This is a genomic window from Pseudogulbenkiania ferrooxidans 2002 (assembly GCF_000174355.1).
Taxonomy (GTDB): Bacteria; Pseudomonadota; Gammaproteobacteria; order Burkholderiales; family Chromobacteriaceae; genus Pseudogulbenkiania; species Pseudogulbenkiania ferrooxidans.
Window position 1 is genome coordinate 53,950 of sequence record NZ_ACIS01000005.1, and the last position, 226,342, is coordinate 280,291.

The 226,342-nt window shown below is 64.5% G+C and carries 198 protein-coding genes, 2 tRNA genes, 2 pseudogenes and 1 riboswitch (2 of these 203 running past the window's edge); of the genes and pseudogenes, 94 read left to right on the top strand and 108 right to left on the bottom strand.

What is annotated here, in order from left to right:
- A protein-coding gene (locus FURADRAFT_RS09555; RefSeq protein WP_008953934.1) for a tetratricopeptide repeat protein crosses the window boundary here: on the top strand, window positions 1–83 show its 3' end. It extends 550 nt beyond the left edge of the window; only the last 83 of its 633 coding nucleotides appear in the window; its start codon lies off the left edge, out of view; its stop codon occupies window positions 81–83.
- Between the two features lie 84 nt (window positions 84–167).
- On the opposite strand, the gene FURADRAFT_RS09560 is transcribed toward FURADRAFT_RS09555, so the two are convergent.
- The 6 genes from FURADRAFT_RS09560 to glnE form a co-directional block, all read right to left on the bottom strand.
- Entirely contained in the window at window positions 168–635 is a 468-nt protein-coding gene (locus tag FURADRAFT_RS09560) for a hypothetical protein (protein ID WP_008953935.1), read from the bottom strand.
- Between the two features lie 114 nt (window positions 636–749).
- Window positions 750–1,349, bottom strand: coding sequence for a TetR/AcrR family transcriptional regulator (locus FURADRAFT_RS09565; protein ID WP_008953936.1), 600 nt, complete (start codon window positions 1,347–1,349; stop codon window positions 750–752).
- 18 nt (window positions 1,350–1,367) lie between these two features.
- Complete coding sequence (gene waaF, locus FURADRAFT_RS09570; protein ID WP_008953937.1) at window positions 1,368–2,408, bottom strand: lipopolysaccharide heptosyltransferase II; 1,041 nt, start codon at window positions 2,406–2,408, stop codon at window positions 1,368–1,370.
- Between the two features lie 60 nt (window positions 2,409–2,468).
- Window positions 2,469–2,672 (bottom strand): zinc-finger domain-containing protein, encoded by a 204-nt coding sequence (locus FURADRAFT_RS09575; RefSeq protein WP_008953938.1) that lies wholly within the window; start codon window positions 2,670–2,672, stop codon window positions 2,469–2,471.
- Between the two features lie 46 nt (window positions 2,673–2,718).
- The gene (locus FURADRAFT_RS09580; RefSeq protein WP_008953939.1) at window positions 2,719–3,645 is read right to left on the bottom strand and encodes a branched-chain amino acid transaminase; all 927 of its coding nucleotides are present in this window, start codon (window positions 3,643–3,645) and stop codon (window positions 2,719–2,721) included.
- A gap of 101 nt (window positions 3,646–3,746) precedes the next feature.
- Complete coding sequence (gene glnE, locus FURADRAFT_RS09585) at window positions 3,747–6,419, bottom strand: bifunctional [glutamate--ammonia ligase]-adenylyl-L-tyrosine phosphorylase/[glutamate--ammonia-ligase] adenylyltransferase (RefSeq protein WP_008953940.1); 2,673 nt, start codon at window positions 6,417–6,419, stop codon at window positions 3,747–3,749.
- 98 nt (window positions 6,420–6,517) lie between these two features.
- Between glnE and FURADRAFT_RS09590 the strand changes: the two genes are divergently transcribed.
- The 3 genes from FURADRAFT_RS09590 to tldD are packed head-to-tail and all read left to right on the top strand — an operon-like array spanning window position 6,518 to window position 12,587.
- A complete protein-coding gene (locus tag FURADRAFT_RS09590) occupies window positions 6,518–10,321 on the top strand; it encodes a YhdP family protein (protein ID WP_236261568.1) in 3,804 nt (1,267 codons plus the stop codon).
- A gap of 2 nt (window positions 10,322–10,323) precedes the next feature.
- On the top strand, window positions 10,324–11,133 hold the full coding sequence (locus tag FURADRAFT_RS09595; protein WP_008953942.1) for a carbon-nitrogen hydrolase family protein: 810 nt from the start codon (window positions 10,324–10,326) through the stop codon (window positions 11,131–11,133).
- 11 nt (window positions 11,134–11,144) lie between these two features.
- Window positions 11,145–12,587, top strand: coding sequence for a metalloprotease TldD (gene tldD / locus FURADRAFT_RS09600; protein ID WP_008953943.1), 1,443 nt, complete (start codon window positions 11,145–11,147; stop codon window positions 12,585–12,587).
- A gap of 142 nt (window positions 12,588–12,729) precedes the next feature.
- Here the strand turns inward: tldD and FURADRAFT_RS09605 are convergent, their stop codons facing one another.
- Window positions 12,730–13,641, bottom strand: a complete 912-nt coding sequence (locus tag FURADRAFT_RS09605) for a LysR family transcriptional regulator (RefSeq protein WP_086007382.1) — start codon at window positions 13,639–13,641, stop codon at window positions 12,730–12,732.
- 111 nt (window positions 13,642–13,752) lie between these two features.
- Between FURADRAFT_RS09605 and FURADRAFT_RS09610 the strand changes: the two genes are divergently transcribed.
- The 9 genes from FURADRAFT_RS09610 to FURADRAFT_RS09650 all read left to right on the top strand — a co-directional run bounded on the left by FURADRAFT_RS09610 (window position 13,753) and on the right by FURADRAFT_RS09650 (window position 22,571).
- A complete protein-coding gene (locus FURADRAFT_RS09610; RefSeq protein WP_008953945.1) occupies window positions 13,753–14,862 on the top strand; it encodes a muconate/chloromuconate family cycloisomerase in 1,110 nt (369 codons plus the stop codon).
- A 48-nt stretch (window positions 14,863–14,910) separates the two neighbouring features.
- Window positions 14,911–15,201, top strand: a complete 291-nt coding sequence (catC, locus tag FURADRAFT_RS09615; protein WP_008953946.1) for a muconolactone Delta-isomerase — start codon at window positions 14,911–14,913, stop codon at window positions 15,199–15,201.
- Window positions 15,202–15,311: 110 nt separating this feature from the next.
- Window positions 15,312–16,232 (top strand): catechol 1,2-dioxygenase, encoded by a 921-nt coding sequence (gene catA / locus FURADRAFT_RS09620; protein ID WP_008953947.1) that lies wholly within the window; start codon window positions 15,312–15,314, stop codon window positions 16,230–16,232.
- 75 nt (window positions 16,233–16,307) lie between these two features.
- Complete coding sequence (benA, locus tag FURADRAFT_RS09625; protein WP_008953948.1) at window positions 16,308–17,675, top strand: benzoate 1,2-dioxygenase large subunit; 1,368 nt, start codon at window positions 16,308–16,310, stop codon at window positions 17,673–17,675.
- A complete protein-coding gene (gene benB / locus FURADRAFT_RS09630) occupies window positions 17,672–18,163 on the top strand; it encodes a benzoate 1,2-dioxygenase small subunit (RefSeq protein WP_008953949.1) in 492 nt (163 codons plus the stop codon). The genes benA and benB overlap by 4 nt, the downstream gene beginning before the upstream one ends.
- A 119-nt stretch (window positions 18,164–18,282) precedes the next feature.
- Complete coding sequence (gene benC / locus FURADRAFT_RS09635; RefSeq protein ID WP_008953950.1) at window positions 18,283–19,302, top strand: benzoate 1,2-dioxygenase electron transfer component BenC; 1,020 nt, start codon at window positions 18,283–18,285, stop codon at window positions 19,300–19,302.
- A gap of 3 nt (window positions 19,303–19,305) precedes the next feature.
- Window positions 19,306–20,085: a 1,6-dihydroxycyclohexa-2,4-diene-1-carboxylate dehydrogenase gene (locus tag FURADRAFT_RS09640; RefSeq protein WP_008953951.1), complete on the top strand. Its 780-nt coding sequence runs from the start codon at window positions 19,306–19,308 to the stop codon at window positions 20,083–20,085.
- 87 nt (window positions 20,086–20,172) lie between these two features.
- Complete coding sequence (locus FURADRAFT_RS09645; protein WP_008953952.1) at window positions 20,173–21,411, top strand: benzoate/H(+) symporter BenE family transporter; 1,239 nt, start codon at window positions 20,173–20,175, stop codon at window positions 21,409–21,411.
- Between the two features lie 221 nt (window positions 21,412–21,632).
- Complete coding sequence (locus tag FURADRAFT_RS09650; RefSeq protein WP_008953953.1) at window positions 21,633–22,571, top strand: LysR family transcriptional regulator; 939 nt, start codon at window positions 21,633–21,635, stop codon at window positions 22,569–22,571.
- Here FURADRAFT_RS09650 and FURADRAFT_RS09655 read toward each other — a convergent pair.
- From FURADRAFT_RS09655 to FURADRAFT_RS09670, 4 genes are all read right to left on the bottom strand, one after another.
- Window positions 22,561–22,824 carry a helix-turn-helix domain-containing protein gene (locus tag FURADRAFT_RS09655; RefSeq protein WP_008953954.1) on the bottom strand — a complete coding sequence of 88 codons (264 nt, stop codon included), beginning with the start codon at window positions 22,822–22,824 and terminating at the stop codon, window positions 22,561–22,563. The two genes, FURADRAFT_RS09650 and FURADRAFT_RS09655, sit on opposite strands and share 11 nt — an antisense overlap.
- Before the next feature lie 231 nt (window positions 22,825–23,055).
- Window positions 23,056–24,438: an MFS transporter gene (locus tag FURADRAFT_RS09660; RefSeq protein WP_008953955.1), complete on the bottom strand. Its 1,383-nt coding sequence runs from the start codon at window positions 24,436–24,438 to the stop codon at window positions 23,056–23,058.
- 367 nt (window positions 24,439–24,805) lie between these two features.
- Window positions 24,806–25,552 carry an alpha/beta hydrolase gene (locus FURADRAFT_RS09665; protein ID WP_008953956.1) on the bottom strand — a complete coding sequence of 249 codons (747 nt, stop codon included), beginning with the start codon at window positions 25,550–25,552 and terminating at the stop codon, window positions 24,806–24,808.
- Between the two features lie 247 nt (window positions 25,553–25,799).
- Window positions 25,800–26,399 (bottom strand): MarC family protein, encoded by a 600-nt coding sequence (locus FURADRAFT_RS09670; protein WP_008953957.1) that lies wholly within the window; start codon window positions 26,397–26,399, stop codon window positions 25,800–25,802.
- Window positions 26,400–26,624: 225 nt separating this feature from the next.
- On the opposite strand from FURADRAFT_RS09670, the gene FURADRAFT_RS09675 reads away from it, so the two are divergent.
- The 7 genes from FURADRAFT_RS09675 (at window position 26,625) to FURADRAFT_RS09705 (ending at window position 35,663) form a co-directional block, all read left to right on the top strand.
- Window positions 26,625–27,377, top strand: coding sequence for a FadR/GntR family transcriptional regulator (locus tag FURADRAFT_RS09675; protein ID WP_008953958.1), 753 nt, complete (start codon window positions 26,625–26,627; stop codon window positions 27,375–27,377).
- A 141-nt stretch (window positions 27,378–27,518) separates the two neighbouring features.
- Window positions 27,519–28,430, top strand: coding sequence for a 5-dehydro-4-deoxyglucarate dehydratase (gene kdgD / locus FURADRAFT_RS09680; RefSeq protein WP_008953959.1), 912 nt, complete (start codon window positions 27,519–27,521; stop codon window positions 28,428–28,430).
- Window positions 28,431–28,559: 129 nt separating this feature from the next.
- Window positions 28,560–29,903: an MFS transporter gene (locus FURADRAFT_RS09685; RefSeq protein ID WP_008953960.1), complete on the top strand. Its 1,344-nt coding sequence runs from the start codon at window positions 28,560–28,562 to the stop codon at window positions 29,901–29,903.
- Between the two features lie 25 nt (window positions 29,904–29,928).
- Window positions 29,929–31,476 (top strand): galactarate dehydratase, encoded by a 1,548-nt coding sequence (gene garD, locus FURADRAFT_RS09690; protein ID WP_008953961.1) that lies wholly within the window; start codon window positions 29,929–29,931, stop codon window positions 31,474–31,476.
- Between the two features lie 72 nt (window positions 31,477–31,548).
- Window positions 31,549–32,883, top strand: a complete 1,335-nt coding sequence (locus FURADRAFT_RS09695; protein ID WP_008953962.1) for an enolase C-terminal domain-like protein — start codon at window positions 31,549–31,551, stop codon at window positions 32,881–32,883.
- 18 nt (window positions 32,884–32,901) lie between these two features.
- Window positions 32,902–34,239: a glucarate dehydratase gene (gene gudD / locus FURADRAFT_RS09700; RefSeq protein WP_008953963.1), complete on the top strand. Its 1,338-nt coding sequence runs from the start codon at window positions 32,902–32,904 to the stop codon at window positions 34,237–34,239.
- Window positions 34,224–35,663, top strand: a complete 1,440-nt coding sequence (locus tag FURADRAFT_RS09705) for an aldehyde dehydrogenase (NADP(+)) (protein ID WP_268869733.1) — start codon at window positions 34,224–34,226, stop codon at window positions 35,661–35,663. The genes gudD and FURADRAFT_RS09705 overlap by 16 nt, the downstream gene beginning before the upstream one ends.
- Window positions 35,664–35,772: 109 nt before the next feature.
- Here the strand turns inward: FURADRAFT_RS09705 and FURADRAFT_RS09710 are convergent, their stop codons facing one another.
- Both FURADRAFT_RS09710 and FURADRAFT_RS09715 read right to left on the bottom strand, forming a co-directional pair.
- On the bottom strand, window positions 35,773–36,333 hold the full coding sequence (locus FURADRAFT_RS09710; RefSeq protein ID WP_008953965.1) for a hypothetical protein: 561 nt from the start codon (window positions 36,331–36,333) through the stop codon (window positions 35,773–35,775).
- A gap of 91 nt (window positions 36,334–36,424) precedes the next feature.
- Window positions 36,425–37,387, bottom strand: coding sequence for a LysR family transcriptional regulator (locus FURADRAFT_RS09715; protein WP_008953966.1), 963 nt, complete (start codon window positions 37,385–37,387; stop codon window positions 36,425–36,427).
- Between the two features lie 167 nt (window positions 37,388–37,554).
- On the opposite strand from FURADRAFT_RS09715, the gene FURADRAFT_RS09720 reads away from it, so the two are divergent.
- The 24 genes from FURADRAFT_RS09720 (at window position 37,555) to FURADRAFT_RS09835 (ending at window position 71,412) form a co-directional block, all read left to right on the top strand.
- The gene (locus tag FURADRAFT_RS09720) at window positions 37,555–39,258 is read left to right on the top strand and encodes an AMP-binding protein (RefSeq protein WP_008953967.1); all 1,704 of its coding nucleotides are present in this window, start codon (window positions 37,555–37,557) and stop codon (window positions 39,256–39,258) included.
- Between the two features lie 97 nt (window positions 39,259–39,355).
- The gene (locus tag FURADRAFT_RS09725) at window positions 39,356–40,864 is read left to right on the top strand and encodes a CoA-acylating methylmalonate-semialdehyde dehydrogenase (RefSeq protein ID WP_008953968.1); all 1,509 of its coding nucleotides are present in this window, start codon (window positions 39,356–39,358) and stop codon (window positions 40,862–40,864) included.
- 219 nt (window positions 40,865–41,083) lie between these two features.
- On the top strand, window positions 41,084–42,244 hold the full coding sequence (locus tag FURADRAFT_RS09730) for an acyl-CoA dehydrogenase family protein (RefSeq protein ID WP_008953969.1): 1,161 nt from the start codon (window positions 41,084–41,086) through the stop codon (window positions 42,242–42,244).
- 35 nt (window positions 42,245–42,279) lie between these two features.
- On the top strand, window positions 42,280–43,401 hold the full coding sequence (locus FURADRAFT_RS09735) for an enoyl-CoA hydratase/isomerase family protein (RefSeq protein WP_008953970.1): 1,122 nt from the start codon (window positions 42,280–42,282) through the stop codon (window positions 43,399–43,401).
- Between the two features lie 23 nt (window positions 43,402–43,424).
- Window positions 43,425–44,321 carry a 3-hydroxyisobutyrate dehydrogenase gene (gene mmsB / locus FURADRAFT_RS09740; RefSeq protein WP_008953971.1) on the top strand — a complete coding sequence of 299 codons (897 nt, stop codon included), beginning with the start codon at window positions 43,425–43,427 and terminating at the stop codon, window positions 44,319–44,321.
- A 608-nt stretch (window positions 44,322–44,929) separates the two neighbouring features.
- Entirely contained in the window at window positions 44,930–47,218 is a 2,289-nt protein-coding gene (locus FURADRAFT_RS09745; protein ID WP_008953972.1) for a phage tail sheath family protein, read from the top strand.
- A 64-nt stretch (window positions 47,219–47,282) separates the two neighbouring features.
- The gene (locus FURADRAFT_RS09750; protein WP_008953973.1) at window positions 47,283–47,807 is read left to right on the top strand and encodes a phage tail protein; all 525 of its coding nucleotides are present in this window, start codon (window positions 47,283–47,285) and stop codon (window positions 47,805–47,807) included.
- A 68-nt stretch (window positions 47,808–47,875) separates the two neighbouring features.
- Complete coding sequence (locus tag FURADRAFT_RS09755; RefSeq protein WP_008953974.1) at window positions 47,876–48,586, top strand: hypothetical protein; 711 nt, start codon at window positions 47,876–47,878, stop codon at window positions 48,584–48,586.
- Window positions 48,587–48,969: 383 nt separating this feature from the next.
- Complete coding sequence (locus tag FURADRAFT_RS20545; protein ID WP_150105047.1) at window positions 48,970–49,362, top strand: hypothetical protein; 393 nt, start codon at window positions 48,970–48,972, stop codon at window positions 49,360–49,362.
- Window positions 49,359–50,693, top strand: coding sequence for a DUF4255 domain-containing protein (locus tag FURADRAFT_RS09765; protein WP_008953976.1), 1,335 nt, complete (start codon window positions 49,359–49,361; stop codon window positions 50,691–50,693). The genes FURADRAFT_RS20545 and FURADRAFT_RS09765 overlap by 4 nt, the downstream gene beginning before the upstream one ends.
- Window positions 50,690–52,582, top strand: a complete 1,893-nt coding sequence (locus FURADRAFT_RS09770) for an ATP-binding protein (RefSeq protein ID WP_008953977.1) — start codon at window positions 50,690–50,692, stop codon at window positions 52,580–52,582. Before FURADRAFT_RS09765 ends, FURADRAFT_RS09770 begins: the two co-directional genes overlap by 4 nt.
- Window positions 52,579–52,848: a hypothetical protein gene (locus FURADRAFT_RS09775; protein ID WP_008953978.1), complete on the top strand. Its 270-nt coding sequence runs from the start codon at window positions 52,579–52,581 to the stop codon at window positions 52,846–52,848. Before FURADRAFT_RS09770 ends, FURADRAFT_RS09775 begins: the two co-directional genes overlap by 4 nt.
- 5 nt (window positions 52,849–52,853) lie before the next feature.
- Window positions 52,854–56,252 (top strand): eCIS core domain-containing protein, encoded by a 3,399-nt coding sequence (locus FURADRAFT_RS09780; protein ID WP_008953979.1) that lies wholly within the window; start codon window positions 52,854–52,856, stop codon window positions 56,250–56,252.
- Window positions 56,253–56,273: 21 nt separating this feature from the next.
- Window positions 56,274–56,930: a hypothetical protein gene (locus FURADRAFT_RS09785; RefSeq protein WP_008953980.1), complete on the top strand. Its 657-nt coding sequence runs from the start codon at window positions 56,274–56,276 to the stop codon at window positions 56,928–56,930.
- Window positions 56,931–57,048: 118 nt separating this feature from the next.
- Window positions 57,049–57,366: a hypothetical protein gene (locus tag FURADRAFT_RS09790; RefSeq protein ID WP_008953981.1), complete on the top strand. Its 318-nt coding sequence runs from the start codon at window positions 57,049–57,051 to the stop codon at window positions 57,364–57,366.
- Window positions 57,359–58,483, top strand: a complete 1,125-nt coding sequence (locus FURADRAFT_RS09795) for a hypothetical protein (RefSeq protein WP_008953982.1) — start codon at window positions 57,359–57,361, stop codon at window positions 58,481–58,483. Before FURADRAFT_RS09790 ends, FURADRAFT_RS09795 begins: the two co-directional genes overlap by 8 nt.
- Window positions 58,480–58,992: a phage baseplate assembly protein V gene (locus FURADRAFT_RS09800; protein WP_008953983.1), complete on the top strand. Its 513-nt coding sequence runs from the start codon at window positions 58,480–58,482 to the stop codon at window positions 58,990–58,992. Before FURADRAFT_RS09795 ends, FURADRAFT_RS09800 begins: the two co-directional genes overlap by 4 nt.
- 144 nt (window positions 58,993–59,136) lie before the next feature.
- Complete coding sequence (locus FURADRAFT_RS09805; RefSeq protein ID WP_008953984.1) at window positions 59,137–59,460, top strand: hypothetical protein; 324 nt, start codon at window positions 59,137–59,139, stop codon at window positions 59,458–59,460.
- 1 nt (window position 59,461) lies between these two features.
- On the top strand, window positions 59,462–59,821 hold the full coding sequence (locus tag FURADRAFT_RS09810; RefSeq protein ID WP_008953985.1) for a GPW/gp25 family protein: 360 nt from the start codon (window positions 59,462–59,464) through the stop codon (window positions 59,819–59,821).
- The gene (locus tag FURADRAFT_RS09815) at window positions 59,818–62,247 is read left to right on the top strand and encodes a putative baseplate assembly protein (RefSeq protein ID WP_008953986.1); all 2,430 of its coding nucleotides are present in this window, start codon (window positions 59,818–59,820) and stop codon (window positions 62,245–62,247) included. The genes FURADRAFT_RS09810 and FURADRAFT_RS09815 overlap by 4 nt, the downstream gene beginning before the upstream one ends.
- Window positions 62,244–65,360 carry a putative baseplate assembly protein gene (locus FURADRAFT_RS09820; RefSeq protein WP_008953987.1) on the top strand — a complete coding sequence of 1,039 codons (3,117 nt, stop codon included), beginning with the start codon at window positions 62,244–62,246 and terminating at the stop codon, window positions 65,358–65,360. Before FURADRAFT_RS09815 ends, FURADRAFT_RS09820 begins: the two co-directional genes overlap by 4 nt.
- Window positions 65,357–67,495 (top strand): hypothetical protein, encoded by a 2,139-nt coding sequence (locus FURADRAFT_RS09825; protein WP_008953988.1) that lies wholly within the window; start codon window positions 65,357–65,359, stop codon window positions 67,493–67,495. Before FURADRAFT_RS09820 ends, FURADRAFT_RS09825 begins: the two co-directional genes overlap by 4 nt.
- A gap of 32 nt (window positions 67,496–67,527) precedes the next feature.
- Window positions 67,528–70,623, top strand: coding sequence for a DUF6519 domain-containing protein (locus FURADRAFT_RS09830; RefSeq protein WP_008953989.1), 3,096 nt, complete (start codon window positions 67,528–67,530; stop codon window positions 70,621–70,623).
- 372 nt (window positions 70,624–70,995) lie between these two features.
- Window positions 70,996–71,412, top strand: a complete 417-nt coding sequence (locus tag FURADRAFT_RS09835; protein WP_008953990.1) for a cupin domain-containing protein — start codon at window positions 70,996–70,998, stop codon at window positions 71,410–71,412.
- Between the two features lie 259 nt (window positions 71,413–71,671).
- Here the strand turns inward: FURADRAFT_RS09835 and FURADRAFT_RS09840 are convergent.
- From FURADRAFT_RS09840 to FURADRAFT_RS09885, 10 genes and pseudogenes are all read right to left on the bottom strand, one after another.
- A tRNA-Ser gene (locus FURADRAFT_RS09840) sits at window positions 71,672–71,761 on the bottom strand.
- A 53-nt stretch (window positions 71,762–71,814) separates the two neighbouring features.
- Window positions 71,815–73,457: pseudogene (recN, locus tag FURADRAFT_RS09845) on the bottom strand (DNA repair protein RecN).
- Window positions 73,458–73,479: 22 nt separating this feature from the next.
- Complete coding sequence (locus FURADRAFT_RS09850) at window positions 73,480–74,355, bottom strand: NAD kinase (RefSeq protein WP_008953993.1); 876 nt, start codon at window positions 74,353–74,355, stop codon at window positions 73,480–73,482.
- Between the two features lie 37 nt (window positions 74,356–74,392).
- A complete protein-coding gene (locus tag FURADRAFT_RS09855; protein WP_008953994.1) occupies window positions 74,393–75,046 on the bottom strand; it encodes a response regulator transcription factor in 654 nt (217 codons plus the stop codon).
- A 106-nt stretch (window positions 75,047–75,152) separates the two neighbouring features.
- Window positions 75,153–76,127: a potassium channel family protein gene (locus FURADRAFT_RS09860; protein ID WP_008953995.1), complete on the bottom strand. Its 975-nt coding sequence runs from the start codon at window positions 76,125–76,127 to the stop codon at window positions 75,153–75,155.
- Window positions 76,128–76,169: 42 nt separating this feature from the next.
- A complete protein-coding gene (gene msrA, locus FURADRAFT_RS09865) occupies window positions 76,170–76,715 on the bottom strand; it encodes a peptide-methionine (S)-S-oxide reductase MsrA (protein ID WP_008953996.1) in 546 nt (181 codons plus the stop codon).
- Window positions 76,712–77,650, bottom strand: a complete 939-nt coding sequence (locus FURADRAFT_RS09870) for a histone deacetylase family protein (protein ID WP_008953997.1) — start codon at window positions 77,648–77,650, stop codon at window positions 76,712–76,714. Before FURADRAFT_RS09870 ends, msrA begins: the two co-directional genes overlap by 4 nt.
- Window positions 77,651–77,657: 7 nt before the next feature.
- On the bottom strand, window positions 77,658–77,873 hold the full coding sequence (locus tag FURADRAFT_RS09875; protein ID WP_008953998.1) for a DUF1653 domain-containing protein: 216 nt from the start codon (window positions 77,871–77,873) through the stop codon (window positions 77,658–77,660).
- Entirely contained in the window at window positions 77,870–78,934 is a 1,065-nt protein-coding gene (locus tag FURADRAFT_RS09880; protein WP_008953999.1) for an HD-GYP domain-containing protein, read from the bottom strand. Before FURADRAFT_RS09880 ends, FURADRAFT_RS09875 begins: the two co-directional genes overlap by 4 nt.
- A gap of 116 nt (window positions 78,935–79,050) precedes the next feature.
- Entirely contained in the window at window positions 79,051–79,995 is a 945-nt protein-coding gene (locus FURADRAFT_RS09885; RefSeq protein ID WP_008954000.1) for a nucleoside hydrolase, read from the bottom strand.
- Between the two features lie 231 nt (window positions 79,996–80,226).
- On the opposite strand from FURADRAFT_RS09885, the gene FURADRAFT_RS09890 reads away from it, so the two are divergent.
- Window positions 80,227–81,159 (top strand): tRNA dihydrouridine synthase, encoded by a 933-nt coding sequence (locus FURADRAFT_RS09890; protein WP_008954001.1) that lies wholly within the window; start codon window positions 80,227–80,229, stop codon window positions 81,157–81,159.
- Between the two features lie 279 nt (window positions 81,160–81,438).
- Here FURADRAFT_RS09890 and FURADRAFT_RS20810 read toward each other — a convergent pair whose 3' ends face one another.
- Window positions 81,439–81,582: a hypothetical protein gene (locus FURADRAFT_RS20810; RefSeq protein ID WP_008954002.1), complete on the bottom strand. Its 144-nt coding sequence runs from the start codon at window positions 81,580–81,582 to the stop codon at window positions 81,439–81,441.
- A gap of 12 nt (window positions 81,583–81,594) precedes the next feature.
- A complete protein-coding gene (locus FURADRAFT_RS09895; protein ID WP_236261569.1) occupies window positions 81,595–82,104 on the bottom strand; it encodes a LexA family protein in 510 nt (169 codons plus the stop codon).
- 400 nt (window positions 82,105–82,504) lie between these two features.
- On the opposite strand from FURADRAFT_RS09895, the gene dbpA reads away from it, so the two are divergent.
- Window positions 82,505–83,887, top strand: coding sequence for an ATP-dependent RNA helicase DbpA (dbpA, locus tag FURADRAFT_RS09900; protein ID WP_008954004.1), 1,383 nt, complete (start codon window positions 82,505–82,507; stop codon window positions 83,885–83,887).
- Between the two features lie 75 nt (window positions 83,888–83,962).
- On the opposite strand, the gene FURADRAFT_RS09905 is transcribed toward dbpA, so the two are convergent.
- Entirely contained in the window at window positions 83,963–84,163 is a 201-nt protein-coding gene (locus tag FURADRAFT_RS09905) for a hypothetical protein (RefSeq protein WP_008954005.1), read from the bottom strand.
- Window positions 84,164–84,275: 112 nt separating this feature from the next.
- Window positions 84,276–85,070 carry a substrate-binding periplasmic protein gene (locus FURADRAFT_RS09910; protein ID WP_040652712.1) on the bottom strand — a complete coding sequence of 265 codons (795 nt, stop codon included), beginning with the start codon at window positions 85,068–85,070 and terminating at the stop codon, window positions 84,276–84,278.
- 238 nt (window positions 85,071–85,308) lie between these two features.
- Between FURADRAFT_RS09910 and FURADRAFT_RS09915 the strand changes: the two genes are divergently transcribed.
- Window positions 85,309–85,815 carry a hypothetical protein gene (locus FURADRAFT_RS09915; RefSeq protein ID WP_236261570.1) on the top strand — a complete coding sequence of 169 codons (507 nt, stop codon included), beginning with the start codon at window positions 85,309–85,311 and terminating at the stop codon, window positions 85,813–85,815.
- A 51-nt stretch (window positions 85,816–85,866) separates the two neighbouring features.
- Here FURADRAFT_RS09915 and FURADRAFT_RS09920 read toward each other — a convergent pair whose 3' ends face one another.
- On the bottom strand, window positions 85,867–87,780 hold the full coding sequence (locus FURADRAFT_RS09920; RefSeq protein ID WP_008954008.1) for a PHA/PHB synthase family protein: 1,914 nt from the start codon (window positions 87,778–87,780) through the stop codon (window positions 85,867–85,869).
- A gap of 241 nt (window positions 87,781–88,021) precedes the next feature.
- Between FURADRAFT_RS09920 and FURADRAFT_RS09925 the strand changes: the two genes are divergently transcribed.
- Window positions 88,022–88,276, top strand: a complete 255-nt coding sequence (locus FURADRAFT_RS09925) for a hypothetical protein (protein WP_008954009.1) — start codon at window positions 88,022–88,024, stop codon at window positions 88,274–88,276.
- Between the two features lie 12 nt (window positions 88,277–88,288).
- Here FURADRAFT_RS09925 and FURADRAFT_RS09930 read toward each other — a convergent pair whose 3' ends face one another.
- Window positions 88,289–88,876 (bottom strand): DUF1003 domain-containing protein, encoded by a 588-nt coding sequence (locus FURADRAFT_RS09930; protein ID WP_008954010.1) that lies wholly within the window; start codon window positions 88,874–88,876, stop codon window positions 88,289–88,291.
- A gap of 224 nt (window positions 88,877–89,100) precedes the next feature.
- Here FURADRAFT_RS09930 and ppnP point away from each other — a divergent pair, with 224 nt between their 5' ends.
- Complete coding sequence (gene ppnP, locus FURADRAFT_RS09935; protein WP_008954011.1) at window positions 89,101–89,412, top strand: pyrimidine/purine nucleoside phosphorylase; 312 nt, start codon at window positions 89,101–89,103, stop codon at window positions 89,410–89,412.
- A 409-nt stretch (window positions 89,413–89,821) separates the two neighbouring features.
- Window positions 89,822–91,129 carry an L-fucose:H+ symporter permease gene (gene fucP / locus FURADRAFT_RS09940; protein ID WP_008954012.1) on the top strand — a complete coding sequence of 436 codons (1,308 nt, stop codon included), beginning with the start codon at window positions 89,822–89,824 and terminating at the stop codon, window positions 91,127–91,129.
- Between the two features lie 260 nt (window positions 91,130–91,389).
- Here the strand turns inward: fucP and FURADRAFT_RS09945 are convergent, their stop codons facing one another.
- On the bottom strand, window positions 91,390–92,163 hold the full coding sequence (locus FURADRAFT_RS09945) for a sulfite exporter TauE/SafE family protein (RefSeq protein ID WP_008954013.1): 774 nt from the start codon (window positions 92,161–92,163) through the stop codon (window positions 91,390–91,392).
- 98 nt (window positions 92,164–92,261) lie between these two features.
- Between FURADRAFT_RS09945 and FURADRAFT_RS09950 the strand changes: the two genes are divergently transcribed.
- Complete coding sequence (locus tag FURADRAFT_RS09950) at window positions 92,262–93,167, top strand: LysR family transcriptional regulator (protein WP_008954014.1); 906 nt, start codon at window positions 92,262–92,264, stop codon at window positions 93,165–93,167.
- Between the two features lie 78 nt (window positions 93,168–93,245).
- Here FURADRAFT_RS09950 and FURADRAFT_RS09955 read toward each other — a convergent pair whose 3' ends face one another.
- Window positions 93,246–93,866 carry a hypothetical protein gene (locus FURADRAFT_RS09955; RefSeq protein WP_008954015.1) on the bottom strand — a complete coding sequence of 207 codons (621 nt, stop codon included), beginning with the start codon at window positions 93,864–93,866 and terminating at the stop codon, window positions 93,246–93,248.
- A gap of 153 nt (window positions 93,867–94,019) precedes the next feature.
- Between FURADRAFT_RS09955 and FURADRAFT_RS09960 the strand changes: the two genes are divergently transcribed.
- Together FURADRAFT_RS09960 and FURADRAFT_RS09965 are read left to right on the top strand one after the other, a co-directional pair.
- On the top strand, window positions 94,020–94,646 hold the full coding sequence (locus FURADRAFT_RS09960) for a helix-turn-helix transcriptional regulator (RefSeq protein ID WP_008954016.1): 627 nt from the start codon (window positions 94,020–94,022) through the stop codon (window positions 94,644–94,646).
- A 280-nt stretch (window positions 94,647–94,926) separates the two neighbouring features.
- Window positions 94,927–95,292: a PA2779 family protein gene (locus FURADRAFT_RS09965; RefSeq protein ID WP_008954017.1), complete on the top strand. Its 366-nt coding sequence runs from the start codon at window positions 94,927–94,929 to the stop codon at window positions 95,290–95,292.
- A gap of 42 nt (window positions 95,293–95,334) precedes the next feature.
- On the opposite strand, the gene FURADRAFT_RS09970 is transcribed toward FURADRAFT_RS09965, so the two are convergent.
- A complete protein-coding gene (locus FURADRAFT_RS09970) occupies window positions 95,335–96,240 on the bottom strand; it encodes a DMT family transporter (RefSeq protein ID WP_008954018.1) in 906 nt (301 codons plus the stop codon).
- A 144-nt stretch (window positions 96,241–96,384) separates the two neighbouring features.
- Here FURADRAFT_RS09970 and FURADRAFT_RS09975 point away from each other — a divergent pair, with 144 nt between their 5' ends.
- Complete coding sequence (locus FURADRAFT_RS09975) at window positions 96,385–97,257, top strand: AraC family transcriptional regulator (protein ID WP_008954019.1); 873 nt, start codon at window positions 96,385–96,387, stop codon at window positions 97,255–97,257.
- Between the two features lie 176 nt (window positions 97,258–97,433).
- On the top strand, window positions 97,434–98,072 hold the full coding sequence (locus FURADRAFT_RS09980; protein ID WP_008954020.1) for a cysteine hydrolase family protein: 639 nt from the start codon (window positions 97,434–97,436) through the stop codon (window positions 98,070–98,072).
- Between the two features lie 70 nt (window positions 98,073–98,142).
- Here the strand turns inward: FURADRAFT_RS09980 and FURADRAFT_RS09985 are convergent, their stop codons facing one another.
- Together FURADRAFT_RS09985 and FURADRAFT_RS09990 are read right to left on the bottom strand one after the other, a co-directional pair.
- Window positions 98,143–99,006 (bottom strand): patatin-like phospholipase family protein, encoded by an 864-nt coding sequence (locus tag FURADRAFT_RS09985; protein WP_008954021.1) that lies wholly within the window; start codon window positions 99,004–99,006, stop codon window positions 98,143–98,145.
- Between the two features lie 98 nt (window positions 99,007–99,104).
- Window positions 99,105–99,824 carry a ferredoxin--NADP reductase gene (locus FURADRAFT_RS09990; protein ID WP_008954022.1) on the bottom strand — a complete coding sequence of 240 codons (720 nt, stop codon included), beginning with the start codon at window positions 99,822–99,824 and terminating at the stop codon, window positions 99,105–99,107.
- A 422-nt stretch (window positions 99,825–100,246) separates the two neighbouring features.
- Between FURADRAFT_RS09990 and FURADRAFT_RS09995 the strand changes: the two genes are divergently transcribed.
- The gene (locus FURADRAFT_RS09995) at window positions 100,247–100,936 is read left to right on the top strand and encodes a ceramidase domain-containing protein (protein WP_008954023.1); all 690 of its coding nucleotides are present in this window, start codon (window positions 100,247–100,249) and stop codon (window positions 100,934–100,936) included.
- On the opposite strand, the gene FURADRAFT_RS10000 is transcribed toward FURADRAFT_RS09995, so the two are convergent.
- The 20 genes from FURADRAFT_RS10000 to cbiB all read right to left on the bottom strand — a co-directional run bounded on the left by FURADRAFT_RS10000 (window position 100,933) and on the right by cbiB (window position 124,578).
- A complete protein-coding gene (locus FURADRAFT_RS10000; protein WP_008954024.1) occupies window positions 100,933–101,346 on the bottom strand; it encodes a PaaI family thioesterase in 414 nt (137 codons plus the stop codon). The genes FURADRAFT_RS09995 and FURADRAFT_RS10000 overlap by 4 nt on opposite strands.
- A 194-nt stretch (window positions 101,347–101,540) precedes the next feature.
- Window positions 101,541–101,948, bottom strand: a complete 408-nt coding sequence (locus FURADRAFT_RS10005; protein WP_008954025.1) for a hypothetical protein — start codon at window positions 101,946–101,948, stop codon at window positions 101,541–101,543.
- A 209-nt stretch (window positions 101,949–102,157) separates the two neighbouring features.
- Window positions 102,158–102,841, bottom strand: a complete 684-nt coding sequence (gene bluB / locus FURADRAFT_RS10010) for a 5,6-dimethylbenzimidazole synthase (RefSeq protein WP_008954026.1) — start codon at window positions 102,839–102,841, stop codon at window positions 102,158–102,160.
- Window positions 102,838–104,142: a cobyrinate a,c-diamide synthase gene (locus FURADRAFT_RS10015; protein WP_008954027.1), complete on the bottom strand. Its 1,305-nt coding sequence runs from the start codon at window positions 104,140–104,142 to the stop codon at window positions 102,838–102,840. Before FURADRAFT_RS10015 ends, bluB begins: the two co-directional genes overlap by 4 nt.
- 3 nt (window positions 104,143–104,145) lie before the next feature.
- Window positions 104,146–104,748 carry a cob(I)yrinic acid a,c-diamide adenosyltransferase gene (cobO, locus tag FURADRAFT_RS10020; protein WP_008954028.1) on the bottom strand — a complete coding sequence of 201 codons (603 nt, stop codon included), beginning with the start codon at window positions 104,746–104,748 and terminating at the stop codon, window positions 104,146–104,148.
- Between the two features lie 339 nt (window positions 104,749–105,087).
- On the bottom strand, window positions 105,088–106,197 hold the full coding sequence (locus FURADRAFT_RS10025) for a CobW family GTP-binding protein (protein WP_008954029.1): 1,110 nt from the start codon (window positions 106,195–106,197) through the stop codon (window positions 105,088–105,090).
- A complete protein-coding gene (gene cobJ, locus FURADRAFT_RS10030) occupies window positions 106,194–107,738 on the bottom strand; it encodes a precorrin-3B C(17)-methyltransferase (RefSeq protein WP_008954030.1) in 1,545 nt (514 codons plus the stop codon). Before cobJ ends, FURADRAFT_RS10025 begins: the two co-directional genes overlap by 4 nt.
- Before the next feature lie 41 nt (window positions 107,739–107,779).
- Window positions 107,780–108,538 carry a cobalamin biosynthesis protein gene (locus tag FURADRAFT_RS10035; protein WP_008954031.1) on the bottom strand — a complete coding sequence of 253 codons (759 nt, stop codon included), beginning with the start codon at window positions 108,536–108,538 and terminating at the stop codon, window positions 107,780–107,782.
- A complete protein-coding gene (cobM, locus tag FURADRAFT_RS10040) occupies window positions 108,535–109,341 on the bottom strand; it encodes a precorrin-4 C(11)-methyltransferase (RefSeq protein WP_008954032.1) in 807 nt (268 codons plus the stop codon). Before cobM ends, FURADRAFT_RS10035 begins: the two co-directional genes overlap by 4 nt.
- The gene (cobI, locus tag FURADRAFT_RS10045) at window positions 109,338–110,069 is read right to left on the bottom strand and encodes a precorrin-2 C(20)-methyltransferase (protein WP_008954033.1); all 732 of its coding nucleotides are present in this window, start codon (window positions 110,067–110,069) and stop codon (window positions 109,338–109,340) included. The genes cobM and cobI overlap by 4 nt, the downstream gene beginning before the upstream one ends.
- Window positions 110,066–111,220 carry a cobalt-precorrin-5B (C(1))-methyltransferase CbiD gene (cbiD, locus tag FURADRAFT_RS10050; protein ID WP_008954034.1) on the bottom strand — a complete coding sequence of 385 codons (1,155 nt, stop codon included), beginning with the start codon at window positions 111,218–111,220 and terminating at the stop codon, window positions 110,066–110,068. The genes cobI and cbiD overlap by 4 nt, the downstream gene beginning before the upstream one ends.
- Entirely contained in the window at window positions 111,217–112,794 is a 1,578-nt protein-coding gene (locus FURADRAFT_RS10055) for a precorrin-8X methylmutase (RefSeq protein WP_008954035.1), read from the bottom strand. The genes cbiD and FURADRAFT_RS10055 overlap by 4 nt, the downstream gene beginning before the upstream one ends.
- Entirely contained in the window at window positions 112,791–113,516 is a 726-nt protein-coding gene (locus FURADRAFT_RS10060) for a cobalt-precorrin-7 (C(5))-methyltransferase (RefSeq protein ID WP_081455948.1), read from the bottom strand. Before FURADRAFT_RS10060 ends, FURADRAFT_RS10055 begins: the two co-directional genes overlap by 4 nt.
- A 51-nt stretch (window positions 113,517–113,567) precedes the next feature.
- Window positions 113,568–115,529: a putative cobaltochelatase gene (locus tag FURADRAFT_RS10065; RefSeq protein WP_008954037.1), complete on the bottom strand. Its 1,962-nt coding sequence runs from the start codon at window positions 115,527–115,529 to the stop codon at window positions 113,568–113,570.
- Window positions 115,526–119,659 (bottom strand): cobaltochelatase subunit CobN, encoded by a 4,134-nt coding sequence (locus FURADRAFT_RS10070; RefSeq protein WP_008954038.1) that lies wholly within the window; start codon window positions 119,657–119,659, stop codon window positions 115,526–115,528. The genes FURADRAFT_RS10065 and FURADRAFT_RS10070 overlap by 4 nt, the downstream gene beginning before the upstream one ends.
- Window positions 119,656–119,985, bottom strand: a complete 330-nt coding sequence (locus FURADRAFT_RS10075) for a (2Fe-2S) ferredoxin domain-containing protein (protein WP_008954039.1) — start codon at window positions 119,983–119,985, stop codon at window positions 119,656–119,658. The genes FURADRAFT_RS10070 and FURADRAFT_RS10075 overlap by 4 nt, the downstream gene beginning before the upstream one ends.
- Complete coding sequence (locus FURADRAFT_RS10080; RefSeq protein ID WP_008954040.1) at window positions 119,982–121,034, bottom strand: HoxN/HupN/NixA family nickel/cobalt transporter; 1,053 nt, start codon at window positions 121,032–121,034, stop codon at window positions 119,982–119,984. The genes FURADRAFT_RS10075 and FURADRAFT_RS10080 overlap by 4 nt, the downstream gene beginning before the upstream one ends.
- A 103-nt stretch (window positions 121,035–121,137) precedes the next feature.
- Window positions 121,138–121,301: riboswitch (cobalamin riboswitch) on the bottom strand.
- A 77-nt stretch (window positions 121,302–121,378) separates the two neighbouring features.
- Complete coding sequence (locus FURADRAFT_RS10085; protein ID WP_008954041.1) at window positions 121,379–122,641, bottom strand: MFS transporter; 1,263 nt, start codon at window positions 122,639–122,641, stop codon at window positions 121,379–121,381.
- On the bottom strand, window positions 122,619–123,647 hold the full coding sequence (gene cobD / locus FURADRAFT_RS10090; RefSeq protein WP_008954042.1) for a threonine-phosphate decarboxylase CobD: 1,029 nt from the start codon (window positions 123,645–123,647) through the stop codon (window positions 122,619–122,621). Before cobD ends, FURADRAFT_RS10085 begins: the two co-directional genes overlap by 23 nt.
- Window positions 123,640–124,578, bottom strand: coding sequence for an adenosylcobinamide-phosphate synthase CbiB (cbiB, locus tag FURADRAFT_RS10095; RefSeq protein WP_008954043.1), 939 nt, complete (start codon window positions 124,576–124,578; stop codon window positions 123,640–123,642). Before cbiB ends, cobD begins: the two co-directional genes overlap by 8 nt.
- Before the next feature lie 134 nt (window positions 124,579–124,712).
- Here cbiB and FURADRAFT_RS10100 point away from each other — a divergent pair, with 134 nt between their 5' ends.
- The gene (locus FURADRAFT_RS10100; RefSeq protein ID WP_008954044.1) at window positions 124,713–126,182 is read left to right on the top strand and encodes a cobyric acid synthase; all 1,470 of its coding nucleotides are present in this window, start codon (window positions 124,713–124,715) and stop codon (window positions 126,180–126,182) included.
- A 92-nt stretch (window positions 126,183–126,274) separates the two neighbouring features.
- On the opposite strand, the gene FURADRAFT_RS10105 is transcribed toward FURADRAFT_RS10100, so the two are convergent.
- Entirely contained in the window at window positions 126,275–126,799 is a 525-nt protein-coding gene (locus FURADRAFT_RS10105) for a hypothetical protein (protein ID WP_008954045.1), read from the bottom strand.
- Window positions 126,800–127,043: 244 nt separating this feature from the next.
- Between FURADRAFT_RS10105 and FURADRAFT_RS10110 the strand changes: the two genes are divergently transcribed.
- On the top strand, window positions 127,044–127,256 hold the full coding sequence (locus FURADRAFT_RS10110; RefSeq protein ID WP_008954046.1) for a DUF3460 family protein: 213 nt from the start codon (window positions 127,044–127,046) through the stop codon (window positions 127,254–127,256).
- 130 nt (window positions 127,257–127,386) lie between these two features.
- Here FURADRAFT_RS10110 and FURADRAFT_RS10115 read toward each other — a convergent pair whose 3' ends face one another.
- On the bottom strand, window positions 127,387–128,118 hold the full coding sequence (locus tag FURADRAFT_RS10115) for an SDR family NAD(P)-dependent oxidoreductase (RefSeq protein WP_008954047.1): 732 nt from the start codon (window positions 128,116–128,118) through the stop codon (window positions 127,387–127,389).
- Between the two features lie 400 nt (window positions 128,119–128,518).
- Here FURADRAFT_RS10115 and FURADRAFT_RS10120 point away from each other — a divergent pair, with 400 nt between their 5' ends.
- Window positions 128,519–130,177, top strand: a complete 1,659-nt coding sequence (locus tag FURADRAFT_RS10120; RefSeq protein WP_008954048.1) for a thiamine pyrophosphate-binding protein — start codon at window positions 128,519–128,521, stop codon at window positions 130,175–130,177.
- Between the two features lie 218 nt (window positions 130,178–130,395).
- Here the strand turns inward: FURADRAFT_RS10120 and FURADRAFT_RS10125 are convergent, their stop codons facing one another.
- The 3 genes from FURADRAFT_RS10125 to FURADRAFT_RS10135 all read right to left on the bottom strand — a co-directional run bounded on the left by FURADRAFT_RS10125 (window position 130,396) and on the right by FURADRAFT_RS10135 (window position 132,237).
- A complete protein-coding gene (locus FURADRAFT_RS10125; RefSeq protein ID WP_008954049.1) occupies window positions 130,396–131,079 on the bottom strand; it encodes an MOSC domain-containing protein in 684 nt (227 codons plus the stop codon).
- Window positions 131,070–131,777 (bottom strand): glutamine amidotransferase, encoded by a 708-nt coding sequence (locus tag FURADRAFT_RS10130; RefSeq protein WP_008954050.1) that lies wholly within the window; start codon window positions 131,775–131,777, stop codon window positions 131,070–131,072. Before FURADRAFT_RS10130 ends, FURADRAFT_RS10125 begins: the two co-directional genes overlap by 10 nt.
- A 375-nt stretch (window positions 131,778–132,152) precedes the next feature.
- Window positions 132,153–132,237: transfer RNA gene (locus FURADRAFT_RS10135), tRNA-Tyr, on the bottom strand.
- 473 nt (window positions 132,238–132,710) lie between these two features.
- On the opposite strand from FURADRAFT_RS10135, the gene FURADRAFT_RS10140 reads away from it, so the two are divergent.
- The 5 genes from FURADRAFT_RS10140 (at window position 132,711) to FURADRAFT_RS10160 (ending at window position 137,176) form a co-directional block, all read left to right on the top strand.
- Entirely contained in the window at window positions 132,711–133,304 is a 594-nt protein-coding gene (locus tag FURADRAFT_RS10140) for a BPSL1445 family SYLF domain-containing lipoprotein (protein ID WP_008954051.1), read from the top strand.
- Between the two features lie 275 nt (window positions 133,305–133,579).
- A complete protein-coding gene (locus FURADRAFT_RS10145) occupies window positions 133,580–134,212 on the top strand; it encodes a LemA family protein (protein WP_008954052.1) in 633 nt (210 codons plus the stop codon).
- Window positions 134,212–135,075 carry a TPM domain-containing protein gene (locus FURADRAFT_RS10150; protein ID WP_008954053.1) on the top strand — a complete coding sequence of 288 codons (864 nt, stop codon included), beginning with the start codon at window positions 134,212–134,214 and terminating at the stop codon, window positions 135,073–135,075. Before FURADRAFT_RS10145 ends, FURADRAFT_RS10150 begins: the two co-directional genes overlap by 1 nt.
- A gap of 2 nt (window positions 135,076–135,077) precedes the next feature.
- Complete coding sequence (locus FURADRAFT_RS10155; protein ID WP_008954054.1) at window positions 135,078–135,575, top strand: TPM domain-containing protein; 498 nt, start codon at window positions 135,078–135,080, stop codon at window positions 135,573–135,575.
- A 212-nt stretch (window positions 135,576–135,787) separates the two neighbouring features.
- Window positions 135,788–137,176, top strand: a complete 1,389-nt coding sequence (locus FURADRAFT_RS10160; RefSeq protein ID WP_008954055.1) for a sodium-dependent transporter — start codon at window positions 135,788–135,790, stop codon at window positions 137,174–137,176.
- Window positions 137,177–137,286: 110 nt separating this feature from the next.
- Here the strand turns inward: FURADRAFT_RS10160 and FURADRAFT_RS10165 are convergent, their stop codons facing one another.
- On the bottom strand, window positions 137,287–138,333 hold the full coding sequence (locus tag FURADRAFT_RS10165; protein ID WP_008954056.1) for a L,D-transpeptidase family protein: 1,047 nt from the start codon (window positions 138,331–138,333) through the stop codon (window positions 137,287–137,289).
- Between FURADRAFT_RS10165 and FURADRAFT_RS10170 the strand changes: the two genes are divergently transcribed.
- Window positions 138,334–138,885, top strand: a complete 552-nt coding sequence (locus FURADRAFT_RS10170) for a L,D-transpeptidase family protein (RefSeq protein ID WP_008954057.1) — start codon at window positions 138,334–138,336, stop codon at window positions 138,883–138,885.
- Window positions 138,886–138,913: 28 nt separating this feature from the next.
- On the opposite strand, the gene FURADRAFT_RS10175 is transcribed toward FURADRAFT_RS10170, so the two are convergent.
- Together FURADRAFT_RS10175 and FURADRAFT_RS10180 are read right to left on the bottom strand one after the other, a co-directional pair.
- Window positions 138,914–139,231: an Lpp/OprI family alanine-zipper lipoprotein gene (locus tag FURADRAFT_RS10175; protein WP_008954058.1), complete on the bottom strand. Its 318-nt coding sequence runs from the start codon at window positions 139,229–139,231 to the stop codon at window positions 138,914–138,916.
- Between the two features lie 419 nt (window positions 139,232–139,650).
- The gene (locus tag FURADRAFT_RS10180; RefSeq protein WP_008954059.1) at window positions 139,651–141,318 is read right to left on the bottom strand and encodes an alkaline phosphatase D family protein; all 1,668 of its coding nucleotides are present in this window, start codon (window positions 141,316–141,318) and stop codon (window positions 139,651–139,653) included.
- A 462-nt stretch (window positions 141,319–141,780) separates the two neighbouring features.
- Between FURADRAFT_RS10180 and FURADRAFT_RS10185 the strand changes: the two genes are divergently transcribed.
- Window positions 141,781–143,532: a methyl-accepting chemotaxis protein gene (locus tag FURADRAFT_RS10185; RefSeq protein WP_236261571.1), complete on the top strand. Its 1,752-nt coding sequence runs from the start codon at window positions 141,781–141,783 to the stop codon at window positions 143,530–143,532.
- Window positions 143,533–143,557: 25 nt separating this feature from the next.
- Here the strand turns inward: FURADRAFT_RS10185 and polX are convergent, their stop codons facing one another.
- The 6 genes from polX to FURADRAFT_RS10215 form a co-directional block, all read right to left on the bottom strand.
- Window positions 143,558–145,279: a DNA polymerase/3'-5' exonuclease PolX gene (gene polX, locus FURADRAFT_RS10190; RefSeq protein WP_008954061.1), complete on the bottom strand. Its 1,722-nt coding sequence runs from the start codon at window positions 145,277–145,279 to the stop codon at window positions 143,558–143,560.
- A 14-nt stretch (window positions 145,280–145,293) separates the two neighbouring features.
- Entirely contained in the window at window positions 145,294–145,839 is a 546-nt protein-coding gene (locus tag FURADRAFT_RS10195; protein ID WP_008954062.1) for an HPF/RaiA family ribosome-associated protein, read from the bottom strand.
- Between the two features lie 46 nt (window positions 145,840–145,885).
- Window positions 145,886–146,425 (bottom strand): hypothetical protein, encoded by a 540-nt coding sequence (locus FURADRAFT_RS10200; protein ID WP_008954063.1) that lies wholly within the window; start codon window positions 146,423–146,425, stop codon window positions 145,886–145,888.
- Window positions 146,426–146,637: 212 nt separating this feature from the next.
- Entirely contained in the window at window positions 146,638–147,777 is a 1,140-nt protein-coding gene (locus tag FURADRAFT_RS10205) for a sensor histidine kinase (protein ID WP_008954064.1), read from the bottom strand.
- Complete coding sequence (nosP, locus tag FURADRAFT_RS10210) at window positions 147,767–148,924, bottom strand: nitric oxide-sensing protein NosP (protein WP_008954065.1); 1,158 nt, start codon at window positions 148,922–148,924, stop codon at window positions 147,767–147,769. Before nosP ends, FURADRAFT_RS10205 begins: the two co-directional genes overlap by 11 nt.
- A gap of 233 nt (window positions 148,925–149,157) precedes the next feature.
- A complete protein-coding gene (locus FURADRAFT_RS10215; RefSeq protein WP_008954066.1) occupies window positions 149,158–149,937 on the bottom strand; it encodes a substrate-binding periplasmic protein in 780 nt (259 codons plus the stop codon).
- Window positions 149,938–150,117: 180 nt separating this feature from the next.
- Between FURADRAFT_RS10215 and FURADRAFT_RS10220 the strand changes: the two genes are divergently transcribed.
- Entirely contained in the window at window positions 150,118–150,900 is a 783-nt protein-coding gene (locus FURADRAFT_RS10220) for a DUF5602 domain-containing protein (RefSeq protein WP_008954067.1), read from the top strand.
- A 96-nt stretch (window positions 150,901–150,996) separates the two neighbouring features.
- Here FURADRAFT_RS10220 and FURADRAFT_RS10225 read toward each other — a convergent pair whose 3' ends face one another.
- Both FURADRAFT_RS10225 and FURADRAFT_RS10230 read right to left on the bottom strand, forming a co-directional pair.
- Window positions 150,997–151,548 carry a cytochrome b gene (locus FURADRAFT_RS10225; protein ID WP_008954068.1) on the bottom strand — a complete coding sequence of 184 codons (552 nt, stop codon included), beginning with the start codon at window positions 151,546–151,548 and terminating at the stop codon, window positions 150,997–150,999.
- A 48-nt stretch (window positions 151,549–151,596) separates the two neighbouring features.
- Window positions 151,597–151,983, bottom strand: coding sequence for a cytochrome b562 (locus FURADRAFT_RS10230; RefSeq protein ID WP_008954069.1), 387 nt, complete (start codon window positions 151,981–151,983; stop codon window positions 151,597–151,599).
- Between the two features lie 223 nt (window positions 151,984–152,206).
- Between FURADRAFT_RS10230 and sbcD the strand changes: the two genes are divergently transcribed.
- Window positions 152,207–153,427: an exonuclease subunit SbcD gene (gene sbcD / locus FURADRAFT_RS10235; protein ID WP_008954070.1), complete on the top strand. Its 1,221-nt coding sequence runs from the start codon at window positions 152,207–152,209 to the stop codon at window positions 153,425–153,427.
- Window positions 153,424–156,846: an AAA family ATPase gene (locus FURADRAFT_RS10240; RefSeq protein ID WP_008954071.1), complete on the top strand. Its 3,423-nt coding sequence runs from the start codon at window positions 153,424–153,426 to the stop codon at window positions 156,844–156,846. Before sbcD ends, FURADRAFT_RS10240 begins: the two co-directional genes overlap by 4 nt.
- Before the next feature lie 113 nt (window positions 156,847–156,959).
- Here the strand turns inward: FURADRAFT_RS10240 and FURADRAFT_RS10245 are convergent, their stop codons facing one another.
- Window positions 156,960–158,024: an RNA methyltransferase gene (locus FURADRAFT_RS10245; protein WP_008954072.1), complete on the bottom strand. Its 1,065-nt coding sequence runs from the start codon at window positions 158,022–158,024 to the stop codon at window positions 156,960–156,962.
- Window positions 158,025–158,047: 23 nt separating this feature from the next.
- Window positions 158,048–158,383 carry a hypothetical protein gene (locus FURADRAFT_RS10250; RefSeq protein ID WP_008954073.1) on the bottom strand — a complete coding sequence of 112 codons (336 nt, stop codon included), beginning with the start codon at window positions 158,381–158,383 and terminating at the stop codon, window positions 158,048–158,050.
- A gap of 323 nt (window positions 158,384–158,706) precedes the next feature.
- Between FURADRAFT_RS10250 and FURADRAFT_RS10255 the strand changes: the two genes are divergently transcribed.
- Window positions 158,707–159,147, top strand: a complete 441-nt coding sequence (locus tag FURADRAFT_RS10255; protein ID WP_008954074.1) for a DUF2846 domain-containing protein — start codon at window positions 158,707–158,709, stop codon at window positions 159,145–159,147.
- Window positions 159,148–159,342: 195 nt separating this feature from the next.
- Window positions 159,343–159,654 (top strand): hypothetical protein, encoded by a 312-nt coding sequence (locus FURADRAFT_RS10260; RefSeq protein ID WP_150105048.1) that lies wholly within the window; start codon window positions 159,343–159,345, stop codon window positions 159,652–159,654.
- A 166-nt stretch (window positions 159,655–159,820) separates the two neighbouring features.
- Here the strand turns inward: FURADRAFT_RS10260 and FURADRAFT_RS20160 are convergent, their stop codons facing one another.
- The 4 genes from FURADRAFT_RS20160 to FURADRAFT_RS10275 all read right to left on the bottom strand — a co-directional run bounded on the left by FURADRAFT_RS20160 (window position 159,821) and on the right by FURADRAFT_RS10275 (window position 165,902).
- The gene (locus tag FURADRAFT_RS20160) at window positions 159,821–160,774 is read right to left on the bottom strand and encodes a RelA/SpoT domain protein (RefSeq protein ID WP_008954076.1); all 954 of its coding nucleotides are present in this window, start codon (window positions 160,772–160,774) and stop codon (window positions 159,821–159,823) included.
- Between the two features lie 80 nt (window positions 160,775–160,854).
- Window positions 160,855–161,937, bottom strand: coding sequence for a ribonucleotide-diphosphate reductase subunit beta (locus FURADRAFT_RS10265; RefSeq protein ID WP_008954077.1), 1,083 nt, complete (start codon window positions 161,935–161,937; stop codon window positions 160,855–160,857).
- A 218-nt stretch (window positions 161,938–162,155) separates the two neighbouring features.
- Complete coding sequence (locus FURADRAFT_RS10270) at window positions 162,156–162,731, bottom strand: hypothetical protein (protein ID WP_008954078.1); 576 nt, start codon at window positions 162,729–162,731, stop codon at window positions 162,156–162,158.
- Between the two features lie 321 nt (window positions 162,732–163,052).
- On the bottom strand, window positions 163,053–165,902 hold the full coding sequence (locus tag FURADRAFT_RS10275; RefSeq protein ID WP_008954079.1) for a ribonucleoside-diphosphate reductase subunit alpha: 2,850 nt from the start codon (window positions 165,900–165,902) through the stop codon (window positions 163,053–163,055).
- Between the two features lie 159 nt (window positions 165,903–166,061).
- Between FURADRAFT_RS10275 and FURADRAFT_RS20550 the strand changes: the two genes are divergently transcribed.
- Window positions 166,062–166,256 carry a hypothetical protein gene (locus tag FURADRAFT_RS20550; RefSeq protein WP_150105049.1) on the top strand — a complete coding sequence of 65 codons (195 nt, stop codon included), beginning with the start codon at window positions 166,062–166,064 and terminating at the stop codon, window positions 166,254–166,256.
- A 46-nt stretch (window positions 166,257–166,302) separates the two neighbouring features.
- On the opposite strand, the gene pgeF is transcribed toward FURADRAFT_RS20550, so the two are convergent.
- Together pgeF and rluD are read right to left on the bottom strand one after the other, a co-directional pair.
- Entirely contained in the window at window positions 166,303–167,046 is a 744-nt protein-coding gene (gene pgeF / locus FURADRAFT_RS10280) for a peptidoglycan editing factor PgeF (protein ID WP_008954080.1), read from the bottom strand.
- A complete protein-coding gene (rluD, locus tag FURADRAFT_RS10285) occupies window positions 167,033–168,121 on the bottom strand; it encodes a 23S rRNA pseudouridine(1911/1915/1917) synthase RluD (RefSeq protein ID WP_008954081.1) in 1,089 nt (362 codons plus the stop codon). Before rluD ends, pgeF begins: the two co-directional genes overlap by 14 nt.
- Here rluD and FURADRAFT_RS10290 point away from each other — a divergent pair.
- Window positions 168,120–168,911, top strand: coding sequence for an outer membrane protein assembly factor BamD (locus tag FURADRAFT_RS10290; RefSeq protein ID WP_040652720.1), 792 nt, complete (start codon window positions 168,120–168,122; stop codon window positions 168,909–168,911). The two genes, rluD and FURADRAFT_RS10290, sit on opposite strands and share 2 nt — an antisense overlap.
- A gap of 243 nt (window positions 168,912–169,154) precedes the next feature.
- Here the strand turns inward: FURADRAFT_RS10290 and pgaD are convergent, their stop codons facing one another.
- From pgaD to FURADRAFT_RS10310, 4 genes are all read right to left on the bottom strand, one after another.
- Window positions 169,155–169,589, bottom strand: coding sequence for a poly-beta-1,6-N-acetyl-D-glucosamine biosynthesis protein PgaD (gene pgaD / locus FURADRAFT_RS10295; RefSeq protein WP_008954083.1), 435 nt, complete (start codon window positions 169,587–169,589; stop codon window positions 169,155–169,157).
- Window positions 169,590–169,612: 23 nt separating this feature from the next.
- Window positions 169,613–170,881, bottom strand: a complete 1,269-nt coding sequence (gene pgaC / locus FURADRAFT_RS10300; protein ID WP_008954084.1) for a poly-beta-1,6-N-acetyl-D-glucosamine synthase — start codon at window positions 170,879–170,881, stop codon at window positions 169,613–169,615.
- Window positions 170,882–170,889: 8 nt separating this feature from the next.
- A complete protein-coding gene (gene pgaB, locus FURADRAFT_RS10305) occupies window positions 170,890–172,857 on the bottom strand; it encodes a poly-beta-1,6-N-acetyl-D-glucosamine N-deacetylase PgaB (RefSeq protein WP_008954085.1) in 1,968 nt (655 codons plus the stop codon).
- Window positions 172,858–173,150: 293 nt separating this feature from the next.
- Window positions 173,151–173,489: a P-II family nitrogen regulator gene (locus FURADRAFT_RS10310; RefSeq protein ID WP_008954086.1), complete on the bottom strand. Its 339-nt coding sequence runs from the start codon at window positions 173,487–173,489 to the stop codon at window positions 173,151–173,153.
- 143 nt (window positions 173,490–173,632) lie between these two features.
- Between FURADRAFT_RS10310 and purL the strand changes: the two genes are divergently transcribed.
- Window positions 173,633–177,589, top strand: coding sequence for a phosphoribosylformylglycinamidine synthase (purL, locus tag FURADRAFT_RS10315; protein ID WP_008954087.1), 3,957 nt, complete (start codon window positions 173,633–173,635; stop codon window positions 177,587–177,589).
- Between the two features lie 110 nt (window positions 177,590–177,699).
- Here the strand turns inward: purL and FURADRAFT_RS10320 are convergent, their stop codons facing one another.
- Window positions 177,700–178,611 (bottom strand): LysR family transcriptional regulator ArgP, encoded by a 912-nt coding sequence (locus FURADRAFT_RS10320; protein ID WP_008954088.1) that lies wholly within the window; start codon window positions 178,609–178,611, stop codon window positions 177,700–177,702.
- 172 nt (window positions 178,612–178,783) lie between these two features.
- Between FURADRAFT_RS10320 and FURADRAFT_RS10325 the strand changes: the two genes are divergently transcribed.
- A complete protein-coding gene (locus FURADRAFT_RS10325) occupies window positions 178,784–181,162 on the top strand; it encodes an EAL domain-containing protein (protein WP_008954089.1) in 2,379 nt (792 codons plus the stop codon).
- A gap of 70 nt (window positions 181,163–181,232) precedes the next feature.
- Entirely contained in the window at window positions 181,233–181,859 is a 627-nt protein-coding gene (locus FURADRAFT_RS10330) for a LysE/ArgO family amino acid transporter (protein WP_008954090.1), read from the top strand.
- 158 nt (window positions 181,860–182,017) lie between these two features.
- On the opposite strand, the gene prmB is transcribed toward FURADRAFT_RS10330, so the two are convergent.
- From prmB to FURADRAFT_RS10425, 19 genes are all read right to left on the bottom strand, one after another.
- Window positions 182,018–182,920 carry a 50S ribosomal protein L3 N(5)-glutamine methyltransferase gene (gene prmB / locus FURADRAFT_RS10335; protein WP_008954091.1) on the bottom strand — a complete coding sequence of 301 codons (903 nt, stop codon included), beginning with the start codon at window positions 182,918–182,920 and terminating at the stop codon, window positions 182,018–182,020.
- A 77-nt stretch (window positions 182,921–182,997) separates the two neighbouring features.
- Window positions 182,998–184,374: a phosphomannomutase/phosphoglucomutase gene (locus FURADRAFT_RS10340; RefSeq protein ID WP_008954092.1), complete on the bottom strand. Its 1,377-nt coding sequence runs from the start codon at window positions 184,372–184,374 to the stop codon at window positions 182,998–183,000.
- A 65-nt stretch (window positions 184,375–184,439) separates the two neighbouring features.
- Window positions 184,440–185,468 carry an anthranilate phosphoribosyltransferase gene (trpD, locus tag FURADRAFT_RS10345; RefSeq protein WP_008954093.1) on the bottom strand — a complete coding sequence of 343 codons (1,029 nt, stop codon included), beginning with the start codon at window positions 185,466–185,468 and terminating at the stop codon, window positions 184,440–184,442.
- Entirely contained in the window at window positions 185,468–186,037 is a 570-nt protein-coding gene (locus FURADRAFT_RS10350; RefSeq protein WP_008954094.1) for an aminodeoxychorismate/anthranilate synthase component II, read from the bottom strand. The genes trpD and FURADRAFT_RS10350 overlap by 1 nt, the downstream gene beginning before the upstream one ends.
- A 38-nt stretch (window positions 186,038–186,075) precedes the next feature.
- Window positions 186,076–186,306 carry a hypothetical protein gene (locus FURADRAFT_RS20555; RefSeq protein WP_008954095.1) on the bottom strand — a complete coding sequence of 77 codons (231 nt, stop codon included), beginning with the start codon at window positions 186,304–186,306 and terminating at the stop codon, window positions 186,076–186,078.
- Window positions 186,307–187,019: 713 nt separating this feature from the next.
- Window positions 187,020–187,967, bottom strand: a complete 948-nt coding sequence (locus FURADRAFT_RS10360; protein WP_008954096.1) for a p-hydroxyphenylacetate 3-hydroxylase reductase component — start codon at window positions 187,965–187,967, stop codon at window positions 187,020–187,022.
- Window positions 187,968–188,111: 144 nt separating this feature from the next.
- Window positions 188,112–189,281 carry a p-hydroxyphenylacetate 3-hydroxylase oxygenase component gene (locus tag FURADRAFT_RS10365; RefSeq protein WP_008954097.1) on the bottom strand — a complete coding sequence of 390 codons (1,170 nt, stop codon included), beginning with the start codon at window positions 189,279–189,281 and terminating at the stop codon, window positions 188,112–188,114.
- Window positions 189,282–189,724: 443 nt separating this feature from the next.
- Entirely contained in the window at window positions 189,725–189,958 is a 234-nt protein-coding gene (locus FURADRAFT_RS10370; protein ID WP_008954098.1) for a hypothetical protein, read from the bottom strand.
- Window positions 189,959–190,085: 127 nt separating this feature from the next.
- Window positions 190,086–191,273, bottom strand: coding sequence for a porin (locus FURADRAFT_RS10375; protein WP_040652723.1), 1,188 nt, complete (start codon window positions 191,271–191,273; stop codon window positions 190,086–190,088).
- A 117-nt stretch (window positions 191,274–191,390) separates the two neighbouring features.
- On the bottom strand, window positions 191,391–192,728 hold the full coding sequence (hpaX, locus tag FURADRAFT_RS10380) for a 4-hydroxyphenylacetate permease (protein WP_008954100.1): 1,338 nt from the start codon (window positions 192,726–192,728) through the stop codon (window positions 191,391–191,393).
- 309 nt (window positions 192,729–193,037) lie between these two features.
- Entirely contained in the window at window positions 193,038–193,841 is an 804-nt protein-coding gene (hpaI, locus tag FURADRAFT_RS10385) for a 4-hydroxy-2-oxoheptanedioate aldolase (RefSeq protein WP_008954101.1), read from the bottom strand.
- An 11-nt stretch (window positions 193,842–193,852) separates the two neighbouring features.
- Window positions 193,853–194,656, bottom strand: coding sequence for a 2-oxo-hept-4-ene-1,7-dioate hydratase (gene hpaH / locus FURADRAFT_RS10390; protein WP_008954102.1), 804 nt, complete (start codon window positions 194,654–194,656; stop codon window positions 193,853–193,855).
- 14 nt (window positions 194,657–194,670) lie between these two features.
- Window positions 194,671–196,131, bottom strand: a complete 1,461-nt coding sequence (locus tag FURADRAFT_RS10395) for an NAD-dependent succinate-semialdehyde dehydrogenase (RefSeq protein ID WP_008954103.1) — start codon at window positions 196,129–196,131, stop codon at window positions 194,671–194,673.
- A 12-nt stretch (window positions 196,132–196,143) separates the two neighbouring features.
- Window positions 196,144–197,358, bottom strand: coding sequence for a Bcr/CflA family multidrug efflux MFS transporter (locus FURADRAFT_RS10400; RefSeq protein WP_008954104.1), 1,215 nt, complete (start codon window positions 197,356–197,358; stop codon window positions 196,144–196,146).
- A 28-nt stretch (window positions 197,359–197,386) separates the two neighbouring features.
- Entirely contained in the window at window positions 197,387–197,767 is a 381-nt protein-coding gene (locus FURADRAFT_RS10405; RefSeq protein ID WP_008954105.1) for a 5-carboxymethyl-2-hydroxymuconate Delta-isomerase, read from the bottom strand.
- A gap of 63 nt (window positions 197,768–197,830) precedes the next feature.
- The gene (gene hpaD / locus FURADRAFT_RS10410) at window positions 197,831–198,679 is read right to left on the bottom strand and encodes a 3,4-dihydroxyphenylacetate 2,3-dioxygenase (RefSeq protein ID WP_008954106.1); all 849 of its coding nucleotides are present in this window, start codon (window positions 198,677–198,679) and stop codon (window positions 197,831–197,833) included.
- 309 nt (window positions 198,680–198,988) lie between these two features.
- Window positions 198,989–200,449, bottom strand: coding sequence for a 5-carboxymethyl-2-hydroxymuconate semialdehyde dehydrogenase (hpaE, locus tag FURADRAFT_RS10415; protein ID WP_008954107.1), 1,461 nt, complete (start codon window positions 200,447–200,449; stop codon window positions 198,989–198,991).
- A gap of 61 nt (window positions 200,450–200,510) precedes the next feature.
- Window positions 200,511–201,275 carry a fumarylacetoacetate hydrolase family protein gene (locus FURADRAFT_RS10420; RefSeq protein WP_008954108.1) on the bottom strand — a complete coding sequence of 255 codons (765 nt, stop codon included), beginning with the start codon at window positions 201,273–201,275 and terminating at the stop codon, window positions 200,511–200,513.
- Window positions 201,275–202,051, bottom strand: a complete 777-nt coding sequence (locus tag FURADRAFT_RS10425) for a fumarylacetoacetate hydrolase family protein (protein ID WP_008954109.1) — start codon at window positions 202,049–202,051, stop codon at window positions 201,275–201,277. Before FURADRAFT_RS10425 ends, FURADRAFT_RS10420 begins: the two co-directional genes overlap by 1 nt.
- 344 nt (window positions 202,052–202,395) lie before the next feature.
- Here FURADRAFT_RS10425 and FURADRAFT_RS10430 point away from each other — a divergent pair, with 344 nt between their 5' ends.
- From FURADRAFT_RS10430 to FURADRAFT_RS10465, 8 genes are all read left to right on the top strand, one after another.
- Window positions 202,396–203,676 (top strand): MFS transporter, encoded by a 1,281-nt coding sequence (locus FURADRAFT_RS10430; protein WP_008954112.1) that lies wholly within the window; start codon window positions 202,396–202,398, stop codon window positions 203,674–203,676.
- A 23-nt stretch (window positions 203,677–203,699) separates the two neighbouring features.
- On the top strand, window positions 203,700–204,143 hold the full coding sequence (locus FURADRAFT_RS10435; RefSeq protein WP_008954113.1) for a GlcG/HbpS family heme-binding protein: 444 nt from the start codon (window positions 203,700–203,702) through the stop codon (window positions 204,141–204,143).
- 25 nt (window positions 204,144–204,168) lie between these two features.
- Window positions 204,169–205,071 (top strand): 4-hydroxyphenylacetate catabolism regulatory protein HpaA, encoded by a 903-nt coding sequence (hpaA, locus tag FURADRAFT_RS10440; RefSeq protein ID WP_008954114.1) that lies wholly within the window; start codon window positions 204,169–204,171, stop codon window positions 205,069–205,071.
- 357 nt (window positions 205,072–205,428) lie between these two features.
- A complete protein-coding gene (locus FURADRAFT_RS10445) occupies window positions 205,429–207,117 on the top strand; it encodes a methyl-accepting chemotaxis protein (protein WP_008954115.1) in 1,689 nt (562 codons plus the stop codon).
- A gap of 232 nt (window positions 207,118–207,349) precedes the next feature.
- The gene (locus FURADRAFT_RS10450; protein WP_008954116.1) at window positions 207,350–208,330 is read left to right on the top strand and encodes a helix-turn-helix transcriptional regulator; all 981 of its coding nucleotides are present in this window, start codon (window positions 207,350–207,352) and stop codon (window positions 208,328–208,330) included.
- 129 nt (window positions 208,331–208,459) lie between these two features.
- Entirely contained in the window at window positions 208,460–209,341 is an 882-nt protein-coding gene (locus FURADRAFT_RS10455) for a transporter (RefSeq protein WP_008954117.1), read from the top strand.
- Between the two features lie 55 nt (window positions 209,342–209,396).
- Window positions 209,397–210,587: an MFS transporter gene (locus FURADRAFT_RS10460; protein WP_008954118.1), complete on the top strand. Its 1,191-nt coding sequence runs from the start codon at window positions 209,397–209,399 to the stop codon at window positions 210,585–210,587.
- 50 nt (window positions 210,588–210,637) lie between these two features.
- Window positions 210,638–211,750 (top strand): class II histone deacetylase, encoded by a 1,113-nt coding sequence (locus FURADRAFT_RS10465; protein WP_008954119.1) that lies wholly within the window; start codon window positions 210,638–210,640, stop codon window positions 211,748–211,750.
- An 82-nt stretch (window positions 211,751–211,832) separates the two neighbouring features.
- Here the strand turns inward: FURADRAFT_RS10465 and FURADRAFT_RS10470 are convergent, their stop codons facing one another.
- The gene (locus FURADRAFT_RS10470; protein ID WP_008954120.1) at window positions 211,833–212,783 is read right to left on the bottom strand and encodes a helix-turn-helix domain-containing protein; all 951 of its coding nucleotides are present in this window, start codon (window positions 212,781–212,783) and stop codon (window positions 211,833–211,835) included.
- 586 nt (window positions 212,784–213,369) lie between these two features.
- Between FURADRAFT_RS10470 and FURADRAFT_RS10475 the strand changes: the two genes are divergently transcribed.
- The 6 genes from FURADRAFT_RS10475 to FURADRAFT_RS10500 all read left to right on the top strand — a co-directional run bounded on the left by FURADRAFT_RS10475 (window position 213,370) and on the right by FURADRAFT_RS10500 (window position 219,702).
- A complete protein-coding gene (locus FURADRAFT_RS10475; RefSeq protein ID WP_008954121.1) occupies window positions 213,370–214,869 on the top strand; it encodes an aldehyde dehydrogenase family protein in 1,500 nt (499 codons plus the stop codon).
- Between the two features lie 105 nt (window positions 214,870–214,974).
- Entirely contained in the window at window positions 214,975–215,670 is a 696-nt protein-coding gene (locus FURADRAFT_RS10480) for a helix-turn-helix transcriptional regulator (protein ID WP_008954122.1), read from the top strand.
- 94 nt (window positions 215,671–215,764) lie between these two features.
- Window positions 215,765–217,270 (top strand): APC family permease, encoded by a 1,506-nt coding sequence (locus tag FURADRAFT_RS10485; RefSeq protein WP_008954123.1) that lies wholly within the window; start codon window positions 215,765–215,767, stop codon window positions 217,268–217,270.
- Window positions 217,251–217,826 (top strand): DUF3156 family protein, encoded by a 576-nt coding sequence (locus FURADRAFT_RS10490; protein ID WP_008954124.1) that lies wholly within the window; start codon window positions 217,251–217,253, stop codon window positions 217,824–217,826. The genes FURADRAFT_RS10485 and FURADRAFT_RS10490 overlap by 20 nt, the downstream gene beginning before the upstream one ends.
- Before the next feature lie 196 nt (window positions 217,827–218,022).
- Window positions 218,023–219,321, top strand: coding sequence for an NAD(P)/FAD-dependent oxidoreductase (locus tag FURADRAFT_RS10495; protein WP_008954125.1), 1,299 nt, complete (start codon window positions 218,023–218,025; stop codon window positions 219,319–219,321).
- Between the two features lie 18 nt (window positions 219,322–219,339).
- A complete protein-coding gene (locus tag FURADRAFT_RS10500; RefSeq protein WP_008954126.1) occupies window positions 219,340–219,702 on the top strand; it encodes a cupin domain-containing protein in 363 nt (120 codons plus the stop codon).
- A 160-nt stretch (window positions 219,703–219,862) separates the two neighbouring features.
- Here the strand turns inward: FURADRAFT_RS10500 and hpaR are convergent, their stop codons facing one another.
- Window positions 219,863–220,345 carry a homoprotocatechuate degradation operon regulator HpaR gene (gene hpaR / locus FURADRAFT_RS10505; RefSeq protein WP_008954127.1) on the bottom strand — a complete coding sequence of 161 codons (483 nt, stop codon included), beginning with the start codon at window positions 220,343–220,345 and terminating at the stop codon, window positions 219,863–219,865.
- A 164-nt stretch (window positions 220,346–220,509) separates the two neighbouring features.
- Here hpaR and FURADRAFT_RS10510 point away from each other — a divergent pair, with 164 nt between their 5' ends.
- Window positions 220,510–221,298, top strand: coding sequence for an SDR family NAD(P)-dependent oxidoreductase (locus FURADRAFT_RS10510; protein WP_008954128.1), 789 nt, complete (start codon window positions 220,510–220,512; stop codon window positions 221,296–221,298).
- Window positions 221,299–221,447: 149 nt separating this feature from the next.
- Here the strand turns inward: FURADRAFT_RS10510 and FURADRAFT_RS10515 are convergent, their stop codons facing one another.
- The 3 genes from FURADRAFT_RS10515 to FURADRAFT_RS10525 all read right to left on the bottom strand — a co-directional run bounded on the left by FURADRAFT_RS10515 (window position 221,448) and on the right by FURADRAFT_RS10525 (window position 224,039).
- Window positions 221,448–222,128, bottom strand: coding sequence for a substrate-binding periplasmic protein (locus tag FURADRAFT_RS10515; RefSeq protein ID WP_040652727.1), 681 nt, complete (start codon window positions 222,126–222,128; stop codon window positions 221,448–221,450).
- 165 nt (window positions 222,129–222,293) lie between these two features.
- The gene (locus FURADRAFT_RS10520; protein WP_008954130.1) at window positions 222,294–223,097 is read right to left on the bottom strand and encodes an SDR family oxidoreductase; all 804 of its coding nucleotides are present in this window, start codon (window positions 223,095–223,097) and stop codon (window positions 222,294–222,296) included.
- Between the two features lie 111 nt (window positions 223,098–223,208).
- Window positions 223,209–224,039: a molybdenum cofactor biosynthesis F family protein gene (locus tag FURADRAFT_RS10525; protein WP_008954131.1), complete on the bottom strand. Its 831-nt coding sequence runs from the start codon at window positions 224,037–224,039 to the stop codon at window positions 223,209–223,211.
- A gap of 430 nt (window positions 224,040–224,469) precedes the next feature.
- Between FURADRAFT_RS10525 and FURADRAFT_RS10535 the strand changes: the two are divergent.
- From FURADRAFT_RS10535 to FURADRAFT_RS20565, 3 genes and pseudogenes are all read left to right on the top strand, one after another.
- Window positions 224,470–224,831 (top strand): annotated as a pseudogene (locus tag FURADRAFT_RS10535) (transposase); the annotation flags it as partial.
- Window positions 224,832–224,970: 139 nt separating this feature from the next.
- Window positions 224,971–225,345 carry a hypothetical protein gene (locus FURADRAFT_RS10540; RefSeq protein ID WP_201441945.1) on the top strand — a complete coding sequence of 125 codons (375 nt, stop codon included), beginning with the start codon at window positions 224,971–224,973 and terminating at the stop codon, window positions 225,343–225,345.
- Window positions 225,346–225,675: 330 nt separating this feature from the next.
- The gene (locus FURADRAFT_RS20565) at window positions 225,676–225,963 is read left to right on the top strand and encodes a hypothetical protein (protein ID WP_150105050.1); all 288 of its coding nucleotides are present in this window, start codon (window positions 225,676–225,678) and stop codon (window positions 225,961–225,963) included.
- A 153-nt stretch (window positions 225,964–226,116) separates the two neighbouring features.
- On the opposite strand, the gene FURADRAFT_RS10545 is transcribed toward FURADRAFT_RS20565, so the two are convergent.
- Window positions 226,117–226,342, bottom strand: a protein-coding gene (locus FURADRAFT_RS10545) for an IS3 family transposase (protein ID WP_236261572.1); it runs 991 nt beyond the window's last position. Within the gene, window positions 226,117–226,342 belong to an annotated coding region that runs on past the window's edge; the region does not span the whole gene.

A 226,342-nucleotide genomic window follows, 5' to 3' on the forward strand; every position in this document is an offset into this window, starting at 1 on the left:
GCTGGTATGTGGCGGCGGCGCGGCAGGGGGATGTGGCCGCCTCGCTCAAGGCGCGTGAACTGGCGCGGCGCTTGGCAGAGTGAATAGCGCGGTGTGGGAACGAATACGACGAAGGCCCGGCACGGAGGATGTGCCGGGCCTTCTCCTTTTGTGGAGTTGCCGCGCGGTCAGGCGGAAAGGGAAATCCGGCGCGGGCTGGAATCATTGCCCGTGTCAAGTAGCGCCTGGTGCGCCTGATATTGGGTGACGGCTAGTTGAGCCGTGGCGTTCAATTGTCCGGCAGTGTCCGTCTGGGTTGGCCGGGAAGGTGGTGCCGACTCGGGGTTGTCGGCGTAGGCTGTTGCTGCGGCCGATGCCTTTCTGGTACTCGTCGCCGTGGCGTCGGGCGCGGCGCTGTCGGCCTCGGTGCCGGTGGTCTGGCTCACCGTCAGCTGGCGGCTGAGCTCGCTCTCGACCTGGGCGATGCTCTCGCTGCGGCGCGGCACGGTGATGCCGGCCGCCGCCGACGCGAGGGGGCTGGAGTCGACCGAGGTGTCGGGTGTCGACTCGGGAAGCGGGTCGCGATCAGTGCGGTAAGCCGCGCTTGGCGCAACGGTGGTGTAGCCAATGCTGGCTGTGCTACCTGCGATGTTCATGTGCGGACCTGCTGCCGAAAGGCGTGATGCTGATATTCTAGCCCAGCTTGCGAATCATGCTGCAGTAATGATCGCCTGCCTGGGTGGAAAAACGACATGGCCCGTGTAATCCGGTTATTTCGATTGTTCGATCAAGACCAGATCCAGCATACGGTCAGCAAGCTTGTCCACGGACAGTTCGCCATCCTTGCGGTACCACTGGACGGACCAGTGCAGGCTGCCTAGCAGGGTGCGGCGCAGCAGGCGCGTATCCGGCTTGATCAGTCCTGCCGCCGCTGCCTCGTCCAGCACGGCTTGCCACAGCGCCTCGTAACGGTCGCGCAGCAGGATCAACCCCGGCTTGGCGGCCTCGGAGACGCTGCGCCACTCGTACAGCATGACTTCCAGCGCCGCCTGATTGTCGCCGAGCAGCGAGTTCAGGTGAACGTGGAACAGCGCGGACAATTTCTCGCGCGTCGATCCGGCCTTGGCGATGGCCCGCTCCAGTTGCTCGGTGGTGCTGCTGATGCCCAGTGCCATTACGGCAACCAGGATTTCTTCCTTGGTGCGAAAGTGGTAGAACAAGCTGCCCGATTGCAAGCCAACCGCGTTGCCGAGGTCGCGCACCGTGGTGCGCTCGTAACCCTGGTCGCGGAACAATTTGGCGGCGGCCCGTACCAGTTCCATCCGGCGGCTGTTTTCTTCCAGTGGCGTATTCTTTTCCAGCGTGGTCATGTTTTGGTCAGTGTCCGGTTACGTTTCATCGGCCTTGTCCGTCAGCGGCGGCACAAACTGGACGACGGCTTTCCAGGGAATGTCGGGGACGAGTTTCTCGAGGCAGTCGGTATGCCCGTAGGGGCATTGGCGCTCGAAACAGGGGCTGCATTCCAGATTCAGCGTGGCGATGGCCGAGCGTGATGTCAACGGCGGCGTGAAATCCGGGCTGGAGGAGCCATACAGGGCGACCAGCGGTACGTCCAGCGCGGCCGCAACGTGCATCAGGCCGGAGTCGTTGCAGACGGCGACACTGGCCAGGCTGAGCAGGTCGATCGCCTCGTCGAGGCCCGTCTTGCCGCAGAGGTTGATGGCCGTATGTCCCGACAGGGCGGCAATCTCGTCGCCGATCTCCTTGTCCTTGGGGGAGCCGAACAGCCACACCTGGTAGCCGGCCCGGGTGAAGCGCTGGGCTAGTTCGGCAAAGTGCCGGCTCGGCCAGCGCTTGGCCGGGCCATATTCCGCCCCGGGGCAGAAGGCGGCAACCGGTTTTTGGGTATCGAGTTGCAGGCGGGCGAGGGCGGTTTGTCTGCCGGTTGCGCTGCTGGCGAGTCGTGGGTGCGGGATCGGGCGCACCACCGGCTGGTCTTTGTCCTCGGCCAGGGCGCAAAAGCGCTCGACCATCATCGGCAGCGCCGTTTCGTCCAGCTCGCGCGCGTCGTTGAGTAGCCAGTAGCGCGACTCGCCGAGGAAGCCGGTGCGGCGCGGAATGCCGGCAAACATCGGCACCAGTGCCGATTTGATCGAATTGGGCAGGACGATGGCCTGGTCGAAACGCTCGCGGGCGAGCATGCGGCCCACTTGCCAGCGGTCGCGCAGGCGCAGCTGGCCATGGCCGAACGGATTGAGGTGGGCCTTGTGGACTTCGGGCATGCGCGCCAGCAAGGGGAGTGTCCAGCTGGGGGCGAAGACGTGCAGTTCCAGGTCCGGATGGCGTTCGTGCAGGCGCCGGTACAGTGGCTGGGCCATGACGCCGTCACCCACCCAGGACGGGGCGATCACCAGGATTTTTTTCATCATCGATACAAAGCAAAAAGGTGCGGCAGCGAGCCGCACCTTCTGTCGTGTCCTCGCGGCGGATTAGTGGTGGTGCCCGCTCACCGGGCCAACCAGCTTGTAGCGGGTGCCGCAATACGGGCACAGCGCTTCACCGGTCTTGTGCACCGGCAGGAAGACACGCGGGTGGGCATTCCACTTCACCATGTCCGGCATCGGGCAGTGCAGCGGCAGGTCCTTCTCGGTGACTTCGATCACGCGTTGGGTATTTTCTTTCAGTGCGGTCATGCTTGCTTCCTTGCAGGCCGGCCACGGCAAGGGCCGGCCGGGACGTTCATTGTTCGATGTAGGTCAGCCATTCTTCGTGCGCCGGGTCGAGGCCCTTGACGCAGTCGAAGTAGCGCTTCTGGATTTCCGTGGTGATCGGGCCGCGCGTGCCGCTGCCGATGGCGCGGTTGTCCAGCTCGCGGATCGGCGTCACTTCGGCGGCGGTGCCGGTAAAGAAGGCTTCGTCGGCGCTGTAGACTTCGTCGCGGGTGATGCGCTTCTCGACCAGTTCCAGGCCCATCTCGCCGGCGATCTGCACCACGGTATCGCGGGTGATGCCTTCCAGCGCCGAGGTCAGGTCCGGGGTGTACAGCTTGCCCTTGCGCACGATGAAGATGTTTTCACCGGAGCCCTCGGCTACGTAGCCTTCGACGTCGAGCAGCAGCGCCTCGTCGTAGCCGTCGCGGGTGGCTTCGGTGTTGGCGAGGATGGAGTTCATGTAGTTGCCGTTGGCCTTGGCCTTGCACATCGTGATGTTGACGTGGTGGCGAGTGAAGGACGAGGTCTTAACGCGAATGCCGCGCTCCAGACCTTCTTCGCCGAGGTAGGCGCCCCACGGCCAGGCGGCCACGATCACGTGCACGTCGCCTACCGGCGGCGCCACGCCCAGCTTGCCCGAGCCGTAGAAGGCCATCGGGCGGAAGTAGCAGGATTTGAGACGGTTGGCGCGCACCACTTCGACGTGGGCGGCGTTGATCTCTTCCTTGGTGAACGGCAGCTTGATGTCGAGGATGTGGGCCGAGCGGAACAGACGGTCGGTGTGGTCCTGCAGACGGAAGATGGCCGGGCCTTTCGGGGTTTCATAGGCACGCACGCCTTCGAACACGCCCATGCCGTAGTGCAGGGTGTGAGTCAGTACGTGGGTGGTGGCATCACGCCAGTCGACCAGTTTGCCGTCGTACCAGATGAAGCCGTCGCGGTCAGCCATGGACATCGTGTTTCTCCGTCTGAAAAGTATTGTGCGGCAGATTATACCGTCGTCGCCCCGCTTGTGAACCGGCCGGGACGAAAAACAGCCCCGGGCCGGTTTCCGGGCTAGCCGCCCAGCACGGCTTGCCACAAGGCTTGGGCCTGGTGGTAGAAATGCCGCAACTTGTCGTTTACCTCGATCCTGTTGCCGTCGTTGAGGCGGGCGGCGTGCTGCAGGCGACGATAGTGGCGGTAGGCTTCGCGCGCGGCGGCGGCCAGTCCGGCATCGATCAGGCCGGCATCGGCCGCCACGCCCAGGAGCGCGATGTTGCCGGCGTTGCGGGTCAGGGTCGGCAGTTCGTGGGCATGGGCCAGGATCAGGTATTGCACCAGGAATTCGATGTCGATGATGCCGCCGCGGGCGTGCTTGACGTCGTCTTCCCGTGCCGGGTGCGATTCGAGCATGCGCTGGCGCATGGCCAGCACTTCCTCGCGCAGCACGGCAGGATCGCGGTGCAGGGTGAGGACGTCGTGGCGGATGGCCTCGAAGCGTTCGCCGATGGCGGCATCGCCGGCGACGAAGCGGGCCCGGGTCATGGCCTGGTGCTCCCACACCCAGGCGTCGTGGTGCTGGTATTTCTCGAAGGCTTCCAGCGAACTGACCAAGAGGCCGCTGGAGCCGTTCGGGCGCAGGCGCAGGTCGATGTCGTACAGGAGGCCAGCCGAGGTGACGCTGGTGAGCCAGGTCGACATCTTGCGCGTCAGGCGCGAATAGAGGTCGGCGGCGTCGGGGTGGGGGTCGTCGTGCAGGAAGATGATGTCGAGGTCCGAGGCATAGCCCAGCTCTTTGCCGCCCAGTTTGCCGTAGCCGATGATGGCAAAGCGTGGGACGTCGCGGTGTCGTGTCGGCATTTCCAGCCAGGCATGGCGCAGGGTGGCCTCGAGCACGGTATCGGCCAGCCGGGAGAGCTCGTCGGACAGGGCCTCGACCGTCCACATGCCGGCCAGATCCTGTGCCACCAGGCGGAAGGTCTGGGTGTGCTTGAAGTGGCGCAGCGCGTCCATCTTGCCCTCGGTGTCGCCAGGGTTGGCCGAAAGCTGCTCTTCCAGTTGCGCGGCCAGTTGCGGCCAGTCCGGGGTGGCGTAGAGCACGCGGGCGTCCAGTAGTTCGTCGAGCAGGATGGGATGGCGGGTCAGGTAGTTCGACACCCAGGAGCTGCTGGCGTAGAGCGAGGCCAGGCGCTGCAGCGTCTGCGGGTATTCGGTCAGGAGCGCCAGATAGGAGGCACGGCGGCTGATTGTTTCCAGCAGGGTGATGATGCGGGCGAGCGTGACGTCGGGGTGCGGCAGTGCTGCCGCGACCTCGATCAGCGGCGGGATCAGCGCGTCGAATTTCTTGCGGTTGGCGAGCGGCATCTGCTGGTAGCGTTGGCTCGCTGCCAGGCTCTTCAGCTGCTGGGCGACGCTGTTGCCGTCCTGGTACCCCAGGCGGGCGAGTTGTTCCGGGATGCTGTCGTCGTCGCCGATGTCGCACCACAGCGGCGTCAACGGGTGGGCGACGGCGTTTTCGGTCGGCAGGAAGAAGACCTGTTCGAAGTGGCGGGTGATGTGGCGGCGATGGATGTTGAGGGCGTCCATGAACGCCTGCCAGTCGGCAAAGCCCATGCTGCCGGCGATCTTGGCGCGATTTTCCGCCGAGGAGGGCAGCGTCTGGGTCTGCTGGTCGTCCAGGTATTGCAGGCGGTGTTCGAGGTTGCGCAGGAACACGTAGCCTTCCATGATCTCGTGCACCGCGTCGGGTTCGAGCAGGCGCATCTCGGCCAGGCGGGCGAGGGTTTCACGGGTGCTCTTGAGCTGTAGGCTCTTCTCCCGGCCGCCCCGGATCAGTTGGAACACCTGGGCGATGAACTCGGCTTCGCGGATGCCGCCCGGCCCGAGCTTGATGTTGTCGGCCATGTCGCGCCGTGCCACTTCACGACGGATTTGCACGTGCAGTTCGCGCATCGCGCCGTAGGCGTTGTAGTCGAGGTACTTGCGGTAGACGAAGGGGCGCACCAGTTCGGCCAGGCCGTCGGTATCACCGGTGAGCGCCTTGGCCTTGATCCACGCGTAGCGTTCCCATTCGCGCCCTTGCGACAGCAGGTAGTTTTCCAGGGCGGCAAAGCTCATCGCCAGCGGGCCGGAGTCGCCGTAGGGGCGCAGGCGCATGTCGACGCGGAACACCTGGCCATCGGGGGTCTGGTCGTTGATGAAGCGGATGATCTGTTTGCCGAGCTGGGTGAAGTACTCGATGTTGCTGATGCGGCGCCCGCCGTTGGTCTCGCCGTTTTCCGGATAGATGAAGATCAGGTCGATGTCCGAGGAGACATTGAGCTCGCCGCCGCCCAGCTTGCCCATGCCAATGACGATCAGCTCCTGGACCTGGCCGCTTTCCTCGCCGATCGGTTGGCCATAATGGGAGAGCGCGGCGTGGGCGACGACCAGCGAGCGTTGCACGGCGAATTCGGCTAACTCGCTGATGGTGCCGACCACTTCGTCGAGCCCTGTCAGCCCACCCAGGTCGCGGCTGATCAGGCGCGCCATGACAGCCTGGCGCAGCTGCCGCAGCCGCGACATGAAGAGCTCGGGAGCCAGGGATGTGGCCCAGTCGGTAAACTCCTCCATTTCCTGCCGGTCAAACGGCCTATGCAGCCGGGCGGTGAGGCGCTCGCGCTGCTCGGGGTGCGCATCGAGCAGGCGACGCAGGTAAAGCGAAAAGTTGCAGCTGCTGTCGATGGTAGGGACGGGGTTTGCTGGCATAATGGCTCCGCTTCTGATCGTTCGGTCCGGTCATTTTTCTCATTGTGTAATGGTTCTCTTTCTTGGAAAAGCGTCGATTGTCTTTTCGCCGGCTTCCGGTGGTCGCGTCCCTCAAATTTGTGCTGCGCTGGGGCGGGGTGCTGCTGGCCGGCGGTAGCGTAGTGCTGGCGGCAGCCTTCGCTGCGTTCACTTTCTGGTTTTTGCCTAACCTCGAGCAATATCGCGCCGAACTGGCTTCGTTGCTGTCCCGCCAGACCGGGCGGGTAGTGACGATCCGGCAACTGCAAGGGCAGTGGGTCGGCGTGGCCCCGCAGCTCGATCTCTACGGCGTCACCATGGCCAATCCGCGCGATGGCGCGGCGCTCAGCTTCGAACGCGTCAGCCTGACGCCGGCATGGCGTAGCCTGCTGGTGTGGTCTCCCCGCTTTGCGCATATCGTGGTCGACGGACCCGTGGTCGACCTGTCGCGCGGGCATGACGGCGTGATCTACCTGAACGGTTTCGATATCTCTTCCGGTGGCGCGGGGCGGACCGGCGACGGCAGCGCCGCCAACTGGTGGCTCAACCAGCCTTCGCTGGTGATCAACAACGCGCGGCTGTCGTGGCAGGACGATTTGCTTGGCCTGCCGCGCTTCCGGCTCGACAAGGGGCAGGCCGAATTCAGCAGCGACTTGTTCGGCCACGGCTTGAAAATCACCGGCCAGCCTTCGGCCGCGCTCGGGCGAGCCATCGCGCTGTCGGCACAGTGGCGCGGTGACGACGTGCGCACATGGAAAGAATGGCAGGGCGAGCTGAGGGTCGACTGGCAGGGGGTCAAGGTGAGCCCCTGGTCGCGCTACCTGAAGCAGTGGGGCGGGGTGCGTTCCGGCGAGGGCGACGGCGTGTTCCAGGTGGCGTTCAGCCAGGGCCGCATCGATCGGCTCAAGGCCAATGTCGCCCTCAAGAACGCGGCCTACGCGCCGACCGATGCCGGCGAGCTCAACGTTCCCAAGCTGGGTGGCCAGCTGGAGGTGGTGCGGGATGGCGGCAAGTACCAGATCGAGGCACGTGATCTGACCCTGGCCAGCGCGACGGGGCTGGCCTTCGATCACTCGCGCGTCTCGGGGTTCTGGGCCGAGGATGGCGGCGACTTGAAACTGGACAACGCGTCGCTGACGCATCTGACGCCGCTGATCCACGCCGTGGGTGCGGACAAGTCGCCCTTGTTTGGCAAATTCACGCCCTCCGGCCAGTTGCACGATGTCAGCGTCAGCTGGCAGGGCCGGCTCGAGGCGCCGGTCAAGTACAGCGTGGCGAGCGGATTCCAGCAGCTGGCCTGGGCCGAGACCGGGACCGTTCCCGGCGTGGCCGGGGTGACCGGCCAGATTCGCTTCGATCAGGCCGGCGGCCGCCTGCAACTGGATGCCGGGGCGTCGTCACTGCAGCTGTCGCGGGTGTTTCCGCAGCCGATCGGTTTCGAGCATCTGAAAGCCGATGTGGAATGGGCACGGGTGGCCGGCGGTGTCGACGTCACCTTCCGGCAGCTGAATTTCGGCAATCGCGACCTGCAGGGTTGGCTGTCCGGGCTGTACCGCTATACCGGCCACGGGGCGGGGCAGGTCGATCTCAAGGCCGGTATCGACCGGGTGCGGGCCGTGCGTGTGCCCGACTACCTGCCGTATGCCGCCGGGGCCGACACCATCCGCTGGCTGCGTGCTGCGCTCAAGGACGGCGAGGCGCGCAAGGTGACGCTGCAACTCAAGGGCAATCTGGACGATTTCCCCTTCAAGGGCGGGCGCAACGGCGAGTTCCTGGTGGAAGCCCAGGTCGAGCATGGCCAGCTCGAGTACCAGCCAGGTTGGCCGAAGCTCGACGACATCGAGGCCTTGCTGCGCTTCCACAACGAAAAGATGGAGATCGTGTCGCCGCGCGCCACGACGCTGGGCGTGCCGCTGCGCGACGTGAGGGTCGGCATCGCCGATCTTGGCGCCGCCGCACCGGTGCTCGACATCAAGGGCCGGGCGCAGGGCGAGCTCGCCAAGCTGCTGGCGTTCACCACGCACAGCCCGGTCGACGGCTGGCTGGGTGGTTTTACCGGGCAGATCCAGGCGGCCGGGCCGGCACGGCTCGACCTCACCATTGCGGTGCCCCTGTCTGCCGCGCAGACGAGCCGGGTGACCGGGGACCTGTCGTTCGTCGACAACCGGCTGGCCTTCACGCACTGGCCGATTCCCGTCGCCGACGGCGTGCGCGGCGTGCTGCGCTTTACCGAGAAGGGCGTGTCGAGTAACGGCCTCAGGATGACCGCGCTGGGCGGCCCGTTCACCCTGCGGGCGATGACCGACCCCGGCGGCCGGATGACGTTCCGCATGGACGGGGAGGCCGATTCGGGGCAGGTGTTGCAGGGGTACGTGCCGTTCCTGGCACCGTACGCCGCCGGTCGTTCCCGCTACAGCGTCAATTTCCAGGTGGGCAAGGGGCTGGAAGGCCTGAACGTGCGCTCGGACCTGGCCGGCACCGCCATCACTGCGCCGGCCCCGGCCAGCAAGGCGGCGGGCGAGGCGTGGCCGCTGGCGGTGGAGGTGCTGCCTGCCAAGGCGCCGGCGAGCGGCTGGCAGGTTGGGTTCAGCGTTGACAGCAAACGTGCTGGCGGTCGGCTGCGGCTGACCGAGGATGGCGCCCTCAGCGCGGCGCTGGTGGCGGTGGGGCGCCCGGTGACCGACCCGCCGGCCCCGGGGCTGACGCTGCGCGTGGCGCAGCCGGTGATCGCGCTGAAACCATGGCAAACCCTGCTCAAGAGCCGGGGCGTCGGCTCGGGTGGCGGGGCGGTCGACTGGCCGTGGCGGATCGAGCTCGATACCGGGCGGCTCGAGGTGGGTGCACGCCAGTTCTCCGGGGTCTCGGCGCGGCTCGCGCGCCAGCCGGGGCAGGCCTTCTGGCACATGAATTTCGGCTCGGACCAGTTGGTTACCGAGGCCGATTACTACCCGCAGGGACAGGGCCGGCTCAAGGCCAAAATCGCCCGTCTGGCCTTGCCGCTGCCGGCCAGCGCCTCGCAGGTGCTGGCGCCGGCGGCTCAGGGCGAAGACGAGAGCTTGCCGGAGCTGGACGTCGAGGTGGGCAATCTGCTCTATAGTGGCAGAAGCGTCGGCAAGCTCGAGCTGCATGCGGTGCAGTCCGGCAAGGATTGGCTCCTCGACCGCTTCGTGCTGCGTTCCGACAGCGGTCTGCTGCAGGGGGCGGCGCGTGCCAGCGACGGTGCAACGCCACGGGTGGACGTCGACTTCAAGCTGGAATCCGCCAACCTGGGCGAATTGCTGGGGCGCTTCGGTTACGGCGACACCTTTCGCAAGGGCGAGGGGACGCTGGGCGGCAAGCTGCATTGGCCTGGCGGGCTGACCGATTACGAATTGCCGCGTGTGTCCGGCGAGATGACGGTCGACTTCCGCAACGGGCGCTTTGCCAAGGTGAATCCGGGGGCGGCGCGTCTGCTCGGTGTGATCAGCCTGCAATCGTTGCCGCGCCGCATCCGCCTCGATTTCACCGACATGTTCAGCGACGGCTTTGCCTTTGATTCGCTGACCGGGCGGGCCGCCATCAGCAACGGCGTGTTCACGTCCGACAACGTGGCGATGAGTGGCCCGTCCGCCGCCGTCGGCATCAAGGGACGTGTCGACCTGAACAGCGAAACCCAGGATATCCGGGTGCGGGTCGAGCCGCGCTTGTCGGAGAGCGTGGCGCTGGCGACCGGCGCGGCCTTGCTGAACCCGCTGGCCGGGGTGGCGGCGCTGGCGGCGCAAAAACTGCTGCAGGACCCCGTGGGCAAGATTTTCTCGGTAGACTACGAGGTAAAGGGGTCGCTCGCCGACCCGGTGGTCAACAAGGTCGGCACGGTAAGGTCCGATCAGGAAAAGACAAAATAGCCATGAAGCAAAAATTTACCGCCGCCGCCGTACAGATGGTGTCGGGGACCGATGTTTCGGCCAACCTCGACGCCGCGGCGCGTCTGGTTGCCGACGCTGCACAGCAGGGGGCGAGCCTGGTTGTGCTGCCCGAGTACTTCTGCCTGATGGGCGAGCAGGACAGCGACAAGGTGGCGCAGCGCGAAGCGTTCGGCGCCGGCCCGATCCAGGCTGCGCTCGCCGCTATGGCGCGCCGCCATGGCATCTGGCTGGTGGGCGGTACCGTGCCGCTGGAGTGCCCGGAGCCTGACCGGGTGTTCAACAGCACGCTGACCTACAACCCGCAGGGCGAGGTGGTGGCGCGTTATGACAAGATCCACCTGTTCGGATTTACCGGTACCGGTGAGAGCTACTGCGAATCCAACACCATTCGTCCCGGCACCGAGCCGGTCAAGGTGGCCACGCCGCTGGCCGACATCGCCTTCAGCATCTGCTACGATTTGCGCTTCCCCGAGCTTTACCGCGGCCTGTCGCCGGTCGATGTGATCGTGCTGCCGGCCGCCTTCACCGCCACCACCGGCGAGGCGCACTGGGAGCCCCTGATCCGCTCGCGCGCCATCGAGAACCAGTGCTACCTGATCGCCTCGGCGCAGGGCGGCACCCACCAGAACGGCCGCAAGACGCACGGCCAGTCGATGATCGTCGACCCCTGGGGCCGCATTCTGGCCCAGCAAGACAAGGGCGAGGGTGTGGTGCTCGCCGAGATCGACCCTTCCGTTATCCAGTCGGTACGCAGCCGCCTTCCGGCGCTGGCGCACCGCGTACTGCCGTGAAAGATTCCATCATGCAAGACGTCTCCTCTATCGCTCGAGAACTGCTGCTGGCCCCCTCCGGCCTCGACGAGCGTGATCTCGAGCGCACCCTGGCGCGCATGACCGAGCACCAGGTCGACTATGCCGATCTCTATTTCCAGTACACCCGCCACGAGGGTTGGAGTCTGGAGGAGGGCATCGTCAAGTCGGGCAGCTTCAATATCGACCAAGGTGTCGGGGTGCGCGCCGTGGCGGGAGAAAAGACCGCCTTCGCCTATTCCGACGAGATCAACACCGAAGCGCTGACGCGTGCCGCCGACGCGGTGCGCGAGATCGGTCGCAGCGGTGGCAGCGGTTCGGTGGGTTCGGTTTCTCCGCGCAGCAGTCGAGCGCTGTACCCGGCGCTCGATCCCTGCGCCAGCCTGGAGGCGGCGGCCAAGGTGGCGCTGCTGGAAAAGGTCGAGAAGCTGGCGCGCGCCATGGACCCGAGCATCATCCAGGTGATGGCGGGCCTGGCCTCCGAGTACGACGTGATCTACCTGGCGCGCCACGACGGCGTGCGCGCGGCCGATGTGCGCCCGCTGGTGCGCATGTCGGTGTACGTGATCGCCGAGCAGGACGGCCGGCGCGAGTCCGGCAGCAGCGGTGGCGGCGGCCGGGTCGATCTGTCGCATTTCACCGATGAAGTGGTCGAGCGCTACGTGCGCCAGGCGGTCGAGCAGGCCAAAGTGAACCTGCAGGCGCGTCCGGCGCCGGCCGGGCAGATGACCGTGGTGCTCGGCCCGGGCTGGCCGGGGGTGTTGCTGCACGAGGCGATCGGCCACGGACTGGAGGGGGACTTCAACCGCAAGGGCACCTCGGCGTTCAGCGGCCGCATCGGCCAGCGCGTGGCGTCGCCCGGGGTGACGGTGGTGGACGATGGCACCCTGGCGTCGCGGCGCGGCTCGCTTGCCATCGACGACGAGGGCAACCAGACCGAGTGCACCATGCTGATCGAGGACGGCATTCTCAAGGGCTATATGCAGGACGAGATGAATGCCCGACTGATGGGGGTGGCACCGACCGGCAACGGCCGGCGTGAGTCTTACGCCCACATTCCGATGCCGCGCATGACCAATACCTACATGTTGGCCGGCCAGCACGATCCGCAGGAGATTATCGCCTCGGTGAAGGACGGCCTGTACGCGGTGAATTTCGGCGGCGGTCAGGTGGACATCACCAGCGGCAAGTTCGTGTTCTCGGCGTCGGAGGCGTGGCGCATCGAGGACGGCAAGCTGAGCTACCCGGTCAAGGGTGCCACGCTGATCGGCAATGGTCCCGACGTGCTGCACTACGTGTCGATGATCGGCAACGATCTGCAACTCGACGCCGGGGTCGGCGTGTGCGGCAAGGAAGGGCAAAGCGTGCCGGTGGGCGTGGGTCAGCCGACGCTGCGCATCGACGGCGGACTCACGGTGGGCGGTACCGGCGGCTGAAGCGTTGAATCGCCGGAGTGAACGAGAAGGGGGCATCGTGCGATGTCCCCTTTTTTCATTAGGGCGGGGTGGCCGGTGGGGCGCTCAAGCCGGAGCACCGCGGTTGCTTCTTCACTGGTGCCGGCAAGGCCGGGTGCTCCGGCTAATTGCCCGGGTAGAACTCGATATTCTGTTCCCGGTACAGATCGTAAATCATCTCCAGCAATGCCTTGATGTCGTCCGATTCATCCAGCAGGCGAGTGCTCAGGATGATCGGCGACACCAATTGCGGGTCGTCCAGCTCCATGTAGCTGACATCTTCCCGCTTCAACCCCTTCACGCTGCTGGGCACGATGGATACGCCCTCGCCGGCCGCGACCAATCCCAGGGCGATCTGCAGTTCGCGCACCTCGTAAATCGATTTCGGTTCAATCGCCCTGTCGTGAAAGGCCGCCAGCACCTGGTCGGCGAAGCTCGGACGCGGGCTCTTGGGGAAAATGATCACCGTTTCCATCGCCACATCCTTCAGCGATAACACCGGTTTGGCCAACAGCAGGGGATGCCCTGACGGCAGCGCCACCATCAGGCGCTCATCGCGCAGCAGGATGCGGCGCACGTTGGGGTCCTCGTGGCGGATGCGGCCGAACCCGACGTCGATGCGTCCCTCCTTGAGCGCCTGGATCTGCTCCATGGTGGTCATGTCGTGCAGGCTCAGTTCGATCTCGGGAAACCGCGTTCTGAAGCGCCGGATCACCTTGGGCAGCATGCCGTACAGCGTCGATGCGACGAAGCCGATCGACATCTTCCGCTCGATTTTTCCCACGCGCTGGGTCATGGCCGCGAGCTCGGCGGTTTGCGCCAGCAACTGCTGGGCGTGCGCATAGAAGAAGCGCCCCGCCTCGGTGAGCTTCAGCGGCCGGGCATTCCGCTCGAATAACTGCACCCCCAGATCCTCCTCCAGCTGCTGGATTTGCCGGCTTAGCGGCGGCTGGGCGATGTGCAGGCGTTCGGCGGCTCGGGTGAAGTTCAGTTCCTCCGCCACGGCGATGAAATAGCGTAAATGGCGCAGTTCCAAGACCATACCTCCCAGGTATAAAAGTGATACTAAATCAGTGTTGGACGGTGTGAAATCAACTACTTATGCTTCTTACCAGGTCAAACAGATTTACTTCCATATCCTAAAGACATGATCAGATCAATCGAAACCATTCTAGTCGATGTGCCCACCATCCGCCCGCACAAGTTGTCGGTGGCCACCATGAACACCCAGACCCTGGTGCTGGTGCGCGTGCAGTGCGAAGACGGGATCGAGGGCTGGGGCGAGGCGACCACCATCGGCGGCCTGAACTACGGCGACGAGAGTCCCGAGAGCGTCAAGGTCAACATCGACACGCACATTGCCCCGCTGCTGATCGGTCAGGAGGCGCGCAACGTCGCCGCGACGATGGCGCGGGTGCGCAAGGTCATCCAGGGCAACCGCTTCGCCAAGTGCGCGCTGGAAACCGCGCTGCTGGACGCCCAGGCGCGCCGCCTCGGCATCCCGCTGTCCGAACTCTTGGGCGGCCGCCTGCGCGATGCCCTGCCGGTGGCCTGGACCCTGGCCAGCGGCGACACCGCCCGCGACATCGCCGAAGCCGAGAGCATGCTCGAGCAGCGCCGCCACCGCATCTTCAAGCTCAAGATCGGCCTGCGCCCGGTGGCCGACGACGTCAAGCACGTGCTCGCCATCAAGAAGGCGCTCGGCGACGCGGTGAGCGTACGCGTCGACGTCAACCAGGCCTGGAGCGAGCTCGACGCCGTCAACGGCATCGCCGCGCTGCAGGACGGCGGCGTCGACCTGATCGAACAGCCGGTGCGCGCCGAGAACCGCGCCGGGCTGGCCCGCCTGGCGCGCCAGTTCGCCGTGCCGGTGATGGCCGACGAAGCGCTGCACGGCCCGCTCAGCGCCTTCGAGTTCGCCAAGGACGCCGACGCCGACGTGTTCGCGGTCAAGATCGCCCAGTCCGGCGGCCTGATCCCGGCCAAGCAGGTGGCCGACATCGCCCAGCTGGCCGGCATCGGCCTGTACGGCGGCACCATGCTGGAAGGCGCGGTCGGCACCGCCGCCTCGGCCCACGTCTTCGCCACCTTCGGCGAGCTCGCCTTCGGCACCGAACTGTTCGGCCCGCTGCTCCTGACCGAGGAAATCCTCGTCGAGCCGCTGCAGTACCGGGACTTCATGCTGCAGGTGCCGACCAAGCCGGGCCTCGGTATCGACATCGACCGGGACAAGCTGGCCACCCTGCGCCGGAAATAAATGACCCGCCGGGTTTCACCAAAAGATCAACAGGAAAGGATGGACGAGATGCTGTTCCACGTACGCATGGAAGTGAATCTGCCGCCCGCGATGCCGGCCGCCGAGGCCTCCGCACTGAAGCAAGTCGAGAAGGAACAGGCGCAGGCGCTGCAGCGCGCCGGCAAGTGGCGCCACCTGTGGCGCGTCGCCGGGCAGTACGCCAACGTCAGCCTGTTCGACGTCGAGAGCGTGGACGAACTGCACCAGCTGGTATCGACCCTGCCGCTGTTCCCGTACATGACGATCGAGGTCACGCCCTTGTGCCGCCACCCCTCGTCGATCCGGGACGACGACCGCTAACCCCCGAACCCCCACCCATTCAGCCCGAGACAAGGCCGTGAAATGCGTTCGGCCGGTTGAACGGAATGCCACAACGCATTGGCACGACGATATAAATGAGGAGTAGAGACATGACACACGCAGAAATCGACGCCCTGGTAAAAAGCTTCCTGGTCGACACCGCCACCGGCGAAGTGAACCCGCGCGTGCAGCAGATCGCGGTGCGCCTGACCAGCGACCTGTTCAAGGCCATCGAAGACCTCGACCTCAGCCCGAGCGAAGTCTGGAAAGGGCTGGAGTACTTCGCCGAAGCCGGCGCCACCCACGAACTGGGGCTGCTGGCCGCCGGCCTGGGCCTGGAGCGCTTCGTCGACATCCGCATGGACGAGGCCGAAGCCAAAGCCGGCCTCACCGGCGGCACCCCGCGCACCATCGAAGGCCCGCTGTATGTGGCCGGCGCGCCGAAGTCGGAAGGCTTCGCCCGCATGGACGACGGTAGCGAGGTGGAGCAGGGCGAAGTGCTGTTCATGCAGGGCACCGTGTACGACGCCGACGGCAAGCCGCTGCCGGGCGCCCAGGTCGAAGCGTGGCACGCCAACCTGATGGGCAACTACTCGTTCTTCGACAAGAGCCAGTCGGACTTCAACCTGCGCCGCACCATCGTCACCGACGCCAACGGCCGCTACCAGTTCCGCAGCATCATGCCGATGGGTTACGGCTGTCCGCCGCAAGGCACCACCCAGCGCCTGTTGAACCTGCTCGGCCGCCACGGCCGCCGTCCGGCGCACATCCACTTCTTCGTGACCGCCGCCGGCCACCGCAAGCTGACCACGCAGATCAACATCGACGGTGACGACTACCTGTGGGACGACTTCGCCTTCGCCAGCCGCGAGGGTCTGGTGCCGGCGGTGAACCGCATCACCGACGCGGCCGAGATCGACAGGAAGGGCCTGCAGAAGCCGTTCGCCTCGATCGACTTCGACTTCCGCCTCAACGGCGAAACCGCGGCCGCGCCGACCACCGAAGTCGAACGCAAACGCGCCAGCGCCTGATCGACACCGAGCATAGAGCAACAGGGACGGGCCCTGCCCGGCAGGGTCCACTTGTCCCGATAGAGGAGAACGGCAATGATCCCCATCCATCCCGATGCCACCCCGAAGCTGAAGAAGCTGGACGATTACCTGATCGAGAACCCGCAGACCGGCGACTACCGTGTGCACCGCAGTGTCTTCACCGACGAAGCGCTGTTCGAACTCGAAATGAAGCACATCTTCGAGGGCAACTGGATCTACCTCGCGCACGAGAGCCAGATCCCGAACGTCAACGATTACTACACCACCACCATGGGCCGGCAGCCGGTGTTCATCGCGCGCAACCGCCAGGGTGAGCTGAACGCCTTCATCAACGCGTGTACCCACCGCGGCGCCACGCTGTGCCGTCACAAGCGCGGCAACAAGGCGACCTACACCTGCCCGTTCCACGGCTGGACCTTCAACAACAGCGGCAAACTGTTGAAGGTGAAGGACCCGGAAGACGCCGGTTACCCGGACTGCTTCAACAAGGAAGGCTCGCACGACCTGAAGAAGGTGGCGCGCTTCGAGAACTACCGCGGTTTCCTGTTCGGCAGCCTGAACGAAAACGTCAAGCCGCTGACCGAATTCCTCGGTGAAGCGGCCAAGATCATCGACATGATCGTCGACCAGTCGGCCGAAGGGCTGGAAGTGCTGCGCGGCTCGTCGACCTACACCTTCGACGGCAACTGGAAGCTGACCGCCGAAAACGGCGCCGACGGCTACCACGTCTCCGCCGTGCACTGGAACTACGCCGCTACCACCAGCCACCGCAAGGAGCAGAGCGAGCGCGTTGATACCACCCGCGCCATGGACGCCGGCAAGTGGGGCAAGCAGGGCGGGGGCTTCTACGCCTTCGAGCACGGCCACATGCTGCTGTGGACGCAATGGGCCAACCCGGAAGACCGCCCCAACTTCGCACGCCGCGACGAGTACGCCGAAAAGCTCGGCCCCGAGATGGCGGACTGGATGGTGCGCAACTCCCGCAACCTGTGCCTGTACCCGAACGTGTACCTGATGGACCAATTCGGCTCGCAGATTCGCGTGGTGCGCCCGCTGTCGGTGAACAAGTCCGAAGTCACCATCTACTGCATCGCGCCCAAGGGCGAATCGGACGAGGCGCGTGCACGGCGCATCCGCCAGTACGAGGACTTCTTCAACGCCAGTGGCATGGCCACGCCGGACGATCTGGAAGAATTCCGCGCCTGCCAGCAGGGTTACTCCGGCATCGCGCTGGAATGGAACGACATGTGCCGCGGTTCCACACACTGGATCGAAGGCGCCGACGAGGCGGCGAAGAAGATCGGCCTCAAGCCGGTACTGAGCGGGGTCAAGACCGAGGACGAGGGCCTGTACACGGTGCAGCACCGCTACTGGCTGGACGTGATGAAGCACGCCGTGCGCGAGGAAGGAGAAGAGGCATGAGCAACGTCAACATGGAGCAGATCCGCAGCTTTCTCTACCGCGAAAGCCGCCTGCTGGACGACGAGCAGTGGGACGAGTGGCTCGAGTGCTACCACCCGGACGCCGAGTTCTGGATGCCGTCGTGGGACGATGACGACAAGCTCGTCACCGACCCGCAGCGTGAAATCTCGCTGATCTACTACGCCAACCGCCAGGGCCTGGAAGATCGCGTGTTCCGCATCAAGACCGAGCGCTCCAGCGCCACCATGCCGGACACCCGCACCAGCCACAACATCAGCAACGTGGAGCTGGAAAAGCAGGATGGCGACTTGGTTACGGTGCGCTTCAACTGGCACACGTTGAGCCACCGTTACAAGACCAACTACAGCCATTTCGGCATGGCGCGTTACGTGATCGACTTTTCCGGCGCGAGCCCGAAGATCCGCAACAAGTATGTGGTGCTGAAGAACGATTACATCCACCAGGTAATCGACGTCTACCACATTTAAGCAAGCATCGAGAGCCGCCGGCCCACCCGGCACAGCGCGCCCGCCGTCTTGTATTGGACAGGACGGCGCGGCGACGCGGGGCGGGGGAGGCGCGGCTCGGTACGGCAGGAGTAGGAATCATGAGCTACAACATCGCACTTCAATTCGAGGACGGCGTCACCCGTTTCATCAGCTGCAACGAAAACGAAAAGCTGTCCGACGCGGCGTATCGCCAGAAGGTCAATCTTCCGCTGGATTGCCGCGACGGCGCCTGCGGTACCTGCCGCTGCTTGTGCGAGTCGGGCGAGTACGACCTGCCGGAATCGAGCTACATCGAAGACGCACTGGCCCCGGAGGATGCCGAGCAGGGCTACATCCTGACCTGCCAGACCCGGCCCAAGTCGGACTGCGTGATCAAGATCCCGGCTTCGTCGGTGGCGTGCAAGACCGGCGTGTCGAGCTTCGCCGGCATCATCGCGGCGGTGCTGCCGCTGTCCGATTCCACCATCGGCTTCTCGATCAAGCTCGACGATCCGGCGAGTCTTTCCTTCCTGCCGGGCCAGTACGTCAACGTCGGCATTCCCGGTACCGAACTGACCCGCGCGTACTCGTTCAGCTCGGCGCCCGGCGCCAGTGAGGCCGCGTTCGTGGTGCGCAACGTGCCGAACGGCCGCATGAGCCACTTCCTGAGCCATGACGCCAAAGTGGGCGAGCGCATGACCTTTGCCGGCCCGTACGGCAGCTTCTACCTGCGCGAAGTGGCGCGGCCGGTGTTGTTCCTGGCCGGCGGTACCGGCATCGCGCCGTTCCTGTCGATGCTCGACGTGTTGGCCGAAAGCGGCAGCACGCAGCCGATCCGCATGGTGTTCGGCGTGACCAACGACGTCGACCTGGTGGCGCTGGAGCAATTGGATGCCATCAAGGCCCGGCTGCCGCAGTTCGACTACCGCACCTGTGTGGTGGCGGCCGAGAGCGCCCATCCGCGCAAGGGTTATGTCACCCAGCACATCGAGCCGGAATGGCTCAACGCCGGCGACGTGGACGTCTATCTGTGCGGCCCGGTGGCGATGGTGGAGGCGGTGCGCGGTTGGCTGCAGCAGTCGGGCGTGACCCCGGCGAGCTTCCTGTATGAAAAATTCTCCGCCAGCAGCGAGGCCTGAATCATGAGCACACGTTTCAAGGACAAGGTGGTCATCGTCACTGGCGCGGCCCAGGGTATCGGGCGCGGCGTCGCCCTGAGTGTGGCGGAAGAGGGCGGGCTAGTCGTGCTGGCCGACCGTTCCGAGCTGGTGCACGAGGTGGCCGGCGAGATCAAGGCCAGGGGTGGCCAGGCCACGGTGGTGACGGCCGACCTGGAAAGCTACAACGGCGCCCAGCTCGTGGTGGAAGCCGCCGAGGAGGCCTACGGCCGCGTCGACGTGCTGATCAACAACGTCGGCGGCACCATCTGGGCCAAGCCCTACCAGGAATACGAGGAGGCGCAGATCGAGGCCGAAATCCGCCGCTCGCTGTTCCCCACCCTGTGGTGCTGCCGCGCCGTGCTGCCTGGCATGGTCGAGCGCCAGCAGGGGGTGATCGTCAACGTGTCGTCGATTGCCACGCGCGGCATCTACCGCATTCCGTATTCCGCCGCCAAGGGCGGGGTGAACGCGCTCACCGCGAGCCTCGCCTTCGAGCACGCCGAGGACGGCATCCGTGTCAACGCCGTGGCCACCGGCGGCACCGAGGCGCCGCCGCGCAAGGTGCCGCGCAATAGCGCGCCGATGAGCGAACAGGAAAAAGTCTGGTACCAGGGCATCGTCGACCAGACCCTTTCCAGCAGTCTGATGCACCGTTACGGCACCATCGACGAGCAGGTGCGCACGATCCTGTTCCTGGCGTCGGACGAGGCGTCCTATATTACCGGCACGGTGTTGCCGGTCGGTGGCGGCGATCTGGGCTAGGCGCCACCCACGAGTCCCTCTTGCATCATCGCGTTCGGACCTCTCATCCTGATGGGTGAGAGGTCATTTTTTGATGAGGCATACTCAATGAACCATTCATCCCAAGACCGTTCTTTGGCGTCCCCGGCACCCGATGCGAGCGGTTCGCTGCGCCAGGACTGGTCGCTCTCCGCCATCACCGCCGGCTTCCTCGCGGTGCTGATTTCCTATTCTGGTCCGCTGGTGATCTTTTTCCAGGCCGCCAAGGTGGCCAACATGCCCAACGAGATGATCTCGTCCTGGGTCTGGGCCATCTCGATGGGCGCGGCGGTGTCCGGCATCGTGCTGAGCTGGCGCCTCAAGGTGCCGGTGGTGACCGCCTGGTCCGCGCCCGGCACCGCCTTGCTGGTGACGCTGTTTCCCGGCGTCACGCTGAACCAGGCGGTGGGGGCCTATCTCACCGCCGCCGTGGTGCTGTTGCTGATCGGCGCGTCAGGCTCGTTCGACCGCCTCATGCGCCACATTCCCAAGGGCATCGCCGCCGGGATGATGGCGGGCATTTTGTTCCAGTTTGGTGCCAGCGCCTTCAAGTCGGTCGGCTCGATGCCGGTGCTGGCGTTCGGCATGGTTGGCGCCTACCTGCTGTTCAAGCGGCTGTTGCCGCGTTACTGCATCGTGCTGGTGCTGCTCTGCGGCGCCGCGCTGGCCGTGCTCCTGGGGCAGACCCACCTGGGCGATGTGCGGCTCAGCCTGGCCACGCCGCAGTTCATCCGCCCGGAGTGGACGCTCGGCACCACGCTGAGCCTGGCGCTGCCGTTGGTGATGGTGAGCCTGACCGGCCAGCATCTGCCCGGCATGGCGGTGCTGCGCGTGTCGGGCTACGACACCCCGGCCAAGCCGATCATCACCGTCACCAGCCTGGCCTCGCTCGTGGTGGCGTTCTTCGGCGGCATCACCATCGTCATCGCCGCCATCACCGCCGCGCTGTGCACCGGCAAGGACGCGCACGACGACCCGTCGCGGCGTTACGTCGCGGGCATCGCCAACGGGGCGTTCTACCTGATCGGCGGGATGTTCGGCAGCACCATCGTGCTGCTGTTCACCGCCTTGCCCAAGGAATTCGTCGCCGTGCTGGCGGGGCTGGCGCTGATCGGGGCGATTTCGGCCAACGTGCAGGGCGCGGTCGAGGATGCCGAGCATCGCGAGGCGTCGATGATCACCTTTCTGGCGACGGCCTCCGGTATGAGCTTCCTTGGCCTGGGCTCGGCCTTCTGGGGCGTGGTGATCGGCTGCATCGCCTACCTGGTGCTGAACAAGCCGCACCAGCGGCAGGCCAAGGGGACTTAGCGGGGCCACGTCCCCTCGGCGTCCGTCCCTCATCCGGAGCCGGGTATGCAGGCCGGCTGGGCGTGCGGCCCCGCTCCACGTTGCCTGTCTTTCGCAGCCAGGCGGCCGGCGCCGACCCGGCCGCCGGCTGCGGACGGCTATCTACATTCTTTCTGATACGACACCCCAGCCGCGTGGCTTTCGGCCAACGGTGAGGTGTCGTGATGTCCTGGAGGTCTGCTATGGAACTGCGCCACCTGCGTTACTTCGTTGCCGTCGCTGAAGAGGGCAACATCACGCGCGCGGCCGAGCGGCTGCATATCGCCCAGCCGCCATTGAGTCGCCAGATTCAACAATTGGAAGACGATCTCGGGGTGGTGCTGATCGAGCGCGGCTCGCGCCCGCTCAAGCTGACCGAGGCCGGGCAGTTCTTCTATGGCCATGCCCTGCAGTTGCTGTCGCAGACGCGCGAGCTCAGGGCGATGACCCAGCGCATCGGGATCATCGACAGCAAGATGTCGATCGGTTTTGTCGGCTCGACGCTGTACGGCATGTTGCCCAAGATCATTCGGCGCTTCCGCGACGCGCACAAGACCATCGAACTGAGCCTGCACGAAATGACCACGATGGAGCAGATCGGCGCGCTCAAGGAGGGCCGCATCGACGTCGGGTTCGGCCGCATCCGTCACGAAGATCCCAATGTGCGCCGCATCGTGTTGCGCGAGGAGCGCCTGATGGCGGCCTTGCCCAGCGAGCACCCGCTGGCGACCAAGCCCGCCTTGTCGCTGCAGGATATTGCCATGGAGACGCTGATCGTGTTCCCGAAATCCCCGCGCCCGAGTTTTGCCGATCAGGTGCTGGCGGCGTTTCATGACCGGGCGCTGGAGCCAAGAAGCATCTACGAGGCGCGCGAGCTGCAGATCGCGATAGGGTTGGTGGCGGCCGGGGTCGGCATCGCGATCGTTCCCTCCAGCGTGCAGGGCCTGAAGCGCGAGGATGTCTGCTATCGGGAGCTGGATGTGCCCAATATGGTGTCGCCGATCATTCTCAGCACCCGTCTGCTCGACGAATCCAACGATGTCAAACTGCTCATCAAGATGATCATCGACATTTACGAGGCGGAATCGATGGCGCATGCCGTTTCCGCACACGACTTGAACGGCGTGCTGCTCAAAACCTGATCGGTGCTGGCCGATCCAGGGCCTTGCGGTATGCCTGGCTCAGGGCCAGCACTTTTGCCGTCACGCTGAAATAGCCTTTTGCCTCGCGCTGGACGAAGCCCATTTTGTTCAGCGTGTACAGGCAGCGATAAACCGCCGCATAGGGAATGCCGGTTTGCGCACTCACCTCGGTCACGGAAAGGGTCGGGTTGTCGGCGGAGAAAGCCTGCAGTACGGCGAGGCCGCGTTCAAACGGGGTGTGGGAGGCATTCATCGTCAATCCCTCGGGAAAATAAGCGGCTGACTCAGGGTGAATCAGCAGGGGTAAAGACGGGGAAATAAACAGTTTGGCGACGGCTGGAAAATAACCGGCACGGCATCTGAGGTAACGGGGCAGGGAAGTAATCGGGCGTATCGCGCCATCCGCTCCGGATCGAGCCGGGCTGATATCCAGCCCGGCTCTGCTACGCGGTTTTTGCTTTCCCGGCCCGTCAATGAGCCGGGTTTATTCCGCCGGTTTCAGCGAGGGCAGGGCGCCTGCCGCTGCCGTATCACGCCCGGTCTTCACCGACAGGGTCCAGAGGGCCAGCATGGCGATGCCGGCGGGGAGGGTGAGCAGGGTCAGGGTCTGGCTGAACGGCAGTTGCATCCCCTGCAAGACCCCGCCCAGCAGGGCACCGGCGATGCCACCGAAGCGACCGATGCCGAGCATCCAGGCGATGCCCGTGGCACGCCCCTGGGTCGGGTAGATCGGCGCGGCCAGCGCCGGCAGGGAGGCCTGGGCGCCCGTCACCATGACCCCGGCGAGGAAGATCAGCACGGCGAACAGCGAAACGTTGTCCATACTCTGGCCCACCGCGACCAGGAACAGCGCCGCCAGCACGTAGACCAGGCTCAGCACGCGGCCGGGGTTGTACTTGTCCATCAACAGCCCGCTCACCAGGGTGCCGATGCCGCCGCCCAGCGGGAACAGTGCGGTCAGCAGGGCCGCCTTTTGCGTGCTGAAGCCCGCGTCTTTCATCATCAGCGGCATCCAGTTGGTCAGCAGATAGAAAATCAGCAGGCCCATGAAGTAAGTAACCCACAGCATCAGTGTCGGCACCAGGAACGGCTTGGACAGAATCAGGCTCAGGGCCGATTTCTCCGCCTTGCCCTTGCCGGCCGCTTCACCGATGACGCATTGCTTGACGTGGCTCAGGTCCTGACGGCAAATCCGCTCCAGCACCGCTTTGATTTTCTCGATTGGGTACTGTTTGGCGGCCATGTAGGACACCGATTCGGGCAGGTGGCGGATCATGAACGGCAACAGGGCCAGCGGCAGGATGCCGCCCAGGATGAAGACGCCTTGCCAGCCATAGTGCGGAATCAGCCCGGCCGAGACGAACCCGCCCGCGGCGGCGCCCAGCGGAAAGCCCACGTAGACGGCGTTGACCACGAAGGAGCGACGTTTGGCCGGGGCGAGTTCGGCGATCAGGGTGACCGCGTTGGGCATCGCCGCCCCCAGGCCGAGGCCGGTCAGGAAGCGCAGCGCCGACAGGCTCGGGACGCTGCTGGCGTAGGCCGTCAAACCGCTGAAGACGGCAAACACGATGGTCGAGGCGATCAGCACGTTCTTCCGGCCAAAGCGGTCGGCACTGGGGCCCGCCGCCATGGCGCCAAAGGCCAGACCGAACAAGGCGGCGCTCAAGACCGGCGCCAGCGATGGGCGGCTGATGCCCCATTCGGTGACAAGGGCGGGCGCGACGTAGCCGATGGCCGCGGTGTCGAACCCGTCCAGCGCCAGAATGGAAAAGCAGAAGAACAAGACCAGCCAGTGATATTTCGTAAAATCCTGCTCGTTGATTAATGCCGTCACATCGACGACTTCCTTGCTATATTCTCGACTCATTTTTCCTCCGTAAACTGATCGACTTGCCTGCTGGCGCCGGGTTTTTAGGGCGGCGCTACATGGTTTTATTTTGTTTGAATGGGAGTGCCGAAATGAAAGCGCCGTTTTAATGAACGGCCCATTCAAGGCAGTCGTATCCTGGGGATAAAGAAATCGACCGTCTAATACTGTTTCAGTATCCGACGATACTCGGCCAGTATTGAGCAAGGCGGAGGCCCATTCCCGCTGGAAAGCGGGCTGGTAAAAAGTGCGGGGCGCCGGGAAAAAAAGCCCGCCTCTCGATGAAAGGCGGGCTTGGGGGTCGGTATGGTCTGATGTGCCTGAGCGACGCCTGGAGGGGCGCGGCGGCGGCCGGAGGCTTTACTCGTTATGCCAGGCAGCGTGCCGTCAGCCAGGCGACAAAGTCGTGGGCCATCTCGGAGGTCAACTGATGGCCCACCGGGTAGAGGTGCAACTGGTGGGGTACGCCCAATTCACGGAGCCAGTTGCCGGCTTTTTCCGCCCAGCTCAATGGCAGCTTGTCGTCGAATTCACCGTGCGAGACGAAGCCCTCCAGCCGTGCCAGCGCGTCGGGCGCACCGAGATGCGGGGCGATTTCCGGCAGGATGCGCCCCGACAGCAGGCCGAAACCGCCCACCTGTTGCGGTTCGGTCAGAGCCAGGCCGGCGCTCATGATGCCGCCCTGGCTGAAGCCCGCCACGACGGTGTGCGCGGGATCGATGCCGCTGGCCGATTGCAGACTGGCGACCAGCTGCTGCAACTGCTGCCGGCTGCGTTCGGCTTGGTCCGGATTGATTGACGGGCCTTGCGGACCGAAGCTCACCTGGAACCAGCCGAACTGTCCCGGTCCGAACTCCAGCGGACCGCGCACCAGCGCCACCTTGATGCGGGCGTCGAGCAGCGGTGCGAGTCCGGCCAACTGCATCTCGTTGCCGCCCACGCCGTGCAGCAGCAACAGCAGGGCCTGCGGGCGGGGCGCCGACGCCGCGGCTGGCAGGACCAGCGTGCGGTAGGTCAGCCCCGAAGCGGCGTCGTACTGCGGGGGCGAAAGCTGTGCGCTGGACAGGGTGAGCGGCTGCGGCGAGGTCGGGTCACGGTCTTGCGGCGGGGTCATCGGGTATCCTTGCAGGAAATGCGGCAACAGGGGTGAGCATGGCGTCCATTCTGAGGCGTCCCCAGGAGCCGATAAACCCGGGTTCAGGAAAATGACTGTCTCCCGACAGGAAACAATCATCCGGTGCTCCCGTGCTCATGCTCCGCCGCCCTGCACGCCCGGGTCCAGGGTATGCGGGCAGCCGATCCGCAATGTGCAATCGCGGTGGTCGCGCAGGAGGTATTCCAAACGCGCGGGGAGACACGTCCTAGCCCAGCTTCTTGAGGTAGGCCGCCACCCCGCCCATCAGCATCTCAATCGAAATCGCGGTCAGCACCAGCCCCATCAGCCGTTCCAGCGCCGAGATCACCGGCTCCCCGAGCAGCTTCTGCAGCCGCCCGGAGGCCAGGAACACAGTGGTGCTGACCAGCATGGTGATTGTCAGCGCGCCGGTCCACTCCAGCATGCGTGCCGGTTCGCGCGTCGACAGCAGCAGCACGGTGGCCATGGCCGAGGGCCCGGCGATGAGCGGAATCGCAATCGGCACGATGAAGGGTTCGCCCTGGGATTTGCCGGAAAAGGCGCTTTCCTCGCCGGGAAAGATCATCTTGAGTGCGATCAGGAACAGGATGACGCCGCCCGCGACGCGCAGCGACTCGTCCGAGAGCTGCATCAGTTCCAGGAAATGGCGCCCGAAGAACAGGAAGATGAGCAGCACCGCGAACGCGATCAGGCACTCGCGCAGCACCACGCGCCGTCGTCGTTCCGGCCGGACCTGCTTGAGCGCGGTGATGAAGAGCGGGATGTTGCCCAGCGGATCGGTGATCAGGATCAAGAGCACGGTGGCCGACCAGAACGATGTTTCCATGTTTCTCCCGGAGTCAGCGCGGCATCAGGCCGCTGGCGGCGACAAAAAGGCGTCCGCCCGTTTTACCCAGTATGCCGCAGCGGCCATCCGTGTGCTGTCGTTGACGTCATGCCCCGGATTGTTGGCCCTGCCGCTGCCCGGGAGGTTGTACGATATCGTGATCACGTTTGCTGAATCAGTCCGTTGGAATCATAATAGATTCCATGAATATGAATGCAGGAAGTCATGAGTACTATTGATGTGCAAGTCCCTGGCGGGCGCTCGCGCCGACGTTCGCGCAGCCTAAGTCAGGAGGTGGTCGACGAACTGTCGCGTCGTATCGGCGATGGCCTGCTCAAGCCAGGCGACAAGTTGCCGACCGAGGCCGCGATCATGCGCGAGCTGGATGTGAGCCGCACCGTGGTGCGCGAGGCGATTTCGCGTCTGCAGGCTGCCGGCCTGGTGGAAACGCGCCATGGCATCGGCACGTTCGTGCTCGAGCCGTCGGGCGAGGGCGCATTCCGCATCGATCCCGCCACGGTGACCACGATTCAGGACGTGCTGGCCTTGCTCGAACTGCGCATCAGCCTGGAAACCGAAGCGGCCGGCCTGGCGGCGGCGCGCCGCAGCGACGAGCAGTTGCAGCTGATGCGCCAGGCGCTCGACGCCTTCCTTGCCGCGCTGGAGCAGGGGCGCGAGACGATCGAGGCCGACTTCCAGTTCCACTTGAACATCGCCGGCGCCACCGGCAACCGCTATTTCGTCGATTTCATGAGCTACCTCGGCATGACGGTGATCCCGCGCGCGCGTCTCAACACCGCGCAGTTGTCGCGCGATCGCCAGGCCGACTACCTGCAGCGCGTGCACCGCGAGCATGAGGACATTCTCAGCGCCATCGCGCTGCGGGACGCGGATGCCGCGCGTGCTGCGATGCGCACCCATCTGACCAACAGCCGTGAGCGCTTGCGCCGCGCCCACGAAGCGATCGAAGCCCGATAAGCCCTGATTCCGGCAAGCTCTGAAAAAGGCTTGTCGCTTTTTTATTTTATGTTGTACGATGACTGACATCGTAACAGACTGATGTTGTCACCAGTCTGTTGCCGCACGACGAAACCGTCCGTTTACATTGGAGACGCACCCATGCACGCACAAGAACTCAAGCACGCCATCTCGTCCGGTCTGTTGTCCTTCCCGGTTACCGACTTCGACGCCGAAGGCAACTTCCGCCCCGATACCTACGCCGAGCGCCTGGAATGGCTGGCGCCGTACGGTGCCAGCGCGCTGTTCGCCGCCGGCGGCACGGGCGAGTTCTTTTCGCTGACCCCGCAGGAATACGGCCCGATCATCCATACCGCGGTGGAGACCTGCCGCGGCAAGGTGCCGATCATCGCCGGCGCCGGCGGCGCCACCCGCAGCGCCATTGCCTACGCGCAGGAAGCCGAACGGCTGGGGGCGCAGGGTGTGCTGCTGCTGCCGCACTACCTGACCGAAGCCAGCCAGGAAGGGCTGGCCGCCCACATCGAGGCGGTGTGCCGCTCGGTATCGTTCGGGGTGATCGTCTACAACCGCGGGGTGTGCCGCCTCAACGCCGAAACGCTGCTGAAACTGGCCGACCGTTGCCCGAACCTGATCGGCTTCAAGGATGGCATCGGCGACATCGACCTGATGACCACCATCCGCCGCAAGCTGGGCGACCGCTTCAGCTACCTGGGCGGGCTGCCCACCGCCGAGTTGTTCGCCGCGCCGTACAAGGCGATGGGGGTGCCGGTGTACTCGTCGGCGGTGTTCAACTTCATTCCGAAAACCGCGATGGAGTTCTATCGCGCCGTGGCGGCTGACGACCAGGCCACCATCGGCCGTCTGCTCGACGACTTCTTCCTGCCGTATCTGGAAATCCGCAATCGCAAGCAGGGCTACGCGGTCAGCATCATCAAGGCCGGGGCGCGCCTGGTGGGGCATGATGCCGGCCCGGTGCGCGCTCCGCTGAGCGAACTCTCGGAAGAGGAGTGCGCAATGCTGGATCAGCTGATCAAGAAGATGGGGGCTCAATAATCGATCCGGCCGCCTCTTGACCGGGCTCAGGGCGTTGCGGAAACCACGACGTCACGGCCTGAGAGGAGGGCGGTCACCACCGAGTTGGCAGCAGCAGGCATCATTATTATTAAAGAGGAGAACTTCACGATGCAGAGCTACAGCACCGCCGTGGTACAGGCGCAAAGCAGCCGTGCCCGCTATTTCATTGTCGCCATGCTGTTTCTGGTGACGGCACTCAATTACGGCGACCGCGCCACCTTGTCGATGGTCGGTTCCCCCATGTCCAAGCAACTGGGGCTCGACATGGTGGACATGGGCTACGTGTTTTCGGCCTTTTCCTGGGCCTACGTGATCGGTCAGATTCCGGGCGGCTGGCTGCTCGACCGCTTCGGTTCCAAGCGGGTCTATTTCTGGAGCATCCTCACCTGGTCGAGCTTTACCCTGTTGCAAGGGTTTGTCGGCCTGCTCAGCGATACGGCCACCATCATCACCATGCTGTTCGTATTGCGATTCCTGGTGGGCCTGGCCGAATCGCCGTCCTTTCCCGGCAACAGCCGCATCGTGGCGGCGTGGTTCCCGGCCCAGGAGCGCGGCACCGCTTCCGCCATCTTCAACTCGGCACAGTATTTCGCCACCGTGATCTTCGCACCGCTGATGGGCTGGCTGATTCATGTTTTCAGCTGGCAGTCGGTGTTCTTCTTCATGGGCGGGCTCGGCATCCTGATGGCACTGGTCTGGCAGAAGACCATCTATAGCCCGAAAGACCACCCTTCGATCAACCCGGCCGAACTCGAGTACATCGAACAGGGCGGGGCGCTGGTGAACATGGACCAGCCGCAATCGGCCAAATCCGAGGAAAAGAACCCACGGCTCGGCTGGCCCGCCGTGAAGCAGCTGCTGGCCTCGCGCATGATGATGGGGGTGTACCTCGGCCAGTACTGCATCAACGCGCTGACCTACTTCTTCATTACCTGGTTCCCGGTCTATCTGGTGCAGGAACGTCATATGTCGATTCTCAAGGCGGGTGTCGTCGCCTCGATCCCGGCGGTCTGCGGTTTCCTCGGCGGCGTGCTGGGCGGGGTGCTGTCCGACCGTCTGCTCAAGCAAAGCGGCTCGCTGACCTTGGCACGCAAGACGCCGATCGTGCTGGGCATGCTGATGTCGATGGTCATGGTGGGCTGCAACTACGTGCAGGCCGAATGGCTGGTGATCGGCTTCATGTCGCTGGCCTTCCTCGGCAAGGGGATCGGCGCGCTGGGCTGGGCGGTGATGTCTGACACTGCGCCCAAGGAGATCAGCGGTCTTTCCGGCGGCCTGTTCAATATGTTCGGCAACCTGTCCGGCATCGTGACCCCGATCGCCATCGGCTACATCCTCAAGAGCTCGGGATCGTTCAACGGTGCCCTGGTGTTCGTCGGCGCGCATGCTTTGCTCGCGGTGATCAGCTACCTGGTGATCGTGGGCCCGATCAAGCGCTTCGAGCTGCGTTGAGTCTGACAGGAAAGGTTGATTCGTGATGAGTAATTCCATGGCACCGCTGACCATCAAGGTGCATCCGAACGATAACGTCGCCATTGTCGCCAACGACGGCGGGCTGCCGGCCGGGACCACGTTTCCCGACGGGCTGGTGCTGCGCGAGCGGGTGCCGCAGGGCCACAAGGTGGCGCTGCTGGACCTGGCCGAAGGCGCCCCGATCATCCGTTACGACGTGGTGATCGGCTACGCCACCCGCGCCATCTCCCGGGGCAGCTGGATCGAAGAGTCGCTGGTGCGCATGCCGTCGGCGCCGCGGCTGGATGATCTGCCGGTCGCCACGCGCCAGGCGCCAGCCTTGATCCCGCTCGAAGGGTATACCTTCGAGGGCTACCGCAACCCGGACGGCTCGGTCGGCACGCGCAACATCCTGGCCATCAGCACCACGGTGCAGTGCGTGACCGGCGTGGTCGAGCATGCTCTCCAGCGCATCAAGGCCGAGCTGCTGCCCAGGTATCCGAACGTGGACGACGTGGTGGCGATCGAGCACGCCTACGGGTGCGGCGTGGCGATCGACGCACCGGACGCCATCGTGCCGATCCGCACCCTCCGCAACATCGCGCTCAACCCCAACTTCGGCGGTCAGGTGCTGCTGGTGAGCCTGGGTTGCGAGAAGCTGCAGCCCGAGCGCCTGCTGCCGGAGGGGACGATTCCGGTGCAGAACGCCGTGCCGGCGCAGGTGTGCCTGCAGGACGAGCAGCACGTCGGTTTCGGTGCCATGATCGCTGCGATCATGGCCATGGCCGACGAGCGGCTGGCGGAGCTGAACCAGCGCCGGCGCGAGACCTGCCCGGCCTCGGAGCTGGTGGTGGGCGTGCAATGCGGCGGCAGCGACGCGTTCTCAGGCGTCACCGCCAACCCGGCGGTCGGCTTCGCCGTCGACCTGCTGGTGCGAGCCGGCGCCACCGCCATGTTCTCCGAGGTGACCGAGGTGCGCGACGGCATCGACCAGCTCTCAGCGCGCGCCGCCAGCCCGGACGTGGCGGCGGCGATGATCCGCGAGATGGCGTGGTACGACGCCTACCTCCAGCACGGCGGCGCCGACCGCAGCGCCAACACCACGCCCGGCAACAAGAAGGGCGGGCTTGCCAATATCGTCGAGAAGGCGATGGGGTCGATCGTGAAATCCGGCTCCAGCCCGATCGTCGGGGTGCTGTCCCCGGGCGAGAAGGCGCGGCAGAAGGGCCTGCTCTACGCCGCCACGCCAGCCAGCGATTTCATCTGCGGCACCCTGCAGCTGGCATCCGGCATGAACCTGCACGTGTTCACCACCGGCCGCGGCACGCCGTACGGCCTGGCGGCGGTGCCGGTGATCAAGGTGGCCACGCGCACCGCGCTGGCCGAGCGCTGGCACGATCTGATGGACATCGACGCCGGGCGCATCGCCTCCGGCGATGCCACCATCGACGAGGTGGGCTGGGAGCTGTTCCGCTTCATGCTTGACGTCGCCAGCGGCCGCAAGAAGACCTGGGCCGAGCACTGGAAGCTGCACAACGCCCTGGTGCTGTTCAATCCGGCTCCGGCTACCTGAAACCCCAATCCGACGCGCACCGCCTCGTTCCCCCGCGCGGGGAAGGGACGGTGCGCGGCCCGAGGAATGCCAATGTCAAAGCAAAGCACGCCCATCATCACCGAGATGCAGGTGATCCCGGTCGCGGGGCACGACAGCATGCTGCTCAATATCGGCGGCGCCCACGGCAACACCTTCACGCGCAACCTGGTGGTGCTCAAGGACAGCGCCGGTCATACCGGCGTCGGCGAGGCGCCCGGCGGCGAAGTGATCCGTCAAACGTTGGCCGAAGCCATCCCCCGGGTGGTCGGCCAGTCGGTTGGCGCCCTCAACCGCATCGTGCATTGCCTGCATGCCGGCCAGCAGTCGTCCGACTTCGACAGTTTCGGCAAGGGCGCCTGGACCTTCGAGCTGCGCGTCAACGCCGTGGCGGCGCTGGAGGCGGCGCTGCTCGACCTCATGGGCCAGTTGCTCGGCGTGCCGGTGGCCGACCTGCTGGGGCCGGGCAAGCAGCGTGACGAGGTCACGGTACTGGGCTACCTGTTCTACCTCGGTGACCGCGAGCGTACCGACCTGCCTTACCTCGCCGGCGAGCGCGGCGTCCACGACTGGTACCACCTGCGCCACCAGCAGGCGCTTACCACCGAGGCCGTGCTGCGCCTGGCGGAGGCCGCGCAGGACCGCTACGGCTTCCAGGACTTCAAGCTCAAGGGCGGGGTGTTGCCCGGCGAGGACGAGATCGAAACCGTCACCGCGCTGGCCCGCCGCTTTCCCGGCGCGCGCATCACGCTCGACCCGAACGGCGCCTGGTCGCTCAAGGAGGCGATCCGCCTGTGCAAGGGCATGCAGGGCGTGCTCGCTTACGCCGAGGACCCGTGCGGTGCCGAGCAGGGCTTCTCCGGGCGCGAGGTGATGGCCGAATTCAAGCGCACCACCGGGCTGCCGGTGGCCACCAACATGATCGCCACCAACTGGCGCGAGATGAATCACGCCGTGATGCTGCAGTCGGTCGACATCCCGCTCGCCGACCCGCATTTCTGGACGCTGTCCGGCGCCGTGCGCGTGGCGCAGCTGTGCGACGACTGGGGCCTGACCTGGGGCTGCCACTCGAACAACCACTTCGACGTTTCGCTGGCGATGTTCACCCATGTCGGCGCCGCCGTACCGGGCAAGCCGACCGCCATCGACACGCACTGGATCTGGCAGGAAGGCCAGCGGTTGACCCGCGAGCCGCTCGAGATCAAGGGCGGCAAGATCGCCGTGCCGGACAAGCCCGGCCTCGGCATCGAGCTCGACTGGGGCGAGGTCGAGCGTGCCCACAAGCTGCATCAAAGCCTGCCGTGGAGCGGGCGCAACGATGCCGCCGCGATGCAATACCTGATTCCAGGCTGGACCTTCGATCGCAAGCGTCCCTGCCTGGTCCGTTGATACTGAAAGAGCCGAATCATGAGCCAATTCCCAACTCCCATCGTGACCGAACTGCGCGTGGTGCCGGTAGCCGGCCACGACAGCATGCTGATGAACCTGAGCGGTGCGCACGGCCCGTACTTCACGCGCAACATCGTGATCCTCAAGGACAGTGCCGGTAACACCGGCGTCGGCGAGGTGCCGGGTGGCGAGAAGATCCGCCAGACGCTGGAGGACTCCGCCGCGCTGGTGGTGGGCCAGCCGATCGGTCACTACAAGCAGATTCTCAAGACGGTGCAGACGTCCTTTGCGGACAGAGATGCCGGTGGCCGTGGCCTGCAGACCTTCGATCTGCGCACCACCATCCACACCGTGACCGCGCTCGAGGCTGCGCTGCTCGACCTCTTGGGCCAGTTCCTCGGCGTGCCGGTAGCGGCCTTGCTTGGCGACGGCCAGCAGCGCGAGCGCGTCGAAATGCTGGGCTACCTGTTCTACGTCGGCGACCGCAGCAAGACCGACCTGCCGTATCTGGCCGAGCCGGAGGCCGACAGCGCCTGGCACCGCCTGCGCCGTGACGTGGCACTCACGCCCGAGTCCGTAGTGCGTCTGGCCGAAGCCGCCTACGAGCGCTACGGTTTCAACGACTTCAAACTCAAGGGCGGCGTGCTGCGCGGTGACGAGGAGATCGAAGCAGTTACCGCGCTGGCCGAGCGCTTCCCGAATGCGCGCGTCACGCTCGACCCGAACGGCGCCTGGTCGCTCAAGGAGGCGATCCGCCTGTGCCGCGACCAGCATCACGTGCTGGCCTATGCCGAAGACCCGTGCGGTGCCGAGCAGGGTTTCTCCGGGCGCGAGGTGATGGCCGAGTTCCGCCGCGCCACTGGCCTGCCCACCGCCACCAACATGATCGCCACCGACTGGCGCCAGATGGCGCACTCGATCCAGCTGCAGTCGGTCGACATTCCGCTGGCTGACCCGCACTTCTGGACCATGGAAGGCTCGGTGCGTGTGGCGCAGCTGTGCGAGATGTTTGGCCTGACCTGGGGCTCGCACTCCAACAACCACTTCGACATCTCGCTGGCGATGTTCACCCACGTCGGTGCCGCTGCGCCGGGCAAGGTCACCGCCATCGACACCCACTGGATCTGGCAGGAGGGCACCGACCGCCTCACCAAGGAACCGCTCAAGATCGAAGGCGGTTTCGTCGAGGTGCCGCAGAAGCCGGGCCTGGGCGTGGAGCTCGACTGGGACGCGCTGGAACGGGCGCACCAGCTCTACCTGCAGAAGGGCCTCGGCGCGCGCGACGACGCCGCGGCGATGCAATACCTGATTCCGGGCTGGAGCTTCGACAACAAGAAGCCCTGCCTGGTGCGTTAACAAGGAAGCCAACCATGACTGCAAGCAATCCCGATTTCGCCGTGATCGACCGTGCCGTGACGGCGGCCAAGGCCGCGGCCCCCACGTTGGCCGAAGCCACGCCGTCCCGGCGCGCACGCCTGCTGCGCGGCCTCGCCGAGGCGCTGGAATCGCAGCAGGCCGAACTGGTGGCCATCGCCGACCAGGAAACCGGTCTGGGTCCCGCTCGCCTCAACGGCGAGGTGGCGCGCACCGCCTTCCAGTTGCGCGGTTTCGCCGACGAAGTGGAGCAGGGCGTGCCGTACCGCCGAGTGGACGATGGCGCGGTGGCCGGGGCCCCGCCGGCTGGCCGCCCGCACCTGACACGCGTGCAGGTGCCGTTGGGCCCGGTGGCGATGTTCTCCGCCAGCAACTTCCCGTTCGCGTTCTCGGTACTCGGCGGCGACACCGCCTCGGCGCTCGCCGCCGGCTGCCCGGTGGTGGTGAAGACGCACTCGGGCCATCCGCAACTGTCCCGCGCCGTGTATGAACTGGCGCGTGGCGTACTGGCCGAGCAGGGCTGGCCGGCCGGCGTGCTGGGCCTGGTGGAAAGCAGCTCGCGAGCCGGCGGTACCTACTTGGTGCAGCACCCGGACACCGCCGCGGTGGCGTTCACCGGCTCCCACCAGGGCGGCGTCGCCTTGTGGAAGGCCGCCAACGAACGCGCCCGGCCGATCCCGTTCTACGGCGAACTGGGCTCGATCAATCCGCTGGTGGTGCTGCCGCAGGTACTGGAGCGTGACGGCGAGGCGCTGGCGCAAACGCTGGCGGGCTCGATCACGCTGGGCTGCGGCCAGTTCTGCACCAGTCCCGGCGTGATCGTGCTGTTCGACCACCCGGCGAGCGAGCGTTTCGTCGCCGCGCTGGGCGATGCCCTCCGCCCGATCGCCACGCACCGCATGCTGACCGACAACATGCGCCGCGGTTTCGACGACGGCGTGGTGCGCATCGCCGGCCATCCCGACGTGCGCAGCCTGTTCGAGCCAGCGGCCGACGGTGCCGGCCCTGCGCCGCGCCTGTTCGAAACCAGCGCCACCGCGTTCATCGCCGACGCGCATCTGCGCGAGGAGATGTTCGGTCCGGCTGCCGTGGTGGTGAAGGTGAAATCCACCGCCGAAGCGGTCGAGGTGCTCGAGGCCATCGGCGGCACGCTTACCGCGACCCTGTGGGGCGTGGAGGACGACACGGCCGACAACCGCGCCCTGGTGCGCGCGGCAGAGCACATCGCCGGGCGCGTGCTGTTTGGCGGCGTGCCGACCGGCGTGGCGGTGTGCCATGCCCAGCAGCACGGCGGGCCGTGGCCGTCGTCGACCCAGCCGCAGAGCACCTCGGTGGGCTTTGCCGCGCTGGAGCGCTTCCTGCGTCCGGTGGCACTGCAGGACGCCCCGGCCTGGCGGCTGGCCTAGTCCGACAGCACGCCATCGTTTTCGAGACAAGTACCCCAGTCTGTCTCTTCCTTTTGGCGCCTCCGGGCGCCTTTTTTCATCCTGTCAGGGCATTGCGTCCGGCCTGCGTCTAGAAGCAGCTGAATCCGGTCACGAGGGCGAGACGGTCCACGCGAGAAGTCGGTCCGAAGATTTGCTCGAGCTCCTTCACCGTCATGGGGAAACCGACGGGGTGGGTGCCCTGCGCCGTCCTGAAGATCTCCTTGAAGGCCGAGCCGCACGCGCCCAGGGTCAGGGAGTCCACCTTGCCGTCGGATTTGATGTCGAAGGAAAAGTATTGATGTCGGCCCACCACCGATGCCCACAGCGGCAAATCGGGGTGCCAGACGGCCCGGGTGAGCGTGCCGTCCTGATCGATGTGGATGCCGTGTTCGCTCAGGGTCTGCCGGGTGATCTTCCGGGAATCGACCCACGCGCCATCGGGAAAACGAAACTGGAAGGGGGCCGCCTTGTCCAGCTTGATCCAGAGATCGTCGATCGGATTCTGCTCGTTGCCGGCGTAGCGGAAACCACGCACCACCGGGCTGCCCCGCAGCTCGATGAAATAGTTCTCGCCGTACTGCGGCCGGGCGCAGCCGGAACAGGTCAGCAGCGCCAGCAGCATTACCCCGACCAGCCAATGGGTCTTCATGAACGTACTTCCGGGCGTTGCTTCGCCGCCCTGGCCGAGTCGGGAGCGGCAGGCGATGCCGCCGTGGCGATAGTTTCGCCAGAGCCTCGTTTCATGCCGCTTCCTCGGGTTCCAGGTAGCTCATCCGGGGCGCCTCGCCGAGCAGGAAATCCTGATTGAGCTGGGCGCAGGTACGCAGGTAGTCCGCCGCCAGCGTGATGCGCTTGAGCTTGCGCAGGTCTTCACTGTAGTACATCCAGAATTGCCGTGTGACGGCCACCTGCTCCGGCAGCACCCGGGTCAGCCGCGGGTCGTCGCCGACCAGAAAGCAGGGCAGGATCGCCAGGGCGCGGCCTTGCAGCGCGGCCTGGTACTGGGCGATCACGCTGGTGCTGCGCAGCGGGCTCTTGGCGCCGGGCAGCACGTCGTCCATGTACAGCAGCTTGGGGCTGAAGGCCAGGTCATCGACATAGGTGATGAAGCGGTGTCCGGCCAGGTCTTCCCGCTGCCGGATCGGCGGGTGGCGTGCCAGGTAGTCCGGGGTGGCGTACAGGAGCAGGCGATAGTCGCACAGCTTGGAGCACACGTAAGGACCGCGCTCGGGCCGCTCCAGCGTGATGGCGATGTCCGCCTCGCGCCGCGACAGGTTGATGAAGTGCGGCACCGGCAGGATATCGACGGTGATGTCGGGGTAGCGGTCCTGAAAGCGGCTGATCTGCGGGGTGACGAAGCCGGAGCCGAAACCCTCGGTGCAGCCGATGCGCACGTGGCCGGACAAGGCGAAGCCGGTCCCCGATACCTCTTCACAGGCGGCCTGCAAGGCGCTTTCCATCGCCTCGGCATAACGCAGCAACTGTTGCCCGTCCACGGTAAGGACGAAACCGGCCGAGCGTGACTTCTCGAACAGCAAGGCGCCCAGCGCCTGCTCCAGCGCGCGGATGCGGCGCGACACCGTGGTGTAGTCGACGCCGAGGCGCTTTGCCGCGCTGCTGGCGGTGTGGGTGCGGGCGACCTCGAGAAAGAACTTGATGTCGTCCCAGTTCAGCCGGTCGACGGGTATAGGGTTTTTTTGCATATCGCTCCGGTGTTTTTGTCTATTCCTGATGGATTTTCTCCTATCTATACTCGTTTTCAACCACCCAGACCAGCGGCTTCGGCGGGTTGAAGCACAACAAAAAAAACGAACCGGGCCGGCACAGAGCGAGACGTGCCGGAGGTGTTCCATCCAGGAGAGAGACGTCAATGAATGCACGTTGCCAGGCCTTCGTGGCCGCGCGGGATTTTCTGCTGACTCACCGTACCGACTACGCCACGGCGTATCGAGACTTCCGCTGGCCCCAGCTCACCGAATTCAATTGGGCGCTGGACTATTTCGACGAGCTGGCGCGTGGCAACCAGGCGACCGCGCTGTGGATCGTCAACGAGGACGGCAGCGAGGAGCGTTACAGCTTCGACGAACTGGCGCGGCGTTCCAACCGCGTCGCCAACCATCTGCGCGCCCTGGGGGTGAAGCGCGGCGAGCGCATCCTGCTGATGCTGGGCAACGAAGTGGCGCTGTGGGAAACCATGCTGGCGGCGATCAAGCTGGGCGCCGTGGTGATTCCCGCCACCGCCTTGCTCACCCCGGAAGACCTGTGCGACCGCCTCGACCGCGGCCGCGTCAGCCACGTGGTGGTGGGTCAGGCCCATCTCGACAAGTTCGCCGACGTCGCCGGCGGCTATACCCGCATCGCGGTCGGTCCGGCCACGGCGGGCTGGATCGAACACGCCGCCGCCGCAAGCTACCCGGACCGTTTCGAGCCGGACGGCACGACGCTGGCGACCGACCCCTTGCTGCTCTATTTCACTTCCGGCACCACCTCCAAGCCCAAGATGGTGTTGCACAGCCACCAGAGCTACCCGGTCGGCCATCTCTCGACGCTGTACTGGATCGGCCTGCAGCCGGGCGACGTGCACTTGAACATCTCGTCGCCGGGCTGGGCCAAGCACGCCTGGAGCTCGTTCTTCGCACCGTGGAACGCCGGTGCCTGCGTGTTCATCCATAATGTGGCGCGTTTCAGCGCCCCGGCCTTGCTCGGCGTGCTGGAGCGCTGCCGCGTCACCAGCCTGTGCGCGCCGGCCACGGTGTGGCGCATGCTGATCCAGGAAAACCTGGCGGCCTACCGCGGGCGGCTCAACCTGCGCGAGCTGGTGGGCGCCGGCGAGCCGCTCAACCCGGAAATCATCGAGCAGATCCAGGCGGCCTGGGGCCTGACGCTGCGCGACGGCTACGGCCAGTCCGAGACCACCGCGCAGATTGGCAATACCCCCGGGCAACCGCTCAAGGCGGGGTCGATGGGGCGGCCATTGCCGGGCTACCGCGTGGCGCTGATGGGGCCCGATGGGAAATTGGCGAGCGAGGGCGAAGTGGTGCTGCCGCTCGAACCGCGCCCGCTCGGGCTGATGCTGGGTTACGCCGATAGCCCGGAGAAAACCGCCGAGGCGATGGCCGACGGCTATTACCGCACCGGCGACACAGCGATGATCGACGACGAGGGCTACATCACCTTCGTCGGCCGCGCCGACGACGTGTTCAAGGCGTCGGACTACCGCATCAGCCCGTTCGAGCTGGAGAGTGCGCTGATCGAGCATCCGGCGGTGATGGAGGTGGCGGTGGTGCCAAGCCCCGACCCGGTGCGCCTGGCGGTACCCAAGGCCTTCATCATCCTGGCTCCCGAGCAGGTGGCGGATCGCGAGTTGGCCGAGACCATCTTCCGCTTTGCGCGCGAACGGCTGGCGGCCTACAAACGCGTGCGTCGCATCGAGTTCGTCAGCGAGATGCCCAAGACCCTGTCGAGCAAGATCCGCCGCGTCGAATTGCGCAAGCTGGAGGCGCAGCGCCGCGAGGAGAACGCGCGCGGACCACAGGAATACTTCGAAGACGATTTCCCGGCGCTCAAGGGCTGACCGGCCCCATACCGCTCTCATTTCCCCGTTAACGACACATCCCCTCGGCCCTGGCGCCGAGGGGGCTGGCCCACTTCGTCCATAAGGCAGGCTCATCATGACTCTTTCCACCACCGTTCCCACCGTCAAGCTCCTGATCAACGGCGAGTTCGTCGAATCGCAGACCAGCGTCTGGCGCGACGTCGTCAACCCGGCCACGCAGGAGGTGCTGGCGCGCGTGCCGATGGCCACCCCGGCCGAGGTCGACGCCGCCGTGGCCGCCGCCAAGACGGCCTTCAAGAGCTGGAAGAAAACCTCGATCGGCAGCCGCGCGCGCATCTTCCTCAAGTATCAGCAGCTGATCCGCGAACACATGAAGGAACTGGCGGCCATCCTCACCGCCGAGCAGGGCAAGACCCTGGCCGACGCCGAGGGCGACGTGTTCCGCGGCCTGGAAGTGGTGGAGCACGCCGCCAGCATCGGCAACCTGCAACTGGGCGAGTACGCCGAAAACGTGGCCAGCGGCGTCGATACCTACTCGGTGCTGCAGCCGCTCGGCGTGTGCGCCGGCATCACCCCGTTCAACTTCCCGGCGATGATCCCGCTGTGGATGTTCCCGATGGCGATCGCCACCGGCAACACCTTCGTGCTCAAACCGTCCGAGCAGGACCCGATGGTGACCATGCGCCTGGTCGAGCTGGCGATCGAAGCCGGCATCCCGGCCGGCGTGCTCAACGTGGTGCATGGCGGTCCGGACGTGGTCAACGCCATCTGCGACCACGCCGACATCAAGGCGATCTCGTTCGTCGGATCGAGCAAGGTCGGCACCCACGTCTACAACCGGGCGAGCCTTGCCGGCAAGCGCGTGCAGTGCATGATGGGCGCCAAGAACCACGCCATCGTGCTGCCGGACGCCAACAAGGAGCAGGCGCTCAACCAGCTCACCGGCGCGGCCTTCGGTGCGGCCGGCCAGCGCTGCATGGCGCTGTCCGTGGCGGTGCTGGTGGGCGAGGCGAAAAACTGGATTCCGGAACTGGTGGCCAAGGCCAAGGCGCTGCGTGTCGGCCCCGGCAAGGACAACCCGGACGTGGGGCCGCTGGTGTCGTGCACCGCGCGCGACCGCGTCGAATCGCTGATCGCCCAGGGGGTGGAGCAGGGCGCCAAGCTGGAGCTGGACGGGCGCGGCGTCAAGGTGCCTGGCTTTGAGCAGGGCAATTTCGTCGGCCCGACCATCTTCAGCGGCGTGAAGCCCGGCATGGCGATCTACGACCAGGAAATCTTCGGGCCGGTGCTGTGCCTCACGGCGGCGGACACCCTGGACCAGGCCATCGAACTCATCAACGCCAACCCCAACGGCAACGGCACCGCCATCTTCACCCAGAGCGGCGCCGCGGCACGCAAGTTCCAGGAGGAGATCGACGTCGGCCAGGTCGGCATCAACGTGCCGATCCCGGTGCCGGTGCCGCTGTTCTCGTTCACCGGTTCGCGCGCCTCCAAGCTGGGCGATCTGGGCCCGTACGGCAAGCAGGTGGTCCTGTTCTACACCCAGACCAAGACCGTCACCAGCCGCTGGTTCGACGATGCGGCCAGCAGCGGCAAGGTGAATACCACCATCTCGCTGAACTGATCGCCCGTCCCATTAGGCGGCTGCGCCTGCGCATCTCGAGGTCGGGCCGGACTGCGTGCGAATTTATGCTGAGCAAATCGAAGCTTTGCACGCAGTAATTCGCTCAGCGATACGGAATCCTCATGGACCACATGTCCACTGCGGTTCCTGCGCTCCGTCCTTCCTCAACCTGCTTTGGCTCGCTCGCCTACTGGAACAAGCTTGATAAAAGGAATGACTATGGATTTCCAACTGACTGAAGAACAGATCGCCTTCCAGGACAGCGCGCGCGAGTTCGCCCGCCACGAGCTGGCGCCCTACGCCGCGCACTGGGACGAGGAGGAAGTCTTTCCCAAGGACACCCTGCGCCGCGCCGGCGAGATGGGCTTCTGCGGGCTGTACACGCCGCAGCAGTACGGCGGGCTGGGGCTGACGCGGCTCGACGCCGCCATCGTGTTCGAGGAACTGGCCGCCGGCTGCACCTCCACCGCCGCCTACCTCACCATCCACAACATGGTGAGCTGGATGATCGGCAGCTTTGCCCGAGCGGAAGTGGCCGAGCAGTGGGGGCCGGCACTGGCGAGCGGCGCCAAGCTGGGCAGCTATTGCCTCACTGAGCCCGGCGCCGGATCGGACGCCGCCAACCTGCGCACCCGCGCCGAGCGCGACGGTGACGTCTACCGCCTCAACGGCAGCAAGGCCTTCATCTCCGGCGCCGGCAGCACCGATGTGCTGGTGGTGATGGCGCGCACCGGCGGCACCGGTGCCAAGGGCATCTCCGCCTTCGTGGTCCCGGCCGATCTGCCTGGCATCAGCTACGGCAAGAAGGAACGGAAGATGGGCTGGAATTCGCAGCCCACCCGCACCATCACCTTCGACAACGTGGCCGTGCCTTCGGCCAACCTGTTGGGCGAGGAGGGGCAGGGCTTCACCTTCGCCATGAAGGGGCTGGACGGCGGGCGCATCAACATCGCCACCTGCTCGGTGGGGACAGCCCAGGCCGCGCTGGAAGCCGCCGCGCGCTACGTGCAGGAACGCCAGCAGTTCGGCCAGGCGCTGGCCGAGTTCCAGACCGTGCAGTTCCGCCTCGCCGACATGTCCACGGAACTGGTTGCGGCGCGCCAGATGGTGCGCCTTGCTGCCTGGAAGCTCGACAGCGGCAGCCCGGACGCCACGGCCTACTGCGCCATGGCCAAGCGCTTCGTCACCGATGCCGGCTTCAAGGTGGTGAACGAGGCGCTGCAGCTGTTCGGCGGCTACGGCTACATCAAGGAATACCCGCTCGAGCGTCACCTGCGCGACAGCCGCGTGCACCAGATCCTGGAAGGCACCAACGAGATCATGCGCGTCATCGTCGCGCGCCGGCTGCTGCAGGACGGCGCGCTGGAGACGCTGCGCTGATCGCCACGGACAACAGGCTATTGAGGGACTCCGCAATGCAAGACATTGTCCTGTTCGAAGAACGCGCCACCGCCAGCGGCCATCGCCTCGGCATCGCCACGTTGAACGTAGGAAAAACGCTCAACGCGCTGACGCTGGACATGATCCGTCTGCTTCAGCAGCGGCTGAGCGCCTGGGAAGCCGACCCTGGCCTGGTTGCTGTGGTGTTGCGCGGCGCCGGCGACAAGGCCTTCTGTGCCGGCGGCGACGTGCGCTCGCTGCGCCGGGCGCTGCTGGACGACAGCCGCACCCCCAACCCCGACGCCGTGGCGTTCTTCAGCGAGGAATACCGGCTCGATTACCACCTCCACCGCTACCGCAAGCCCCTGATCGTGTGGGGCGGCGGCATCGTCATGGGCGGCGGGCTCGGACTGATGGCCGGGGCCAGCCACCGCGTGGCCACGCCCTCCACCCGCATCGCCATGCCGGAAATCACTATCGGCCTCTACCCGGACGTAGCCGGCAGCTGGTTCCTGCCGCGCATGCCGGCCAGGCTCGGCCTGTTCCTCGGCCTCACCGGCGCACCGCTCAACGCGCACGATGCCCTGCTGTGCAACCTGGCCGACCACATGTTGGCCGAAGACGGCCAGGAGGCCCTGTTGCGGGAGCTGGAACGGGCCGACTGGTCCCGCCCGGCGGTGCGGCACCACGGCATGGTGAGCGCACTGTTGAGTGCGCTGGCAGCGTCGCATCATGAGCCGATGCCGGACGCGAACTGCGCGCGCAACCTGCTCACGGTGCAGCGCCTGATGAGCCTGGGCAGCCTCGACGCCGTCGCGGCGGCGCTCGCCGGCACCGCGTTCGAAGACCCCTGGCTTGCCGCGGCGGCCAGGAGCTTTGCCCAAGGCTGCCCGACCTCGGCCGCCGCCACTTGGGAAATCTTCCGGCGCGCCCGCCACCTGTCGCTGGCCGAAGCGCTGCGCATGGAGTTGGCGTTGTCGGTCAACTTCTGCGCCCGGCCTGATTTCCGCGAAGGGGTGCGCGCCTTGCTGGTCGACAAGGACCGCGCGCCGCACTGGCACTACCCGACCCTGGCCGCCATCCCGGACGGCTGGGTGGAAAGCCACTTCATCAGCCCATGGCCGGCCACGGAGCATCCGCTGGCCGACCTCAAATAACACGCCATCAGAGGAGAAACACCATGCAACACGTCGCTTTCATCGGGCTGGGCAATATGGGCGGCCCCATGGCCCTCAATCTGCAGAACAAGGGCTTTGCCGTGAGCGCCTTCGATCTCTCGGCCGAGGCGCTCGCCAGGCTGCAGGCCGCCGGCGCCCGTGCCGCCCGCAGCGCGGCCGATGCCGTGGCGGGGGCCGAGGTGGTGATCTCGATGCTGCCCGCCGGCAAGCACGTCGAAGGGCTGTACCTGGGTGAGGACGGCCTGTTCGCCCGCCTGCCCAAAGGCACGCTGGTGATCGACTGCAGCACCATCGCCGCCGCCAGCGCGCGCAAGGTGGCCGAGGCGGCCCGGGTCGCCGGTCTCTGCATGCTCGATGCCCCGGTCTCCGGCGGCACCGCCGGCGCCACTGCCGGCACGCTCACCTTCATCGTCGGCGGCGAATCGGCCGATCTGGAGCGTGCCCGTCCGCTGCTGGAAGCCATGGGCAAGAACATCTTCCACGCCGGCGCCAGCGGCGCGGGCCAGACCGCCAAGATCTGCAACAACATGCTGCTCGGCATCCTGATGACCGGCACCGCCGAGGCGCTGGCGCTGGGCGTCAGGAACGGCCTCGACCCCAAGGTGCTGTCCGACATCATCGCCAAGAGTTCGGGACGCAACTGGGCGCTGGAGGTCTACAACCCCTGGCCCGGGGTCATGGAGAATGCCCCGGCGAGCCGCGGCTACAAGGGCGGCTTCGGCACCGACCTCATGCTCAAGGACCTGGGCCTTGCCAACGAAGCCGCGCGCGAAATCGAGTTGCCGCTGGCGCTGGGCGCGCTGGCCGAGCAGTGCTACCGGCGTTTCAGCGCCGATGGTCACGGCGGGCTCGATTTCTCCGCCATCATCCAGAGCTACGTGGCCGAGTTGTCGGCCTGAGCCACTCCCCAGACCTTGCCAGGGCGGCAGGTCGGGAGGGGCGTGATGGCGCGTCCCTCCCGCTCTACGCTGTTGTGTGAGCGGCGCAAAGCACTCCAGCGCCTCCCGCCGCCATTGCTAGGCTCCCATCTTGCCCGGTCGTCATTGCCGCAGCGGAGGCGGCCGGGCGGCGGTTTTTGGCCCTGCTTGCCACCGGGCATGGTTGTGGTGGAGTAAGGCGAGGCCCTCGTTTCCCGCGCTGTCATGCTCAAACTCAGCAGGCCTCCGCTGGCCCGAGGTAAGGCTGCGCCGTGCCTTGCGCTCGATCCCGCTGTGGCCGTGTGAAAGCGTTCTAAATAAGACGCTTTCAAGTCTGTAAATCATTATGTTGATGTCACAAAAAATCTATTTGTAGTGCGTAAAAAGGGTATCTATAGATAACTCACTGCCAAATAGTTTCGCGCACGGAAGAGGCAAAAACGGACCCGTTCGAGGTGCCTTATTGCCACATCCGGATTGGGGGTGGTCGTGGTTGGGCTACGCGTGAGGCGAGCGGCAATGGCATTTTCTCAAGAAGAATCATGACATTGTTCGGCTGCACTTCGCTTTCACGTTAAGGAGTCGCCCCCATGACTGCTCAACTCAGCTACCCCGGCGTTTATCTCGAAGAACTGCCGAGTGGCGTGCGCACCATTACCGGGGTCGCCACGTCAGTGGCCGCCTTTGCCGGTTCCGCCCCGCGCGGTCCCATCAACAAGGCCGTGCACCTGTTCAGCTTTGCCGATTACGAGCGACGCTTCGGTGGCCTGGCGCTGGATTCGGAGATGGGCTACGCCGTGCGCCAGTTCTTCCAGAACGGCGGCACCGAGGCGTACGCGGTACGCATCGTCAAGGATGCCACCGCCGCTGAAAAAATCCTGCTCAACGCCAGCGCCGCCAATGTGCTGAAGGCCACCGCGCTCGATGCCGGTTCTTCCGGCAACGGCATCGAGGTGCGGGTCGATTACCTCACCAGCAATCCGGGCAGCACCTTCAACCTCACCTTCGCCCGCGTCTCGGACGGTCGTACCGAACGCTACGAAAACCTCTCGATGAACTCCGCGGATGCCCGCTACGCTCTCGATCAGGTCAATGGCGTCTCGCAACTGGTGAAGCTGACCCGGCTCGTCAACCAGGCGACCCTGGACGGGCTGGCCGCCGGCACCTCGAGCAGCGCCACCCTCGCCGACGTGGCGACGCTGCTCGATGCCAATCACAATGAATTCCGCGTCAGCGTCAACGGCCTGCCGCCGGTCAAGGTGGTGATTGCGCTGCCGGCCGACATCGGCGGCGGTACGCCGACCCAGCGGCTCGACGCGATTTGCGCCGCCATCCAGGCCAAGGTCCAGGCCCAGGCCAACAGCCAGCTGGCTTACCAGAGCTTTGCCTGTGCCCGTCCCGCCGGTACCCAGACCATCCAGATGAAGTCCGGCGTCGGCGGCGAATTCTCCAGCGTGCGCGTGCTGCCGGGGCAGAAGAACAATGCCAGTGCGGTGCTCGGCCTAGGCAGCGAGGCGGGGGGGACGGAAATCGATGCGGTGGCGGCCATCCGCCCGGTTCCGGTGCCCGATCCGGCCATGCTGAAGAGCGATACCTTCGGCGCCACGGATCTGGATGCCTTGCCGGACGCGACGCATACCAGCTTCCGCCTGAGCCTGGACGGCAACGGCCCGGATGTCGTCAACATCGGCGATACGGCCGCCGCCGGCGCCAACCTGGCGGCCAAACTGGCCGACGTGGCGGCACGCATCCAGTCCGCCGTCCGCGCACTCAAGCCGAGCAACCCGGCGTACAAGTACTTCACCTGCAGCGTGGATGGCGGCACCAAGCTGGTACTGGCCACCGGCACCCAAGGGGCCGGCGCGAGCATTGCCGTGACGGCGCCGCCGCTCAACAGCATTGCCGACCAACTTCACCTGCTGGCCGGTTCGACGACCGTGCTGCCCGTCAACGCCACCCTGCAGGGCGGTAACGAAATGCCCTATGGCGCGGCCGACGTCTACCCGGCCTTCATCGCCGATCGTGCCGCCCGCACGGGAATCTACGCGCTTGAAGAGGTGGACCTGTTCAACATCCTCTGTCTGCCCGGGGTCACCGATACCGGCGTGTTGATGGACGCGGCGGCCTACTGTGAGGAGCGACGAGCCTTCTTCGTCATCGACGCGCCCCCGTCCGTGGCCTCGCCCGAGGACATGGTGGCGGCCGTGTCAGGAACCGCCTTGCCCAAGTCCGATCACGCCGCGGTCTACTACCCGTGGGTGTACATCGCCGACCCGCTCAAGAACGGCAAGCTGCGTCTGACCCCGCCGTCCGGCACCATCGCCGGACTCTACGCCCGCACCGACGGCGACCGTGGGGTGTGGAAGGCCCCGGCCGGCACCGATGCCACCCTGGTTGGTGTTCAGGCCGTCAACTACCCGCTGACCGATCGCGAAAACGGCAGCCTCAACCCGCTCGGCGTGAACTGCCTGCGCACCTTTCCGGTATACGGTGCGGTGTCGTGGGGGGCGCGCACCCTGCGTGGCGCCGACCAGATGACATCGGAGTACAAGTACATACCGGTGCGCCGGCTTGCCTTGTTCCTCGAAGAAAGCCTCTACCGCGGCACGCAGTGGGTGGTGTTCGAGCCCAACGACGAGCCCCTCTGGGCGCAGATACGCCTCAACCTCGGCGCCTTCATGAACAGCCTGTTCCGCCAGGGGGCTTTCCAGGGCAAGACCGCCCGCGAGGCCTACCTGGTCAAATGCGATCGCGAGACCACCACCCAGGACGACATCAATCGAGGTGTGGTGAACATCCTGGTGGCTTTCGCTCCGCTCAAGCCGGCGGAATTCGTGGTGATCAAGATCCAGCAGTTGGCTGGCCAGATCCAAGTCTGACCGAGGGGAGTGCGTGCTCACTCCGGGCGCGTGACTCCGTTCCGGTTCATCAGGGAGAACATCCATGGCCCAATTCACCGTCAACGCGCAGCGCTTTGATCCGTACAAAAACTTCAAATTCCGCGTCAAGTGGGATGGCCGCTACGTGGCCGGCATCAGCAAGGTCTCCGCGCTCAAGCGCACCACCGAAGTGGTGAAACACCGCGAGGGCGGTGATCCCAGCAGCAGCCGCAAGTCCCCCGGTCGCACCGAGTTCGAGGCCATTACCCTCGAGCGCGGCGTCACCCACGACCCGGAGTTCGAAAAATGGGCCAACAAGGTGTGGAACTTCGGTTCCGGCCTGGGTGCGGAAGTGTCCCTCAAGGATTTTCGCAAGGACCTCATCATCGAGCTGTACAACGAGGCCGGCCAGTTGGCGGTGGCCTACAAGGTGTACCGCTGCTGGGTCAGCGAGTTCCAGTCATTACCTGATCTGGATGCCAACGCCAACGCCGTGGCCATCGCCCGCCTCAAGCTCGAGAACGAGGGCTGGGAGCGTGATTACGAAGTGGCCGAGCCCAGCGAGCCCAGCTTCACCGAACCGAGCTGACAACGACGTACTGACGCGTGGCGCGGGCTGAACGCGGTACCCGCCACGGCTACGGATGGAGGTCAACCTTGCGCGTACTCACTGCCGATGATTGGTTGCGGGCCTGGGAGCACAGCCAGACCCTGCCGCCGCCCCTGCGCCCCTGTGCCCTGCTCGCGCCCCTCATGGAGGACGGCCAGGCGGCCGCTGAACGACTGCCGTTGGGCCGGCGCGACAGTCAGTTGCTGGCACTGCACGGTGCCCTGTTTGGCTCCCGCCTCGACGCCACCACCCATTGCCCATCCTGCGGCGAACGCCTGGAACTGAGCCTGGATTGTCACGCCCTGCGGCTGGACGCCCCGGCGCTGGACGAGTCGACGCTGAGCGTGGAGTGGCAAGGCCGGTCGTTCCGCTACCGCTTGCCGGACAGTCGCGATCTGGCTGCACTGACGCAGGCCGGCGATGTCGAGCAGGCGCGCACCTTGCTGCTGCGCCGCTGTGTCGACGGCGAGATGCCCGAGGCACCGCCGGCGGAGCTGCAGGCCCTGTTGGCTCAGGCCATGGCCGAGGCCGATCCCCAGGCCGCGACCGAGCTGAGCCTCGATTGCCCCGCCTGCGCCCGGCAATGGGACGAACTGTTCGATATCGGTGTCTACCTCGACGAAGCGCTCGGACACTGGGCGGAGCGTCTGCTGGATCAGGTTCATCTGCTGGCGCAGGCCTATGGCTGGAGCGAGGCGCACATCCTCGCCCTGAGCCCGGCCCGGCGTGCCCGCTACCTGGCACGGGTGCTGGCATGAGCGATCACCTGTCCACGCTGGCCCGCCGCGCCTTGCAAGCCCCGCGCATTCACCCCCGTGCACCGTCGCGCTTCGAAGGGGAGTCGGCCGCGGTCACTTTCTCCGAAACGGCGGCCGATGTCCCCAGCGCTCCGGTCGACACCCCGCCCCCTCGTAGCGTGCCGCCTTTACGGCCCGATGCTTCCGTCCCGCTGCGGCCCGAGACGGAACCGGTTCTGGATATGGAAACGCCGCCACCAGGCGAGCCCCGCGAAGGGCGGAACCCACTGCCTCCTGCGCCACCACAGTGGCCGATCGGGACAGTCTCTGCGCGAGTCGAGGCGGCACCACCGCTCACGCAGCCGGTATCTGCTTCATCCGAGCCGGTGCTGCCCGGCGTTGTGGTGGCGCCACGACTGGAACCTCTGGCGCGCGAGCAGGTGGAGCACCGGGTGCATGAGCGACTCGACGTGCACCACGAAAGAATCGAGCACCGGGACACGGTGGAACACACGCTCGAACAGCGAGTGGAACGCCTGACTCTGGTAGAGCCGCAGGGCTACCCGCAGGTGGCGCCATCGGCCGCTCCGCCGCGATCTGAGCATGCTGCCGTGACCGCGCCGCAGCTGGGGGCGCATCGAGTGGAAATCAACATCGGCCGTATCGAGGTGCTGCCGGCGGAGCCAGCCGCTGTACCGCGTCATGACAATGCGCCGCGGCAGCCGGTGGTGCAGTCCCTCGAGGCGTATCTGCAGGAGCGCAATAACGCCGGGCGTGGCCGGGGAGGGCGAGAATGAGCAACGCGCTCAGTGTCGCCGCCACCGCCGCCGTATTGCAGCAGATGCTGCAGGGTGGTTTCGCTGCGCTCAAGCTGGACGATGTCCTGGGGGCCAACGCCGTCCCCGTCACCTGCATCCCGCCCGAACGCATCGCGTCGGACAGCGGCTCCAGCCAGCTCAACATTTTCTTGTACAACCAGACGCGTAATCCCGGTTGGGCCAATCTCGATCTGCCAAGCCGCGACGGGCGCGGCGAACGCATCGCCAACCCGGCCCTGGCGCTCGACCTGCACTTCCTGCTCTCGGCTTACGGAGTGGCCGACTTTCACGCCGAAATCATGCTGGGGGCCGCCATGCAAATCCTGCACGATACCCCCGCCCTGGGCCGCGCGGCGATCCGCGATGCGCTGAAGCCGGCGGCCAACAAGCCCAACCTGCCGCAGGAGCTGGAACTGGCCGGGCTGGCCGACCAGCTGGAACAGCTGCGCATCACGCCCCTCAACCACACCACGGATGAGATTTCGCGCATCTGGGCGGCCTTGCAGACGCCGGCACGGCCGAGTGCCGCCTACCTCGTCAGCGTGGTGCTGATGCAGTCGCCGCAGAGCGTGCGTCGCCCGCTGCCGGTTCTGGCCCGCAACCTCTACGTGGTGCCGTTGCGGGCGCCTCGTCTCGATCGGGTCGAATCCAGCGCCGGAGCCGCGGCGCCTATCGTGCCCAGCGGCACGGTGCGGATCGGCGGCGTCAACCTTGCCGCGCCGTCGCTCAGCCTGCTGCTCAATGGTCAGGAATTTGCCGGGGGCGTGCAGAGCCTGGGAGCGGATGAACTGGCGTTTGGCTTTCTGTTGCCCGATCCGCCCAACCCTCCCGCCATTCCGGATATGCTGCGCGCCGGGGTCTGCACCGTGCAACTGATCCACCCGCAGTGGATGGGGCAGCCGCCACAGGTGCACGGCGGGCAGGAATCCAATCTGGCCGCCTTCGTCCTCAATCCCGAGGCGAGCTTCGCCGTCCAGCCCGGTGCTACCAGCACGGTCGTGGACGGCGTCACCTACCGCAGCGGCACGATCAAGATCGGCTGTGTGCCGCGTATCGGCAGCCGTCAGCGCGTCCGCCTGCTGCTCAACGAGAAAAGCCCGCCGCCCAACCGGCCGGCACGCGCCTACAGCTTTGCCGCGCGTGAGGGAAACGGCATCGTTGCGCCCGCCGAGAGCACTGCCGATGTCACTGTCGATTACCGCAACGTGGCCCAGGGCAGTTACCTTGCCCGGGTCCAGGTGGATGCGGGAACCAGCCCGCTGGTGCTGGGGCCGGACGGGCGCTTCAGCGGGCCGGAGGTGCTGCCATGAGCTCGCGTCGTGATCTGGCAACTAATCGGCGCCTGCTCGCCTCGGCGCTGGACGCCTTTGCCGACTACCTGGCGCGGACGCTTTCCGGCCAGCCCACCCCGTACGGCACCTACCTCGAAACGCCGCCGGCGCTGGCCAGTTTGTCCCAGCGCCTGGAACTGAACCGTTTCGAGCAGGACGTCCTGCTGCTGGCCGTGGCCACCGAGCTCGATGTGCGCTTTCGCACCCTGCTGGCCCAGGCGCAGGGCGACGAGAACAAACCCTGGCTGAGTTTCGACCTGGCGCTGGCTCTGCTGCCCAAACCGGACTGGGCAGCCGCCACGCCGGTCGGTCGTCTGCGGCGCTGGCGCCTGCTGGAACTGGCCGGCGGTGGCGGGCCGTTGCAGGCAAGACTGGTGGTGGACGAGTCGATCCTGCATCAGGTGGTGGGGCTGAGCTACCCGGACCCACGGCTGGAGCCCTGGTTCCGGCCTGTTGAGGCGAGCGCGGACACCCGCTTCGACCCCGAGATCGCCCGACTTGCCGAACACTGGCAGGGCGCCCCGAGTCTGGCGACGACCGTGGTCGCCCGTTTCGAAGAGGGTGACGGGGAGACTTTCGCCAAGTCACTGGCGGCGCAACTCAAGCTGCGGCTGTACCGTCTGCAGGCGCGCGAGTTGCCTGCCGCGCAACAGGAGCGCGAGCTGCTGGCGCGCCTCTGGGAGCGCGAAGCCTTGCTGCACAACGCCTTGCTCTGGATCGAATTGGAGCGGCCCGAGCCTGCTCAGGCGCAGCGGCTGGGGGACTTCATCGAGGGACTGCAGGGGCTGATCCTGGTTAGCGGCGACGGCAACCTGACGTTGCGCCGCCCTCAATGGCGCGTCGACTGGCACGGCGGGGATACGGCCAGCCGCCTCGCGGTCTGGCAGCAGGCGCTGGGGGAGAAAGGCGAGAGGCTGAACGGCCGGCTCGGCCACATCGCCGAGCAGTTCCATCTTTCGGCCAACGTCATCGTACGCATCGCCTCAAATTGGGATGGCACAGCCGGGCAGGGAGGCGAGCAGCTGTGGGATGCCTGTCGCAGAGAGGCACGCCACGACCTTGAGCAGCTGGCGACACGCGTCGAGTCGCAGGCGGGGTGGGACGATCTGGTGCTGCCGGAGTCGGCCATCACCATGTTGCGCACCCTCGCCGCTCAGGTGCGCCAGCGCACCCGCGTGTACCGCGAGTGGGGCTTCGCCGAGCGCAGCACGCGCGGGCTTGGCATCAGCGCATTGTTTGTCGGCGGCAGCGGTACCGGCAAGACCCTGGCCGCCGAAGTGCTCGCCAACGAATTGCGGCTCGATCTGTTCCGCATCGACCTGGCGGCGCTGGTCAGCAAGTACATTGGCGAGACGGAGAAGAACCTGGCGCGGGTGTTTTCCGTCGCCGAGCGCAGCGGCGCCATCCTGCTCTTCGACGAAGCCGATGCACTGTTCGGCAAACGCAGCGAAGTCCGCGACAGTCATGACCGCTACGCCAACCTGGAAGTGAGCTACCTGCTGCAACGCATCGAGACCTACCACGGCCTGGCGATTCTCACCAGCAACCTCAAGCAAGCCATCGACACCGCGTTCCAGCGGCGCATGCGGTTCATCGTGCCATTCCCGTTTCCGGACGCCGCTGCCCGCAGCGCCATCTGGGCGCGGGTGTTTCCGTCGAACACGCCGGTGGCCGACCTCGATCTGGGCAAACTGGCACGGCTGTCGCTGTCCGGAGGGCACATCCGCAACCTGGCGTTGAATGCGGCCTTCCTTGCTGCCGACGAGGACACCGCCATCGCCATGCGTCACTTGCGTACCGCTGCCGAAAGCGAATTCGCCAAGCTCGAGAAACCGCTGTCGGCTGCCGAGGTGGGGGATTGGCTATGAAAGGCGCAACGAAGCCAGTCGCGCCGGCGATCAATCTGCACATCGGCAGCCTGGCCTTGCCGGGGTATTCCTTGCGCGATGGCACCCGGCTGGCCGAGGCCCTCAAGCGCGAACTGGGCCGCCTGCTGGCGGCGCAACCGCTGCCGGCGCAGGGGTTCCAGGCCGATCGGCTGCAGATTGCGCGTTTTCGTCGCCACGCTGGCGAGCGACCGGAACTGACCGGGCGGCGGCTGGCACGGCTGATAGCCCAGCAGCTGGGAGACTGACCGTCATGGCCGAACACGTACTGACGCCGCAAGCCGAGCGCGAGCCGCCCGCCAGCAAGGCGTCGGCGCGTGGCCTGCTGCAGCGCAAGTGCGCCTGCGGTGCCAATGCCGGCGGCAGTGGCGAATGCGAAACCTGCGCGGCCCAGCATCAGCTGCAGCGCCATGCCAGTCGCCCGGTGACGCCGCAGACGGGGCTGCCGGCTTCGGTCGGGACCACCCTGGAGCGCACGGGGCGGCCGCTGGATGCCGATACCCGGCACTTCATGGAAGACCGTTTCGGCAGCGACTTTGGCTCTGTGCGTATCCACGACGACAGCGCCGCCGCCGCTTCCGCGCGCGATGTCGACGCCCACGCCTACACCGTGGGGCAAAACATCGTCTTCGCCGATGGGCAGTACCAGCCCCACAGCGAGAGCGGCCGCCATCTGCTGGCTCACGAGCTGGCGCACACCGTGCAGCAGCAGGGGCTGCAGCGCGCCGGTATCAGCAGCCTGGCCGACCAAGGGCCTGATTACCAACGCCTGGAACGCGAGGCCGACTTTGCGGCCGACCGGGTGATGAGCGGGCAGCCGCTGCCCAATGGCGTACTCAGCCAGGGTGGTCCGCGCCTGTCGCGCAAGCCGGCCACGCCGACTGTCACGCCACCAGCGCCGGCCGCCACGCCGGCAGGGGCCACTCCCGCCGCCGAAGAAAAGGACCCGGCACCGGGCTTCACCGCCGAGTACGAAACCTCCACCTACAACCGCAGCTTCAGCCTCACCAGCAGCGAGGTGCCGGTACAGGTGTCGGGCTCGGTGAGCAAGACCCAGGCCGACTACGAGGTCGAGAAGCTGGTGCTGCCGGCGCAGAAGGGCCCGTACGCGCTGGCCTTATGCAACAAGCCGTACCGGCCGTTGACGGCGGTGTTCGAGTGGGCCGGCGGCGTCCCCAAACCGTACAAGAATATCCCGCGTGACCCCACGGATACCCTGCAGCGCACCTGGTTGTCGAAGTATGGCTACAAGCTGGGCAAGGAGGCCCACAAGCGCTGGAAGGAGGTCGGGGGCGAGTCGACGTTCCCCAAAATCCCCAATGGTCCGACCTGCGAAATCGACCACATCCAGGAACTGCAGGTCGGCGGAGACAACAACGCTGACAACCTGCAAGTGCTGGACAAGGTGGACAACGGCTCCAGCGGCAACCTGATACAACAGCAATTGCGCTACCTGGCCAGCGCCGCTTTCGATGACGCCAAGACTGCGCTGGGCAACAAGCGGCCCAAGCGGGTGTCGCTGTCCTTCAAGGGCGCGGTGATGCAGGGCAGCCCGAAGTGCTCGCTGTGCTGCCAATTGGGACAACGCTTCAACGACCCCTCGATCACGGCGGCCAGTGGTGCCGTGGTGGTGGACTACGACCTGATCATCCTGGGCAACCCGGTGAAGCTCAAGTTGCCGGCGGACAAGAGCAAGTCGATCCCGCTGGCGGGCTCGCCCTATGCCGAAAACAAGGCGGCCGCCGGCAGCATCAAGGGTCTGACCCTGGTCAGTTTCGAGCGCGATGGCAAGGGCAAGGGGCGGGACAAGATCCGCGCCAGCATCGACGGCGAAATCATGCATCTCAAGCCCAATACCAAGGGCGGGGACCTGCTGCTCGGCATCGGCCCGGACGGTTCGCTGTTGCTGCCGAAGGGCAAACCGAGCGCGCCGATCAAGTTCGAATACACCAAGTTGAGCCCCGGCCAGTTCACCAGCCTGACCGTCGATTCCAACGGCATCAGCGCCGAGGGCACCATCAAGCCGAGCATCCCGCTCTTGCCGACGCTCAACGTGGCGATGGACGCCAACAGTTTCCGTGTCACCAAGGGCATCGACAAGGACAAGATCAAGCCGCCGTTCCCCGGCGTGAAGGTCACCGAGGCGAGCATCGCCCTTGAGCTGGCGCCGGTGTTCAAGCCGGTGGGCACGCTGGCGCTGGAGTTCGGCGCGGGAAAAAAACTGGCCGATCTCAAGCTCACCGCCTCGGCTGACGACGCCGGCCTGGTGCTCAAGGGCGATTTGCTGGTCTACCTGCCCGGAATCGATCAGGCCAAGGGCGAGGTCAAGTACCAGGGGGGCGAGTGGAGCGGCGGGGCGCACATCGAATCCGGCCAAATGGCCGGCAAGATACCCTACGTGAAGAGCGGCTCGGTCGACGTCTGGTTCAAGGCCGGCAAGATCGACGCCAGCGGCAAGGTCAACCTGGAACTGCCGGGCAACAACGAGGCCACCCTGGAGCTGAACTACACCGCGAGCAAATGGGTGTTCCAGGGGCGGGGCCGGATCAAGGTCAAGAATCCCTACCTCAAGCCGATCCAAGCCAGCCTCTGGTACGACGGGGAGCTGTTCATCGCCAAGGGCCAGGCCGGCTTCGCCTTCTCCGGCCTCGACGGCACGGTGGATGCCACCTACGAGAACAAGGGTGGCAAGGAAAAGGTGTACGGCAAGGGCGACATCAAGATCGACAAGGGCAAGGCCAAGGGCAATATCGTCGTCGAGCTGCACCCCAACGAGAAGATCAGCGGCAAGGGCCGGCTCTCCTACGAGATCAAGAAGGATCTGGTGGCGACCGCCGGCATCACCATCGACGAGCACCAGAAGATCACCTTCGATGGTGAACTGAGTTTTCCGGACATCAAGCTCTTTGGACGTTTCCCCGAGAAGCAGGAAGACCACACTATCTTCCAGGCCTCCGGCAGCATCCCCATTCCCGGCGCCTCGATCGGCAACATCGGCCTCAAGGTCAAGCTCTGGGGCAGCCTCGGGTACTACTACTACGTCGGCCCCGGTGTCCTTACCGGGGTCAAGGCAACGGTCAAGTTCAGCCCGTTCGAGGACAACCCCGACTTCAGCTTCACTCTACAGGCCAAGGCCAGCATCCCGGCGGGCGGTGGTATCACCGGCAGGATCGGTGCCGACGTGGTCATCGACGCCTATATCGCGGAAGTCGGCGGCGGCCTCAACGTCTCCGCCAAGGCCGGTCTGGAGGGAAAGGCGGAGCTGTCGAGCGAGATTGCCTACAGCAAGGACAAGTTCAGCGTCGATGCCAGCGCCTATATCGGTGGCAACGTGGTCTTGGCGGCCGCGCTTTGCGCCCGGGTGTATGCCGAGGCCGGCGTATGGCGCTTCAAGGTACGCACCGAGAAGAGCTGGGAGCTGTTGGGTGGCAAGTTTGACACCGGCCTGGGGCTCGGGGTGCGCCTGCCTCTGCATTACGACAGCGTCGAAGGCTTCCGGATGCCGCGCCTCTCCGACATCAAGCCGGAGCCGTCGGAATTGAAGCTTGATCCATCCAGGATGTTGTCCAGCCTGTTTGGCGACGCCAACAAGAGCGACGAGCGCGAGGCCGGTTCGAAAGAAACCGGCTTGTGCTCGGTCAAGGGCGATTAGGCGCGCGATGAGGACCACGCCATGACCGGATTAACGAATTCGCCGAAGTTGCTCAAGGGGGGGCTGATCCTGATCGACCCGTCCAGCGGCACGGTGCAGCGGGTGATCGCGCTGCAGTACAACCCCGACCTGCTGACCCGCAGCCTGCAGCCGCAGAGCACGGGCGGCAGCGCGGCACACAGCGAGCCGCTGCGGCTCAAAGGACCGCCGGTGGAAACCATCAAGCTGGACGCCGAGATCGATGCCACCGACCAACTGGAGTTTCCCGACCAGCATCGCACCGTGGTCGAGGTGGGCATCCACCCGCAACTGGCAGCGCTGGAGACCATCGTCTACCCGGAGAGCGGTGCCCTGATCCGCAACAACCAGATGGCCAACGCGGGCACGCTGGAAATCATCCCGGTGCAGGCACCGCTGCCGCTGTTCGTGTGGAGCAAGGAGCGCGTGGTGCCCGTGCGCATCACCGACTTTGCCATCGTCGAAGAGGCGTTCGACACCCAGCTCAACCCGATCCGAGCCCGCATCACGCTCGGCATGCGTGTGCTCAATGTCAACGACCTCGGTTTCGGTGACAAGGGCGGGCACTTGTACATGGTCTACCACCAGAGCCGGGAGCGGCTGGCGGCCAAGGCATCCAGCTCAACGCTGGCGAGCCTGGGCCTGAGCAGCCTGTTCTGAGGCGGGCAGGGCATGCAGGCGATCCGGCGATACAGACAGATCAGAAGCGCGAGCCGCTCCCCACAAGGGGCGGACGGCGTAGCACAGCGTGCAGGACTTGGCATGGAGGAGTTCGCGAATGAGTGACCGGTTCCCACCCAACAGCCGTTATTACGGCTGCGATACCGCCGAACTGTACGACGCCGACGGCCGCAAGCGGGTCTACCTGCGGCGGCGCTTCGTGCCCGATCCGGCGCGCTTTGTGACGCTGCAGGAGTACCGCGTGGTCGAGGGTGACCGTATCGACCTCATGGCGGCGACCGTGCTCGGCGATCCCGAGCAGTTCTGGCGCCTGCCAGACGCCAACGGCAGCCTGCATCCGCGCGAGCTGGAGGAATTGGGGCGGCGCATACGCCTGACCCTGCCGGAAGGCATGCCGGGGATGAACGATGCTTAAGGGCATCCATCTCTCCCTGCTGGCGGGCCCGGCGGTTCCGCTGCCGGTGCCGAAACCGGTGATGGATGCCCTGGCGAGCGTCCAGGTGACGTCGGCGGCCGGCTCCCGCAGCGGTTTCCAGATCAGTTTCGTGCTGGAGAACAACTCGCCCCTGCATACCCTGCTGGTGCTGACGGGGGGCCGGGTGCCCTGGTTGCGGGTCCTCATCGTGGCCACCCTGAACAGCCTGCCGCTGGTGATGATGGACGGGCTGATCACCAAGCAGGAGGTCAGCGGCTCCAACGAGCCGGGGCAGAGCACCCTGACCGTCACCGGGGAGGACCTCTCGGTGGCGATGGATCAGCAGGAGTTCAACGGCATTCCGTACCCGGCCATGCCGGCCGAGGCACGGGTGGCACTGGTGGTCGCCAAGTATGCGATGTTTGGCATGGTGCCGCTGGTCATCCCGCAGATCTTCAGCGATGTGCCCATTCCGGTGGACAAGATTCCCACCCACGAGGGCACAGACCTGGCCTATGTGCAGAAGCTGGCCAAGGATGCAGGCTACGTATTCTATGTCGACCCCGGACCGTTGCCGGGCATGAACACCGCCTACTGGGGGCCGGAGATCAAGCTGGGCGCACCGCAACCAGCGCTCAATCTGGGTATGGACGCCCACAGCAACGTCGAATCGCTGTCCTTCGCCGTGGACAACACCAAGGCCTCGTTGCCGATCGTATTCATCCAGAACGCCTTGACCAAGTTTCCCATCCCGCTGCCGATTCCCGACATCAGCCTGGCCAACCCGCCGCTGGGGCTACTGCCGCCGCTGCCGAAGTCGATCAACCTGATGAAGGAAACTGCCAAGCTGTCGCCCATGGCGGCCTTGTCCAAGGGGCTGGCGGCAGCGGCCGGCTCCGCCGACGTGGTCACCGCCACCGGCTCCCTCGACGTCCTGCGCTACGGCAACGTGCTCAAGGCGCGCCAACTCGTCGGGGTGCGGGGCGCCGGCCCGGCATTCGACGGTTTGTACTACGTGAAGAACGTCAGCAGCACCTTCAAGGCGGGCGAGTTCAAGCAGAACTTCACGCTGACCCGCAACGGCCTGATTTCCACACTTCCGAGGGTTCCGGTATGAGCGAAGGCAAGTTCTACGGCAAGTATCGCGGCGTGGTGCTGAACAACATCGACCCCATGCAGATGGGCCGCGTCCAGGTGCAGGTGCCCGATGTGCTGGGTGTCGGCCTGTCGAGCTGGGCGATGCCCTGCGTGCCCTTTGCCGGCAAGCAAAGCGGGGTGTTCGTGTTGCCGCAGATCGGCGCCGGGGTGTGGGTGGAGTTCGAACAGGGCGACCAGGACTACCCGATCTGGGTGGGCGGCTTCTGGGGCAGTGCGGCCGAGGTGCCGGCACTGGCGCTGGCGGGCCTGCCGGTGTCACCGAGCCTCGTCTTGCAAAGCGGCAATCAGAACACGCTGATGCTGTCCGATCTGCCCGGCCCGACGGGCGGCATCCTGCTGAAGAGCACCACGGGAGCGCTGATTTCCATCAACGAGGTTGGCATCACCATCAGCAACGGCCAGGGGGCGACCATCATGCTCAATGGCCCGACGGTGAACATCAACCAGGGTGCCCTGACGGTGATCTGAAATGCGCCGTTTGAGCACGCGCCAGCGTCCTGGCCGGAGCCCTCCGGGGACGGCACCGGCGTACCCGCGCCGCATCGCGCCGGGCAAGGGCTGGCCGGCCCGTGCCGATCGACCGGGTTTGCCACGTCAGGGGAGGAGGCAGTGATGCCGGGTTTTCTCTTGCACCTTGGGGCCACGGTGATGTGCGCCCACGGCGGACAGGCGACGCCGACCGCGCCGTTTCCGCGCGTGCTGGTGTCCGGTCAGCCGGTCACCACGCTCACCGCGCCCTACGTCGTCGCCGGCTGCAGCATGCCGCCGCCCAGCGCCGGCAACGGCCCCTGCGTTACCGGGCAATGGCTGGTGGGGGCGACCCGGGTGTTCGCCGGCGGGCAGCCGGTATTGCTGCAGTCGAGCACCTCGATCTGCACGCCGACCGGTACGCCGATGATGGTCTCGGTGACGCAGCTCAGGGTTTCGGGGGTGTGACATGGCACTGGCTTTTCCATTCGGCATCGATTCTCGCGGGCGCAGCCGCGAGGTGTATGACGATGTCCATATCCGCGACATGATCGAACAGGTGCTGTTCACGGTGCCGGGCGAGAGGGTCAACCGCCCGGATTTCGGCTGCGGCCTGCTTCAGCTCGCCTTCGCCCCCAACAACGACGCGCTGGCCGCCGCCGTGCAGATGACGGTGCAGGGTTCGCTGCAGCAATGGCTGGGCGAGCTGATCGAAGTGGAAGCGGTGCAGGTCGAGAGCCTGGACGCGCGTCTGAGCGTGACGGTGCAGTACATTGTGCGCCGTGATCGCGAGCGGCAGCTGGCCCGGTTCAGCAGGGGGCTGGCATGAAACGGCAATTCCGCACCGACAACCCGCGCCGCCTGCAGTTGCTGCGCGACCTCGATCCGCCGACCCTGAACGGCATCGATTACCTAGAAGTCGCCAGCAAGAATCAGCTGACGCTGAAGGTGGTGTTTGTGCACCCGCTGGCGGGCCTGACCCTGGCCAACTGCCGGATCGAAGGCGGGGTGCGGGTGCGCGACGTGCGCATCGTCGGGCTGAATGTGAACGGCAACGTGCTCGAGCTGAAGGTCGACCAGCCGGGAGATTTCTCCTGGTACCTGTTCAGCCTGGTGAATCCGGCCTCGCCGGACGATGTGCCGTCCGGGTTCGACCCGGTGCTGTCGAGCATCCGCTTCACTTTCAAGGCGCAATGTCCCTCGGAATTCGATTGTGCCGACGGGCATGTCTGTTCTCCATCGCTGCCGCCGGAACCGCTGCTGGACTACCTGGCCAAGGACTACGCCAGCTTCCGCAGGCTGATGCTCGACCGCATGGGACAACTGATTCCCGGTTTCCATGAGCGCAACCCGGCCGATTTTTCGGTGGCGCTGGTGGAAATGCTCGCCCATGTCGGCGACCAGCTCAGCTACTACCAGGATGCCGTGGCGACTGAAGCCTATTTGGGAACCGCGCGTCGGCGCGTGTCGCTGCGCCGCCATGCCCGCCTGCTGGATTACCCCATCCATGACGGTTGCAACAGCCGCGTCTACCTGGCCCTGAGCGTCAAGGCCGGGGCCGATGGCCAGGAACTGCCGGCGCGCAGCCCCATGCTCACCCGTGGCCAGGATTCCGCGCCGGTAGTGCCGTCGTCGATTCTCGACACCCTGCCAGACGGCGACACCCAGGTGTTCGAAACCCTGCATGCGCTACGGCTACAGGCCGCGCACAGCGAGATGGCCATCCACAACTGGGGGGACCCGAATTTCTGTCTCGCCAAAGGGAGTACCGAGGCGGCATTGGTCGACCAGCCCAAGCTGGCGTTGCAAAAGGGGATGGTGCTGATTCTGGAGGAAGTGCTGAGCCCCACCACCGGGCGGACTGCCGATGCCGATACCGGCCATCGTCATGCTGTACGCCTGGTGGCCGTGGAGCCCGGGCAAGACCCGCTGACCAACACCGCGCTGCAACTGGTGCGCTGGCACGAGGAGGACGCCTTGCCATTTGCGCTGTGCGTCAGTGCCGAGACCACCCCGGGTGGGGCCAGCGAGGTTCGTCCGGTCGCCGTGGCGCGTGGCAACGTGGTGTTGGCCGACCATGGCCTGACGCGGGGCTGGGAAGCCTTGCTGCCGGAGCGGGTGCCCGGGCAGGGGCGCTACCGGCCGCGTCTGCGCGAGCCCGGCCTGGCGTATGCCGAACCGTATGCCCACGACGAGGCACTCAAGGCCGGCTGGTCCGCGCAGCGCGCACTGCGTCAGGAGCCGCGCCAGGCCCTGCCTGCCGACATGGAACTGCGTGCCGGCGATAACGCCCTGTATGGTACCCAGCCGCTGCCCGACGCCACCCCGTGGCGACCGCAGCGCGACCTGCTGGGCAGCGACCGCTTTGCCCAGGAGTTCGTGGTGGAGAACGAGGCAGACGGCACTGCCAGCCTGCGCTTCGGCGACGGCCGCTACGGCCAGCGCCCGGAAGCCGGCATGCGCCTGCTGGCCAGCTATCGTCAGGGTGGCGGGGTGCACGGCAATGTCGGGGCGGAAAGCATCACCCGCCTGGTGTGCGACGACGTCGCCATCGCGCCGTTCGTCGAGAGCGTGCGCAACCCGTTGCCGGCCGAGGGCGGGGCAGAGCCGGAAAGCAGCGATGCGATCAAGCTGTACGCCCCCGAGGCGTTCCGCACCCAGGAACGCGCGGTCACCGAGAGCGACTATGCCCGCGCCGCCGAACGTCACCCCCAGGTCCAGCGCGCCGCCGCGCGCCTGCGGTGGACCGGCAGCTGGTACACCATGTTCGTCAGCGTCGACCGCAAGGACGGGCTGCCGCTGGACGAGGCGTTCCGGAACGACATGTTGCAGCACCTGGATCGCTTCCGTCTGGCCGGTTACGACCTCGATCTCAGCGAGCCGGTGTACGTGCCGCTGGATATCGAGCTGACGGTCTGCGTGCTGCCCGGCTACTTCGCCGCGGCGGTCAAGCTGGCGCTGCTCAAGCGCCTTGGCCGCGGCCAGGACGAGCAGGGCCGGCAAGGTTTCTTCCATCCCGATTTCTTCAGCTTCGGCGAGGGGCTGGCGCTGTCCCGGCTGATCGAAGCGGTGCAGGGGGTGGCCGGGGTGGCGTCGGTCGACGTTCCGCGCTTCCAGCGTTGGGGCAAGGCCGCCGGCAATGAGCGCGAGGAGGGCCAGATCGCGCTTGCGCCGCTGGAGGTGCTGCGACTCGACAACGACCCCAACTTCCCCGAAAACGGGCGGCTGCGCTTGAACATGCGAGGTGGGCTATGAGCGACGGCGAACGGTGTGGCTGCTGCAGCGGGCTTGAAGCGCAGACCCCGGTGGACGAACTCAATCCACCCGGGCAGCCGGAATTGCGCTATCGGGTCGGTACCCACGGCCGATTTCGGGCCAGCCAGCTGACCCGGCTGAGCGCCCATCCGGTGCTGCAGGAACTGGGCACGCGTGCGGCCGATGATCCCGCCCTGGCGTTGCTGGACGCCTGGTCCGCGGTGCTGGACGTGCTCAGCTTCTATCAGGAGCGCATCGTCAACGAGGGCTTCCTGCGCACCGCCACCGAACGGCGCTCGGTGCTGGAGCTGGGGCGGGCCATCGGCTACGAGTTGCGGCCAGGCGTCGCCGCCTCCACCTTCCTCGCCTTTACCCTGGAAACCGCGCCCGGCGCGCCGGCCGAAGCGCGCATCGATGCCGGCTGCAAGACGCAGAGCGTGCCCGAGCAGGATCAGCAGGCGCAGGTGTTCGAAACGCTCGAGCCGCTGCAGGCCCGGGCGGCGTGGAATGCGCTGGAGGTGCTGAACCAGGAGGCAGTGCTGCCGTACTGGGGCGGGCGGACGCTCTATCTGAAAGGGCAGAATACCGGCCTGCAACCGGGCGACGCCGTGCTGGTGGTGGGGGACGAGCGGCAGAACGATCCCGGCAACGAGAACTGGGATTTCCGCCGTGTTGCGCGCCTGCAGGTGGTGCCGCCCAGTGAGCCCAGCGCCGACGCCCTGGCAGGCTATACCGTGGTCACCCTCGACAAGCCGTTCGGCTCGGTCGTTCCGCATGTGGAGCCGGCCAAGACGAATCCGCGCTGCTACGCGCTGCGCACCAAGGCCGCGTTGTTCGGCCAGGCGGCTCCGGACTGGAAGGCCATGCCGCGCAGCCTGCGGGCCAGTTACCGCGGGTCGGATTCGCTGGAGTCGACCTCGATCGACCAGCATCCGCAATGGCCGGGGTTCACCCTGGCGGACATCTCCGACCCGCCCGACGGTCTCGCCAGCGGCACAGGCCTGTACGGCGAGTATTTCGAGGACAAGGGGTTTGCCAGCCGCAAGCTGAGCCGTACCGATGCCACCATCGACTTCAACTGGGGAACGGGCAGCCCCGACCCGGTCATCACCAGCGATACCTTTTCGGCGCGCTGGACCGGCTGGCTGCAGATTCCCGCCAGCGGCAGCTACACCTTTTACGTCACCGCCGATGACGGCGTCAGGCTCTGGGTGGATGGCCACCTGCTGGTGGACCAGTGGAACGACCATGCTGCCACCGAGTACAGCGCCACGCTCGGCGACCTTGAGGGCGGGCGCAAGGTCGACATCCGCCTGGAGTTTTACGAGAACACCGGCGCGGCCGTGGTCGCCCTGCGCTGGTCCGGCCCTGGCATTGCCAAGCAGATCGTTCCGCAGACCAGCCTCTATCCGCGCGACGTGCATACGGTGCATCTGGACGCCAGCTACCCCAAGCTGGTGAGCGGCAGCTGGTTGGTGCTGGCGATTCCCGAGTACCAGGAGCTCTATCAGGTGCTGGATAACCGCGAGGATGCCCGTAGCGCCTTCACCCTGAGCGGCAAGAGCACTCGTCTGAGCCTGCGCGGCGAACGCCTGCGCGAGCTGTTCAACGAACGCCTGCGTGATACCAGCGTGTTTGGCGAAGCGGTGGCGTTGCCCTGGGCGACGCGGCCCATCTCCGGCTTCATCGAGGGCCATCTGGTGACCCTGGCCACGCTGCAGCCCGAACTCGAAGCCGGGCGCTGGCTGGCCTTTGCCGGCCACACCCTGAGCGACTGGAACGGCAATGCCCGGGCGCGCCAGCGCCTGCTGGACGGTGCCGCCTTGGCGGCGCTGGAGCTGGCGCAGGATGGGGTCAGCGCCACGCTCAGCTTTACCGACGGAGAACGCTGTGCCGTGCGCCTGGCCGCGGTGTCGGAAGTGCGGTGCCTGCGCCGCAATGACACGATCGCCGGCCGCTCGCGGCTTGAGCTGGAGGCCGACCTGCAGCATGGCTATCTACCGCTGACCCTGCGCATCAATGCCAATGTCGTTCCGGCCAGCCATGGCGATAGCAAGCAGATGGCGATCCAGCCCGAGATCCTCGGCAGCGGCGACGGCAGCAGCGCCTTCCAGCGCTTCACCTTGCGCCAGAAGCCGCTGACCTACATCAGCGCGCCGACCCCGAGCGGTATCGCCAGCAGCCTGGAGGTGCGGGTGGACGGCGTGCGCTGGCGCGAGGCGCCGCGTATCGGCGAACTGCTGCGCGACGATCGCGCCTATCTGGTGCGGCACGGCGACGACGGCAGCATGACCCTGCAGTTTGGCGATGGCGCTCACGGCAGCCGTCTGCCCAGCGGCCAGATGAACGTGGCGGCGCGTTACCGCGTCGGCATCGGCGTCGCCGGCAATCTCAAGGCAGGACAGATCAGCCTGCTGCTCAACCGTCCGCTGGGCGTCAAGGCCGTGATCAACCCGGCGCCCGCCAGCGGCGGCACCGATCCCGAGAGCGGCGAGCGCGCCCGGCGCAACGCGCCGCTGACGGTGCTGACGCTCGAACGCATCGTGTCGCTGCGCGACTTCGAGGACTTTGCCGCCGCCTTCGCCGGCATCGGCAAGGCCCAGGCCGTCTGGCTCTGGAATGGCGAGCAGCGGCTGGTGCATCTGACGGTGATCGGCAGCGACGGCGCGGACATCGCTCCGGATTCGGCGCTGTATCGCCATCTGGCCGATGCGATTGACGCCGTGCGCCCTGCCTACCAGCCGCTGCGTCTGGAGCCGGGCGTGATGCTGCGCTTCGGTCTCAGTGCCAAGCTGCGCCTCGCTCCGGATCAGGACAGCGCGCGCGTGCTGGCCGCGGTCCGGGCGGCGCTGGGCGATGCCTTCGGTTTCGCCGCCCGCAGTTACGGCCAGTCGCTCAGTGGCAGCGAAGTCATCGCGACGATGCAGCGGGTGACGGGGGTGGAGCGGGTCGACCTGGACAGCCTGCGGCGGCATGACGGCAGCGTGAGCGTGGCCGGCCCGGATGGCCGTCTGGAGGCGCGTGGCGCACGCTGGCAGGACGGGCAGATACGGCCGGCGCAACTGCTGTTGGTCGACCTGGACGACGTCATTCTCACGGAGCTGAGCGCATGAGCATCGATGCCGAATTTCTCCTGTCGCGCCTGCCGGCCTTTTATCGCGAGCGTGACGCCGAGCAGGGCGGACCGTTGCACGCCTTGCTGGAAATCATCGCGGAGCAGGGCAACCTGCTCGAACAGGACATTGCGACCCTGTACGACAACTGGTTCATCGAGACCTGCGACGACTGGCTGATCCCCTACATCGGCGACCTGCTCGGCGTGCGGGGGCTGTACGCGGTGGGGGGAACCCAGTCCTTCGGCCAACGTGCGTTGGTGGCCAACACCCTGCGCCTGCGCCGGCGCAAGGGAACCGTGCCGGTGCTGGAGCAACTGGCCTTCGACTGCACCGGCTGGCGCGCGCGTGCAGTAGAGTTCTTCGAACTGCTGGGCACGACCCAGTATCTCAACCATCGCCGCCTGCACAATCAGCGCACACCGGACATCCGCGATGCCATCGCCATGGAGCGGGTGGACGGGCCGTTCGACCGCAGTGCCCACAGCGCCGAGGTCAGACCGTTATCGGCCGGCCGCTACAACATTCCCAACGTCGGCCTTTACCTCTGGCGCTTGCAAGCCTACGCCTTGCAGCGGGCCACCGCGCGCGCGGCCGGCGGCGAGGCCGGGCGTTACTACTTCGATGCCCTGGGGCGCAGCGTCGCGGACGATGCCGGCACCGCCGACGGCGTGCTCTACAACCGGCCCCGCACCGAAAGCGAGGTCACCCAGCTGGCGCAGCCGATCCACGTGCCGGAACCGCTGTCACGCCGCGTGCTGCACGCCGAGCTGACCGCATTGCGCCAGGCCATCGCCGACGGTGAAACGCCGTCGCCGCGCTACTTTGCCGAGGACGAGGGTGGCCCGGTACTGCGGATCTGGCTGGACGGCAGCGAAGTGCCGCCCGAGCATCTGGTGGTGTGCAACCTGGCCTTGCTGGCCAAGGTCAATCCCGGCGACCCGGACGACTGGCGCCGCCCGCCAGTGCAACTGGCCGTGGTGCCCCGTGGCGGCGGCCCCGCGCGCGCGTTTCCCGATGCGCCGGGGCGCTACCTGGTCGGTTTCGACCCGGTGCTCGGGCGCATCGCGCTGCCCGCCGGCAAGACCGTCGGCACGGTCGAGGTGGCCTACGCCTACGGTTTTCCGGGAGATGTCGGCGGCGGCCCCTACGACCGGCGGCCGCTGCGCCGCGAGGACGATGAAAGCGAGGGTCTGCTGGACCCGGCCGAGTTCGAGGTGATCTGGCGCGTGCCGGGCGATCATCCCAGCCTGGCCGCGGCGCTCGCCGCGCTCGCGCCCGGCAGCCGCACGCTGATCCGTCTGCTGGGGGACGCCAGTGAAAGCCTGACGCCGGTGCTGAACCTGCCGGATACTCACCTCGCCATCGAGGCCGAGAACCGGCATCGCCCGGTGCTGCTGGGCGACTGGAGCCTGCAAGGCAACGTCAGCACCCGCCTGACCTTGTCAGGCCTGTTGCTCGACGGTGCCTTGACGCTGTCAGGTCCGCTCGCCGTCGTGGAGTTGCGTCATTGCAGCCTGAGTCCCGACAAGGGGGGTATGCGTCATGCCGGTAGTGGCAGCGGCCTGCTCATCCGGCTGAGCCATTGCCTGTGCGGCGCGCTGCAGGTCAGCCAGGCCATTGCCGGCGTCAGCGCGCGTTATAGCGTGTTCGACAACGGCGACGCGCTGGTTTTCGACCTCCCCGATACCCTGCTCGAGCTGGAACGGTGCACCGTGCTCGGCAGCACCAAGGCGGGGGGGCTGACCGCGAGCAACAGCCTGTTCAGCCAACCTCTGGCCATCGTGCGCAAGCAACAAGGCTGCGTGCGCTTCTGCTACGTCCCCCCGGGGTCGCAGACACCACGGCGCTACCGCTGCCAGCCGGACCTGGTGATCCAGGGGCTGACCCCGGCGCTGGCGCAGCAGGAAAGCGTGCGTGTCACGCCGGCCTTCACCTCGACCCGCTTCGGTCACCCGGCCTACGTCCAGCTGCGTCTGAGCACCGCCCCGGAAATCCGCAAGGGCGCGGAAGACGGCGCCGAGATGGGCGTGTGGAACCTGCTCCAGCAGCCGCAGCGCGAGGCCAATCTGCACCAGGCGCTGGACGAGTACCTGCGCTTTGGCCTGGAGGCCGGGATTATTTATGTCAATTGAGTCGCACCCTCTAACCAACCAGGACGACGACCATGAAAGCCGATCTCACTCGCTCGACCGACCGACCGGATAAGCATTACCGCAGCGTCCGCATGCAGCAGGGGCGGGTGCAGCTGGATGCCGACTGGAACGAACAGCAGGACATCCTGAACCGGCGCATCGAACTGGAAACCGTGGACGTCATCGGCCACAGCGGCGCGCCCCTTGCCGCTCCCGGTTTCAAGCTCTCCGGCAACGGCCAGAACATCGACATTAGCGCCGGTCACTTCTATGTGGAGGGCCTGCTGTGTGACAACCCGGCACCCGCCTCGCTGATCGCGCAGCCGTCGCTGAAGAACACTGTCTCGCCGATCCTGCCGGCCGGTTTCACGCAGTTGCCGCTGCCGCCGGCGAATGCGGCTCCGCTGGCCGGGATCATGCTGTACGACGGCAGCGGCAACGCGGTAACGCCGCCGGACGGCATCTACCTGGGCTACCTGGAGGCCTGGCTACGCCATGTCACCGCTCTGGAAGACCCGCTGATCCGTGAGGTGGCGCTGGGCGGGCCCGACAGCGCCACGCGCGACCAGCTGATCTGGCAGGTGAAACTGATGCGGGTGGCCGACCCCGGCGCCGATATCGCGTGCGACAGCGCCTTCACCCCCTGGGATGCCCTGGTCGACGCCCCGGACGGCAAGATGGGGGCCCGTGCCGAGCCGAGCAAACAGCCGAAAGACCCCTGCCTGCTTGCCCCGGAAGCGGGCTTCCGCCGCCTCGAGAATCTGCTCTACCGCGTGGAAATCCACGAGGATGGCAGCGCTGGCGGCAAGCTGCGCTACAAGTGGTCACGCGACAACGGCAGCATCGTCAGCCGGGTGGTGCGCTGGCTTAACGACCCGGCGGCCGATGAGTTCGAGGTGGCCAGCATTGGCCGGGATGCCTATCTCTCGATCACGGCAGGCTGCTGGCTGGAATTCTTCGACGATACCCATGAGCTGCTCGGCCGCGCCGGCACGCTGGTGAAGGTGCTGAAGACCGAGGGCAACGTGGTCACCCTCGACCTGTCCAGCGCCACCGGGACACTCGACAAGGCCCTGTTTGGGGACAATCCGCGCGTGCGCCGCTGGGACGGCTGGGACGACATGGCGCCGCTCGCCGCCAACAGCCCCTATGACACCGGCTGGGTCGAGCTGGAGGATGGCGTCGAGATCAAGTTTCTCACCGGCAACTACCGTGTCGGTGACTACTGGACCATGCCCGCGCGCACCGCCACCGCCGACATCGAATGGCCGCAGGCGAGCGGCAAGGCGCAGTTCCGCGCGCCCGAGGGCACGCTGCGCGCCTTTGCCCGGCTTGCCCTGCTGAGCTGCCAGAGCGGCAACTGGACCACCTTGTCGGACTGCCGTCCGCTGTTCCCTGCGCTCACCGAGCTGACCAACCTCTACTACGTCGGAGGCGATGGCCAGGAGGCCAAGCCCAATCCGATCGTCCCGCAGAACGTCAAGCTGGATCATCCGCTGGAAGTCGCGGTGTTCAACGGCGAGTTCCCGGTGGCCGGGGTGCCGGTGCGTTTTACCGCCGGCAGCGGCTCGCTGAACGGGGCCGGCCTGTCGGTCACGGTGAACACGCAGGGTAACGGCGTCGCGGCGGTGGAGTGGAGCCTGGCGCCTACCGGCGTCAGCCAGAGCTGCAAGGCGGAACTGCTGGAAGCCGGCCAGCCGGCCGTGGGCAAGTACAACCAGATCGATTTTGGCGCCTGCCTGTCGCTGGCGTCTCAAGTGGCCTACGACCCGAGCCAATGCCCGGATCTCCAGGCCCAGGGCATCAGCGACGTCCAGGGCGCCATCGACGCACTGTGCCAGAAGAGCCATGGCGGAGGCTGCTGCATCGGCGTCGGCAAGGGAGGGGAATTCTCCACCCTGGACGAGGCCCTCAAGAAGCTGATCGGCAGCGACCAAAAGGATATCTGCCTGTGCCTGCTGCCGGGCGAGCATCAGCTGGAGGGCGACATCGAGCTGGGCGGCAAGGGGGTGAATCTCTTCATTCACGGCGCCGGTCCGGCCAGCCGCCTGATCCTGCGCGACCAAGCGCTGCAACTGTTCGACTTCGCCTCGCTCACCCTGCAGGATTTCGACCTCATCGCCTTGGCAGCCAACCCCTCGCTATCCTTCGACGGTTGCGAGGAGCTGCGCATCCAGCGCATGCACCTGTCGGGTCTGACCGAGCCCGGCAACAGCCTGGTGCGTGTCGAGGGGGCGCAGCGTATCGATCTCGGCGGATGCGTCATCAATGCCTACCAGCCCGCCTCCGTGCAGCGAGCCCGCGCGCTGATCGACCACCTGGTCGCGCTCGCCCCCATGGCCGCCGCGCTGGAAACGGGCAAGGGCGAGCTGTTTGCGTCGGTGCCGCTGACGTTGGCCGAAGCTTTCGCCAACTGGAGCGGGGCGGAGCGTGAAGCGTTCGGCCAACAGGTGGATACGCTGCTGCGCTCCACCGCGCTGCCGCTCGCCAACGGCGAATCCGAGGCACTGCTGGCTCTGCGGGCCGATATCGTCGCGGGTGCCGACGCACGCCGGCTGGTGTCGGGGCTGAACCGTCTGCGCGGCGAATGGTTGCTCAACCCCTCCGGCTGCGCCCTGACGCTGGCCGACGCCGAGGCGGACACCCTGCTGGCCGACAACCATATCAACGGCCGCGTAACCTTGTATGGCGACGCCACCAAGGAAGAGCGGCTGAACCAGGACATCATGGAAAAACTCGGCCAGGGTTTTAGTCAGGGGAAGATTCGGTGGCTACGCGGTCGGGGCGAACTGCTCCTGCGCAACAACCGCCTGCGCGAGCTGCGCTTGGGTGACGCCATGCTGCAGCGTCTGCAGGAACTGGCGCTGGACGGCGGCACGCTCGCGGACGTCTATCGCAGCCTGATTGCCGACGCCAATGTCCTGGCCGGGCTGGAAAGCGAATTATTGGGGTTCGACCTGGCGCTGGGCCAGAACGTGCTCGATCCGAGCGGCTCGGACGTCGGTATCGCCATTGCCAGCCAGGGCAAGTATCTCGGGAACTTTGCGCACAACGATTTCCGTCTCTTCACACTGGGACATGTCCCCGAAAAATTTGGCAATGGCGGGCTGAATATCGTCCAGATCTAGGCGGGCGGCATCGCGCCGCCAGTCTGGCCTGTGCCGGGTCGCGATGAAGCCGCGGGCCGCGCCAGGCGAGGGTGGTCGCCGTAGGCACGGGTGCGGCCAAAGGTTGGCCGAAGACCGCCTTCCCGCGTGTGGCTTGCATGCATCTTGATCCTGCCCGCGCCTTTTCCCTTGGCCGCCCCGCTACCCCTGCCGCCTTGCCTGCATGTCACTCGGGGTGGCGAAGGTCTATCGTGATGAGTACCGGTGGTGCAATAAAGCCCCCGGATCATGGCCGCTGGATGGGGTGCAGACGAATGCGTCATTAGGCATCGCCGTCCCAGGGTGGCCGGTGCCAACGGTGCGGATAGGCTAAGTCACAAACGGAGGGCGGGTATGAGTAGGGAAAAACGCCAGGTGCAGGCGCTGCGCCCCGAGCAAGAGGTCATGACGCGCCAGCGTTTGCCCTATTTCGTCGGCATTTCGGGGCAAACCGTCGGGGCGGAAGGGCTCTCCATGCATCTGGTGGTCATCCCGCCGGGCGCCCGCGCCGAGCCGCACGTCCACATCGGCTACGAAACGGGCATTTACGTTCTCGAAGGGCGCGTCCTCACCCGTTGGGGGGAGCGGCTTGAACACGAAGTGGTGAGCGAGGCAGGGGAGTTTTTGTTCATCCCGCCCGGTGTTCCGCATGAGGCCATCAATCTCAGCACGACTGACGTTGCCCGGGCCGTCGTCGCCCGGAACGATCCGGCGGAACAAGACAAGGTGCAGACCTATCACGCTCCGCCAAGCGAACAGCCGGCCGTCTAGGTTGGCTGCCCCCTGCCTGGAGCATCCGATTCCGCTTTCAGGCTTTCTGGCCAAGGTGAGCGGGGCGAGGCGTCTTGTCTGAAACGGCAATCGCGCATTTGCGGGTCGGCGGGAGGTGCGGGAGAGTCGGCTCGCCTGGGGCAACGTGGGGCAACTTAGGCAAGGTTCGCCGCGAGCGACAGGAAAAGCAAAACCCGCCTGTAACCCGTGCCAGTTCTCAGTTCAGGACTGGTTGGCTCGGATCAAGACGGGTTGAATCTGGCGGAAGCGGTGAGATTCGAACTCACGGAAGGCTCACACCTTCGGCGGTTTTCAAGACCGCTGCCTTAAACCACTCGGCCACGCTTCCGTATCGGAATGAGCACGGAATATTACCGTCAGTTTGCGCTTTTGGCTAGGCCCTCAGGTGTTGAGCGCGAGCATTTCGGCGGCGTGCTGGCGGGTGGTGTCGGTGATGTCGACGCCGCCCAGCATGCGGGCGATTTCCATGATCCGTTCTTCGGCGTCGAGCGGGCGAATCTGGCTGAGGACCTTGCCCTGGCGCTCCGCCTTGCTGACCTGCCAGTGCGTGGCGGCGCAAGATGCAACTTGGGGCAGGTGGGTGATGCACAGCACCTGGTAGCGTTCGCCCAGCTGGCGCAGCAGCTTGCCGATGACCTCGGCGACGCGGCCGCCGATGCCGACGTCCACTTCGTCGAAGATCAGCGTTGGTACGCTGGCGACCTGGCTGATCACCACCTGCATGGCCAGACTGATGCGTGACAGCTCGCCGCCGGAGGCGACCTTGGCCAGCGAGCGCAGGCTGGTGCCGGCGTTGGCGGCGACTAGGTATTCGACCGATTCCAGGCCGTAGGCGGTGGGGTCGCCCAGTGGCGCGAGTTCGATGGCGAAACGGGCGCCGCCCATCGCCAGATTCTGCATTTCGCCCGAAATGCGCTCGGACAGCTCCGCCGCGGCCTGGCGGCGTTTGCCGGACAGCGCTTCGGCCATGGTGCGGTAGCGTGCCAGGCAGCTCGATTCGGCGACGGCGAGCGCCTCAATATCGGTCGACGCCTCAAGTTCGGCCAGCTGGCGCTGCCAGTCGGCCAGCTTTTCCGGCAGATCCTGCGGCTGCACCCGGTACTTGCGGGCGGCGCTCATCAGGGTATCGATGCGGCGCTCCATGTCGGCGAGCTGGGCCGGGTCTTCGTCGATGCTGGAGGCGTAATCGCGCAGGCCATAGACCACCTCGCGCAACTCCGCGTCGACCGAGTCGAGCAGCGACAGGCTGTCGGTGAGGCGAGGGTCGAGATGGGACAGCTTGCTCAGCCGACTCTGCACCTGGGCCAGCACGGACAGGCAGTTGCCGTCCATCTCGGAGAGCGCGTCCACCGCCAGCTGGGCGCTTTGCGCGAGTTCGGCCGCGTTGGCGAAGCGCGAGTGCGCCTGGTTCAACGCGGTCCATTCGTCGGGCTGGAGCTGCAGTTCACTCAGCTCGTTGATCTGCCAAGAAAGACGCTCGCGTTCGACTTCGAATTCGCGCGACTTCTTTTCGGCCTCTTCACGGGCGCGGCGCGCCTTGTGCAGCGCCTGCCAGGCTTCTTCCACGTCGCGCGCCAGCGCCAGCGAGCCGGCGTAGGCGTCGAGCAGGTGGCGTTGGGTTTCAGGCCGGGTCAGCGACTGGTGCGCGTGCTGGCCGTGGATGTCGACCAGAAAGTCTCCGACCTGTTTGAGCTGGGCCAGCGTTGCCGGCTGGCCGTTGATGAAGCCCTTGGAGCGGCCGCTGCGGTCGACCAGGCGGCGTAGCAGCAGCTCGTCCTCGTCCGAGTCCAGCGCGTTGTCGTGCAGCCAGGCGCGCAGCTCGGGCAGATAGGTCAGCGGGCCCGGTCGGTGCCTTCCCGTACCATGGTGCCGTCGGCCCGGTCGCCGAGCAGCAGGCCGAGCGCGTCGAGAATGATGGATTTGCCGGCGCCGGTTTCCCCGGTCAGTACGGTGAAGCCGTCGGAAAAGTCCAGCGCCAGCTGGTCGACGATGACGAAATCTTTGACGTTGAGCGTGAGCAGCATAGATAGGCGAGTTTGGTCAGGGTCAGAGCAGGCGTTCGCCCCAGTGCAGCTTGTGCCGGAGCATGTCGTAGTAGTTGTAGCCGAGCGGGTGCAGGATGCGCAGGTGGTTGCGGTGGCGGCGGATCAGCACGCGGTCCATTTCCATCAGGTCGCAGTGCGACTGGCCATCGAAGTGCACGCGCGCATCCAGCCCGCGCGTCAGCATGAATTCGACTTCACACGAGTCGTTGACCGCGATCGGCCGGTTGCTCAGCGACTGCGGGCAGATCGGCACCAGTGCGATGGCCTGCAGCGTCGGGTGCAGGATCGGGCCGCCGGAGGCCAGCGAATAGGCGGTGGAGCCGGTCGGCGTCGAGACGATCAGGCCGTCCGAGCGTTGGCTATAGACGAACTGGTTGTCGACGAAGATCTCAAACTCGATCATCGAGCCCACCGCGCCGCGGCTGAAGACCACGTCGTTGAAGGCCAGCGCGTTCATCACCTCGGCGTCTTCGCGCATTACCGTGGCCTGCAGCAGGATGCGGTCTTCCGGGACGAACTGGCCGGCGAGGATGGCGTCCACCGAACTCAGCATCTCGTGCAGCGGGATGTCGGTCATGAAGCCCAGCCGGCCCTGGTTGATGCCGACCATCGGCACGCGGTAGGGGGCGAGCAGGCGGGCGATGGACAACATGGTGCCGTCGCCGCCCAATACGATGACGATGTCGGCGAGCTTGCCCAGATCGAGCCGGTCGATCAGGGTGTAGGGCCCCGCTTCTGCGGGCGTGACGCTGTCACGGTCGATCAGCACCGACACGCCCGAGGCCGCCAGATGGTCGGCCAGTTGCCGCAGCGAGGCGACAATGGAAGATTTGCTGTGGCGGGCCACCAGGCCCACGTTCTTGAAGAGACGATCCATGGCGTTATTTTACCGGGCTATGGCCGGTCGTTCTCGTTTATTCGTGGCTGGAGCGCTTCATGCCGGTGGTTTCCAGCGCCTTGAGATAAAAGCGTATCAGATCGGCCAGCGAATCGACGCCCAGTTTGCTGAACAGGTTGGCGCGATGGGCTTCGACGGTGCGCGGCGAGAGCTCCATGGCGCGGGCGATTTCCTTGCTGGACAGACCGTCGGCCACCATCTCCAGCACCTCGCGTTCGCGTCCGCTGATGCGTGACAGCCGCTGCATCACTTCCAGCGTCTCGGTTTCGTGCTTGTGCTGCTGAATGCTCAGCCGGATGCCGCGGCGCAGGCTGTCGATCAGGCGGCTGGTGTCGATCGGCTTGGTCAGGAAATCGATGGCGCCGGCGCGGAAGGCGCGGCTGCATTGCTCGATATCGCCATGGCCGGTGATGAAGACGATGGGGATGGTGATCTCGCGCTGGATCAGCAATTCTTGCAGCGCCATGCCGCTCATCTGCGGCATGCGGATGTCGAGGATCATGCAGCCGATATCGCCTTCGCGGTAGTCGCGGACAAATTCCTGCGCGTTGGCAAAGGTGACCGCGCGCATTCCCTGCGCCATGATCAACATGGCCAGCGACTCCCTGACGGCGGGGTCATCGTCCACGATGAACACGCTGGGGGTCATGGTGTTGGTGCTACTGTCCATTCCGGGCTGTTTCCGATTGTTGTTGTGCCTTGGCTTGGTGTTTTACCACGAATCGGGGCGGATTCGGTTGATTTGCGGTCGGGCCGACGGCGGGCGAGCCGTAGGGTCAGGCAGGATGGTGGTAGTTGATGATGGCCATGACCGAGCTGCCGGACTTGAGCGTGGTTTCGGGCGAGGGGTTGAATTCCACTTCGCCACCGGGGTGCTCCAGGGCGATCACCATCACGTTCTGGGGCTGGGTCGGCTCGAATTCCCCCAGCCGCCGGCCGTCGCTTTCCGGGCCGACGCTGAACAGCCGGGCATGAAAGGCCTTGGGAAAGCGCTGCTGCAATTGCTCGAACAGGTGCAGCGTTTCCGGCCGGGCCACCATGTTGGCCATGTTGACGCCTCCCAGGTGCGACGGGATCACCACCCGGTCCGCGCCGACGGTGAGCAGTTTGCGGCGCGAGGTTTCGGTTTCGGCCTTGGATACCGCCTTGATGGAGGGATTGAGGTTTTTGGCCGTCACCACGACAAAGGCGTTCTCGGCGTCGGACGTCAGGCAGGTGACCAGCGCGCGTGCCTTGGCCACGCCCGCGGCGACCAGGTGTTCGTCCGCCGTGGCGTCGCCGACGATATAGGGGACGTCGCGGCTGTCGAGCTGCTGGGCCAGCGCTTCGTTCTTTTCGATGACGACCACGTCGTGGCCGGCGCTGATCAACTCTTCCAGCGTGTAGAGGCCGGTGCGGCTGAGGCCGCAAATGATGATGTGCTGATCGAGACGTGCGATGCGTTTTTCCATTTTCCGGCGCTTGAGCAAGAGGGGCAGGTCACCCTGGAACAGCATCAGGGTGAGCGACGAGATGCCGTAGCCCAGCACCCCGGTGCCGAACACGATCAGGCTGATGGTGAACAACCGGCCGCCGTCGGTGAGCGGGTGGGTTTCGCCATAGCCGATGGTGGCCAGCGTGATGACGGTCATGTAAATGCTGTCGAAGAGCGACCAACCTTCGATCAGCATGTAGCCGGCTGTCCCGGTGCACACGGTCGCCAGGATCAGGCCGGACAAAAACAGCAGTTTACGGGTGAAGCTGGATTCCATGACTACCTGTTGAGGACGGAGCGGGTGGGCAGGCGGCCCGGATTATACGTCGGGAGTGTGGCGCCGCAGCAGGGCCGGAAACAGGTGCTGCAACTTGGCCAGCTTGGGGGCGATGACCGCCTGACAATACGGCGCTTCCCGGTTCTGGTCGTAATACTCCTGGTGGTAGCCCTCGGCCGGATAAAACGTGCCCGCGGCGACCAGTTCGGTGACGATCGGCGCATCGAACACGCGCTGCCGTTCCAGCTCGGCGATGAAAGCGGCGGCTTCCTGTCGCTGAGTGTCGTCATGGTAGAAGATGGCCGAGCGGTATTGCGTGCCGACATCGTACCCCTGACGGTTTGGCGTAGTGGGGTCGTGGATGGCGAAAAACACGGCCAGCAGGTCGCGGTAGGAGAGGATGGCCGGATCGTAGGTGATTTCGACAGCTTCGGCGTGTCCCGTGGTGCCATCGCATACCTCCCGATAGCTGGGGTCGGGAGCATGGCCGCCGATATAGCCGGACACCACCGCGTGGACGCCGTCGAGGCGTCTGAAGGCTGATTCGGTGCACCAGAAACAGCCGCCGGCCAAGGTTGCCTTGTTCATTGCATGTACTCCTGTGTTTCGTCTATCGGCGGGCGCGGGCCGGTTCGGTCGAACCGCCGTACCGCTTCCTTCACCGTGGCGGTCTGGATGGCCACGGTGTCGGCGATGGGGACGGCATAGCCGCCAGCCATGGCGATGGCGACGCCGACCTCGTGCCGCTGGCATGCATCCAGCACCATCCGGTCGCGCCGCAGCAGGCCGTCTGCCGTCAGCTTGAGCTTGCCCAGCCGGTCGCCTTCATACGGATCGGCACCGGCCAGGTAGAACACCAGATCGGGACGGGCTAGCCGGAACAGCTCCTCCAGGTTGGCCGAAAGCAGGGCCAGGTAAGTCTCGTCCGACGTGCCGTCCGGCAACTCGACGTCGCGGTCGCCGGCCACCTTGCGAAACGGGAAGTTGTTCTGGCCGTGCATCGAGAAGGTAAACACCCGTGCTTCATCGCGGAACAGGGCAGCAGTGCCGTTGCCCTGATGCACGTCGAGATCGATCACCAGCGCTCGCCGAATATGGCCTTCGTCCAGCAGCAGGCGCGCCGCCACCGCCACGTCGTTGAACACGCAAAAGCCGCTGCCCTTGTCGGCCTGGGCGTGGTGGGTGCCGCCGGCCAGATTGACACCGCAGCCCTGCAGCAGCGCGACGCGTGCGGCGGCAATGGTGGCGCCAACCGAATGGCAGGCGCGCGCCACCAGCTGCGGCGACCACGGCAGGCCGATCTCCCGCTGTGCGCGTTCCGGCAGGCTGCCCTCGAGGAGGGCGTGGACGTAGGCGGCATCGTGCACGCGGCACAGTTCGGCCGGCGTCGCCGCCGATGCCGGCTCCAGCAGGTGGGGGGCGAAGCCCGCCACGGACTCGGCCAGGAGGCGGTATTTCTCGGCCGGGAAACGATGGCTGGGAGGCAAGGGCAGGGCCAGGTGGTCGGTACGGAAAATGCGCATGGGGCGCTCAGAACGCCTTGACCAGGGCAAAGCGTGGCTGGGGCACGCCGTCGTGGGTGACACTCTCCTCGAACATGGCCACCGGGCGCACCCACAGGCCGAACTCGCCATAGAGTGCGCGGTAGACGATCAGCGGCTCTTCGGTTTCCGAGTGCTGCGCGCAGCCGATGACTTCGTACAACGGTCCCTTGTAGTGGCGGTAGATGCCGGGGGGGATGCTCATGTTGGACTCCAGAGACGGTAGAACAGTGGCAGATAGCGCTCTTCCACCTGGATATTCAGCGATTTGACGATGCGGAAGCACTCCTGCGCCGTGTCGATGCGTTCGGCCGGGCGCGTTTGGGGGGCGACGCGCGGGGTCGCGGCGTTGGCAGTAATGTTGACCACTATCGCCCGATTGCCGTCGGCCAGTTCGACGAAGCTGCCTGGCGGGTAGATGCCGATGACTTTTACCAGGTGGGATACCAGCTCCGGGTCGATTTCCCCCATCTTGCCGGCATAGAGCTCGCCCAGGGCCTGCTTGGGCTTCATGCGCGCGCGGTAGGTGCGCGGCATCATCTTGGCGGTCACCAGGTCCAGTGCGTGCAGCAAATGGGCCAATGGCTCGACGTCTTCACCGGCCAGGCTGAACGGATAGCCGCGGCCGTTCTTCTTTTCATGGTGCAACAGCACGATGGTGTGCCATAGCACATCGTCGACCCCGGCTTCGCGCAGCAGGGCGGAACTTAACAGCGGGTGAGCATGCAGGGTCTGGCGCTGGGCGGTGGAGGGCTCGGCCTGCTGCGAGGCCATGCTGTCCTGCAGGCTGGCCGAGGAGACGTTCATCGTCAGGGCCGCGCACACCAGTTGCTCGGTATCGGCCGACGGCAGCCCGTAGCTCTGCCCGACCCGGGCCGCCAAGAGGGCGCAGTTGATGGCGTGATGGGCTGCATAGTGGCGATACGGGCACAGCATGATGGCGGCGATGACGCCGTCGGGCTGGCTACCGGCCATCTCGATCAGCAGATTGGCTAGCTCCATCAGGCGTTCGCGGTAGTCGCTGAAAACCAGCACGCGCTGGTTCAGGGCGCGCAGATAATCGGCCAGGTTGGGCACCGCCTGCACCGGGCTGATGCTGGTCGGGGGCAGGGCGGGGATCGGTCTGGTGGGGGCGTCTTCAATCAGCGATTGCTTGAATTTGTCCGTCAGCCGGAAGTGTTGCTCGGGTTCCTGCGCGCCATGCCTGACGGTGACCTCAACCAGGCGGTTATGGATATAAAGTGAATCTGGCAGGCTAAAACGCAATTTGTATGCTCCATGGCGATTCTTGTACGTTTGGTACAAGTATACCGCGCCGAAGGGAATTGCGGCGTGGCTCCCCCTGCAACGGGCATCCTCGGATTTCAGACCTGGCCGCGGTTTCAGGGAAGCCTGGCCAGGCAGTCTGTCAGCAGCGCGTACACGCCGTCGGCGTCGGCCTCGGTGAGATATAGGACATTCGCCGGTCGGCCGCTCACGCCCCACCAGTCCACCACCGTGGCGCCCAGCGTCAGCGGGCTTGCCGTTTCCACCTCGACATTGACCCGGCGTCCCTTGAACAGGTCAGGCTGCAGCAGATAGGCCACCACGCAAGGGTCGTGCAAGGGAGCGCCGTTGGCGCCGAAGCGCTGCACGTCGTGGCGCTCATGGCTGATCAGGATATCGGCCGCGAGGGGGCCGCAGCGATTGGCCAGGGCGTGCAGGCGGGCGATGCGTGCTGAGCTGGCGCCCACCTGGTGGGTCACATCCAGCGGCAGCATCACGATCGGTACGCCCGAGCGCAGCACGATGGCGGCCGCTTCCGGGTCGACGAAAATATTGAACTCGGCCGCCGGCGAGATGTTGCCACCGGCAAAGTAGCTGCCGCCCATCAAGACGATTTCCTTGATGCGTGGCGCGATGTCCGGTGCTTTGGCCAGGGCAAGGGCGATGTTGGTCAGTGGACCGACGGGGCAGAGGGTGATGGTGCCTGGCGTCGCCTCGCGCAAGGTGTCGACGATGAAGTCGACGGCATGCTTGTCTTGCAGCGGCATCTCCGGTTGGTGAAGGGGGACGCCGTCGAGCCCGCTCCTGCCATGGACATGTTCGGAGGTGACCAGCGGGCGCAGCAGCGGGCGTTCACAGCCTGCGTAAACCGGGATATCGGGGCGTTGTGCCCATTCGCAAACGATGCGGGCGTTGCGCGAGGTCAGGTCCACGCCCACATTGCCGGCCACCGTGGTCAGCGCGAGCAGGTCGATCTGTTCGCCAGCTCCCAACAAGGCGAGGATGGCCACGGCATCGTCCAGGCCAGGGTCGGTATCGAAAATGATGGTGGGACGCGTCATGTTGGGCGCCTATGGAGAGGTGGGGGCGGCGTCACGCCGGTAAGGTATCTCGTGGGTATCGGGAAGACGGGTTCTCCCATCCCCCATTTTAAACATACGTTCTGTTTTCCCGTCCTGCCAATACACGAGTGTTGCCCAGTCCGGAAAGCTGATGGGCGATGCAGGTTGGCCGAAAGACAGGGCCAGCGGACTTGGCTAGAATACCGCCTCCTGAATCCGAGGTATTCCCGAATGAAGCTGGTACTCGCCCCGATGGAGGGCTTGGTCGACGACATCATGCGCGATGTGCTGACCCGCATCGGCGGCATCGACTGGTGTGTGACCGAGTTCGTGCGCGTTACCAGCACACTGCTGCCACCCAAGATGTTCTACCGGCTGGCGCCCGAATTGCACCGGGCCGCACGTACGCGAGCGGGTACCAGCGTGCGTGTGCAATTGCTGGGATCGGATCCGGTGTGCCTGGCGGATAATGCAGTACGCGCGGTCGAGCTGGGCGCTCCGGCGGTCGACCTCAACTTTGGTTGCCCGGCCCCCACCGTCAACCGCCATCGCGGCGGGGCGGTATTGCTCACCGAGCCGGAGCTCTTGTTCCAGATCGTGGCGGCCGTGCGTGCCAGCGTCCCCAAAGAAGTGCCGGTCACGGCCAAGATGCGGTTGGGTTATGAGGACAAGAGCCTGGCGCTGGAATGCGCGCAGGCGATTGAGCGGGCGGGAGCGGATGAATTGGTGGTGCATGGCCGCACCAAGGTCGAGGGCTATCGGCCGCCCGCCCACTGGGACTGGATTGCCCGCATCCGCGAGAGTGTCAATCTGCCGGTCATCGCCAACGGCGAGGTGTGGACGGTGGAGGATTACCACGCCATTCGCCGCGAGAGCGGTTGCGACACCGTGATGATTGGGCGTGGGCTGATCGCCGCACCGGATCTGGCGCGACGCATCAAGGCCGGGCCGGGGGCCGAACCGATGCCGTGGGACGAGATGATGATCTGGCTGCGCGATTTCTTCGAGCAGTGCCGTGAGCGGGCAGAAGAATCGGCCTACCCTGCATCACGGCTGAAGCAGTGGCTGGGGCAGCTCAAGCGTAGCTACCCCGAGGCGGGCGAATTGTTCGAACAGGTGCGACGCGAGAAGCAGTCGGCAGTGATTGCCCAGATACTTGCTTGACATACGTAATTGTACGGATAGTACGAAGTTATCATGTCGCCTACAGTTCAAGGGCAGCCGGTTGTTTGCTTCGTTGCCGGCAGCGGTAGCATCGGTGCCTCTCAGTTCCGGTTGTTACATTCCCCCCCAAGCAAATTGATACGCCCTTCATGCGAAGGGCGTCTTCTTTTGGCGCTGCCGGTTCACAGGCGATGCCGCCAGGGAGGTTGATCCTCGGTGTGGGCGTGGGTTTCGTGTTAAGTCCAGCGGGCAATGCGCAGCCCGGTTCTGGGGTGGGGGTCAGACGAACTCGACCGGCACGAAGTAGCTGCGGCCGGTGCGCGAGACCAGAACCTGCGGCTGACCCTGTACGACCGAGCGGAAGGCGCGCGGCAGACGGCGCCAGTCGAGGAACTTCATCTTGATTTGTTGGTTGTTGCTCATGGTGCATCCTCCTCAATCGACCTTGTGAATCACGTTGGTGACCACGCCCCAGATGAAGAACGAGGCCTCTTCCGGCACCTCTATCGGGGCAAAATCCGGATTTTCCGGCAGCAGGCGCAGGCCCGTCGCCGTTTTCTCCAGCCGTTTTACCGTCAGCTCGCCATTGATCACCGCTACCACCACTTTGCCGTGGCGAGCCTCCAGCGATTTGTCTACTACCAGCATGTCCCCATCGTGGATGCCGGCATTGATCATCGAGTCGCCCTTGACCGTGACCAGGAAACTGGAGGCGGGGCGTCTGACCAGGTGGGTGTTCAGGTCGACGTCGGCTTCTTTCAGGTCGTCGGCGGCGACGGGGGCGCCGGCAGGAACGCGGCTGGCGAACAGGGGTAACGATACGTCGGACAATTCGCTGGTGAGCGAGCGGAATTCGTCCACGTGCAGTTCACGTACCGCCCGTATGGCGCGATACTCTTGCAGCCAGGCTTCCAGTACCGGCTTGAGTGGTTCCGGTACACGCATGGCGACCGTCTTGTCACCGCCAAAAGCGGACTTTCTGCCGGCGCCTTGGCGCTTGCCTCCCTGGGTCATGCTGCTTTGCTCTGTGTCCTGATGATGATTTGATTCTGTACAAAATCAAACAGACTGGCAACCTGAATTTGCGGTCGAGCGTGGAAGCGATGGCGACAATACAACAGGGCGGGTGAGCCCGTGCCCGGTTCAGGCGGCGGACTAAGTGAGAGGAGCGGTGCCGGAAATGCGTCTCTCGCCAAGGTTGGCCGAAGCGGCCTTTCCCGGTTTGTCAGCCCGCCGTGCCCGTGTACTCATGTGGCTTGCGTGGTGGCATCGATACCGCATGGCGCTGGTCGGCGACGGCGTAGCCTGATAGACTGTGCGCCTTTTGCCAACGCGCCAAGTCATTGTGAACAAAACGGATTTTTCCTCGCTTCCCCTCTCGCCCTCCCTGGTCGACAACCTGGCCAGCCTTGGCTACACCCGCATGACCCCGATCCAGGCGCAGAGCCTCCCGGTCATCCTCAACCGCCAGGACCTGATCGCCCAGGCCAAGACCGGTAGCGGCAAGACGGCTGCCTTCGGCTTGGGATTGCTCGACAAGATCAATCCGCGCTGGTTTGCCGTGCAGGCGCTGGTGTTGTGCCCGACGCGCGAGCTGGCCGACCAGGTGGCCAAGGAAATCCGCCGGCTGGCGCGTAGTGTCGACAACATCAAAGTGGTGACGCTGTGCGGTGGCACGCCGATGGGGCCGCAGATCGGCTCGCTGGAGCACGGTGCGCACGTGGTGGTGGGCACGCCGGGCCGGCTGCACGATCACCTGAGCCGCAACACGCTGGATCTGTCCACTGTCGAAACCTTGGTGCTGGACGAGGCTGACCGCATGGTGGACATGGGCTTCTACGAGGAGATCGTTGGCATCGTCGCCGCCTGTCCGCGCAAGCGTCAGACGCTGCTGTTCTCCGCCACTTATCCGGACACTATCCGCAAGCAGAGCGCACGCTTTCTGAAGAACCCGGTCGAGGTCAAAGTGGAGTCGCTGCATGATGCGGGCCACATCGAGCAGCACTTTTACAAGATTCAGCCGGAACGGCGCGTGGCGACGGTGGCGGCGTTGCTCGGCCATTTCCGTCCGGTTTCGACCATCGCCTTCTGCAATACCAAGCAGCAGGTGCGCGAGTTGGCGAATGAGCTGCAGCAGCAGGGCTTCTCGGCGCTGGCGTTGTACGGCGAGCTGGAGCAGCGCGAGCGCGACGAAATCCTGGTGCAGTTTGCCAATCGCAGCTGTTCGGTGCTCGTGGCCACCGACGTAGCGGCGCGCGGCCTCGACATCAGCACGCTGGAAGCGGTGATCAACGTCGACCTGTCGCACGATCCGGAAATCCACATCCACCGCATCGGCCGTACCGGGCGTGGTGGCGAGAAGGGGCTGGCGCTGAGCCTGGTCGGCCCGAACGACAGTAAGCGACTGGCGCTGATCGAGGATTACCAGCAGGCCAAGCCGAACTGGGCGGATCCGGCTGAGCTGACGAGCAGTGGTAGCCCGCTGGTGCCGCCAATGGTGACGCTGTGCATTGCGGCTGGCCGCAAGGACAAGGTGCGCCCGGGCGACATCCTGGGCGCGCTCACCGGTGAGGCGGGCATTGCCGGTCAGCAGGTGGGCAAGATATCGGTGTTCGAATTTTCCAGCTACGTGGCGCTGGATCGCCATATCGCTCAGCAGGCCTTCAGCCGCCTGGCCGAGGGGCGGATCAAGGGACGCAGCTTCAAGATGCGCTTCGTGGGTGCTTAAGCCCCGACCAACCCTGGCGCATGAAAACCAAAGCGGCCCTCGACGGGCCGCTTTTTTGCGTCATCAGTGATGCCCTCAGTGGGCATGGGTATGATCGTGGCGGTGTTTCCAGTTGTCGAACAGCCAGGATATCCCCTGAATCACCCCGACTACGGCGAGTGCCGCCAAGAGGGCCAACGGAATCCATGGTGCGGAAACGAACAGCACAACGACCATGATGATGCTGATCATCAATAGGCCGGTGTACCAACCGCCCTGTTTGCCTTGCGATTTCATCTCGGTACTCCCCACCTCCAACCAGCACGTGCCTATCACATTCAGTCTAGTTCATGGCGCGGGTGATGGCTGGGGATGGTGAGTTGTCGAGGCGCGGCAGGGTTTGGCAGGGTCAGGGATCGGGCTGCCAGTTGGCGTAGCGTTGTTCGATCTTGGCGGTGGTGCCGTCGCTGATCATGCTGGCCAAGGCCTGGCGCAAGCTGGTGATGGTGGCATCCGGCGTTGCCAGACTACAGGCCAGGCCGCCGGTAACGCGGAAGAAGGTGTGTACCGGCACCACTTGCTTGGTCAGGCCGGCCTTGCGCAGAAGGTCGGCGGCGACCAGGCGGTTGGCGGCCCACAGGTCGATACGCTGGGCGACCAGCTTGCGTGGGTTGGCACTTTCCTCGATGGCGGTATCGACGATAAAGCCGCGTTCTTTCAGATAGCTGTCACGGATGTCGCCGTTGTAGGTGCCGATGACGTAGCGTCGGGCGTCTTCGAGGTTGTCGATGTCGAATTTCCGGCTGGCCAGGCCAAACAGCGTCCAGTCGGCGTAGGTCGTCGGTTCGACCCACTTGAACAACTTGTCGCGGTCCGGCGTGTGAGCCGTATTGAACACGCAGTAATTGGCCTGGGTCTGCGCCAACGAGTAGGCCCGAAGCCAAGGCAGCACCACGATGCGATAGTCGATATGGGTGCGGGCCATCATTTCGCGCACCTTGTCGGTAACGACTCCGGCGAGCTGCCCGTTGATCATCATCTGATTTGGCGGATACGACTCGGTGGTCAGCGTCAGGGGCGGTAGCGCTTCAGCCCTCAGCGTGGGCGATAAAAGAAGTGAAGCCGCCAGCGCGATGGCTGCTCCCCAGCGCCCGACTGGGCCGGCAGGGCCAATCCATTTGCCTATTGTCAGCCGTTGAGTCATGTTTTCGTCATTGTGGTTGTGTGCCTCAGTCCGCAAAGGGTAAACAGGCTTGTCTCCGCGTGCAACCCGATTCCTGCTTTTCCACGCTTGAAAAGAGGGTCTTTGGGGTGCGTCGCCAGCACGGCTTCAGTACTGGTATCAACCTTCCCGGCGTGTGGTGGTCCGTTTCGTGCATTGTCTTCAGGGCGTACTCCGGGCGGCTTGGTTGATGGCCGGGCCGCGGGATGGCAGGTCGGCGATGGCGGCGTTGAGGGCATCGAGTCCGCTGCCTTCGGGAGAGGTTTTGCGGCTGTCATTTTTTGATGGGGAAAACTATCATCAAATCAATATGATGCCGGGCACACCAAGGGTGCCCGTATTACAGAATTCGCCGCTTGGCAGAAAGCATATGAACGCCATGAATAGCCGACCTTTTGCCTTCGTGCGCACGCCGCTCCCACCCGAGCAGCTCAAATTGCAGGTCGAGGCCATGCGCTGGCTGCTGGATTTGCCTGCCCCGGTACGTCCATTGAAGCTGTCGCGGCAGTATGCCCGTATCGTCAATCGACTAGCCCAGCTGTGGTCTGAAGAGAGCTCATGCCGCCGCTATCTGGACAGCCTGATGCTGGATGAGCGTGGCGGACGACAGGGGTTTCAACTGGAAATCGTCATGGAGCTGGGCAACCTGCTAAATTATTACGACGAACTGCATCCGGTGAGGTCGGCTCCCGTTTGGGAGTGGGGCGGCAATACGCTCGGCCATTGAGGTCTTTACCTTTGGCCATATGCCGCCTTGTCAGAATTGGCAGGCGGCGGCTCAGCGCTGTAATACGTAGCTACCGGGCGCATGGCCAAGTGGTGGGTAGCCTTGCTCGGCGGCGCCCATCGGCGGCGGCTCCCTGAGGCCGTCGGAGTGGCTTCGCAGCCAGTCCGACCAGGCCGGCCACCATGAGCCTTCGTGAGGGGTGGTGGAGGCAAACCAGGTTTCCGGGTCGATGTAGGGGTGGTCGCTGGGGCGGTGCGAGAGCCGGTAGTGTCTGCCGTCGTGGCCGGGTTCGCTGACAATGCCGGCGTTGTGGCCGCCGCTGGTGAGCAGGAAGCTGATGTCGGCATCGGCGGCAAGGTGGATTTTATACACCGATCGCCAGGGAGCGACGTGGTCGGTTTCCGTGGCCACGACGAACATCGGCACGCGGATGTCGCTCAGCACCACGGGGCGGCCGCCGATGCGGTAGCGGCCTTCGGCCAGGTCGTTGTTGAGGAAGAAACGGCGCAGGTACTCGCTGTGCATGCGGTAGGGCATGCGCGTGGCGTCGGCATTCCAGGCCATCATGTCGTTCAACGGCTCGCGCCGTCCCATCAGGTATTCGTGCACCAGGCGCGACCAGATCAGGTCGTTGGAACGCAGTAGCTGAAAGGCACCGGCCATCTGCTTGGTGTCGAGGTAACCCTGGTCCCACATGATGTCTTCGAGGTAGCTCAGCTGGCTGTGGTCGATGAACAGCATCAGTTCGCCGGCTTCGGTGAAGTCGGTCTGCGCCGCCAGCAGGGTGACCGAGGCCAGGATTGGATCGGCTTCGCGTGCCAGATAGGCCGCCGCGATCGACAGCAAGGTGCCGCCCAGGCAATAGCCGACGCTGTGGACCGGGGCGTCGGGGACGATGGCGCGGATGGCGTCGAGCGCATCCAGGACGCCCAGCCGCAGGTAGTCTTCCAGTCCGATGTCGCGGTCGTCGCTGTGCGGGTTGTGCCAGGAGATCATGAACACGGTGTGGCCCTGTCCGACCAGGTAGTTGACCAGCGAGTTACCGGGGGAGAGGTCGAGAATGTAGTACTTCATGATCCAGGCCGGCACGATCAGGACCGGTTCGGCATGGACCTGCCCGGTTTGCGGAGTGTACTGGATCAGTTCGATCAGCCGGTTTCGGTAGACCACCTGGCCGGGCGTGATGGCGACTTCATGTCCCGGACGGTAGGCTTCGGCTCCCAGAGGCGGCTTGCCGCCGATGGCGCGCTCCCAGTCGGCCTGGAAGTGGCGTAGGCCGCGTATCAGGTTCTGCCCCTGTTCCTGGAGGGTGGTTTGCAGTACCTCGGGGTTGGTGGCGACGAAATTGATCGGCGACATCATGTCGAGCAATTGGCGTGCGGTGAAGGACACGACCTGCTCATGGTGACGCGAGACGCCGCTAATGCCGGTGGTGGCGTTGTGCCACCATTGCTGGTTGAGCAGGAAGGCCTGCGAAATCAGGTTGAATGGCCAGTTCTGCCAGGCGGGACTGCTGAAGCGGCGGTCCTGCGGCAGCGGTTGGATGCAGGCCGGGCAGCCAGCATTGGCGTGCGCCCTGACGGCGTAATTGCCGAGCCGGACCGACTTGCGGGCGCCCTTTTCCACTAGCTGCTGCCATTTGCCCGGGGAGACGGCGAGATGCACCGCCCAGTCGAAATAAGCCAGGGCCAGGCTGGCCGGCGATATGCCGAGGGTGGCTCGGCCCAGATTGGCGCGCAGCAGCCGGTCGAGGCTGGTGGGGCCGTCGTCGGCGTCGCTGGAGCCGGGCTCGGACACGGATGGGGGTGTGGGTGGTTCGCCATCGAACAGGCCGGAGAGTCGAGCCCAGTGCCCGCTCCACTGGCGGAGCCCCTCGTACCAGCCGAGCACCGGCCAGGCGTTCTGCGGTACGGTCGGGAGGGTGGGAGCGGTGGCGTGTGTCTGCGGGTCGGTTGCCTTGTTCACTGTCGATCACCTTTGCCGTTTCTTGTCATGATAACGGTTTGTGCCAGGCGTAGCAGGGAAGACGAAACGGCTATCCTTGGCGGTATGGGTTTCACTGTGTCATGCGGAGCGACCCCGGACCTTGATGAAGGTTAAATCCGGATGTGTGATGTGGTCTTTTCCCGGCGGCGCGCGAACGGGGCGGTCATTGTGCAAATCGCCGCGATGCCCTAGTCTCGCTGCCATTTGGGAGAAACGGCGTATGTTGATGCTGCTGGCGGCGAGAATCGACCGCAACAATCAGATTCTGATCAATGCCCGGCTGGATGGTTACCCGGCGCATTTTCACGTGGAGCCGGAGGCGGTCGACGCCTGGCTCCAGCTGCCGCCATTGGGTACGGAGAATTCGCTGACCCTGCTGCAGGGCAACTGGAGCCGCTTTGCGGCGCCGCTGGAAAGGCTGGTGCGGCGCCACGGTAACGATTTTGTGGTGACGGCGGAGATGCTCAAGCCGTGAGCGAGGGCTGAATTACACCGTCCCGTCCGGATTTTTTCGGGTTCCTGGCGGCGGTGTGTCGTCCGGGTGGGGCGGGAGGGTCCGCTGCAGGCGCTTGAGCTGGTCGAGGTCCGACAGGATCTGCCAGGTGAGATGGTCGATGCGCTTGTGCAGGCCATCGATCGACGCTTCGGACTTGAGGTTGACCTCGAAGTCACGAATCATCGTCATGCGGTCGCGTGCGGCCTGACGGTTCTGCGACATCATGATGATCGGCGCCTGGATCGCTGCCAACATCGACAGGATCAGGTTGAGAAACACGTAGGGGTAGGGGTCGAAGGCCCGGGTGCCCAGGATGCCGGTGTTGATAATGGTCCAGCTGATGAGCACGGCGGTGAAGATGCCGATGAACGTCCAAGAGCCGCCGAATTCGGCGACACGGTCGGCCAGCCGCTCGCCGAGGGTGACGCCGTCGTCAGGGAGGCTGGTGTCGGTACGTGTGGCCTGCAGCCGTTTGGAGATGCGCATCAGGGCGTGGCGCTCGCGTTCGCCGAGGCCGCCTACGCCGGTGTGCAGCAAGTGTTCTGCCAGGTAGCGGATGTCGCGGTTGTCCTGTTGCATGATGGAGTCCCCCGAGTTGATGGTGGGTGGGTTGGGACCACGTGCGGTCGCACCCCTTCTATTGTGACGGCGCGATTGTGCCACAAGCTGACTGTGGAGCGTGTAAGCATTCGTAACGGGGCTTCGGCCAACCTTTGAGGCCGGCCGGCCTTGCGGGGGAGTGTTCTCCGGCGATCGTGCGGGTTACACTTTTGCCCTTTCACCAGAACAAATAAGGACAGAGCATGGAACAGTTCGATAACGTCAGCGTGGTCAAGAAGGCCAATGTTTACTTCGACGGTAAATGCGTCAGCCACAACATCGTCTTGGCCGATGGCACCAAGAAATCGGTGGGCGTCATTCTGCCGGCCAAACTGACGTTCAACACGGGCGCACCGGAAATCATGGAAGTGCTGGCCGGCGAGTGCCACGTCACCCTGAGTGGCGAGAGCGAGTCGCGGACCTACAGGGGGGGAGAGTCGTTCAAGGTGCCCGGCAACAGCGCGTTCGATATCGAAGTGGTCGATACCCTGCACTACGTTTGCCATTTCGGCTGATTTCGACAGCGGCACCCCAGATAAAAGGCGACTTCGGTCGCCTTTTTTGTTTTTGGGCTGGAGGAGGGGTTGCTGATTTACAAGCGATACGGTTGGCGCGTAGTATTGCTACGTTTTTTCGCGACCAGAGTCCATTGCAGGGTCAGGAAACGGTCTGACGTGGAAGTGAAAATACGGCGGGCAAACAGGGTTAATGCTTGTTTTGTATTGATATATTGAATGGCATTGTCTTATCTTGCCGGCCGATATGTGACGACCTGTCCTGAATGGATAGTGTGCTCTATAACAAAATATCTGTAGCAATGCTACATATCTGGCGCAACAAACCGCCGGCTTGCCATGCAGACGCTCACTGCATCGAGCCGGCTGACCGTAAACAGCAGAAAATAGTATGGATGGAACGACAGACATGTCCTCTCAGCTTGGTAAGACCAATTACTCGCGCGCCCTGACGGTGCTCACCTCCCTGTTTTTCATGTGGGGGTTGATCACGTCGCTCAACGACATCCTCATCCCGCACCTGAAGGCGATCTTCACCCTGAGTTACCTGCAGGCGGCACTGATCCAGTTCAGCTTCTTCACCGCCTACTTCGTGATGTCGTTTCCGTCGGGCTATCTGGTGGAAAAGCTCGGCTACAAGCGCGGCATCATGATCGGCCTGGCAACGGCTGGTCTCGCCTGTCTGCTGTTCTACCCGGCGGCCGGCGCCAAGTCCTACCCGTTCTTCCTCGGCGCGCTGTTCATTCTGGCCTCCGGCATCACCCTGCTGCAGGTGGCGGCCAACCCGTACGTCACCTTGCTGGGCAAGCCCGAGACCGCGTCCAGCCGCCTCAACCTGACCCAGGCGTTCAACTCGCTGGGGACGGCCATCGGGCCGTTGGTGGGCTCGGTGCTGATTCTGGCGGTGGCGGTGAAGCCGGCGCAGGAGCTGAGCGGCCTGTCGCCGGAACAGCTGGCGGCCTACAGCGCCGCCGAGGCCGGTTCGGTACAGACGCCGTACCTGATTCTGGCCGCGCTGCTGTTTGCCCTGGCCGTGATCATCGGCCTGTTCAAGCTGCCGAAGGTGAAAGAGGGCGATACCCCGGCCGATGCGCCGCAAGGCAACGCTGAGTACCATGCGCATGACAGCGTCTGGGGCTACCGCCACCTGGTGTTGGGCGCGGTGGGCATCTTCACCTATGTGGGGGCCGAAGTGTCGATCGGCAGTTTCCTGGTGAGCCTCATGGGGCAGCCGCAGATTGCCGGTCTGTCCGAGGCGGTGGCCGGCAAGTATCTGGCCCTGTACTGGACCGGTGCCATGGTGGGCCGTTTCATCGGTGGCGTGGTGATGCGCAAGATCAAACCGGGCCACGTGCTGGCCTTCAACGCGCTGGTGAACGCGCTGCTGATCGCCGTGGCGATGAGCGTAGGCGGCCAAGCTGCGATGTGGGGGCTGATCGCCATCGGCCTGTTCAACTCGATCATGTTCCCGACCATTTTCTCGCTGGCCATCGAAGGGCTGGGCAAGTTCACCGGGGAAGGCTCGGGCGTGCTGTGCATGGCGATCGTCGGCGGTGCCATCGTGCCGCTGATCCAGGCGTTCTTCGCCGACCGCATCGGCATCCTGTATTCCTTCGTAGTGCCGCTGGTGTGCTACGGCTACATCGTGTTCTACGGCTTGAAGGGGCACTACGCCGACTTCACCGCGACACGCAAGGTGGCGGCGGTGAAGCGCTGAGAACCTGCTCACGATCAGTCGCGAGCAGCCCCCAGTGGGGTGAAGAGCAGCGCAGGAACCGGAATGTACTGGAGTACATGAGGATTTCGAGCAGCGCATGAGCCCCGATCAGGGATGCGCAGCAAGATCGTGAACTGGTTCTGAGTGTCATGGCCCCCTGGGGCTGACAGCATGAGCAACGCCCGTTCCCGCATAAGCGCGGGGCCGGGCGTTTTGCTTTGGCGGGGGGCTGGGGCATGACCGGGGGCAATCCGGTCCAATCAGCCTCCTCGGTGCGGCTGCATCATCAAGATGGCCGTGCCCAACAGCATCAGCGCGAACAGCTGTTTCAGTCGCCGCTCCGGCAGGCGGTGTGCCAGGGCGACGCCCCACGATATGGTGGCCATGCCGCCCACGGCCAAGGGGGCGCCAAGGTGCCAGTCCACATGCTGGGCCCGGCTGTAGGTCGCCAGCGCCACCAGTGCGCCCGGCACCACCAGGGCCAGTGCCAGTCCCTGCGCCACCGCCTGGCGTTTGCCAAAACCCTGCACCAGAATCGGTGCGGCGACGATGACGGCACCAACGCTGAACAACCCGGCGAACAAGCCGCCCACCACACCGACCGCGGGCAGGTAGCGTTCGTTCCAGCCGGCGCTCCGGACTTCGCCGCCGGCTTGACGGCGGCTGATCCAGACAAAATAGCCGGCCAGCCACAGCAGGAGTACTGCGAAAGCCAGCTTCAGCGCACGGGCGTCCAGCGCCACCGCCAGCCGGGCTGCCGGGTAGGTGGAGACGATCGAAGCCAGGCCTATGGTTAGCGCCGTGCGCAGCGGGAACGGGTTGCGCTGGCGGTAACGCCAGAAACCGATCAGCACATTGGGTACCATCATGACCAGAGCGGTGCCCTGTGCCATTTGCTGATCCATGCCATAGCACAGCACCAGTACGGGAATGGCGATGATGCCGCCGCCGATGCCGAGCAAGCCGCCCAGCGCACCCAGCACGGCACCCAGTGCCAGGGATGACGCTACCGCGATCAAGAGTGCCACTGTCATTGCCTTCGACTCCTGTTACGTCTGGAGCGACAGTGTAGCTCGGCGTGGCATCGCTATAATTCATCGTTAGTAAAGCCATCCTTAACTTGTACGCAACAATGAACGATCTCTCCGACCTCGCCTTTTTTACCCGCCTGATGCAGTGCGGCAGCCTGACCGCCACGGCTCAGGAGCTGGGTATTACGCCGCCCGCGGTCAGTCGTCGGCTATCCGCGCTGGAGAAGCGGCTGGGGGTGCGGTTGCTCAATCGCACCACGCGCACGCTGGCGCTTACTCATGAGGGTGAGCACTATCTTAGCCAGGGGCAGCGCATCCTCGACGATCTGGCCGAGCTCGAGCGCGAATTGACCGGCAGTCAATCGGAGCCGCAAGGGTTGTTGCGCGTCAACGCGACGCTGGGCTTCGGGCGCCGGCATGTCGCGCCGGCGGTGTCGGCTTTCGTGCGCACCTACCCGAAAACCGAGGTTCAGCTTCAATTGAGTGATCGCATGCCGGCACTCACCGGCGGGGCGTTCGACGTCAGCATCCGCTTTGGCGAACCCCCCGAGGCCCGCCTGGTGGCGCGCAAGATCGTCGCCAACCGCCGCGTGCTGTGCGCCGCGCCCAGCTACCTTGACGCCCTTGCGCCTGTCACAGCGCCGCGCGAGCTGAGTCGGAACGCCTGTATCGTGGTCCGTGAGAATCAGGAAGCCTACGGCATTTGGCAATTGCATGCCGGCAGCCGCCAGGAAACGGTGAAGGTGGGCGGGGCGCTAGCCACGAATGACGGAGAAACCGCCGTCAACTGGTGTCTGGAGGGGCATGGAATCCTGCTGCGCTCACTGTGGGATGTGGCGCCTTACCTGCAGTCGGGCCGCCTGCGCCAGGTCTTGCCGGAGTGGCAGGGGGCGCCGGCCGATATCTGGGCACTGTTCCCGCCGCGGCTGAATCTGTCGGCCAAGGTGAGGGCGTTCGTGGACTTCTTGACGTGCTACTTCGCGAACGGGACGGGCGGGCAGGGTTAGCCGGGGCTTCGGCCAACCCTGCTATGGCGGGGTCACGCTAGCGGGTCAGGGTGCGTGTGCTCAGGCGGGAGCCCGCTTTCAGAAGCGCTCGGGGAACTGCTTGGCCAGGGCGCCACCCAGTACATCGGCGATCACGTTCATGTGCTGTTTCATGGCGTCCCAGGTGTGGGCCTCCTGGCGGTAGTCCTTGTCCTTGAGCTCCTGAATCTGCTGGACGTGATGGCCGCCATGGGCCAGCAGCAGGCCTTGCAGCGTTTCTTTCGGCAGGTAGGGGTTGGCGCTGGACAGGAAGGCGGCGATCTCGTCCACGTTGGCGGCCATGGCTTTGTTGGCGCTGTCCTGCCCGCTCTTGCTGCCTTTCTCCGTGGCGATCAGATACTGCTTGACCGCGCCATAATGGCCGGCGAGCAGGGTGAACAGTTTGTCCGAGGCGGCTTGCCCATAGAATGGCTGGATCGACGCGGCAATCTGTTTGGCGTTGGCGACCACCTCTTGCTCCGCGGCGGCCGCGCCGGACTTGTCGTGTGCCAGCGTTTCCAGTGCGACGTTACGCACCCAGAAAATGTGGCCGCTCCAGAGATCGCGCAGTGCCACTTGCGTTTGTGAAATCTTGGGGCTGTTGCTCAGCTCGGCATGGGCGAGCGGGGACAAGAAGGCCGCGATAAGCGACGCCGCCAGGGTTTTTTGCCAGGTTTTCATGAGAAATCTCCTTCGTGCTCAAGCTTCTTTGGGAGCTGTATTGTAGTCTATTTTGTCACTTAAACAATATAAATGTGTTTTAACTTATCAAAGTGATTTTTGCGCCATGAAGGATATAATCAAACTGAACGGGCACATTGAAGGTGTAGCGACATGTTGGAAGCAATGGGTGAGCGTCAGCAGCAACTGTTACGACTGCTGCAACGGCAGTCTGCCGGGCTGACGGTGGAACAACTGGCACAGGAGTTGGCCGTTACCCGTACCGCGGTCAGGCAACACCTGACAGTGCTGGAACGGGATGGTCTGGTGGAACGCGGAATGACGCAGCCGACGGGGGGGCGGCCTGAGCAGCTTTTCGTGCTGACCCCGAAGGGGCAGGAGGTGTTTCCCCGCCGCTATTCCTGGTTTGCCGAGCTGCTGCTGAAGATGCTGGAAGCCAAGCTTGGCCAGGAAGAGCTTGTCAAACAATTGGCCGAGATCGGCACCACTCTGGCTGCTACCTTGCCGCCGGCACGGGCGAACGATCCGGAAGCGCGCATCCGGGCGCTGGCCGACATCATGCTGGAACTCGGCTACGATGCCCGGCCGCAAGATGCCGGCTCCGGCCTGCCAGGCATCGTGGCCACCAATTGCATCTTTCATCATCTGGCGGCACGTTTTCCGGAGGTTTGCCAACTGGACCTGGCGCTGATGTCGAGCTATGTGGGAGAGCCCGTGACACACGAAGAATGCATGGTGCGGGGTGGGACTTGCTGCCGCTTCCGGTTCGCCAAGCCGTGAGCCGTGTCTGTGCCGGGCTGAGGCGCTCCGTCATGCCACGCACTGCAAGAGGGTATTCATCCCCGTCAGGGGCTGGTGCGACATCTCCACTAGCCAGGAAAGCGTGGGCCGGGCCGGCCACCGTGCCTGGTTGAAGGGAAGGTTGGCCGAAGATCCAGAGGACATGCCTTGGGCATTTAAAAGGAATTGGCGGATTGTCATTGCGCTGCCATGTGCCACACTGAAACAAGCGGAAAGGGGGCTCGCTGACGGGTTTCAACTCTTGTTCAGGAGGTGTGAAATGTCTGTTTCCATTGCCAAATACCTTGGTACCGCGCTGTTGGCGTCATGCCTGGCCGTGCAGGCCCCGCTGGCCCGTGCAGGTATGGTTTCGACCGAGCAGGCGGCGGCCGCGCAGCAGGCCCAGCAAGCCCAGGCCGATCGGGAAAAAGTGAGGACCTTTCTTGATCGGGCAGAAGTCCGTGACAAGCTGCAGGCCCTTGGCGTGCAGGCCGCCTTCGCCAAGGATCGCGTCGATTCAATGACCGATGAAGAAGTCACCACGCTGGCTCAACGCATCGATACGCTCTCGGCCGGTGGCCGGCTCAGCAATTACGACCTGATCGTGATTTTGCTGATCGTGCTGATCATCGCCGTCATCGTGTAGTTTTTCCCGATTTCGTTTGGGGTAACGCCAGCATGGGGCGGCTCAGGCTGCCCGGCTGGTGACGGGGGCCGCTGTGCGCCGTGCGGGCTGACGGAATACCAGCACGTTGCCGGCCAGCACCAGGATCAGCCCCGCCAGCGCGAGCGGCGTCCAGTGATAGCCCTCCAGCCACACCGACACGTTCAGTGCCACCACCGGGAACAGGACGGTGCAGTAGGCCGCGCGCTCCGGGCCGAGCCGGCCGACCAGCATCAGGTAGGCGGTGAAGCCGATCACCGAGCCGGGAATGGCGAGGTAGAAGAGGGCGCCCAGGTAGTGCGGCGAGGTGTCGAGGGTGAGAGGCAGGCCGGCGGCGAGGCTGCCCGCGAGCAGGATCAGCGCGCCGGTCAGCATGGCCCAGGCATTGGTCTGCAACGGCGTGTGGCCGAGCGCCTGCAGCCGGGCCGACAGCAGGTTGCCGGCGGAGAAGCACAGGGTGCCCAGGACCGATAGCCCCAACCCGAGCAGGGTGCCACTGTCGGTGCTGTGGCCGGCCAGTTGCGGCCAGAACAGGGTGGCGATGCCGGCCAGCCCCAGCGCGCCGCCCGCCATCACCGGCGGGGCGATGCGGCGCTTGAGGATCAGCCGCGCATTCAGTGCGTTCCACAGCGTGGCGGTGGAGAACACCACGGCCACCAAACCGCTCGGCAGATAGTGGCTGGCGTAGTAAAAGCACAGGAAATTGAAGCAGAACAGCGTCAGCCCCTGCGCGGCGATCAGGCCGAGGGCGGTGCCGCGCGGGCGACGCAGCTGGCCACGCCAGGCCAGGATGGCGAACAGCGCCGCGGCGGCGAGGAAAAAGCGGTAGGCGATCGAGAGCGGAATCGGAACCGGCCCCAACTGCACCTTGATGGCGATCCAGGTGGTGCCCCAGATCAGCACGGTGGAGAGGTAAAGCAGGGCGTTCATGGCGATGACTCCGGGGGAGGGACAATGGAGCCAGTTTCACCGAAGCCGGCGGAACGGGATTGCACATTCCTGCGCTTTTTTGGTGCCGAGCGATGCCGTATGGGCCGTCAGGCCGTACACTAACGGCGTCGAGAAAGCCACATCATGCCCCGCGCCACCCTACCCGTTTACGACACCCTGACCCAGACCCGCGCCGAACTGGAGCGCAGCAGCACGCTCGGCGACGGCCTGTCGGTCGCGCTGTGGCAGCGCACCCAGCTGGAAGACACCGTCTACAGCCGTCCCGGCCACCATACCTTGTCGCTCTACCTCGAAGGCGGTTTCGACATTCGGCGCCGCGACCAGCCCGGCCGGCGTGGGGCGCCGGACAAGCTGTGCATCCTGCCCGCCGAACACGAATCGGATTGGCGCGTCAGCGGCCCGATCCGCTTTCTGCACCTGTATTTTGCCCCCGATCGCTTCGACGCCCTGGCACTGACCCTGCTCGACCGCGAGGCACGCGACCAGCAGCTCTACGACCGCACCTACATGGACGACCCGTGGCTCGCCGCGGCATGCCGTCAACTGGCCGGACTCGATTGGGACGATCCGCATGGGCGGCTGGCCGGCAACGCGCTCGGCCATGAGGTGCTGGCGCACCTGATGCTGACGCAGACCAGCCGGCGCCGCACGGTGACGGTGAAAGGAGGGCTCGCCCCGGCGCAGCGCCGCCGCGTGCAGGAGCTGATCGAAGCTCGGCTCGACAGCGTGTTGACGGTGGGTGAACTAGCGGCCGAGTTGGCGCTGTCGGAGTACCACTTCGCGCGCATGTTCCGCGCCTCGTTCGGCCAACCTCCGCATGCCTGGATCTTGCAGCGTCGACTGCTGCGCGCCCGCGAGGCGCTGGCGGGAGGGGATCGGGCGCTGGCCGATATCGCCGCTAGCTGCGGCTTCGCCAGTGCCAGCCACCTGGCCAACCGTTTCCGTGCCGCGCTCGGCGTGACGCCCGGCGATTACCGGCGCTGGGCGGGGAGATAGGCGCTCGCCCGGCCTGTTGATCGTCCTGTAGCGCGCTTGGCGAGACGCACGAGGTGTCGCCTCTGATCGCCCTGGCGCCATTGCGTGGCGTCGGGGCCTCCGTCTGCACGGCAAGAATGATCGCCATGGCCGCGACATCGCCTGTCCGGCCCGTCTTTGTTGACCAGGAGAGAGACATGACCGCTTCCATGAAACGCGCGCTGATCGTCATCGATGTGCAAAACGAATACGTCACGGGCCACTTGAGGATCGAATACCCGGCGGTGGAGTTGTCGCTGAGCCATATCGGCCAGGCCATGGACGCCGCGCGTGCGGCGGGCATACCCATCGTGGTGGTGCAGAACAGCGCGCCGCCCGGTTCGCCGATCTTTGCCCGCGGCTCCGACGGCTGGGCGTTGCATCCGGTGGTGGCCGGCCGTCCCGCCGAGCATTACGTGGAGAAGACCCTGCCCAGTGCCTTTGCCGGCACCGACCTGGAAAGCTGGCTGCGCGAGCAGGGCATCGACACGTTGACGGTGGTCGGCTACATGACCCACAACTGCGTCGATTCGACGGTGAAGCAGGCGCTGCACATAGGGTTTGCCGTCGAGGTGCTGGACGACGCCACCGGCTCGGTCCCGTATTCCAACCGGGCTGGCCTCGTCAGTGCGGAGATGATCCATCGCACCTTCATGGTGGTGTTGCAGTCGCGTTTTGCCAATGTGATGGATACGGCCACCTGGCTTGCCGCGCTGGCAGGACAGCCGCTGCCGGAGCGCGAGTCGATCTACGCTTCCAACCAACATGCGCTGCAAATGAGAGCGCGCATGGCTTGATGCCGGTATCGGGCGCTGCCAAGCGCGCATCGGCTGCCATGCCCACGCTGTGCCGGCATGGCAGCCGAAATCAGTCGACATGCGGCCGTAGCGCGCCGGGAATCCTTTGTCGCGTCATTCCTCCGCTATCCAGCCAGCGGCGCGTGCTCTTTGCCGCGCGCTCGATCAATTCACGAGCGCGCGAGAAATCGTAGGGCGATACCGACAGGGGGCACAACGGCGGCACCGTGATCACCTCAACCTGGCCGGTGAGCTGCTCCAGATCACGAACGAGTTGATGCGCGATCAGCAAGTTAAGCGCATGCAGGGCGTTGGCAATGACCGTTGCGGGCGGCGCTTGGAGGGCGCAGGCAAAGCCGGTGGGGAGCACGACCAGCCGGCTGGCCCCCAGTTCGACGGCCGTCATGATGGGCGTGTTGCTGGCGATGGCGCCGTCAATCAGATACGTTTCCCCGACTAGAACCGGCGCAAAGGCTGCCGGTATCGCGCAACTGGCAAGGATCGCCTCGATGGCAGGGCCGGAGGACAGCCGCACTGAGGCACCACTCAACAGTTCGGTGGCCGTAATGTGTATGGGGATGGCGGCGTTCTCCAGGTTCCGGTAGGGAAGGTGGCGCTCAACGAGATGACGTAACCCTCCCGAATCGACCAGAGACGGCGACTCGAAAAACAGGCCGACGAGGTGACGCAAGGTCAGCGGAAATATTTCCTGGCGTTGCAGCCCGCACCAGATGCTTTCCAGGCTGGCCACTCCAGCCGCTGTCGGATTTCCTGCAAAATAGGCGCCGTTCAGGGCTCCCACTGATGAGCCCACCACCAGTTCAGGCTGGATGCCGTTCCTCACCAGTTCCCGCAGCATCCCCACCTGGATGGCGCCGAAACTGCCACCGCCAGCCAGCACGAAAGCGGTTTTTCCCGAGGTGCTGTTTGTCATTCAGGGCTCCCTCCGCTGCGATTTGGGGGGACCCCATCCCGAGCGACGGCGAGAGCGCCAGGGGTGAGGCGGGTATTCGGAATGCGTGTTGGCGACTCTCAGTACCCGTAGAACTCTTCGGTGCGGATATCATCATCGACACCGGCAAGATTCAATACCCGGTGCATGTCTTCGACCATCGCAGGCGGTCCGGCAAGGTAGCAGATCGGCGTCGGAAGCTCGCTGATGACCCGTTTCAACAGCGCCTCGTCAATCTTGCCCACTGCTCCCGTCCATGGCCGGCTGGATTGCTCCATCTGCGTCATCGTCGCCACCAGACGGAAGTGATGGTTCCGTTGTTCAAGCGCTTGCAGTTCGGCGAGAAAGGCGGCGTCCTCCGGCCGGCGATTGGAATAGATCAATACCAGGCGCTGTGCTAACCCATCCTGTGTTGCTTGCCGCAAGATGCTCATGAACGGCGTAATGCCAATCCCTCCCGCAATAAAGACGGCCGGCCGCGCACGATTGTTGTGCAGGGTCAGCGATCCGAACGGCCCTTCGATCCGGATAGGCGACCCGATTGCCAGCGACTTCAAGGCACGCTTGAACGCACTGTCGCGCATGCGCGTGGTAATGCTCAGATGCTCTTCGAACGGTGCGCTGACGATAGAGAAGGCATGGCGGGCGCTTTGTGGATCGGTAGCCGGTGGATCGACGAGGACGACATCCATCGCCTGACCTGGCTTGAAACTGAAGCCTGGCGGTTTTTCAAAATGAAACGCCATGGTGCCCTCCACGATCATTTCGCGGCCTTCGATTTTTGTGTCGTAAGCACTCATTTCGTGGCTCCCCTTGATCAAGGAATCTTGCCGTTTGCCCTGGAGGGCGTTGGTGTGCGGTTATTTCAGATTTGGCCACTAAAGTCTGTTTGTCAATAATTATATGATTTAATATTTTGATATGGCTCGAGCACCCTGACGGTTGGTGGAGCCGCTTTTAGTCATGCACAGCTCGCCAGTGACCGACAGGAGATAAGACGCGCCTTATGGCGCGTTAATGAAGATCCTCGTTCCACCCGGAACGGGGACTCGGCATGCCCTGTGAGCCGGCTTGACCCGTGCGAAAGGTGTTGGCCCGAGTTCAGCCTTGAAGGCGCGTCAGGGGTAAATGGGCGGGATCGATGGTGGAACGCGCACGGTCACGGTGCTTTCATCAAGTCCGTCTAGAGTGGGTGTCTTTCCATCGTCAGGCGGGGGCGCCCGTGGCTTATGTCGATTTGTACTGCGAGCGGATCGCACCGGGTTTGCTCGGCGAGCCGATCAATACACTGAGCAATCTGGCATTTTTTGCCGCTGCCTGGTGGGTGTGGCGTCACGCTGCGATGGCGGGTGCGGGCTCAGGCCGGGCGCGCTGGCTGGCGGGGTTGCTGGCGTTGATCGGCGCCGGCAGCTTCACCTTCCACGCTTTCGCCACCGGTTGGGCGGAGTGGCTCGATGTGCTGCCCATCCTGTTGTTCCAGCTGGTGTTTCTCTGGCGCTATTTCCGCGATATCGCCGGGTGGCGGCGCATCACGACGGGAATGTTCCTGGCGGGTTTCGCCGCCGCCGGGGTCGAGGCCGGGAATTATCCGCAATGGCTGAACGGTTCGCTGTCCTACCTGCCGGCGCTGCTGGTGTTACTGGGCATCGCCGTCTGGCATGGCCGTAACGGTCGCGCGGGCTGGAAGTCGCTGGCGGCGGCGGGTGGCACTTTCGTGGTGTCGCTGTTTTTCCGCTCCGTCGACAATGCCGTCTGTCCCGCCTTCGCCATCGGCACGCATTTCCTGTGGCACTTTCTCAATGCCGTGGTGCTGGCGCTGGCGGTGCGAGGGTGGATGCTGGGGGTGTCGGGGGCAGCGCTGTCCGGTCGCCTCGGCGGCGTCGCGGGACGCCGTGTAGGCGAGCCGTTCTAGTCGCTGGTGATCTGCCCGGCCGTGCGCGGTGTTATCAGCTTGAAAGTGCCCATCGCCTTGGCGACAAGCCCGCCCGCCGCATCGCGGATTTCCCCTTCGCAAAATACCAGGGAGGCGCCGGCGCGCAGCACGCGGCCTTCGCAGTCCAGCACGCCGTTGGCGGGCTCCAGGAAGCTGACGTTCAGGTCCACCGTGGCGACACCGGTCGAATTCGGGCGCATGCCGCGGGCGGCGGCGGCCAGCGTGACGTCGAACAGCGTCATCAACAGCCCGCCGTGGCCGTTGCCGGCGGCGTTCAACAGCGGCGGGGTCAGCTCGACGCGCGCCCGAGCAAGGCCGGGTTCGCGTTCTACGGCGACGATGCCGCAATGCTCGATGAAGGGGCTGTGGATGCCGAAGAAGTCGCTCATGGGTGGTTCCTGTCGTACTGATCCGGAGGGTGGGAGAGATTGGCTGAGCGGCGAGAGCCTGTTTACGAATTCGCGAGCTAGAGCGAGACAAGGCAAAAACGGCTGAGGAAGCGGCGTTTACACGTGGTCAATGAGCATTCCGAAGACGGTTTTAACGCCGTATCGCCGACGCGCCGCAGATCGTAAACAGGTTCTCAGGGCTTGGCGCCGCCTGTCTTCAGCTGTTGGTAGTCGCCCAAAACGCCGTCGGCCTGCTGCAGGATGTCGCGCAGGGTGTCGGCCGGGGTGAAACTGTCGAAGTTCAACGCCGGGTCGAGCGCCAAGAGGGCGCGGCGCGCGCTGGTGCAGACGTCGACCGCGGCGTTGAAGTCGGCCGGGCCCAGTACCTTGCCGTTGCGGATCTTGCGGTAGTGCACCCGGCACATTTGTAGATATTGGCGGGCGGTGTCGTGGGCGTCGAGCGCACCGGCGTTCTCCAGCTCGGTGAACGCCGCCATCAGCGCCTGGCAGGCTTGCTCGGCGCGCGCCAGGCGCTTTTCCAACGCCAGTCTGGCGTCGCGACTGGGATTGGCTGCGGAGGGTTTCTTGGGTTTGGCGGCCATGCGCTGACTTTCTGGTTGAGTGGGGCACGCCCGTAGCCGCGCCCCGCGGGGGTTCGAGGGGCGCATTTTAACGTGCATTGCCTAGAGCGGCACAGCGGGGCCGACGTCGGCTCTTTTATGAGCCGCCAACAAAACCCAGCACGGCGCTCTTGGCTAGGCGCACCGCCGCAGACAGTACAACAACGCCAAGAGGTTTTCGTTGGCGGTTCTTAGCAGACTGGGGTGTCGTCGTGTCGGCCGGGTTCAGCCAGTACCTCATGGCGCCAACCGTTTTCGAAAACCAGTTCTTCCAGCGGCCGGCGGCTGGCCCAGTGTTCCTGTTCCAGCATCGGTTTTTCGTAGAAGGCGTCGACGTGGCCTAAGCAGAGAATGGCCACAGCCTTGGCACCCGGCGGTAGTTGCAGCAGTTCGCCCAGCGCGGCTGGGTCGAACAGCGAGACCCAGCCCAGGCCGAGGCCTTCGGCACGGGCGGCGAGCCACAGGTTCTGGATGGCGCAGGCGACCGAGGCGAGGTCCATCTCCGGCAGGGTGCGCCGGCCGAACACGTGGCGTTCGCGCCCATCCATCAGCGCCGCCACCAGCACTTCGCCACAGTCGAGAATGCCTTCCACCTTGAGCCGCATGAATTCGTCCTGGCGCTCGCCGAGCGCTTCGGCGGTGCGCACCCGCTCGGCTTCGACCAGGGCATGCATGTCGCGGCGCAGTTGCGCGCCACTGATGCGGATGAAGCGCCACGGCTGCATGAAGCCGACGCTCGGCGCGAGATGCGCGGCCTGCAGCAGGCGGGCGAGTACTTCGGGGTCGACCGGGTCGGGGCGGAAGTGGCGCATGTCGCGCCGTTCGCGGATGGCGCGGTAGACGGCGGCGATTTCGGGGTCGCTGTATCGATTCATGGTGTGAAGAGGCGTGCCGTGGCGATGGGGTTAGACGGGAAATAGGCGTGCAGATAGCTCGCTACGATGCTGCCGTGGCGATACACCGCTTCGCCCGGTGCCGTGCCGCTGGCGCGTCGGGCATGGGTGAGCGGGGCGAGCGGCGTGGTGAGGCTCGAATAGTGGAAGGTGTGGCCGCGCAGGGTTTCGCCGTCCAGCTCGACCGACTGCAGCCCCAGTCCGGCGAGGCGCCGGCCCAGCGTGGCGTGGCCGGGCAAGAGCCCGAGCAGGTTGCCGGTCTGGCCCTGTTTGTCGGTGAGCGCGTCGAGCAGGTAGAGCATGCCGCCGCACTCGGCGTAGAGCGGTTTGCCGGCGGCGACGTGGTCTCGCAAACCGGTTGCGGTCCGAAGGGTGGCCGAAAGCGTGGCGAGGTGCAGTTCCGGGTAGCCGCCCGGCATGTAGACGGCGTCGGCCTCCGGCAGAGCGTCGTCGGCCAGCGGCGAGAAGAACGCGAGCTTGGCGCCGAGTTCGGTCAACAGTTCCAGATTGGCCGGGTAGATGAAGGAGAAGGCCTGGTCGCGCGCGATGGCGATGGTGACGCCCGCCAGCAACTTGGGGACGGCTTCGGCCAACGTTGGCCGAAAGGCGACCGGTGGCGGCAGTTCGGTGAGCGCGGTGGCGGCGATCTGCGCGGCGGCGCGTTGCAGGCGCGCTTCAAGGTCGTCGATCTCCTGCGCTTGCACCAGGCCGAGGTGGCGCTCCGGCAGGCTCATGGCGTCTTCGCGCATCACGGTGCCGAAACAGCGCAGGCCGGGCGGCAGCGTCTGCAGCAGCATCTCGGCGTGGCGCGCGCTGGCGACGCGGTTGGCCAGCACGCCGTAAAACGGCAGGCCGGGACGGAAGCTGGCAAGGCCGTGCGCGACGGCGGCGAAGGTCTGCGCCATGCCGGTGGCGTCGATCACCGCCAGCACCGGCACGCCGAAGGTTTGCGCCAGATCGGCGCTCGATGGCGTGCCGTCGAACAGCCCCATGCTGCCTTCGATCAGGATCAGGTCGGCATCACTCGCCGCATCGTACAGGCGCCGGCGGCAGTCGGCCTCGCCGGTCATCCACAGGTCGAGCGAATAGACCGGATGGCCCGACGCGCGCTCGAGGATGTAGGGGTCGAGAAAATCCGGCCCGGTCTTGAACACGCGAACCTTACGACCCTGGTCGCGGTGATGGCGCGCGAGGCCGGCGGTGAGCGTGGTCTTGCCCTGGTGCGAGGCCGGGGCAGTGAGGAACAGCGCCGGGCAGGAGCGGGCTTTCGGCTTGTGGGGCATGGTTTAAAACTCGACGCCCTGCTGCGCCTTGATGCCCTGTTCGCGGTAGGGGTGCTTGACCAGCTTCATCTCGGTGACCAAATCCGCCGCCTCGATCAGCGCTTCGGGCGCGTGGCGGCCGGTGACCACCACGTGCAGGTCGGGCGAGCGCGCGGCGAACACCGCCAGCACTTCGTCGAGCGGCAGGTACTCGTACTTCAGCACCACGTTGAGCTCGTCGAGGATCACCATGTCGTACTCGCCGCTCTCGATCATGCGGCGCGCCTCGTCCCAGCCCTTGCGGGCGGTGGCGATGTCGGCGTCGCGGTTCTGGGTGTTCCAGGTATAGCCCTCGCCCATGGTGAGGAAGTCGCAGTTGTCGAAGCTGCCCAGCAAGTCGCGCTCGGCGGTGTGCAGCGCGCCCTTGATGAACTGCACCACGCCCAGACGCATGCCGTGGCCGACGATGCGCAGGCCCATGCCGAAGGCGGCGCTACTCTTGCCCTTGCCGGTGCCGGTGTGGACGATCAATAGGCCCTTTTCCTTGGTGGCGGCGGCTTTCTTTTTCTCGAAGCCGGCCTTGCGCCGCTCGGTCATGCGATGGTGGGAGGTCGGGTCGGTTTTCATGAGGAATTCTTCCTTAGCTGTTATACGCTGCTTGCATAGCCGACGTTGTGTGGCGCCCATCTCCCGTTGGGCCGCGCCGGTAAAAAAGCTTTGGGCGAGGTTTTAAGCTGCCACCTGTTTGAGCCATTTGACGTTCGCAAATGGCGAGTTCGGCGGTGCCTCGCTCGAAGCTTTTTTGTCGGGGTTTCGCGGCACGTCGGGTCGCCTTTTCTTTCGTCTATTTATTTTGGCGAAGCAAAAGAAATAGACCCGTTTGCCGGGCGGAACCGGCCCTAAAACAACGCCCGCCGTGCGGGTACAACGCCTGTTTTGGTGTTTTCTCTGTTTGCTGGCACTACCTCAACGCCACACTGTACCCGTCAGCTTGCACAACTGCTCCACGATGCGCGGCCGGCTCGGGTGGTATCCGATGAACACCAGTTGCGCCTGTTTCGCCGGCGTCGCGTCCGGTTCGTGGCTGAGCTCGATGCGGCTGCGCACGCCCTGCACCAGCAGCCGGCCGGCGCCGTCTTGCGGGGGAGCGAAGCCCTTGATGCGCAACAGCGGCTCGCTGCGGGCGATGGCGGCGACGGCCTCGCGCAGCGTCGCGGCGTCTTGTGCTTCCTTGCTGCGGATCATGAACGACTGCCAGCCCGGGTCCTGCTCGTGGAAGTGCTTGTGCGTCGTCAGGCCATGGCTGTGCGCGCCGAGCCCGCTGTGGCTGTGGCCGTCGAGCAGGCCCTGGTTGGCGAGCGGGCGCATGGCGAGCCCCGGCATGGTCGCCACCGGGCCGTAGTGGCGGTGCGCGGTGTTGGCCGGTTCGTGCAGGTGCAGGCCCAGCGTCAGCCGCGTGTCGAGCTTGGCGTCGTAGGCGAGCTCGATGAAGCGGATCGACGGCGCCAGGGCGCGCACGCGGGTTTCCGCCGCCAGCAGTGCGTCGTCGTCCAGCGCGTCGATCTTGTTCAGCACCACGATGTCGGCGTTGGCGAGCTGCATCTCGAATAGCTCGGCGACCGAGGCGTCGACGGCCTGTTCGGTGTCCGAAGGTTGGCCGAAGCCGCCGTCCAGCAGCAGCGGGGTGTCGACCACCGCCAGCGTGGCGTCGAGCACGAAATAGGGCGCCAACGCCTCGCCCTGCAAACGTTCCATGACGGCGGAAGGCAGGGCCAGGCCCGAGGTCTCGATCAGCACGTGGTCGATCACGCTGCGCCGCTGCCACAGCGCAAGCATGGTGGGCAGGAAGTCCTCGTCGTCGTCGTAGGCGACCAGGCCGTTGGAGAGATCGTGGATTTCTACTTTGCCGTCTTCGCCGCGCAGCAGGGCACCGTCGATCGACACCTCGCCGAACTCGTTGACCAGGATGGCGAGGCGCCGCTGTTTGCTGTCACGAATCAGATTCGACAGCAGCGTGGTTTTGCCGGCGCCGAGAAAGCCGGTGACGACGGTAACGGGAATGCGGGGCGCGCTCATGCCGGCAGCTCCTGCAGGGCGGCGAGCACGGCGGCGAAGTCGGACGCCAACGCCGGGTAGTCGACGCGGGGGCGGTCGACCACGATCAGCGGGATGCCGAGTGCAGCGGCGGCGTCCGCCTTGGCCCGGTAGCCGCCGGCGTCGCCCGAGTCCTTGGTCACCACGCAGTCGATGCCCCAGTCGCGCCACAGCGTTTCGTTGGCAGCCTGCGAGAACGGGCCTTGCATGGCGACCAGGTGGGCGCGCGGGATGCCGGCGTCGATGGCGCGCTGCAGGTGCTGCGGGTCCGGCGCCAGACGCACGAACCATTGGCGCTCCACCGCGCCCTCTGCCTTGACGAAGCGGACCAGGTCCTTGCTGCCGGTGGCGAGGAAGATGCGCTGGCCGAGTTGCATCGCCAGTCGCGCGGCGTCGTCCATGGTGGCGGCGCGGTGTGCCGTGTCATGAGCGATGGCAGCACCCGGGCGTTCGTAGCGAAGGTAGGGCAGCGCCAGTTCGGCGGAGAGCGCGATCAGTTGCTGCGACATGTCGCTGGCGAACGGGTGCGTGGCATCGACGATGGCGCGGGCTCCGGTTTCGCGCAGCAGCTCGCGGCGGCGCTCGACGCCGAGGCGGCCGGAAACGGTGGTCAGGCCGGGGCAGTTCTGCGCCACCAGCTCGGCGCCGTAATCGGTGGCGCTCGACACGATCACCTCCCGGCCACTGGCAGCGATCTCGCGCGCCAGGGCATTGCCGTCGCTGGTGCCGGAGAACACCCACACCGCGCCCTCGGGCAGCGCGTCGGCCTTCACCGTGTCCGGGGTGTCGTCCCAGTTGCCGTAGCCGCGCGGCGAGAAGATCCAGTTGCGCTTGCGCTTGGTGAAGCGGTTGCCGATGACGATCGAGGTCAGCATGTTGAAGCGGCGCGTACGCAGCTCGGCCAGGGTCACCACCTCGACCGTCTGGCCCTCGCGGTAGGCGTTGTGCACGATGCCGCACAGTGTCTCGGGGCGCTTGTGTTCCAGCATGATGTCGAGGATGCGGTAGACGCCTTCCTGGCGCTGCTTGCTCTGCACGTTGTAGAACACCGCCGCGAGGTCGGCCTCGGCGATGTGGCGCGCGCGTTTCTCGATCCACTCCCACGGGCACAGCAGGTCGGACAGGCTCAGGGTGGCGAAGTCGTGCGACAGCGGCGCGCCGAGCAGGGAGGCGCAGGCGTTGGCCGAGGTGATGCCGGGGATGAGCTGCACGTCGAAGGTGTCGGTTTCCAGCATGTCCTCGTAGGCCAGCGTGGCCATGGCGTAGATGCCGATGTCACCGCTGGAGATCAGCGCCACGGTCTTGCCGGCGCGTGCCTGTTCCAGCGCCAGGCGGGCGCGTTCGCGCTCCTGCGTCAGCGGCAGGGTGCGGATGTCCTTGCCGGCGATCCAGGGCTGAATCCAGGTGAGGTAGAGGTCGTAGGACACGATCACCTCGCTCGCGGCGAGGGCGTCTTTCACCATCGGCGGGATCAGTTCGCTGGTGCCGGGGCCGACGGAGACCAGATAGAGTTTGCCGTTCATTAATGCTTTCCGTATGTCTGTTCGGTCATGACGCCACAGCGTCATGCGGGTAATTTGGTTGGGCGGTCTTCGACCGCCGCGACGGTGACGCCGTCGAGCGCGGTCTTGGGCACGATCAGCTGGCCGCGCGGGCTCGCGATCAGCGCGCAGGGTTCGCACACCCCGGACACGCCGACGTTCTGTTGCACCCAGTCGGAGGGTTCGCCGACCCAGCCGCGTGCGGCGACGTCGGGCTGGGCGATCACGCGCAGCGGCAGACCGTGGCGGGCGCAGAATTCCAGCAGGCCGGCTTCGTCGGCCTTGATGTCGATGGTCGCGACCTCGCGCACTTCGGCCAGGGGGCGATTGCCCAGCGCGGCCAACACCGCGCGTTCGATCTCGTCCGCCGACTTGCCGCGCCGGCAGCCGATGCCGAGGGTCAACGGTTTCAGCGCCTCGGTGGCGGTGGTGACGGCCGGAATCGCCCCGGTGAGCCGCGCCACCTCGTAGGCGAGCGCGTTGGCGCCACCCTCGTGGCCGGACAAGAGCGGGATGGCGAAGCGCGCCGCCTCGTCCAGCACCACCAGCGCCGGGTCGGTGTACTTGCTCGCGGGCAGGCCGTCGAGATAGCGTACCGCGATGCCGCTCGCCATCACCGCTACCCAGCGCCGGTGCTGGTGGAAGGCGCGGCGGAACTGCTCGCGCGGGCTGTCGTCGGGCGTCAGCCACGGCCGGTACAGCATCGCGCCCAGCGCTTCGGCCAACCTTTGCCCCAAGGGCAGGGCGTCCTCGCGCACCAGCCAGATGGCGGTCTCGCTCACACCGCGTCCTTCGCCTTGCGCTTGCTCGGGCGCGGCGTCTTGCGGTCGGTCCCGTCGCGGAAGATGTGGGTGAAGCCGGCCGCGTACAGGCTGGATTCCACACCGCCTTCGCGCGACAGCGCGGCGCCGACCAGCAGCAAGGTCGTCAGCAGCCAGTCCTTCTGCTTGACCTCGGACATCAGCTTGGCGAGCGTGCTGCGGTGGATGGCCTGGTCGGGCCAGCTCGCACGGCGCACCAGCGCCACCGGGGTGTCGGCCGGGTAGTGCAGCAACAGGTCGGCGATGGTCTGCTTCAGGCGCTGGCCGGATAGGAAGATGCACATCGTCGCCTGGTGTTCGGCGAAGCGGGCGATTGACTCCAGCTCCGGCACGGCCGAGGCACGGCCGGAGACGCGGGTCAGGATGATCGACTGCGACACCGCCGGGCGAGTCAGCTCTGAGCCCAGCGCCGCGGCGGCGGCGGTGAACGACGACACGCCGGGCACGATCTCGTACTCGATGCCGAGCGCTTCCAGCCGGCGCATTTGCTCGGCGGTGGCGCCGTAGATCGCCGGGTCGCCTGAGTGCAGCCGCACCACGTCCTTGCCCTCGGCCTGGGCGCGGCGGTACAGCGCCTCCTGCTCGTCGAGCGACAGTTCGGCGGTGTCGAAGATTTCGGCGTCGGCGCGGCAGTGCTGCAGCATCTCGGCCGGTACCAGGGAGCCTGCGTACAGCACCATGGATACGGCGCCCAGCAGGCGGCTGCCGCGCAGCGTGATCAGGTCGGCGGCGCCGGGGCCGGCGCCGATGAAATAGACTTTCATGGGTGGCGTTTCTCGCGGGCGGTTTTGCGGATCAGCATGGTGGCGAGGTAGCCGCTCGCGTCCGCGGTCAGGGTGGAAACGTCGTCGCACAGCACCTCGCCGGGCAGGCCGATGCGGCGCGCGAAGGCGCAGTGGCGGGCGATGTCCATCTCGTTCAACAGGCTCAGCACGTCCGGCAGGCGCGCGCCGATCTTCATCAGCACCACGATGTCGTGGCTGTCGATGTCGGTGCGCAGCTCGGCCATGTCGTCCGGGCAGGGCAGGATCAAAATCCGTTCCTTGCCTTCGCCGAGCGGCCAGGACAGCGCCGAGGCGGTGGCGGCGAAGCTGGTCACACCGGGGAAGGTGGTGTGCGTCAGCCCGGGCAGCTTGTCACGCAAGGCCGCCAGCAAATAGCCGTAGGTGGAGTAGGTCATCGAGTCGCCGATGGTGAGGTAGGCGACGTGGCGCCCAGCGGAGAGTTCCTCGGCCACCGCTTCGGCCAACTCGCCGTAGTGGCTGGAGAGCACGCTGCGGTCCGGGTCCATCTGGAACTCGATCTCGCGGAATTTCTCGTCCGGAATCGCCAGGCCTGCCAGGCACTGGCGCGCCACGGAAACCTCGCTGCCGCGCGCGCGCGGCAGGTAGATCAGGTCGGCCTGCTTGAGGGCTGCCAGCGCCGCCACCGGGATCAGTCCGGCCGGTCCCGGTCCGACGCCGACGCCGGTGAAGTGTCCGAGCGCGCTCATGCCGCTTCTCCCGAGGCGTCACCGGCGGCTTCGCCGAGTGGCGTGCCGTCCATGCTGAACAGCCGTACCGCCACGCGCTCGACGCTGGGCACCTTGGGCGCCATCAGCGCGGCGACGCGGCGCTCGATTTCCATCCAGTAGCCGCGCGCGTCGGCGTGTTCTTTTACTAGTTGCACTACGTTTTCCACGGTATTGGCTTTCTCAATCTGAGCGACGAGGTTGGCCGAAAAGCCCATCTCGGCGGCCACGGCGGCGACCGAGCCCATCGCCATGCCGCTCTTGCTGGAGTGGGTGTCCCACACCCCGTCGAGCAGCTTGGCGATCTTGCCGGGGTGGCCCAGCACCCACAGCGTGCCGAGCCGCGCCTGTTGTTCTTCCAGCGTTTGCTGGGCGTAGTCGAGCGAGACGCCGACGAAGTTGGCGATCTGCACCACTTCCTTCTTTTCCAGCCCCAGCGTGTCGGCGGCGTAGCCACGCCCGATCTTGCCGGGGGTGAAGGCGATGGCGTCGGGGCCATGGCCCAGCGCCACGCGGATGTAGACCTCGATCGAGGCCATCCACGCCGCCAGCGACATCGGCTCGACGATGCCGCTGGTGCCGAGGATGGAGATGCCGCCGAGGATGCCGAGCATCGGGTTGAAGGTGCGCTTGGCGATCTTGTCGCCGTCGACGCAGCCGATGGCGAGGTCGAAGCCGGGGTTGGTTGAACCGTTCAGCACCTCGTCCACCGCCCACTGCATCATCTGGCGTGGCACCGGGTTGATCGCCGGCTCGCCGGGGGGAATGCGCAGCCCCGGCTGGGTGACGGTGCCGACGCCGGGCGCGGCGATGAAGCGCAGCGTGCCGCTGTTGTTCACCGACACCTCGGCGAAAATGGTTGCGCCATCGGTGTTGTCCGGGTCGTCGCCGCCGTACTTCAGCACCTCGGCGCGCACCGCGCCGCTCGTCAGCCGTTCCACCTTTTCCACCGGCACCACCAGGTAGTAGTCCGGGTCCGGCAGGCTCACCTCGACTTCGCGCACCGCCTCGCCGCGCAGCAACAGCGTCAGCGCCGCCTTCACCGCGGCGGTGGCGCAGCTGCCGGTGGTGCGGCCGCGGCGCAGGCCGTTGGGGGCGGGGGTGGCGAGGTCGTAGGGGCGGCGGGTGCTCATTGCTGTGCTTGCTGTTCCTGGTTCTGGCGCCCGACGTGCTCGATGGCCGAGATCATCAGCGCGTTGACCACGGTGGCCGCCCACGGCGAGCCGCCGCGCGTGCCGCGGTTGGTGATGCGCGGCACCTGCAGCAGACGGGCCAGTTCTTCCTTGCACTCGCGCGTGCCGACGAAGCCCACCGGCAGGCCGACCACCAGTTGCGGGCGCCAGCCGTGCTCGCGCACCAGCCGCACCACTTCCATGATCGCGGTCGGCGCATCGCCGATGGCGACGATCACGTCGTTGCCGAACTTCTGCCAGGCGCGGCGGATGCCGGCGGCGGAGCGGGTGATGCCGTGGGTCTTGGCGAGCAGGTGGGTCTCTTCGTCGTGCACGCCGCACCAGGTCTCGACGCCCAGTTGATCCAGCACCGCGCGCTTGAGGCCGGTCTGCACCATGGTGACGTCAGTCACCACGCGGCGGCAGCGCAACAGCGCGCGCAGGCCGATGGCGGTGGCGCCGGGCGAGAAAACCATGTCGTCCACGCTGCTGAAATCGCCGGAGGTGTGCACCAGGCGCTGCAGCACGGTGTGCAGCTCGGCCGGGATGGTCGACCAGTCGTAGCCGGCCTGGATGATGCGCATGCTCTCGGCTTCGATCGGGTGCGGCACGTAGGGCGGCCAGTTGTCGATCGGCGCCGGTGCGGTGTCGGTACGGCCGAGCAGCCCGCGTACCAGGCCGTGGTGGCCCTGCTGCGGCGTGCCGACCTGTTCTTCGAAGCCGACGATCTGCACGCGGTACTTGCACAGCGCGCAGTTCATCGTGGCGCGGCCCTCGACGCCTTCCTGGGCGCGCTCGAGGAACACGTCGGCCACGTGCGGGTGCACGCCGAGGTAATCGGCCTTGAGCACTTCCAGTTCCGGGTGGCGCGTGGCCAGGTCGTCCGCCGCGGCGTAGATGCGCTTGACCAGCACGCCGTCGAACAGGAAGTAGGGCAGCACCACGATGCGCTTGTAACCCAGCAGGGCGGCGGCGCGCAGGCCGTCGGCCACCAGCGGCTTGGCGGTGCCGGAATAGCAGACGAAGGAGGTGCCGAAGCCCAGGCCTTCTTCCAGCATGCGCGTGAGCTTGGAAATCTCGGAATTGGCGTCCGGGTCCGTGGTGCCGCGCCCGACCACGACCAGACAGGTGTCGGCGCGCGACACGGTCTGACCGGAGCGGCCTTCGGCCTCGACGATGCGCTCGCGGCACAGTTGCAGCAGCTTCGGGTGCAGGTCCATCGCCGCGCCGAAGTGGAACTCGGTGTCCGGATGGGCGCGCTGCAAGGCCAGCAGCTCGCTCGGCATGTCGTTCTTGGCGTGGGTGGCGGCGAGCAGCACGCCCGGCACCATCACCACCTTCTTCGCGCCGGCCTCGATCACCGTGCCGACCGCTTCATCGATGGTCGGCGTGGCGAATTCCAGAAAACCGTGTTCGACGGTGCGGCCGCCGGCACGTGCGCGCAGCAGTTCGACCAGCGCCATGAACTCGTTGATCCCGTCCGGGTCGCGGCTGCCGTGGCCGGCCAGCACGATGGCGTAATCGTTGGTACTCATTTGTGGCTCGGCTCGATCTGGCTGTCCATCGGGGCAAGGGTGCGGATCAGCATGATGCTCATGTCGGAGAAGCGCTGGTCGACACACTCGGCCAGGGTGCCGTGCCATTCGGCGTCACCGCGGGTGAGGTTTTCCCACACTTCCACCGGGTGCTCGGGCGGAATGCCGTTTTCCAGCAGGTAGGCGGCGATGTGCCAGGGCATGAAGGAGCGCGCCTCGTCCCACGGGCAGGGGATGACGATGGCGTTGCGTTGGTCTTGCAGCGCGTGCACCAGGTGGCGCTTGAACGGGGTCAGGTCGCCGCGGCGGTGGAAGGTGATGAAGCTGGTCTCGTCGAAACATACCTTGGCACGCGAGGCCAGGATCTGCGCCGACGAGATGCCCGGGATGGTCTCGACCGGGTGGCCGCAGGCGCGCTCGACGCGCTCCAGGTACTGGAAGCCGCTGAAGTGGATGTCGCCCATGAACACCACCACGCACTTCTTGCCTGCGTGGTGGCGAAGGGCGACGATGTCGAGCTGCGCGACCTGGTCGCGGTAGCCCATCTGGATCACCTCGGCGGTGTCCGGGATCAGCGGGCGCACCACGTCGACCACGGCGTTGAAGCCGGCGACCACGTCGGCCTCGCGGATCAGTTGCGCCGAGCGTTGCGGCAGGTAGCCGATGTCGCCGGGTCCGGCGCCGATGCAGATAATCATGTCGGTGTTTCCTTGGTATTCCATGGCGGGCGGGCCGGTCGGCGCCCCCGCCGTTGTGATTCGTCGTTGCGGCCTTCAGCCCAGCCGCTGCCGTATCGTCAGCGTCAGGCTTTCCGCCGACAGCGTGTCGAGCGGCAGGTATTCGCCCTGCAATGCGGTGGCGAGTTCGCGCGCACGGCCCAGGCGCACGTAGCCTTCCTCGGTGTCGAGTACCAGCGCCGGCGTGCCCTGGGCGGCCAGGGCTTCGGCCAACCCCAGCGCCTCGCGCCACGGGTCCTGGCGGGTGTCGAGCGCGATGTTGGCGCGGCCGTCGGAGAGTACCACCAACAGCGGCGTCAGATTGTCCGCGCGGGCGTGCCGCGCCAGCGTCTCGGCGGTGAGCTGCAAGGCGTGCGCCAGCGGCGTGCGCCCGCCGGTGGGCAGCTCGGACAGGACGCGTTCGGCCTGGTCGATCTGGCGCGTCGGCGGCAGCACCAGCTCGGCGGCGTTGCCGCGGAAGGCGATCACCGCCACCTGGTCGCGGCGCTGGTAGGCGTCTTGCAGCAGGCCCAGCACGCAGCCCTTGACCGCTTCCATGCGGCGCTTGGCCGCCATCGAGCCGGAGGCGTCGACCACCAGCAGGATCAGGTTGGCCTGCTTGCCGACGCGCACCTTGTCGTGCAGGTCGGCACGGGTGACGCTGAAATCGCCGGGATTGCGCAGCAGCGCGCTCTTGAGGGTGGCGTCCAGCGCGAGCTGGCTCGGCGCCTCGCTCGGTACGGCGCGCAGGGTGTGGCCGTGGAACGTGCCTTCGCTGCTGCTGCGCCGTCCGCTGGCCTCGGAGGCGTGCAAGGCGGCTACCTCGATGCGGCCGACGCCGGCGGGGGTGCCGGCGGCGAACAGCTGCTCGGCGGCGCTGCCCGGCTGGGCGTTGTCGTCGGTGTCGTTGCTCGACGATTCGGCATTGTCCGGTTCGGACTCGCCGCCCCGATTGTCCGCGCTGTCCTGGCCCGAGGGCGGCTGCGATGCCGGCGGCGGGGGCGGCGGTTCGGACGCCTGCCGCGTCAGCTCGTCGAGCTTGTCGCGGTCCAGGCCGGATTGCTCGAACGGTTTCTTGCGGCGGCGGTGCGGCAGCACCAGCTCGGCGGCGTCGCGTACGTCTTCCGCCGTCACCTCGCGCCGGCCGTCGAGCGCGGCCAGCGCCCGCGCCGCCTTGTGCATCACGATGTCGGCGCGCAGGCTGGCCACCTCGAACTCGCAGCACAGCCGGCTGATGAAGTCGAACAGCGAATCGGGCATGACCACGTCGGCAAGCCCGGCCTGCGCGGCGTGCAGGGTCTGGCACAGCGCGGCGGTGTCGTCGGCGCAGCGCCGGGCGAAGCCCGCCGGATCGGCCTCGAACGCCAGGCGGCGGCGTACCACCTCGGCGCGGGTGGCGGCGTCGCGCGGCGCGCTAACGTCCACCATCATGCCGAAGCGGTCGAGTAACTGCGGACGCAGCTCGCCTTCCTCCTGGTTCATCGTGCCCAACAGCGTGATGCGCGCCGGGTGGCTCACCGACAGTCCTTCGCGCTGCACGGTGTTGACGCCCATGGCGGCGACGTCGAGCAGCACGTCGACCAGGTGGTCGGCGAGCAGGTTGATTTCGTCGATGTAGAGCAGGCCGCGATGCGCCGCCGCTAGCAGGCCCGGCTTGAACGCCTGCTGGCCGTGCTTGAGCGCCTTTTCGAAGTCCAGGCTGCCCAGCACGCGGTCTTCGGTGGCGCCCAGCGGCAGGTTGATGAAGGGCACCGGGGCGGCTTCCGCCGACGTGTCCGGGTCCTGGCAGGTCGGGCACTCGGCCAGCGGCGCGTCCGGCGCGCAGTTGAAGCCGCAGCCGGCGGTGCGCGCGATCGGCGGCAGCACCTCGGCCAGGCCGCGCGCGGCGGTGCTCTTGGCGGTGCCCTTGTCGCCGCGGATCAGCACGCCGCCCATGCTGGGGTCGACCGCGCACAGCAACAGCGCACGCTTGAGCTGCTCCTGGCCGACGATGGCGACGAAGGGGTAGTGGTGTTTCATCGTTTCGGGTTCTCCCCGCGTTCTTCCAGCATCGCCTCGCTTTGCAGGTGCAGGTCGCGCAGCGCGGCGAGCGTGTCCGGGTTCGGTTCTTCCCACAGCCGGCGCTGGGCCGCTTCCAAGAGGCGCTCGGTGATGGCGTTGAGCGCCCACGGGTTGCTCTCGGCGAAGAAGTCCTGCATTTGCTGATCCAGCGCGTAGGTTTCGGCCAACTGCTCGTACACCCAATCGTCCACCACGTGCGCGGTGGCGTCGTAGCCGAACAGGTAGTCGACCGTGGCGGTCAGCTCCAGCCCGCCTTTATAACCGTGTTTCTGGATGCTGGCGATCCATTTCGGGTTGGCCACGCGCGAGCGGAACACGCGCAGCACCTCCTCCTTCAGGCCGCGCACCGCCGGGTTGTCCGGGTTGTGGCTGTCGCCGAAGTAGTGGCGCGGCTGGCGGCCGGTGAGGCTGCGGATCGTGGCGATCATGCCGCCGTGGTACTGCAGGTAGTCGTCGCTGTCGAAGATGTCGTGTTCGCGGTTGTCCTGGTTGTGCAGGGCCACTTCGACGCCGGACAGGCGATGGCGGAAATCGGCGCGCGCGTCGGTGCCGTTGTCGCGCTGGCCGTAGGCATAGCCGCCCCAGTTGATGTAGGCGGTGGCGAAATCGGCGTCGGTTTCCCAGTTCTGCTCGTTGATCAGCGGCAGGATGCCGGCGCCGTAAGTGCCGGGCTTGGAGCCGAACACGCGGTAGAGCGCGCGCTGGCTTGCGGTCTCGGACGGCAGCCCCTGGAATAGATCGTGGCCCAAGTCGGCAAGGTAGTGCTTGCGCACGAAGTTCTGCTCGGGCGGTTCATCCAGCCGCGCCACGGTGTGCACCGCCTCGTCGACGAGGTGGATCAGGTGCGGGAAGGCGTCGCGGAAGAAGCCGCTGATGCGCACGGTGACGTCGATGCGCGGGCGGCCCAGTTCGGCCAGCGGGATCACCTCAATGCCGGTGATGCGGCGGCTCTCGGCCTGCCAGCGCGGACGCACGCCCAAGAGCGCCAGGATTTCGGCGATGTCGTCGCCGTGGGTGCGCATGGCGCTGGTGCCCCACACGCTGATGCTGACCGTCTCTGGCAGGTGGCCGGTTTCCTTGCGGTGGCGCGCCAGCACTTCGTTCGCCAGCTCGGTGCCGATGCGCCAGGCGGCCTGCGAAGGCAGGCTGCGCGGGTCGACCGAGTAGAAATTGCGGCCGGTGGGCAGCACGTGCGCCATGCCGCGTGTCGGCGCGCCGCTGGGGCCGGCCGGCACGTAGCCGCCGGCGAGGCCGTGCAGCAAGTTGGCGATCTCTTCCGTGGTGCGTGCCAGGTTGGGCACCAGCTCGCGGCAGACGAAGGCGAGGGTGGTCTTGATTGCGCCGGTGTCGGCGCTGCCGGGCAGCGCTTCGGCCAACGTTGCGTCGATCACGCTCGCGTCGAAGCCGTGTTCGGCCAACGTGGCCATCAGGCGGCGGCCCAGCGCATTGACCGCGTCGAGTGCGTCGGCACGCGTCACCAGCGGCGTGCCCGCCAGCGCCTGCAGCCGCGGCGGGACGTTTTCCAGCCGCTTGCCCTTGTCGTCCTGCAGTCCATTCCAGTCCATGCCCAGCGCCGCGGCGACGCTCGCCGGCAGGCTGGGGATGGCCAGGTTGGGCAGGCGCACCAGCGCGCACACCATGTCCACCAGCGCCTCGCCCTGCGGCACCTTGCCGAGGATGTGCAGGCCGTCGCGAATCTGCGCCGCGCCCAGTTCGCACAAGTAGCCGTCGATGTCCTCGATGAGGTGGGCGACGTCCACGCCTTCCATCTTGGCCAGCGTCAGCGGCACGCCGTCTGCGTTCAGCGTGGCGTCCCACTCGTGGTGGTGGTCATGGTCGTGATCGTGGTCATGGTTATGATGGTCATGACCGTGGTGGTGGTCGTGTCCGTGGCTGTGCGGCTTGGCGGTCGTCGGACGGTACTTGCCGCCGACGCTGGCCGCCGCGCCGGTCTGCTTCAGGGCGGGCTTGGCCGGCTGCATCCGGTACTTGCTGGCTGGTGTCGCTGCTGCGTGCGGGTGAGCATGCTCATGCTGGTCATGATCATGTTCGTGATGACCGTGCTCGTGACCGTGATGGTGGTGATCATGATGCTCGTGGTCATGCCCGTGATCGTGGTCGTGGCCCAGCATCGCCGCCAGATCGCTATCGAGCTTGGCTTCCTTGATCAGGTCCCAGATCTGCTGCTGCAACAGCGGCAGCTTGGCCGGGTCGAGCATCTCCACCTGGTAGTACTCGTCCACCAGTTGCGTGAGCTGCGCCAAAGGCCCATAGGTGTCGGCGGTGGTCATCGGTGGCGTGAGGTGGTCGATGATCACCGAGTGGGCGCGGCGCTTGGCCTGCGAACCCTCGCCCGGGTCGTTCAGGATGAACGGGTAGAACATCGGCAGATCGCCCAAGAGCGCGTCCGGGAAGCAGTGTTCCGACACGCCCACGCCCTTGCCCGGCAGCCATTCCAGCGTGCCGTGCTTGCCGACGTGGACGATGGCGTCGGCTTTCCAGTCGTCGCGCAGCCAGCAATACAGCGCGTAATAGTGGTGGGTCGGCGGCAGGTCCGGAGTGTGGTAGATCGCGTCCGGGTCCATGCCGTAGCCGCGCGGCGGCTGCAGCGCGACGAAGGCGTTGCCGAACTCCAGCCCGGCGAACACCAGTTTGCCCTCGTGCACGTAGGCGCTGCCGGGCGCCTCGCCCCAGCGTTCCAGCATCTTCTGCTGCAGCAGGTCGGGCAGTTGGCCGAACCACTCGGCGTAGCGCGCCGCCGGCACGCTGGCGATGGCTTTGCTTAATTGATCCGCCGTCAGGTAGTCCTCGTCGTAGGCGCCGCGGTCGATCAGCTCGTGGATCAGCGCGTCGCTCGATTCCGGCAGGCCGGGGAGGTGGTAACCCTGCTCGCGCATGGCGTGCAGCAGGGTGAACAGCGAGGCCGGCGAATCGAGGCCGACGGCGTTGCCGATCTGCGAGGCCTTGCTGTTGGAATTGGTGAAGATGAAGGCGATGCGCTTGTTTTCGGCCGGAATGCGGCGTAAGGCTACCTGGCGCGCGGCGATGCCGGCGACGCGGCGGACCCGGTCGGCGAGCGGTGCGTAGTGGGTTTCGTCCTCGTCGTGCTTGAACGACATCGGCACGCTGACGATGCGGCCGTCGAACTCGGGCAGCGCCACGTTCATCGCGGTGTCGAGCGGGTTGAGCCCACGCTCGGAGGCTTCCCACTGCTGCTGCGTCATGCTGCTGGTGATGGCCTGGATCACCGGAATGTCGAGCCGCTCGAACGCCGCCACCGACCAGCCTGAGGCGGTCGGGCCGTCGGCATTCACATCGCCCATGGCAAACGATGTCGTGTTGATCAGCGCGTCGATGCGGCCAATGTCACTGAAAAACTGCAGCGCCGCCGGCATGCCGGTCTCATCGAGCGTGCGCAGCGAGGCGGTGTACACCGGCAGGGCGTTGAGCCGGCGTTCGGCCAACATGTCGACCAGCATGTCGATGAAGCGGGTGTTGCCGCTCATCCAGTGCGCGCGGTAGAAGGTGATGCCGACCGTCGGCCAGTCCGGCTGACGGATCGCCGCCCAGTCGTCCAGCGTGGCGAGACCCGACAGCTCCGGGTGGTAGATGCCGTGCTCGGGCAGCGGGGTGGGCGGCTGGTAGCCGAAGCCGCTCATCAGGAGGCGGTCGGACAGGCAGCGCAGCAACTGCGCCATATTGCCGCTGCCGCCCGCCTGCAGGTAGGCGGTGACCTCGTGCTGCAGCGCCGGCGGCACCGAGGACAGGGCGGCGAGTTCGGGGTCCGGCTCGCCGGTGCCGCTCACCACGATCAGCGCGCGCTCGCGGGCTTTCGCGTCCTTCAGCAGTTCTTCGAAGCCGGGGATGGTCTGGGCGCGGCCCAGCACCCGCACCACCACAATGCGGGTATCGGCAATGGTGCCTGCCAGCAGCGCGGCCATGCGCTCGGCGCTGTCGACGGTTTGCAAGTTGACGCCGGCCACCGGTACGAAGCCCTCGGGCAGCTCGGTCTCGGCGCGGTGCAGCGCGGTGAGGTCGGTGCCGGCGTGGGTCAGCAGCACGATGCCGCCGCGGTTGGGGGCGCTCATGGCTGCTCTCCTTGTTCGATGTCGCCGATGCCCAGGCGGTGGAACACCAGTTCCTCGACCGGGCAGCCACCCGCCAGGTGCTCGTGCACGATGCGCTGGACCGCCGCCGCGTCGACTTTGCGGTACCACACGCCGTCGGGGTAGACGGCGACGATCGGGCCTTCCTTACACACCGCGAAGCAATGGGTGCGGGTGCGTTTGACGCGCAAGCCCTCGCAGGCGTCGATGGTCTGGCCCAGCGCCTTGAACATGGCCTCGGCCTCGACGCCGTTCTCGGTGCAGCGCGGACCGGTGCACATCAGCACGTGTTTGTAATGGGTTCTCATAGACTGTCCTGTGCCTTGCCGTAGCGCATTTCGTAGCCGCGCCACCGGTAGATGCCGGCCGAAACGGCCCAGCTGGCGATGAAGATGCCGATCACCAGGTAGCCGAAATGGGCCAGGCTCTCGTTCAGCAGGGCGACGCCGTCCCAGAATGCGCCGGTCAATTGCAGCTGGCTGGCCAGGAGGCCCAGCGCCTCGATGCCGCCGATGCCGAAGGCGACCAGCACCGAGATCGTGGTGATGGTGAGGTTGTACCAGAGCTTGCGCAGCGGGTTGACGAAGGCCCAGCCGTAAGCGCCCACCATCAGCATGCTGTCCAGGGTGTCCACCAGCGCCATGCCGGCGGCGAACAGCACCGGGAACACCATGACGTTCCACAGCGACGTCCCCGCCGAGGCATGGGAGGCGGAAACGGAAAACAGGCCGATCTCGGTGGCGGTGTCGAAGCCCAGGCCGAACAGGAAGCCGATCGGGAACATGTGCCAGCTCTTCGTCACCAGCCGGAACAGCGGGCGGAACAGGCGAGCGAGCAGGCCCTGTCCCGACAGCAGCAGGTTCATCTCTTCGGCGCTGACGTCCTCGCCGCGCTTCACGCGCTGGAAGTTGCGCCAGACGCCCTTGAGGATCATCAGGTTGGTGAGGGCGATGGCCAGCAGGAAGAAGGCCGAAATGCTGGTCGAGACGAGGCCGCCGAGGGTCTTGAAGGCGGCGAAGCGGCTTTGCAAGGCTTCCGTGGTGGTGACGATGATGGCGACCGCCAGCACGATCAGCGCGGAATGGCCGATCGAAAAGAAAAACCCCGTCGCGTAGGGCTGCTTGCCTTCCTGCATCAGCTTGCGCACCACGTTGTCGATGGCAGCGATATGGTCGGGGTCCACCGCGTGGCGCAGGCCGAACAGGTAGGCCAGCAGCGCGGTGCCGAGTAGCGCCGGCTGTGCCGAGAACGCGGAAAACGCCCACGCCCAGGCGAGCAGGTTGGCGATGAAGAGGAACGCCAGTATGCCGACGAGGCGGCTACGGCCGCCTGGCCGGCTGGGATGATGCGACGTCATGTTGTTGATTGCCCTCGAGCTGGTTACGTCGCCACAGGCGAGGGCACGAACTGCCCAAGGCGGTTCCTGCATTCCCCCGGTGCACCCCGCCCGGCTTCTGCCTGTGTCGACATCGGTGACGGCCGGTCTCCTGGCTCGCGCTTCACCGCCGGGCGCCGCCTTCCCGGATCGCTCCAGTGGCATCGTGGCGCCGGCTCGTCGCTTACAGTTGCGGGGGCAGCCGTGGTATCGCACCACGTTCCCGTCACCGTCACTCAGGGGCAGGATGATACGTGAGGGCGGCGGGCTTGTGAACAAACGCGGCGATGCCGTCCGGCTGTGCCGCGCGATGAGGGGCGCTCGTGTCAGCGGGAAGTCGTATGCGTTTCCTGCAGGCGTAGCGCGGCAATCGCCCCGGAAAGGAATGTCAGCCCGGCCACCAGCCAGATCGCGCTGGCCATGCCGAACAGGTCGGCCACCACCCCGGACAACAGCGCGCCGATGGCGTAGCCGAGGTCGCGCCACAGGCGGTACACCCCCACCGCCGAGGCCCGCCAGCCAGGGTGTGCCACGTCGCCGATGGCCGCCAGCAGGGTCGGGTAGACCATCGCCGTGCCGACGCCCAGCAGCACCGCGCCGGCGAGAAAGCCGGAGAAGTGCAGACTGCCGGCGGTGACGACGATGCCGGCCGCCTGTAGCCACATGCCGGCCACGATCAGCCCCTTGCGGCCGATGCGGTCGGACATGACCCCGGTCACGAGCTGGCAGCCGCCCCACACCGCCGGGTAGACGGCGGCCAGCCAGCCAATCTGCGTCAGGCTCATGCCGGCGGCGGCGAAGGCGAGCGGAAACAGGCCCCAGGCCATGCCGTCGTTGAGATTGTTGACCAAACCCGCCTGGCAGATGGACGACAGGTTGCGGTCCTGCCAGCTGGTGCGCCAGAAGATCGTCGCGGGGGAAGGCTGGCCGGGGTGGGCGTCCGGCTGTTGCAGCGCTTCGTGCCGGGCATGGGCGTGCGTCTCGCGCACCGCCAGCAGCGACAGCAGCAGGCCGGCCAGCACGAAGGCCACGCCCAGGTAGAACGGCTGCGGCCGCAGCCCGTAGCGGGCGGCAAGCCAGCCGGTGGCCAGCGCCGCCGCGCCGACCGCGACATAACCGGCGAACTCGTTGATGCCCATCGCCAGCCCCCGGTTGAGCGGGCCGGCCAGGTCGATCTTCATGATGACCGTGATGGACCAGGTCAGGCCCTGGCTCACACCCAGCAGCACGTTGGCCAGCAGCACCCAGTTCCAGGACGGCGCCCACATCAGCAGGAACGGTACCGGTGTGGCGATCAGCCAGCCGGTGACGAGGATGGTCTTGCGGCCGTGCACGTCGGCGAAACGGCCGGCGACGTAATTGGTCAGCGCCTTGGAGACGCCGAACACCACGATGAAGGCGAGGATGGCGGTGTGCGCCGCCAGATGGAACTCCCGCTCGGCGATGGCGGGGAGGATGGAGCGTTCCATGCCGACCATGGCGCCGACGAAGGCATTGACCAGCACCAGCAGGCTGAACTGGGCCAGGTTCGCCCGCAGACCGAGCCGGATGGCGCGGGGCGGGTCGTTAGCGTTGCGTGTTGTGTTCAAGGTCGGTACATGCCTCCTCTTGAGGTATACACCAACCCTCCAGCGCGACCTCCAACCGCGACCAGGCGGCCTCGCTCGCCGGCAGGCCGAAGCGGACGCTGCCGGTGTCGGCGAAGAGGCGGATCAGGATGCCGCGGCGGGCCAGGAAGTCGTGCAGCGCGGCGGCTGCGGGGTGAGCCAGCCACTGGAACAGCGCGCTGCCGCCATCGGGGGCGAGGCCGTGCGCGGCCAGCAGCCGGGCGAGCCGTGTGCTGTCGGCGGCCAGCCGCTCGCGCGTGCGCGCCTGCCAGGCCGTGTCCTGCAGGGCCAGCCGCACCGCCACGCGTGCCGGCCCGCTCAGCGTCCACGGTCCGAGTTCTTCCTGCAGCCGGGCGAGCAGCTCGCGCCCGGCGAACACGAAGCCGGCGCGGGCGCCGGCCAGGCCGAAGAACTTGCCGATCGAGCGCAGCACGATCAGCCCCGGCGCGCCGATGTGCGGCAGCATGCTGTGTCCCGGCGTGCAATCCATGAAGGCCTCGTCCACCACCAGCCAGCCGCCACGCGCCGCCAGCCGGGCGCGCCAGGCGTCCAACTGGCCCGGCGTGGCGGACCAGCCGGTCGGGTTGTTGGGGTTGCACACCACGAGCACGTCGAGGGTGTCGAGCGCCTCGTCGATGCGCTCCGGCGTCAGGCGCACCGCCTCGTGGCCGTGCCGTGCCCAGGCGTGCGGGTGTTCGGCGTAGGTGGCGGCCAGCAGACCGACCCGGCCGGGTGGGCGCAGCCGCGGCAGCGCCTGGATCGCCGGCTGCGAACCGGCTACCGGCAACAGCGCAGAGCAGCCGTAATACCCGGCGGCGGCGGCCTCCAGCCCGTCCGCCGTTTCCGGCAGGCGCTGCCAGGCCGATGCCGGAATCGCCGGCACCGGCCAGCCGTGCGGGTTGAGCCCGGTGGAGAGGTCGAGCCAGTCCTCCACCGGGATGTTGAAACGGCGCGCCGCCGCCAGGATGCCGCCGCCGTGGTCAAGCATTGAGGCCTCCCGTCACCAGCGCCAGCAGCAGGCCAATGCCGACCCACAGCCACAGACCGCGCTGCACCAGGCGCACGGCGCGGCGGATGTCGCCGCAATCCGGGGCGCGTTCCAGCCCCAATGCCGGACGCGCCTTGAGCTGGCCGTGGTAGCTGGCCGCACCGCCCAGCGCCACGCCCAGCGCGCCAGCGCCAGCCGCCATCACCGGGCCGGCGTTGGGGCTGTACCAGGTCGGCGCCTGCGCGCGCCAGCACGCCCAGCCGGCGCGGCGGTCGCCCAGCGCGATATAGGTCAGCGCGGTGAGCCGCGCCGGAATGAAGTTCAGCACGTCGTCGAAGCGTGCCGCGGCCCAGCCGAAATGCAGGTAGCGCTCGTTCTTGTAGCCCCACATCGCGTCCAGCGTGTTGGCGAGCCGGTACAGCACCGCGCCGGGCGCGCCCAAGAGCAGGAACCAGAACAGCGCGGCGAAGATGGCGTCGCTGCCGTTTTCCAGCACCGATTCGATGGTGGCGCGCGCCACGTCCTGCTCGGAAAGCTGCGAGGTGTCGCGGCTGACGATCATGCCGACGCGCTGGCGCGCCAGAGGCAGGTCGTGCCGCTCCAGCGCCTCGATCACCGCCTCGGCGTGCTGGGTCAGGCTCTTGGCGCCGATGGCGAGGTAGAGCAGCACCACGCTGTAGAACACGCCGATGAAGGGCAGCCAGGCCAGCAGCGCCGCCAGCAGGGTGAACGGAATCAGGAGCAGGGCGATGCCGATCGCGCCGCGCAAGCGCATGCACTGCTCGGTTTCCTGCGCCGGGGCGGCGGGGTAGAGCCGGCGTTCCAGCCAGCGCACCAGCTTGCCGAAGCCCACCAGGGGATGCCAGCGCGGCGGCTCGCCGAAGAGTTTGTCGAGGAGAACAGCCAGCAGTAGAAAAACGGGGGAAGTCACGAAGTGCGCCTATATAATTCCGGTTTTGCCGGTCGATGACGTTGCGCTGAAGCACGCCGCACATCGATCACCATCAATACGAAAGGCGTCATTCTAGGATGATCGTCAGGAAAAAGCGCGCCCGGAGTCAAACCATGCCAGCCAAAACCATCATGATCCAGGGTACAACCTCGGACGCCGGCAAGAGCACGCTGGCCACCGGGCTGTGCCGCCTGTTGGTGCGTCGCGGCATTCGTACCGCCCCGTTCAAGCCGCAGAACATGGCGCTCAACAGCGCCGTGACCGTCGACGGCGGCGAGATCGGTCGCTCGCAGGCGGTGCAGGCGCAGGCCTGCGGCGTCGAGCCGCACACCGACATGAATCCGATCCTGCTCAAGCCCAACAGCAACGTCGGCTCCCAGGTCATCGTGCATGGCCGCGCCATCGGCAATATGGAAGCTTCGGTTTATCACCGCTACAAGCCCGAGGCCATGAAGGCAGTGCTGCAATCGCATCAAAGGTTGGCCGAACACTACGACTGCATCGTGGTGGAAGGGGCGGGCAGCCCGGCCGAGATCAACCTGCGCGAGGGCGACATCGCCAATATGGGCTTCGCCGAGGCTGTGGACTGCCCGGTGATCCTGGTGGCCGACATCGACCGCGGCGGCGTGTTCGCGCACCTGGTCGGCACGCTGGCGCTGTTGTCAGAATCGGAACAGCGCCGCGTGGTCGGCTTCGTCATCAACCGCTTCCGCGGCGACCTCGCGCTGCTGCAGCCGGGGCTCGACTGGCTCGAGACGTACACCGGCAAGCCGGTGCTGGGTGTGCTGCCGTATCTCATGGGTCTGCATATCGAGGCCGAGGACAGCCTCACGCGCCAGAACGCGCCGGGCGGCGCGCGCGACGGCCAGCGCCTGCGCGTGGTGGCGCCGGTGCTCCCGCGCCTGAGCAACCACACCGATTTCGACCCGCTGCGCCTGCACCCACAGGTCGAATTGTCCCTGGTCGGGGCGGGGCAGGCGATTCCGCCGGCCGACCTGATCGTGCTGCCCGGCAGCAAGAACACCCGTAACGACCTGGCCTGGCTGCGCGCCAACGGCTGGGAGCCGGCGATCCGCCGCCACCTGCGCCTGGGCGGCAAGCTGGTCGGTATCTGCGGCGGCTTCCAGATGCTCGGTGGGCACATCCACGACCCGCTCGGGCTGGAGAGCGAGGCCGGCAGCACGCCGGGGCTCAATCTCTTCGACATGGCAACCACGCTCACCGAACACAAGCGCCTGGAACGGGTGGAAGGGCGACTCACGGTGGCGGATGCCGCGGTGAGCGGCTACGAAATCCACATGGGCGTGTCGAGCGGCCCGGCGCTGGCCCGCCCGGCGGTGAGCTTGGCCGGCGGCGGCGAGGGCGCCGTGTCGGACGACGGCCAGATCCTCGGCACCTATCTGCACGGCCTGTTCGACCATGCCGAGGCCTGCCGTGCACTGCTCGCCTGGGCCGGGCTGCAAGAACCGCAGCCGCTCGATTACCGCGCCCTGCGCGAGCAGCACATCGACCGCCTGGCCGATTCGCTGGAACAGCATCTTCGGTTCGAGCGCCTGGCCGGGCTGCTGCCGCTGTCGCGCTGATCCGCCGCTGAACATGCTTCTTCGGCCAACGTTGGCCGAAGCCGGCAGGCATGGAAAAGCCCGGGGGTGCCCCGGGCTGGGTGTTTGCTCGGTCAGCGAGCCATTTCCGACATGTCTCTGTCGGGTTCTTTACGTTCCAGTTTCAGGTAGGCATCTGCCGCCACAATGCCGAATACCAGGTGGGCGATCAGCGTCGTCCAACTGCGGGCTTCCGCGAACCATGGGAAGAACTGGGTCATGCCGTAGAAATTGACCACGTAGACCACGAAACCGAACACCACCCCTACCGCCGAGGCCATGCCCCAGCTCGAGTCGAAGTGGAACGGTGCCATGATCAGACCCAGGATCAATCCCATGCCGATAGCCAGCGCAAAGTGCACGATCAGGGCAACCACCACGATGCCGATATTGAACATCGCCGGCGACCCCAGTGCCGAATTGCCCATGACGATGGCGGCGATCATGTGAGTAGGAGCCCATGGGCTGCCACCCGCCATAACCATGGCCAGCATGTCCAGCAGCAGGAAAACCACACCTGCCAGAACCCCAGCCAGCGACGCCGCCCGCCAGTCGGGCAGCCGATGTGTCAGCTGATGCGAATGCATGTGAAGATCCATAGCAAACTCCTTTCAGCACTCAATCGAACGGGGCGCACTCTGCGCCTCTTCTTAGACTGGCCAAAAAGGCAAAAGTGCACGGTGCAACAACTGTTAATCAAAAATAGTTCCTTTGTTTTCAGTGGATTGGGATTGTAACGCACGTCACTATATGCGGATGGAACGGGAACCACCCCGACTGGAAAAATCTCTAACCTAGTGGCGGTTTTTCCCGCCATGGAAGTTGTAACGGGAGGGTGAGACGATGATTGCCCCGAGGGAACCGTACCGGGTGGGTCATTCCGGCTACGTATCGCCGTTCACCGAGTTCATGGACGGCTTTCTTGCCGAACATCCGGAAGTCGTCGAGGACCAGCATCACGGCTGGTATCTCTTCTGGGATCACAAGGCCGATTTCGAGGAATGGAAAGAAGCCAGGACGGATAGCGTGCCGGTAAAAGGGTACGACTATTTCTGATGCGCATCCCCCGTTTGAATGGCCATGCCAGGATTGCACGCACAGCGGCATGGTCAAGCGGGGGGTGCGTCTTTTTTTGCCTCTGCCGGCACGCGTCCCGTTGGCTTGCGGTGACCGGTCTGGACCGGCCTCAGAAGCGCTCCGTCCAGGGGCGCAGGTCCAGTTCGTGCGTCCAGGCGCTGCGCGGCTGACGGTAGAGCTGGTAGTAGGCCTCGGCGATCGCCGCCGGGTCCAGCATGTCGTCGGGGTTCGGCGCGGTGCCGAGTTCTCCTGGTGACTGCGGTCGGATGTGGCCGTCGAGAACCACGTGAGCGACGTGGATGCCCTTGGGCTGCAACTCGCGCGCCATGCTCTGCGCCAGCGCGCGCAGGCCGAACTTGCCCACCGCCAGGTTGTGGAAGCCGGCGCTGCCGCGCAGGCTGGCCGTCGCCCCGGTGAACAGGATGGTGCCGCCGGCGCCACCGTTCTCGATGCGCGCCACCATGCCGCGCGCCGCGGCACGCCCGACCAGAAAGCCCCCCAGACAACCCACCCGCCAGCAGCGCTCGAACTCCTCGCGGCTGGTGTCGAGCAGACCCGCCGGGGCAAAACGCCCGGCGTTGTACACCACCAGGTCCGGTTCTCCCAGGTCGCTACGGATATTCTGGAACAGCGCCTCGACCGCCGCCTCGTCGGTAGCATCGCAGCCGTAAGCCCGGCCGGCGTGATGCACGCCGGTGCAGTCGGCCGCCAGCCCTTCCAGCTTCTTCACGTCGCGCGCCACCAGTGCCACGTGCATCTCGGCGCGGGCGAAACGCTGTGCCAGGGCGCAGCCCAGACCCGGGCCGACGCCGACGATCACCGCAACCTTGCCTGTATCCATGGTTCACTCCTGCCTGTCGCTGCTTTCATCTTAGAACCCGTTCGCCAACTTGCTGCGGCACCTTTGCCGGGCGTGTTCCTGCGTGGGTGCAGGAGGGGGTGGAGGTGCTATTCCTTGCCGCGCTATTCTTGCCTCGCCCCGTCAACGCCGGGAGCCACCGATGCCGGGTTCCGCTACGCCTGACTCCTCCGGCGCTTCTGCGCGGCAGAGGGAATCCATTGCCGAGTTGATGAGTTTCCGGAATGAGCCAAGCAAAATGCATCGCTTGAGCACGCCACTGGGAAGGCAGAGACTGAGCACCGGTTTCGCACGATCACACCCCACCCGGCGAACGAGAGCAGGTCGCGGCGCACCACGCTGCGTCAGGATTGCGGTTCATGGAAGATTAGAGAGGATTGCCATGCAGGACATCGAGGCACCGCGTAACGGCGGGCGGATTCTGGTTGAATCACTGGTCAAGAATGGGGTGGAGGCAGTGTACTGCGTGCCCGGCGAGAGCTACCTGCCGGTGCTCGATGCCTTGCGCGACGAACAGGGCGTGCGCACCGTCGTCACCCGCCACGAAGGGGCGGCTTCGTACATGGCCGATGCCTATGGCAAGCTCACCGGGCGCCCCGGCATCTGCTTCGTCACGCGCGGGCCGGGCGCCACCCATGCCAGCAACGGCGTGCACACCGCGATGCAGGACTCCACCCCGATGATCCTGTTCATCGGCCAGGTCGAGCGCGGCTTTCTCGGCCGCGAGGCGTTCCAGGAGGTCGACTACGTCAGGATGTTCGGTGGCCTGGCCAAGTGGGCGACGCAGATCGACAGCATCGAGCGCATCCCCGAGGTGGTGGCGCGTGCCTTCAGCGTAGCGATGTCGGGTCGGCCAGGGCCGGTGGTGGTGGCGCTGCCGGACGATATCCTGTTCAGCCAGGGCGTGGCGGGTGCGGCGGTAGCGGCACAAGCGGTGCAGGCCGCGCCGTCTCAAGCCGACATGAGCGAATTGCACCGGCTCCTGAGTGCCGCCCAGCGCCCCTTGCTGGTGGTCGGCGGCAGTGGCTGGAGCGCGCCAGCCTGCCAGGCCTTGCATCGCTTCGTCGCGGCCAACGCGCTGCCGGTGGCCACCGCCTTCCGCCGCCAAGACCTGTTCGATAACGACGACCCGCACTACGTCGGCCATCTCGGTTTCGGGCTGTCGCCACAGTTGGCCGAACGGGTGCGCGGCGCCGACCTCATCCTCGCCATCGGCACCCGGCTGGGGGAAGTCACCAGCAACGGCTACACCCTGATCGCCAGCCCGCAGCCGGCGCAGACCCTGATCCACGTTCACGCCGACCCGGAAGAATTGGGCCGGGTCTACCGCGCCCGCCTGCCGATCAATGCCGGGATGCAGTCCTTCGCCGGAGCGCTTGGCGAACTGCCGCCGCTCGATGGCGATGCCTGGCGGCAGTGGACGCAAGATGCCCGTGCCGAGTACCTGGCCTTCAGCACCCCGCCCGCGACCTCGCCCGAACACCGCGGCGTCGACATGGGCAAGGTGATGACCCACTTGCGCGAAGTGTTGCCGGCCGACGCCATCGTCAGCAACGGCGCCGGCAACTACGCGGTGTGGGTGCACCGTTTCTACCGCTACCGCCGGCCCGCCACCGAGCTGGCGCCGACCAACGGGGCGATGGGCTACGGCCTGCCGGCGGCGATTGCCGCCAAGCTGGAGCACCCCGAGCGGCAGGTGGTGTGCTTCGCCGGTGACGGCTGCTTCATGATGTACCCGCAGGAACTCGCCACGGCGCGGCAATTCGGCGCGGCGGTGGTGGTGATCGTGGTCAACAACGGCATGTACGGCACCATCCGCATGCACCAGGAGCGCGAATACCCCTCGCGCCCCTTCGCCACGGACTTGCAAAACCCGGATTTCGTCGCGCTGGCGCGGGCGTTGGGCGCGCACGCCGAAGTGGTGGAACGCAGCGAGGACTTCCCGGCCGCGTTCGCCCGCGCCACCGAGGCCGGTCGTCCCGCGCTGATCGAGCTGAAGGTCGACCCGCGCCAGATCACGCCGCAGGCGCGGCTGCCCTGAGAACCTGTTTACGATCTGCTGCGCGTCGGCGAGACGGCGTTAAAGCCGTCTTCGGAATGCTCATTTACCACGTGTAAACTCCGCTTCCTCAGCCGTTTTTGCCTTGTCTCACTCTAGCTCGCGAGATCGTAAACAGGTCCTGAGCGCGGTTCGCCCCGTCGCGCCCGTGCCGGAGGCGGGGTTGGCCGAAGCCGGGAAGATCGGCTCCGGCCAGGCCTTCAGCCTTCCAGCCGTCTCGACCAGTCTTCCACGGCGCCGCTCTCGAGGCGGCGCCGGAAGGTGCGTTTCCAGTTCTCGGCCAGTGGCGCCAGCTCGGCGGCGGCGGCCCACTCGCGCATGTGCTCGGGCTCTCGCCCGAACAGCGCGTGGATCACCCTCAGCAAGGGCCAGGCTGGTTCAGGACGCTCGGCGAGCACGAGCGCATCCCCCGGGCGCACCCAGCCGGCTTGCAGCACACGGTAATACCAGCCGGTCCGGCCCATGTCCTGCATCAACCTGGCCGCTCCTTTGTGTCCTAGGCGGGCATTCAGCTTCCAGCACGGCTGGCGTCCCTGCGACACCTGCACCACCGCCTGGCCCAGCTCGAAAACATCCCCCACACAGATAGATTCCTCGGTGAGGCCGCAGGTCGAGAGGTTTTCGCCGAAGGCGCCTGGCGCCAACAGCAGCGGCTGCGCGCCCAGCTGCTCGATCCAGGCGGGGTAGTGGTCGCGCGGGTAATGATGAACGGCTTTTTCCGGGCCGCCGTGCACCCGCCGGTCCGCCTGCTCGTCACCGTCGAAGCCCTGTTCCGATAGCCAAAGCGGCGTCGCAACCAGGCTCTTGTGGATTCCGCTCTGGTGAGAGGTACCTGCCAGCGGTGCGGAACGGCCGACCAGCAGGGCATCCACCGCTATTCGCATCGTGTCGTATCCAGTTGCTGCAGCCAGGCGCCCAGCATCGCCGCGCCGGCCCGGGCCGCGTGGTCGGCGAAGCGGTGGCTGGCGGCACGCAGCTCGGGAACCGACAGGCCGGCATGCTGCAACTCGCCGCTGTGCCCGATCAGCCACGCCTCGATCAGATGGCCGTCGACTTCGGGGTGGAACTGTAGCGCCAGCGCGTTGTTGCCCCAGGCAAAAGCCTGGTGCGGGGTCAGCTCGGTGGACGCGAGCAGCTGCGCGCCGGCCGGCAGGTCGAACGTGTCGCCATGCCAGTGCAGCAGCGGCACCTCTTGCAAACAAGACAGGCTGGAGCGATTGCCGGCCGCCGAGAGCGAGACCGCGCCCCAGCCGATTTCCTTCGCCCGGCCGGGGTAGACCCGGGCCCCGAGCGCCGCGGCCATGATCTGTGCGCCCAGGCAGATACCCAGCGTCGGCAGGCCCTGAGCCAGGCGTCGGGCCACGCCATCGATCTCGCCCCCCAACCAAGGGTAATCAGCCTGTTCGTAGACGCCGATGGGCCCCCCCAGTACCACCAGCAGGTCGGGGCTGAGCCAGTCGTCAGCCTCCATCCGGTCGATACCGGCCTGGCGGTACTCGACGTCATAGCCGAACTGTTTCAATACGGTGTCGAAGACGCCCAAGTCTTCAAAGGCTACATGCCGTAATGCCAGGCATTTCATAACGTTATCTCCTTGTGGGAACGCGTGCTGACCACCGGATCGGTGGGCATGGCTGACGGGGTGGGGTAGAGCATCATGGTATGCCCTATGGGTGAATGGTTCCAGCCTTGGCAACCCATTACCGCCTGGCGTTCCGGGACATCGGCGGTCAGGCAGGCCTGGCGACGGGTGTCGGCCACGCTACATGACGCCACGGCCACAGTGCATCGGGTTGCAAGAGGGAGCGCTTAGGGAGCTTCTGGAAGTGAAAGCAGGGCGACGATGACGGCATGCCGACGGTGAACGTCGACGCTCGGCAATCCGCTGTCATTAGCTGGGTGCCGGACAGGAAAAACAAAAAGCCCGGAACAAATGTCCGGGCTTTCTATCGAATACTGGTGGAGGGAGAAGGATTCGAACCTTCGAAGGCAGAGCCGTCAGATTTACAGTCTGATCCCTTTGACCGCTCGGGAATCCCTCCTGAAGAGCGGCGAATAATATCGATTCCCGCTCGTGGCGTCAATGCATTGCAACGTTTTTTTGCCGGCAAAATTATCCGCCCCGATACAGAGGGTTTTCTTCACTGGCCGGGAAAGCCGATGCTGGCCTGCCACCCGGCCGCTGGTGTCATGTGTCAGGGTGCTATAACGGAGGACAAGGCTCGTAGTTCCCCTACCGTGGCATGCCGAGAAGTCGTGTTGTTTCAGTCCATGGTCATGGTATCTGGCTGTGGTCGGTTCTCGGCGGGCTGACGTTGTATACGCTTGGCAACTTGCTTCACCTCATCTTTCCATCACCATCGTTGCCGTACTGCTTCAGGTCATCCGTGGGGGCTGTGCCGTTCACGGTCGCGGCAGGCGGTGCGGGGCCGATTCCATCCCACGCACTTCAACTGCCTTCCACCGGGGGCAATCGTGTTCCCCGGTACTACCTCGAGACCATCAGGAGGACGATATGCAAACCAGAAAGTTATGCATTGGATTAGTGGCAGCATTATCGGTGTTGGCCAGCGGCTGCACGACCACCACCGGCAAGATGAGCGAATCGCCTTCGACTCGCTCGATGAATGCAGCGAGCGAGGCGCGTGAAATCGACGCCGGGTACGACGCTACGTTGGCACGCCTGTACCGTAACGCGCCGAGCTCTCGTGCCTTGGTGGCCAAAGCCCAGGGTGTGCTGATCTTCCCGTCGGTCATCGCGGCCGGGCTGGTTGTCGGCGGCGAGTACGGCAAGGGGGCGCTGCGGGTTGACGGCAAGCCTTCCGGCTACTACCAGACGGCGAGTGCCTCGTTTGGCTGGCAGATCGGCGCCCAGTCCAAGGCCATCATTTTCCTTTTCATGACCAAGGACGCACTCGACAAATTCCGCTCTGGCTCGGGCTGGACGGTAGGGGCGGACGCCTCGGTGGCGTTGCTGAAAATGGGCGCCAATGGCGATATCGACCTGAATACGGCGCAACAGCCGGTGGTGGGTTTTGCCCTGACCAACAACGGCTTGATGGCAAACCTGACGTTTGAAGGCACCAAGGTTTCCAAGCTGAACCTGTAGCCGGTGGGCGGGGAGTGATCGCCCATCATTCTTCTTGCTGTAGCGCTTTCTGCAATGGCGGCAGTCGTCGTGGTTACGACGACTGCCGCTGTGGCGTGCGCCGGCCTGTCTCTGCCATGACATCCGGGCATCCTCGTTTCCCCTGCCTCTCACCTTGATGTCATTTTGTTTTTTGTTGCCGGTTAAGCTGTAATGAAATGATTCAGGGCAGCCCGATGCAGAGTGGAACGATGCCTGCTCCGAGTGCCTTGCTGCCATATCCAAAGGGGAATCGAATGCGCCAGCTATGGATCACCTTGCTTGCCGTCATGCTGCTGAGTTTGTCCGGCTGCGGCTACAACACCTTGCAATCCAATGATGAACAACTCAAGGCCAGCTGGTCGGAGGTGCTGAACCAGTATCAGCGCCGTGCCGACCTGGTGCCGAATCTGGTCAACACTGTCAAAGGCTACGCCTCGCATGAGAAGGAGGTGCTGACGCAGGTCACCGAGGCGCGCTCACGGGTGGGCAGCCTCCAGATCACGCCGGCACTGGCCAACGATCCGGACGCGCTGGCCAAATTCCAGTCGGCCCAAGCCCAACTCAGCGGCGCCCTGTCGCGGCTGCTGGTGGTTTCGGAAAACTACCCGCAGCTCAAGGCCGATGCCAATTTCCGCGACCTGCAAGCCCAGCTCGAAGGCACGGAAAACCGCATCACCGTCGCCCGCAACCGCTACATCAAGGCGGTCGAGCAGTACAACGTCACCGTGCGTAGCTTCCCCTCCAACCTGACCGCCATGGCGTTTGGTTTCAAGGTGAAGCCCAACTTCACCGTGGAAAACGAACAGGCGCTCTCCACCGCGCCGCGTGTCGATTTCGGCAGTACGCCCACGCCGTCGACACCGCCCAAAGCCGCAGGGGGTTCCTGATGCGGTCCTGGCGTGTGCTGTGGGGCCTGTTGCTGACCTTGGCCCTGAGCTGGAGCCTGGGGGCTGGCGCCCAAACGGTGGCGGTGCCGCCGCTGAGCGCCCACATCGTCGACCAGACCGCCACCTTGAGCCCGGACCAGACGGCGGCGCTGGAGCAGACGCTGCGCGCCTTCGAGGCGAGCAAGGGCAGCCAGCTGGCGGTTCTGATCGTGCCGACCACGGGGGAGGAGGCCATCGAGCAATACGCGCTGCGCGTGGTCGAACAATGGAAGCTCGGCCGCAAGAACGTGGACGATGGCGCGCTGCTGCTGGTGGCCAAGAATGACCGCAACCTGCGCATCGAGGTGGGCTACGGCCTGGAAGGCGCGCTGAACGACGCCACCTGCAAGCGCATCATCAGCGAGATCATCGTGCCGCGTTTTCAGCAGGGCGATTTCTACGGCGGCATCACGGCCGGGGTGGAGCGCATCATCGGGGTCGTCAACGGCGAGCCCCTGCCGCCGCCGTCAAGACCTACGGCGCAGCGCCAGGTCAGCTTGTCCTCGCTGGCGCCGTTGGTCGTGGTGGTGGCGTTCGTCGTGGGCGGATTCCTGCGCCTGCTGTTGGGTCGGCTGCCGGCGGCGATCGTGACCGGCAGTGCGGTCGCGGTGCTGGCGTGGATGGTGCTGGGGGCGCTCACGCTGGCGCTCACGGCGGGGTTGATGGCCTTTTTCTTTACCTTGCTGGGCGGCATGGGGGGGCGCGGCGGATGGCATAGCGGCGGCGGCTGGTCCGGCGGCCGAGGGGGCGGTGGATTTGGTGGCGGCGGGTTCAGCGGCGGCGGTGGCGGTTTTGGAGGCGGTGGCGCCTCGGGCAGGTGGTGAGCATGAATATCAAACGTATCGTTCGGCATCTGACCATGACGCCCTGGCAAGTCCGGCGCTGCTTCACGGCCAGCACCCTGAGCGTAATCGAAGTGGCCATCAAGGACGGCGAGCGACTCCATGCCGGACAGGTGCGCTTTGCCGTCGAGGGTGCCTTGCATACATCGGCTTTGCTCCGTGGCCATACGGCCGGGGCGCAGGCCCTCGACGTATTTTCCCTGCTGCGGGTATGGGATACCGAGTACAACAACGGTGTTCTGATCTACCTGCTGCTGGCGGATCACGATGTCGAGATCGTCGCCGACCGAGGCATTCATGCCAAGGTCGACGCTCAGGAGTGGCAGCGCATTTGCCGGATCATGGAAACCTCCTTCAGCCGTGGCCACTACGAAGAAGGGGCCGTGGAAGGCATCCTCGCGGTCACTCATCTGTTGGCGGAGCATTTCCCGGCGGAGGGGTATCGCGTCAACGAACTGTCGGATCGGCCGGTGGTGCTGTGACGGGCAGGGCGGCATGGTTCGCCCGCGCTCTCGTGCCCCGCATGCCGGTTTGCTGCCACCCAGCGCCGGACGCCGGCGCTTCCTGCTTTGACTTTGGAAGTAGGCCGACCAGGCGATAGCCGGCCAGATCAAAACTTCGTACACTCTCGCCCGAGCGCCCGTCCCCGCCACAAGCGGGACGGGCTTGTCATTTGTTTCAGGCAGAGTTTTCGATGAAAAATCACACTCCACACGCGGCCACGGCGGCAACGGGCAAAACCCGCGATGCGTTTTCTTCCAGTTTCGGCGTGCTGGCCGCCACGCTCGGCTCGGCGGTTGGGCTGGGCAACATCTGGAAATTCCCTTACGTGACCGGTGCCAACGGCGGCGCCGGGTTTCTGGTGATCTACCTGCTGGCCACGCTGCTGGTCGGCTTGCCGGTGATGATTTCCGAGATCATGCTGGGCCGCAAGGCGAAGTCCGATGTGGTGACCACGCTGCGTACCCTGGCCCCGGCGGGACAGCCGTGGTGGCTGATCGGCGCCTTTGGCGTGGTTGCGGCGTTTCTGATCATGGCGTTTTACACCGAGGTGGCGGCCTGGGTGTTTGCCTATGTGTTCAAGGCGCTGCGTGGTGACATCCTCTCCAGCAACCCGGCGGTCACTTCGGCGGCCTTCAAGGGGCTGATTTCCGATCCGGTGCAGTCGCTGCTGTGGCAGTGGGGGGTCTTGCTGCTGATCGGCGGAATCCTGCTGTTTGGCGTGGCCAAGGGCATCGAGGCCGTGACCAAGAAGCTGATGCCGCTGCTGTTCGTGTTGCTGCTGGTGATTGGCGCACGCAGCCTGACCTTGCCGGGCGCGGCGCAGGGGCTGTCCTTCCTGTTCACCCCGGACTGGTCGAAGATCAGCGGCGAAGTGGTGCTGGTCGCCATGGGGCTGGCGTTCTTCAAGCTCTCCATCGGCATGGGCACCATGATCACGTACGGCAGCTACTTCCGCGACGACCAGAACATCCCAACCACCACGCTGCGCGTGATGAGCGCCGATCTGTTCGTGTCGATGCTGGCGGGTATCGCCATCTTCCCGGCGGTGTTCAGTTTCGGCTTCCAGCCCGGCGCCGGTCCGGCTCTGCTGTTCATCACCATCCCGGCGGTCTTCGCCAGCATGCCGTTCGGCCACGTGTTCATGGTGCTGTTTTTCGTGCTGGCGGCCGTGGCGGCTACCGGTGCCATGCTGTCGCTGCTGGAGGTGCCGGTATCGGTGATGGTGGGCCGCTTCTGCATCAGCCGCCCCCGCGCTACCTTGCTGAACCTGCTGTTGCTGGGCCTGATCGGCTCCAGCTGTGCCTTGTCCAACAGCGTGCTGGCCGACGTCAAACTGTTCGGCATGACCTTCTTCGACCTGTTCGACTACCTGACCTCCAACGTCCTGCTGCCGTTGGGCGGCATCTTCATCTGCCTGTTCGTGGCCTGGGTCTGGGGCAAGCAGAGAATGATGGAGGCGCTGAGCAACCAGGGAGTATTGGACAATGGCTGGATCGTGAAGGGCCTGCACGGGCTGCTGAAGCTGGTCACGCCGCTGCTGATCCTGCTGGTGATGTTCAAGGGACTCGGGTTGATCTGAACCCAGTAGCATGAAGAGCCGCAATGCGGCTCTTTTGCATGGTGCGTCCGGAGTGTTGTCGAGCTCACTGTGCCGAATTCACGCTTCTTCGGCCAACCTTTGACGCATGGCTACGGCAATTCGATTTCCTCGCTGGCGGGGAGGCGAGGCAACAGGGCATTGTTGGCATCGATGCCGTAGGGCTCGAAGTTGTACGGCTCGACGGGCAACTCGCTGAGCCAGTCGTCCAGGCCTAGCTCGGAGGCCGATAGTGCGACCGGCACCGGTTGCGGGGTTGTGGTCAGTTGCGTTACCCGCTCCTGGTCGATTTCATCGGGCGGCAGGGGCACGGTCGAGAGCGCCTGCGCGACCCGCTGCTCCAGCGGAACCTTGTCCGGGTATTCGTCCACCGGTTCGAAGGTGGCCATCACCCAGCGGCCGCCATCGTTGCCGACCAGCACGGGCTCGTCGATCACCCTGACCGGCGTCCCCACCTTCATCTGCGGGAAAATCTGCGCGGCATCCTCGGGATACAGATGCAGGCAACCGTGACTGGTGCGCAGACCCACCCCCCACGGCCGGTTGGTGGCGTGGATGAAGATGCCGGGGAAGCCGGTCTGCATCGCCAGCATGCCCATCGGGTTGTCGGGGCCCGGGGGGAAGTACTCCGGCAGCTCGACGCCGTCCTCGCGCAAATGCTCGTCGCGGATGCTCTTCGGAACGAACCAGGCCGGGTCCTTGAATTTGGCCTTGATGCGGGTGGCCCCGAGCGGGGTCGACCAGCCCTCGCGCGCTATACTGATGGGATAGGTGATGACCTGTTGCGGTGGCTGTCCCTTGGTGGTTGCCGGAAAGTAGTACAGCCGCCGCTGCGGGATGTTCAGCACCACGCCCTGCCACGGCTTGGGCGGCAGGATGAACTGGCGTGGCACCACCACGGCGCCGTGCGGCGTCCAGACCGACTGCTCGGGGTTGGCGCGAGCGATCTCCTCGTAGCCGATGTCGTAATGGCGGGCAATGTCGGGCAGCGTGTTGTTGCCGGTCGGTTCGACCACCAGTACCTGGCCCACTACGGTCGAGCCGTCGGTCGGCAGCGTAAAGGTGGCGGCAGCCGCGGGGGCCAAGCCGATGACGGCCAGCGTTATGGGCAGGACAAGACGGGCAAGGGAGCGAGACACATGGCGCGGCTGATCCGGTATGCACTGACCCTGATGTGGCTGGCGTTGAGCGTGTCCACCCATGCTGGCACCGAGCGCTGGATCGAGGTGGATACCGCCGCCCGCACCCTTACCGTGTACCAGGGCAGCCGCCCGCTGCAGCGCTTCGACAACATTTCGGTGGGGCGGGGCGGCGTCGCGCCGCTTCACTACCACGGCGATGGCAGCACCCCGTTGGGCAGCTTCCACATCATGCGCATTCGCACCCCGCACGTATTCGGCAGTTTCTACCAACTCGATTACCCCCGCCCGGAGCACGCCGAGCAAGCCTTTCTCGACGGCCGCATCGATGCGGGCACCCGTGACGACATTCTGTTGGCGGCCCGCGCCGGACGGCTGCCGCCGCAATTCACTGCGCTGGGGGGCGCCATCGGCATTCATGGCGTCGGGCGCGGAAGCTATCGTATTCATCGTGACTTCAACTGGACTAATGGCTGCGTCGCGCTCAGCAATGCGCAACTGCACCAATTTGCGAGCTGGGCGCGGCTTGGCATGCGAGTGGTCATCCGCTGAACGCGGAGGCCCACCCGCTCGCTTTCGTCTACTTCATCATGGTTTTTTTGAACATCCGATCCAGCCGCTGATTGGCATCGGTGGCCGTCTGGTTGGCCTGGTTGGCGGTCTGGTTGGCCTGGTTCGCCACCGTCATCGCCTGGTCGGCTTTCTGGCCGGCGTTGTCGGCCGAGGCCTGGGCAGAGGCTGCCGCTTTCATCGCCTGATCGGCGGTCTGCTGGGCACGGGCGACATCGGCGCGCAGCTTGTCGACATCCCCTGAACTGGCACAGCCGCCCAGCAACAGCAGGGATGCCCCCAGTAACGAAGTCAGTACGGAAGTGCGAACGGAACGTGATCGGAACATGGCTTTCCTCCTTCAACTTCAAGACAGGATAAAGCGAGTGCTCCGTTCGCCGAAAAACAACCGATACTGGGCGTCAAGGCACCCGCCGGGGCGGACCCGCCCCACTAGCTGGCCGGTTCGGTGGGAGCATCATCCGGTTGCGCGGCAAGGCTGCCTACCGTTACGGCCAATGCATGCCGATATATAACCGGAAAACTAGCTGAACCGGCCCTACTTCACTAAGAGGGTGGCAATTCATGTTAGTTCAGGTCGACAGCACGCGTATCACGATGAAATACGGGGATGTCGCCGCACCGCAAAACGGAGGTCATGACGGCGGGATGGCCGCCTGCCGGAAAGAGGGCCATGGCACGAGGACGTGACCGGCAATGGCCCTGACCCGCGTGGTACAGAAGGCGGGCGATCCGCGCTGGCTTGCCTTAATCGAGCACGATGCGGCGTTTGGTGATTTCGCCTTCGTCGCCGCCCGCCCAGTTCAATTCGATGATGATTTCCGGATTGGGTCCGGGACGCGCCCGCACCATCAGGAAGTTGTTGGACCCCGTCAGGGCGTACAGTCGTTCGGTAAAGACATTGTCGTTATTCTCCATGGCGCCGCCTGAACTGATGCCGATCAGGCTCAGTTTGGGCGCCGGCTTGCGGGAGATGGCGCTCGAGGTGGCATGGTAGACCTTGGCGGCGGGGAATTTACGGTGGCGAATCCTGAAGATCGAGGCACAGTGCACGTCCCCGCTGAGGAACACCACTTTCTTGCCGGTCTGATCGATGCTCTTGAACAGGGTTTCCAGGAGCTGATTGCGCTCCCATTGGTTGGTTTCGTGACCCCACTCGTCCTTGAAATCATCCTTGGCCTCGCCGAGGTCGGCGTAGTTGACCAGGCGATCGACCCAATGGACCACCGGGACCGGCGAGACGATGAACAGCGCATTGGCTTGTTTCACATCCTCGCTCCCCAGCCACTGGCGGAAACGGTCGAACTGGGCCTGACCCAGCAAGATGTTCTTGTCGGGTATTTTCTTGCCCTTGTTCTTTTCGACATCGTGATGGCCGCGCATGTCCAGCACGTAGAAGGCCGCGCCGCCATGGCGGAAAGCATAGTCCCATTGGCATTGGTCGGGGTCTGCGGCGTTGTAGGACGTAGCGGGGTTGTGACTGTGCTCGTATTCGTAATAAGCCTGGCAGGCGGCTTTCCACATCAATTGCAACAGCATCAGGTTGGGCTTGCTGTCTTCTTCCTCCCAGAACGAGCAGATTTGCGCCGCGCGCTCTTTCCAGGTCAATGAGCCCCAGCCGTCCATGATCTCGTGGTCGTCCCAGATCATGTACTGCGGAACTTGTTCGAAGACCGAGCGCAGCTCGGGCACGCTCCAGTAGACGCGGTAATACCAGCGGTAGATGTCGAGCAGGTATTGCTGGATGCCCGCCTCATCATACTTGCCTTTGCCAAGGGCAAACTTGTCGAGCAGCGCTTTCTTGTTGTCCTTCAGCCAGGACCAGATATCCAGGAAACGATTCTTGCCGTTGGTGTCGACGTAGACCTGATCGCCGCCGCCGATCGAGAAATGGGCCCGGGTGTCTCCCAGCTGTTCGAGATAGTGTGGCCAGGCCCCGGCGCTACCGTTGTTGCTGATATGGTCGTGGCAGCTGTAGAAGCCGAAGACGATCTCGGACGGAGCCTCCGGCATGGTGCGGAAATGGCGCGGCGCATCGCCGCCGATTTCGGTGCGGCGCGCCACCTTGCCCGCATCCAGTTCGCTGGCGATGACCGCGTAGTAGTACCGGGTATCCGGGTTGAGGCCGGCGATGTCGAAGACGTGGGTCAGGCTGTTGTCATGCGTGAAATCGTGCTCGCCCAGATAGGCCGCCGCGATCCCGTTGCCGGCCAGAAATGCGGGAACCGTCTTTTCTTCCAGCCGTACCAGGTCGCCGCTCAGCGGGCTCGCCGTGACGACCAGACTCCACTTGCCCGGTTGGTAGATGCGGACCCAGAGCCGCGTGCTGTTGGCGGTGGTGGCCCCAACAATGACGCCACTGGTGAGTTTGCTGTACTTCTGTTCGTTGGATGTCGGATCAAGCAGGGTGGCCATGGTGTCCTCGTAATCGATCAGCTGGCGCCGTACGGCGTTACAAATGCCGATGGCAACGTCAATTGCATATCATTGTTTTATGGACAAAACCGGCACTCCGCAAGGCAGCGCGGTCGCCGACGAGCGGGTGTCAACCCACGCGGACCCGGGGCGGGGCGCCCTATCCATCACGGCGTTTACCCGGGCAAAAGCATCTTGAGTCCACCCCTGACAAGTCGACGCCAGTCATCTTGTGCCGCCTGGCGACAGTTACGCGATTCCCAGGAGCGGGCACGTCGACACGCCAGTAACAGCATGACCATGCTATACAAGTAAAACGGCAAGTGTGCTGCATGGGCGGGGTCTTTACCGGCGGATAGGGGGAGGGTGATGGTGCAAGACGTGGCCGAGGAGAGCCGGGCATATTTATCCACGTTGCTGCCGACGCCGCGTGAGTGGCGTCTTGTCAAAACGGTGGTGCTGGTGTCCCTCGTGATATTTCTGGCCTTGGTGCCGTTTGCCAAGCTCCCGCTCCCGCGCGTTTGGGCCTTTATTCCCGTCTACGAGTCGGCGCTGGTCATCAACGACCTGATCACGGCGGTGCTGCTGTTCGGGCAGTTCCGCATCTTGCGCACCCCGGGATTACTGGTGCTGGCGTGCGGCTATCTCTTTACCGCCTGCATGGCCACGGTTCATGCGCTCACTTTTCCCGATCTTTTTGCGCCGGGGGGATGGCTGGGGGCCGGCCCCCAAAGCACGGCCTGGCTGTATATGTTCTGGCACGCCGGGTTTCCGCTGTTCGTGATCGCCTACGCCTGGCTGAAGGATCAACCGCGTAGCCTCAGTCGCCTGACACGGTTTACGCCCCTGGCGGTGGCCGGCGTGTTCGGCTTGGTGGGTGCGTTCACCGTGGCCGCCACGGTCGGGCAGGACGCGCTCCCGAAAATCATGCGCGGCAACCATTACACCACGGCCATGGTCTACGTCATCGTCTCGGTCTGGGCCTTCAGTCTGTTCGCCTTGGTCCGGCTGTGGCGCTGCCGGGTGCGTTCGGTGCTCGACCTGTGGGTGATGGTGGTGGTCTGTGCATGGCTGTTCGATATCGCCCTGTCCGCCATGCTCAACGCCGGACGCTTCGATCTGGGCTTCTATGCCGGGCGCATCTATGGCTTGCTGGCCGCCAGTTTCGTGCTGCTGATGTTGTTGCTCGAGAACGGAATGCTCTACGCGCGCCTCGCCCAGATGCATCAGAGCGAACTGCAAAAGAATGCCACGCTGATGGCGCTGGCCCAGCGCATTGCAGAGGGCGATCTGACCGTGCGTGTCGACCCGCAGTCCTATATGGGTAGTGTGGGGCAGGCGTTGGAAGAGATGGTGGATAGTCTGCGCGAGATGAATCATGAAATAAGCGGCGGCGTGGCGGTGTTGGCGAGTTCGGCTACCACCATTCTGAGCGGCGCCAGTCAGGTCGCCTCCGGTGCCGCCGATAGCGCCAGCGCGGTGACCCAGGCTGTCATCACCATGGCCGAAACCAAGCAGACCGCGCTGGTCGCCAGCGAAAAGGCTCAGCACGTGTCGGAAGCCGCTCAGCGCGCCGCCCAGGTATCACAGCTCGGCCAGGAGTCGGTGGATGATGCCGTCGCCCGGATGCTGCATATCCGCGAGCACATGGGGCAGATTGCCGCCAGCACGATCAAGCTGACGGAGCATGCCATGATGATCGGCGAAATCATCGCCACCGTGAACGACCTGGCCGATCAATCCAATTTGCTGGCGGTCAACGCGTCGATCGAAGCGGCCAAGGCCGGCGAACAGGGGCTGGGTTTCGGGGTCGTGGCGCAAGAGGTGAGGAGCCTGGCCCAGCAGTCCAAGCAAGCCACGGTACAGGTACGGTCCATCCTCAACGACATCGGCAAGGCGATCAGCGGTGCCGTGCAGACGGCGGAGCAGGGGGCGCAGGCGGTGGAATCGGGGGTGAAGCAATCCAAAGCGGCCGGCGAGTCGATCCGGCAGTTGGCGGAGAGCATTGCCGAGAGCGCGCAGGCAGCGGCCCAGATTGCCGTCTCGGCGCAGCAGCAGCTGGCCGGCATCGACCAGCTTGCGCAGGCCATGGACGATATCAGCGCTTCGGCTACCCGTAACGCCGAGAGCACGCGCGAGACAGAGGCCGCGGCACAATCGCTGCATGAGCTGGGGCAGACACTGGAAAGACTGATGCTGCGCTACAAGGCGTGAGCAGGGCGGTTCACCATGCCACCGCTCAGCGCCGCTTGAGGAAGGTCTGCAGTTGCGCCAACGGGCGGGTGTTGAGCACGTCCTGCCGTTCCAGCCAGCCACGTCGCGCTTGCTCCACGCCGTAGCGCAGGTTGCGCAACTCCGCTGTGCTGTGGGCGTCGGAGTTGATGCTGATCAGCACCCCGGCCTCCTTGGCTTCGCGGCAGTGCAGATCGTCCAGGTCCAGCCGCAGCGGCTGGGCATCGAGCTCCAGCGCACAGCCGACCTCTCTGGCGCGGTGCAGCACCAGGGCAAAATCGACTGCGATCGGCGCCCGTCGTCCTATCAGCCGTCCGGTGGGGTGGGCAAGGATATGCACGCGTTGGTCGAGTGCGCGCAACAGTCGGCTGGTCTGCTTGGCGCGTGAGAGACTGAAGTGGTCGTGCATCGCGGCGACCACGATGTCGAGCCTGTCCAGCAGCGCGGCGGAAAGATCGAGCCGGCCATCTTCCAGAATGTCGACCTCCATTCCCCTTAGCAAGGTAACGCCCAGGCCGCCGGCGCTTTGCAGCCGGTCGATCTCGTCCAGTTGCGCTAGCAACCGCTCCTCGTTCAGCCCACGGGCAAGGCGTTGCTGCGGCGAATGATCGGTAATGGCCAGATATACCAGTCCCAGCGCGTGCGCGGCGAGCGCCATGTCCTTGATGCTGTTCTGCCCGTCGCTGGCGACGCTGTGGGTGTGCAGATCGCCGCGCAGGTCCTGCCAGGTCAGCAATGTGGGCAGGCTGCCGTGGCGTGCCGCCTCGATCTCGCCGCGCGCTTCTCGCAGCTCCGGGGGAATCACGGGCAGGTGCAGCATGGCGTAGACCGAGGCCTCGCTGTCGCCGGCGATGCGTTGCCCGTCACGGTACACCCCGTATTCGTTGATCTTGAGGCCGCGCTCGCGCGCCATCAGCCTGAGTGCGATGTTGTGCGCCTTGCTGCCGGTGAAATAGAGCAGTGCCGCGCCGAAACTCTCCGGGCGCACCACGCGCAAATCCACCTGCAGGCCGTTCTGCAGGCGCACGCTGGCCTTGGTCGTGCCCTGCGCCAGCACCTCGTCGACGTCTTCATGGGCGGTAAAGGCAAACGGCACGTCGTAGCCTGGCGTGGCGGCCACCAGGATGTCGATGTCGCCGACCGTGTCGCGGCGGCGCCGGTAGCTGCCAGCCACCTCGACCTGCCGTACCCCCGGCACGCGGCGCAGGTAGTCGAGCAGCTTTTCCACGGTCGGGCGCACGCGGGCTCGCGCCAGCCGGGCATGGGTGTCGAGGTGCTTGGCCAGCGCCTGCAACAGCTGCTGTTCCAGCTTGGGGCCAAAGCCCGGCAGTTGACGCACCAGGCCTTGTTCTGCCGCGTGCTGGAGGTGGGACGGCGAGGTGATCGCCAACTCGTGATACAGGGTGCGGACCCGTTTCGGGCCCAGACCGGGTATCGACAGCAAATAGGCCACCGCCGGCGGCACCTCGCCGCGCAGCCGATCGAGAAGCGCGCAGGTGCCGGTATGGGCGATCTCGACGATCTTGGCGCCCAGATCCGCGCCGATGCCGGGCAGCTTGGGCAAAGGCAGCCCTTGTGCCACCAGTGCGGCCAGCTCCTGGTGGTATTCGCCCAGAGTGCGGGCCGCATTGCGGTAGGCGCGGATACGGAACGGGTTGGCCTCTTCAATCTCCAGAAGATCGGCAATTTCCTCGAAAACCTGGCTCACCCTGACGTTGTGCAAGGGCATGGCGGGGTAATCGCTCAGGCAGGGTGGTTGCGTTGCTTGCCGGTGCTGACACGCTTGGCTTGCCAGCCCTCTTGCGCTGCTTCGGGAAGAAACTTCACCGCCATGCCTTCACTGAGTTTGTCGAATGCTTGGTCGACGAGATTCTCGGCCGAGAAATAGTAGTCGTTGCCGTCCTCGCCCTCGATGAATCCGAAGCCGTCGAGCAGGCGTGCCACGGTGCCGTGAGTGGGCTCCATATGCTGCTTGGTCTCGCCGCGCCGGATACGGACATGGTCTTCCAGCATGCGCCGTGCGGCGTCGAAGGCGTCGCGCAAGGCCACATAGACATCTTCATGGTTCTGCCGGTTGCTGACGACTTCGGTGCCAGGCGCTGTCATGTCGATCTGCACGAAGTAGTGCTCGCCCTGGTTGGAGTGGCGGTGCGGTAAGCCGACGGTGACGTTGCAGCCGATGAGGCGTGGGAAAAACTGTTCCAGCTTTTCCAGCTTCTGCTGGATATGGGTTGAAAGGGCTTCGGATTCGGGAAGGTTTTCGTAGTTGATTTGCAGCAGACAGGCCATGCTTGCTCTCCTCTGTGTTGTCGCGTGTAGCGCAGGGCAAAAGGGCTCAGGGCAGCCGGTAATCCAGCGGCCAGTATTCCTGGATGTAGTCGAGGATGTTCATGTCGGTATTGGGGGAAATGTGCTCCCAGGGATGGCCGCCGTGATCCAGCCGCGCCAGGCGCTTGTGGCGGATGTTGACTTCGTGCAGCGGCAGTCCTTCGGCCCGGTAGCGGGCAAGGTCTTCCTCGTAGCCGGGCGTGTCGAGGTAGAACAGCCATTCGGTGGCGAAATCGGCTTGCAAGGCTTCCAGCGTGCGGCCGATGTCGTCGTCGATCAGAATCGGCTCCTGCAGCCTGGGGTGGCCACGGCTGTAGTCGTACACCCAGCCGCCGTAGAGGTCGCCGTCCTTGGTGGCGAGAAAACGCTGCGGTTCGTCGGTGAAGAAATCTTCCAGCAGGAAAAAGGCACGGTGGAAATGCGCGCCCTTGGCCCCGGTGAACCAGCCCATGACGTGGCGCTCGGTGGTGGTGTAGAGCATGGCGCACAGCAGGCCGCGCTCCCCGGGGGAAAAGGCGAGATACGTTTCAGCTTCGTGGCGTTTCATCTCGTGTGGCCTTTCACCGTCGCCGTGTCGAGGTTGTCCCGACGCCCCACCCGCCGGCGCAGTATTTTCTTGTGAGCCTTGACTGTATTTTTAGTTTAGCTTTCAGACGGCCGGTGTGCGCCAGATTGGGTATATGACAGGAGGCCCCTGCCGTCGGGCCCATCCACGTAGAAGCGGCGGCCTCTCCGAATCAGGAGTCAGCCCGTTGGACTTCAGCGCTCGCTCGGGGAGGGCGCCACGGGCGCGGTGAGTGGCAGCACCAGTTCAAAGCGCGCCCCCTGTCCCGGCGCGCTCGACACGCTGATGCTGCCGCCCAGCACGGCGGTCGCCAGGTTGTAGACGATGTACAAGCCGAGCCCGCTGCCGCCCATGCCCAGTTTGGTGGTGAAAAAAGGGTCAAAAGCGTGCTTGGCCGTGGCCTCGTTCATCCCGATGCCGTCGTCCGAATAAGCGAGGGTGACCTGATCCTGATCGGGCTTGGCCTCGATCCGGATCGTTCCCGAGTCGATGCCTTCGAAGCCGTGCAGCAGAGTGTTGGTGACGAGGTTGGAAATGATCTGCTCGATCGGCCCCGGGTAGCTGTCGAGCGTGATGCCGGTGGCGACGGTGACGTCCAGCCGATGTGCGGTGTGTTTCAACTTGGGCCGCAGCGTCATCAGCACTTCGTCGATGGCCTGGCGCAGGTCGAAACGACGGCGCCGCATGCTGGTTTGGTCGACCGCCACCTCCTTGAAGGTGCCGATCAGGTTGGTGGCGCGCTGCAGGTTGTTTTCCAGCAACGCCACCGCTTCGCCGCTGCGGGCGAGAAAATCGAGCAGAGCCTGCTTGCGCAGTGTGCCGGCAGCGACTTGCGCCAAGAGGGGGTCGATCATCGCCTTGAGCGATGACGCTACGGTCACCCCGATGCCAAGCGGTGTATTCAGTTCATGGGCCACGCCGGCCACTAGGCTGCCGAGCGAAGCCAGCTTTTCGGCCTGAACCAGTTGATTCATCGCCTGTTTCACTTGGGCGATGAGCAACTTCTGCTCTTCTTTTTCACGCTCCAGCGCTTCGTTGGCTTCCTTGCGTTGTTCGATCTCGCGCTCCATCTGCTCTTGGGCGCGATGCAGGGCGCGATTGATTTTTTCGTTCTCGTGCAGGGCCGCTTCCAACTCCTTGGTGCGCTCGTGCACCTGGTCTTCCAGCATCACCGCGGTCTGGAACAGGCCAAAATCGGAGCCCTGGGTGCTCATCCCCCGTTCGGCGCGGTTCATCAGGGCCGTGACGACCTTGTTGAGACGGGTGATTTCAGCCCGGAGCGCGTCTTCGCCGCGGATGTCGCGGTCATCCCGGGGCGTTTTGTCAGGGGGCATGGCCTTCTCGCGGGTAACCCAGAGCAATGCCGGTCAGCGTCTGGTTGACGTGCACGCCGTGGTATTGCTCGCCGTAGGTGCTGAAGCCGACGACATGGTTTTTGCGCAGCAGCTCCGCCACGGCGTCTTTCGCCCCGCTTTGAGTCATCTCCAGGTTGCGCAGGATGCAATCGCAGGCCAGGACCAGCTGGAACGGGCCGATTTCGGCGCGGATCGTGCCGAAGGTGCGCTCGAGATTGCCCAGCAGGTCGACGCCGCGCACGACGCGCAACACCAGGCCTTCGTCGATGGCGCAGAAAAAGGTCAGGCTGCCATCCGGGTTGGCGCGCTGGATCGAACGGACATAGTCGGTGCCGTCGATGGTCACCACCACCGGCGAGGCGGCAAAGCGCATCGGGTTGAGATCCCCCACGGCTACGCCGACGACCCGGGCGTATTCCTCGGCGGCGGGCAGGCCATTGATTTCCCGGACGATGCGCTGGTTGGCATCCGCTTCGGTCACGACCAACCGTTCTTCCTCGCTGACGAAATGCTGGGTCTTGAAGATTTTGAAGGGCAAGCGGGTGCTGACCAGCAGCAGGACGGCGCTGTCGGAGTGAAAGGCCCCATTGTGGAATACCCAGGTGCGGGTCAGCTTGAGGTTGTCACCGGCCGACCCTCCGAAAAGCGTTATCGCGCCGAGCGCATCCTGCAGGGCGCGCGCCACCGGTTCTTCCCGGCGCGACAAGCCGTCGATGAGCAGGAACGAGAAACAGTTCTCCGGGCCGACTGCCGGTGCCGCGGCCTCCAGTTGCTGCAGCAGGGGCTGCACGAAGGCGGCACCTTCGCCGATCTGGAAGTGCTGCAAGTCGCCGATGCGGCCTGACACCGCGGTGCATGACGCCGCGGGAAAGCTGGCGCCGGTCAGCCCTAGATCGTGGTAGCCGACGGGCCCGATCTCTCCGGCGGCGGTACAGCCAACCACCGTGACACCTTGAAACAGCTTCGTCATTTCGTCCGCCAGCGCGTCGAGGTCGTAATCGCTGGAACAGAAAAACACGACCAGTGCCATCCCGGGCTGGCAGACCCCGGCGTAGAACTCCCGCACGGCCGCCCGAGCATCGCCGACGCGCGATTGTGCGGTGCGGATGGTGTTTGGAATGCTCACGATGACTTGCCCTTTGTAAGTCGCGTTGGCTCCCGTTCGTCCCGAGATGACAGAAGCCGCGGAGAAGCAGCGCTGTGTGATCGGGGGTGTCCAATCGGCCGCTGAGCGTGAGCTGAACGATCACCTCACCTGACCTGAGGGCGCGCTCCCGATGGAGGCGTCTCTCTTCTTTATAAGTGCAACGTTCACCGCGTGTGCCATGTTTCTGACATGCGTGGACAAACGCGCTGGGCTTAGGGCGATGGATCGAGATGGTACTTTTTCCGCAGGTGGTCGAGCTGGCCCGATGCCCTGATCTTGCCCATTCCATCATCGATGGCGCCAATCAGTTGTCGCGCTCTCGGGTTGTTTTTGCCAATGCCGATCACCAGCTTCAATCGCCCCTCCAGGCAGCCGGCGTTACGAACCCGTTCGGGGGGTACCTTTTGACTCAGGACGAGATGGCGCATCACGGCTTCATGCTCAACCGCCACCGGGTATCGCCCGGTCAGCAGCTTATTGAGATTGGTCTCGCCGGCGTTCTGGCCTCTATTGAAATCAAGCAGTGAAGCCGCGGCGTGCCGGCGAGCCTGGAGGTAGGCGTCAAACGCGCCGCCATCATAACCGTAGTCGGCAATGACCCCGAGCGGCACCGCCCGCAGCGAGGCCTGCCCGGTGTAGCGCCACGTGCTGTGCTGCAGGGTATAGAAGCAGGCGCGCGAAAAGGCCAGAGGCCGGCTCAGGAGCAGCCGGTCATCGATGGGGGCGGCGTAAACACCGTCGATATCCCGTTCTTCGGCCAACGTCATCGCCCGATTCAAGGGCATCAGCAACGACTCCAGCCGATAACCGGCCGCGGACACGATCTGCCCGGTCAGCTCCACCAGGAAGCCGCCGGTAATCGTACTGTCCTGGGCGCAGATGTAAGGGCACCAATTATCCGAAGCGAGCCTGATACTCGGTGCCGACACGGCCGCCAGCGGCAGGGCGGGCAAGCACAACAAAGCCATCAAGGCACGGAGCAGGGTGTTCATATGGGTCTGACGAATCAGGGCAGGAGGGCGGCGGCGGTTGCGGGTACTTCAGCTTAGCTCACGGTGCGAGTACCGCTTTCGCCCTGAAAAAGGCGGCATGCTTCACTAAGATGCAAGCACACCAGTTGTTGGCCGCCGAGCGGACGGCAATCCGTTTATCCACTTCAGGGAGTGAGAAGAATGATGGGAATGCATGCACTCAGCAAGTCACCGCCCTTGACCCTTGCGATGGTCGCCATCATGGCAATGGCCGCCGGATGGGCGCAGGCCAAGGAGGCCGTATACGAAGGGAAACCGGTGCGCATCGGGCAGGGCCAGGCCCATACCGTGGTACGCACGGACGCCAGCGGCAAGCCGATCTCGATCGGCCTGGTCTTCACCGAGACCGCGCTGCAAGGGCTGCCTGCTGCAGCGGCGGGCGGGCGTGCCGATTTCCCCTATCAGCTCGGCATGCCAAGGAAAGGTCCCAGGACGGTGGTCGACCACGTGGTGATCGACTGGGAATCTACCGGCCATCCGCCACCCAAGGTGTATGACGTGCCGCATTTCGACTTCCATTTCTACCTGGTCAATCCTTCCAAACGGATGAAGGTGACGTTCAAGAATGAGGGCGAATCCGGCGATCCGTCCCAGCAGCCGCCAGCCGAAGGACTGCCCGCCGGTTATATCGTGCCTCCGGGCACCGCCGTGCCCGGGATGGGCGTACACGCGGTCAACCCGCACTCGCCGGAGTTCCAGGGGCAGCCGTTCACGGCCACCTTCATTTACGGCTACCACGACAAGAAGCTGACCTTCCTCGAGCCCATGGCCACACTCTCGTTCCTCGAGTCTCAACCCAATTTCTCGGCCCCCATCCCGAGGCCGGCAAGCTACAGCAAGCAAGGACTCTATCCTTCCAGCTACAGCGTCAAATACGACCAGGCCAGGAAGAGCTACGAAGTGACGCTGGCAGACTTGCAATAGAGGTTTGTGCCAAGGGGGCGTGCGAGGCGCGTCCCTGCCGTCCCTCGCATCAAGAGATCAGAACCATCAGCCCGCCAAGAGGCGGGCTTGATGCTTTTAGCGACGAGTTTCTTTGGCCAAAGAAAACGGTAGGATACGGCGCAGTACGTTTTCGGATTTGAGCACCGCGTGCATCAGTGCCCCGGATACATGCAGGCCCAGCAATACGGCGAAGCCCGCTGCGGCGGCAGAATGCATATCCCCAAACAGAGGTGACAGGGCTCGGTTCTTTTCCAGCAAGGTGGGCAGGTCGAACAGACCAAACACGCTAACCGCATGACCTGCTGCATTCGTTTTGAGCCAGCCCAATACCGGAATACCCAGCATGCTGAGGTACAACAGGCCATGTACTGCTTTTTCGGCTAGGTACTGTTTCGATCCCTTGGTATTGATCGACGGGGGCAGGGCGCGGCGGTGAATCCGCTTATTCAGTACTCGCAGCACGGCCAGGATCAAAACGCTGGCGCCTATCGATTTATGCAACGACATCAAGTCCATGTTGTCGTCGAGCATCCAGCCAATGGCCAGGTTTCCTATGATGGCAATGGCTACCAGCCAATGAAGAAGGCTAACAGATAGCGGGTATTTCTTGGTCGACAAGGCCGACATGGACGTGACTCCTGAGTTTGATGTTTTGCTGATGGGCTCAATCAAGGCTTAGGTCAGCAAGTCGTGGTAATGCTTTTTGCTGACATTGATTTTTTGCAAGGCGGCTTTTGCTGCCTTCAAATCATTGGCGCGAACGGCCTGGTTGACGACGTTAAGCTCTTGTTGCAGCTCCTGCATCCCCTTGCGGTAGGTTTCAGCGTCGCTTTTGTATTGAAGCTTGCTGGCCTTGGTCGCATCGACCTGCAGCCGATTGGCATATTGAGAAAATTCCGGAATGGAGGTGCTGTTCATGGCACCTTTCATGGCGACTTTCATGTCCTTCATGACATTCTTTACTTCACCCGCCTGAACCGGCGAACAGAATGCGAATGCGGAGACCATCAATGCAATGGTCACGAAGCCAGCTTTGCGGTTGAACTGACGAGAGGTATTCATGTGGGTCTCAGTTGCCGTGGAAGATATGCCCGACACCATAAGTCCGTGTTATTAAACCTAACTTAAGGACGATTTTTGGACGAAGGTGGAGATCCCTTCTCCGCCGGACCGGCATACGGCGCCTACCGCGTTCTGATTGCCTGGGTGGACTGGCCGGCCTCGGCACACATGCGGCACCCCCGGCTTGCTACAATCCACCGCATTGCAACGTCTTCGCTTCCCAATGCGCATCCTCCATACCTCTGACTGGCATCTGGGCCAGCACTTCATGGGCAAGACCCGTCAGGCAGAGCACCAAGCCTTTATCGACTGGCTGATCCGGCAGGTTCGTGACCACGCCGTCGACGCCGTCGTCATCGCCGGGGACATCTTCGATACCGGCGCTCCTCCCAGCTACGCGCGCGAGTTGTACAACCGGCTGGTGGTCGAGCTGCACAACGCCGGCACCGCGCTGGTGTTGCTGGGCGGCAACCACGATTCGGTGGCCACGCTGGGCGAAAGCCGGCCCTTGCTGGCCTACCTCAGTACCACGGTCATTCCCGCCGTTGAAGAGGGTCTGGGCCAGCAGGTTCTGGTGCTGAATAAACGTGACGGCGCGCCCGGCGCCATCGTCTGCGCCATTCCGTTCATCCGTCCGCGCGACGTGCTGCAGAGCCAGGCCGGGCAGAGCGCGGAAGAAAAACAGCTCTCGCTGCAGGAAGCCATCCATCGGCACTATCAGGCCGTGTACCAGCTCGCCTGTGCCAAACGCGAGGCGCTGCGCACGCCCTTGCCGATTATCGCCACCGGCCATCTCACCACCGTTGGCGCCAGCGCCAGCGAATCGGTGCGGGAGATCTACGTCGGCGCGCTGGAAGCCTTCCCGACCACCGCTTTCCCCCCGGCCGATTACATCGCGCTGGGCCATATCCACCGCCCGCAGAAGGTGGGCGGGCTGGAACACATCCGCTACAGCGGCTCGCCCATCCCCTTGAGTTTTGACGAAGCCAGCCAGCAAAAGGAAGTGCTGCTGGTGGACCTCGACACTATCGGCCTGATGGGTGTGACGGCGCTACCCGTGCCACGCTTCCAGCAACTGGTTTCGCTCAAGGGTGATTTGAAGACACTGGAAAGCCAGATTCAGGAGGCAGTCCAACTGGGCAGTGCCGCGCAGCCGGTGTGGCTGGAAGTGCTGGTGAAGGGGGACGATTACCTGTCGGATCTGCAAGCCCGCATCCAGAGCATGACCGAAGGCCTGCCGGTGGAAGTGCTGCGCCTGCGCCGGGATCGGGGCAATGCCGTCGCCGCCCTGCAGGCTGCGGCCAGAGAAACGCTGGATGAACTGACGCCGTTCGACGTGTTCGGCAAACGGCTGGAGCAGGAAGTGCTAGACGAGGCCCTGAAGGCACAGCTGGAGGCACGCTACCGCCGTATTGTGACCAGCCTGCAGGAGGGCACGGCGTGAAGATCCTGACCCTGCGTCTGAAAAACCTCAACTCGCTCAAGGGCGAGTGGAAAATCGACTTCACCCAGCCGCCGTTCAAGAACAACGGCCTGTTCGCCATCACCGGCCCCACCGGCGCCGGCAAGTCCACGCTGCTCGATGCCATCTGCCTGGCGCTGTACCACGAAACCCCGCGCCTCAAGACTATCTCGGCCTCGTCCAACGAGATCATGTCGCGCCACACGGCGGATTGCCTGGCCGAGGTGGAGTTCGAGGTGAAGGGGCAGGTGTACCGCGCGTTCTGGAGCCAGCGCCGCGCACGCGACAAGGCCGATGGCGCTTTGCAGGCGCCCAAGGTGGAGCTGGCCGATGGCGCCGGCAACATCCTGACCTCCCAGATCAACGACAAGCTCAAGCGCATCGAGGCGATTACCGGGCTGGACTTTGCCCGTTTCACCAAGTCGATGATGCTGGCGCAAGGCGGTTTTGCCGCCTTCCTCAACGCCAGCGCCAACGAGCGCGCCGAACTGCTGGAAGAGCTGACCGGCACCGACATCTACGGCCAGATTTCGCAGCGCGTGTTCGAGCAGGCACGCGATGCCAAGCAGGCGCTGGATCAGCTCAGGGCCAAGGCCGACGGGGTCGAACTGCTGCCCGAAGAGCGCCGGCAGGCGATGCAAGAGCAAATCGGCGAACTCACGCAGCAGTTGACTGCGCTGCACGCCGAACAGGAGCAAACCCGGGCCCTGCGCCAGTGGCGTTATGAAGTGGGCCAGGCCGAGTTGGCCGAAGAGCAAGCCCAGTCCGCCGCACAGGCCGCCCAGGACGCACTCCGTCAGGCCGAGCCGGAACTGCAACGGCTGCAACGGAGCGATCCGGCCGAGGCGGTCCGCCCCGTCTACCTGGCGTGGCAGGACGAGATGGCCCGGCAAGGCCAGACCCGGAGCGCCCTGGAGCGGGTGCAAGAGCAGCTTGCCGCCAGTCGGCAGCAGTCGGTGTCGGCCCACTGGCAGGCTACAACTATTGCCGAGGGTTTGGCGGCACGCGAGCAGCAGCGCGGCCAGGCCGTGCAGGACGAACTCCAGGCCAGCCAGGCGTGGCTGGCACGGCACGCCCACTTTGCCGGGCTGGGCGAGAAACTGAGCGGCTGGCAGAGCGAGTACGGCCAGATTCAGCAAGCTCAACAGGCGGTGCAGCAACTGCAAACCCAGCAGCAGGCGCAGCAGGGTGAACTGGCCGACATCGAAACCCGCCTGGCCCGACAAGTACAGGCCTTGCAGCAAGCCACCGCCCGCCACGAACAAAGCCGGCAAGCCACGCAAGAAGCCGAGCGCCAGGCGGCCGCGCTGCTGCAAGGCCAGACGCTGGCGGGCCTGCGCGACAGCTGGCAGCGCATGCAGGAACAGCTGCAGGCATGGCGGCAGCTGGCCCAGCAGGCAACGCAGCTGCGCCAGCTCGCCGCCCAGCGTGTGCAACAGGAAACCAGCCTTGCCGACACCCACCAACAGTTGGCCGAACAGCAAACCGGGCTGGACGCCCTGCGCCGCGACTACCGGCAGCTGAAAGAGCAGGTGGACGACAAGCGCAAGCTGCTGCTGCAAGAGCAGCGCATCCAGAGCCTGGAAGCGCACCGGGCCGCGTTGCAGCCGGGCGAGGCCTGCCCCTTGTGCGGCTCGCACGAACACCCCGGCATCCAGTCCTATCAGCAACTGGACAGCTCCGCGACCGAACGCGCCCTGCAGGACAAGGAAGCCGCGCTGCAGCGGCTCGAAGAAACCGGAAACGCCGCCAAGGGCCAGCTCGCCAGTCTGACCGGCCGGCAGGAACAGCAGCAACAGTCCCTCGCGGCGCTGGCGCAATCGCTCCAGCTCGCCCAGGCCGAGTGGAACGCCAGGGCCGCTCCGCTCGGCCTGAGCGATAACGAGTGGCAGCACGAATCCTCCTTGCAGCAAGGGCTGACCACGGCGGAGCAGCAGGAAGCCGCCCTCAAGACCACGCTGCAGCAGGCCGAAACGGCACAGCAAAGGTTGGCCGAAGCCCAGCAGCAAGAGGCGCAGTCCGCCGCGCAACGGCAGGAAGCCGCCCAGCAGCACGAATTGCTGCAGCAAAGCCAGGCCCATGCGGCCAAGCGCCTGGCCGAGCTGCAACAACAGCGGGACGTCGCCTCACGCGCCGCACAGCAAGCCAGCGAGCGCCTGCTGGCCGCCATCGCCGCTGCCGGATTCACGGTTGCAAACGATATGGCCCACTGGCTGGCCGAGCGCCAGCAAGACTGGCAGACATGGCAGGCCAAACAGCGGGAGCAACAACAGCAAGAAGCCGAGCTGCTCAAGCAGCAGGCGCGCAGCGAACAGGCGGCCAAGCTGGCTCAGGTCTGGCAGGCGCGCTGGCGCAAGCTGGGCGTCGAGGCTCCCTGCCACCGGGCCGACGGGGTGACCGACGAGGCGGCGCTCGCGCGCTGCGCCGAGCGGGTAGAGGCGTTGTCCGCGCAGATCGCCAGCCTGCAAGGCCAGCACGCCCAACTGGAGGCAGACCTGCACGCGCAGCAACGGCAAGGCGTCGACGCCGAAACCGCCTGGCTGGCAGCGCTGGCGGCCAGCCCGTTTGCCGATGGCGACGCCTTCCGGCAAGCCCTGCTGCCGGGCGAAGAACGCCAGCGGCTGCAAACCCTGCGCCAGCAACTTCAGCAAGCGGTGGAACATCGCCAGGCCGTGCTCCACACCGCCACCGCGACCTTGCTTGCCCTGCAACAGCAGGCCCGCACCCCGCTCGCCCTGGCGGAACTGGACGCCGCCCTCGCCACGCTCGACGCGCAGCGGCAGGCCCTCTCCAGCCAGCAAGGCGCCCTGCAGGCGCTGCTCAACGACGACGCCCTGCGCCGGCAAGGCCAGCAGGCGCTGTTCCAGCAGATCGAGCAGCAGGCGGCCGACGTGGACATCTGGCAGCGGCTCAACAGCCTCATCGGCTCGAAAGAGGGCGACAAATTCCGCAAATTTGCCCAAGGGCTGACGCTGGACCACCTGATGCACCTGGCCAACCGCCATCTCGAACGGCTGCACGGCCGCTATCTGCTGCAGCGCAAGCCGACCGGTGAACTGGAGCTGGAAATCGTCGATACCTGGCAGGCCGACGTCACGCGCGACACCCGTACGCTGTCGGGCGGCGAGAGTTTCCTGGTCAGCCTGGCGCTCGCCTTGGCGTTGTCCGACCTGGTCAGCCACAAGACCTCGATCGACTCGCTGTTCCTCGACGAAGGCTTCGGCACGCTGGACGGTGAAACGCTGGAAGTGGCGCTGGATGCGCTGGACGCCATCAACTCCAGCGGCAAGTCCATCGGGGTGATCAGCCACGTGGCTGGCATGCAGGAGCGCATCGCGGTGCAGATCGTCATCCGCAAGGCGAGCGGGCTGGGGGCTTCCCGCATCGAGATCGCCGCCTGACGGCCGCCCGCGCGGCCTGTCACGAAAGGGTGGGTGGCATCAGGCAAACAAAAAGCCCGGTCACCGGACCGGGCTTCTTGAACGCCGCGCGGCAAGGGCGCGAGCAGTAACGCTCACGCTTGCGGGGTTGCCTTCGTCGCGTTCGTCCGCCGCAACAAACGGCTGTGGTCGATCAGCTCCGCGGCGCGCGCGCGCAGTTGCCCGCAGCCGCCGTCGATATCCTGCCCGGCGGAATCGCGCACCTTGGTCAGCACGCCGTGGTCGTGCAGGTAGCGCTTCATCAGGTGGATGCGCTCGGCGGACGGGCGCTGATAGTGGTCGCCCTCCACGCTGTTGTACGGAATGATGTTCAGCACGCCGTACTTGCCCTTCAGCAGCCGCACCGCGGCGTCCATTTCTTCCTGCGTATCGTTGACACCGGCCAGCAACGTCCACTGGTACTGGATCGGGTAGCCCACGCGGCGGGCGTAGTCCTCGCCCAGCGCCACCAGCTCGGCCGGGTCGTAGCGCGGCGCGCGCGGCAGCAACTGGGCGCGCAGCTCGGCGCGGGTGGTGTGCAGCGACAAGGCCAGCGCCGGCTTGACGTGCTGCTGCGGCAGCCGCTCGAACACGCGCGGATCGCCCACCGTGGACAGCACCAGGTTCTTGTGGCCGATATGGCCGTCGCTGCCCAGCAGGTCGATGGCGTCGAGCACGTTGTCCAGGTTGTGCGCCGGCTCGCCCATGCCCATGAACACCACCTTCTTCACCGGCCGAATGCGCCGCGCCAGCGCCACCTGCGCCGCAATCTCGGCGCTGCCGAGCTGACGCAGCAGGCCGCTCTTGCCGGTCATGCAGAAGGTACAGCCCACCGCGCAGCCCACCTGGCTCGACACGCACAGCCCGTCGCGCGGCAACAGTACGCTCTCCACCATCTGGCCGTCGTTAAGCTGAACCAGCAGCCGCAACGACCCGTCCGCTGCCGGGTGCTGCGACTGGATGCGCGCCAGCCCCTCCACCTGTGCCGCTATCGGCGGCAAGCCGTTGCGCACCGAGAGCGGAAAATAATCCTCGCTCTTCTGGCGACGGGTGCCGGCATCCAGCGGCTGCCCCTTGAGCCAGGCGCGTTGGATGCGCCCGATGTGGCAGGGAAGGGCGCCGATCGCGGCGAGAGAGTGCTGGAGATCCTGAATACGCATGGAAAGCTTCTAAATCGTGGTGCTTACGGCGCGGCCTTGCCGCCATCGCTCTGGCAGGTCAGCCCCTTGCCGGCAAACCCGCCGTACAGCATCAGCTGCCCGGCCACCTTGCGCGACAGCGCGAAGGTATCCGGCAGGCTGCGATCGCCCTCGTTCTTCGGCCACACCATCTGCCGCTTCTCGTCCATGAAACCCTGGTAGCGGGTGCCGGCCCGGCTCAGCTCCACCGTCTGCGTCTGGCGGTTGTAGCTGAACTGCGTTTGATCCGGGCAATGAAAACGGCCGTGCAGCGGCTCCTGCTGGCAGGCGCACAGCAAGGCTGGCAGCAGCCAGCAGGCCAGGCGGGGGAGAGCGTTCATCGGGCAAATCGTGGGTGACGGGGGTGGGGCGACACTATAGCACGACACGGGCCAGCCCGGTTTTGCAGCCCGGCCGAATCGACGGCCCCACAGGAGCCCGCATCGGCGTGAAATCAAGAGGCAGGGAAACCGGGGCATCGGCAATGCCGCAGCGGCAACCAGGGCGGCTCTCACACTGTTCGCCTGCCGAAAATGCCATTGGAGTTATATCCATTTCCGGCGTATTCCCATACAATTTCGTCGCCACCCATCATGACAATGGCAATGCCGCATGCCAGCCCAGCCGTAGCTGGGGAAAACTGGCCCTACACAAGAGAAACCTCATGAAGAAAAGCTTGCTTGCCGGCCTGCTGGCCGCTTCCGTACTGTTTACCGGCTGCGCTTCGGTCCCGATGGGTGACCCGAAAGCCGATGCCCAGCTCAAGACCTTTGCGGCACCGCCCGCCGACAAGTCGGGCATCTATATCTACCGCAACAGCTTTGTTGGCCAGGCGCTGAAGAAAGACCTGCACCTCAACGGCGAACGCCTCGGCGAAACCGCCAACAAAGTCTATTTCTACCGTCAGGTGGCTCCCGGCAAACAAACCGTCAGCACCGAGTCCGAATTCAGCGACAACAGCCTCGACCTGATTACCAATGGCGGTCAGAACTACTTCATCGAGCAATACATCCGCATGGGTGTGTTCGTGGGCGGCGCCAACCTGAAGCTGGTGAGCGACGAGGAAGGCAAGAAGAACGTGCTGGAAACCAAGCTGGCTAAATAAGGTAGGTCACAGAAATGAACAGGCCCGGCAACGCTGGGCTTTTTATCTGATTGTCGTGCCTAGAACCCCGACTCGTTGGGCTTCATTTCATCCAGAATCATTCTGCTTTGCTGTGAGGTGGAGCTGATTCGTTGTGCAAGTGTGTGGATGGTACATTACGATAAATTAGTTAAAGACCACAAGGTGAGGTACCTCATGAGCCGTTCCCAATCAATCGTCGACTATCTGAAAAAGCTACCACAATTTATGCCGGCTGGGCCGGTCGAGTGCCTCGACACTAGAACGGGGGCTAGAGTTTTTGCGCCTGTTGATGCGGAGAGAGCTGCTCAGGGATTCCTGGCGGTTGAGTTTCCTGGTGGCAAGATGTTTGAAGTGATTGGCGATTTGTATTTTCAGGTGCAAATCGTCGATGCAGTTAATATCTGGTTGGCACTTGGTGAAATGAACGGCAGCCTAGAGGGGCTAGTTCAAAATCAAATGGAGCATTACCGCTTGAAGGTGGGTTAGCAACAGCCTTGACACCATTCTTAAGCGTATGGTTTTTTGTGAGCCGCAACAAATTTACGTGGTACTGGTGTGGGTATGAGCCAAAAAAGAGCCGCAATGCGGCTCTTTTTTATGTTTAATGCTTTCATTGTTTGAGGGTAAGTTTTTAAATAGAGCTGGAGTGTCTTTATTTTCTCTTGGTCCAGTAATTTGATCTTTGCAATTTTGCTTTGGCGCGTAAATATTCCTCATGAATGTTGATTTGTTCTAAATGATTGTTCGTGAAATTATTTTCCAGTAGCGATTGCTGTATGATTTTGTGATCAAGTTGGAGCTTTAATTCTGATATTAGCTGATCCTTTGTTTGTGCGTCGCCGCTAAGTAAATTGACTCTATCGAGGAGGTTTTGAATTTTTTCCTGCTGTTCTACATGCTTTGTGCTGTGCTCAATGAGGGCGAGATTGAGTCTTTGTATGTGGGATCCCATCTCGTCAGCTTGGCCTGCTGTCCTGTTGAATAAAAGTAAATATTCTTCAATCACGTCAGGGGGGCTCTGTTTGTATCTTATCTTATGGTCAATTTCGCTCCAGCCTTCCTCAAAGATTGTTCGTGCTTGTATTTCAACGTAATGTAAATCTAAAAAAGGCTTGCTCTCAATTATGTAATGAACGGATCTGTACCCTGCACGGTGTGGTTCAATAGTGCATTCTCTCTCTTGATATAAATTCTGATCATCGCCGTCGCGAATTTTTGCCACTGGTCCTTCTTTAATTGACCATTTGTTTTTGACAAAATCATCAATTCCTTGCCAGTCATTCTTGAATAGATGTATTGCTCTAACGCCAATGATATCCGTAATTTTTTCTTGGTAGTTTCTTGCGGTGATTGGGCCGTTTTTTTCACGCCATTCGGCGTTGGATGACTTTCTGAATATCTTTTCTATCAAACTGGCTTCGCTTTTTATTCTGTATTTTAGCGAGTGGACATGTCTACAATTTCTAATTGTGGAGACTACTAGGTTGCCAGTTACTTCAAAAGCCTCTCGATTGAGGCGGTAGTGCTCTTGTATTTCTTGGAGGCATTCTTCCGTAATTTGTGCGGCGTCCAGTTGCTCTTTCGGTAGTCTATATTTGGTATCCATAAAAATCCAAATAAGTTATCTATATGACATTATTCGCAATGAAAAAAGAGGGCAGTTTCCTGCCCAATTTTGTCAAAAAATCAATCCCAGCTCAGTGCCCCGCCGGTCTGATACTCCGTAACTCTCGTCTCAAAAAAATTCTTCTCTTTCTTCAAGTCGATCATCTCGGACATCCACGGGAACGGGTTGGTCACGCCCGGGAACATCGGCTCCAGGCCGATCTGCTGCATGCGGCGGTTGGCGATGAAGCGCAGGTATTCCTTGAACATGGCGGCGTTGAGGCCCAGCACGCCGCGCGGCATGGTGTCTTCGGCGTAGGCGTATTCCAGTTCCACCGCGTGCTTGAACAGGCCGGTGATCTCGGCCTTGAATTCTTCGGTCCAGAGCTGCGGGTTTTCCTGCTTCACGGTGTTGATCAGGTCGATGCCGAAATTGCAGTGCATGGACTCGTCGCGCAGGATGTACTGGTACTGCTCGGCGGCGCCGGTCATCTTGTTCTGGCGGCCCAGCGCCAGGATCTGCACGAAGCCGACATAGAAGAACAGGCCTTCCATGATGCAGGCGAACACGATCAGCGACTTGAGCAGCTGCTGGTCGGTTTCGGTGGTGCCGGTCTTGAATTCCGGGTTGCACAGGGTGTCGATGAACGGGATCAGGAACTCGTCCTTGTCACGGATGGATTTGATCTCGTGGTAGGCATTGAACACTTCGCCTTCGTCGAGGCCGAGCGATTCGACGATGTACTGGTAGGCGTGGGTGTGGATGGCTTCGTCGAAGGCCTGGCGCAGCAGGAACTGACGGCATTCCGGCGCGGTGATCTGGCGGTAGGTGCCGAGCACGATGTTGTTGGCGGCGAGGCTGTCGGCGGTGACGAAGAAGCCGAGGTTGCGCTTGACGAGGCGCATTTCGTCTTCGGAAAGCTGGCCGGTTTTCCACTGTTCGATGTCGCGCTGCATGTTCACTTCTTGCGGCATCCAGTGGTTGGCGCACTGCGCCAGGTATTTTTCCCAAGCCCACTTGTACTTGAACGGGACGAGCTGGTTGACGTCGGTCTGGCCGTTGATGACGCGCTTGTCGCTGGCGTTGACGCGGCCGGTGCCGTGGGCGTCCATCGAGTTGTTGGCGGCGGTAACGGGGGTGATCGGGTCTTCAAAGCTCAGCATGCGGATACTCCTGGTTATTCTTTCTAAAGTGTTTCGATGGGCTTCGGCCAACCTTCAAAGGTTGGCCGAAGCCCGATGTTTCAATGCCATTCCGAAACCGGCTCGGCGGAGCCGGCTTGAGAATGGGGCAGGGGGCGGGCCCTGCCGATTGCCGCCCGGTCGACCGGCGACGCGGTGTTTCGCCCGTCTTGCGGCCGGCGCTTGCCTGTCGGTCCGTTTCAGTAGCCGCCGTTCACCCGGCCGGTGAGCGGGCGGATCGCGATCGACGACAAGTCGTTCACCTTCCACACTCGGCGCATGTGGCCGAAGTCGCGGCGCTGCGCATCGCGCAGTTCCACTTCGGGACGGTAGTTGAGGTCGAACCACACTTCGCCGAGGTAGACCGTTTCGCCCTCGCGGATGTCGAACGGCTTGTTCAGCGCAAAGTGTGTGACGCGGTGGTAAGAAGACCACCACAAGTCGTCGTCGCTCCACTGGCCCCAGGCGTCCTGCAGTTCGTAGCGCCCCGGCGGCAGCGCCACCAGTTGCAGCTTGCCTTCCGCCGGGCTCATGCCTTCTTCGCCGAACACGGTGTCGGTGTTGAAGCTGGCCCAGACCGTGCCGTGCCGGCTGTTGTCCAGACCGCGCCAGTTGAGGTTGGCGCTGGCGCTGTCCGGCGTGAAGGTGCGCACCGTCATCGAAAAGATCGCGTAACCCTGGCCCGGCGGCGGCTTCAGCGAGCCGTGCAATTGGTCGGCCATGGTGGTGCAGCCGGCGAGCAGGACGATGACACACAGCAGCAGTAAACGGCGCATGACAATCTCCTCGGCGACGTGAGGTCGCATGGGGTTTTGACTGGCCGGACGGCTACCGGGTTCGGCTCATCCTGAAGCCGGCTCGGGGAACCGGCTTGGGGATGAGGGGTTGGCCGAAGCGGGCTTCGCTTCGGCCAACCTTGGCGGAACGCTCCATTCCTTCGCAACGCTACGCTTGCCTTGCTCGGTCAGGGGCTTCCGCTCCACTTCTACATTATTGGCAAGCCTCGCATGTTCTGCGGGCCTGGCGATTCACCGCGCAAGGCGGTGCATCGCATCCGGGTTGTTGCTTCGCATCAACCGCCGATGGTTCCGCTTGCCTTATTGGCAAGCCTCGCAGTCGGGGTTGTCGATCGAGCAGAACTTGGCGTCGGTGGCCGGGGTGTTGTCCACTTCCGGCGCGGCGCTCACGGCCGGGGTGGTGGCCGATACCGCGTTCAGCTCGCCGCCGCGACCGGTCGACTTCTCGGCGCTGGTGGCCGCCAGGGTGCGCAGGTAGTAGGTGGTCTTCAGGCCGCGTACCCAGGCGTACTTGTACAGCTCGTCCAGCTTCTTGCCCGAGGCGCCAGCCATGTAGAGGTTCAGCGACTGCGCCTGGTCGATCCACTTCTGGCGGCGGCTGGCGGCGTCCACCAGCCATTTCGGGTCCATCTCGAAGGCGGTGGCGTAGATCGCCTTGAGCTCGGCCGGGATGCGGTCGATGCGGCCCAGGCTGCCGTCGAAGTATTTCAGGTCAGAGACCATCACTTCGTCCCACAGGCCGAGCTTCTTCAGGTCGCGCACCAGGTGTTCGTTGGTGACGGTGAATTCGCCCGACAGGTTGGATTTCACGAACAGGTTCTGGTAGGTCGGCTCGATCGAGGCGGACACGCCGATGATGTTGGCGATGGTCGCGGTCGGGGCGATGGCCAGGCAGTTCGAGTTGCGCATGCCGTGTTCCTTGATGCGCTCGCGCAGCTTGTTCCAGTCCAGGCGCTCGGTGCGGTCCACGTCGAGGTAGCCGCCGCGTTCGGCCGCCAGCAGGTTGATGCTGTCGTGCGGCAGCACGCCGCGATCCCACAGGCTGCCCTTGTACGACGGGTAACGGCCGCGTTCCTGGGCCAGTTCGCTCGACGCCCAGTAGGCGTGGTACGCCACCAGTTCCATCGATTCATCGGCGAACTCGACCGCTTCCTGCGAGGCGTACGGAATGCGCTTCATGTGCAGGCAGTCCTGGAAGCCCATGATGCCCATGCCGACCGGACGGTGCTTCAGGTTGGAGTTGCGCGCCTTCTTCACCGGGTAGAAGTTGATGTCGATGACGTTGTCCAGCATGCGCATGGCGATGCGGATGGTGCGCTGCAGCTTGGCGCCGTCGAGCGTGCCGTCGGCCTGCATGTGGCGGGCCAGGTTGACCGAGCCCAGGTTGCACACGGCGATTTCGTCGTCGTTGGTGTTGAGCGTGATCTCGGTGCACAGGTTGGAGCTGTGAACCACGCCCATGTGGCCTTGCGGGCTGCGGATGTTGCACGGATCCTTGAAGGTGATCCACGGGTGGCCGGTTTCAAACAGCATGGTCAGCATCTTGCGCCACAGGCTCAGGGCCGGGATGCGCTTGGACACCTTGATCTCGCCGCGGGCGGCCATGGCTTCGTATTCCTGGTAGCGCTTCTCGAAGGCAGCGCCGACCAGATCGTGCAGGTCCGGGCACTCGGACGGCGACAGCAGCGTCCACTCGGCGCCGTCCATCACGCGCTTCATGAACAGGTCCGGAATCCAGTTGGCGGTGTTCATGTCGTGGGTGCGGCGGCGGTCGTCACCGGTGTTCTTGCGCAGCTCGACGAATTCCTCGATATCGAGGTGCCAGGTTTCCAGGTAGGCGCATACCGCGCCCTTGCGCTTGCCGCCTTGGTTGACCGCCACGGCGGTGTCGTTGACCACCTTCAGGAACGGCACCACGCCTTGCGACTTGCCGTTGGTGCCCTTGATGTGCGAGCCCATGGCGCGCACCGGGGTCCAGTCGTTGCCCAGGCCGCCGGCAAACTTGGAGAGCAGGGCGTTTTCCTTGATGCCTTCGTAGATGCCGTCGAGGTCGTCCGCGATGGTGGTCAGGTAGCAGCTGGAGAGCTGGCTGCGGCGCGTGCCGGAGTTGAACAGCGTCGGGGTGGACGACATGAAGTCGAAGCTCGACAGCACGTTGTAGAACTCGATGGCGCGCGCTTCGCGCTCCACCTCGTTCAGAGCCAGACCCATGGCGACGCGCATGTAGAACGCCTGCGGCATCTCGATGCGGGTGCCGTTCACGTGCAGGAAGTAGCGGTCGTACAGGGTCTGCAGGCCGAGGTAGCCGAATTGCAGGTCGCGGCTGGCGTCGAGTGCGGCGCCCAGTTTTTTCAGGTCGTACTCGCCCAGACGCTCGTCCAAGAGTTCGGCGGCGATGCCCTTCTTGATGGCCTGCGGGAAGTAGCTGACGTAGCACTCGCCCATTTCTTCCTGGCTGACGGCTTCGCCGAGGATTTCCAGGCGGATGTTGTTGAGCAGCAGGCGGGCGGTGACATAGTCGTAGGCCGGGTCCTGCTCGATCATGGCGCGCGCGGCCAGGATGGCGGACTTGTTGACTTCTTCTTCGCTGACGCCGTCGTAGATGTTCTTCAGCGTTTCGGTGAGGATGGCGTCGACGTCGGTTTCGGCCAGGCCCACGCAGGCCGATTCGATGGTGGCGCGCAGCTTGGCGATGTCGAGCGGCAGCTTGGCGCCGTTCTTGCGCACCACGTTGATGGTGATCTGGGTCAGGGCTTCGCCACGGGCGGCGCGCTCGCGCGAGCGCTCTTCACGGTACAGCACGTAGGCGCGGGCCACGTCGTGCTCGCCGGCGCGCATCAGCGACAGCTCCACCTGGTCCTGGATGTCTTCGATGTGGATGGCGCCGCCTTCCGGCTTGCGGCGCATCAGCGCACTCACCACCATCTCGGTCAGTTGGGCGACCTTGTCGCGGATGCTGGCGGAGGTCGCGCCCTGGTGCCCCATGATCGCCAGGAAGGCCTTGGTCATGGCGATGGAAATCTTGACCGGTTCGAACGGTACGACGGCGCCATTGCGGCGGATGGTCTTGTACTGGCTGAAGTCGGCTTGCGGTGCGGCGGCTCGGCCGAGCTCGGCGGCAGTTTGCCCTTCAAAGGTGGTCAGTTGCATGGGGCCCTCTTGCTTTGGGTGGTGGATTGTCAGCGGGACGAAACCGCTGTGGACAAGTCTGTTGAAAAGCTGTGTGTTAGCTGTGGGCAAACACTATATATATTGTTTTACTGCGGAACAGGCCCAAATTCTAGTGGTGAGTGAGCGGCAGAACAAGTCTTGACAGCGCGCTGGAAAACGGAAATCCGCGTGGTTATTGGCTTTGCGGGCCACTTCCCGTTTTCGGTGCTTGCCGCGCTATTGCGGTGCGGCAGGCTACAAGCCCCGTATTACAAGGAATGGTTCGCTGGCAACAAAACAACACCAGATGGTGTGGGCATGGCGTGTGGCGGCGATGCTACGCCGCAGGCATGAAAAAACCGCCACGGTGGGCGGTTCGTGTCGTGGCCAAACCCGCTGCTCAGGGTTCGATCCAGATCAGGCTCGCCATGCGCCCGGTGGTGCGGTCGCGGCGGTAGGAGAAGAAGCGCTCGCGATCGATCACGGTGCAGAAGTCGCCGCCGTAAACCTCGCTGATGCCGAGTGCCGCCAGCCGCTGTCGTGCCAGCGTGTAGATGTCGGCCAGGAACTTGCCCTCGCCGATGTCGGTGAAGGCTTGGGCGGCGGCCGGATCGTGCGCCATGAAGGCAGCACGTACCTCGGCGCCGACTTCGAAGGCATCCGGCCCGATGGCCGGGCCGAGCCAGGCCATGAGGTTGGCCGCCTGCTCGTTCATTGCGCTCACCGTGGCCTCGATCACGCCGTCGCACAGCCCGCGCCAGCCGGCATGGGCGGCACCGACCACGCTGCCGTCACGGCTGGTAAGCAGTACCGGCAGGCAGTCCGCGGTCATGATCACGCATACCGCATCTGGGGTGCGGCTCACGCTGGCATCGGCCTCGGGCGGAGTTTCGGTGACGTCGGCGGCGTTAACCACGCGCGTGCCGTGCACCTGGTTGAGCCAGGCCGGCTCCTCCGGCACGAAGCGGCGCAGCGTCTCGCGGTTGAGGGAAACATGCTCGGGCAGGTCGCCGACGTGGGCGCCGAGGTTGAAGCTGTCATAGGGCGCTTCGCTGACGCCGCCCTTGCGGGTGGTGATCAGGGTCTTGACCTTGGCCGGTGCCGGCCAGTCGGCCGTCAGCCAGTCGGGGTTAGTCGCGAACATAGAGCACCTCGACATCGTAGTCTCCGTCGTCCCAGTCCTCGTCGTCCTCGTCGAGGTTGTCGTGCTCGGCCATTTCCTGGGGCTGGCCTTCGCCGCCCAGTACCGCGAGCAGATGCTTCATGTCATCCGGCAGCTTGGCCTTCCAGGTCATCTCCTTGCCGGTAGCGGGATGGGTCAGGGTCAGGCTGTAGGCGTGCAGCGCCTGGCGGCCCAGCGCCTTGACGGCCTCTTCGATCTCGTCCGGCATGGTGTGGCGCGGGTTGCCGTAGAGCGGGTCGCCGGCCAGCGGGTGGCGTGCTTCGCGCATGTGCACGCGAATCTGGTGCGTGCGGCCGGTTTCCAGACGGCACTCGATATACGAGTGACTGGGGAAAGTGGCCAGCACGCGCACGTGGGTGATCGCCTGCTTACCGCCGAATTTCACCACGGCCATGCGCATGCGGTTGTGCGGATCGCGCCCGATCAGGGTCTCGATCTTGCCGTCGAACGGCACCACGCCGTCCGCGATAGCCCGGTAGATGCGTTTGACGCTGCGCGCCTGCATCTGGCGTACCAGCTCGGTCTGCGCCGGGATGGTCTTGGCCACCACCATCAGGCCGCTGGTTTCCTTGTCGAGCCGGTGCACGATGCCGGCGCGCGGCACGTGGGTCAGGGCAGGGCAGTGATGCAGCAGACCGTTGAGCAGCGTACCGGTCCAGTTGCCGGCCGCCGGGTGCACCACCAGGCCGGCAGGCTTGTTGATGATGATGATGTGATCGTCTTCGTAGACGATGGGCAGTTCAATCGCTTCCGGATGGTAGGCGAGCTGTTCTTCGGTTTGCTGGACGGCAACCTCGATGTGCTCGCCGCCCAGCAGTTTGGTTTTGGGGGCGGCAGGCTTGCCGTCCAGCAAGACGTGACCATCCTTGACCCACTGGGTCAGGCGGCTACGCGAGTAATCCGGGAGGAGTTTAGCCAGCGCCGCGTCGAGCCGCTCGCCTGCCAGAGACAGGGGAACGTCGAACTGTTGCGTCGCGGATACCTCGTTTTCAGAGATATCGCTATAATCCTCGGAGTCAAAGTAAGGATCGGTCATGAAAAGATACGTTGCAGCAATGTTGGTGGCGCTTAGCCTCGCCGGGTGTGCTTCCAATGAGCCGTATGATGAAACACGCAGTTGGACCGTTGAAAAACTCTACGCCGAGGCAAGGGACGAGTTGAACAGCGGTAATTATACCCGTGCTGTCAAACTCTACGAAACGCTAGAGGCCCGTTTCCCTTACGGACGTTATGCCCAGCAGTCGGAAATGGACCTGGCGTACACCCATTACAAGGACAATGAGCCGGAACTGGCCATTGCCGCGGCCGACCGTTTCATCAAGCTGCACCCGACACACCCTAACCTCGACTATGTGCTCTACCTGAAGGGTCTGGTGTATTACAACGATGATTCCGGTCTGCTGGCCAAGTGGGCAGGCCAGGACATGAGCGAGCGCGATCCGCGCGCGACGCGCGAAGCGTTTCTGGCGTTCCGCGAGCTGACCAGCCGCTTCCCCAACAGCCAGTACTCGGCCGACGCTGCCGAGAAGATGAACAAGCTGATCAAGGCGCTGGGTGGGCACGAAATGCACGTGGCTCGCTATTACATGAAGCGTGGCGCTTACCTCGCCGCAGCCGGCCGTGCGCAGAACGTGGTAAAAGAATACGCCAACACCGGTTATCTGGAAGAGGCCCTGGCGCTGACCGTAACGGCCTACGACAAATTGGGCATGCCGCAACTGCGTGACGATGCCCGGCGCGTGCTGGAACTCAACTATCCCAAGAGCCAGTACCTCGCCAAAGGCTGGCAGACGGAAGAAATGCCGTGGTGGAAGTTCTGGAAATAATCCGGTTCGGCCGTTTCGGTTGAAGAAGACGGGTCGCAAGAGCGGCCCGTTTTCTTTGTGCTATGGCGCGACGGGCGTAGCCGGCGGGGTGGGCGATGCTGCCTGGTTTTGAGAACAGGGCGCTACGGGCGGGTGCAGCCTGAACGAGGGGCCAGGTGCAGGTTTGTCGGTAGCGGGCAACGAGTTGGGTTGGACAAAAAAATGGGTCGCATCAGCGACCCATTTCATTTTCAGCCGTCTGGCTTAGGCTTTCGGCTCGATGCCGATGATCTTGCCATGGCTATCGTGGTGTACCACGCAGACCGAGGCGGCGCGACCGGCCAGAATCTGCTGCTCGCCCATGCCGAAGTGGTTGGCGTAGCTTTCCAGCGTTTCCTGCTGATGGGCAGTGGCTTTCGGCTTGCGGGATGGCAGCTGCGACCACAGCAGCAGGGTGCCGGAGGTGCCCAGCAGTGCCACGACCGAATTCTCCAGCGAACCCGACGACCCGGTGCTCAGCGTCTTGGCCAGCAGTTGCTGGTAGCTGGCACCCCAGCTGGTGAGCCAGTTGGCGCCATTGACGATGGGGCGCCACAGGTACAGCCAGCCTGCCCATGCCACCGCGGTGGAAGCATTGGACAGCAAGCGCTGATGCCAGCGCAGGTGATGACGGGCGTTGATTATCAGGTTGTCAGGCATGGAGAATCCTCTTTTCGATTCGATCAGGCGCGAATGCCGCGGTCCGGGCTTACCCACCGGGCACGTTTACCTTCACCACGCAGCAGTACCTTGGGGAAGGCAACAATGGTTGAACCAATGTTAATGATCCAGAACACCAAAGGATACCAGATCATCCAGTAGTAGTTGCGTCCCAACCCTCTGTCGTAGTGGCTATCAAGCCACTTACTGACGGCAAATTGCAACAGACAGGTGGCCCCCAGGATCACACCGCTCCATTGAGGAATCAGCGGTGATCCAACATGGGGCAGCCAGCCGGTCGGCAGCAACAAACCAGCGGCCCAGATGATCACCAGAAGCAGCATCACGTAGGACCAGAACAGGCTCAGGCATAGTTCGAGCATCAATGGCCACAAATAGTTCTGGCTCGGGTGGCGAATGACATCGAGGTTCTTCAGCAGGACCTGGGCGCCGCCCATGGCCCAGCGCAGGCGCTGTTTCCAGAGGCCCTTCAGTGTTTCCGGCATCAGGATCCACACCAGGGCATTGGGCTCGAAGCGCACGTCCCAGCCGTCCCGCTGCAGCTTCCAGGTAATGTCGATGTCCTCGGTCAGCATGTCCGCGCTCCAGTAGCCCACCTGGTGCACGGCCGACTTGCGGAAGGCCGTGATCACGCCGGACACGGTGAACAGACGGCCGAAACTGCGTTGGGCGCGCTTGATCATGCCGACGATGGAGGAGAACTCGCCAACCTGTACTCGTCCCAGTAGCGTGGAACGATTGCGAATGCGAGGGTTGCCGGTAACGGCAGCGACTTCCGGGTCCTGCACGAAATGGCGCACCATCCAGTGCGCAGCATTGCGGTCGAGGAGGGCGTCGCCGTCGATGCAGATCAGGATTTCATTCTTGGCGAGCAGGCTGCCCGCCTGCAGTGCCATGGCCTTGCCCTGGTTCTGCGCCAGGTGCACCACGCGCAGGTGGTCGTATTTGGCGGCCAGGCGGTCCAGTACTTCAGCGGTGTTGTCCTTGCTGCCATCGTTGATGGCGATCACCTCGAAGTCGGGATAGTCGGTCGCCAGGGCGTGGCTGATGGTTTCCTCTGCGTTATCCCCCTCATTGAAACAGGGGATAAGGATGCTGACCGGCGGCGTGTCCGGCAAGGGGGTGGGCTGGGTGTACGGACCGTCCTTGCGTTCATGGCGCCAGTAAAACAGTGCGGCGCCGATCATCCACAAATAGGACATGAACAGCGGGTAGTAGAACACGAAACCCAGCAGTCCCTGCCATAGTGTTTTCAGTAATGCAATAACCATCAGTCTGCCTAGTGGATGTCCGGTGCGTTCGGCTTGCTGTCCAGAACCGGCTTGAGCACGGCTGGATCCGGATGATCGCGATGCAGGTTGTCAGGGTAGTAACCGACATGGCGTACACCCCAACCATACAGGGTTCGGATGGTGTCTGCCATTTCCTGGCTCGGCACCGGTTTGTTGCTACGCCAGTCGATGGCCTGCAGTTCGAATACCACCTTGTCCATGGCATCCGGGTGCTCCTTCACTTTATCGACTATTTCGTGCAGGAAAGCCATCGGATCGGCGGCGTTTTCCATGTACGGCATAGCCATGATGGCGGTGAAGTCGTAGTTGGCGAGCGAGTTGTCGAGCGATTGCGAGTACCACACTTCGGAGCGCGGATTGAGCGCTACGGTGGCGTAGAGATTGCGGGCCGTCTTCAATCCCGGCTGTTCCTGGCGCACGACGTCGGCCAGTTCCATGGCGAAATTGTCGAGGGTGTTGATCTTGAGGATGGTCCAGCGCCCCAGCAGATCGTCGTTGGCACGGATGTCTTCCAGCGAGGTCGGCAGGCCCCATTCCTTGTAAGTCTTCAGTGCCATCGGGCTGGCGTCTTCATAATCGGACAGCGTGACATCGTCGTGGAACAGCAAGCCCTCGAACGGTGTGGAACGGGCGAGGTCCTGGTAGATATCTCGGATGACCTGGCGCGCGCGCGGCGAGAACGGCGACAGGCGCGGATAGCCCATGACGAGGTGGTTGGCCTTGTTGGGAAGGGTGACGACCTTGTCGTTCGCTGCAGGCTCGGTTTTCGGCAGTTCGAAGGCCAGCATCGGCATCCAGGCGTACAGGCGTTTCACCTTTGTGCGAGTACGAATCTGCCAGGCGACGCGGTTGAACAGATCGGCGCGCATCGGCAGGTGGCGGTTCGGGAAGTACACCGCGTCGGCGGCGCCGTTGCCGTCCGGGTCGGCGTAGGCTTGCAGGTAGACGGTATTTACGCCCATGGCGACGATGCGGTCGAGCAAGCGGCCCAGGTTGTGCTCCTGCTGCGCCGGATCCGGGTCGTAGATGTAGTCCAGATCGACGTGCATGATCTTGCCCGGACGATCGTTGTCGGAGATGTTGGCTTCGCGGATGGCAAGTTCCTTGCGGAATGCGTCGAGCGTGATATTGCCCTCGATCAGGACGCGACGCAGTGCGTGCAGCGGCGTTTGTTCGTTGTTGGCACCGTCGTCCAGCGTCATGCCGATCGGCATGCCGAGCTGGCGGGCCACGTCGCTGGACGTGCTGTTGTAGCGGCCGTACGGCCAGATCATGATGCGCGGCGCCTTGCCGGTCTGCTTGCGCAGCAGGTCGCTATTGCGCTTCAGGTCGGCGTAGATACGCTTGCGGTAGCTGGTTTCGTCTTCGTAGCGCTTGAGCTCGGGCAGGTAGCGGCGTGCCGTGGCAGCCGGCTGCATATTGCCTTGTGGGTTGGCCAGAATGCCCTCGTGCATGTTGTAGGTGTGATTGGCGATTTCCACCAGGCCGCTTTGCGTCATGGCGCGCACGTCGTCCCACATCAGCATGACGTTGCGCGGAACGGGCTTGCCTTCGAATCGCACGGTGCCGTTGGTGTCGAGCCAGTTGCCGATGAGCGCGACCACGGCCGGTGCCTTGAACATCTTCAGAACCGGGAAGGCATTGGCGTACATCGAGCGGTAACCGTCGTCGAAGGTCAGCAACACGGCTTTTTCCGGCAGCGGCTTCTTGCCGCTGCGGTCGGCCAGCACGTCGTCCATGCTGACGAAGTGGTAGCCATTGTTCTTCAGCCAATCCATCTGGCGCACGAAATTGGTCGGCGCGACGGCAAAGGCTGGCTCGAGAGCGTCTTGTTTGTCGGCGATTTCGTGATAGGTAAGGATGGTCAGCTTGTTGTCCGGCGTGGCGGCCAGGCCAACGCTACTGAGCAGGCACAGCAAGAATCCCCACAGCAAGGGCATCAGTCGAGTGGTCATCAGTCGTTTTTATATGTCGGTTTAAGTCGGGTCAGCGTAAACGGTGCCGCTAAACTCTGTGCCAGAGGCGACAGGGGCCCGGAGGGAGTCCCGGGAGGCGCGTCATTCTATCAGGAGTGGGCGCGATTGCGAGCGGGAAAATGAGTTTATGTGCAGTGCAAAAGAGGCGCTGTGGTGGAAAGGGGACGAGCTGGTTTCGTTAAGCTTGCTGTAATCGGCCTGTGCGACGGGTTGCTTGGCAAGCAGTTGAATTAAAAGGGATAAAGCGGGGGTTTTCCCCGCTTTCGCTGGGCTTAGACGGCGTCTTCGTTGGTTTCGCCCGTGCGGATGCGGATGACCTGTTCGACCGGGGAGACGAAGATTTTGCCATCTCCGATCTTGCCGGTGCGGGCGGCATTGATGATGACCTCGATGGCGCGGTCGACCAGATCGTCGGCGATGACGACCTCGAGTTTGACCTTGGGCAGGAAGTCCACCACGTATTCGGCGCCGCGGTAGAGCTCGGTGTGCCCTTTCTGGCGCCCGAAGCCTTTGACCTCGGTGACGGTCAATCCGGTGACGCCGATTTCCGACAGAGCTTCGCGCACTTCGTCCAGCTTGAACGGTTTGATAATGGCCTCGACCTTTTTCATTTTGGGGTGCTCCTTGACGGCACGTGGGTTTGTTATGGGTGGGTAAATGGAAATTTTGCCAGGCATAACGGCTGCCGGCCTTAAGTTCCAAGGGTTTTTCCTGTATTATTACGCGCTTTCCTGATACTTGTCGCGGGTGTCGAATGTCGCACATTCTCAAGCTGCGGGGCGGTGTTGCCCTGTCCCAGTTCCGTTTGGACAAACTCCTGACCGCTGCGCGCGAGGCTGGTTTGCCTCCGCTCACGCTCAATGCCGAGTTCTGGCATTTTGTCGAAAGCGATCGGGCGCTCTCTGAAGAAGAGCAAGCGGTTCTGGCCAAGCTGATGACCTATGGCGAGCCGCCGCTCGCCACTGCCCCCACGGGCGAACTGTTCCTTGTCACCCCGCGCCTGGGAACGCTGTCACCGTGGGCTTCCAAGGCTACCGATATTGCCCAGCATTGCGGCTTGGAGGGTATTCACCGCATCGAACGCGGCACGGCCTTCCATGTCCTGCCTTCTGCGCCGCTTTCCGACGATCAGCGCCGTGTGCTGGTCGGTCTGCTGCACGACCGCATGACCGAAACGGTGCTGACCTCGCTCGACGAGGCCAATCGCCTGTTCACCCACGTGGAGCCGCAGCCGCTGACCACCGTGGACATCCTTGGCGGTGGCCGCGATGCGCTGGTGGCCGCCAACGGCGACCTAGGCCTGGCGCTGTCGCCGGATGAAATCGACTACCTGGTCGAGAACTTCACTCGCATGGGGCGTAATCCGACCGATGTCGAGCTGATGATGTTCGCTCAGGCCAACTCGGAACATTGCCGTCACAAAATCTTCAACGCCCAGTTCATCATCGACGGCGAAGAGAAGCAGAAGTCGCTGTTCCGCATGATCCGCGATACCCACGAGGCGCACCCGCAGGGCACCCTGGTGGCGTACAACGACAACGCCTCGGTGATCGAGGGTGCCGAGATCGAGCGCCTTTATCCGCAGCCGGACGGCCATCAGTACGCGTTCCACACGGAACAGACGCATATCCTGATGAAGGTGGAAACGCACAACCATCCGACTGCCATCTCGCCGTTCCCCGGCGCGTCGACCGGCAACGGCGGCGAGATCCGCGACGAAGGCGCGACCGGTCGCGGCTCGCGCCCGAAGGCGGGTCTGACCGGCTTTACCGTTTCCAACCTGAACATCCCCGGCTACAAACAGCCGTGGGAGGTATATGGCGAGGAGCAGGCCGAGTATGGTCGTCCGGGTCGCATCGCCTCGGCGCTGCAGATCATGCTGGACGGGCCGATCGGCGGCGCTGCCTTCAACAACGAATTCGGCCGTCCGAACCTGACTGGCTACTTCCGTACCTTCGAAGAGCTGTTCGAAGGCGAGATGCGCGGTTATCACAAGCCGATCATGATCGCCGGCGGCCTGGGTAATATCCAGCATCAGCAGATCCGCAAGAACATCATCCCGGAAGGCGCTCTGCTGATCCAACTGGGTGGCCCGAGCCTGCTGATCGGCCTGGGCGGCGGTGCTGCTTCCTCGATGGATACCGGTGCCAATAGTGAAGACCTGGATTTCGATTCGGTGCAGCGCGGCAACCCGGAAATCGAGCGTCGCTGCCAGGAAGTCATCGATCGCTGCTGGCAGCGCGGCGACAAGAACCCGATCGTGTCGATCCACGACGTCGGTGCCGGTGGCCTGTCCAACGCCTTCCCGGAGCTGGTGAACGACGCCGGCCGTGGTGCCATTTTCGAGCTGCGCAAGGTGCACCTCGAAGAGAAGGGCATGACGCCGATGCAGATCTGGTCGAACGAGTCGCAAGAGCGCTACGTGCTGGCCATCCTGCCGCAGGACCTCGACACCTTTACCGCCATTTGCGAGCGCGAGCGCTGCCCGTTCGCGGTGCTGGGAGTGGCCACCGACGATGGCCACCTGCAGGTGCGCGACGACGTCTTCGACAACAACCCGGTGGACATGCCGCTCAACGTGCTCTTGGGCAAGCCGCCGCGCATGACGCGCGACGTGAAGAGCGTGGACGTGCCGCAACGCCAGTTCAACGCCTCGGCGTTTGATCTGCGCGAATCCGCCTATCGCGTGCTGCGCCTGCCGTCGGTAGCCGACAAGTCGTTCCTGATCACCATCGGCGACCGCACCGTGGGCGGCATGACCGCACGCGACCAGATGGTCGGCCGCTGGCAGGTGCCGGTGGCGGACGTGGCCGTCACCACCATGGGATTCAACACCTATCGCGGTGAAGCCATGGCGATGGGAGAGCGCACGCCTCTGGCGCTGTTCTCGGCGCCGGCCTCTGGCCGCATGGCGGTGGGTGAAGCGCTGACCAACCTGGCTTCGGCCAACGTGGGCGACCTCGGCAATGTCAAGCTGTCCGCCAACTGGATGGCCGCTGCCGGCCACCCGGGCGAAGACGCCAAGCTCTACCAGACCGTGGAAGCGCTGTCCGGCCTGTGCCAGCAGATCGGCGTGAGCGTGCCGGTGGGCAAGGACTCGCTGTCGATGAAGACGGTGTGGGAAGAAGCCGGCGAGAAGAAAGCCGTGACGGCGCCGCTGTCGCTGATCGTCTCGGCGTTCTCCCCGGTGGAGGACGTGCGCAAGACGGTAACGCCGGAACTGAAGAACGACGCCGCGACCGACCTGATCCTGATCGACCTGGGTCACGGCCGCTGCCGTCTGGGTGGTTCGGCGCTGGCGCAGGTGTGGAAGTCGATGGACGGCAAGGCGCCGGACGTGGAGAGCCCGGCCGAGCTGCAGGGCTTCTTCAGCACCATGCAGTCGCTGCTGGCCGACCAGCTGGTGCTGGCCTATCACGACCGTGCCGACGGCGGCCTGTTTGCCACGCTGGCCGAGATGATGTTTGCCGGCCGCGTCGGGGTTACTGTCGACCTGCAGGAACTGCTGATCGAGCGCAAGAACACCCAGGCCTATCTGGACGACTTCGTGCCGCCTTCGGCGGAAGCCGCGGCGCACGGTCGCGTGATGCGCGTGCTGTTCAACGAGGAGCTGGGTGCCGTGATCCAGGTAGCCAAGGCTCACACCGCCGAGGTGATCGCCCGCTTCGTCAAGGCCGGTTTGGAACGCGCCCTGTTCGTGCTGGGTTCGGTGAACGGTGACGAGCGACTGGTGATCCAGCGTCAGAACGACGTGCTGCTCGACGAAAGCCGCCTCGATCTGCAGCACGCCTGGTCGGAAACCAGCTACCGCCTGCAGCGCCTGCGTGACAACCCGGCCTGCGCCGACAGCGAGTACGCCCAGCTCGACAACACCGCTTCAGGCGGCCTGTTCGCCAAGCTGTCGTTCGACGTCGACGCCAACCCGGCGGCGCCCTTCATTGCCACCGGTGCGCGTCCGCGCATCGCCGTACTGCGCGAGCAGGGCGTGAATGGCCAGATCGAAATGGCGGCGGCGTTCACCCGCGCCGGTTTCGACGCGGTCGACGTGCACATGAGCGACATCATCGGCGGGCGCGTGTCGCTGGCCGATTTCAAGGGCCTGGCGGCCTGCGGCGGCTTCAGCTACGGCGACGTGCTGGGCGCCGGTGAAGGCTGGGCCAAGAGCATCCTGTTCAATGCCCGTGCGCGCGACGAGTTCGAAGGCTTCTTCCTGCGGGCCGACACCTTCGCGCTGGGCGTGTGCAACGGCTGCCAGATGATGTCGAACCTGTCCGGCATCATCCCGGGGGCGCAGCACTGGCCGAAGTTCCACCGCAATGCTTCCGAGCAGTTCGAGGCGCGCTTCGCCATGGTGGAAGTCACCGCTTCGCCGTCGATCTTCCTCGCCGACATGGCCGGCAGCCAGCTGCCGGTGGTAGTCAGCCACGGCGAAGGCCACGCGGTGTTCGCGGAAGGCCATCAGCCGCAGGTCATCACCGCGCTGCGCTACGTCGACTTCGCTGGCCAGCCGACCGAGACCTATCCGCTGAACCCGAACGGTTCGCCGGAAGGCATCACCGGTGTCACCACCGCCGATGGTCGTTTCACCATCATGATGCCGCACCCGGAGCGCGTGTTCCGCACCGTGCAGAACTCGTGGCATCCGGCCGAGTGGAACGAGAACGGCGCCTGGTTCCGCATGTTCGCCTCGGCACGCAAGTGGGTGGGCTAAGCCCCCGGCAATCAGACAAAACGGACGCTTCGGCGTCCGTTTTTTATGCGCGGGTTGAACCGCTGGGCGGCACGCGGCGGAACGCCCTGATGCCACGGCGGTTTAGCGCCTTACGCGAGGCGGCTGTCCGGGCACTGGCGCAGCACGCGCCGGCCTTGTTCGATGATGGTGGCGGTCAACTGCCGCGCCAGCGCGACTTCCATTTGCCAGTGGTGCCAATAGAGCGGTACGTCGAGGTGCTTGCCGGGTGCCAGGTCGACCAGCCGGCCATCGCCCAGCCCCGCTTCCGCCATGCCTTCCGGAATCAGGCCGTAGGCGATGCCGGCCAGCGTGTAATCGAGAAAGCCTTGCACCGAAGGCAGGGTGAGCGCCGGGAAGTCGAGCGTAAACGCCAGTTGCTGCTGCAGGAATGCCTGGTGCAGGCTGTCCTTGCGGTCGAACAGCAGCGCCGGTGCCGTGCTCAACGTGGCGTGGCTGACGCCATCGGCAAAATAACGCTGGACGAAGTGTGGCGCGGCCAGGCAGAGGTAGCGCATCGAGCCCAGGTAATGGCTTTCACCGCCTTGGATGGTCTGGCAGCGGCTGCTGACGCAGCCGCTGACGTGGCCGCCGCGCAGCAGCTCGTGGGTGTGTTCCTGATCGTCGACGCGGATGTCGAGTAGCAGGCGCGTCGCTTCCAGTGCCGGTCGTGCCGCGTCGAGAAACCAGGTGGCGAGGCTGTCGGCATTCACCGCCACCGCCAGCGTCGAGAAGCCGGCGTGGCCGTCGCCGGCCTGCAGTGTTTCCATCAGCTCCGCCTCCATCAGCGTGAGCTGGCGGAAGTGCTGGATCAGGTGGCGGCCGTGCGGCGTGGCATCGACCGGGGTGGTGCGCGTGACCACCGGTTGCCCCAGGCGTTCTTCCAGTTGCTTGATGCGCTGGGAGACGGCCGACTGGGTCAGGAACAGCGCCTTGGCGGCCTTGTCGAAGCCGCCGTTTTCCACGACGGCGGCGAGAGCCTGCAACAGCTTGGGGTCGAGCATGTATCGGGTGTCCGGTGGCCTGGCGGGTGCCGGGCAAAGTGATGTTAATGGTAGGGTCTTGGCAAATCTGCTAGGCTCTAGCCCACACGGCAAAGACCGTGACGAACTCATGAAAAAAGCATAATAAGATATACGACCTGCTTCGGCCAAGGTTGGGGAGACAGGGGAGACTATGCAGACAAGCCATGGCGACGAGCCATTGCATTCACTCAGCCGACTGCTTGGCTTTCGAGAGGAAGACGGCGAGACCTTACGACGTCATCAAGACAAGCTGTTGCTGGGCCGCGAGGTACTGGGCAAGGAATTTTACTGGTACCTGCTGAAGAATCCGGAAACGTCGTCCTTGCTGCCGGCCATGAGCGGTGAGGGACTGGACCGTCTGATCAGCCAGCAGATGGATTACTTCGAGGGCGTGGTGTCGCAGCCGCTGAGCGCATCGCAGGCGGAAAAGGTCATCGCGCTGGGCCAGATGCACCACCGTATCGGCGTCAGCATGGTGTGGGTGGCGGGGGCGTACGAGCGTTATCTGTCCCACATGTTGAGCCGGCTCAACGACGCGCATTACCCGGACGAGGTGCGGCGGCCACTGACCCGGGCCATCCGCAAGCGCATCCTGCTCGACATGTTGCTGCAGTTGCAGGGCTTTCAGCAGTCGATTTCTGCCGAAACCCAGCTGCAGCACCGCCACATGCTCGACATGTCACGCATGTACGCCACCTTGAGCGGGGTGAGCCTGGCCTTGATTCACTCGCGCAGCCGCGACGAACTGTTTCACGCCATTTGCTCCACCTGCGTGGAAAAGGGCGGGGCGACCTACGCTGGCATCAGCTGGATCGATACCGCCACCAACCATCTCGAATACAAGGTCTTCGCCGGACCGGAATCCACCGATTTCATCCATCAGTTGTCACGGGCGTTATCGCTCGACCCATCCAACCCCTACAGTCGGGGCCCGACCGGTCAGGCGGTGCTCACCATGACGCCGCAGGTGGTCAATTGCTGCGAGGCCGAGCCGATGATGGCGCCCTGGCGCGCCTTGTTCGAGCGTGAAGGCATCAAGAGCCTGCTGGCAGTGCCGCTGTTCATGGAAGGCAAGGTGGTCGGGACGCTGACGCTGCACTCGCGACTGGCGGATTTTTTCGATCTCGACAAGGTGGCGCTGGTGCAGACCATGGCGAGCGAGATCGGCCATGCGCTGGAACGCCTGGACGCGCTCGATCGCAGTTCGCGCGCCGAGGCGCGGATTCGCTATCTGTCCGACCACGACCCGCTGACCGGGCTGCCCAACCGCCAGAACATGCAGGCGCTGATACAGGGACGCATCGAGCAAGGGGCGGGCTCCGAAGCGGTGGTGGTGATCGCCCTCGCCATCGACAGCTTCCACCAGATCAACGCCCGCCTGGGGCATGAAGGCGGCGACCTGGTGCTGTGCGAGGCGGCCCGGCGCATCGAGCAGTGCCTGGGCGATACCGGGCGCGTCGGTCGCGTCGGTGCCGCGCGTTTTGTCATCACCAGCGGCTACAACGACCGGCTGGAGAACCTGCTGGATCGCCTGCTGCAGGTGATGCGCGAGCCGGCAGAGTGCCTTGGTCAGTGGGTCGACGTACGTTCCAGTTGCGGGGTGGTGGTGAGCCATGCCGACAGCGACGCGGCGACGCTGTTGCGGCGTGCCGAAGTCGCGCTGGCCCGCGCCAAGGAGTCGGGGGGCAACCAGTACCGCCACTACGACCAGCGCATGGACGAGGAAATCCATCGCATCCACAGCTTGCGCGCCGCGTTTGCCGAGGCCCTGGCGAACAATGCGCTGGAGCTGTTTTACCAGCCCAAGATCGATCTGCGCAGCGAGGTTTTGCAAGGCGTGGAGGCGTTGGTGCGCTGGAAGCGGCAGGATCAGTTCGTGTCGCCCGGCGAGTTCTTCCCGGCGATCGAGCACACCGATCTCATGCGCGAGCTGGATTGGTGGGTGCTGCGTCAGAGCCTGAAGCAGATTACCGACTGGAAGGCGCGGGGCCACGTTATCAAAGTCAGCGTCAACCTGTCGGCGATGACGCTGAAGCAGGAGGGCTTCCTGCCCGGCATCGAGTTGCTGCTGGCGAGCTACCCTGACGCAGCCGGCCTGCTCGAGCTGGAAGTGCTGGAGAGCGTGTCGCAAAAGGAAGCGGAGCAGGTGGTGCACAAGCTGGAGCGCTGCCGCCGGCTCGGCATCTCGATTGCACTGGATGACTTCGGCACCGGAGCGTCATCGTTGGTGCACCTGCAGCAGTTGCCGTTCGACACCATCAAGATGGATCAGAGCTTTGTGCGGGTGCTGCTGGAGGCGCCGGGTAATGAGGCGATCATCCACAGCATGGTGGCCTTTGCCCGCTACACGGGGCGCAAACTGGTGGTGGAGGGGGTTGAGAGCAAGGCCATCTGGCTCCGGCTGTTGGAACTGGGCTGTACCGTGGGGCAGGGCTACGCGATTTCCCGGCCGGTGCCGGCCGAGGTGCTGATCGAATGGGCCTTGCAACAGCAGGCCGGTGCAAATATTAATATTTCTTATACAGCATAATATTTAGTAGTTTTATTTATTTTTGGCGCGGGGCTAAGCTGTCGGCAACTTTCGAATTCCGGAGTTTGCCATGTTCAACACACAGGTTGCCCTCGCCGCCTTCTCCCTGTCGCTCAGCCAGATCGTCGGCATCGGCCCGCAGAACGCCTTCGTCATTCGCCAGGGCATCGGCCATAGCCATGTCTTGCCGATCGTCCTGATCTGCATCGTCTGCGACCTGTTGCTGATCGCCGCCGGGGTGTTCGGCATGGGCAGCATGGTGCTGTCGATTCCCGGCTTTTTGCCTCTGGTGACCTGGACCGGAGCGGCGTTCATCCTGTGGCTCGGCATCAAGGCGTTCCGCTCGGCCTGCAAACCCGCCACCTTGCGCACGGAAGGGGGCAGCGTGCGCAACCGCGACGAGGTAATCCGTACGCTGCTGGCGGTGACGCTGCTCAACCCCTATGTCTGGCTCGACACCGTGATCCTGATCGGCAGCTTGTCGGCGGCGTACGGCACGGAAGCGCGGCTGTCGTTCCTGGCGGGCAGTTCCACGGCGTCGGTACTGTGGTTCGTGGCCATCGGCGTGTTCAGCATGAAACTGGCGCCGCTGTTCCGGCAGGAACGCAGCTGGCGTGTGCTGGATGTGATGGTGGGGGTCTTGATGGTGATGACGGCGGCCTCGCTGATCCAGCAGCACGGCTTGCAATATTTGTAATGCGAGTTGGGATGGCGTGGCGACTTTGACGTGGTGCGTTACCGTGGAGGGGTTTTGTCTGCCGGGTCGGTGCCATGAGCCCGCCGGAGGTGCCGCGATCCCGTCATGAAAATGCTTCGGCCAACCTGTAGAGGTTGGCCGAAGCATTTTGGCGTGGGTCAGATCGGGTTGTTGACCAGATCGTCGTGCGTCAGCAGGAAGACGAAACCGTCACCGCCGCTGGTTTCCATCCACATGAACGGCAGCTGCGGGAAGGCTGCCTCCAGTACGTCGCGGTTGTGGCCGATTTCCACCAGCAGCACGCCGTGTTCGGTGAGGAATTCCGGTGCGCGGCGCAGGATCTCGCGTGTGGCATCCAGCCCGTCACGGCCCGAGCCCAGCGCCAGTTCCGGCTCGTGCAGGTATTCGGCCGGCAAGTCGTCGACCGACTCCTCGTCCACGTAGGGCGGATTGGAGATGATGAGGTCGTATTTCTCTTCCAGACCCTGGAACAGATCGGTGTGGACCAGCTGGATGCGGTCTTCCAGGCCGTAGCGCTGCACGTTGATCGAGGCCACTTCCAGCGCATCGAGCGAGATGTCGACGGCGTCGATCTGGGCATCGGGGTAATGATGCGCCATCTGGATCGCCAGGCAGCCCGACCCGGTGCAGAGGTCGAGGGCGCGGTGCACCAGTTCCGGATGCTCGATCCACGGCGCCAGCGGTTCGCCCAGGAGTTCGAAGATGAACGAGCGCGGCACGATCACGCGTTCGTCGACGTAGAAGCTGAACTCGCCCTGCCAGGCCTCGTGGGTGAGGTAGGCGGCCGGGATGCGCTCTTCGGCGCGTCGCTCGATGATGTCGATCACGTCCTGGATTTCGGTCGGCAGCAGCTTGGCGTCGAGGAACGGCTCCAGGCGATCGAGCGGCAGCTTGAGCGTGGCCAGCACCAGGTAGGCCGCCTCGTCGTAAGCGTTGTCGGTGCCGTGGCCGTAGCTCAGTCCGGCGTCGGTGAAACGGGAAACGGCGAAGCGCAGCAGGTCACGCACCGTGGTCATGACGGTAGCAGCTTGGGCGTACATTGCGGGTCCTTTCAATGGGAAGGGGACAGGCAGCGGCGGCCACCTGTCCCCAGAATGGGAATGTCTGTTACGGCGACTCAGAACGGCAGCGGGGCCGACGTCGCCTGGCTCAGTATCTGGCGGAAGTCGTGCTGGATACGTTCCAGCGCCGCCTCGTTATCGGCCTCGAAGCGCAGCACGATCACCGGCGTGGTGTTGGAGGCGCGCATTAGGCCGAAACCGTCGGCGTATTCCACGCGCAGGCCGTCGATGGTGATGATCGATTCGGCGTTGTCGAAGCGCGCGGTCTGCTGCAGCTTTTCGATCAGCGCGTGGTTCTCGCCCTCGCGCGCCATCTTCAGGTTGAGTTCCGGCGTGGACACGGCATTCGGCAGCGCGTTGAGCAGCGCGTTGGGGTCCTCGACGCGCGACAGCACTTCCAGCAGGCGGGCGCCGGTATACATGCCGTCGTCGAAACCGTACCAGCGTTCCTTGAAGAACACGTGGCCGCTCATCTCGCCGGCCAGTAGGGCTCCGGTTTCCTTGATCTTGGCCTTGATGAAACTGTGGCCGGTGCGTGCCATGACCGGTTCGCCGCCGTTGTCGCGAATCCACGGCCCGAGCAGCCGGGTGGACTTGACGTCGTAGATGACCTTGGCGCCCGGGTTGCGCTCCAGCACGTCGGCGGCGTACAGCATCAGCTGGCGGTCGGGCCAGATGATATTGCCTTCCTTGGTGACCACGCCCAGGCGGTCGCCGTCACCGTCGAAGGCGAGGCCGATTTCGGCATCGGTCTTGGCCAGCGCGTCGATCACGTCCTGCAGGTTCTCCGGCTTGGCCGGATCGGGGTGATGATTGGGGAAGGTGCCGTCGACGTCGCAGAACAGCTGGCGCACGCGGCAGCCCAGGCGGCGGTACAGCACCGGGGCGAAGGCGCCCGGGACGCCGTTGCCGCAATCCACCACGATGCTCAGCGGGCGCTCCAGCTTGATGTCGCTGGTGATGCGGTCGAGATAGGCATCGACGATGTCGTGCGTGCGGTACTGGCCGTCACCTTCGGTGAAATCCTTGTCCAGAATGCGCTGGTACAGCGCCTGGATGTCCGGTCCAGAGAGGGTGTCGCCGGCCAGCATCATCTTGAAGCCGTTGTAATCCGGCGGGTTATGGCTGCCGGTGACCATGACGGCGGACAGCGTGCCCAGCTCGTAGGCGGCAAAATACACCATCGGGGTGGCGACACGGCCGACGTCGATGACGTCGATGCCGGCGGTGACGATGCCTTCGGCCAACGCTTCGCACAGTTCCGGCCCGGACAGGCGGCCGTCACGGCCGACCACGATGGCCTTGACGTTGCGGGCGCGGGCTTCGGAGCCGATGGCGCGGCCGATCTGGTAGGCCGTCTTGTCGGTCAGGGTCTGGCCGACGATGCCGCGGATGTCGTAAGCCTTGAAAATGTCTTTGGACAGTGCGCTCATGAGCTTGTCTTGTTCCCGGGGATGCAAAAAATGATGAGGCGACCGGTAGACCGGTCGCCTGGGGTTCAGGCTGTGAACGACTGGCTGAGTTGCACCAGTTGCTCGAGCTTGGCGCGGGCGGCGCCGCTGTCGATCATTTCACGCGCCTTGGCAATGCCGGCGGCCAGCGTGTCGGTGACGTTGGCGGTGTAGATGGCGGCGCCGGCGTTGAGCAGCACGATGTCTCGGGCCGGGCCGGATTGGCCGGTGAGCACCGCCAGCAGGATGTTTTTGGACGCCTCAGCCGATTCGGCGCGCAGTTGGTTGAGCTCGCACAGCTCCAGGCCGAAATCGCGCGGGTCGAGCCGGTATTCGCTGATTTCGCCATCTTTCAGTTCCGCCACCATGCTGGGGCCGGACAGGGTGAGTTCGTCCAGCCCGTCGCAGCCGTGCACGATCATGACGTGGCGGCTGCCGAGCTGTTTCAGCACGCGCGCCTGAATGCCGACCAGGTCGGGGTGGAATACACCCATCAGCTGGTTGTCGGCACCGGCCGGATTGGTCAGCGGACCGAGGATGTTGAAGATGGTGCGTACCCCCAGCTCCTTGCGCACCGGCGCCACGTATTTCATCGCGCTGTGGTGGTTGGGGGCGAACATGAAGCCGACGCCGATCTCGTCGATGCAGCGGCCTACCTGCTCGGCAGACAGCGCCAGGTTCACGCCCAGTGCTTCCAGCACGTCGGCACTGCCGGAGCTGGACGACACCGAGCGCCCACCGTGCTTGGCCACGCGCGCGCCTGCGGCGGCGGCGACGAAAGCCGACGTGGTGGAGATGTTGAAAGTGTGCGATTTGTCGCCGCCGGTGCCGCAGGTGTCGACCAGGTGCTCGCGCTGGGCGACCGGGACGTGGGTGGCGAATTCGCGCATCACGGTGGCGGCGGCGGCGATTTCCAGCACGCTTTCCACCTTGACGCGCAGGCCGACCAGGATAGCCGCCAGCTGCGCCGGCGACACTTCGCCGCGCATGATCTGGCGCATCAGATCGAGCATCTCGTCATAGAACAGTTCGTTGCCGTCGATCAGACGGTTCAGCGCGGCCTGCGGCGTAATCATCACGCAAACTCCTTGAGGAAGTTATCGAGCATCTGGTGGCCATGCTGGGTTAGGATCGATTCCGGGTGGAACTGCACGCCCTCGATCGGCAGTGTCTTGTGGCGTACGCCCATGATCTCGCCATCGTCGGTCCAGGCCGTGATCTCTAGGCACTCCGGCAGGGTTTCGCGCTCGATCACCAGCGAGTGGTAGCGGGTGCAGGTGACCGGGTTGGGCAGGCCACGGAACATGCCGATATCGTGATGCGAAACCGGCGACACCTTGCCGTGCATCAGCTGCTTGGCGTGAATGATCTTGCCGCCGAAGGCCTGGCCGATGCTCTGGTGCCCTAGGCAGACGCCGAGAATCGGCAGCTTGCCGGCAAAATGCTTGATGGCGGGAACCGAGATGCCGGCTTCGTTCGGCGTGCAGGGGCCAGGGGAAACCACCAGATACTTGGGTGCCAGGGCCTCGATCTGCTCGAGCGTGATTTCGTCGTTGCGAAACACCCGCACGTCCTGTTTCAGCTCACCAAAGTACTGCACCAGGTTGTAGGTGAAGCTGTCATAGTTGTCGATCATCAGTAGCATATGATGCCTCTAAGCCTTATATTTGCTGAGTGGCATTGCTAAATGGCCACTACGTTACTCACGTCCTTACTCACAATGCGGATCGGTGGGCTCAGTGATGCCGCACGTTGCTTGTCATTGTCTTTCCATTCGGCCCCACTGGCAACAGCGCCGATAAGCGCCTGGTTGGCAGAAGCCAGCCCGCGGGTGGACTTTCCGAGGGAAGGGTGGTGGTAGGTGCGGGGAAAATTCTCCCCCTTGATCAAACTGTAGATTTTGGTCTTGCCCATGGATACGCGCTCTTTGACCGCGTGGCTATCAGCAGTTGGTCTTGCATGGTCGTCTCCCAATGAAATGCCGGTTCTGCCCCAGCCGCGGTTCTCTCACAGCACCGCCGGAATAGCTGGGTAGTGGCCACGCAACCCTTGATCGATCCTTGGCAAGTGAGCTGCTCCGCCACCGGCCGAGTGGCGATCGTACGGATCTCGATCGTCTCATCCGGGTAGCTCGCCGCCAGCTTCACGACTCGGGTATACGCCAATAGGTTCAAACCGTGGCAGAGGAAGTCGCCGTATAGGCTTGGGAGGCCAACGTAGACTCGCGGATTGGGTTGGCCCTCCTTGCAGAAGTACCGGCTGAGTAGACGGGCCAGCGCCTTGAAGGCCTCCGCGGAGGGTTGGAGAGTAATACTGGCCGCGGGGCGGTCCGTTCCCAGTACTCCGGCCATCAGCAGGCCGGCTGTCTGCCTCAGGCGGCCATCTCCACCCGCGGGATAGCACAACCCGTCAGGGTAGGGGTCGTCGTTCCCCAAGAGCTGATAGAAAGCTCTGTTATGTACAGGGCTCAGCCATTGCGGCTCTGGCCACTTCTTGCTGTCCAACTTATTGGGGGCAGTTCAAAAATCGGCGCGTCACTCACTGAAGAAGCCCATAAGCCTCTTAGGTTTTAGATCGTTACAAGTGGGACGTACCAATCTGCCTTTCATAAGCGGTTCTATGATTGCTTAGCGCAGCGCGATCACTGCCTTGAGCATTTTCTTGAAGGTTTCGACCTCTTCCGAGGAGAAACCGGCGAAAACGCTGTCCTGCTGCTTGGCGGCAATCTCCCATAGCGTTTCCGCTTGTGCCACGCCGGCCTCGGTGAGCTGGTAGCTGCCGCCGTCATTGCAGACTAGTCCTTTGCGTTTGAGGATTTCCTCGGCTTGTTCTATCTCGCGCAACGGCATTGCCACCTCGCGCTGCACCGCCGTCATGCCCAAACCGGTATCGCTCTCCAGTACCATCAGCATGCGCGCCTCGCTGGTGCGCAGACCGGAGGAGAGCTGCTTGGGCTGGTAATTGGCCTGGTAGGAGCGCACGGCCTGTGTCATGAGGTAGTAGAGGTTGTTGCTGAGGCGGCCCTGGAAGGTGCTGGACGGGGTGCCGCAATCCTCCTCCTTCTTCTGCATGCGAGCGTGCGGCAGCACCATGGAGTAGGTGCCCTGGTGATAGACCAGCGGCGAGCGGCCGAAGTCGTCGAAAGCGACCACCTTGCCGATCAGAATCCAGTGGTCGCCACCGTCCACCTGCTGGTACTTCTCGCACTGGAAGCGCGCGGCACAGTCGGCAAACAGCGGGGCGCCGCCGGCGCCGATTTCATAGGGGATGCCGGCGAATTTGTCGTCCTTGGGGCGGGCGAACTGGTTGGACAAGTCGATCTGGTCAGCCGCCAGGATGTTGACCGCGAAGTGCGTGGCCTCATCGAACACGGCGTAGCTGCCGGAGCGCTTGTCGATGCTCCATAGCACCAGCGGCGGGTCTAGCGACACCGAGTTGAAGCTGTTGGCGGTGACGCCGACCTTGGCGCCGGAGGGGGTGGCCGCCGTCATGATGGTGACGCCGGTGGCGAAATTGCCCAGCGCGCGGCGGAATACGCGCGGGTCGAGGGCGGAGTCGGGGGTGGGGGTGCTCATGTTGTCTCCTGATGTAGGCGCCGGTATTCGAACTTGTGAAAGAAATCGCTGTGGGCGTCCCAAGGCCGCTTCGAGAGGCTCCGCCGTACAGACGGGCCTCGCGGGAGCGGGGCCGGGGCGTGTAGCAGATTTGTTTACGCGCTCTCAGACCATGGTCGGGTCGGGTTCGAGGCCCATCAGCTCGCGGCCGAGGATCTGGGTGCAGACGTCGTAGTCGGTGTAGGCGTGGGCGCCGGTCATGTGCGAGTCGCGGAACAGGCGCTGCATCTCGTTACCTTCCATCCAACTGGTGGCGCCGGAGGCGCTAAACAGGCGGTCTACCGCTTCGATGCACATCTTCACCGCGTAGGCTTGGTTGGTGCGCCAGAATGCCAGCGTTTCACGGTTCGGGTACTGGTGGTGGCGGCCGTGCTCGGCGTGGTCCTGCCAGGTTTTTTCCAGGAAGGCGCGCGCGGCGGCAACCTGGTGGGTGGATTCGGCCAGACGCATCAGCGCCGGGGTGGCGGTGCCGACGCTGGCGCCGGTGTAGGCGCGCACGCGGTTCTGGGTCTTTTCCTTGTACGCCACCAGCATGCGTTCGGCCACGCCCAGACTGATCGCCGCGAAGCCGCTGGCGAAGTAGGGGCGGTACGGGGTGTAGTAGATGTCACTGTAGGGGTAGAGCCCGAAGCCGGAGGAGCGGCCTTCCATCATGTCCTTGGCGGCTTCGATGCGGTGGTTGGGGATGAAGGCGTTCTTGATGACCAGGGTCTTGGAGCCGCTGCTCTTCATGCCCATGGCGTACCAGTTGTCGCGGATGTCGTAGTCGCCGCGCGGGAGTACGCCGAAGCTGTACACCAGTTCGCCTTCGGCATTCTTGCGGCGCATGCCGACGATGGCCCATTCGGCGTGGTCGCAGCCGCTGCTCCAGCCCATTTCGCCGCTCAACAGCACGCCGCCTTCCACTTCTTCGATCTGGCTGAACGGTGCGATGCTGCTGCTGGCAGTGGCGTCGGGATTTTCGCCCCAGACTTCGTCCTGCAACTTCTGCGAGAACATGGCGAGCTGATGGCTGTGGGTGCACAGCAGGCTGAAGGCCCAGGCGGTGCCACCACAGGCGCCGGCCAGAGCGGCGACGCAGTCGGCGAATTCCGGCAGCGAGATTTCCAGGCCGCCGTACTTCTTGGGCTGGAAGGCGCGGTGCATGCCGATGCTCTTGAGCAGGGCGATGTTTTCTTCCGGCACTTTGCGTTCCTGTTCGGCGCGGTCCGCATTGGCGGCGATGGCGGGCAGGATGCGTTGCAGGTCTTCCAGGAGCGAATTTGCACTTTTCATCGTTATGCTTGCCTTTTTCGTGGCTGCTGGTGTATGTGAAACTCGCTCTGCCCGGATTCAACCAAGAAGGGGGTGGTGGAGCGATGTGTTCGTTTTCCCAGCGGTTTTACGGGGGCCGGCCTCAAGATTCGGCTCGGTACGGGCTAATTATGGGGAGGTGGTGAGGCAAGAGAAATGCAAGTTTCGAGTAGAGTGTTGTACTTTTCGCGTCGTCTTGAGCTGGGGCAAGGACAGGTGTCGTCATTTGTGGCTAGTGAATGCGCCTGGGCTTTCGGGAGGGGCGACGGTACGGTTTCAGCTTGGGCTGAAGGGCCTGTTCACCATGCGGCCCTTTACCTTGTTGAAGGCCGTTCAGGCTAGTTCGTGGACGGGTTTTGATCAGGCGGATGAAGGCCCGGCGGGCCTTCATCCTTGGTGGAATCAGGCGCAGCGTGGGGAGGGGGCTACACGACCCGGAAAAAGTCGACCAACTGATCGAGCCCGTTCACCGCCTGCTCGACTTGCTCAACTGCCTGGCCGACCATGGCCAGGCTGCCACTACTGGCTTCGTTCAGCCGTATCAGCTCGTCCATCTCATTTGCAATACCGTTGGAGGAGCTGGATTGCTCTACCGAGGCCGCGGCGATATGGCTGGCCATCCTGGCTACATGGTGGCTGCTGATCTCGATACGTTGCATGATGTCCAGCTCTGAAGTTACCGCGGCCTGTATTTGATATCGTGCACAGGCGGGTTATTGCTCATTGCGGGCTCCGGGTAGGTGGGGTGGCCGGACCCAGCAGGGCCCGGCGGCAGGAGCTAAAGAGTTAGAAGCTATGACGCAAGCCAAGCGCGATACCGCGCGGGGAGGCACCAGCGTCCACACCGCCCACGCTACTGAAGCCGAAGTCGTACGAGGCGTTGTCCCGGTTCCAGATCTGCGAGTAGATCGCCTTCAGCGTGGTGCGCTTGGACAGGTCGTACTCGTAGCCGAGTTCGAAATGGCGCGCCTGCGATTGGGCGGCACCCGCGTAGGACACCCCTTGCAACTTGCCGGCCTGGCCGTACTGGGTGATCACACGGCCCTGGTAACCGGTACTGATCACGGCCTGGGCGTACCAGACGTTTTGACTCAGGCTGCTGCCTTGGTAAGCCGCTGCGGCGGTGGGGGTGAGCCTGCCGACCGTGTGGTCGAACAGCAGTCCGATGCGACTGGCGTTGCCGAACACATAGTAACCACCGGCGCGCGCGTTCCACACTTTCTGGAACTGGCTGACGTTGGTCGGCGCATCGTCGATGCCGGTGTCGATCCCTTCGTATGCTCCGGTCAGCATCCACGGGCCGCCGCGGTAGGTCAGGCCTAAATCGAACACACTCGGCGCATGCGAAGCAATGGCCGAGCGGGTTTCCACGGCGTCATAGCCTACACTGGCGGTCAGTCCGTTCCAGTTCGGGCTGGTGTACAGCAATGCGTTCTTGCGGCGGGTATCGAACGGACTGGTGCGCACCAGCGTGTTGCCGTTGCCATCGGCCGGAATGGCGCTGCCGAAAGTCTTGAGCAGCGGGTCCGCCGCCAGCGTGTTGCCGAGTTTGCCGAGCAGCGCACCGGACATGCCGATGCCGGTGTTGCCCTGATTGACGTCCAGCATGCCCGCCACCGCCCGTGTGGGCGGGCTGATCAGACCGGCCTGGATGCTACCCGCCGGGGAGGCCAGGCCGATGAAAGAGTCACGCGTGCCGAAGGTGGCGTAAGAAGGGGCGCTATCGACCCAGATGTTGCTCTCTATCTGCCAGAACGCCTTGAGGCCGTTGCCGAGGTCTTCCTTGCCCTTGAAGCCGATGAGCGAACTGTCCGAGCTGATGCGGTTGGTGCTGGGGACGTCGTGGCCGTTGCGGGCGCCGGTAGCGCGTACCGATTCGAAGGTCTCGTCGATGGTGCCGTAGAGGGTGACGTCGGCCTTGGCGGCCAGCGGGGCGAGCAGGGCGAACGCGGCCAAGGTGGTCTTCTTGTTCATTTTGGTTTCTCCAGTGTTGTTGGTGTGCACGCCTGCGATGGGCGTGCGCATCCGCGGGGCTCCCCTGCATGGGAGCTCCGGCGAATCGGTTTTTATGGAGGTGGATTTGGGAGGGGCTTAGGCGCGCACGCTCTTGCCCATCGGGATCAGCAGAATGATCACGGCGCCGATCACCAGTGCGGCCACTGCATACAGCAGGCCGGAGGTGAAGCTGTGCGTCATGTCCTTGAGCCAGCCGACCACCACCGAGCTCAGGGCCGAGCCGATGTTGCCGGTGGCGTTGATCAGTGCGATGCCGATGGCCTTGGCTTTATTCGACAGCGTGGCGTCCGGGGTGGTCCAGAAGATGGTCATGGCGGTGAACGAACCGGCAGACGCCATCACGATGCCGATCAGGCGCACTACCGAACCATCGCCGTAGGCGGTGATCAGCCAGCCAGCAGCGGCGAACAGCATCGGCAGCGCGGTGTGCCACTTACGCTCCTGCTTACGGTCGGAGCGGGCGCCCCACCACAGCATGAGCAGGATGGTCCCCACCTGCGGGATCGCGGCCAGGATGCCGATAGTGGCGTTGCTGCTGCCGACGTTGAAGCTCTTGACGATCTGCGGCACCCAGATGTTGACCATGCTGAGCGTGTTCACCAGGCAGAAGTAGGCGAAGGCGAATTTCAGCACGGTGGGCTGGAGCAGTTCGCGCAGCATACCGCCGTGTTGCGTGGCCGGCTGGTGTTGCTCGGCCTCCAGCATGCGCGCCAGGCAGGCCTTTTCTTCCGCCGTCAGCCATTTGGCCTTGGCCGGGGTGTCGTCCAGGTAGAACCACACGGCGATGCCGAGCAGAGCCGAGGGCAGTCCTTCGACCAGGAACAGCCATTGCCAGCCGGCCAGGTTCCAGGTGCCGTTCAGCTCCAGCAGGTAGCCGGACACCACCGAGCCGAGCGCTGCCGTCACTGGCATGGCGATCATGAACAGCGCGTTGGCGCGGGCGCGGTACACGCGTGGGAACCAGAAGGTCAGGTAGACCAGCATGCCGGGCAGGAAGCCAGCCTCGGTGACGCCGACCAGCGCACGCAAGATATAGAGGCTGTTTGCATCATGCGCGAACATGGTGGCGGTGGAGGCGATGCCCCAGGCCACCATGATGCAGGCCATCCAACGGCGGGCACCGATACGGCTCAGCATCACATTGCTCGGGATGCCGCACAGCACGTAGGTGATGTAGAAGATGGTGGCGGCAAAACCGAACATCGTCGCCGTCAGGTTCAGGCTTTTCGCCATGGTAAGGCCGGCGAAGCCAATGTTGATGCGGTCAAGGAACGAGAAGACGAACAGGACGAACAGGAACCAGATCAGGCGGCTTGAAACTTTCTTGATGACATGCTGTTCCTGCTCGTTGCGCGAAGTGCTCACGGCAAGGGGCGCATCGATGGGATACGCGGCGGATTTTTCCATGTGCATGAGGTTCTCCTCCGTGGTCGGTCGGTCGTTTGCCGGACTCGCTCACGTCTCAGTGGTTGATATCGGCGCGCTCTATGGCGCGTTGTAGCTCGATGGGTATGTTTTTATTGCTCATGGGTAGTGCATTTGACGGGCGTGTGGGTGGTGGCTCTCCTTTGCTGATTTCGCTTCGAGCGATGGCTGAAAATGAATATATTAAGTTTCTGCTGCGGGCTGGCCTCGATAAAGGTTTGCCCAGACCGCCATTTAGGTTTCAAGCGGAGGGAAAAAACGCGCCAGCCTCACGGCTGGCGCTAACCGGGACAGTGCTCAGTACACGCCGGACGAACCGGCGGGGGTCGCCGGTGCGCTCTTGAAGCGCGCGGCCAGCGTTTCGGCGCTACGGGCGAGCAGGGTGGTGTCGACCCCGACCGCGACGAACTGGGCGCCCAGCTCGATATAGCGTTTGGCCAGCTTCTCGTCGGCCATCAGGATGCCTGGCGCCTTGCCGTGGGCACGGATACGGCGGATGGCGTCCTCGATCGCCGCCTGGACTTCCGGGTGCGTCGGCTGGCCGATGTAGCCCAGGTCGGCGCTCAAATCGGCGGGGCCGATGAACACGCCGTCCACGCCCTCGGTGGCGGCAATGGCGTCGAGGTTGTCCAGCCCCTGCCGGGTTTCGATCTGCACCAGGACGCAGATTTCCTGTTCGGCGGTTTTCAAATAATCGGGGATGCGGTTCCAGCGCGAGGCGCGCGCCAAGGCGCTGCCGACGCCGCGGATACCGTTGGGTGGATAGCGCGTGGCGGCTACCGCCTGCGCGGCTTCCTCGGCGGTCTGCACCATCGGCAGCAGCAGCGTCTGCGCACCGATGTCGAGGATCTGCTTGATGCGCACCGGGTCGTTCCATACCGGGCGCAAGATGGGGTGCGAGGGGTAAGGGGCGATGGCCTGCAGCTGTGCCAGCATGCTCTGCAGCTCGTTGGGCGCGTGTTCGCCGTCGATCAAGAGCCAGTCGAAGCCGGCGCCGGCCAGCAGCTCGGCGCTATAGGCGTCGGCGAGGCCGAGCCACAGGCCGATCTGCACCTGGCCGGCCTTGAACGCGGCCTTGAATGGGTTGGTGGGGAGGTGCATGTGCGTCTCCTTTAGATGAAGCGGCAGCTGATGACGCCGAGTGGGCCGTAATCGACATGGAAGGTGTCGCCAGGGCGCGCCGGCACCGGGCGCGTGAACGAGCCGCCCAGGATCACCTGGCCTGGCTTGAGCGAGACGTCGAACGGCGCCAGCTTGTTCGCGAGCCAAGCCACGCCGTTGGCCGGGTGGTTGAGCACGGCAGCGGCGACGCCGGACTCCTCGATCACGCCGTTGCGGTACATCAGCGCCGAGACCCAGCGCAGGTCCAGCTCGGACGGTTTGACCGGGCGGCCTCCCATCACCACGCCGGCGTTGGCAGCGTTGTCGGAGATGGTGTCGAACACCTTGCGCGGGCGGCCGCTTTCCGGGTCGATGGACTGGCTGCGCGCATCGATGATCTCCAGCGCCGGGATCACGTATTCGGTGGCGTTGTAGACGTCGAACAGTGTGACGTTGGGGCCTTTCAGTTCCTTGCCGAGGATGAAGGCGAGTTCGACTTCGACGCGCGGCACGATGAAGCGGCTGGTGGGGATGTCGGAGCCGTCGTTGAAGAACATGTCGTCGAGCAGGGTGCCGTAGTCCGGCTCGTCGATCTGCGACGACATCTGCATCGCGCGCGAGGTCAGGCCGATCTTATGGCCTTTGATGGTGCGGCCTTCGGCTACCTTCATGTCGACCCAGGTGCGCTGGATGGCATACGCATCCTCGATGGTGATCTCGGGGTAGTCGAGCGAGATCTGTCGGATTTGTACGCGGTCTTTCTCGGCCTGGTGAAGGCGGCGCGCGGTCTGGTCGATGATGTCTTGGTTCAGCATGGTGGGTGTCTCCGTTAACTATTCAGACCGCCGAAGCACAGATATTTGATTTCCATGAAGTCATCGAGGCCGTACTTGGAGCCTTCGCGTCCCAGCCCTGATTCCTTGATGCCGCCGAATGGCGCCACCTCGGTGGAGATGATCCCTTCGTTGATGCCGACCATGCCGGCTTCGATGGCTTCGGCCACGCGCCAGATGCGGCCGATGTCGCGGCTGTAGAAGTAGGCGGCGAGGCCGAACTCGGTGGCGTTGGCGAGGCGGATCGCCTCGGCTTCATCCTTAAAACGGAAAAGTGGGGCGAGCGGGCCGAAGGTTTCCTCGCGGGCCACCAGCATGTCTTCGGTGACGTCGGCCAGTACCGTCGGCTGGTAGAAGTTGCCGCCGAGCGGGTGGGGCTCGCCGCCGGTGATGACTTGCGCGCCCTTGCTCACGGCGTCGGCGACGTGCTCGGCGACCTTGGCCACGGCCTTGTCGTTGATCAGCGGGCCTTGCTGCACGTTGCCGCTGGTGGCGGCACCGACCTGCATCTGGCGTACGGCGGCGGCCAGTTTCTCGGCAAAGGCATCGTAGACTCCGTCCTGGACCAGCAGGCGGTTGGCGCAGACGCAGGTCTGGCCGGTGTTGCGGAACTTGGAGGCGAGCGCGCCCTGTACGGCGGCGTCCAGATCGGCGTCGTCGAATACGATGAACGGTGCGTTGCCGCCCAGTTCCAGCCCCAGTTTTTTCACGGTGCCGGCGCATTGCTCCATCAGCAGCTTGCCGATGCGGGTGGAGCCGGTGAAGCTGAGCTTGCGCACCGCCGGGTGGCGGGTGAGTTCGCCGCCGATTTCGGAGGCGCGGTTGCCGGTGACGACGTTATAGACGCCCTTGGGGACGCCGGCGCGTTCGGCCAGCACTGCCAGCGCCAACGCAGAGAGCGGGGTCTCGGCCGCCGGTTTGACCACCACGGTGCAGCCAGCCGCCAAGGCGGGACCGACCTTGCGCGTGATCATGGCGTTGGGGAAGTTCCACGGCGTGATCGCCGCCACCACGCCGATGGGCTGTTTGATCGTTACCAGGCGCTTGTCGGCGGCGGTGCTGGGGATGACATCACCGTAGGCGCGCTTGGCTTCTTCGGCGAACCACTCGATGAAGCTCGCGCCGTAGGCGATCTCGCCGCGGCTTTCCGGCAGCGGCTTGCCTTGTTCCAAGCTGAGAATCAGCGCCAGGTCTTCCTGGTTCTGCATGATGAGGTCGAACCAGCGGCGCAGTATGGCCGAGCGCGCCTTGGCGGTCTGGGCGCGCCAAGCCGGTAGCGTCGCTTCGGCGGCTTCGATGGCGCGGCGGGTTTCTGCGACGCCGAGTGCGGCGACTTGGGCCAGCGCCTCGCCGTCGGCGGGGTTGGTCACGGCGAAGGTGGCGTTATCGTCGCCATCGACCCAGGCGCCGTCGATGTAGGCCCGGGTCTGGAACAGGGTAGGGTCGTTCAGTTTCATGATGTCTCTTGATCACAGGGTGGATGACTGGGGCCGGGCGGTGGCCGCCGGCAAACGGATCAGCTGCAGGCCGAGGCAGGCGGCGACGCCGAACAGCGCGACAACCTGGCACATCGCGCGCGGCGTGCCGTCGTGCAGGGCGGCGACCAGGGCGCTCGCCAACATGCCGAGCCCGAACTGGCCGGAGACTGCCAGCGCCATTGCGGCGCCGGCGCGCTCACTGTGCCGCTGCAACAGCCGCGCCATGGTGTTGGGGCCGATCGAACCGGTCAGGCCGACGCTCACCAGCAGTGGCAGCACCACGGCGAGCAGGCTGTGCGCGCCGGCCAGCCACAAGGCCAGACCGGCCGCGGCGATGACGGCGGTTTGCGCCTGCAGCAGGGTGTCGAGCGCTACGCGCTTCACCAGCCACTTGTTGAGTGTGGTCAGCACGATGACGCTGGCGATGTTGAGGCCGAACAGCCAGCCGTAGTGCTGCGGCGCCACGCCGAAGTAGTCGATGTAGACGAAGGGCGAGCCGGTGATATAGGCGAACATGGCGCCGAAGGTCAGCCCGAGCGCCAGCATGTAGCCGAGCGTGGGCGTATCAGTCAGCAGGTGGCCGTAGGCGCTGAAGGCCGACGCCAGACTGACCTCGCCGCGCCGTTCGGCCGGATGGGTTTCCGGCAGGCGCAGCGCAACCAGGGCAAGGCACACTGCACCGAACAAGGCGAGCGCCAGGAACAGCGAACGCCAGCCGGCGGCGAGCAGCAGCCAGCCGCCCAGCACCGGGGCGACGAGCGGTGCGATCATCGTCACCAAATGCATCAGCGACAGCACCTGGGCGGCACGATCGAGCGGGAACACGTCACGCACCACGGTACGGCCCATCACCGAGCCGGCACCGCCGCCGACGGCCTGCAATACACGCAGCGCGATCAACTGCTCGGCGCTGCTGGCGAAGGCACAGGCCAGGCTGGCAACGAGATACAGCGCGATGCCGGCGAGCAGCACCGGGCGGCGGCCGAAGCGGTCGGACAGCGGGCCGTACAGCAGCATGCCGAGGCAGAAGCCGGTGAGGAAGCCGCCGATGGTGAACTGCACCAGCCCGACCGGCGCGGCGAGATCGCGGGCGATGGCGGGCAGGCTCGGCAGGTACATGTCAATCGACAACGGACCGAACGCCACCAGCGCGCTGAGCAGTACGATCAGGCGGGTGGGGTGGAGGCCGGCGGCGACGATGGGCATGGCGGTTTTTTCCTGGGGGAACAGGCGCTTAGTTGAAGTGCTGATGCACGTTGTTGTGCTTATAGTTCAGCTCCGGATGCAGTTCGGTCAGCTCGAATGACAAGGCCAGATAGCCCTGCTCGAACAGCGGCGCGAAGTGCGCCTTGATCAGCGCGAACAGCTCTTCGCCGACGCGTCGACGGTCTTCGAGCGAGCGCCCCGCACCGATCTTTAGCGTCATGTGCACGAAGGCGTAATTCTCCTCGCCGTCGGCCATGCGGTAGGTATCGAGCCAATGGGCGCGGCTGCGGATGCCGCCGATCGGGAACAGCCCGGTGCCGGCCAGGTACTCATGGGCTTTCTTGAACAGCGCCGGCAGGTCGGCCTGTTTCCGGATGTTGTCGGTGCATTCGACGATGAAGTGCGGCATGACTAACTCCTGTCCGGCCGTAGCGGCAGTGGGCTATGTGCCCCGCCGCCATGCCAGAATCGTTCAGACGGGAAGGATGACGTTGATCTGGCCGGTGCCGGAGCTGCCGAAGTACGGCGTTACGATCTCGGCCTGGCCGGTGTACTGGTCCCAGCCCAGCGCGCCCAACAGCATCGCGGTGTCGTGCATGAAGCCCTCACCATGGCACTTGTCGGCGTACTCCGGCAGCATGGCGCAGAAGGTCTTCCAGTCGCCGCGCTTCCACATCTCTACCACTTCGTGGTCCATGGTCTCGAGGAACGGGCTCCACACCTTGTGCAGGAACTGGTCGGCCACGCCGTTCTGGGCGAAGCGGTGCGACAGCGAGCCGCTGGCGAAGAACGCCACGGTGCCGTCGTACTGCTCTTCCACCGCGCGGCGCATGGCAGCGCCCAGCTTGGCGCTGTCGGCCAGGTTGTGCACGGTGCACAGCGCCGAGACCGACACCACCTTGAAGTGCTGGTCCGGGTTCATGTAGCGCATCGGCACCAGCGTGCCGTATTCCAGCGCCAGCGTGGTGGCGTCGTGGGCGCGAGTGTGCACGCCGGCTTCGGTCGCCGCATCGGCCAGCAGCTGGCCCAGCTGCGGGTTGCCGTGGTAGGCGTAGGGCATGTTCTTGATGAAGTGCGGCAGCTCATTGCTGGTGTAGACGCCTTCGAACTCCGGCGCGCAGTTGACGTGGTAGCCCGAGTTCACCAGCCAGTGGGTGTCGAACACCACGATGGTGTCGACGCCCAGCTCGCGACAGCGGCGGCCGATTTCCTTGTGGCCGTCGATGGCGGCCTGGCGGCAGCCTTTATGCGGGCCGTCGAGCTCGGACAGGTACATCGACGGTACGTGGGTGATTTTTGCAGCAAGGGCGAGTTTGCCCATGGTGTTTCTCCTCTTGGTGCGTTTGGTGACGCAGCTAAGCGGTGGGTGGTTTTAGCCCATCTCATTAGCCGGCTGCGCCTTTGCATCTTGAGCGCCGGCAGTACTGCGTGCGAATCCATCGCGGAGCAAATCCCTGCGTGCCAATCTTCGATTGGCTCAGCGAGAGATTTGCACGCAGTGATTCGCTCAGCGATCAGGAATCCTCATGTACTCCGTGTACATTCCGGTTCCTGTGCGCTGGCGGCACTCAACCTGCTTTGGCTCGCTCGGCTATTGAAATGGGTCTTAAATCAAGGGTCGAGTCGTGCCTTACAGCCCCCAACGCGGGATGTGGTGACTCCCCATCGACACACACACGTTCTTGATTTCGGCGAACACCTCGAAGCTGTACTCGCCACCCTCGCGGCCGGTGCCTGAGGCCTTCACGCCGCCGAAGGGCTGGCGCAGGTCGCGTACGTTCTGGCTGTTGACGAACACCATGCCGGCTTCGATACCGCGTGCCAGACGGTGCGCCTTGCCGATGTCCTGGGTCCAGATGTAGGACGCGAGGCCGTATTCGACGTCGTTGGCCAGGCGCAGCGCCTCGGCTTCGTCCTTGAACTTGAGCAGGCACACCACCGGGCCGAAGATTTCTTCCTGGGCGATGCGCATGCGGTTGTCGACGTCGGCGAACACCGTGGGCTGGATGAAGTTGCCTTTCTGCAGGTGCTCGGGCAGACCTGCCGGACGTTCCAGGCCGCCCGCCACCAGGTTGGCTCCTTCCTCGATGCCGATCTTGATGTAGCCGGTGACCTTGTCGTAGTGTGCCTTGGTGATCATCGAGCCGACCTGGGTCTTCGGGTCCTGCGGATCGCCCACGATCAGGCGCTTGGCACGACGGGCGAATTCGGCGACGAACTGGTCGTACACGCTTTCCTGGATGAAGACGCGGCTGCCGGCGGTGCAGCGCTCGCCGTTGAGCGAGAAGATGGTGAACAGCGCGGCGTCGAGCGCGCGGTCGAGGTCGGCGTCGTCGAAGATCAGCACCGGCGACTTGCCGCCCAGCTCCATCGAGTACTTCTTCAGGCCGGCCGCTTCCATGATTTTCTTGCCGGTGGCGGTGCCGCCGGTGAAGGAAACGGCGCGTACGTCGGGGTGGCGCACCAGCGCGTCGCCGGCGGTGGCGCCGTAGCCCTGCACCACGTTGAATACGCCTTCCGGAATGCCGGCTTCCATGGCGAGGCGGCCCAGCTCGTTCGCCGTCAGCGGCGACAGCTCGGACATCTTCAGCACCGCCGTGTTGCCCAGTGCCAGGCACGGCGCGGTTTTCCAGGTGGCAGTCATGAACGGCACGTTCCACGGCGACACCAGGCCACACACGCCGACCGGCTGGTACAGCGTGTAGTTGAGCATGGAGTCGTCCACCGGGTAGGTGTGGCCGTTCATGCGCGTGCAGACTTCGGCGAAGAAGTCGAAGTTGTGCGAGGCGCGCGGGATCAGCACGTTCTTGGTCTGGTGGATCGGCAGGCCGGTGTCGAGCGTTTCCAGTTCGGCCAGGTTCGGCACGTTCTGGTCGATCAGCTCACCCAGCTTGCGCATCAGCTTGGCGCGTTCCTTGGCCGGGGTGGCGGCCCATTTCGGGAACGCGGCCTTGGCGGCGGCCACGGCGGCGTTGATCTCGTCGGCGCTGCCGGCGGCGACCTCGCCGATGGCCTCGCCGGTGGCGGGGTTGTAGTTGACGAAGGTGTCCTTGCTTTCGACCTCGCGGCCGTTGATCCAGTGCTTGATCATGCTTGCTCCTTTATTCAGGGTAGGGTGCGGCGCTGCCACACCGCTGAATCGTTGTGTGTGCTCAACCGAGTGAGGCTTCGTACCCGGCCTCACTGACGATCCAGTTCACCAGGCGGCCGACGCCTTCCACCTCGACCACCACCTCGTCGCCCGGCACCACGTCGGAGAGTCCCTCCGGCGTGCCGGTGGCGATCATGTCGCCCGGCGACAGGGTCATGAAGCCGCTCAGGTATTCGATCAGTGCGGGAATGTCGAACACCAGGTCGCGAGTGTTGCCCTCCTGGCGAAGCTCGCCGTTGACCCAGGTGCGCAGGGTGAGCTCGTGCGGGTTCGGCACGTCTTCCTTATCCACCCAGTACGGGCCGATCGGGGTCAAGGTGTCACGGTTTTTCACGCGCAGGTTGGGGCGGTAGTAGTTCTCCAGGAAGTCGCGCACGGCGTAGTCGTTGCACACGGTGTAACCGGCGACGTAGTCCATCGCCTGCTCGCGCTTCACGTTCTTGGCTGTTTTGCCGATGATCACCACCAGCTCGCACTCGTAGTGCATGTAGTCGACGTTGTCCGGACGCACCGACACCGCGTTATGGCCGGTAAGGGTGGACGGCGACTTGAGAAAGGCGAGCGGCTCGGTCGGTGCCTTGAACGACAGCTCGGCGGCGTGATCGGCATAGTTGATGGCCAGGGCGAACACGGTGCCGTGCGCCGGCGGCAGCCATTCCACCTGCTGCTCGGCAAGGGTCTCGCCGTTCGGCAGCGTCACCGAGTGATCGTCGTTCACCGTCACGTTATGGACGTCACCTTGATAGCGGATGCGGGCGTGTTTCATTAGGCGAGCTCCTCGGCGATGACGGTTTCAAGTACCACGGGGTTTTCCAGGCGGCCTATGCCGTCGATCTCCACCGCGACGACGTCACCCGGCTGCAGGTCCACGCTGCGCAGCGGGGTGCCAGCGATGATCAGGTCGCCGGCTTCCAGCGTCATGAATTGGGAGAGTTCGGCGATCAGCTGCGCTACGCCGCGTACCAGGTCGGAGGTGCGGCTGGTTTCGCGCAGCTCGTCGTTGACGTAGGTGCGGATCTCCAGCGCGGCAGGGTCGATCTGTTTGGCGTCGACCACCCTCGGGCCGATCGGGCAGAAGCCGTCACGGTTCTTGGCCTTGATCGCCGGGCGGTAGAAGCTGTCTTCCGGCAGGCTCACTTCGTTGACCACGGTGTAGCCCTCGATGCAATCGAGCGCCTGCGCCTCGCTCACCTTGCGGGCGCGCTTGCCGATCACCACGCCCAGCGCGCCGCCCGGCTGGATGCGTGCCACGCCGGCTGGGAAGGGGATAGCCGCGCCGTGGCCGATCTGGGTGTTGCGGGTCTTGATGAACAGCACCGGGGTCTTGGGCGCGGTCTTGTACGGTGCGTCCTCGAATGCGGCGGAAAGCGCTTCCACCAGCGAGCGGTGATTCAGGGCCACGCCGTACACTGTGCCGGTGACGGGCGCTAGCCAGCGCGGGTCGTCCAGCAGCGGGTTGCCATTGTCCAGTTGCAATTTGCCGTCCGCCTGTAGCGTGACGCCACGGGCAAGGTGGTCGACCAGTATTCGGCCTCGCGTCATGTCGTTTCCTCTTTCCTTTGCATCGTCCGGTGCCGGATGCCCTCAATAGCTGCACCGCACTCGTGGAAGTTAGTTAACAAATTAATTAATATGTTAACTTTATAGGGCAGCACGCACAGGCTTGTCAACACGGCCACCATGGCTCGCTCCCGGATGAGCCTCACTATGCACCTCTATACGGTGTATTTTCTCAAGAGAAACCTGTACTTTTCAGTGCTGTCTGTTGTGAATGTCAATCAATGTGCCGGGGCGGGCTTTGGTGCGGCCTGGCTAGGTTTTCTGGAGGGGCCGGGGGCGGGCAGGGAAAAGCCGCCTAGGCGACTCTGGTACAAAGGATGGAATGGATGAATGAATCGGATCGGCCGTCGCCAAAAATGATACAGGCGGCTGGATGGCGGGAACGACTGAGCCGTGGCCTGTTCCGTTCGCTGCGCCAGCCTAATTATCTGCGCTATTTCGTCGGGCAGGGCGTGTCGGTGATGGGCACCTGGATGCAGACGGTGGCGCTGAGCTGGCTGGTCTACCGCCTGACCGGCTCGGCGGCGTTGCTCGGCGTGGTGGCTTTTCTGTCGCAGGCGCCGCAACTCGTGGTATCTCCGTTGGCGGGGCTGCTGATCGACCGCTACGACCGGCGCCGCCTGCTGATCAGTGTGCAATGGCTATTGTTTTTGCAGTCCGGCCTGCTCGCCTTGCTGACGCTGACCGGCTGGATTGCGCCATGGAACATCGTGATGCTGGCCGGATGCTTCGGAGTGCTCAACGCCCTCGATACCCCGTTGCGACATGCGCTGATCGGCTCCATCGTCACCGACAAGCAAGATCTACCCAACGCCATCGCACTCAACGCCGTGGTCTATAACCTCGCGCGCTTCGTGGTGCCGCCGATCGCTGGTGCCCTGCTCGGCCTGACCTCCGAGGCGCTATGCTTCGCGCTCAACGCCGTCTCCTATCTGGCGATTGCCCAGGCGCTCAGGGGCATGGAGTTGGCGCCGCCTAGTGCCGCCACCGCCCGATCCGCTGCAGGCTTCGGCGAGGGGTTGCGCTTTGCCCGTGGTAGCGAGCCGGTGCGGTTGCTGCTCGGGCTGACCCTGTTGATGAACGTGACTGCCTCGTCCTACGTGGTGCTGGTGCCGGTGCTGGCCAAGGGCGTGTTTGCCGGCGGGGTCGGCACGCTGGGCATCCTGCTCGGCTCTTCCGGCTGCGGCGCGCTGGCATCCACCGCCTACGTCGCGCTGCAGAAGACGCGCCGGCAATTGGGGAGCAAGGTGGTGCTGGGTTGGTGTGCGGTGAGCAGCGGCATGCTGGTGCTAGCGACCTCGCATTCGCTGCCGTTTGGTCTCTATGCCACTTTTGCGCTCGGTTTCGGCATCTCGATGGCCAACGTGGCCACCAACTCATTGTTAATGTCGAGTGTGCCCGACCGCCTGCGCGGACGCATGATTTCCACCTACACCGGCATCCGTTTCGGTATGGACGCGGTCGGCGGGCTGATCGCTGGCTCGGCCGTCTCCGCCTTCGGCCTCTCCCCGACACTCTCCGTCGAGGCTGTGCTGGTGCTGGCCGGCCTGGCGTGGTGCCTGGCCCGGCGCGGCGTGCACCACCAGCCCCTGGCACTCGAAAACTGATTTTTCATCAAGGATTGTTTCCCATGGACCAGCTCGCCCACTCGTATCGCTCCATTACCACCGCCGCAGCCCAGCGCGCCGTCGAGGCTGCCGTGGCGCATGCCCGAAGCCTCGGCTTAGCCATCAACGCGGCGGTCGTCGACCGCTGCGGCATCCTGATGGCCTTCCTGCGCTGTGAAGGCGCACCGCTGCACTCGGTCGACATTGCCATCGACAAGGCCTATACCGCGGTCAGCTTCGGCTTGGCGACCCAGCACTGGGACGCCCGCCTGGCCGAGCGGCCCGCGACTGTGCGCCACGGCCTGATGAACCGGCCTCACTTCGCCGGTTTCGGCGGAGGCCTGCCTATCCTGTATCAAGGGCAGCGCATTGGCGCGATCGGCATTTCCGGGGCCGCTGAGGCAGAGGACATCGCCTGCGCAGAAGCCGGGCTCGCCGCCGTCACGGCGCCGGGCGAGCAGCCTTAAACCTGCGACAAGGATCGATCAGGAGATGAAGACGCGCGAACGGACGCCGATTCCAAACATCGATATCGGCAAGGTCTACGACTCTCGCTACGAGGCGTCGGAGGTGAATTACGAGGCCTTCGGCAAGCTCGCCGAGTTTTTTGGCCGCAACATGCCGGTGCACCGCCATGACCGTTTCTTCCAGGTGCACTACCTGGCTAGCGGGCAGATCCGGCTGTACCTGGAGGACCAGCAGTATATCGCCTCTGCGCCGCTGTTCTTCCTGACGCCTCCCACTGTTCCGCACGCCTTCATCACCGAGGCTGACGCCGAAGGGCATGTGCTGACGGTACGCCAGGAGCTGGTGTGGAAACTGTTGGAAGCTTTGCCGAAGAATGTCACTGAACCGCGCCTGATGACGCCATTTTGCGTGGAGCTGGGCAAGGTGCCGGAGGAACTGGCGGCCGAGGCGGCGCGCTTGCCGCGTTTGTTCGAGCTGCTGGGCGACGAGTTCTTTGGCGAGGGCAAGGGCAGGGAGGTGGCGCTGCAGGCGCTGACTCAGCTGATCCTGGTCGCACTGTTGCGGCTTGCGACCCAGCCGGAACAGAACCGGCATTTCCGGCGCGAGGATCTGCACATCTATCACCGCTTTAACGTCCTGGTGGAAGAGCATTACAAGGACCACTGGGCGCTGTGGCGCTACGCCGAACTGATCGGCGTGACCGAGGCGCGTCTGAACGACATCTGTCGGCGCATGGCCGATTTGCCATCCAAGCGTCTGATCCACGATCGCCTATTACAGGAGGCCAAGCGGCTGCTGATCTTCTCGGCTTCCTCGGTCAACGAGATCGCCTACCACCTCGGTTTCAAGGACCCTGCCTATTTTTCCCGCTTCTTCCTACGCTACACCCAGCAAACGCCGAGCGAGTACCGCGAGAAGAACCGTTGAACCACCCGCCGCCTGGCTTGCTTCCGGCGGGCTGTTAGCCGTCGGTTCGCCGGGTCATCCTTTTGGTTGATACCGCGTCGGCCTGCCCATGGCTAGTCTCTGCTGTATCGAGACGGCCGGCGCCACCACTATTGCGGGTGGGCGTGCCAGCTTTTCGGTTTCTCAGTGGTGGAAGTCCTTGCGCGGCCGGATGGGGCACCCATTTGGCCGTTTTTTCTTGCACCTATTGATCCGCCGACGGATAAATCGCCCTGCGGCGGGTTTTGCCGAAATGGGATAAGAGCCGAAAGGGCTATCTGCTACTAGTAGCCGGGACCGTCCATACCAGAGGCGGCCAGCTAACGATAGCGGAGGAAAATGGTGCTGCGGCGTATTTTTGGCGGTAAAGCCAGAGTCATTCATCAGGAAGAGAGCATTTCTGCCGTGCCGGCCGCGGCCGTCGCGGGGGATGAGGAGGTGGAGCGGGGTGAGGGCCTGTTGTTGGCGCGGGTGCTGAACACCGCGCAGTTCATGCAGCTCAGCGTTGCGCGCGGGCTGGAGACGCAGGCCCAGCTAGTGGCGGAGATCAACGAGCGCAGCGAGCGCATGCGCCTGGCGTTGGCGCTGTCGTCCGAGCAGGTGGTGCAGAGCGCCGGTATCGCCGAGGATTTGCGGCGAGCCCTGGCTGCCGAGGTCGAGCGTGTCGCCAGTGATATCCGCCGCGAATTGGCCGAGGCGGTGGCCCTGATCGACACCAAGGCTGCCGAGGTGCTGCACGTCATCGCCGAGACCGGCGACATCGCCAAGATGGTCAATCTGTTGGCACTCAATGCGGCGATCGAGGCGGCGCGCGCCGGCGAGCAAGGGCGCGGTTTCGCCGTTGTGGCAGATGAAGTGCGCCGGCTGGCGCAACGCACGCTGGAAAGCTCGGAGCTGGCGACTCGGCGCATGGATTTGAGCGATGTGCAGTTGCGCGTAACTCAGATCGCCAGTCAGGGCGACGCCAAACTGGCCGGGCTGGCCGACCACTTGACTGCCTTGCTGGGCCGGCTGAGTGAGATTTTCGATGCCCTGGGGCGCAACATTGGCGATCTCAACGACACCAACAAGGTTATCGCCGAAGCGGCACCGCAGGCGGCTCGCCGTACCGCAACGCTGCGTGAGCATGCCGAACGCTCAGCCGGTCTATCGCAAGCCGTGGGCGAGGTGGTGTTGCAGACGCAGAACAAAGACGCCGGCGTCACGGCCTTGCTGCACCGCTATCAGTTGTCGAGCGATCCCGGCTATGACCGGCTTGAGGACGTCATGCGTCGTGGCCTGCTGCGCGTTGCCATCGAGCCAGCCTTTGTCGGCTTGTCGTTTCGCCTACACCCGGCTGATCGGCTGTTGGGACTCGATGTCGATTACGCCAGCGCCTTCGCCCGCTGGCTCGGGGTACGTGTGGAGTTCGTCGAGCACGCCTGGGACCAGTGTCCCGATCTGCTGTATTTCGGTCGTACGCCTTCCGAGGCTCCGGCCGACCTGATGTGGAGCGCCTTGTTGTCCCATGCCGCCCTGTCGGGTGTGGCCTGCTCCCGCCCGTATACCTCGATGCCGTTCATTCTTGCTCGCCGCGCGGGTGATGGACGCATCAATGGTCTGGCCGATCTGGCCGGCAAGGTGCTGGGTGTGGGCAACGATCCCGCGGCGATCACAGTGCTGGAGGGGGCCGGAGTACGCTGGCAGGCCAATCGGGACAAGCCTGGCAGTGTCGTGCAGCTGGCCAATCTGATTGCCTATTCGGATCAGGGGCGTATCCACGAGGCGGTTGCTACCGGGGTGGTCGACGCCTTTGCTGTCGAGCGGCCGATCTTCCACTGGGCGGCGACCGACCGTGCTAGCCGTTGGCGCGGCAAGATCGAGATCCTGCCGGGCAACCTGGCCGGGGAGCCGTGGCATTACTGCGTGGGGGTGGCCGCAGCCCCGGAAAACCAGCGGCTGCTGGCCAAGGTCAACGAATTCCTGCACGACTTCCTGGTGGCGCCGGAGCGGGCCGGGATCGAGCGCCGCTGGCAGGGCGGGATGTAGGCCCGGCTTTCGCGTGCTCATCAACATTCAACCAAAAGGCTGCTGTGGCGGCCTTTTCATTTTGCCGGCGCGTTAGGGCGCGTCATCCCTCATTTGCAGGATGGCGAACCTCCATCCGTTGCGACAGACTGCAGTTAAGGCCTGGCGTTTGCCAAGTGTGAGTGGTGACTCTCGGCCGGGAAACGAAGACGGGTGCCACAAAGCATCCGCGGCTGGACAAAGGAGAGGCAGCATGTTTGATCGTTCCGGTGGGGCCGCCACCAGGTTGGCGTCTTTCAGCACAGTATTGCTCGAGCTTTACCGTCTTGCGCGCGAGGAGTCGCTGGAACGCTTTCATCAGACCGCGCTCGAGTGCCTGCGCCCCTTGCTGCCGTTCGAGATGGCGTGGTGGGGCCGTGCGGCACAGGCCGAGGATGGCCCGCACGAGCACAGTTCATTTCTGTTCGGCCTGCCCGACGGCTACATCGACGACTGGAAGGCGATCCGCCACGAGGATGTCACCGTCGGGCGCGTGCACGCCCAGCCTGGCGTGGCTGTAGTCGTCGACATGCAGGCCGCCGAGCTGCCGGCGGGTCTGCGCTGGCTCGGTGAGCGCTACGACATCGGCGAGCTGTTGTGCGTCATCCATACCGATCCGATCACGCAATTGAGCGACCACCTGGCGCTCTACCGCACGCCGGGCGCGGAGGCCTTCGGTGACGCGGAACGCGAACTGCTGTCTTGCCTGATGCCGCACCTCACCGCGGCGGCATCGCTCAACCAAATCCGTACGATGCAGGCCTTGCGCGAGACCCTGTACGAGCAGCGCTTGGCGTTGGCGGTGTGCGATCAGGTCGGCATGCTACAAAGCGCCGAACCCGGCTTCGTCGACCTGCTGCTGACCGAGTGGCCGGATTGGGCTGGTCCGCAGCTGCCCGCCAAGGTGAAGCCACAGGGGTACGACGGCGGCCGCCTCAGCATCGAGGCGCGCCCCGTTAACGATCTGTACCTGCTGACGGCGCGCTATCGTTGTGCCATGGAGCAGCTCTCGGCGCGCGAAAGCGACGTCGCGCGACTGTTCGGCGAAGGCCGGACCTACAAGGAAATCGCCCGTCTGCTCGACATGTCGCCGCACACGGTGCGCCACCACATCCGTTCCATCTACGCCAAGCTCGGTATCAGCGGCAAGGCGGGTATCGCCCACCTGCTGCACCAGTTGCCGCCGTTTTCCTGATCCGCTGATTTCCACCTGACGCCTCCAACCGCCGTGCCGATTGGCAGCCCGCTCGCGCGCCGCCAGGGGGAGGCGTGCGCGTGTCATCCCTCGGATCTTCTACCCACCCAGCTCAGGAGAGCCTGAAAGATGCATCACCCCCTTCGTTATTTCGCCGCCACAGCTCTGGCCTCTGGCGCCCTGGCCGTCTGCCAGGCGGCGTCGGCCGCCGACACCAACGCGCGCGATTTCTTCAGCGCTCCGCCCGGCACGTCGCTTGGTGTGCTCTACCTGCCGGTGACACAGGCCGACAGTTTTCACAGCCGTGCCGGCGACGTCGGTCCGGCCGATCTGAAGGTGGAAGCGGTAGCCTACCGTCACGTCTGGTTTTCCGATATTTGCGGCACGCTGTGTACGCCTCAGTTCATCGTGCCGGCTGCGCACATCGAGGCGCGGCTGCCGGGCAGCGCGGCGAGCGAAAGCCTGAGCGGAGTCGGCGACCCGCAAGTGGGCGGCACGCTGTTCTTCGTCAACAACCCCGACAAGCGCGAGTACGCCGGCTTGCTGTCGCTGCTGACGCTGCCGGTGGGGCGCTACGATGCCAGGCATGCCGACGTCTCGCCGGGCGCCAACCGCTGGGGCGGCACCTTCCTGCTCAATTACACGCGCGGGGTCGGCAAGAACTGGGTGCTGGAGGGCTCGCTGGAGACCCAGATTTACGGCGTGAACGACGACTACCACGGCGGCTCGCTGAAACAGAAGCCGCTCTATCGGCTGCAGGCCTTCGCTTCCTACGACTTCACCCCAGCGACCTACGGCGCGCTGCGCCTCTATTACGCCGAGGGCGGGGCGCTGCGGCTCAACGGCCAGGATCTGCCCTATACGCGGCAACGCTATACCCAGCTCGGCTTCGAGCTTGGCCACTGGTTGGATCGTCAGAACCAGCTGATGGTCACCGTTGCCAAGAACGTCCAGTCCGAAAACACGTACGACGCCGCGCAGGCCATGCTGCGCTTAGTGCACGTCTATTGAGCGCGACAAGACCCGGTTACCGGGCACACCTATCTCTCTACAAAGGAATGACTTTATGACTGATACCTCTCAAGCGCGTCTCGCCGCCTTGCCCCATTTCGCGAGCGGTGCCGGCACCCTGGCCGCCATCGTCGTCTTCGCCGCGATCGTGCCTACCGTCCTGCTGGTGGCGCCGGCGGTCGCTGCGCAACTGGCGATGCAGCTTCACCTGGGACCGGCCGAGATCGGCCGGCTATTCTCGGCGGAACTGGGGGCAATGAGCGCGGCCACGCTGCCGGCCTACTACTGGCTGCCACGCTTCGACTGGCGTCGTGCCGCGTTAGTGGCAGCGCTGGTGTTCATCGGCGCCAACCTGGTCTCGGCACTGGTGCCGGGTTACGCGGCGCTGCTGGCGCTGCGTGTGCTGAGCGCGCTGGCGGGTGGGTCGCTGATGATCCTCTGCCTCTCGGCCGCAGCGATGACGCCGAATCCGGACCGGGTCTACGGCTTCTGGGTGATGGGGCAACTGGTGCTGGGCGCGGTCGGGCTCGCCGTGCTGCCGACCTTGTTCGATCGTTACGGCATAGCGGTCTGCTACCTGGGTCTGGCCGGGCTGATGGCGCTGAGCAGCCCGTTGGTTCGTTATCTGCCGGCGGCACCGGCCCCGCGTGTCGCCGCCGCTTCGGCCAACGTTGCGGCGACGGACTTCGTCTTGCCTGCGGGCATCGGTATCGCCGCGGTGCTGACCTTTTACATCAGTCTGAGCGGGGTATGGACCTTCGTGGGCGCCATCGCGGCCAAGGCGGCGATCTCGCCCCAAACTTCGGGCAACATCCTGGCTATCGCCACGCTGTTGGGTGTGGTGGGCGCGGCCAGCGCGTCGGCCATCGGCAATCGCCTGCGCCGGGTGTGGGTGTTGCTGGCGGGCTATGCGTTGATGATCGGGGCGGTGGCCTTGCTGATTGGTACGCCTGACACGTTGCGCTTCACGCTCGCCACCTTCGGCTTCAAGATCGCGTGGACCTTCGTGCTGCCTTTCATTCTGGCCTCGCTGGCCGGCATCGACCGTTCGGGCCGGTTAATGAGCACCACCAATCTGGTGATCGGCGGCGGCCTCGCCATCGGCCCTGCGCTGGCCGGCTCGCTGATCGAAGCTAGTGGTGGCGAGTTCCAGCCGCTGCTGCTGACAGCGGTGGCGGTGGCGGTGCTCTCACTTGGGCTGATTCTGGCACTGCAGCGCTGGGCCACGGCTTCGGCCAACCTTTGAGATTGACCGGGGCCGCCGAGGCGTGGCCCTGTTTTGACGGAGAACCTGACATGACGACACGTACCGCCTTTTACTTCGACGAGCAGTGCCTGTGGCATAGCGCCGGTCTGCACGCGCTGACTCTGCCGGTGGGCGGCTGGGTACAGCCCCCGGCCGCCGCCGGACACGCCGAGTCGCCCGAAACCAAGCGCCGGCTGAAAAGCCTGATGGACGTTTCCGGGCTGACCCGGCAATTGCAGGTATGCAGCGCACCGCCGGCCAGCGACGACGACCTGCTGCGTGTACACGGCGCAGGCTACCTGGCGCGCTTCAAGGCACTGAGTGATGCCGGCGGCGGCGAGTTGGGCCCACATGCACCGATCGGGCGCGGCAGTTACGAGATCGCCAAGCTCTCGGCCGGGCTGGCACTGGCCGCAGTCGACGCGGTGCTGGCGGGGGAGGCCGACAACGCCTACGCGCTGTCGCGCCCGCCGGGCCACCATTGCCTGCCGGATCAGGCGATGGGCTTCTGTTTCTTGTCCAACATCGCCGTCGCGGTGGAGGCGGCAAAGGCCAAGTATGGTATCGAGCGCGTGGCCATTCTCGACTGGGATGTGCATCACGGCAACGGTACCCAGGCGATCTACTACCAGCGCCCTGACGTGCTGACTATCTCGCTGCACCAGGATGGCTGCTTTCCTCCGGGCTACAGCGGGGTAGAGGATCGCGGCGCCGGGGCTGGTGAGGGCGCTAACCTCAACGTGCCGCTGCTGCCGGGCGGCGGCCACGACGCTTACCTGTACGCGATGGAGCGTATCGTGGTGCCGGCGCTGGAGCGTTTCCGCCCCGAGCTGATCGTGGTCGCCTGTGGCTACGATGCCAACGCGGTTGATCCGCTGGCGCGTATGCTGGCACATAGCGACACCTTTCGCGAGATGACTCGCCGAGTGCGCGAGATGGCCGAGCAGCACGCTAGCGACAGGTTGGTGCTGGTGCATGAGGGCGGTTATTCAGAAGCCTACGTTCCGTTCTGCGGCCTGGCGGTACTCGAAGAGCTGTCCGGCGTGCGGACGGAGGTAATCGACCCGATGCTGGAATTCGTCCAGCTGCAGCAGCCGGCACTGGCACAACGGGACTTGCAGCGTCAGCTGCTGGACCAGATGGCGCGCGTGATCGGCCTGTAGAGGGGGAAAGTCCGAAGCACAAACCGGGTCAAGGCGCGGGTAGCCCTGGCCCGGTTTTGTCTTGGCTAACGCTGGTGCGAGGTTATTGCACCAGGGCGCGGGCGCGTGTTTCCGATGGCAGCTCGTCGAACAGGCGTCGGTAGTCGCGCGAGAAATGGCCCAGGTGGTAGAAGCCCCAGTAGCCGGCGGCTTCGCGGATGCTGGTACACTCCGGCGAGCCAGATTGCAGCATGCGGCGCACGGCGTTGAGGCGGATCGAGCGCAGGTAATCGACCGGGGTGGTGTCGGCGATCAGCTGGAAGCTATTCTGCAGCGTTCGCCGGCTGATGCGCAGCTTCTGGCACAGTTCGAGCACCGTTACCGGCTCGTCGGGGCTCGCCAGTACGATGGCCTGGCTGCGTTTGACGATGTCGCTGTGGGTGGCGTAGGTAAGGTTGTAGCGCTCGTCAGGTGCCACGTCGTTGAGCAGTTCCAGCAGCAGGGACATGAACTGGTGTTTGATGATCTTCTGGGTGCCGGTGAACTCCAGCAGGTCGGGGTTTTGCACCACCTGCTCGAAGGCACCGGGCAAGGTGGCGCGTATGCCGGCGAGATGGCCCTCGCGCAGCGGGATCACGGGCTGGCGGTTGCGCGTGCGCGCCAGGCGCTCGGCAAACTGCGGTGCCAGGGTGTCAAGGTCCTCGTAGGTGATCGAGACCTGGATCGAATCGACATTCGGCGGCAGGTGAAAGACGAATTCCTCATTGCCGTGCAGCGCCATGATCGAGTTGGCGTTTACCGGGCAGCCCTGCAGCGAGCCGGCATTCGGCATGGCGAGAGGAATGGAAACGTGCAGCATGTCGGCAGGTGTCTGGCCGTGTTGTACCACGCGCTGGTTCAACACTTCGCGAAACAGCACCAGATTGCCGACGTGGGCTCGCTCCAGCGAGCTCTGGAAGCGCCCGGCGGTGAGTTGGTCGTAAACCTGGTTCCAATACGGTAACGCCGCCGCGTGTTGCTGCGCATCGTCAAAACAGCGTGCTTCTGTCAGCATCCCGATGCTCCTAAGATGCAGTGTTTCCCTATTCAGCGACGGTACCTGGGACATGGCCCGGGTTTGGCGTCGCTGCTCTCATTTATCCCAAGCGGTCCATCGTTGTGGTGCCTCTACCGGGCGTTAACGCGGACCATCTATCAGTATACGACCATCGTTTGGTATCGGCTTGATTTTGCTAGTGGTCGCCGGGCCAGGTGCCGATAGAAATCCTTGGACAAGAATATTCATTTCATCAGCCTGGACGGGTGTCGCTACAATATAGTTAATATATAAACTACATGGTGTGAGACGTGTTGGCAACTGAGTGTTTCACGCTACGAAGCCCGGCCAGATCCGGTTTTCATCTTCGTACGCTCTGCGGGTCCAGTCACCCCTGCCGTTGCCTGAGGGGGGACAATCACGGTGTCATCCAGAGAGAGATTGCGACCTGTCAGCATTTGCCGATTTGGGATAAGGGGGTAGAGCCGCTCCGAGTACATTGATAAACATCAAGGCGCCAAGGTTTGACTCGATGCTAGCCGAGGCCGCGACACGGCGCCGACAACACGATTCGAAGCAAGCATTCAGAAAAGGAGCAATGAGGATGGATCAGAACCTGGTTCCCGTTCTCCCCGTAGTGAGCGCCTTCCTGCGCAAGGAACATGGCCTCCTCGTCGATGGCACATCGGTACAGGCCCGCGCTGGGGGACGCATCGAAGTACGCAACCCGGCCACCGGAGAGGTGATTGCTAGCGTGGCGGATGGCGACGAGCAGGATGTCGAGGCGCTGGTGCAAAGCGCACATCGTGCTTTCGCCGGTGGTGTATGGTCCGGTCTGCGTCCGGCCGACCGTGAGCGCATCCTGCTCAAGTTCGCCGAGGTGATCGAGGCGCACGGCGAGGAGCTGGCCCAGCTAGAAACCCTGAACCAAGGCAAGTCCATCCATATCTCGCGTGCCATCGAAGTAGGCGCTTCGGTTGAATACGTACGCTACATGGCCGGCTGGGCCACCAAGATCACCGGCGAGACCATGGACGTGTCGATCGCGGTGCCACAGGGTACCCGTTACACCGCCTACACCCGGCGTGAGCCGGCGGGGGTCGTGGCCGCCATCGTGCCGTGGAATTTCCCGCTGATGATCGCGATCTGGAAGCTGATCCCGGCGCTGGCGGCCGGCTGCACCATCGTGCTCAAGCCCTCCACCGAGACGCCGCTCACCGCGCTGCGCTTGGGCGAACTGGCGCTGGAAGCCGGCATTCCGCCGGGGGTGGTCAATGTGCTGACCGGGCGCGGCAGCCGTGCCGGCCAGGCGCTGGCGAGCCATCCGCTGGTGAGCAAGATCTCATTCACCGGCTCTACCGACATCGGCAAGACCGTGGCCCATGCCGCCGTGGATAACATGACACGTTTCTCGCTCGAGCTGGGTGGCAAGAACCCGATGGTGGTGCTGGCTGATGCCGACGTCGACAAGGCGATCCAGGGTGTGCTGATGGGGGGATTTCTCAACCAGGGTCAGGTGTGCGCCGCCGCTTCGCGCCTCTATATCCACCGCAGCAAGTTCGATCAGATTGTCGAGGGTGTGGCCGACACCGTCCGAGGCATGACGCTCGGCTCCGGGCTCGATCTCACCGCCCAGGTCAATCCGCTGGTGTCGTCCAAGCAGCAGCAATCGGTATGCCGCTATCTCGATATCGCCCGCGCCGAGGGCGCGCGCGTGCTGGCCGGCGGCGGCAAATCCGATCGGCCCGGCTACTTCGTACAGCCAACCGTGCTTACCAACGTCGATCACAGCAAGACCGTGGTACGCGAGGAGATCTTCGGACCGGTTCTGGTGGCAATGCCGTTCGACAGCGTCGAGGAGGCGATTCAGCTAGCCAATGACACGCCGTATGGGTTGGCGGCCAGCTTGTGGACCAACGATCTCTCCGCGGTGATGAACCTGACACCGAGCATTCAGGCCGGCACGGTATGGGTGAACAGCCATGTCCCGCTCGACCCGAACCTGCCGTTTGGCGGCCACAAGCAATCCGGCGTGGGACGCGAGTTTGGCCGCACTGCGGTGGAGAGCTTTACCGAGCTCAAATCGGTGTGTATCGCGCATTGATGTCTCACCAGCCACTGATCCGCTCCCTCTCCCGTGCATGTGACCGAAGGAAACTCCCGTGGGAGAGAGGGTTGGAGGTAGGGCACTGCCGTCCAGGGAGAATTCATGGCCTTATCCACCTGCTCCGAACACTACGCTCGCCGCTGCATCGATAGCCTCACCGCCTTGGTGCCGGTGTCGTCCTGTGCGTTCTATCGCGTGGATGAGCAGCTGCGCCCACGCGACTGGCTGTTGCACAAAATGGCCGGGCGTGTGCACCGGAGCTACGTCAGTCAGTACCAGCAGCATGACCCGTTGCATCCCATGCGTTTTGGCAGCGGCCGTCGCGTGGTGGTGCCGATGGATGAGGTGCTTCCACTGCGGCTGCGCCCTGGGTCGCCGTACAGCGCTTTCATGGCGCGCAACGCCATGTGCGATGTGGTTGAGTTGTTCGTGCGCAGCAAGGGCAAGGTCGTAGCCGGCTTCTCACTGATTCGAGGCGAGGAGCTGGGGCACTTCAGCGCCGGTGAGCTGGAGATGCTGGAGTACCTGCACAAGCTGGTGGAGTTGGCGGCCGAGAGCGGGCTGCCGCAGCAGGGGGAGCCAGCCGGTTTCACCCAGTTCGAGCGTCTGACGCCCCGCGAACAACAGGTGGCATTGCTGGTGCGCGACGGCGCCTGCAACAAAACCATCGCGCGTGACCTAGGCCTGGGACTCCCCACCGTCAAGACCCATCTGCAGCACTTGTTCCGCAAGTTTCAGGTTGTGAACCGTACCGAACTTGTCAGCCAGTTATTCCTGGTTGGTGAGGGGGCGGGGTAATGACCGGCCAACAATAGGCCGGGTAGAAAGGCAGCGCTCATAATAGAAAAGCGCGCCTCGGAGAAAATAGAGAAGCTTTCAAGGAGTTGCATCAATGTCGCTACATCAAAAACTCACCCGATACCTCGATCAGGGGGTAGTCGGTTTTCCAGTGGCACTGGCGAGCTCGGTCGGCGTGGTAATGGCCAGCCCAGTGATTCTCACTGTCACCAGTGGTTTCGGCATGGCCGGCAGTACGTTCGCGCTGGCGATGGTGATTGCCTACATCATGATGCAGGCGCAGGCCACCACGTTCTCGGAAGCCGCCTCGATGCTGCCGACCTCGGGCGCGGTTTACGACTACATCTCGTGTGGCATGGGGCGCTTCTTTGCCATTACCGGCACTATCGCCGCCTATCTTCTCGTGCATGTCTTTGCCGGCACGGCGGAAACTATTCTGTCCGGCATCATGGCATTGGTGAACTTCGAACACCTGAACACCATGATGGAGCACAGCGGGACTTCATGGATGGTCGGGGTGGCCATGGTGATCTTCTTCGGTATCCTCAATGCGCTGGGTATCACTATCTTCGGCAAGGCGGAGATCATCCTGACTTTCGGCATGTGGGCCACGCTCACCATCTTCGGCATCCTCGGCCTGATCAAGGCGCCGGCGGTGAAGCTGGACGGCTGGTTCGGTGCGCCGGTGTCGCTGCAGGACCCGACCGCGGTGTTGAGCCTGATTGGCATGGCGATGTTCATGTTTGTTGGTTTTGAGCTGGTGACGCCGTTGGCGCCGGAACTGAAGAACTCCGGCCGCAATATCCCGCGTGCCGCCAAGATTGGCCTGACCGGCGTGGCGGTCACCATGTTCATCTACGGTGCCGCCGTGGTACGTCAGGTGGCTAACGTGGCGATGGACCCGAAAGGTGCCACCCACCTGCTGGACACCCCGATGGCGGTGCCGCAGTTCGCCGGCCAGGTGATGGGACCGTTCGGCAAGATTTGGCTGGGTATCGGACTGCTGTTCGCCGGTGCCGCCACCATCAACACCCTGATCGCAGCGCTGCCGCGCATTCTGTATGGCATGGCGCTGGATGGTGCCCTGCCAAAAATCTTTACCTATCTGCATCCACGCTTCAAAACGCCGCTATTCGGCATTCTGGTGGCGGTCGCGGTGCCGTGTCTACATGCCTGGGCCATCAACGGTGACCTGGATCGCATCATGCCGCTGGTGCTGGCGGCTGTGTGCGCCTGGGGGGTGGCCTACCTGCTGGTGACGCTGTCCATTGTACGTCTGCGCTTCACCCGCCCGGACTTCCCGCGCGCCTACCGCTCGCCGTTTTTCCCGCTGCCGCAGGTCATCTCCAGCGCCGGCATCCTCATCGCCATCTGGTACATCACGCCTCCGGGTATGGACCCGCACGCCATTTATGTGCCGTTCGGCATCATGCTTGGCCTGACTGCGCTGTATGGTTTGTTCTGGACCGTGTTTGTGCAGAAAGTGCATCCGTTCCGTCCGGTGCCGATCGAGCAGATTCTGGAAGAGGAATTCAGCAAGACGGCCGAGCATGGCGCACTGATCGACGAGGAAATCTCCCGTGCTCACCAGGCTGGCTGAACGCTTGAGGGCACGTCAGCCCGGCGGCTACCGCCCCGGGCTGACGCTGGAGCGGGTACGCCACAACCTGGCGCCGCTCGAATGTCAGGTCGAGAGCGCCACGCTACTGCATTGCAACGCCGGCAGTGGGCTGGCGTTCGACGTGCGCGAGCGGGTCGAGCCGATGTTCCTGGCGCATACTGTGCTGTGCGAGTTTGAACTCGCCGTTCCGGGCGGCTTAACCGGCCCGGCCCGCCTGGAACTGCAGCACACTGGCGCCTTCAAGCGCGAGGGCATCCGCTGCGTGGTGAAGCAGGGGGATCGTGCCGAATTGGCAACGTTGATACGGCGCATCGAGCAGGATGCTTCGCTGCGTGCTGCCATTCTGCCGCTCGACTTTCGCCGTTGCGAGCTGATTGGTAGTGAGCAGGGTTGGCTTGTGCGCATCGAACATTTCGGCGCCAGCGAGGTGGTCAACCGGTTGCCGCCGATGCGGCGCTACATCCGGCTGACTCCGGCGCAGCGCCAGTGCCTGCTGGCCAGCTTTATTGTGTTCATGCGCTTGCTGGGAGCTTGATCGGGCGCGGTCGACTGTTTTTCATGAGCCAAAGAGAGGGTGCGTTTAGCACCTTTTTTTTTGGTTTCCGCTTGGGGAAATGATTTGCCGAAATGGGATAAGCGTTTCCAGAGGTTCCGCGTACAGTAATCGTGCAAGAGATCATTCCTGACGCCGCTTGCTGGCCACAGGAAATGCGGGATTGGAGAACGGAAGCATGATTAATATTGAAACGTCTACATACTACACGGCCACTAAAAAATACCACCTGAGCTTTCCCTCGCTCGAAGAAGATATCGATGTCGATGTCGTCGTGATCGGTGGTGGTTTCAGCGGCGTGAATACCGCGCTGGAGCTGGCGGAAAAAGGCATCACTAATATTGCGCTGCTGGAAGCCCGCTATATCGGCTTTGGTGGCAGCGGCCGCAATGGTGGCCAGATCATGGCGGGCATCGGCCATGACATGGAAAAGATCAAGAAGGATGTCGGCGAAGAAGGGCTAAAGGCGATTTTCGCCATCAGTGACCAAGGCGCCGACATTATCAAGGCTCGCATTAAGAAATACGATATCGATGCCGATTTCTGTCATGGCTATGGCTACCTCGGCTTCAATGGCCGACAAGCCAAAACGCTCAGGGCCTGGGAAAAAGATTTCAAATCGCTGAACTCCCAACACGAGATTCGCTATCTGGAAGGGAAGGAAGTCCGGGAGATCATCGGCTCCGATATCTATCACAGTGCGCTCTTACACATGGGAGGCGGGCACGTGCACTCGCTCAACCTGCTTCTGGGGGAAACCAAGGCTCTTGCCAGCTACGGGGTCAAGATTTTCGAAAACAGCCCGGCGGTTGAAGTGACCTATGGCGACACCATTCATGTGCGCACCGCCAAGGGCTCGGTGCGGGCGAAAAAACTGCTGTGGGCCTGTGATAGTTTCCTCAACAAGCTCGAGCCCAATCTGCACAAGACCACGATCAATACCTACGCGTTTCAATTGATGACGGAGCCGTTGCCGGATGAGTTGATCCGGAAAATCAGCCCCATCCGCGGCGCTTACAGCGATATTCGACCGGTGATCGATTATTTCCGCGTGACCAACGAAAACCGTTTGTTGTTCGGCGCAGCCACGCCCTTGATCGAGCATATTCCGAAAGACCTGAAAGAGTGGAACCGCCAATTGATGCTCAAGGTGTTCCCGTATCTGAAGGATGTGAAGATCGATCTGGCATGGGGCGGCCCGATGGCATGCAGCCCGAATCTGTTCCCGCAAATCGGTTCGCTGCCCGATCAACCCAATGTGTATTTCGTCCAAGGTTATTCCGGCTTCGGTGTGACGCCGAGCCACATCATTTGCAAGGTATTGGCAGAAGGCGTCGCTGAAGGATCGGAACGCTATGACCTGATCAGCTCGGTGCGCAGAACCCAGGTGGTCGGCAAAGACAATTTCAGGCCGGTGATTTGTTCCGCCGGCAAGATATGGCATCAAGTGTCCGGTTATTGGAGCGGGCGCAGATAAACACTAAGGAGTAAGAAAATGGCTTTGGAAAAAATTGAAAAACTCGGCCTGCAGGATCTGGGCCTGATCGGCTCGGTATCGGTTCTCGGTGCGGAGGTGATCGGCGAAGACGTGAGCGCCTATGCGAAAGGCATGTTTGGCGCGCCGACCGATCCGGTTTCGGCAGGCTACTTCGGTGTGACCAAGGGCACGTTCAAGATGGTTTACCCCTTTAATGAACAAGCGACCGTGGTGGCCGGGTCGGTGACGTTGACCGACGGCAGCACCGGCCACAGCGTGACCTATCGTGAAGGCGACAGCTGGTTTGTGACCAAGGGCACGGTGGTGACCTGGGACGTGAGCGGCGAGTTCTTCGTTAAGCACTTCTTCGCCGTGGTGTGATAGTCACGGCCGATGCGGCCGTCTCTGAATGACACCCAGACCCCAGCTGTGGCAACGCAGCTGGGGTCTGGCCTTTCCTGCGGGGCCAATTGTTGGCAGCTGGAATCCTCACCGGGAGTCATGGTACGGATGTGAGGCCGTGCGACAGATGTGATCGGACTCAGTCGGTGGTTTCTTCCGTTACGGCCTCGAACTGTGGGATGCCTTGCGGTACGGGCAGTTTTTCCAGTTCGCTCAGCAACTGGATGAGTTGGTCCAGTTTGTCCCGGCCGAAATAACTTTCAATTTGTTCGTAGCAAGCTTCAGACAGGGGGGCGATGCGGCGGGTGAGGGCGCGGCCTTCTTCCGAGACCGAGACGATCAGCCGGCGGCTGTCGACGGTGTCGCGGCGGCGGTGGATCAACCCGGCCTTTTCCATGCGCACCAAAATCCCGGTCAGGCTGGGCGAGAGGATGCAGGCGAGATCGGCGACCACACCGGCTTCCAGCTCGCCGCGGTCATCCAGCAGGCGTAGGATGCGCCATTGCTGCTCAGTCAGGCCGAAGCTGTTCAGAACCGGGCGGAAGTAGGCCATGACCGCTTCGCGGGCGCGCAGCAGGTGTTGAGGTAGGCGATGCTGATGGAGGGGGGGATGGTTTTCCATGGGGGCAGGCTTTCCCGAGGAGATTAATTAATATTTTAACAGTTTACCGGAAAGTGGTCATGCTCGCTGCCGTACCGGCGACTACCTCATCCATCCGGTTGATGCCGCGTCGGCGGTGTCCTCCCTAGACTGGTCTCCTGTTCCACACTGAGCAAGGAGAGATCATGACCTTCCAACAACGTACCATTGTCGTCACTGGCGCCGGTAGCGGTATCGGTGAAGCTTGCGCGCGCCGCTTCGCCAGCGAGGGGGCCCATGTGGTGCTGATCGGGCGCCGTCGCAAGCTGCTCGAGAGGGTTGCCGCCGACATCGGCGGGCTGGTGCTGGCCGGCGATGCCGCTAGCGCCGACGATTGGCAAGGCTTCATTGCCAGCATCCTGGCCGAGTACGGACGCCTCGACGCGCTGGTCGCCTGCGCCGGCGGCATGGGATTCGGCAGTGCCACCGATACCGACGATGCGGCCTGGCAGGCTTCGCTCCAGGCCAATCTCAACAGCGCCTTCGTCAGTGCGCGCGCCTGCCTGCCGGAACTGGTACAGCGGCGCGGCGCCATTGTGTTCATGGCCTCGATCGCGTCGTTGGCGGCCGGCCCGGAGGTGTGCGGCTACACCACGACCAAACATGCGCTGATCGGGTTGACCCGCTCGCTGGCACGCGATTATGGCCCGACAGGGGTGCGCGTCAACGCGGTGTGTCCGGGTTGGGTGCGCACGCCGATGGCGGATGAGGAAATGCAGCCCCTGATGGCGCGTTACGGAGACGATCTCGATGCGGCCTACCGCCGCGTCACCGCCGACGTGCCCTTGCGACGTGCCGCCAACTCCGACGAGATCGCCGCGGTGTGCCGCTTCCTGGTATCGGACGAGGCCTCCATCATCACTGGCGCCACACTGGTGGCTGACGGCGGTTCGACTATCGTCGACGTACCGACATTGGCGTACGGGCGCTTGTGAAGCGCTACTCCTCCGGCTCTTGAGTCACCGTGGCTCCCGCGCAGGCGGGAGTCCCGCTCGGCGGCTGGATTTCCACCTGCGCGGGCATGGCGGAATCAGTAAATCTCAATAGTTACCACCGAGCAGGGCATCCGCGTGCCCGGTGCGCTTCATTGCCAACGCCCGTTCACACTGCGCTCGATCTTGGCGATGGTGCCGTCGCGCTGCATCTGCGCAAGTGAAGCGCTCAGCCTGCCAACCAGTGCCGCGTGCTTGATGTTCAGGTGGTGGTGCAGGGTGTGCACGTTCAGCGGTGCGGAAATGTAGACGTGCCGGTATCCGATACGCTTGAGCATGAACAGACCGGAGGTCTTGGCGTCGATATGCACATCGGCGTGGCCGGCGAGCATTTTCCGGAACCCTGCCTCCATGCTGTTGGTCGGAGTGGCCTTCATCCCCGCGGTGTTCTCCTCCACCACTTCGACCCCGCGCTCGTAGTCGATCACGTATGGGCGCAGGTCTTCCCAGTTGCGGATATCGAGCTTCCGGCGCGAGAAGGCGACCATTTCGGCCTTGGTCAGCGGATGCGGGACCTCAACCAAATGCGGGTATGCCTTCATTATTCCCTTCGCTTGACACAGGTCGCCGTCCGTTTCGCCGCTGTCGGCGGAGGCCAACGAGCGCTTTCCCGGCATTGCTACCAACTTCATCCTGATGCCGATGCGTCGGTACGCCTCCTTTAGCACTTGTTGGCAGGTAACGAACAGCGGGTCGTCGGTAATCGGAAAGGTGCTGATGGTCAGCTCGCGCTCCGGCGCAGCGCAGAGGGTAGCTGCGTTGAGCAGCAGCATGGCAGCCAGCAAGGGGGAGACGGGTTTCATCACTTGTAGTGGGCGTGCGATCGGGCCTTCTATTTAGTCATGTTAGCGCCGGTTGCACTGCAACTCACCCCTTTCCTGCGCACTCCGTCGAGCTGTGAGGTGGCCGAAAGCACCGCGCCTAGGGGCAGACTGTGTCTATAGCACGGCCGTTGACTCCGGCAGCGTCGCTCCGCCGTCGACCACGATGGTCTGACCTGTGATGTAAGAGGCCGCATCTGATGCCAGAAACAGCATCGCCGCGGCGATGTCGGCCGGCTCGCCCAGCCGCCCTAGCGGTATGCCGCGGGCGATGGCGGTATTAAGGGCCTCGTCGCCGAGGTTGGCCATCGCCGGCGTGCGGATCATACCCGGTTCCACACCGTTGACGGTGATGCCGCTCCTGGCCAGTTCCAGTGCTGCCGAGCGGATGAAGCCATTGACGCCGGCTTTCGACGCCGCGTAATGCGTCAGCCCCGGGTAGGCTACACGGGGGCCGGTGACCGACGAGGTGACCAGAATGCGCCCCTTCCCTTGGGGCAATAGCAAGGGCTTGGCCGCTTGAGTGATCCAGAACAGTGCGCTCAGGTTGACAGCGAGGGTGCGCTCCAGCAGGGCCGGAGTGATGTCGTCGAGAGGGGTGAGAGGGAAGTAGGCTGCGTTGTGCACCACCACGTCCAGCCGGCCACAGTCCCGCACGATGCGAGCGATTAGCGCGACGATCTCTTCACGCTGTGCCAGGTCAGCCTTGTAACTGTACACCGCGCCGCCGGCCTGACACAGCTCGCTGGCGGTGTCGTCGGCTCGTGACTGCTGCAGATCGGCGATGGCGACGGTGGCGCCGTGTGCGGCAAAGGTGGTGCTGATGCCACGGCCGATGCCTTGCGCGCCGCCGGTGACCAGCACCACACGTCCACTGAAGTCGAACTCGACCTGGTTTTCTTTCGTTTGTAACGTATCCATTGTGCGTTCTCCTCGGGCATGGCATGCAGGCTGATCCCGACTGGGTACCATGAGAAAAGAAGGGCAGGAGAGGACGGATCTCCTGTCCTTGGCTGGGGGAGTCGCGCTGGTTTAGTCCTGCGGATAGCGGGTGGTATTGAGCACCTCGGCCAGCGCGCCTACCGGGAAGTTAGACAATTCGTTGAAATTGTTACCCTGGTAGCCGAAGATTTTGCCGTCGGTCTTCAGGCGGTCGAGATCGATCATCACCACACCCAGGGTCGGGATGATCTTCTCGCGCCAGACGAACAGGTAGAGGTTGCTGTCGATCTTGATGTAATGGCAGCGGTCAACGTCGGCCAAGCCCTTTTCCACGCCGTCGAGGCACTGCCAGGCGTAGAAGTTCTCGTTCAGGTAGATGTGTTCGTAACGCTCGGTTGGGCTGTAGGTGTACAGGTTTCGCAGGCCAATCAGCTCGCGTGTGGGCTGGTGCAGTTCTTCGCCCAAGGTGACGGGGCGGTTGATGGTTCCGTGCGCGAACACGGCCTTGACCGCGGTCAGCTCAAGTCCCTGTTCGACGCGGCTGAAGGCGTCGAGCCGTGTTTCGGCCTCGGAGGGCAAGGTGCCGATCACGGCGGTGAACAGCCCACGTTTGTTATCAATCACCAGACTCACCGTAGTGGCGCGCGCGCTCTGCTTGATGAAGTCGATGAAGTAAATACCTTCTCGCACCGAGGTGGCACGGTAGCTATCCACTCCGCTCTGGCCCGCTTCCGCGCCTGCAACAACGGTCCAGTTGAGATCGGACGCCGTTTCGAACACGTGCTCGATCACGCTGCCATCGGCAAAGTGGAGGCGCAGGGTTTGGCCGGCGAAGTCGCTGACAGCGGGAAGGATGTGGCTGTCCGGGGCAAAACCCTCGGCGAGGTCACCAACTTGAATGAAGATCGGTTGAGTATTCATGATGCTTGCTCCTTGATCGGCGGAATAGCCTTGCTGTTCGGTCTTTCACCGCAGTGATGGTGAAAGATATGAGGTGAAGGTAATTTATCGCCGGACTGAGGGCAGTGACATCAACCAGAAGGATGAGGTGCTTTTGCATAACCGAAGAGAGGGACTGGATGCCGAATCCCTTCTCGGCGAATCGGGCGTGGCCGGCTTCCTTAAGAAGCAGCTCGTTGAGGATATGCTTGCCACCGAACTTACTCTCCATCTGGCCGCAGAGACCGAGCTAGGCAAAGCCTGCAGTCACCGAAAGGCACCAGCCCCAAGGTTGTAATTACCCCGAATGGAGAACTGGAACTGGATATCGCGCGTGACCGGTGATCTGCTCCCCTTAGGCCTTACCAATCAAAAGTAGAGAGAAGTCCGTCACTGAAGGAGAATGACGGACATGAAGAAGAGCAGATTCACCGAAGAACAGATCATTGGCTTTCTCAAGCAGGCCGAACTGGGCATGGCCATCAAGGAGGTCTGCCGGCAGGGCGGTTTCTCCGAGGCCACCTTCTACAAGTGGCGAAGCCGATACGGCGGCATGAATGTCGCCGAACTCCAGCGCGCCCGAGATCTGGAGGCCGAGAACGCCCGTCTCAAGAAGTTGCTGGCCGAGGCCCATCTCGACATCGAAGCCCTCAAGGTCGCTTTCGGGGTAAAGCGTTAGCCCCGCAGGCCAAGCGGAAGGCCATTAGCGTGATGTTGAGCAGTGGATTGGCGCTATCAGAGCGCCGCGCCTGCCGGCTTGTGGGGCTCTCCCGAGATGCCTGGCGGCATCCGCCACAGGCGGATGCGCTGACGTGTCTGCTGACGGCACGCATCGTCACGATACCAATGGCGTCATCTTAATAATCAGCAGGTTGGGGCTTACACTGAATACTTCGTGAAAATGGAACTTACCATGTTCGGATTTCAGGTGTATTCAACGGAAGTCGATGATCGAGGTATTGACTTTGTAGCACGAAATGACAATGGGCCTTTCATCGAAATCCAGGTAAAGTCTCTCCGGTCGATGGGCTACGTCTTCATGCAGAAGTCAAAGTTTTCCTTGAATCAGAATCGCTATCTTGCGCTAGGCCTTCTCTTTGAGGGTGAGGCACCAAAACTGTTTTTGATTCCGTCAAAGGTTTGGGAGTCACCAAATTCGGTATTTGTTGACCGAGACTATGAGGGACTGAAAAGCAAGCCGGAATGGGGGGTGAATATCTCCAAAAAGAACTTGCCCTCTTTGGAACCGTACCTTTTTGAGTCGATGGTCAAGCGACTAACCATATAAGGCGCACTCAAGGCGCTGCGCAATGCGCCGCCTGTAACCCAGCCCCGGACCGGCCATGCCCACTCACGCCGTCCGGGCGCCCCGCGCACCCTCCGCCGCGCACGCCCCATGCCCAACCCCGCCGCGCCGCCCGATCCTCCTGTATCCATCCCTTCGGCCAACCCTGGCCCCTGTCGCCGCTGACGGGTTTTGTCTATGGTGAATGTACGCATCGCCAGCAAGCCAGGCAGAGTAGGGCGGACGCCCTCCTGTCGCTGAAAAAGGTGCAAAGCTACGTCTTTTATAGGCATCTACTTCTAGTTTTTCAGCAACGTACGTACAGAGGACTCAATGATTAAACAAATCACTCATATCTCAACCCATCAGTCCGCAAAGGTCGTTTCGGCCTTGTATGTGCTATTTACACTGCCTTTTGTTCTTGTTGGTATTGTTGGTCTGATTTTTTCGCCTGCTGGCTCCAATTTTCCATTTTGGTTTTTTTTCATCGCCCCACTATTTTATGGCGGGATGGGCTACGTCATTTCACGATCTATTTTTTGGATTTACAACCACGTTGCCAAAAGAATAGGGGGTATTGAATTCTCCACTACTGAAATTCAAGAAAAGTCTAACCGTTAAATCAACCTGGCGCGCTTGGGAGCGCCGGCTATTCACACTGTTAGGGTGCGCTTATGAGAAGTGAAGGTGACCCGCTTCAGAGATACAAGAGGTGTGGTCTGCTTGGTGGGTGGATTTGCCCCTGTATCTCAGGACACCAACCCACCCTTAGGTTTATGTTGTCGCCAGTCGTCTGAACTCTCGTGGGGAACGGTATTTCAGTGCACTGTGCGGGTGGTGCTCGTTGTAATGCTCGAAGGCTATGCCAAGATTTCGCAAAGCGGTAGCGGCGTCCGGCTTCGGCATGTACGCCACGTAATCCCGCTTTATCGTCTTCACCAGGCTCTCGGCCATGCCGTTGCTCTGCGGGCTGCACACCGGTGTCGTCACCGGCTCAAGG

Excerpts from the sequence above, each read along its gene's own strand:
- FURADRAFT_RS10155 (WP_008954054.1), top strand. The coding sequence starts at position 135,078 with ATGAATATCAAACGTATCGTTCGGCATCTGACCATGACGCCCTGGCAA.
- FURADRAFT_RS10330 (WP_008954090.1), top strand. The coding sequence starts at position 181,233 with ATGTTCAACACACAGGTTGCCCTCGCCGCCTTCTCCCTGTCGCTCAGC.
- FURADRAFT_RS10060 (WP_081455948.1), bottom strand. The coding sequence starts at position 113,516 with ATGGAATACCAAGGAAACACCGACATGATTATCTGCATCGGCGCCGGA.
- FURADRAFT_RS09985 (WP_008954021.1), bottom strand. The coding sequence starts at position 99,006 with ATGACAAACAGCACCTCGGGAAAAACCGCTTTCGTGCTGGCTGGCGGT.
- FURADRAFT_RS09970 (WP_008954018.1), bottom strand. The coding sequence starts at position 96,240 with ATGAACGCCCTGCTTTACCTCTCCACCGTGCTGATCTGGGGCACCACC.
- FURADRAFT_RS09885 (WP_008954000.1), bottom strand. The coding sequence starts at position 79,995 with ATGACGCGTCCCACCATCATTTTCGATACCGACCCTGGCCTGGACGAT.
- waaF (WP_008953937.1), bottom strand. The coding sequence starts at position 2,408 with ATGATGAAAAAAATCCTGGTGATCGCCCCGTCCTGGGTGGGTGACGGC.
- FURADRAFT_RS09730 (WP_008953969.1), top strand. The coding sequence starts at position 41,084 with ATGGATTTCCAACTGACTGAAGAACAGATCGCCTTCCAGGACAGCGCG.
- tldD (WP_008953943.1), top strand. The coding sequence starts at position 11,145 with ATGCAAGACGTCTCCTCTATCGCTCGAGAACTGCTGCTGGCCCCCTCC.
- cbiD (WP_008954034.1), bottom strand. The coding sequence starts at position 111,220 with ATGAGCACCCGCCGCCCCTACGACCTCGCCACCCCCGCCCCCAACGGC.
- FURADRAFT_RS09945 (WP_008954013.1), bottom strand. The coding sequence starts at position 92,163 with ATGACAGTGGCACTCTTGATCGCGGTAGCGTCATCCCTGGCACTGGGT.
- FURADRAFT_RS10435 (WP_008954113.1), top strand. The coding sequence starts at position 203,700 with ATGGACCAGCTCGCCCACTCGTATCGCTCCATTACCACCGCCGCAGCC.
- FURADRAFT_RS09660 (WP_008953955.1), bottom strand. The coding sequence starts at position 24,438 with ATGAGTCGAGAATATAGCAAGGAAGTCGTCGATGTGACGGCATTAATC.
- FURADRAFT_RS09650 (WP_008953953.1), top strand. The coding sequence starts at position 21,633 with ATGGAACTGCGCCACCTGCGTTACTTCGTTGCCGTCGCTGAAGAGGGC.
- FURADRAFT_RS10200 (WP_008954063.1), bottom strand. The coding sequence starts at position 146,425 with ATGAAACGCCACGAAGCTGAAACGTATCTCGCCTTTTCCCCCGGGGAG.
- benC (WP_008953950.1), top strand. The coding sequence starts at position 18,283 with ATGAGCTACAACATCGCACTTCAATTCGAGGACGGCGTCACCCGTTTC.
- FURADRAFT_RS10250 (WP_008954073.1), bottom strand. The coding sequence starts at position 158,383 with ATGAACGCTCTCCCCCGCCTGGCCTGCTGGCTGCTGCCAGCCTTGCTG.
- FURADRAFT_RS09975 (WP_008954019.1), top strand. The coding sequence starts at position 96,385 with ATGCCCCGCGCCACCCTACCCGTTTACGACACCCTGACCCAGACCCGC.
- FURADRAFT_RS10070 (WP_008954038.1), bottom strand. The coding sequence starts at position 119,659 with ATGAGCGCCCCCAACCGCGGCGGCATCGTGCTGCTGACCCACGCCGGC.
- FURADRAFT_RS09645 (WP_008953952.1), top strand. The coding sequence starts at position 20,173 with ATGAACCATTCATCCCAAGACCGTTCTTTGGCGTCCCCGGCACCCGAT.
- FURADRAFT_RS10015 (WP_008954027.1), bottom strand. The coding sequence starts at position 104,142 with ATGCCCCACAAGCCGAAAGCCCGCTCCTGCCCGGCGCTGTTCCTCACT.
- FURADRAFT_RS10480 (WP_008954122.1), top strand. The coding sequence starts at position 214,975 with ATGGCCTTATCCACCTGCTCCGAACACTACGCTCGCCGCTGCATCGAT.
- FURADRAFT_RS10265 (WP_008954077.1), bottom strand. The coding sequence starts at position 161,937 with ATGCTGAGCTTTGAAGACCCGATCACCCCCGTTACCGCCGCCAACAAC.
- FURADRAFT_RS09810 (WP_008953985.1), top strand. The coding sequence starts at position 59,462 with ATGGCACTGGCTTTTCCATTCGGCATCGATTCTCGCGGGCGCAGCCGC.
- FURADRAFT_RS09990 (WP_008954022.1), bottom strand. The coding sequence starts at position 99,824 with ATGAGTGCTTACGACACAAAAATCGAAGGCCGCGAAATGATCGTGGAG.
- FURADRAFT_RS10400 (WP_008954104.1), bottom strand. The coding sequence starts at position 197,358 with ATGCCCATCGTCGCCGCCGGCCTCCACCCCACCCGCCTGATCGTACTG.
- FURADRAFT_RS10025 (WP_008954029.1), bottom strand. The coding sequence starts at position 106,197 with ATGAGCGCGCCCCGCATTCCCGTTACCGTCGTCACCGGCTTTCTCGGC.
- FURADRAFT_RS09955 (WP_008954015.1), bottom strand. The coding sequence starts at position 93,866 with ATGAAAACCTGGCAAAAAACCCTGGCGGCGTCGCTTATCGCGGCCTTC.
- FURADRAFT_RS10000 (WP_008954024.1), bottom strand. The coding sequence starts at position 101,346 with ATGAGCGACTTCTTCGGCATCCACAGCCCCTTCATCGAGCATTGCGGC.
- FURADRAFT_RS09785 (WP_008953980.1), top strand. The coding sequence starts at position 56,274 with ATGACCGGATTAACGAATTCGCCGAAGTTGCTCAAGGGGGGGCTGATC.
- FURADRAFT_RS09895 (WP_236261569.1), bottom strand. The coding sequence starts at position 82,104 with ATGCGTGTACCGGAACCACTCAAGCCGGTACTGGAAGCCTGGCTGCAA.
- FURADRAFT_RS09890 (WP_008954001.1), top strand. The coding sequence starts at position 80,227 with ATGAAGCTGGTACTCGCCCCGATGGAGGGCTTGGTCGACGACATCATG.
- FURADRAFT_RS10520 (WP_008954130.1), bottom strand. The coding sequence starts at position 223,097 with ATGGATACGTTACAAACGAAAGAAAACCAGGTCGAGTTCGACTTCAGT.
- FURADRAFT_RS09800 (WP_008953983.1), top strand. The coding sequence starts at position 58,480 with ATGAGCGAAGGCAAGTTCTACGGCAAGTATCGCGGCGTGGTGCTGAAC.
- FURADRAFT_RS09820 (WP_008953987.1), top strand. The coding sequence starts at position 62,244 with ATGAGCGACGGCGAACGGTGTGGCTGCTGCAGCGGGCTTGAAGCGCAG.
- FURADRAFT_RS10175 (WP_008954058.1), bottom strand. The coding sequence starts at position 139,231 with ATGTTCCGATCACGTTCCGTTCGCACTTCCGTACTGACTTCGTTACTG.
- FURADRAFT_RS10075 (WP_008954039.1), bottom strand. The coding sequence starts at position 119,985 with ATGAGAACCCATTACAAACACGTGCTGATGTGCACCGGTCCGCGCTGC.
- pgaD (WP_008954083.1), bottom strand. The coding sequence starts at position 169,589 with ATGCCTGACAACCTGATAATCAACGCCCGTCATCACCTGCGCTGGCAT.
- FURADRAFT_RS10460 (WP_008954118.1), top strand. The coding sequence starts at position 209,397 with ATGACTGATACCTCTCAAGCGCGTCTCGCCGCCTTGCCCCATTTCGCG.
- FURADRAFT_RS10275 (WP_008954079.1), bottom strand. The coding sequence starts at position 165,902 with ATGCAACTGACCACCTTTGAAGGGCAAACTGCCGCCGAGCTCGGCCGA.
- FURADRAFT_RS10145 (WP_008954052.1), top strand. The coding sequence starts at position 133,580 with ATGCGCCAGCTATGGATCACCTTGCTTGCCGTCATGCTGCTGAGTTTG.
- FURADRAFT_RS10365 (WP_008954097.1), bottom strand. The coding sequence starts at position 189,281 with ATGAAAAGTGCAAATTCGCTCCTGGAAGACCTGCAACGCATCCTGCCC.
- FURADRAFT_RS09670 (WP_008953957.1), bottom strand. The coding sequence starts at position 26,399 with ATGGAAACATCGTTCTGGTCGGCCACCGTGCTCTTGATCCTGATCACC.
- catA (WP_008953947.1), top strand. The coding sequence starts at position 15,312 with ATGACACACGCAGAAATCGACGCCCTGGTAAAAAGCTTCCTGGTCGAC.
- FURADRAFT_RS10115 (WP_008954047.1), bottom strand. The coding sequence starts at position 128,118 with ATGGATACAGGCAAGGTTGCGGTGATCGTCGGCGTCGGCCCGGGTCTG.
- FURADRAFT_RS09915 (WP_236261570.1), top strand. The coding sequence starts at position 85,309 with ATGGCGGCGTTGAGGGCATCGAGTCCGCTGCCTTCGGGAGAGGTTTTG.
- FURADRAFT_RS10495 (WP_008954125.1), top strand. The coding sequence starts at position 218,023 with ATGATTAATATTGAAACGTCTACATACTACACGGCCACTAAAAAATAC.
- FURADRAFT_RS10425 (WP_008954109.1), bottom strand. The coding sequence starts at position 202,051 with ATGACGCGAGGCCGAATACTGGTCGACCACCTTGCCCGTGGCGTCACG.
- FURADRAFT_RS10065 (WP_008954037.1), bottom strand. The coding sequence starts at position 115,529 with ATGAAACACCACTACCCCTTCGTCGCCATCGTCGGCCAGGAGCAGCTC.
- cobD (WP_008954042.1), bottom strand. The coding sequence starts at position 123,647 with ATGCTTGACCACGGCGGCGGCATCCTGGCGGCGGCGCGCCGTTTCAAC.
- FURADRAFT_RS09965 (WP_008954017.1), top strand. The coding sequence starts at position 94,927 with ATGTCTGTTTCCATTGCCAAATACCTTGGTACCGCGCTGTTGGCGTCA.
- FURADRAFT_RS09750 (WP_008953973.1), top strand. The coding sequence starts at position 47,283 with ATGGCCCAATTCACCGTCAACGCGCAGCGCTTTGATCCGTACAAAAAC.
- FURADRAFT_RS09765 (WP_008953976.1), top strand. The coding sequence starts at position 49,359 with ATGAGCAACGCGCTCAGTGTCGCCGCCACCGCCGCCGTATTGCAGCAG.
- FURADRAFT_RS10370 (WP_008954098.1), bottom strand. The coding sequence starts at position 189,958 with ATGCAACGTATCGAGATCAGCAGCCACCATGTAGCCAGGATGGCCAGC.
- FURADRAFT_RS09725 (WP_008953968.1), top strand. The coding sequence starts at position 39,356 with ATGACTCTTTCCACCACCGTTCCCACCGTCAAGCTCCTGATCAACGGC.
- FURADRAFT_RS10290 (WP_040652720.1), top strand. The coding sequence starts at position 168,120 with ATGAAAAGATACGTTGCAGCAATGTTGGTGGCGCTTAGCCTCGCCGGG.
- FURADRAFT_RS09770 (WP_008953977.1), top strand. The coding sequence starts at position 50,690 with ATGAGCTCGCGTCGTGATCTGGCAACTAATCGGCGCCTGCTCGCCTCG.
- FURADRAFT_RS09775 (WP_008953978.1), top strand. The coding sequence starts at position 52,579 with ATGAAAGGCGCAACGAAGCCAGTCGCGCCGGCGATCAATCTGCACATC.
- FURADRAFT_RS10195 (WP_008954062.1), bottom strand. The coding sequence starts at position 145,839 with ATGGCCTGTCTGCTGCAAATCAACTACGAAAACCTTCCCGAATCCGAA.
- ppnP (WP_008954011.1), top strand. The coding sequence starts at position 89,101 with ATGGAACAGTTCGATAACGTCAGCGTGGTCAAGAAGGCCAATGTTTAC.
- FURADRAFT_RS10375 (WP_040652723.1), bottom strand. The coding sequence starts at position 191,273 with ATGAACAAGAAGACCACCTTGGCCGCGTTCGCCCTGCTCGCCCCGCTG.
- hpaA (WP_008954114.1), top strand. The coding sequence starts at position 204,169 with ATGAAGACGCGCGAACGGACGCCGATTCCAAACATCGATATCGGCAAG.
- FURADRAFT_RS09745 (WP_008953972.1), top strand. The coding sequence starts at position 44,930 with ATGACTGCTCAACTCAGCTACCCCGGCGTTTATCTCGAAGAACTGCCG.
- FURADRAFT_RS09815 (WP_008953986.1), top strand. The coding sequence starts at position 59,818 with ATGAAACGGCAATTCCGCACCGACAACCCGCGCCGCCTGCAGTTGCTG.
- FURADRAFT_RS20810 (WP_008954002.1), bottom strand. The coding sequence starts at position 81,582 with ATGAGCAACAACCAACAAATCAAGATGAAGTTCCTCGACTGGCGCCGT.
- FURADRAFT_RS10180 (WP_008954059.1), bottom strand. The coding sequence starts at position 141,318 with ATGGCCACCCTGCTTGATCCGACATCCAACGAACAGAAGTACAGCAAA.
- FURADRAFT_RS10270 (WP_008954078.1), bottom strand. The coding sequence starts at position 162,731 with ATGCGCCGTTTACTGCTGCTGTGTGTCATCGTCCTGCTCGCCGGCTGC.
- FURADRAFT_RS09655 (WP_008953954.1), bottom strand. The coding sequence starts at position 22,824 with ATGAATGCCTCCCACACCCCGTTTGAACGCGGCCTCGCCGTACTGCAG.
- FURADRAFT_RS10310 (WP_008954086.1), bottom strand. The coding sequence starts at position 173,489 with ATGAAAAAGGTCGAGGCCATTATCAAACCGTTCAAGCTGGACGAAGTG.
- fucP (WP_008954012.1), top strand. The coding sequence starts at position 89,822 with ATGTCCTCTCAGCTTGGTAAGACCAATTACTCGCGCGCCCTGACGGTG.
- pgaC (WP_008954084.1), bottom strand. The coding sequence starts at position 170,881 with ATGGTTATTGCATTACTGAAAACACTATGGCAGGGACTGCTGGGTTTC.
- FURADRAFT_RS10350 (WP_008954094.1), bottom strand. The coding sequence starts at position 186,037 with ATGCTACTGATGATCGACAACTATGACAGCTTCACCTACAACCTGGTG.
- msrA (WP_008953996.1), bottom strand. The coding sequence starts at position 76,715 with ATGAACAAGGCAACCTTGGCCGGCGGCTGTTTCTGGTGCACCGAATCA.
- FURADRAFT_RS09905 (WP_008954005.1), bottom strand. The coding sequence starts at position 84,163 with ATGAAATCGCAAGGCAAACAGGGCGGTTGGTACACCGGCCTATTGATG.
- hpaH (WP_008954102.1), bottom strand. The coding sequence starts at position 194,656 with ATGCTGAACCAAGACATCATCGACCAGACCGCGCGCCGCCTTCACCAG.
- FURADRAFT_RS09830 (WP_008953989.1), top strand. The coding sequence starts at position 67,528 with ATGAAAGCCGATCTCACTCGCTCGACCGACCGACCGGATAAGCATTAC.
- FURADRAFT_RS10125 (WP_008954049.1), bottom strand. The coding sequence starts at position 131,079 with ATGCGAATAGCGGTGGATGCCCTGCTGGTCGGCCGTTCCGCACCGCTG.
- FURADRAFT_RS10430 (WP_008954112.1), top strand. The coding sequence starts at position 202,396 with ATGAATGAATCGGATCGGCCGTCGCCAAAAATGATACAGGCGGCTGGA.
- FURADRAFT_RS10420 (WP_008954108.1), bottom strand. The coding sequence starts at position 201,275 with ATGAAACACGCCCGCATCCGCTATCAAGGTGACGTCCATAACGTGACG.
- FURADRAFT_RS10510 (WP_008954128.1), top strand. The coding sequence starts at position 220,510 with ATGACCTTCCAACAACGTACCATTGTCGTCACTGGCGCCGGTAGCGGT.
- FURADRAFT_RS09930 (WP_008954010.1), bottom strand. The coding sequence starts at position 88,876 with ATGCAACAGGACAACCGCGACATCCGCTACCTGGCAGAACACTTGCTG.
- FURADRAFT_RS10395 (WP_008954103.1), bottom strand. The coding sequence starts at position 196,131 with ATGAAACTGAACGACCCTACCCTGTTCCAGACCCGGGCCTACATCGAC.
- FURADRAFT_RS09610 (WP_008953945.1), top strand. The coding sequence starts at position 13,753 with ATGATCAGATCAATCGAAACCATTCTAGTCGATGTGCCCACCATCCGC.
- FURADRAFT_RS09565 (WP_008953936.1), bottom strand. The coding sequence starts at position 1,349 with ATGACCACGCTGGAAAAGAATACGCCACTGGAAGAAAACAGCCGCCGG.
- cobO (WP_008954028.1), bottom strand. The coding sequence starts at position 104,748 with ATGAAAACCGACCCGACCTCCCACCATCGCATGACCGAGCGGCGCAAG.
- FURADRAFT_RS09870 (WP_008953997.1), bottom strand. The coding sequence starts at position 77,650 with ATGCGCATTTTCCGTACCGACCACCTGGCCCTGCCCTTGCCTCCCAGC.
- purL (WP_008954087.1), top strand. The coding sequence starts at position 173,633 with ATGTCGCACATTCTCAAGCTGCGGGGCGGTGTTGCCCTGTCCCAGTTC.
- FURADRAFT_RS09835 (WP_008953990.1), top strand. The coding sequence starts at position 70,996 with ATGAGTAGGGAAAAACGCCAGGTGCAGGCGCTGCGCCCCGAGCAAGAG.
- FURADRAFT_RS20555 (WP_008954095.1), bottom strand. The coding sequence starts at position 186,306 with ATGGGCAAGACCAAAATCTACAGTTTGATCAAGGGGGAGAATTTTCCC.
- FURADRAFT_RS10105 (WP_008954045.1), bottom strand. The coding sequence starts at position 126,799 with ATGGATCTTCACATGCATTCGCATCAGCTGACACATCGGCTGCCCGAC.
- FURADRAFT_RS09925 (WP_008954009.1), top strand. The coding sequence starts at position 88,022 with ATGTTGATGCTGCTGGCGGCGAGAATCGACCGCAACAATCAGATTCTG.
- FURADRAFT_RS09735 (WP_008953970.1), top strand. The coding sequence starts at position 42,280 with ATGCAAGACATTGTCCTGTTCGAAGAACGCGCCACCGCCAGCGGCCAT.
- FURADRAFT_RS09825 (WP_008953988.1), top strand. The coding sequence starts at position 65,357 with ATGAGCATCGATGCCGAATTTCTCCTGTCGCGCCTGCCGGCCTTTTAT.
- FURADRAFT_RS10220 (WP_008954067.1), top strand. The coding sequence starts at position 150,118 with ATGATGGGAATGCATGCACTCAGCAAGTCACCGCCCTTGACCCTTGCG.
- FURADRAFT_RS10055 (WP_008954035.1), bottom strand. The coding sequence starts at position 112,794 with ATGAGTACCAACGATTACGCCATCGTGCTGGCCGGCCACGGCAGCCGC.
- benA (WP_008953948.1), top strand. The coding sequence starts at position 16,308 with ATGATCCCCATCCATCCCGATGCCACCCCGAAGCTGAAGAAGCTGGAC.
- hpaD (WP_008954106.1), bottom strand. The coding sequence starts at position 198,679 with ATGGGCAAACTCGCCCTTGCTGCAAAAATCACCCACGTACCGTCGATG.
- FURADRAFT_RS10170 (WP_008954057.1), top strand. The coding sequence starts at position 138,334 with ATGGCGCGGCTGATCCGGTATGCACTGACCCTGATGTGGCTGGCGTTG.
- FURADRAFT_RS10465 (WP_008954119.1), top strand. The coding sequence starts at position 210,638 with ATGACGACACGTACCGCCTTTTACTTCGACGAGCAGTGCCTGTGGCAT.
- cobJ (WP_008954030.1), bottom strand. The coding sequence starts at position 107,738 with ATGAACGGCAAACTCTATCTGGTCTCCGTCGGCCCCGGCACCAGCGAA.
- FURADRAFT_RS10475 (WP_008954121.1), top strand. The coding sequence starts at position 213,370 with ATGGATCAGAACCTGGTTCCCGTTCTCCCCGTAGTGAGCGCCTTCCTG.
- FURADRAFT_RS10450 (WP_008954116.1), top strand. The coding sequence starts at position 207,350 with ATGTTTGATCGTTCCGGTGGGGCCGCCACCAGGTTGGCGTCTTTCAGC.
- FURADRAFT_RS09665 (WP_008953956.1), bottom strand. The coding sequence starts at position 25,552 with ATGACCCCGCCGCAAGACCGTGACCCGACCTCGCCGCAGCCGCTCACC.
- FURADRAFT_RS09805 (WP_008953984.1), top strand. The coding sequence starts at position 59,137 with ATGCCGGGTTTTCTCTTGCACCTTGGGGCCACGGTGATGTGCGCCCAC.
- polX (WP_008954061.1), bottom strand. The coding sequence starts at position 145,279 with ATGCCCTTGCACAACGTCAGGGTGAGCCAGGTTTTCGAGGAAATTGCC.
- FURADRAFT_RS09910 (WP_040652712.1), bottom strand. The coding sequence starts at position 85,070 with ATGACTCAACGGCTGACAATAGGCAAATGGATTGGCCCTGCCGGCCCA.
- garD (WP_008953961.1), top strand. The coding sequence starts at position 29,929 with ATGAGTAATTCCATGGCACCGCTGACCATCAAGGTGCATCCGAACGAT.
- FURADRAFT_RS10445 (WP_008954115.1), top strand. The coding sequence starts at position 205,429 with ATGGTGCTGCGGCGTATTTTTGGCGGTAAAGCCAGAGTCATTCATCAG.
- FURADRAFT_RS10405 (WP_008954105.1), bottom strand. The coding sequence starts at position 197,767 with ATGCCGCACTTCATCGTCGAATGCACCGACAACATCCGGAAACAGGCC.
- rluD (WP_008954081.1), bottom strand. The coding sequence starts at position 168,121 with ATGACCGATCCTTACTTTGACTCCGAGGATTATAGCGATATCTCTGAA.
- FURADRAFT_RS10100 (WP_008954044.1), top strand. The coding sequence starts at position 124,713 with ATGCCAGCCAAAACCATCATGATCCAGGGTACAACCTCGGACGCCGGC.
- FURADRAFT_RS10245 (WP_008954072.1), bottom strand. The coding sequence starts at position 158,024 with ATGCGTATTCAGGATCTCCAGCACTCTCTCGCCGCGATCGGCGCCCTT.
- FURADRAFT_RS10470 (WP_008954120.1), bottom strand. The coding sequence starts at position 212,783 with ATGCTGACAGAAGCACGCTGTTTTGACGATGCGCAGCAACACGCGGCG.
- FURADRAFT_RS10260 (WP_150105048.1), top strand. The coding sequence starts at position 159,343 with ATGAGCCGTTCCCAATCAATCGTCGACTATCTGAAAAAGCTACCACAA.
- kdgD (WP_008953959.1), top strand. The coding sequence starts at position 27,519 with ATGCACGCACAAGAACTCAAGCACGCCATCTCGTCCGGTCTGTTGTCC.
- FURADRAFT_RS10205 (WP_008954064.1), bottom strand. The coding sequence starts at position 147,777 with ATGCCCCCTGACAAAACGCCCCGGGATGACCGCGACATCCGCGGCGAA.
- catC (WP_008953946.1), top strand. The coding sequence starts at position 14,911 with ATGCTGTTCCACGTACGCATGGAAGTGAATCTGCCGCCCGCGATGCCG.
- FURADRAFT_RS09950 (WP_008954014.1), top strand. The coding sequence starts at position 92,262 with ATGAACGATCTCTCCGACCTCGCCTTTTTTACCCGCCTGATGCAGTGC.
- FURADRAFT_RS09980 (WP_008954020.1), top strand. The coding sequence starts at position 97,434 with ATGACCGCTTCCATGAAACGCGCGCTGATCGTCATCGATGTGCAAAAC.
- FURADRAFT_RS10160 (WP_008954055.1), top strand. The coding sequence starts at position 135,788 with ATGAAAAATCACACTCCACACGCGGCCACGGCGGCAACGGGCAAAACC.
- FURADRAFT_RS10140 (WP_008954051.1), top strand. The coding sequence starts at position 132,711 with ATGCAAACCAGAAAGTTATGCATTGGATTAGTGGCAGCATTATCGGTG.
- sbcD (WP_008954070.1), top strand. The coding sequence starts at position 152,207 with ATGCGCATCCTCCATACCTCTGACTGGCATCTGGGCCAGCACTTCATG.
- FURADRAFT_RS10340 (WP_008954092.1), bottom strand. The coding sequence starts at position 184,374 with ATGAGCGCACTGTCCAAAGACATTTTCAAGGCTTACGACATCCGCGGC.
- FURADRAFT_RS10130 (WP_008954050.1), bottom strand. The coding sequence starts at position 131,777 with ATGAAATGCCTGGCATTACGGCATGTAGCCTTTGAAGACTTGGGCGTC.
- FURADRAFT_RS09850 (WP_008953993.1), bottom strand. The coding sequence starts at position 74,355 with ATGGATCGTCTCTTCAAGAACGTGGGCCTGGTGGCCCGCCACAGCAAA.
- FURADRAFT_RS09580 (WP_008953939.1), bottom strand. The coding sequence starts at position 3,645 with ATGTCCATGGCTGACCGCGACGGCTTCATCTGGTACGACGGCAAACTG.
- pgaB (WP_008954085.1), bottom strand. The coding sequence starts at position 172,857 with ATGACCACTCGACTGATGCCCTTGCTGTGGGGATTCTTGCTGTGCCTG.
- FURADRAFT_RS10360 (WP_008954096.1), bottom strand. The coding sequence starts at position 187,967 with ATGAGCACCCCCACCCCCGACTCCGCCCTCGACCCGCGCGTATTCCGC.
- FURADRAFT_RS09860 (WP_008953995.1), bottom strand. The coding sequence starts at position 76,127 with ATGGAATCCAGCTTCACCCGTAAACTGCTGTTTTTGTCCGGCCTGATC.
- FURADRAFT_RS09710 (WP_008953965.1), bottom strand. The coding sequence starts at position 36,333 with ATGAAGACCCATTGGCTGGTCGGGGTAATGCTGCTGGCGCTGCTGACC.
- FURADRAFT_RS09715 (WP_008953966.1), bottom strand. The coding sequence starts at position 37,387 with ATGCAAAAAAACCCTATACCCGTCGACCGGCTGAACTGGGACGACATC.
- FURADRAFT_RS09685 (WP_008953960.1), top strand. The coding sequence starts at position 28,560 with ATGCAGAGCTACAGCACCGCCGTGGTACAGGCGCAAAGCAGCCGTGCC.
- FURADRAFT_RS10110 (WP_008954046.1), top strand. The coding sequence starts at position 127,044 with ATGATTGCCCCGAGGGAACCGTACCGGGTGGGTCATTCCGGCTACGTA.
- prmB (WP_008954091.1), bottom strand. The coding sequence starts at position 182,920 with ATGTACGCCCAAGCTGCTACCGTCATGACCACGGTGCGTGACCTGCTG.
- hpaI (WP_008954101.1), bottom strand. The coding sequence starts at position 193,841 with ATGCACCTCCCCACCAACCCATTCAAGGCCGCGTTCAAGGCCGGCCAG.
- hpaE (WP_008954107.1), bottom strand. The coding sequence starts at position 200,449 with ATGATCAAGCACTGGATCAACGGCCGCGAGGTCGAAAGCAAGGACACC.
- FURADRAFT_RS09780 (WP_008953979.1), top strand. The coding sequence starts at position 52,854 with ATGGCCGAACACGTACTGACGCCGCAAGCCGAGCGCGAGCCGCCCGCC.
- FURADRAFT_RS10500 (WP_008954126.1), top strand. The coding sequence starts at position 219,340 with ATGGCTTTGGAAAAAATTGAAAAACTCGGCCTGCAGGATCTGGGCCTG.
- FURADRAFT_RS09575 (WP_008953938.1), bottom strand. The coding sequence starts at position 2,672 with ATGACCGCACTGAAAGAAAATACCCAACGCGTGATCGAAGTCACCGAG.
- trpD (WP_008954093.1), bottom strand. The coding sequence starts at position 185,468 with ATGATTACGCCGCAGGCCGCGCTGAACCGTCTGATCGACGGCAACGAA.
- FURADRAFT_RS10320 (WP_008954088.1), bottom strand. The coding sequence starts at position 178,611 with ATGCTCGACCCCAAGCTGTTGCAGGCTCTCGCCGCCGTCGTGGAAAAC.
- hpaR (WP_008954127.1), bottom strand. The coding sequence starts at position 220,345 with ATGGAAAACCATCCCCCCCTCCATCAGCATCGCCTACCTCAACACCTG.
- FURADRAFT_RS09640 (WP_008953951.1), top strand. The coding sequence starts at position 19,306 with ATGAGCACACGTTTCAAGGACAAGGTGGTCATCGTCACTGGCGCGGCC.
- FURADRAFT_RS09560 (WP_008953935.1), bottom strand. The coding sequence starts at position 635 with ATGAACATCGCAGGTAGCACAGCCAGCATTGGCTACACCACCGTTGCG.
- FURADRAFT_RS09855 (WP_008953994.1), bottom strand. The coding sequence starts at position 75,046 with ATGGACAGTAGCACCAACACCATGACCCCCAGCGTGTTCATCGTGGAC.
- FURADRAFT_RS09675 (WP_008953958.1), top strand. The coding sequence starts at position 26,625 with ATGAGTACTATTGATGTGCAAGTCCCTGGCGGGCGCTCGCGCCGACGT.
- glnE (WP_008953940.1), bottom strand. The coding sequence starts at position 6,419 with ATGCCAGCAAACCCCGTCCCTACCATCGACAGCAGCTGCAACTTTTCG.
- FURADRAFT_RS20565 (WP_150105050.1), top strand. The coding sequence starts at position 225,676 with ATGATTAAACAAATCACTCATATCTCAACCCATCAGTCCGCAAAGGTC.
- cobI (WP_008954033.1), bottom strand. The coding sequence starts at position 110,069 with ATGAGCGCGCTCGGACACTTCACCGGCGTCGGCGTCGGACCGGGACCG.
- FURADRAFT_RS10215 (WP_008954066.1), bottom strand. The coding sequence starts at position 149,937 with ATGAACACCCTGCTCCGTGCCTTGATGGCTTTGTTGTGCTTGCCCGCC.
- FURADRAFT_RS10120 (WP_008954048.1), top strand. The coding sequence starts at position 128,519 with ATGCAGGACATCGAGGCACCGCGTAACGGCGGGCGGATTCTGGTTGAA.
- FURADRAFT_RS09875 (WP_008953998.1), bottom strand. The coding sequence starts at position 77,873 with ATGAGCATCCCCCCCGGCATCTACCGCCACTACAAGGGACCGTTGTAC.
- gudD (WP_008953963.1), top strand. The coding sequence starts at position 32,902 with ATGAGCCAATTCCCAACTCCCATCGTGACCGAACTGCGCGTGGTGCCG.
- FURADRAFT_RS10540 (WP_201441945.1), top strand. The coding sequence starts at position 224,971 with ATGTTCGGATTTCAGGTGTATTCAACGGAAGTCGATGATCGAGGTATT.
- FURADRAFT_RS09720 (WP_008953967.1), top strand. The coding sequence starts at position 37,555 with ATGAATGCACGTTGCCAGGCCTTCGTGGCCGCGCGGGATTTTCTGCTG.
- FURADRAFT_RS10255 (WP_008954074.1), top strand. The coding sequence starts at position 158,707 with ATGAAGAAAAGCTTGCTTGCCGGCCTGCTGGCCGCTTCCGTACTGTTT.
- FURADRAFT_RS10325 (WP_008954089.1), top strand. The coding sequence starts at position 178,784 with ATGCAGACAAGCCATGGCGACGAGCCATTGCATTCACTCAGCCGACTG.
- FURADRAFT_RS10005 (WP_008954025.1), bottom strand. The coding sequence starts at position 101,948 with ATGGCCGCCAAACCCAAGAAACCCTCCGCAGCCAATCCCAGTCGCGAC.
- hpaX (WP_008954100.1), bottom strand. The coding sequence starts at position 192,728 with ATGCACATGGAAAAATCCGCCGCGTATCCCATCGATGCGCCCCTTGCC.
- FURADRAFT_RS10230 (WP_008954069.1), bottom strand. The coding sequence starts at position 151,983 with ATGAATACCTCTCGTCAGTTCAACCGCAAAGCTGGCTTCGTGACCATT.
- FURADRAFT_RS10525 (WP_008954131.1), bottom strand. The coding sequence starts at position 224,039 with ATGAATACTCAACCGATCTTCATTCAAGTTGGTGACCTCGCCGAGGGT.
- FURADRAFT_RS10150 (WP_008954053.1), top strand. The coding sequence starts at position 134,212 with ATGCGGTCCTGGCGTGTGCTGTGGGGCCTGTTGCTGACCTTGGCCCTG.
- FURADRAFT_RS09595 (WP_008953942.1), top strand. The coding sequence starts at position 10,324 with ATGAAGCAAAAATTTACCGCCGCCGCCGTACAGATGGTGTCGGGGACC.
- FURADRAFT_RS10515 (WP_040652727.1), bottom strand. The coding sequence starts at position 222,128 with ATGCTGCTGCTCAACGCAGCTACCCTCTGCGCTGCGCCGGAGCGCGAG.
- FURADRAFT_RS10455 (WP_008954117.1), top strand. The coding sequence starts at position 208,460 with ATGCATCACCCCCTTCGTTATTTCGCCGCCACAGCTCTGGCCTCTGGC.
- bluB (WP_008954026.1), bottom strand. The coding sequence starts at position 102,841 with ATGAATCGATACAGCGACCCCGAAATCGCCGCCGTCTACCGCGCCATC.
- FURADRAFT_RS10485 (WP_008954123.1), top strand. The coding sequence starts at position 215,765 with ATGTCGCTACATCAAAAACTCACCCGATACCTCGATCAGGGGGTAGTC.
- benB (WP_008953949.1), top strand. The coding sequence starts at position 17,672 with ATGAGCAACGTCAACATGGAGCAGATCCGCAGCTTTCTCTACCGCGAA.
- mmsB (WP_008953971.1), top strand. The coding sequence starts at position 43,425 with ATGCAACACGTCGCTTTCATCGGGCTGGGCAATATGGGCGGCCCCATG.
- FURADRAFT_RS10080 (WP_008954040.1), bottom strand. The coding sequence starts at position 121,034 with ATGACGTCGCATCATCCCAGCCGGCCAGGCGGCCGTAGCCGCCTCGTC.
- FURADRAFT_RS10225 (WP_008954068.1), bottom strand. The coding sequence starts at position 151,548 with ATGTCGGCCTTGTCGACCAAGAAATACCCGCTATCTGTTAGCCTTCTT.
- FURADRAFT_RS20160 (WP_008954076.1), bottom strand. The coding sequence starts at position 160,774 with ATGGATACCAAATATAGACTACCGAAAGAGCAACTGGACGCCGCACAA.
- FURADRAFT_RS09790 (WP_008953981.1), top strand. The coding sequence starts at position 57,049 with ATGAGTGACCGGTTCCCACCCAACAGCCGTTATTACGGCTGCGATACC.
- FURADRAFT_RS09695 (WP_008953962.1), top strand. The coding sequence starts at position 31,549 with ATGTCAAAGCAAAGCACGCCCATCATCACCGAGATGCAGGTGATCCCG.
- cobM (WP_008954032.1), bottom strand. The coding sequence starts at position 109,341 with ATGAAAGTCTATTTCATCGGCGCCGGCCCCGGCGCCGCCGACCTGATC.
- FURADRAFT_RS09795 (WP_008953982.1), top strand. The coding sequence starts at position 57,359 with ATGCTTAAGGGCATCCATCTCTCCCTGCTGGCGGGCCCGGCGGTTCCG.
- pgeF (WP_008954080.1), bottom strand. The coding sequence starts at position 167,046 with ATGTTCGCGACTAACCCCGACTGGCTGACGGCCGACTGGCCGGCACCG.
- FURADRAFT_RS09960 (WP_008954016.1), top strand. The coding sequence starts at position 94,020 with ATGTTGGAAGCAATGGGTGAGCGTCAGCAGCAACTGTTACGACTGCTG.